This window comes from Phyllobacterium lublinensis, assembly GCF_020164435.1.
Classification (GTDB): Bacteria; Pseudomonadota; Alphaproteobacteria; order Rhizobiales; family Rhizobiaceae; genus Phyllobacterium; species Phyllobacterium lublinensis.
Genome location: NZ_JAIUDQ010000004.1, coordinates 1 through 226415 on the forward strand (window position 1 = coordinate 1; position 226415 = coordinate 226415).

General features: G+C 57.6%; 224 protein-coding genes, 1 tRNA gene, 1 pseudogene and 1 riboswitch (1 of these 227 running past the window's edge). Of the genes and pseudogenes, 125 read left to right on the top strand and 101 right to left on the bottom strand.

Annotated elements, in window-relative coordinates; translation table 11 throughout:
• Positions 1 to 817, bottom strand: an 817-nt coding sequence (htpX, locus tag K9U38_RS06405) for a zinc metalloprotease HtpX (protein ID WP_224493519.1), incomplete at its 3' end; no start/stop codon positions are given.
• A gap of 116 nt (positions 818 to 933) precedes the next feature.
• Here htpX and K9U38_RS06410 point away from each other — a divergent pair.
• Positions 934 to 1167, top strand: a complete 234-nt coding sequence (locus K9U38_RS06410) for a DUF1674 domain-containing protein (protein ID WP_224493520.1) — start codon at positions 934 to 936, stop codon at positions 1165 to 1167.
• Between the two features lie 17 nt (positions 1168 to 1184).
• On the opposite strand, the gene K9U38_RS06415 is transcribed toward K9U38_RS06410, so the two are convergent.
• The gene (locus tag K9U38_RS06415; RefSeq protein WP_224493521.1) at positions 1185 to 2582 is read right to left on the bottom strand and encodes an MATE family efflux transporter; all 1398 of its coding nucleotides are present in this window, start codon (positions 2580 to 2582) and stop codon (positions 1185 to 1187) included.
• A gap of 81 nt (positions 2583 to 2663) precedes the next feature.
• On the opposite strand from K9U38_RS06415, the gene K9U38_RS06420 reads away from it, so the two are divergent.
• The 3 genes from K9U38_RS06420 to K9U38_RS06430 all read left to right on the top strand — a co-directional run bounded on the left by K9U38_RS06420 (position 2664) and on the right by K9U38_RS06430 (position 4974).
• Positions 2664 to 3071 carry a type II toxin-antitoxin system RelE/ParE family toxin gene (locus K9U38_RS06420; RefSeq protein WP_370631845.1) on the top strand — a complete coding sequence of 136 codons (408 nt, stop codon included), beginning with the start codon at positions 2664 to 2666 and terminating at the stop codon, positions 3069 to 3071.
• The gene (locus K9U38_RS06425; protein ID WP_224493522.1) at positions 3068 to 3355 is read left to right on the top strand and encodes an addiction module antidote protein; all 288 of its coding nucleotides are present in this window, start codon (positions 3068 to 3070) and stop codon (positions 3353 to 3355) included. Before K9U38_RS06420 ends, K9U38_RS06425 begins: the two co-directional genes overlap by 4 nt.
• A gap of 353 nt (positions 3356 to 3708) precedes the next feature.
• Positions 3709 to 4974, top strand: coding sequence for an SAM-dependent methyltransferase (locus K9U38_RS06430; protein WP_224493523.1), 1266 nt, complete (start codon positions 3709 to 3711; stop codon positions 4972 to 4974).
• A 144-nt stretch (positions 4975 to 5118) separates the two neighbouring features.
• On the opposite strand, the gene acs is transcribed toward K9U38_RS06430, so the two are convergent.
• Positions 5119 to 7071 carry an acetate--CoA ligase gene (acs, locus tag K9U38_RS06435; RefSeq protein WP_224493524.1) on the bottom strand — a complete coding sequence of 651 codons (1953 nt, stop codon included), beginning with the start codon at positions 7069 to 7071 and terminating at the stop codon, positions 5119 to 5121.
• A 295-nt stretch (positions 7072 to 7366) separates the two neighbouring features.
• Here acs and K9U38_RS06440 point away from each other — a divergent pair, with 295 nt between their 5' ends.
• On the top strand, positions 7367 to 7903 hold the full coding sequence (locus tag K9U38_RS06440) for a YcbK family protein (RefSeq protein WP_224493525.1): 537 nt from the start codon (positions 7367 to 7369) through the stop codon (positions 7901 to 7903).
• A gap of 8 nt (positions 7904 to 7911) precedes the next feature.
• Here the strand turns inward: K9U38_RS06440 and K9U38_RS06445 are convergent, their stop codons facing one another.
• A complete protein-coding gene (locus tag K9U38_RS06445; protein ID WP_224493526.1) occupies positions 7912 to 8574 on the bottom strand; it encodes a YggS family pyridoxal phosphate-dependent enzyme in 663 nt (220 codons plus the stop codon).
• Between the two features lie 129 nt (positions 8575 to 8703).
• On the opposite strand from K9U38_RS06445, the gene leuS reads away from it, so the two are divergent.
• The 7 genes from leuS (at position 8704) to K9U38_RS06480 (ending at position 17142) form a co-directional block, all read left to right on the top strand.
• On the top strand, positions 8704 to 11322 hold the full coding sequence (leuS, locus tag K9U38_RS06450) for a leucine--tRNA ligase (protein WP_224493527.1): 2619 nt from the start codon (positions 8704 to 8706) through the stop codon (positions 11320 to 11322).
• A complete protein-coding gene (locus K9U38_RS06455; RefSeq protein ID WP_224493528.1) occupies positions 11309 to 11884 on the top strand; it encodes a hypothetical protein in 576 nt (191 codons plus the stop codon). The genes leuS and K9U38_RS06455 overlap by 14 nt, the downstream gene beginning before the upstream one ends.
• Before the next feature lie 15 nt (positions 11885 to 11899).
• Positions 11900 to 13054, top strand: coding sequence for an AAA family ATPase (locus K9U38_RS06460; RefSeq protein ID WP_224493529.1), 1155 nt, complete (start codon positions 11900 to 11902; stop codon positions 13052 to 13054).
• A gap of 219 nt (positions 13055 to 13273) precedes the next feature.
• Positions 13274 to 14230 carry an aliphatic sulfonate ABC transporter substrate-binding protein gene (locus K9U38_RS06465; protein ID WP_224493530.1) on the top strand — a complete coding sequence of 319 codons (957 nt, stop codon included), beginning with the start codon at positions 13274 to 13276 and terminating at the stop codon, positions 14228 to 14230.
• Positions 14231 to 14401: 171 nt separating this feature from the next.
• The gene (gene ssuD / locus K9U38_RS06470) at positions 14402 to 15559 is read left to right on the top strand and encodes an FMNH2-dependent alkanesulfonate monooxygenase (RefSeq protein ID WP_224493531.1); all 1158 of its coding nucleotides are present in this window, start codon (positions 14402 to 14404) and stop codon (positions 15557 to 15559) included.
• Positions 15556 to 16335: an ABC transporter permease subunit gene (locus K9U38_RS06475; protein WP_224493532.1), complete on the top strand. Its 780-nt coding sequence runs from the start codon at positions 15556 to 15558 to the stop codon at positions 16333 to 16335. Before ssuD ends, K9U38_RS06475 begins: the two co-directional genes overlap by 4 nt.
• A gap of 9 nt (positions 16336 to 16344) precedes the next feature.
• Complete coding sequence (locus K9U38_RS06480) at positions 16345 to 17142, top strand: ATP-binding cassette domain-containing protein (protein ID WP_224493533.1); 798 nt, start codon at positions 16345 to 16347, stop codon at positions 17140 to 17142.
• A gap of 98 nt (positions 17143 to 17240) precedes the next feature.
• Here the strand turns inward: K9U38_RS06480 and fsa are convergent, their stop codons facing one another.
• Entirely contained in the window at positions 17241 to 17894 is a 654-nt protein-coding gene (gene fsa / locus K9U38_RS06485) for a fructose-6-phosphate aldolase (RefSeq protein ID WP_224493534.1), read from the bottom strand.
• 121 nt (positions 17895 to 18015) lie between these two features.
• Between fsa and K9U38_RS06490 the strand changes: the two genes are divergently transcribed.
• From K9U38_RS06490 to K9U38_RS06520, 7 genes are all read left to right on the top strand, one after another.
• Positions 18016 to 20199, top strand: coding sequence for a primosomal protein N' (locus tag K9U38_RS06490; RefSeq protein WP_224493535.1), 2184 nt, complete (start codon positions 18016 to 18018; stop codon positions 20197 to 20199).
• A 143-nt stretch (positions 20200 to 20342) separates the two neighbouring features.
• The gene (locus tag K9U38_RS06495; protein ID WP_224493536.1) at positions 20343 to 20732 is read left to right on the top strand and encodes an AGROH133_08824 family phage infection protein; all 390 of its coding nucleotides are present in this window, start codon (positions 20343 to 20345) and stop codon (positions 20730 to 20732) included.
• A 245-nt stretch (positions 20733 to 20977) separates the two neighbouring features.
• The gene (locus K9U38_RS06500) at positions 20978 to 21538 is read left to right on the top strand and encodes a F0F1 ATP synthase subunit delta (RefSeq protein ID WP_224493537.1); all 561 of its coding nucleotides are present in this window, start codon (positions 20978 to 20980) and stop codon (positions 21536 to 21538) included.
• Positions 21538 to 23067 carry a F0F1 ATP synthase subunit alpha gene (gene atpA, locus K9U38_RS06505; RefSeq protein ID WP_224493538.1) on the top strand — a complete coding sequence of 510 codons (1530 nt, stop codon included), beginning with the start codon at positions 21538 to 21540 and terminating at the stop codon, positions 23065 to 23067. The genes K9U38_RS06500 and atpA overlap by 1 nt, the downstream gene beginning before the upstream one ends.
• Before the next feature lie 22 nt (positions 23068 to 23089).
• The gene (locus K9U38_RS06510) at positions 23090 to 23968 is read left to right on the top strand and encodes a F0F1 ATP synthase subunit gamma (protein WP_224493539.1); all 879 of its coding nucleotides are present in this window, start codon (positions 23090 to 23092) and stop codon (positions 23966 to 23968) included.
• Between the two features lie 18 nt (positions 23969 to 23986).
• A complete protein-coding gene (gene atpD, locus K9U38_RS06515) occupies positions 23987 to 25597 on the top strand; it encodes a F0F1 ATP synthase subunit beta (RefSeq protein WP_224493540.1) in 1611 nt (536 codons plus the stop codon).
• 134 nt (positions 25598 to 25731) lie between these two features.
• Entirely contained in the window at positions 25732 to 26139 is a 408-nt protein-coding gene (locus K9U38_RS06520) for a F0F1 ATP synthase subunit epsilon (RefSeq protein WP_224493541.1), read from the top strand.
• A gap of 134 nt (positions 26140 to 26273) precedes the next feature.
• Here the strand turns inward: K9U38_RS06520 and K9U38_RS06525 are convergent, their stop codons facing one another.
• The 4 genes from K9U38_RS06525 to K9U38_RS06540 form a co-directional block, all read right to left on the bottom strand.
• Positions 26274 to 26789: an RNA pyrophosphohydrolase gene (locus K9U38_RS06525; protein ID WP_224493542.1), complete on the bottom strand. Its 516-nt coding sequence runs from the start codon at positions 26787 to 26789 to the stop codon at positions 26274 to 26276.
• A gap of 28 nt (positions 26790 to 26817) precedes the next feature.
• The gene (locus K9U38_RS06530) at positions 26818 to 27954 is read right to left on the bottom strand and encodes a divergent polysaccharide deacetylase family protein (protein ID WP_224493543.1); all 1137 of its coding nucleotides are present in this window, start codon (positions 27952 to 27954) and stop codon (positions 26818 to 26820) included.
• A gap of 102 nt (positions 27955 to 28056) precedes the next feature.
• Positions 28057 to 29382 (bottom strand): S41 family peptidase, encoded by a 1326-nt coding sequence (locus K9U38_RS06535; protein ID WP_224493544.1) that lies wholly within the window; start codon positions 29380 to 29382, stop codon positions 28057 to 28059.
• Positions 29372 to 30745 (bottom strand): murein hydrolase activator EnvC family protein, encoded by a 1374-nt coding sequence (locus tag K9U38_RS06540; protein WP_224493545.1) that lies wholly within the window; start codon positions 30743 to 30745, stop codon positions 29372 to 29374. Before K9U38_RS06540 ends, K9U38_RS06535 begins: the two co-directional genes overlap by 11 nt.
• A 248-nt stretch (positions 30746 to 30993) precedes the next feature.
• On the opposite strand from K9U38_RS06540, the gene K9U38_RS06545 reads away from it, so the two are divergent.
• Complete coding sequence (locus tag K9U38_RS06545; protein ID WP_224493546.1) at positions 30994 to 31713, top strand: glycosyltransferase family 2 protein; 720 nt, start codon at positions 30994 to 30996, stop codon at positions 31711 to 31713.
• Here the strand turns inward: K9U38_RS06545 and K9U38_RS06550 are convergent.
• The 3 genes from K9U38_RS06550 to K9U38_RS06560 form a co-directional block, all read right to left on the bottom strand.
• The gene (locus K9U38_RS06550) at positions 31655 to 33142 is read right to left on the bottom strand and encodes an ArnT family glycosyltransferase (RefSeq protein WP_224493547.1); all 1488 of its coding nucleotides are present in this window, start codon (positions 33140 to 33142) and stop codon (positions 31655 to 31657) included. The genes K9U38_RS06545 and K9U38_RS06550 overlap by 59 nt on opposite strands.
• Before the next feature lie 131 nt (positions 33143 to 33273).
• Complete coding sequence (locus K9U38_RS06555; RefSeq protein WP_027231091.1) at positions 33274 to 33438, bottom strand: DUF1328 domain-containing protein; 165 nt, start codon at positions 33436 to 33438, stop codon at positions 33274 to 33276.
• Between the two features lie 79 nt (positions 33439 to 33517).
• Positions 33518 to 34312 (bottom strand): response regulator, encoded by a 795-nt coding sequence (locus tag K9U38_RS06560; RefSeq protein ID WP_224493548.1) that lies wholly within the window; start codon positions 34310 to 34312, stop codon positions 33518 to 33520.
• Between the two features lie 184 nt (positions 34313 to 34496).
• On the opposite strand from K9U38_RS06560, the gene K9U38_RS06565 reads away from it, so the two are divergent.
• Both K9U38_RS06565 and K9U38_RS06570 read left to right on the top strand, forming a co-directional pair.
• On the top strand, positions 34497 to 34697 hold the full coding sequence (locus K9U38_RS06565) for a NepR family anti-sigma factor (RefSeq protein ID WP_224493549.1): 201 nt from the start codon (positions 34497 to 34499) through the stop codon (positions 34695 to 34697).
• A 12-nt stretch (positions 34698 to 34709) separates the two neighbouring features.
• Positions 34710 to 35261, top strand: a complete 552-nt coding sequence (locus K9U38_RS06570; RefSeq protein ID WP_224493550.1) for an RNA polymerase sigma factor — start codon at positions 34710 to 34712, stop codon at positions 35259 to 35261.
• Here the strand turns inward: K9U38_RS06570 and K9U38_RS06575 are convergent.
• Complete coding sequence (locus K9U38_RS06575) at positions 35244 to 35642, bottom strand: response regulator (RefSeq protein ID WP_224493551.1); 399 nt, start codon at positions 35640 to 35642, stop codon at positions 35244 to 35246. The genes K9U38_RS06570 and K9U38_RS06575 overlap by 18 nt on opposite strands.
• Positions 35643 to 35802: 160 nt before the next feature.
• Here K9U38_RS06575 and K9U38_RS06580 point away from each other — a divergent pair, with 160 nt between their 5' ends.
• Positions 35803 to 36558 (top strand): Crp/Fnr family transcriptional regulator, encoded by a 756-nt coding sequence (locus tag K9U38_RS06580; RefSeq protein WP_224493552.1) that lies wholly within the window; start codon positions 35803 to 35805, stop codon positions 36556 to 36558.
• A 106-nt stretch (positions 36559 to 36664) separates the two neighbouring features.
• On the top strand, positions 36665 to 38071 hold the full coding sequence (locus tag K9U38_RS06585) for a sensor histidine kinase (RefSeq protein ID WP_224493553.1): 1407 nt from the start codon (positions 36665 to 36667) through the stop codon (positions 38069 to 38071).
• A 12-nt stretch (positions 38072 to 38083) separates the two neighbouring features.
• Here K9U38_RS06585 and K9U38_RS06590 read toward each other — a convergent pair whose 3' ends face one another.
• On the bottom strand, positions 38084 to 38305 hold the full coding sequence (locus tag K9U38_RS06590; protein ID WP_224493554.1) for a hypothetical protein: 222 nt from the start codon (positions 38303 to 38305) through the stop codon (positions 38084 to 38086).
• 176 nt (positions 38306 to 38481) lie between these two features.
• On the opposite strand from K9U38_RS06590, the gene K9U38_RS06595 reads away from it, so the two are divergent.
• Entirely contained in the window at positions 38482 to 39948 is a 1467-nt protein-coding gene (locus tag K9U38_RS06595) for an HWE histidine kinase domain-containing protein (protein ID WP_224493555.1), read from the top strand.
• A gap of 4 nt (positions 39949 to 39952) precedes the next feature.
• On the opposite strand, the gene K9U38_RS06600 is transcribed toward K9U38_RS06595, so the two are convergent.
• The 3 genes from K9U38_RS06600 to K9U38_RS06610 all read right to left on the bottom strand — a co-directional run bounded on the left by K9U38_RS06600 (position 39953) and on the right by K9U38_RS06610 (position 41175).
• Positions 39953 to 40429: a hypothetical protein gene (locus tag K9U38_RS06600; RefSeq protein WP_224493556.1), complete on the bottom strand. Its 477-nt coding sequence runs from the start codon at positions 40427 to 40429 to the stop codon at positions 39953 to 39955.
• Between the two features lies 1 nt (position 40430).
• A complete protein-coding gene (locus K9U38_RS06605; RefSeq protein WP_224493557.1) occupies positions 40431 to 40769 on the bottom strand; it encodes an ElaB/YgaM/YqjD family protein in 339 nt (112 codons plus the stop codon).
• 247 nt (positions 40770 to 41016) lie between these two features.
• Positions 41017 to 41175 (bottom strand): DUF3309 family protein, encoded by a 159-nt coding sequence (locus K9U38_RS06610; RefSeq protein WP_224493558.1) that lies wholly within the window; start codon positions 41173 to 41175, stop codon positions 41017 to 41019.
• Positions 41176 to 41351: 176 nt separating this feature from the next.
• Here K9U38_RS06610 and K9U38_RS06615 point away from each other — a divergent pair, with 176 nt between their 5' ends.
• From K9U38_RS06615 to K9U38_RS06625, 3 genes are all read left to right on the top strand, one after another.
• Positions 41352 to 43331, top strand: a complete 1980-nt coding sequence (locus K9U38_RS06615) for an AI-2E family transporter (protein ID WP_224493559.1) — start codon at positions 41352 to 41354, stop codon at positions 43329 to 43331.
• A 260-nt stretch (positions 43332 to 43591) separates the two neighbouring features.
• Positions 43592 to 43783 (top strand): CsbD family protein, encoded by a 192-nt coding sequence (locus tag K9U38_RS06620; RefSeq protein ID WP_224493560.1) that lies wholly within the window; start codon positions 43592 to 43594, stop codon positions 43781 to 43783.
• A 181-nt stretch (positions 43784 to 43964) separates the two neighbouring features.
• Positions 43965 to 44207 (top strand): DUF768 domain-containing protein, encoded by a 243-nt coding sequence (locus K9U38_RS06625; RefSeq protein ID WP_224493561.1) that lies wholly within the window; start codon positions 43965 to 43967, stop codon positions 44205 to 44207.
• Positions 44208 to 44212: 5 nt separating this feature from the next.
• Here K9U38_RS06625 and K9U38_RS06630 read toward each other — a convergent pair whose 3' ends face one another.
• From K9U38_RS06630 to K9U38_RS06645, 4 genes are all read right to left on the bottom strand, one after another.
• Entirely contained in the window at positions 44213 to 47464 is a 3252-nt protein-coding gene (locus K9U38_RS06630; RefSeq protein WP_224493562.1) for an error-prone DNA polymerase, read from the bottom strand.
• Complete coding sequence (locus K9U38_RS06635) at positions 47461 to 49017, bottom strand: Y-family DNA polymerase (RefSeq protein ID WP_224493563.1); 1557 nt, start codon at positions 49015 to 49017, stop codon at positions 47461 to 47463. Before K9U38_RS06635 ends, K9U38_RS06630 begins: the two co-directional genes overlap by 4 nt.
• Positions 48920 to 49705 carry an ImuA family protein gene (locus K9U38_RS06640; RefSeq protein ID WP_224493564.1) on the bottom strand — a complete coding sequence of 262 codons (786 nt, stop codon included), beginning with the start codon at positions 49703 to 49705 and terminating at the stop codon, positions 48920 to 48922. Before K9U38_RS06640 ends, K9U38_RS06635 begins: the two co-directional genes overlap by 98 nt.
• 81 nt (positions 49706 to 49786) lie before the next feature.
• Complete coding sequence (locus tag K9U38_RS06645) at positions 49787 to 50215, bottom strand: Lrp/AsnC family transcriptional regulator (protein WP_224493565.1); 429 nt, start codon at positions 50213 to 50215, stop codon at positions 49787 to 49789.
• Between the two features lie 120 nt (positions 50216 to 50335).
• Here K9U38_RS06645 and K9U38_RS06650 point away from each other — a divergent pair, with 120 nt between their 5' ends.
• A complete protein-coding gene (locus tag K9U38_RS06650) occupies positions 50336 to 51439 on the top strand; it encodes a saccharopine dehydrogenase family protein (RefSeq protein WP_224493566.1) in 1104 nt (367 codons plus the stop codon).
• Positions 51440 to 51499: 60 nt separating this feature from the next.
• Here K9U38_RS06650 and K9U38_RS06655 read toward each other — a convergent pair whose 3' ends face one another.
• From K9U38_RS06655 to K9U38_RS06665, 3 genes are all read right to left on the bottom strand, one after another.
• Positions 51500 to 52750 carry an aminopeptidase gene (locus K9U38_RS06655; protein ID WP_224493814.1) on the bottom strand — a complete coding sequence of 417 codons (1251 nt, stop codon included), beginning with the start codon at positions 52748 to 52750 and terminating at the stop codon, positions 51500 to 51502.
• 167 nt (positions 52751 to 52917) lie between these two features.
• Positions 52918 to 53763: an SDR family NAD(P)-dependent oxidoreductase gene (locus K9U38_RS06660; RefSeq protein WP_224493567.1), complete on the bottom strand. Its 846-nt coding sequence runs from the start codon at positions 53761 to 53763 to the stop codon at positions 52918 to 52920.
• An 86-nt stretch (positions 53764 to 53849) separates the two neighbouring features.
• Positions 53850 to 54281 (bottom strand): hypothetical protein, encoded by a 432-nt coding sequence (locus K9U38_RS06665; protein WP_224493568.1) that lies wholly within the window; start codon positions 54279 to 54281, stop codon positions 53850 to 53852.
• A gap of 257 nt (positions 54282 to 54538) precedes the next feature.
• Between K9U38_RS06665 and K9U38_RS06670 the strand changes: the two genes are divergently transcribed.
• On the top strand, positions 54539 to 54829 hold the full coding sequence (locus tag K9U38_RS06670; protein ID WP_224493569.1) for a DUF6074 family protein: 291 nt from the start codon (positions 54539 to 54541) through the stop codon (positions 54827 to 54829).
• Between the two features lie 62 nt (positions 54830 to 54891).
• Here the strand turns inward: K9U38_RS06670 and K9U38_RS06675 are convergent, their stop codons facing one another.
• The gene (locus K9U38_RS06675; protein WP_224493570.1) at positions 54892 to 57204 is read right to left on the bottom strand and encodes a rhodanese-like domain-containing protein; all 2313 of its coding nucleotides are present in this window, start codon (positions 57202 to 57204) and stop codon (positions 54892 to 54894) included.
• Between the two features lie 128 nt (positions 57205 to 57332).
• Positions 57333 to 57995 (bottom strand): VOC family protein, encoded by a 663-nt coding sequence (locus K9U38_RS06680; RefSeq protein ID WP_224493571.1) that lies wholly within the window; start codon positions 57993 to 57995, stop codon positions 57333 to 57335.
• 302 nt (positions 57996 to 58297) lie between these two features.
• On the opposite strand from K9U38_RS06680, the gene K9U38_RS06685 reads away from it, so the two are divergent.
• A complete protein-coding gene (locus K9U38_RS06685; protein ID WP_224493572.1) occupies positions 58298 to 59095 on the top strand; it encodes a transporter in 798 nt (265 codons plus the stop codon).
• A 25-nt stretch (positions 59096 to 59120) separates the two neighbouring features.
• On the opposite strand, the gene K9U38_RS06690 is transcribed toward K9U38_RS06685, so the two are convergent.
• From K9U38_RS06690 to K9U38_RS06700, 3 genes are read right to left on the bottom strand one after another with little or no spacing between them, the layout of a single operon-like run.
• Positions 59121 to 60356 (bottom strand): TonB family protein, encoded by a 1236-nt coding sequence (locus K9U38_RS06690; RefSeq protein WP_224493573.1) that lies wholly within the window; start codon positions 60354 to 60356, stop codon positions 59121 to 59123.
• 2 nt (positions 60357 to 60358) lie between these two features.
• A complete protein-coding gene (locus tag K9U38_RS06695) occupies positions 60359 to 60778 on the bottom strand; it encodes a hypothetical protein (protein WP_224493815.1) in 420 nt (139 codons plus the stop codon).
• Positions 60779 to 60816: 38 nt separating this feature from the next.
• Positions 60817 to 62901, bottom strand: coding sequence for a TonB-dependent hemoglobin/transferrin/lactoferrin family receptor (locus K9U38_RS06700; RefSeq protein ID WP_224493574.1), 2085 nt, complete (start codon positions 62899 to 62901; stop codon positions 60817 to 60819).
• A 333-nt stretch (positions 62902 to 63234) separates the two neighbouring features.
• On the opposite strand from K9U38_RS06700, the gene hemP reads away from it, so the two are divergent.
• From hemP to K9U38_RS06725, 5 genes are read left to right on the top strand one after another with little or no spacing between them, the layout of a single operon-like run.
• Positions 63235 to 63390 carry a hemin uptake protein HemP gene (gene hemP / locus K9U38_RS06705; RefSeq protein WP_224493816.1) on the top strand — a complete coding sequence of 52 codons (156 nt, stop codon included), beginning with the start codon at positions 63235 to 63237 and terminating at the stop codon, positions 63388 to 63390.
• 20 nt (positions 63391 to 63410) lie between these two features.
• Positions 63411 to 64469: a hemin-degrading factor gene (locus K9U38_RS06710; protein WP_224493575.1), complete on the top strand. Its 1059-nt coding sequence runs from the start codon at positions 63411 to 63413 to the stop codon at positions 64467 to 64469.
• An 11-nt stretch (positions 64470 to 64480) separates the two neighbouring features.
• On the top strand, positions 64481 to 65362 hold the full coding sequence (locus K9U38_RS06715; RefSeq protein ID WP_224493576.1) for a heme/hemin ABC transporter substrate-binding protein: 882 nt from the start codon (positions 64481 to 64483) through the stop codon (positions 65360 to 65362).
• A gap of 14 nt (positions 65363 to 65376) precedes the next feature.
• Positions 65377 to 66480, top strand: a complete 1104-nt coding sequence (locus K9U38_RS06720) for a FecCD family ABC transporter permease (RefSeq protein WP_224493817.1) — start codon at positions 65377 to 65379, stop codon at positions 66478 to 66480.
• A 2-nt stretch (positions 66481 to 66482) separates the two neighbouring features.
• Complete coding sequence (locus tag K9U38_RS06725) at positions 66483 to 67274, top strand: heme ABC transporter ATP-binding protein (protein ID WP_224493577.1); 792 nt, start codon at positions 66483 to 66485, stop codon at positions 67272 to 67274.
• Positions 67275 to 67360: 86 nt separating this feature from the next.
• On the opposite strand, the gene K9U38_RS06730 is transcribed toward K9U38_RS06725, so the two are convergent.
• Both K9U38_RS06730 and K9U38_RS06735 read right to left on the bottom strand, forming a co-directional pair.
• Positions 67361 to 68284 (bottom strand): NmrA family NAD(P)-binding protein, encoded by a 924-nt coding sequence (locus K9U38_RS06730; protein WP_224493578.1) that lies wholly within the window; start codon positions 68282 to 68284, stop codon positions 67361 to 67363.
• Positions 68285 to 68388: 104 nt separating this feature from the next.
• Positions 68389 to 68850, bottom strand: a complete 462-nt coding sequence (locus K9U38_RS06735) for a MarR family winged helix-turn-helix transcriptional regulator (protein ID WP_224493579.1) — start codon at positions 68848 to 68850, stop codon at positions 68389 to 68391.
• A gap of 251 nt (positions 68851 to 69101) precedes the next feature.
• Here K9U38_RS06735 and K9U38_RS06740 point away from each other — a divergent pair, with 251 nt between their 5' ends.
• Positions 69102 to 69818 carry a hypothetical protein gene (locus K9U38_RS06740; RefSeq protein WP_224493580.1) on the top strand — a complete coding sequence of 239 codons (717 nt, stop codon included), beginning with the start codon at positions 69102 to 69104 and terminating at the stop codon, positions 69816 to 69818.
• A gap of 71 nt (positions 69819 to 69889) precedes the next feature.
• Here the strand turns inward: K9U38_RS06740 and K9U38_RS06745 are convergent, their stop codons facing one another.
• Both K9U38_RS06745 and K9U38_RS06750 read right to left on the bottom strand, forming a co-directional pair.
• A complete protein-coding gene (locus K9U38_RS06745) occupies positions 69890 to 70048 on the bottom strand; it encodes a DUF1127 domain-containing protein (RefSeq protein ID WP_224493581.1) in 159 nt (52 codons plus the stop codon).
• A gap of 92 nt (positions 70049 to 70140) precedes the next feature.
• Complete coding sequence (locus K9U38_RS06750; protein ID WP_224493582.1) at positions 70141 to 70671, bottom strand: YkgB family protein; 531 nt, start codon at positions 70669 to 70671, stop codon at positions 70141 to 70143.
• Between the two features lie 459 nt (positions 70672 to 71130).
• Here K9U38_RS06750 and K9U38_RS06755 point away from each other — a divergent pair, with 459 nt between their 5' ends.
• Positions 71131 to 71766 carry a TetR/AcrR family transcriptional regulator gene (locus K9U38_RS06755; protein ID WP_224493583.1) on the top strand — a complete coding sequence of 212 codons (636 nt, stop codon included), beginning with the start codon at positions 71131 to 71133 and terminating at the stop codon, positions 71764 to 71766.
• Here K9U38_RS06755 and pdhA read toward each other — a convergent pair.
• Complete coding sequence (pdhA, locus tag K9U38_RS06760) at positions 71763 to 72758, bottom strand: pyruvate dehydrogenase (acetyl-transferring) E1 component subunit alpha (protein WP_224493584.1); 996 nt, start codon at positions 72756 to 72758, stop codon at positions 71763 to 71765. The two genes, K9U38_RS06755 and pdhA, sit on opposite strands and share 4 nt — an antisense overlap.
• Positions 72759 to 73204: 446 nt before the next feature.
• Between pdhA and K9U38_RS06765 the strand changes: the two genes are divergently transcribed.
• The 3 genes from K9U38_RS06765 to K9U38_RS06775 all read left to right on the top strand — a co-directional run bounded on the left by K9U38_RS06765 (position 73205) and on the right by K9U38_RS06775 (position 75629).
• Positions 73205 to 73606 carry a VOC family protein gene (locus K9U38_RS06765; RefSeq protein ID WP_224493585.1) on the top strand — a complete coding sequence of 134 codons (402 nt, stop codon included), beginning with the start codon at positions 73205 to 73207 and terminating at the stop codon, positions 73604 to 73606.
• 266 nt (positions 73607 to 73872) lie between these two features.
• Entirely contained in the window at positions 73873 to 74274 is a 402-nt protein-coding gene (locus K9U38_RS06770) for a cupin domain-containing protein (RefSeq protein WP_224493586.1), read from the top strand.
• Positions 74275 to 74321: 47 nt separating this feature from the next.
• Complete coding sequence (locus tag K9U38_RS06775; RefSeq protein WP_224493587.1) at positions 74322 to 75629, top strand: epoxide hydrolase family protein; 1308 nt, start codon at positions 74322 to 74324, stop codon at positions 75627 to 75629.
• A gap of 79 nt (positions 75630 to 75708) precedes the next feature.
• On the opposite strand, the gene K9U38_RS06780 is transcribed toward K9U38_RS06775, so the two are convergent.
• From K9U38_RS06780 to K9U38_RS06790, 3 genes are all read right to left on the bottom strand, one after another.
• Entirely contained in the window at positions 75709 to 76671 is a 963-nt protein-coding gene (locus tag K9U38_RS06780; protein WP_224493588.1) for an NADP-dependent oxidoreductase, read from the bottom strand.
• Between the two features lie 356 nt (positions 76672 to 77027).
• Entirely contained in the window at positions 77028 to 77483 is a 456-nt protein-coding gene (locus K9U38_RS06785) for a carboxymuconolactone decarboxylase family protein (protein WP_224493589.1), read from the bottom strand.
• A 3-nt stretch (positions 77484 to 77486) separates the two neighbouring features.
• Entirely contained in the window at positions 77487 to 77912 is a 426-nt protein-coding gene (locus K9U38_RS06790; RefSeq protein ID WP_224493590.1) for a cupin domain-containing protein, read from the bottom strand.
• Between the two features lie 113 nt (positions 77913 to 78025).
• Between K9U38_RS06790 and pdxR the strand changes: the two genes are divergently transcribed.
• Positions 78026 to 79444, top strand: a complete 1419-nt coding sequence (pdxR, locus tag K9U38_RS06795) for a MocR-like pyridoxine biosynthesis transcription factor PdxR (protein ID WP_224493591.1) — start codon at positions 78026 to 78028, stop codon at positions 79442 to 79444.
• Between the two features lie 49 nt (positions 79445 to 79493).
• Here pdxR and K9U38_RS06800 read toward each other — a convergent pair whose 3' ends face one another.
• Positions 79494 to 80720 carry a bifunctional alpha/beta hydrolase/OsmC family protein gene (locus tag K9U38_RS06800; protein ID WP_224493592.1) on the bottom strand — a complete coding sequence of 409 codons (1227 nt, stop codon included), beginning with the start codon at positions 80718 to 80720 and terminating at the stop codon, positions 79494 to 79496.
• Positions 80721 to 81037: 317 nt separating this feature from the next.
• Here K9U38_RS06800 and K9U38_RS06805 point away from each other — a divergent pair, with 317 nt between their 5' ends.
• Both K9U38_RS06805 and K9U38_RS06810 read left to right on the top strand, forming a co-directional pair.
• Positions 81038 to 81994, top strand: coding sequence for a YeeE/YedE thiosulfate transporter family protein (locus K9U38_RS06805; protein WP_224493593.1), 957 nt, complete (start codon positions 81038 to 81040; stop codon positions 81992 to 81994).
• Between the two features lie 143 nt (positions 81995 to 82137).
• Positions 82138 to 82353: a hypothetical protein gene (locus tag K9U38_RS06810; RefSeq protein WP_224493594.1), complete on the top strand. Its 216-nt coding sequence runs from the start codon at positions 82138 to 82140 to the stop codon at positions 82351 to 82353.
• On the opposite strand, the gene K9U38_RS22115 is transcribed toward K9U38_RS06810, so the two are convergent.
• The 4 genes from K9U38_RS22115 to K9U38_RS06830 form a co-directional block, all read right to left on the bottom strand.
• Positions 82350 to 83576: a putative sugar O-methyltransferase gene (locus K9U38_RS22115; RefSeq protein WP_224493595.1), complete on the bottom strand. Its 1227-nt coding sequence runs from the start codon at positions 83574 to 83576 to the stop codon at positions 82350 to 82352. The two genes, K9U38_RS06810 and K9U38_RS22115, sit on opposite strands and share 4 nt — an antisense overlap.
• 32 nt (positions 83577 to 83608) lie before the next feature.
• Entirely contained in the window at positions 83609 to 84766 is a 1158-nt protein-coding gene (locus K9U38_RS06820; RefSeq protein ID WP_224493596.1) for a methyltransferase domain-containing protein, read from the bottom strand.
• A gap of 164 nt (positions 84767 to 84930) precedes the next feature.
• Positions 84931 to 86169, bottom strand: coding sequence for a sulfotransferase family 2 domain-containing protein (locus tag K9U38_RS06825; RefSeq protein ID WP_224493597.1), 1239 nt, complete (start codon positions 86167 to 86169; stop codon positions 84931 to 84933).
• Between the two features lie 353 nt (positions 86170 to 86522).
• A tRNA-Ser gene (locus tag K9U38_RS06830) sits at positions 86523 to 86612 on the bottom strand.
• A gap of 349 nt (positions 86613 to 86961) precedes the next feature.
• Between K9U38_RS06830 and rplU the strand changes: the two genes are divergently transcribed.
• The 11 genes from rplU to K9U38_RS06885 all read left to right on the top strand — a co-directional run bounded on the left by rplU (position 86962) and on the right by K9U38_RS06885 (position 97300).
• Positions 86962 to 87444 carry a 50S ribosomal protein L21 gene (gene rplU, locus K9U38_RS06835; RefSeq protein ID WP_224493598.1) on the top strand — a complete coding sequence of 161 codons (483 nt, stop codon included), beginning with the start codon at positions 86962 to 86964 and terminating at the stop codon, positions 87442 to 87444.
• Between the two features lie 24 nt (positions 87445 to 87468).
• The gene (gene rpmA / locus K9U38_RS06840; protein WP_106713219.1) at positions 87469 to 87741 is read left to right on the top strand and encodes a 50S ribosomal protein L27; all 273 of its coding nucleotides are present in this window, start codon (positions 87469 to 87471) and stop codon (positions 87739 to 87741) included.
• A 115-nt stretch (positions 87742 to 87856) separates the two neighbouring features.
• Positions 87857 to 88477, top strand: a complete 621-nt coding sequence (locus K9U38_RS06845; RefSeq protein ID WP_224493599.1) for a GNAT family N-acetyltransferase — start codon at positions 87857 to 87859, stop codon at positions 88475 to 88477.
• A 95-nt stretch (positions 88478 to 88572) separates the two neighbouring features.
• On the top strand, positions 88573 to 89607 hold the full coding sequence (gene obgE / locus K9U38_RS06850) for a GTPase ObgE (protein ID WP_224493600.1): 1035 nt from the start codon (positions 88573 to 88575) through the stop codon (positions 89605 to 89607).
• An 8-nt stretch (positions 89608 to 89615) separates the two neighbouring features.
• Positions 89616 to 90803 carry a glutamate 5-kinase gene (gene proB, locus K9U38_RS06855; RefSeq protein ID WP_224493601.1) on the top strand — a complete coding sequence of 396 codons (1188 nt, stop codon included), beginning with the start codon at positions 89616 to 89618 and terminating at the stop codon, positions 90801 to 90803.
• Positions 90804 to 90805: 2 nt separating this feature from the next.
• Positions 90806 to 92089 (top strand): glutamate-5-semialdehyde dehydrogenase, encoded by a 1284-nt coding sequence (locus tag K9U38_RS06860; RefSeq protein ID WP_224493602.1) that lies wholly within the window; start codon positions 90806 to 90808, stop codon positions 92087 to 92089.
• Between the two features lie 56 nt (positions 92090 to 92145).
• The gene (locus K9U38_RS06865; protein WP_224493818.1) at positions 92146 to 92733 is read left to right on the top strand and encodes a nicotinate-nucleotide adenylyltransferase; all 588 of its coding nucleotides are present in this window, start codon (positions 92146 to 92148) and stop codon (positions 92731 to 92733) included.
• 179 nt (positions 92734 to 92912) lie between these two features.
• The gene (gene rsfS, locus K9U38_RS06870; protein ID WP_224493819.1) at positions 92913 to 93275 is read left to right on the top strand and encodes a ribosome silencing factor; all 363 of its coding nucleotides are present in this window, start codon (positions 92913 to 92915) and stop codon (positions 93273 to 93275) included.
• 120 nt (positions 93276 to 93395) lie between these two features.
• Positions 93396 to 93878 carry a 23S rRNA (pseudouridine(1915)-N(3))-methyltransferase RlmH gene (rlmH, locus tag K9U38_RS06875; protein ID WP_224493603.1) on the top strand — a complete coding sequence of 161 codons (483 nt, stop codon included), beginning with the start codon at positions 93396 to 93398 and terminating at the stop codon, positions 93876 to 93878.
• A 165-nt stretch (positions 93879 to 94043) separates the two neighbouring features.
• Positions 94044 to 95345, top strand: a complete 1302-nt coding sequence (locus tag K9U38_RS06880; protein ID WP_224493604.1) for an efflux RND transporter periplasmic adaptor subunit — start codon at positions 94044 to 94046, stop codon at positions 95343 to 95345.
• Positions 95346 to 95356: 11 nt separating this feature from the next.
• On the top strand, positions 95357 to 97300 hold the full coding sequence (locus K9U38_RS06885; RefSeq protein ID WP_224493605.1) for a MacB family efflux pump subunit: 1944 nt from the start codon (positions 95357 to 95359) through the stop codon (positions 97298 to 97300).
• Positions 97301 to 97303: 3 nt separating this feature from the next.
• On the opposite strand, the gene K9U38_RS06890 is transcribed toward K9U38_RS06885, so the two are convergent.
• Together K9U38_RS06890 and K9U38_RS06895 are read right to left on the bottom strand one after the other, a co-directional pair.
• On the bottom strand, positions 97304 to 97657 hold the full coding sequence (locus K9U38_RS06890; protein ID WP_224493606.1) for a DUF3011 domain-containing protein: 354 nt from the start codon (positions 97655 to 97657) through the stop codon (positions 97304 to 97306).
• 116 nt (positions 97658 to 97773) lie between these two features.
• The gene (locus K9U38_RS06895) at positions 97774 to 98655 is read right to left on the bottom strand and encodes a LysR family transcriptional regulator (RefSeq protein WP_224493607.1); all 882 of its coding nucleotides are present in this window, start codon (positions 98653 to 98655) and stop codon (positions 97774 to 97776) included.
• Positions 98656 to 98790: 135 nt separating this feature from the next.
• Here K9U38_RS06895 and K9U38_RS06900 point away from each other — a divergent pair, with 135 nt between their 5' ends.
• Entirely contained in the window at positions 98791 to 100287 is a 1497-nt protein-coding gene (locus tag K9U38_RS06900) for a CoA-acylating methylmalonate-semialdehyde dehydrogenase (protein ID WP_224493608.1), read from the top strand.
• A gap of 56 nt (positions 100288 to 100343) precedes the next feature.
• Here K9U38_RS06900 and K9U38_RS06905 read toward each other — a convergent pair whose 3' ends face one another.
• Positions 100344 to 100997 carry a GntR family transcriptional regulator gene (locus K9U38_RS06905; RefSeq protein WP_224493609.1) on the bottom strand — a complete coding sequence of 218 codons (654 nt, stop codon included), beginning with the start codon at positions 100995 to 100997 and terminating at the stop codon, positions 100344 to 100346.
• A gap of 81 nt (positions 100998 to 101078) precedes the next feature.
• Between K9U38_RS06905 and K9U38_RS06910 the strand changes: the two genes are divergently transcribed.
• From K9U38_RS06910 to K9U38_RS06970, 13 genes are all read left to right on the top strand, one after another.
• Positions 101079 to 101972: a dihydrodipicolinate synthase family protein gene (locus K9U38_RS06910; RefSeq protein WP_224493610.1), complete on the top strand. Its 894-nt coding sequence runs from the start codon at positions 101079 to 101081 to the stop codon at positions 101970 to 101972.
• Positions 101973 to 101984: 12 nt separating this feature from the next.
• A complete protein-coding gene (locus K9U38_RS06915; RefSeq protein ID WP_224493611.1) occupies positions 101985 to 103238 on the top strand; it encodes an NAD(P)/FAD-dependent oxidoreductase in 1254 nt (417 codons plus the stop codon).
• A 17-nt stretch (positions 103239 to 103255) separates the two neighbouring features.
• On the top strand, positions 103256 to 104257 hold the full coding sequence (locus K9U38_RS06920) for a 4-hydroxyproline epimerase (RefSeq protein WP_224493612.1): 1002 nt from the start codon (positions 103256 to 103258) through the stop codon (positions 104255 to 104257).
• Positions 104258 to 104525: 268 nt separating this feature from the next.
• Complete coding sequence (locus K9U38_RS06925; protein WP_224493820.1) at positions 104526 to 105434, top strand: branched-chain amino acid ABC transporter permease; 909 nt, start codon at positions 104526 to 104528, stop codon at positions 105432 to 105434.
• Positions 105435 to 105438: 4 nt separating this feature from the next.
• Entirely contained in the window at positions 105439 to 106842 is a 1404-nt protein-coding gene (gene livM, locus K9U38_RS06930) for a high-affinity branched-chain amino acid ABC transporter permease LivM (protein ID WP_224493613.1), read from the top strand.
• A complete protein-coding gene (locus tag K9U38_RS06935) occupies positions 106842 to 108182 on the top strand; it encodes an ATP-binding cassette domain-containing protein (RefSeq protein ID WP_224493614.1) in 1341 nt (446 codons plus the stop codon). The genes livM and K9U38_RS06935 overlap by 1 nt, the downstream gene beginning before the upstream one ends.
• Positions 108182 to 108913: an ABC transporter ATP-binding protein gene (locus K9U38_RS06940; protein WP_224493615.1), complete on the top strand. Its 732-nt coding sequence runs from the start codon at positions 108182 to 108184 to the stop codon at positions 108911 to 108913. The genes K9U38_RS06935 and K9U38_RS06940 overlap by 1 nt, the downstream gene beginning before the upstream one ends.
• 52 nt (positions 108914 to 108965) lie before the next feature.
• Positions 108966 to 109319: a DUF6867 family protein gene (locus K9U38_RS06945; RefSeq protein WP_224493616.1), complete on the top strand. Its 354-nt coding sequence runs from the start codon at positions 108966 to 108968 to the stop codon at positions 109317 to 109319.
• A gap of 127 nt (positions 109320 to 109446) precedes the next feature.
• Positions 109447 to 110562 carry a branched-chain amino acid ABC transporter substrate-binding protein gene (locus K9U38_RS06950; protein WP_224493617.1) on the top strand — a complete coding sequence of 372 codons (1116 nt, stop codon included), beginning with the start codon at positions 109447 to 109449 and terminating at the stop codon, positions 110560 to 110562.
• Between the two features lie 241 nt (positions 110563 to 110803).
• Positions 110804 to 111916 carry a branched-chain amino acid ABC transporter substrate-binding protein gene (locus tag K9U38_RS06955; RefSeq protein ID WP_224493618.1) on the top strand — a complete coding sequence of 371 codons (1113 nt, stop codon included), beginning with the start codon at positions 110804 to 110806 and terminating at the stop codon, positions 111914 to 111916.
• A 167-nt stretch (positions 111917 to 112083) separates the two neighbouring features.
• Complete coding sequence (gene pyc / locus K9U38_RS06960; protein ID WP_224493619.1) at positions 112084 to 115542, top strand: pyruvate carboxylase; 3459 nt, start codon at positions 112084 to 112086, stop codon at positions 115540 to 115542.
• A gap of 146 nt (positions 115543 to 115688) precedes the next feature.
• Positions 115689 to 116462: a DeoR/GlpR family DNA-binding transcription regulator gene (locus K9U38_RS06965; protein ID WP_224493620.1), complete on the top strand. Its 774-nt coding sequence runs from the start codon at positions 115689 to 115691 to the stop codon at positions 116460 to 116462.
• Between the two features lie 57 nt (positions 116463 to 116519).
• On the top strand, positions 116520 to 117686 hold the full coding sequence (locus tag K9U38_RS06970; protein ID WP_224493621.1) for an MFS transporter: 1167 nt from the start codon (positions 116520 to 116522) through the stop codon (positions 117684 to 117686).
• On the opposite strand, the gene K9U38_RS06975 is transcribed toward K9U38_RS06970, so the two are convergent.
• The gene (locus K9U38_RS06975; RefSeq protein WP_224493622.1) at positions 117683 to 118798 is read right to left on the bottom strand and encodes a patatin-like phospholipase family protein; all 1116 of its coding nucleotides are present in this window, start codon (positions 118796 to 118798) and stop codon (positions 117683 to 117685) included. The two genes, K9U38_RS06970 and K9U38_RS06975, sit on opposite strands and share 4 nt — an antisense overlap.
• On the bottom strand, positions 118798 to 119577 hold the full coding sequence (locus K9U38_RS06980; RefSeq protein ID WP_224493623.1) for a 3-hydroxybutyrate dehydrogenase: 780 nt from the start codon (positions 119575 to 119577) through the stop codon (positions 118798 to 118800). The genes K9U38_RS06975 and K9U38_RS06980 overlap by 1 nt, the downstream gene beginning before the upstream one ends.
• A gap of 194 nt (positions 119578 to 119771) precedes the next feature.
• Here K9U38_RS06980 and ispG point away from each other — a divergent pair, with 194 nt between their 5' ends.
• Entirely contained in the window at positions 119772 to 121028 is a 1257-nt protein-coding gene (ispG, locus tag K9U38_RS06985; protein WP_224493624.1) for a flavodoxin-dependent (E)-4-hydroxy-3-methylbut-2-enyl-diphosphate synthase, read from the top strand.
• A gap of 17 nt (positions 121029 to 121045) precedes the next feature.
• On the opposite strand, the gene K9U38_RS06990 is transcribed toward ispG, so the two are convergent.
• On the bottom strand, positions 121046 to 121963 hold the full coding sequence (locus K9U38_RS06990; RefSeq protein WP_224493625.1) for a polyprenyl synthetase family protein: 918 nt from the start codon (positions 121961 to 121963) through the stop codon (positions 121046 to 121048).
• Between the two features lie 250 nt (positions 121964 to 122213).
• On the opposite strand from K9U38_RS06990, the gene mtgA reads away from it, so the two are divergent.
• Positions 122214 to 122873 carry a monofunctional biosynthetic peptidoglycan transglycosylase gene (gene mtgA / locus K9U38_RS06995; RefSeq protein WP_224493821.1) on the top strand — a complete coding sequence of 220 codons (660 nt, stop codon included), beginning with the start codon at positions 122214 to 122216 and terminating at the stop codon, positions 122871 to 122873.
• Between the two features lie 178 nt (positions 122874 to 123051).
• Complete coding sequence (gene rpmF, locus K9U38_RS07000) at positions 123052 to 123234, top strand: 50S ribosomal protein L32 (RefSeq protein ID WP_027231148.1); 183 nt, start codon at positions 123052 to 123054, stop codon at positions 123232 to 123234.
• A 111-nt stretch (positions 123235 to 123345) separates the two neighbouring features.
• Here rpmF and K9U38_RS07005 read toward each other — a convergent pair whose 3' ends face one another.
• Together K9U38_RS07005 and phaR are read right to left on the bottom strand one after the other, a co-directional pair.
• Positions 123346 to 123783, bottom strand: coding sequence for a GlcG/HbpS family heme-binding protein (locus K9U38_RS07005; protein ID WP_224493626.1), 438 nt, complete (start codon positions 123781 to 123783; stop codon positions 123346 to 123348).
• An 87-nt stretch (positions 123784 to 123870) separates the two neighbouring features.
• Entirely contained in the window at positions 123871 to 124482 is a 612-nt protein-coding gene (gene phaR / locus K9U38_RS07010; RefSeq protein WP_224493627.1) for a polyhydroxyalkanoate synthesis repressor PhaR, read from the bottom strand.
• Positions 124483 to 124739: 257 nt separating this feature from the next.
• Here phaR and K9U38_RS07015 point away from each other — a divergent pair, with 257 nt between their 5' ends.
• The 6 genes from K9U38_RS07015 (at position 124740) to K9U38_RS07040 (ending at position 132440) form a co-directional block, all read left to right on the top strand.
• Complete coding sequence (locus K9U38_RS07015; protein ID WP_224493628.1) at positions 124740 to 125924, top strand: acetyl-CoA C-acetyltransferase; 1185 nt, start codon at positions 124740 to 124742, stop codon at positions 125922 to 125924.
• A gap of 115 nt (positions 125925 to 126039) precedes the next feature.
• Positions 126040 to 126765, top strand: coding sequence for a beta-ketoacyl-ACP reductase (locus K9U38_RS07020; RefSeq protein ID WP_224493629.1), 726 nt, complete (start codon positions 126040 to 126042; stop codon positions 126763 to 126765).
• Between the two features lie 619 nt (positions 126766 to 127384).
• Positions 127385 to 130396 carry a helicase-related protein gene (locus tag K9U38_RS07025; protein ID WP_224493630.1) on the top strand — a complete coding sequence of 1004 codons (3012 nt, stop codon included), beginning with the start codon at positions 127385 to 127387 and terminating at the stop codon, positions 130394 to 130396.
• Between the two features lie 18 nt (positions 130397 to 130414).
• Entirely contained in the window at positions 130415 to 130816 is a 402-nt protein-coding gene (locus tag K9U38_RS07030) for an RNA-binding S4 domain-containing protein (RefSeq protein WP_224493631.1), read from the top strand.
• A gap of 325 nt (positions 130817 to 131141) precedes the next feature.
• Complete coding sequence (gene fdxA / locus K9U38_RS07035) at positions 131142 to 131480, top strand: ferredoxin FdxA (protein WP_224493632.1); 339 nt, start codon at positions 131142 to 131144, stop codon at positions 131478 to 131480.
• A 357-nt stretch (positions 131481 to 131837) separates the two neighbouring features.
• Positions 131838 to 132440 (top strand): CarD family transcriptional regulator, encoded by a 603-nt coding sequence (locus K9U38_RS07040; RefSeq protein ID WP_224493633.1) that lies wholly within the window; start codon positions 131838 to 131840, stop codon positions 132438 to 132440.
• 48 nt (positions 132441 to 132488) lie between these two features.
• On the opposite strand, the gene K9U38_RS07045 is transcribed toward K9U38_RS07040, so the two are convergent.
• The 4 genes from K9U38_RS07045 to thiB all read right to left on the bottom strand — a co-directional run bounded on the left by K9U38_RS07045 (position 132489) and on the right by thiB (position 137484).
• Positions 132489 to 133916: a M48 family metalloprotease gene (locus K9U38_RS07045; protein ID WP_224493634.1), complete on the bottom strand. Its 1428-nt coding sequence runs from the start codon at positions 133914 to 133916 to the stop codon at positions 132489 to 132491.
• A 202-nt stretch (positions 133917 to 134118) separates the two neighbouring features.
• Positions 134119 to 134847, bottom strand: coding sequence for a thiamine ABC transporter ATP-binding protein (locus K9U38_RS07050; protein ID WP_224493822.1), 729 nt, complete (start codon positions 134845 to 134847; stop codon positions 134119 to 134121).
• Positions 134848 to 134864: 17 nt separating this feature from the next.
• Positions 134865 to 136430, bottom strand: coding sequence for a thiamine/thiamine pyrophosphate ABC transporter permease (thiP, locus tag K9U38_RS07055; RefSeq protein ID WP_255607046.1), 1566 nt, complete (start codon positions 136428 to 136430; stop codon positions 134865 to 134867).
• A 58-nt stretch (positions 136431 to 136488) separates the two neighbouring features.
• Positions 136489 to 137484 carry a thiamine ABC transporter substrate binding subunit gene (gene thiB, locus K9U38_RS07060; RefSeq protein WP_370631859.1) on the bottom strand — a complete coding sequence of 332 codons (996 nt, stop codon included), beginning with the start codon at positions 137482 to 137484 and terminating at the stop codon, positions 136489 to 136491.
• 67 nt (positions 137485 to 137551) lie between these two features.
• Positions 137552 to 137668: riboswitch (TPP riboswitch) on the bottom strand.
• 1094 nt (positions 137669 to 138762) lie between these two features.
• Here thiB and K9U38_RS07065 point away from each other — a divergent pair.
• The 4 genes from K9U38_RS07065 to K9U38_RS07080 all read left to right on the top strand — a co-directional run bounded on the left by K9U38_RS07065 (position 138763) and on the right by K9U38_RS07080 (position 142237).
• Positions 138763 to 139398: a thiamine diphosphokinase gene (locus K9U38_RS07065; protein WP_224493637.1), complete on the top strand. Its 636-nt coding sequence runs from the start codon at positions 138763 to 138765 to the stop codon at positions 139396 to 139398.
• A 93-nt stretch (positions 139399 to 139491) separates the two neighbouring features.
• Entirely contained in the window at positions 139492 to 139776 is a 285-nt protein-coding gene (locus K9U38_RS07070) for a YMGG-like glycine zipper-containing protein (RefSeq protein ID WP_224493638.1), read from the top strand.
• 145 nt (positions 139777 to 139921) lie between these two features.
• Positions 139922 to 140272: a YMGG-like glycine zipper-containing protein gene (locus K9U38_RS07075; protein WP_224493639.1), complete on the top strand. Its 351-nt coding sequence runs from the start codon at positions 139922 to 139924 to the stop codon at positions 140270 to 140272.
• A gap of 147 nt (positions 140273 to 140419) precedes the next feature.
• Positions 140420 to 142237: an ABC-F family ATP-binding cassette domain-containing protein gene (locus K9U38_RS07080; RefSeq protein ID WP_224493640.1), complete on the top strand. Its 1818-nt coding sequence runs from the start codon at positions 140420 to 140422 to the stop codon at positions 142235 to 142237.
• An 18-nt stretch (positions 142238 to 142255) separates the two neighbouring features.
• Here K9U38_RS07080 and K9U38_RS07085 read toward each other — a convergent pair whose 3' ends face one another.
• Positions 142256 to 142621 (bottom strand): cell division protein ZapA, encoded by a 366-nt coding sequence (locus tag K9U38_RS07085; protein WP_224493641.1) that lies wholly within the window; start codon positions 142619 to 142621, stop codon positions 142256 to 142258.
• A 20-nt stretch (positions 142622 to 142641) separates the two neighbouring features.
• The gene (locus tag K9U38_RS07090) at positions 142642 to 142914 is read right to left on the bottom strand and encodes a DUF4164 domain-containing protein (RefSeq protein WP_106710817.1); all 273 of its coding nucleotides are present in this window, start codon (positions 142912 to 142914) and stop codon (positions 142642 to 142644) included.
• Between the two features lie 340 nt (positions 142915 to 143254).
• On the opposite strand from K9U38_RS07090, the gene tkt reads away from it, so the two are divergent.
• The 5 genes from tkt (at position 143255) to K9U38_RS07115 (ending at position 149782) form a co-directional block, all read left to right on the top strand.
• Complete coding sequence (gene tkt / locus K9U38_RS07095) at positions 143255 to 145240, top strand: transketolase (RefSeq protein ID WP_224493642.1); 1986 nt, start codon at positions 143255 to 143257, stop codon at positions 145238 to 145240.
• A gap of 60 nt (positions 145241 to 145300) precedes the next feature.
• Positions 145301 to 146308, top strand: coding sequence for a type I glyceraldehyde-3-phosphate dehydrogenase (gene gap, locus K9U38_RS07100; RefSeq protein WP_224493643.1), 1008 nt, complete (start codon positions 145301 to 145303; stop codon positions 146306 to 146308).
• Between the two features lie 126 nt (positions 146309 to 146434).
• On the top strand, positions 146435 to 147628 hold the full coding sequence (locus K9U38_RS07105) for a phosphoglycerate kinase (protein ID WP_224493644.1): 1194 nt from the start codon (positions 146435 to 146437) through the stop codon (positions 147626 to 147628).
• 304 nt (positions 147629 to 147932) lie between these two features.
• On the top strand, positions 147933 to 148958 hold the full coding sequence (locus K9U38_RS07110) for a class I fructose-bisphosphate aldolase (protein WP_224493645.1): 1026 nt from the start codon (positions 147933 to 147935) through the stop codon (positions 148956 to 148958).
• A gap of 80 nt (positions 148959 to 149038) precedes the next feature.
• Positions 149039 to 149782 (top strand): SGNH/GDSL hydrolase family protein, encoded by a 744-nt coding sequence (locus K9U38_RS07115; protein ID WP_224493646.1) that lies wholly within the window; start codon positions 149039 to 149041, stop codon positions 149780 to 149782.
• Between the two features lie 26 nt (positions 149783 to 149808).
• On the opposite strand, the gene K9U38_RS07120 is transcribed toward K9U38_RS07115, so the two are convergent.
• Complete coding sequence (locus tag K9U38_RS07120; RefSeq protein ID WP_224493647.1) at positions 149809 to 149970, bottom strand: hypothetical protein; 162 nt, start codon at positions 149968 to 149970, stop codon at positions 149809 to 149811.
• A gap of 122 nt (positions 149971 to 150092) precedes the next feature.
• Here K9U38_RS07120 and K9U38_RS07125 point away from each other — a divergent pair, with 122 nt between their 5' ends.
• The 5 genes from K9U38_RS07125 (at position 150093) to K9U38_RS07145 (ending at position 154169) form a co-directional block, all read left to right on the top strand.
• Positions 150093 to 152003 carry a propionyl-CoA synthetase gene (locus tag K9U38_RS07125; RefSeq protein ID WP_224493648.1) on the top strand — a complete coding sequence of 637 codons (1911 nt, stop codon included), beginning with the start codon at positions 150093 to 150095 and terminating at the stop codon, positions 152001 to 152003.
• A 101-nt stretch (positions 152004 to 152104) separates the two neighbouring features.
• Positions 152105 to 152404, top strand: a complete 300-nt coding sequence (locus tag K9U38_RS07130; RefSeq protein ID WP_224493831.1) for a DUF1127 domain-containing protein — start codon at positions 152105 to 152107, stop codon at positions 152402 to 152404.
• A 27-nt stretch (positions 152405 to 152431) separates the two neighbouring features.
• Positions 152432 to 153019, top strand: a complete 588-nt coding sequence (locus tag K9U38_RS07135) for a DJ-1/PfpI family protein (protein ID WP_224493649.1) — start codon at positions 152432 to 152434, stop codon at positions 153017 to 153019.
• Between the two features lie 22 nt (positions 153020 to 153041).
• The gene (locus K9U38_RS07140) at positions 153042 to 153449 is read left to right on the top strand and encodes a hypothetical protein (RefSeq protein ID WP_224493650.1); all 408 of its coding nucleotides are present in this window, start codon (positions 153042 to 153044) and stop codon (positions 153447 to 153449) included.
• A gap of 6 nt (positions 153450 to 153455) precedes the next feature.
• On the top strand, positions 153456 to 154169 hold the full coding sequence (locus tag K9U38_RS07145; RefSeq protein ID WP_224493651.1) for a helix-turn-helix transcriptional regulator: 714 nt from the start codon (positions 153456 to 153458) through the stop codon (positions 154167 to 154169).
• A 49-nt stretch (positions 154170 to 154218) separates the two neighbouring features.
• Here K9U38_RS07145 and K9U38_RS07150 read toward each other — a convergent pair whose 3' ends face one another.
• A complete protein-coding gene (locus K9U38_RS07150) occupies positions 154219 to 154908 on the bottom strand; it encodes a DUF1013 domain-containing protein (RefSeq protein ID WP_224493652.1) in 690 nt (229 codons plus the stop codon).
• 228 nt (positions 154909 to 155136) lie between these two features.
• Here K9U38_RS07150 and K9U38_RS07155 point away from each other — a divergent pair, with 228 nt between their 5' ends.
• Positions 155137 to 157335 (top strand): esterase-like activity of phytase family protein, encoded by a 2199-nt coding sequence (locus tag K9U38_RS07155; protein ID WP_224493653.1) that lies wholly within the window; start codon positions 155137 to 155139, stop codon positions 157333 to 157335.
• Between the two features lie 42 nt (positions 157336 to 157377).
• Here the strand turns inward: K9U38_RS07155 and K9U38_RS07160 are convergent, their stop codons facing one another.
• Positions 157378 to 158382 carry an NAD(P)H-quinone oxidoreductase gene (locus K9U38_RS07160; RefSeq protein WP_224493654.1) on the bottom strand — a complete coding sequence of 335 codons (1005 nt, stop codon included), beginning with the start codon at positions 158380 to 158382 and terminating at the stop codon, positions 157378 to 157380.
• A gap of 94 nt (positions 158383 to 158476) precedes the next feature.
• Between K9U38_RS07160 and K9U38_RS07165 the strand changes: the two genes are divergently transcribed.
• The 3 genes from K9U38_RS07165 (at position 158477) to K9U38_RS07175 (ending at position 160602) form a co-directional block, all read left to right on the top strand.
• Entirely contained in the window at positions 158477 to 158662 is a 186-nt protein-coding gene (locus K9U38_RS07165; protein ID WP_224493655.1) for a DUF1192 domain-containing protein, read from the top strand.
• Between the two features lie 369 nt (positions 158663 to 159031).
• Positions 159032 to 160273: an MFS transporter gene (locus K9U38_RS07170; protein ID WP_224493656.1), complete on the top strand. Its 1242-nt coding sequence runs from the start codon at positions 159032 to 159034 to the stop codon at positions 160271 to 160273.
• A gap of 65 nt (positions 160274 to 160338) precedes the next feature.
• Positions 160339 to 160602, top strand: a complete 264-nt coding sequence (locus K9U38_RS07175) for an ArsR/SmtB family transcription factor (RefSeq protein WP_224493657.1) — start codon at positions 160339 to 160341, stop codon at positions 160600 to 160602.
• A 151-nt stretch (positions 160603 to 160753) separates the two neighbouring features.
• Here the strand turns inward: K9U38_RS07175 and K9U38_RS07180 are convergent, their stop codons facing one another.
• Positions 160754 to 160933: a YdcH family protein gene (locus tag K9U38_RS07180; protein ID WP_224493658.1), complete on the bottom strand. Its 180-nt coding sequence runs from the start codon at positions 160931 to 160933 to the stop codon at positions 160754 to 160756.
• Between the two features lie 225 nt (positions 160934 to 161158).
• Here K9U38_RS07180 and K9U38_RS07185 point away from each other — a divergent pair, with 225 nt between their 5' ends.
• The 5 genes from K9U38_RS07185 (at position 161159) to K9U38_RS07205 (ending at position 164097) form a co-directional block, all read left to right on the top strand.
• Positions 161159 to 161362, top strand: a complete 204-nt coding sequence (locus K9U38_RS07185) for a YdcH family protein (RefSeq protein ID WP_224493659.1) — start codon at positions 161159 to 161161, stop codon at positions 161360 to 161362.
• A gap of 189 nt (positions 161363 to 161551) precedes the next feature.
• Positions 161552 to 162049 carry a 5-(carboxyamino)imidazole ribonucleotide mutase gene (gene purE / locus K9U38_RS07190; protein ID WP_224493660.1) on the top strand — a complete coding sequence of 166 codons (498 nt, stop codon included), beginning with the start codon at positions 161552 to 161554 and terminating at the stop codon, positions 162047 to 162049.
• Between the two features lie 2 nt (positions 162050 to 162051).
• Complete coding sequence (locus K9U38_RS07195; protein WP_224493661.1) at positions 162052 to 163125, top strand: 5-(carboxyamino)imidazole ribonucleotide synthase; 1074 nt, start codon at positions 162052 to 162054, stop codon at positions 163123 to 163125.
• Positions 163126 to 163301: 176 nt separating this feature from the next.
• Positions 163302 to 163427 (top strand): type B 50S ribosomal protein L36, encoded by a 126-nt coding sequence (ykgO, locus tag K9U38_RS07200; RefSeq protein WP_100000962.1) that lies wholly within the window; start codon positions 163302 to 163304, stop codon positions 163425 to 163427.
• A gap of 61 nt (positions 163428 to 163488) precedes the next feature.
• A complete protein-coding gene (locus K9U38_RS07205; RefSeq protein ID WP_224493662.1) occupies positions 163489 to 164097 on the top strand; it encodes a tetratricopeptide repeat protein in 609 nt (202 codons plus the stop codon).
• Positions 164098 to 164185: 88 nt separating this feature from the next.
• Here the strand turns inward: K9U38_RS07205 and pyk are convergent, their stop codons facing one another.
• Positions 164186 to 165622: a pyruvate kinase gene (gene pyk / locus K9U38_RS07210; protein ID WP_224493663.1), complete on the bottom strand. Its 1437-nt coding sequence runs from the start codon at positions 165620 to 165622 to the stop codon at positions 164186 to 164188.
• Positions 165619 to 166131, bottom strand: a complete 513-nt coding sequence (locus K9U38_RS07215) for a DUF1036 domain-containing protein (protein WP_224493823.1) — start codon at positions 166129 to 166131, stop codon at positions 165619 to 165621. The genes pyk and K9U38_RS07215 overlap by 4 nt, the downstream gene beginning before the upstream one ends.
• 282 nt (positions 166132 to 166413) lie before the next feature.
• Between K9U38_RS07215 and K9U38_RS07220 the strand changes: the two are divergent.
• The 3 genes and pseudogenes from K9U38_RS07220 (at position 166414) to K9U38_RS07230 (ending at position 168006) form a co-directional block, all read left to right on the top strand.
• Positions 166414 to 167282: pseudogene (locus K9U38_RS07220) on the top strand (N-formylglutamate amidohydrolase).
• Positions 167282 to 167587: a DUF1244 domain-containing protein gene (locus tag K9U38_RS07225; protein ID WP_224493664.1), complete on the top strand. Its 306-nt coding sequence runs from the start codon at positions 167282 to 167284 to the stop codon at positions 167585 to 167587. Before K9U38_RS07220 ends, K9U38_RS07225 begins: the two are co-directional and overlap by 1 nt.
• 155 nt (positions 167588 to 167742) lie before the next feature.
• The gene (locus K9U38_RS07230) at positions 167743 to 168006 is read left to right on the top strand and encodes a DUF2312 domain-containing protein (protein ID WP_106710839.1); all 264 of its coding nucleotides are present in this window, start codon (positions 167743 to 167745) and stop codon (positions 168004 to 168006) included.
• A gap of 124 nt (positions 168007 to 168130) precedes the next feature.
• Here K9U38_RS07230 and K9U38_RS07235 read toward each other — a convergent pair whose 3' ends face one another.
• On the bottom strand, positions 168131 to 168421 hold the full coding sequence (locus K9U38_RS07235) for a hypothetical protein (RefSeq protein WP_224493665.1): 291 nt from the start codon (positions 168419 to 168421) through the stop codon (positions 168131 to 168133).
• A gap of 233 nt (positions 168422 to 168654) precedes the next feature.
• Between K9U38_RS07235 and K9U38_RS07240 the strand changes: the two genes are divergently transcribed.
• Positions 168655 to 170022, top strand: coding sequence for an alpha/beta hydrolase (locus K9U38_RS07240; protein WP_370631850.1), 1368 nt, complete (start codon positions 168655 to 168657; stop codon positions 170020 to 170022).
• Positions 170023 to 170368: 346 nt separating this feature from the next.
• Here K9U38_RS07240 and K9U38_RS07245 read toward each other — a convergent pair whose 3' ends face one another.
• The 5 genes from K9U38_RS07245 to K9U38_RS07265 form a co-directional block, all read right to left on the bottom strand.
• Positions 170369 to 170743, bottom strand: coding sequence for a VOC family protein (locus K9U38_RS07245; RefSeq protein ID WP_224493667.1), 375 nt, complete (start codon positions 170741 to 170743; stop codon positions 170369 to 170371).
• Between the two features lie 157 nt (positions 170744 to 170900).
• A complete protein-coding gene (locus tag K9U38_RS07250) occupies positions 170901 to 171566 on the bottom strand; it encodes a DUF6064 family protein (RefSeq protein WP_224493668.1) in 666 nt (221 codons plus the stop codon).
• A complete protein-coding gene (locus K9U38_RS07255) occupies positions 171566 to 172480 on the bottom strand; it encodes an aldo/keto reductase (RefSeq protein ID WP_224493669.1) in 915 nt (304 codons plus the stop codon). Before K9U38_RS07255 ends, K9U38_RS07250 begins: the two co-directional genes overlap by 1 nt.
• 68 nt (positions 172481 to 172548) lie before the next feature.
• Positions 172549 to 172734: a DUF3606 domain-containing protein gene (locus K9U38_RS07260; protein ID WP_224493670.1), complete on the bottom strand. Its 186-nt coding sequence runs from the start codon at positions 172732 to 172734 to the stop codon at positions 172549 to 172551.
• A 98-nt stretch (positions 172735 to 172832) separates the two neighbouring features.
• Entirely contained in the window at positions 172833 to 173063 is a 231-nt protein-coding gene (locus tag K9U38_RS07265) for a hypothetical protein (protein ID WP_224493671.1), read from the bottom strand.
• Between the two features lie 187 nt (positions 173064 to 173250).
• Here K9U38_RS07265 and K9U38_RS07270 point away from each other — a divergent pair, with 187 nt between their 5' ends.
• Positions 173251 to 173763, top strand: a complete 513-nt coding sequence (locus K9U38_RS07270; protein WP_224493672.1) for a GNAT family acetyltransferase — start codon at positions 173251 to 173253, stop codon at positions 173761 to 173763.
• 34 nt (positions 173764 to 173797) lie between these two features.
• On the opposite strand, the gene K9U38_RS07275 is transcribed toward K9U38_RS07270, so the two are convergent.
• Positions 173798 to 174640, bottom strand: a complete 843-nt coding sequence (locus K9U38_RS07275; protein ID WP_224493673.1) for an oxidoreductase — start codon at positions 174638 to 174640, stop codon at positions 173798 to 173800.
• 120 nt (positions 174641 to 174760) lie between these two features.
• On the opposite strand from K9U38_RS07275, the gene K9U38_RS07280 reads away from it, so the two are divergent.
• Positions 174761 to 175660, top strand: a complete 900-nt coding sequence (locus K9U38_RS07280; protein ID WP_224493674.1) for a LysR family transcriptional regulator — start codon at positions 174761 to 174763, stop codon at positions 175658 to 175660.
• A 105-nt stretch (positions 175661 to 175765) separates the two neighbouring features.
• Positions 175766 to 177517 (top strand): adenylate/guanylate cyclase domain-containing protein, encoded by a 1752-nt coding sequence (locus K9U38_RS07285; RefSeq protein WP_224493675.1) that lies wholly within the window; start codon positions 175766 to 175768, stop codon positions 177515 to 177517.
• A gap of 1 nt (position 177518) precedes the next feature.
• Here K9U38_RS07285 and K9U38_RS07290 read toward each other — a convergent pair whose 3' ends face one another.
• A complete protein-coding gene (locus K9U38_RS07290; RefSeq protein ID WP_224493676.1) occupies positions 177519 to 177824 on the bottom strand; it encodes a hypothetical protein in 306 nt (101 codons plus the stop codon).
• A 103-nt stretch (positions 177825 to 177927) separates the two neighbouring features.
• Here K9U38_RS07290 and K9U38_RS07295 point away from each other — a divergent pair, with 103 nt between their 5' ends.
• A complete protein-coding gene (locus K9U38_RS07295; protein WP_224493677.1) occupies positions 177928 to 178701 on the top strand; it encodes a TIGR01458 family HAD-type hydrolase in 774 nt (257 codons plus the stop codon).
• Here K9U38_RS07295 and K9U38_RS07300 read toward each other — a convergent pair.
• Genes K9U38_RS07300 through K9U38_RS07330 form a run of 7 tightly spaced genes read right to left on the bottom strand, consistent with a single transcriptional unit; the run spans position 178698 to position 185562 of the window.
• A complete protein-coding gene (locus K9U38_RS07300; RefSeq protein ID WP_224493678.1) occupies positions 178698 to 179612 on the bottom strand; it encodes an ABC transporter ATP-binding protein in 915 nt (304 codons plus the stop codon). The two genes, K9U38_RS07295 and K9U38_RS07300, sit on opposite strands and share 4 nt — an antisense overlap.
• Entirely contained in the window at positions 179609 to 180424 is an 816-nt protein-coding gene (locus K9U38_RS07305; RefSeq protein WP_224493679.1) for an ABC transporter ATP-binding protein, read from the bottom strand. Before K9U38_RS07305 ends, K9U38_RS07300 begins: the two co-directional genes overlap by 4 nt.
• Positions 180421 to 181311, bottom strand: a complete 891-nt coding sequence (locus K9U38_RS07310) for an ABC transporter permease (RefSeq protein WP_224493680.1) — start codon at positions 181309 to 181311, stop codon at positions 180421 to 180423. Before K9U38_RS07310 ends, K9U38_RS07305 begins: the two co-directional genes overlap by 4 nt.
• A gap of 2 nt (positions 181312 to 181313) precedes the next feature.
• On the bottom strand, positions 181314 to 182291 hold the full coding sequence (locus K9U38_RS07315; RefSeq protein ID WP_224493681.1) for an ABC transporter permease: 978 nt from the start codon (positions 182289 to 182291) through the stop codon (positions 181314 to 181316).
• Positions 182292 to 182345: 54 nt separating this feature from the next.
• Positions 182346 to 183998 (bottom strand): ABC transporter substrate-binding protein, encoded by a 1653-nt coding sequence (locus K9U38_RS07320; RefSeq protein WP_224493682.1) that lies wholly within the window; start codon positions 183996 to 183998, stop codon positions 182346 to 182348.
• Between the two features lie 21 nt (positions 183999 to 184019).
• Positions 184020 to 185045 (bottom strand): glycoside hydrolase family 3 N-terminal domain-containing protein, encoded by a 1026-nt coding sequence (locus K9U38_RS07325; RefSeq protein ID WP_224493683.1) that lies wholly within the window; start codon positions 185043 to 185045, stop codon positions 184020 to 184022.
• Positions 185046 to 185082: 37 nt separating this feature from the next.
• Positions 185083 to 185562, bottom strand: a complete 480-nt coding sequence (locus tag K9U38_RS07330) for a GNAT family N-acetyltransferase (protein ID WP_224493824.1) — start codon at positions 185560 to 185562, stop codon at positions 185083 to 185085.
• Between the two features lie 312 nt (positions 185563 to 185874).
• On the opposite strand from K9U38_RS07330, the gene K9U38_RS07335 reads away from it, so the two are divergent.
• The gene (locus K9U38_RS07335) at positions 185875 to 187587 is read left to right on the top strand and encodes a cache domain-containing sensor histidine kinase (protein WP_224493684.1); all 1713 of its coding nucleotides are present in this window, start codon (positions 185875 to 185877) and stop codon (positions 187585 to 187587) included.
• A gap of 5 nt (positions 187588 to 187592) precedes the next feature.
• On the opposite strand, the gene K9U38_RS07340 is transcribed toward K9U38_RS07335, so the two are convergent.
• Entirely contained in the window at positions 187593 to 188609 is a 1017-nt protein-coding gene (locus K9U38_RS07340; RefSeq protein WP_224493685.1) for a formylglycine-generating enzyme family protein, read from the bottom strand.
• 272 nt (positions 188610 to 188881) lie between these two features.
• Between K9U38_RS07340 and K9U38_RS07345 the strand changes: the two genes are divergently transcribed.
• From K9U38_RS07345 to K9U38_RS07360, 4 genes are all read left to right on the top strand, one after another.
• Complete coding sequence (locus K9U38_RS07345; RefSeq protein WP_224493686.1) at positions 188882 to 189535, top strand: hypothetical protein; 654 nt, start codon at positions 188882 to 188884, stop codon at positions 189533 to 189535.
• Positions 189536 to 189866: 331 nt separating this feature from the next.
• On the top strand, positions 189867 to 190094 hold the full coding sequence (locus tag K9U38_RS07350) for a hypothetical protein (RefSeq protein WP_224493825.1): 228 nt from the start codon (positions 189867 to 189869) through the stop codon (positions 190092 to 190094).
• A 154-nt stretch (positions 190095 to 190248) separates the two neighbouring features.
• Entirely contained in the window at positions 190249 to 192015 is a 1767-nt protein-coding gene (locus K9U38_RS07355; RefSeq protein WP_224493687.1) for a tetratricopeptide repeat protein, read from the top strand.
• A gap of 434 nt (positions 192016 to 192449) precedes the next feature.
• A complete protein-coding gene (locus K9U38_RS07360) occupies positions 192450 to 193898 on the top strand; it encodes an MltF family protein (RefSeq protein ID WP_224493688.1) in 1449 nt (482 codons plus the stop codon).
• Positions 193899 to 193907: 9 nt separating this feature from the next.
• Here K9U38_RS07360 and K9U38_RS07365 read toward each other — a convergent pair whose 3' ends face one another.
• From K9U38_RS07365 to K9U38_RS07375, 3 genes are all read right to left on the bottom strand, one after another.
• Positions 193908 to 195086: a hypothetical protein gene (locus tag K9U38_RS07365; protein WP_224493689.1), complete on the bottom strand. Its 1179-nt coding sequence runs from the start codon at positions 195084 to 195086 to the stop codon at positions 193908 to 193910.
• Positions 195087 to 195093: 7 nt separating this feature from the next.
• Positions 195094 to 196353, bottom strand: coding sequence for an alpha/beta hydrolase (locus tag K9U38_RS07370; RefSeq protein ID WP_224493690.1), 1260 nt, complete (start codon positions 196351 to 196353; stop codon positions 195094 to 195096).
• A gap of 139 nt (positions 196354 to 196492) precedes the next feature.
• Positions 196493 to 197125 carry a response regulator gene (locus K9U38_RS07375; protein ID WP_224493691.1) on the bottom strand — a complete coding sequence of 211 codons (633 nt, stop codon included), beginning with the start codon at positions 197123 to 197125 and terminating at the stop codon, positions 196493 to 196495.
• A gap of 257 nt (positions 197126 to 197382) precedes the next feature.
• Here K9U38_RS07375 and K9U38_RS07380 point away from each other — a divergent pair, with 257 nt between their 5' ends.
• The 6 genes from K9U38_RS07380 to K9U38_RS07405 all read left to right on the top strand — a co-directional run bounded on the left by K9U38_RS07380 (position 197383) and on the right by K9U38_RS07405 (position 202766).
• On the top strand, positions 197383 to 198345 hold the full coding sequence (locus K9U38_RS07380) for an ABC transporter substrate-binding protein (protein ID WP_370631860.1): 963 nt from the start codon (positions 197383 to 197385) through the stop codon (positions 198343 to 198345).
• Complete coding sequence (locus tag K9U38_RS07385; protein WP_224493693.1) at positions 198342 to 199034, top strand: L,D-transpeptidase; 693 nt, start codon at positions 198342 to 198344, stop codon at positions 199032 to 199034. The genes K9U38_RS07380 and K9U38_RS07385 overlap by 4 nt, the downstream gene beginning before the upstream one ends.
• A gap of 50 nt (positions 199035 to 199084) precedes the next feature.
• Positions 199085 to 199390, top strand: coding sequence for a hypothetical protein (locus tag K9U38_RS07390; protein ID WP_224493694.1), 306 nt, complete (start codon positions 199085 to 199087; stop codon positions 199388 to 199390).
• Between the two features lie 73 nt (positions 199391 to 199463).
• Entirely contained in the window at positions 199464 to 200978 is a 1515-nt protein-coding gene (locus K9U38_RS07395) for a DUF3300 domain-containing protein (protein ID WP_224493695.1), read from the top strand.
• A gap of 42 nt (positions 200979 to 201020) precedes the next feature.
• The gene (locus K9U38_RS07400; protein ID WP_224493696.1) at positions 201021 to 201950 is read left to right on the top strand and encodes a DUF2950 family protein; all 930 of its coding nucleotides are present in this window, start codon (positions 201021 to 201023) and stop codon (positions 201948 to 201950) included.
• A 27-nt stretch (positions 201951 to 201977) separates the two neighbouring features.
• Positions 201978 to 202766, top strand: coding sequence for a DUF481 domain-containing protein (locus K9U38_RS07405; RefSeq protein ID WP_224493697.1), 789 nt, complete (start codon positions 201978 to 201980; stop codon positions 202764 to 202766).
• A gap of 55 nt (positions 202767 to 202821) precedes the next feature.
• Here the strand turns inward: K9U38_RS07405 and K9U38_RS07410 are convergent, their stop codons facing one another.
• Positions 202822 to 203238, bottom strand: coding sequence for a hypothetical protein (locus K9U38_RS07410; RefSeq protein ID WP_224493698.1), 417 nt, complete (start codon positions 203236 to 203238; stop codon positions 202822 to 202824).
• Positions 203239 to 203500: 262 nt separating this feature from the next.
• Between K9U38_RS07410 and K9U38_RS07415 the strand changes: the two genes are divergently transcribed.
• A complete protein-coding gene (locus K9U38_RS07415; protein ID WP_224493826.1) occupies positions 203501 to 204421 on the top strand; it encodes a GGDEF domain-containing protein in 921 nt (306 codons plus the stop codon).
• A 7-nt stretch (positions 204422 to 204428) separates the two neighbouring features.
• Here the strand turns inward: K9U38_RS07415 and K9U38_RS07420 are convergent, their stop codons facing one another.
• Positions 204429 to 204995 (bottom strand): MarR family winged helix-turn-helix transcriptional regulator, encoded by a 567-nt coding sequence (locus K9U38_RS07420; RefSeq protein WP_224493699.1) that lies wholly within the window; start codon positions 204993 to 204995, stop codon positions 204429 to 204431.
• Between the two features lie 181 nt (positions 204996 to 205176).
• On the opposite strand from K9U38_RS07420, the gene K9U38_RS07425 reads away from it, so the two are divergent.
• Together K9U38_RS07425 and K9U38_RS07430 are read left to right on the top strand one after the other, a co-directional pair.
• A complete protein-coding gene (locus K9U38_RS07425) occupies positions 205177 to 205464 on the top strand; it encodes a hypothetical protein (protein ID WP_224493700.1) in 288 nt (95 codons plus the stop codon).
• Between the two features lie 120 nt (positions 205465 to 205584).
• A complete protein-coding gene (locus tag K9U38_RS07430; RefSeq protein WP_224493701.1) occupies positions 205585 to 206433 on the top strand; it encodes an aldo/keto reductase in 849 nt (282 codons plus the stop codon).
• Positions 206434 to 206498: 65 nt separating this feature from the next.
• On the opposite strand, the gene K9U38_RS07435 is transcribed toward K9U38_RS07430, so the two are convergent.
• Positions 206499 to 207299 carry an SDR family NAD(P)-dependent oxidoreductase gene (locus tag K9U38_RS07435; RefSeq protein ID WP_224493702.1) on the bottom strand — a complete coding sequence of 267 codons (801 nt, stop codon included), beginning with the start codon at positions 207297 to 207299 and terminating at the stop codon, positions 206499 to 206501.
• Positions 207300 to 207401: 102 nt separating this feature from the next.
• On the opposite strand from K9U38_RS07435, the gene K9U38_RS07440 reads away from it, so the two are divergent.
• Positions 207402 to 208346, top strand: coding sequence for a GlxA family transcriptional regulator (locus K9U38_RS07440; RefSeq protein WP_224493703.1), 945 nt, complete (start codon positions 207402 to 207404; stop codon positions 208344 to 208346).
• A 7-nt stretch (positions 208347 to 208353) separates the two neighbouring features.
• Here the strand turns inward: K9U38_RS07440 and K9U38_RS07445 are convergent, their stop codons facing one another.
• The 8 genes from K9U38_RS07445 to K9U38_RS07480 form a co-directional block, all read right to left on the bottom strand.
• On the bottom strand, positions 208354 to 209601 hold the full coding sequence (locus tag K9U38_RS07445) for a Zn-dependent hydrolase (RefSeq protein ID WP_224493704.1): 1248 nt from the start codon (positions 209599 to 209601) through the stop codon (positions 208354 to 208356).
• Positions 209602 to 209612: 11 nt separating this feature from the next.
• Positions 209613 to 210383: a glutamine amidotransferase gene (locus tag K9U38_RS07450; RefSeq protein WP_224493705.1), complete on the bottom strand. Its 771-nt coding sequence runs from the start codon at positions 210381 to 210383 to the stop codon at positions 209613 to 209615.
• A gap of 28 nt (positions 210384 to 210411) precedes the next feature.
• A complete protein-coding gene (locus tag K9U38_RS07455; protein ID WP_224493706.1) occupies positions 210412 to 211500 on the bottom strand; it encodes a phosphotriesterase family protein in 1089 nt (362 codons plus the stop codon).
• Between the two features lie 2 nt (positions 211501 to 211502).
• Positions 211503 to 212534 carry an ABC transporter permease gene (locus K9U38_RS07460; protein WP_370631853.1) on the bottom strand — a complete coding sequence of 344 codons (1032 nt, stop codon included), beginning with the start codon at positions 212532 to 212534 and terminating at the stop codon, positions 211503 to 211505.
• Positions 212531 to 213334, bottom strand: a complete 804-nt coding sequence (locus K9U38_RS07465) for an ATP-binding cassette domain-containing protein (protein ID WP_224493707.1) — start codon at positions 213332 to 213334, stop codon at positions 212531 to 212533. Before K9U38_RS07465 ends, K9U38_RS07460 begins: the two co-directional genes overlap by 4 nt.
• A 72-nt stretch (positions 213335 to 213406) precedes the next feature.
• Positions 213407 to 214345, bottom strand: a complete 939-nt coding sequence (locus K9U38_RS07470; RefSeq protein ID WP_224493708.1) for an ABC transporter substrate-binding protein — start codon at positions 214343 to 214345, stop codon at positions 213407 to 213409.
• Positions 214346 to 214493: 148 nt separating this feature from the next.
• Positions 214494 to 215114 (bottom strand): cupin domain-containing protein, encoded by a 621-nt coding sequence (locus K9U38_RS07475; protein ID WP_224493828.1) that lies wholly within the window; start codon positions 215112 to 215114, stop codon positions 214494 to 214496.
• Positions 215115 to 215218: 104 nt separating this feature from the next.
• Positions 215219 to 216115, bottom strand: a complete 897-nt coding sequence (locus tag K9U38_RS07480; protein WP_224493709.1) for a DMT family transporter — start codon at positions 216113 to 216115, stop codon at positions 215219 to 215221.
• 219 nt (positions 216116 to 216334) lie between these two features.
• Here K9U38_RS07480 and K9U38_RS07485 point away from each other — a divergent pair, with 219 nt between their 5' ends.
• The gene (locus tag K9U38_RS07485) at positions 216335 to 217489 is read left to right on the top strand and encodes a fumarylacetoacetate hydrolase family protein (RefSeq protein ID WP_224493710.1); all 1155 of its coding nucleotides are present in this window, start codon (positions 216335 to 216337) and stop codon (positions 217487 to 217489) included.
• A gap of 6 nt (positions 217490 to 217495) precedes the next feature.
• Here the strand turns inward: K9U38_RS07485 and K9U38_RS07490 are convergent, their stop codons facing one another.
• From K9U38_RS07490 to K9U38_RS07530, 9 genes are all read right to left on the bottom strand, one after another.
• Entirely contained in the window at positions 217496 to 218434 is a 939-nt protein-coding gene (locus tag K9U38_RS07490; RefSeq protein WP_224493711.1) for a phosphatidate cytidylyltransferase, read from the bottom strand.
• Positions 218427 to 219083: a lysophospholipid acyltransferase family protein gene (locus K9U38_RS07495; protein ID WP_224493712.1), complete on the bottom strand. Its 657-nt coding sequence runs from the start codon at positions 219081 to 219083 to the stop codon at positions 218427 to 218429. The genes K9U38_RS07490 and K9U38_RS07495 overlap by 8 nt, the downstream gene beginning before the upstream one ends.
• Positions 219084 to 219119: 36 nt before the next feature.
• On the bottom strand, positions 219120 to 219542 hold the full coding sequence (locus K9U38_RS07500; RefSeq protein WP_224493713.1) for a hypothetical protein: 423 nt from the start codon (positions 219540 to 219542) through the stop codon (positions 219120 to 219122).
• Positions 219542 to 220882 (bottom strand): phosphatase PAP2/dual specificity phosphatase family protein, encoded by a 1341-nt coding sequence (locus K9U38_RS07505; RefSeq protein ID WP_224493714.1) that lies wholly within the window; start codon positions 220880 to 220882, stop codon positions 219542 to 219544. Before K9U38_RS07505 ends, K9U38_RS07500 begins: the two co-directional genes overlap by 1 nt.
• A complete protein-coding gene (locus tag K9U38_RS07510) occupies positions 220879 to 222657 on the bottom strand; it encodes a bifunctional alpha/beta hydrolase/class I SAM-dependent methyltransferase (protein ID WP_224493715.1) in 1779 nt (592 codons plus the stop codon). The genes K9U38_RS07505 and K9U38_RS07510 overlap by 4 nt, the downstream gene beginning before the upstream one ends.
• Positions 222658 to 222682: 25 nt before the next feature.
• Complete coding sequence (locus tag K9U38_RS07515) at positions 222683 to 223300, bottom strand: CDP-alcohol phosphatidyltransferase family protein (protein ID WP_224493716.1); 618 nt, start codon at positions 223298 to 223300, stop codon at positions 222683 to 222685.
• A 73-nt stretch (positions 223301 to 223373) separates the two neighbouring features.
• Entirely contained in the window at positions 223374 to 224738 is a 1365-nt protein-coding gene (locus K9U38_RS07520; RefSeq protein WP_224493717.1) for a GGDEF domain-containing protein, read from the bottom strand.
• A gap of 14 nt (positions 224739 to 224752) precedes the next feature.
• Positions 224753 to 225514 carry a transporter substrate-binding domain-containing protein gene (locus K9U38_RS07525; protein WP_224493718.1) on the bottom strand — a complete coding sequence of 254 codons (762 nt, stop codon included), beginning with the start codon at positions 225512 to 225514 and terminating at the stop codon, positions 224753 to 224755.
• A gap of 120 nt (positions 225515 to 225634) precedes the next feature.
• On the bottom strand, positions 225635 to 226415 hold the final stretch of the coding sequence (locus K9U38_RS07530; protein WP_224493719.1) for an EAL domain-containing protein. It continues 812 nt past the right edge of the window; 781 of the gene's 1593 nt are visible here — the last part of the coding sequence; its start codon lies off the right edge, out of view; it ends in the stop codon at positions 225635 to 225637.

Below are 226415 nucleotides of genomic sequence, written 5' to 3' on the forward strand. Positions count from 1 at the left end.
CTGCAATGCGGTTGTCGGTGCTCGGATGGGTCGAGAACAGATTGTCGGCGCCTCGGCCGCTGAGCGGATTGATGATGAACAATGGCGCAGAAGCTGGATTTCGCTCGGCATCCTCGTTGACGATCTGCTGTGCGCCGCGCGCAATCTTGTTCAAGGCAGAAGCCAGCCAGAGCGGGTTGCCGCAAATCTGCGCGCCACGGCGATCGGCGGCGTATTCGCGGGTACGGCTGATGGCCATCTGCACGATCATCGCCGCAAAGGGCGCAACGATCATGGCGACGAGGACACCGATGAAGCCGAGCGGGTTGTTGTTTTCGCGATTGCCGCCAAAGAACATGGCGAAATTGCCGAGCATTGATATGGCACCGGCGAGGGTCGCCGTGATGGTCATCGTAAGTGTATCGCGGTTCTCGACGTGAGCGAGCTCATGCGCCATCACAGCGGCTACTTCCTGCGGCGACAGACGTTGCAGGAGACCGGTACTGGCTGCAACGGCGGCGTTCTGGGGATTGCGTCCGGTGGCGAATGCGTTGGGCTGGTCGTTCTGGATCAGATAGACCTTGGGCATGGGCAGGCCCGCCCTGGCGGCTAGATCCCTGACGATCCCGTAATACTCGGGCGCATTATTCTCATCCACCTCAACTGCATGGTGCATGTTGAGGACCATCTTGTCCGAATTCCAGTAGCTGAAGAGGTTCATGCCGGCCGCTATCACGAGGGCGATCATCATGCCGCCAGTGCCGCCGATGAGAAAGCCGACGCCCATGAACAGGGCGGTCATGAAGGCCAGCAGCATTGCAGTGCGCATTACATTCATGACATCGTCCCTCCTGCAGTGAATTGTTGTCGCAACGACATTGTTCCCTATATTGAACACCATCCGCTATATGATGGTGTTTTATACAGCAAGCTTCAATGATGGTGTAATCGACTATGAATGACGACCAGACTTCAGGGACGCCACATGCGGACAATGACGACACGCCGCCGCGTCCTGCGTTCGACCAATTGCCCCCTGCCGCGCAGCGGGCCTTGAAGGAGGCCGAAGAACGTCGGAAGGCAGAGAAGGAACAGGCCGACCGGCCGCGTGAGATCGGCGGTCGAGGCGGCAAGGATCCGGCGCGTTTCGGCGATTGGGAAATCAAGGGCCGAACGATCGATTTCTAGCGGAAGCCAAATCTTGCCTAGCGGATAAGTTCGATCCCCAGCTTTTCGCGACGCAGCCAGCGGCTGATCAGGAGGACAGCAGCGGCGGCAAGGCCGCACAGGAGCCCGAGCCAGATGCCCGCGCCATGCAAGTCCAGCCAGAAACCGAAGGCGACCGAGAGAGGCAGGCCGATGCCCCAATAGGCAATCGCGGCATAGATCATCGGAATGGTGGTGTCGTGAAGGCCGCGCAGCATGCCGCTTGCCACCGCCTGGCCGCCATCGAAGATCTGGAACAGCGCCGCAAAGGCAAGGAACGTGACTGCGAGCGAAACCACGCTCGCATTGGCAGGATCGTTAATGTCGATGAACGCGCGGATCAGCGCGTGTGGCGCGAGCAGCATCAGCAATGCCGTGAGCACCATGAAGCCGGTGCCAGACGCAAAAGCGACCCAGCCTGCGCGCTTGATGCCTTCGCGATCCTGCGCGCCATAGGCACGGCCGATCCGCACCGTTGCCGCCTGGCCGAAGCCCATCGGCACCATGAAGGCAATCGATGCGATCTGGATGGCGATGGCATGAGCCGCGAGAGAATCGGCGCCAATCAATCCCATCAGAAATGCGGCTGCATTGAAGATCGTTACTTCGAAACTCAGGATTGCCGCGATCGGCACGCCCAGGCGCAATAATTCCGCAAAACGTGGCCAGTCGGTCCGCCAGAAGCGGCCGAACAGGCGGTAGCGCCGGAACTGCTTGTCCATGGAAATGACGACAACCAGCCCGGCAAACATCATGATCGAAGACAGGGTGGTCGCAATTCCTGAACCAACGATGCCAAGCTTCGGAAACCCGAAATGCCCGAAAATAAGGGCCCAATTGGCGAGGGCATTAAAGGCTACGGAAAGAATGGCGATGACCAGCGCCCAGCCCGGGCGTTCAAGGGCAGCGATGAAGGAACGCAGGACGATATAACAATAAAAGGGCAGTACGGCCCACTGCAGGGCGCGCATGTAATGCCCTGCCTCCGCTGCGAGGACCGGATCCTGACGCATCGCCAAAAGGATGGCTTCGGTGTTCCAGAGGGCGAGCCAGATCGGGATGGAGACCGCAACAGCGATCCACAGGCCCTGGCGCACCGTGCGACGGATTTCCCGAACTGCAAATTTGTTGCGGCCAAGCTCGCGCGCCATCATTGGCGAGGTCGCGAGCATCAGGCCGAGGCCGAAGATCATGAACAGATAGTAGAAGTTGGTTCCAAGCGCACCGGCGGCAAGCGTGCTTGCGCCGACCCAGCCCAGCATCATCACGTCGGTCGCTGTCATCGCGGTCTGCGCAAGATTGGTGAGGATCATCGGCCAGCTCAGGGAGAGCATCGCAACGATTTCATCACGCCATGCACGCTTGGACTCAGCGTTTTGGGCTACGGCAACCGACATTTGTTCGATCTTTCAGAGGGGTTTGCCTTCAATTAAGGCAGATTGCACCGTTTTCAGGCAAAATCTTGGTAGCACCAATTTGTGCAAGAGCAAACCCCAGCAGCGTTGCAATCTGGCGTTGGTGTCAGCGACGGTGGTTGGGAGGCACAGTCTGATTGTTTGACATTTTGTGATTTAAAAAATACATCTATGATTCGTTTGAAGCAAACAGAAATATACTGCCAGTGGGAACGCGATCTCTCAGACAAGAAAGCGAGAGCGACCGTTGCCTCCCGCCTGTTTCCCTTGGCGAACGGACTGGTCGGTGATGTCTCGCCTATAGGTGAAGGTATCAGTGAACTTCGTATTCACTATGGAGCGGGTTACCGTGTCTACTTTCAACAACGTGGCCTCGATATCGTCCTGCTGCTATGTGCCGGCAACAAGAGCACGCAGGTACGGGATATCAAACGTGCAAATCGTTTTGGCACAAGAATGGGTGATAGATGAAGATCGAGATATATGACTACGACCCCGCCGAGGCGCTCAAATCCGACGAAGCGATAGAAGTCTTTCTGTCGGATGCCTTCGAAACCGGAGATGCGCGGTATATCGCGCGTGCGTTGGGCGTTGTGGCGCGCGCCAAGGGCATGACCAAGATAGCGCGGGAGACCGGACTGGCGCGTGAACAGCTCTATCGCTCCTTGAGTGAGAACGGCAACCCCACGCTGGAGACGACAATTGCCGTATTGAAAGCGATCGGATTTCAAATCAGCGGCAAGCGCGCCGCATGAACGGAAAGGGCCACCCCGAAGGGTGGCCCCGCAATTCCGTCTGGCACAAAGCTGTCGCTTGGCCTTCTTCCCCGGCTCTCGCCAGGGTGCTTATTCAACGGAGAGACGATCCCCGATGGAAAGCATCAGACGCCTTGTGGCAGTTTGCGAAATCACGAGACATCGGATCACCTCCTTTTCGTTCGTTGAACATAAGAGGAGAATGGGGTCTGTTGCCTCGCGTTTCAAGAGAAAAATTTGACTCGACTTTCTGATGGCTTGCAAATGCCGGATTGGGGTCATAAGCCAAGCAGATGTTTTTTCGAAAGGCATCCCGTACCCGGCGATCGGGGCGAGGTGTTCGGGGGCAAGCAATGGCAGCTGAAGACAAAGCGGCGCGGATCATCCGCACGGTGATCGATGTACTCGAGCCCCAGTTTGCCGTGGAATTGTGGGATGGAACCAGGATAGGCGATCGCGATGGTCCTGTGCTCGCCATCAACGATCCCATGGCGGTGCGCCAGATTGCACTGAAGCCGAATATCGGCTCCATCGTCGAATTGTGGGTTTCCGGACAGATCGACGTGAAGAACGGAACGCTGTTCGATCTGGTCGAGAGAGGCCCCAAGGGCAAGTTCAAGCAGAAGCTTAAGACATTGCCGAAGTGGCAATTGCTCAAGGACGTGCCTTCGCTGCTGATTGGCCGGGGCAAGTCCAGCGACTCCGGACTGGGCGGCAAGGACCCCTATGTCAGCGGCTCCAACAAGGAAGCCATTACCCATCATTACGATGTGTCGAACGCGTTCTATCAGCTCTTTCTAGACGAACGCATGGTCTATACCTGCGCCTATTTCACCGATTGGGCCAACACGATCGACCAGGCGCAGGCCGACAAGCTGGAACTGATTTGCCGAAAGCTTAGGTTGCAGCCGGGGGACCGGTTGCTGGATATCGGTTGCGGCTGGGGCGCCATGTTGATTTATGCGGCGAAGCATTACGGGGTGACCGGGACGGGCGTTTCACTATCCGAAGCGCAGACCGCACTGGCGCGGGAGCGGATCAAGGCCGAAGGTCTCGAGGACAAGATCACCATCCACGTCAAATCCTACGAGCATCTCGAAGGACAGTTCGACAAGATCTCATCGATCGGCATGTTCGAGGCGGTGGGCATTGCGCATTACGACACCTATTACTCAAGCGTGCACAGGCTGCTGAAGCCCGGTGGGCTTTACCTGCATCACGCCATCACCCGGCGCATGAAGCGCAACAAGAAGACGTTCGGGCGCAAGAGCGCCGAGCACCTGGCGCTGGTGAAGTACATATTCCCCGGCGGCGAGCTGGATCATCTGGGCATGACGGTCGAAAACCTCGAAGGTCATGGCTTCGAAGTGCACGACGTCGAAAACCTGCGCGAACATTATGGCCGCACCTGCCGCATCTGGGCGGATCGGTTACATGCCCGATTTGACGAGGCCATTGCCGAAGTCGGCGCGCCCAAGGCGCGGCTCTGGCTGCTATATCTGACCGGCTGCGCCCTCGCCTTCGAGCGCGGCACCGTTCAGATCAACCAGACGCTGGCATCAAGGCGCAAGCGTGGCCTTTCGGCCGTGCCACAGACCCGAGCTGATCTGTATAGATAAGCATTGCTGGATGCATCGGCTCGGTGCGTGGTTCGACAGGCTCACCATGAGGGAGGTTGTGAATTGCAGGGAGCCAATACCTGCAACGGCGATGACTTTCCCTGCGATTAACCCAGCTTCCTCCGCACCAGCTCAGTTCTGACCTTACCCGCGCTTGTTTTGTCTGTTGGCGATGAGGTCATCGACAACTGCCGGATCTGCGAGTGTCGATGTATCGCCGAGTGCGCCGAAATCGTCCTCGGCGATCTTGCGCAGGATGCGGCGCATGATCTTGCCCGAGCGGGTCTTGGGCAGGCCCGGAGCAAACTGGATCTTGTCCGGCGAGGCAATCGGGCCGATCTCCTTGCGGACATGGGTAACGAGTTCCTTGCGCAACTCGTCATCGCCCTCGAGGCCTGCCATCAGCGTTACATAACAATAGATGCCCTGGCCCTTGAGATCATGGGGATAACCGACCACGGCGGCTTCCGACACGGTGTCATGCGAAACCAGCGCCGATTCCACTTCTGCCGTCCCCATGCGGTGCCCGGAGACATTGAGCACATCGTCGACGCGCCCGGTGATCCAGTAATACCCGTCCTTGTCGCGGCGGCAGCCGTCTCCGGTGAAGTACTTGCCCTTGTAGGTGGAGAAATAGGTCTCGATGAAGCGCTTGTGGTCGCCGTAGACCGTGCGCATCTGGCCGGGCCATGAATCGATGATGCACAGATTGCCGTCGGCCGCGCCTTCCAGCACATCGCCTTCATTGTCGACGAGCTGGGGCTGGACACCGAAGAAGGGCCGTGTGGCGGAACCGGGCTTCAATGGGGTCGCGCCCGGCAATGGCGTGATTAGGATCCCGCCGGTCTCGGTCTGCCACCATGTATCGACGACCGGGCAGCGCTTGTCGCCCACGACCTGATAATACCATTCCCACGCTTCGGGATTGATGGGCTCGCCCACCGAGCCAAGGATGCGCAGGGATTTGCGCGATGTTTGCTTGACCGGATCAGCACCGGCGCTCATGAGGGCGCGGATGGCGGTCGGAGCGGTGTAGAAAATGTTGACCTTGTGCTTGTCGATTACTTCCCAGAACCGCGATACGGACGGGTAGTTCGGAACGCCTTCGAACATCAGCGTAGTCGCGCCATTGGCCAGCGGACCGTAGACGATATAGGAATGCCCGGTAACCCAGCCGACATCCGCCGTGCACCAGTAGATGTCGCCGTCATGGTAGTCGAAGACATATTGGTGGGTCATGGAGGCGTAGACCAGATAGCCACCGGTTGTGTGGAGAACACCCTTCGGCTTGCCGGTGGAACCGGACGTGTAAAGGATGAACAGTGGATCTTCCGCCTTCATCTTCTCCGGCTTGCAATCCGGCTTAACACTGGCGATTTCCTCGTGGTACCAGAGGTCTCGACCCGGCGCCCAGCCGGTCTTGCCGCCGGTGCGGCGCACCACAAGCACGTTCGTGACCATCACATGGTGTCTGGCAGCGATGTCGATCGCCTTGTCGGTATTATCCTTGAGCGGAATGGACTTGCCGCCACGCATGCCCTCGTCGGAAGTAATGACAAAAGTGGACTCGCAGTCGACGATGCGCCCTGCAAGTGCGTCGGGAGAAAAGCCGCCGAAAACGACCGAATGGATCGCGCCGATGCGGGTGCAGGCGAGCATCGCGTAGGAGGCTTCGGGTATCATCGGCATGTAGATGGTGACGCGGTCACCCTTCTTGACCCCGTGCTTCTTCAGCACGTTGGCCAGCCGACAGACCTGCTCATAGAGTTCATTATAGGTGATCTTCTTGTCGAGATAGGGATTGTCGCCTTCCCAGATGATGGCGACCTGATTGCCGCGCTTCTTCAGATGGCGGTCGATGCAATTGTAGGAAACATTGGTAACCCCGTCCTCGAACCATTTGATGGCCACCTTGCCCTCGAACGAGGTGTTCTTGACCTTCGAATAGGGCTTGAACCAGTCGATGCGCTTACCGTGCTTTGCCCAGAACTTTTCGGGGTCCTTGATGCTCTGCTTGTACCAGTTGAGATAGGTCTCATTGTCGATGAGCGCGTCTTTCTTCGCGCTTGCCAGCACGGGATAAACCTTCTCGGACATCAAATTCCTCCAAACTCTGAGATGTCGGGTCCTCTACCCGAAGTCTCCCGAACGGGAGACGAACAGCTTTCATTATCACCAAGCAAATCAACGCGTAAATATGACAAATGAGCAGATTGAGAGGTTGCGCAGTCGGTCAGTGCAGCCACCGGTTGTAATATACCGTTACATTTTGTCATGGAACCCGGTCCATTTTGAACACATTTAGGCATGAACGGTCGCCGCCTTGACTTGGGAGGACACATAAGGCGCGCCGCACAATCATAAAAACCTGCGCCATACCAAGGATAGAAGAATGAAAATTCAACCCTTGCGCAGCGTTGCGTTCCGCGCGAAATTTTTGCCGCTTGCCCTGACCGTTGTTGCCCTGGCCCTTCCAGCGGATGCCGGGACATTGCCTGAGCCCTCAAATCCACAGGAGCGGGTCGGAGCTCATTTGTTCGACGAAGAGCACGCACATCTCCTGAACGATTCCGTTTTTGACAAGATCAGCCCTCTCGTGCTTGCAGCAATGCCCCGAGGGAAGGCCTATATCGACTACAAGGCTCCGTCCAAGTGCGTTCCGGAACAGTTGAAGAATGTGCTCAATCGCGTTTCGGCCAAGTACGGCCCACTGACCGTCAATTCGACCGTCCGGTCACGGTCACGCAACCGCAGTGTCGGCGGCCGGGACAAGTCCTATCATCTCAACTGCCAGGCCGTTGATTTCCGCGTACATGGCAATGCGTCGGGTCTGATGCAGCATCTGTCGGGCATCAAGGAGGTCGGTGGCCTGAAGCGCTATCCGGCGGGATACTATCACATCGATACGGGACCGCGCCGCAGCTGGTAATCTCGGACCTAGCGGCTGCCGAATATGGCAGAGCCTACCCGTACTGATGTCGCGCCAAATCCAATGGCTATCTCATAGTCTCCCGACATGCCCATCGAAAGCTTCTCGATCTGGGCTTCGCGGGCTATCTTTTCCAGCAACGCGAAATGTGGACCCGGGTTTTCATCGGCAGGGGGGATGCACATGAGCCCTTCGATCATGAGGCCGTGCACATCCCGGCAGCGCGTGACGAAGGCCACTGCATCTTTCGGCTCGATGCCGGCCTTTTGTGGCTCCGACCCCGTATTGACCTGGACGTAAAGCCGCGGGAAACGGTTCTGTTTCTTCATTTCGAGGCTTACTGCGGCGGCAATCTTCTCGCGGTCGATGCTCTCGATAACATCGAAAAGTGCGACGGCTTCCTGTGTCTTGTTGGACTGCAGCGGCCCGATCAGGTGCAGTTCAATATCCGGAAAATCAGAGCGCAGGTAGGTCCACTTCAATTGTGCCTCCTGCACACGGTTTTCGCCGAAGACGCGCTGGCCCGCCTCGATGACGGGCCGAATGTCATCGGCTTCAAACGTCTTGGAGACGGCAACCAATGACACCGAACCGTCCGGTCGCTTCGCCTCGGATTCCGCCTTGCGAATTGCGCTCTGAACGGCAAAAAGTCGGTCGACGGCATTGGGCATGGTGTTCTTATGTCCTATTTATGATACACGAGCCATTTTCAAGGCTTCATTCATCCTCAAATGGTTGACGGTCTTACCAATCCATGGTGAAGGTCCGGCATCACTATCCTTTGCAAGAGAATTCCGTTCATGGCAACCGAACGATACAATCCACGCGTAGCCGAAAAGCATTGGCAGAAAGTTTGGGACGATGCCAAACTTTTCGAGACGCCCAACGACGATCTGCGCGATCCGTATTACGTGCTTGAGATGTTCCCCTATCCATCGGGGCGCATCCATATGGGGCATGTGCGCAACTATGCCATGGGCGATGTCGTTGCCCGCTACAAGCGCGCCAAGGGATTCAATGTCCTGCATCCGATGGGTTGGGATGCGTTCGGAATGCCGGCGGAAAACGCGGCAATGCAGAACAAGGTCCATCCCAAGGCATGGACCTACCAGAACATCGAGACGATGCGCGGCCAGCTGAAATCCATGGGGCTGTCGCTGGACTGGTCACGTGAATTCGCCACCTGCGATGTCGAATATTATCACCGCCAGCAGATGCTTTTCCTCGACTTCGTCGAAAAGGGTCTGGTGACGCGCAAATCCTCCAAGGTCAATTGGGATCCGGAGGATATGACTGTGCTTGCGAACGAACAGGTGATCGACGGCCGTGGCTGGCGCTCCGGAGCGCTGGTCGAACAGCGCGAGTTGACGCAATGGTTCTTCAAGATCACCGATTTCAATGATGAATTGCTGAGTGCGCTCGACGGGCTCGACCAGTGGCCGGAAAAAGTGCGCCTTATGCAGCGCAACTGGATCGGGAAATCCGAGGGAATGCTGATCCGCTGGGCGCTGGATGAAAAGTCGCATGCCGGAGGCGAGAGCGAGATCGAAGTCTATACAACCCGCCCGGATACGCTCTTCGGCGCATCGTTCATCGCGATTGCAGCGGATCATCCGCTGGCCAGGAAAGCTGCGGAAACCAATGCGGAGCTGGCCAAATTCAACGAGGAATGCCGTCACGCCGGTACGTCCGTGGTTGCGCTGGAGACGGCCGAGAAGAAGGGCTTCGATACAGGGCTGCGGGTAGAGCACCCGTTCGACCCGTCCTGGAAACTGCCCGTTTACGTCGCAAACTTCGTCCTGATGGACTACGGCACAGGTGCAATCTTCGGTTGCCCGTCCGGAGATCAGCGCGATCTGGACTTCGCCAATAAGTACGGCCTGCCGGTCGTGCCTGTCGTCATGCCCAAGGATGCGGATGCTGCGACGTTCCAGATTACCGAAACGGCCTATGTCGATGATGGCGTGATGATCAATTCGCGTTTCCTCGACGGCATGTCGCCGGCCGAAGCGTTTGAGGCCGTGGCCAACCGGCTGGAAAAGCAGACGATCGGCAACCGGTCGCAAGGCGAGCGCAAGGTTAATTTCCGCCTGCGTGACTGGGGTATTTCGCGTCAGCGCTACTGGGGCTGCCCGATTCCCATGATCCATTGCGATGATTGTGGTGTGGTTCCGGTTCCGAAAGCCGATCTGCCGGTCCGGTTGCCGGACGATGTCGAGTTTGACCGCCCGGGCAATCCGCTCGACCGCCATCCGACCTGGCGGCACGTCAATTGTCCGCAATGTGGCAAGGCGGCGCGCCGTGAAACCGACACGATGGACACATTCGTTGATTCATCCTGGTATTTCGCCCGCTTTACCGCGCCCTGGGCCGATACGCCGACAGACCCGAAAGCGGCCAATCACTGGCTGCCAGTGGATCAGTATATCGGCGGTATCGAACATGCGATCCTGCACCTGCTCTATTCACGCTTCTTCACCCGCGCGATGAAGATGGCGGGACATCTCGATATCAGTGAACCGTTCAAGGGCATGTTCACGCAGGGCATGGTCGTGCACGAGACCTACAAGGGCAAGGATGGCTGGGTTACGCCGGCCGAGGTCCGGCTCGAGGAAGTCGACGGGCAACGCCGTGCGGTGAGGATAGACAACGGCGAGGAAATCGAGATCGGCTCGATCGAAAAGATGTCCAAATCGAAAAAGAACGTTGTCGATCCTGACGATATCATCGCCTCCTATGGCGCGGATACGGCACGCTGGTTCATGCTGTCCGATTCGCCGCCGGAACGGGATGTGATCTGGACAGAGGCCGGGGTAGAGGGCGCGCACCGGTTTGTTCAGCGTGTCTGGCGTCTGGTTTCCGAAGCCGGTGACGTGCTCCAGACTGCCGGGCCGTCCACCGGCACGGAAGGTGAAGCGCTGCAGGTTTCCAAGGCGGCACACAGGACGGTGAAGGCCGTCGGCGAGGACATCGAGAAGCTGGCGTTCAACAAGGCCGTTGCCCGCCTCTATGAACTGGTGAACGTCTTGTCGGGTCCATTGCAGAAGGTTGCTGCCGGCGAGGCCGACAAGGCTTTGATTGCCGCGTGCCGCGAGGCAATCAACATGCTGCTTTCCATGATCGCGCCGATGATGCCGCATCTGGCCGAAGAGTGCTGGAAATCACTGGGTGGCAGCGGTCTTGTCGCGCATCAGGCCTGGCCGGCCTATGACGAGGCGTTGATCATCGAAAACGACATAACCATACCCGTCCAGATCAACGGCAAGAAGCGTGGTGATTTGACAATTGCCCGCGACGCAGATCAATTGGCGGTCGAAGAAGCCGCGCTGGCGCTTGATTTCGTCAAGGCGGCGTTGAACGGCAATTCGCCCAAGAAAGTCATCGTCGTACCGCAGAGGATCATCAATGTCGTTGCCTGATCATTTTCAGCCGGTCCTGAAGCGTCTCTTGTGCGCCTGCGTTCTTGGCATGGCGTTGATCGCCGGAGGATGCCAGGTGCGGCCGCTGTATTCGGCGACCAGCCCGGTGGCAAGCACGGGTGCAGGTGTAACTGGCAGCGTACGTTCGCGAATGGCTACAATAGCCATCAATGAACCCCCCAATCGTGAAACACAGGAGGTGCGCAACCACCTGATATTCCTGTTTGCGGGCGGGGCGGGCGAGCCGGCTAGCCCAGCCTATTCGATGCAGCTCAGCGTGGTTCCCCAGTATCTGTCTTTGATGCTGGTGCAGAATGCCACCAACGACAAATCGGGTCAGCCGACGGCCGGTCTGGTGCGCATGACAGGCAGCTACGTCGTCACCCGCATCTCCGATGGACAGGTTGTCGGAAGGGGAAGCCGGATCGTCACTGCCAATTATGACGCGCCAAGACAGCGTTATGCGGTGACGAGGGCAGTGAGGGATGCGGCCAATCGTGCCGGGCGAGAGCTCGCGGAAGCATTGAACCTCAGCGTGGCGCAGGATCTTTCCAAGTTCTGACCATCCGGTGCACGCATGCGCCTGACGTCGCTTTCCGCCACCGGGTACAGGTCGCTGCGCTCCATCCGCCTCGACATCGGCAGGCTCACCCTGTTCGTGGGTGAGAATGGCGTCGGAAAATCGAACCTCTATCGTGCCATGCAGTTGGTCAAAGCTTCGGCGGCGGGAACGCTGTCCTATGAAATAGCGCGTGAGGGCGGCATGCAGTCTGCCCTGTGGACCGGCAAACGCCGATCAGGGCCTGTCCGCATGGTCTTCAACGCGCAGTTTGACGACGATGAGACTGCAGCCCGGGCCGGCTATTGCGTGGAAACCGGCCTGGCGCCAAGCTACAAGGTGGAAATCGGGCTCAGGCCGCCGGCAGCGGCCGGTTTTGCATTCGAGCCGCAGATCAAGGAAGAAACGCTCAGCATCGACAGTGGCCGCAGACCTGTCGAAATGATGGGCCGCAAGGGAGCCGCCGTGTTCGCACGCGACGATGCGGGACGGCGAATCGAACACCCGGTTCCTCTGCTCGACTCCGAGACCGCGCTGGCCGTCCTTGGCAGTTCCGGACGCTATCCGGAAATTGGCGATCTGCGCGCAACGGTCCTCGGCTGGCGTTTCTATCATGGATTCCGGACCGATCGGGATTCACCGGCACGACAGCCGTCATTGGCGATCGCGGCCCCGCTGCTCGATGAGGATGGTGGCAATCTTGCAGCTGTCTTCGCAACCCTTGTGCATATCCGGGAGGATACAGCCGATCTTGACCGCTGCATTGCCGATGCACTGGGCGGGGCAAGGCTCGATGTTCCGGTCCCCGGCGAAACGGCGACATTCGGGCTGCGCTTTACGGAGTTTCCGCAACGAATTTTCAGACCGGAAGAACTTTCCGATGGCCAGATACGGTTTCTGGCGCTGGCAGGCGCGTTGCTATCCTACCGCCTGCCTCGGCTGATTGCCTTGAACGAACCGGAAGCCAGCCTCCATCCATCGATGCTTCCGGCGCTCGCCGACATGATTGCCCAGGCTGCAGAACGGACCCAATTGTGGATTGTCACGCATTCGCACACGCTCGCCGACGAGATCACCGCGCGGACCGGGGTGCGGGCGCTGACGGTCGTCCGCAAGGACGGTGCCACCTCGATCGAAGGAATGAAGCTGAGCGGCAGCTTCGAGGACGAGTAAGACCCCCGGGTTAGACCTGCAGCGGCCGCGGCAAGGGCCTGTCGATACCCCTGAAGCGGCACATTGCGCCGCCCAGCAGCGTCCTGAGAAAACTAATCCCATATGCCGGGTTTCTAAGAAAAATCGTTTCTCTACCATATTGGTCGAGTTAAATAGCATTGGTCCATCCTTACCGGGCAGGAACACGAGATCAACAGGCCCGCACCATCGAGAGGGACCATGTCCAGATTGACACGCAGAACATTCGGTGCGGCCTTGTTCGCGGCCGCGTTCCTTGCTTCGGCCGTCGCCCATGCAGCCGAGCCGCTCGCAGAATTGAAGATCGGTTACCAGAAGACCGGATTACCGGTTATTGCCCGCCAGCAGGGGGTTATTGAGAAAGCACTGGAATCCCAGAAAATCGCGGTCAAGTGGGTCGAGTTCACTGCGGGCCCACCGCTCGTCGAAGCGCTGAATGTCGGTAGTATCGATGTTGGCTGGGTGGGTGATGCGCCGCCAATCTTCGGCCAGTCTGCGGGTTCGGCAATCGTCTATGCCGCGTCGCTCGCACCAAATGGCAAGGGCGAGGCGATCTTCGTCAAGCCCGGCTCATCCATCCAGAGTCTTGCTGACCTCAAGGGCAAGAAAGTCGGCATTGGCAAAGGGACGAGCGCCCACAATCTCGTGATAGCGGCGCTGGAGAAAGCCGGCATCGGATTCGACGAGATTACCCCGGTCTATCTCAGCCCTGCCGATGCGGCCGCCGCATTTGCCAGCGACAAGATTGACGCCTGGGCCGTATGGGACCCTTTCTTCGCCATCGCCGAGACACGCTACCAGCCGCGCGTCCTGGTGCGCAGCAGCGATGTTCTCAACGTCAGGACCTACTTCATCGCCAATCGCGACTTTGCGGCCAAGCACCCCGAAGTCGTCACGGCCACGATCGGTGCCCTCAAGGAGGCGGCGACCTGGGCAAACGCCAACAAGGATAAGGTTGCGCAAGCCTTGCATGAGGTAACGGGTGTTCCCCTGGATGCGCAGACGCTTGCGGCCGATCGTTCCGAGTTCAGTGTCGGACCGGTCACTCCCGACATTGTCGCGCACCAGCAGGAGACGGCCGATCGCTTCCTGCGGCTGAAACTGATCCCCAACGCCATCAAGATAGCCGATGCAGTGTGGACGGCACCGACCAACTAGAGGCTGTCGATATTCACGCCGTGCTGGCCAGCAAATGGCGTTTTCCTGCGATCCGGTGCTCGCGTACCAAAAACGTACGCTGCGCTCCGGTTCTCGAGAACCACCATTTTCGGCCCAGCATGACCCGAATCTCGACCATCCCCAACCCACAAAACAGGATTGGATACTCTTATGACGCAGCCATCAGGTCCGCTTGATTTCTTCTGGTTCATCCCAACCCACGGCGATGGCTCCTATCTTGGTTCCGAGCGTCAGCAACGCCCGCAGGAATTCGCCTATTTCCGCGAAATTGCGCAGGCGGTCGACCGTCTTGGCTTCCCCGGGGTGCTGCTGCCCACCGGCCAATCCTGCGAGGATTCCTGGATTACCGCGGCTGGTCTTGCCGCGCACACGGAGCGGCTGAAATTTCTCGTTGCCTTGCGCCCCGGCGTAACGTCACCGGTCTTTGCTGCACGGCAGACGGCTGCGCTTGACCGGCTGAGCGATGGGCGTCTCCTGCTCAATGTCGTGGTTGGGGGCAATCCGGTCGAACTGGCGGGCGATGGCGTCTTCCTGCCGCATGACGAGCGCTATGAGCAGGCGGCAGAATTCCTGAAGATCTGGCGCGCGCTGGTATCCGGCGAAACCGTGAACTTCACGGGAAAGCATTATCGTGTCGAGGGCGGGCGGCTTGATCTGCTGCCGGCCCAGGAAAAGCCGCCGCTCTATTTCGGCGGGTCATCGGATGCAGGGCAGGATCTGGCTGCCGAGCAGGTGGAGCTCTATCTCACCTGGGGGGAGCCCGTTGCGCAGGTCGCAGAGAAAATCGAGCGGGCGCGCAAGAAGGCAGCGTCCCGGGGGCGCACATTGCGGTTCGGCATTCGCCTGCATTTCATCGTGCGCGAAACGGAGGACGAGGCCTGGGACGCCGCGGACCGGCTGATCAGCAAGGTTACCGATGAGCAGATCGATATTGCGCAGTCGCGTTTCCTGAAGGAAATGGACTCGGTCGGTCAGCGGCGCATGGCCGAACTGCATGGCGGGCGCAGAGACCGGCTTGTAGTTGCCCCCAACCTTTGGGCAGGTGTCGGCCTGGTGCGCGGCGGGGCGGGAACCGCACTCGTAGGTTCGCCGGAGAGTGTCGCCGCACGCATTCGCGAATATCAGGCCATCGGTATCGATACCATCATCGGTTCGGGCTACCCGCATCTTGAAGAAGCCTATCGCGTCGCCGAGTTGCTGTTCCCGGTGCTTGGACTGGACGGCAAACGCCGCACGCCGCGCCGCTCCATCGAAAATGAATTCGGTGTCGGTTTCTACGGCAACAAACGTTTGCAGGCGGCATCATGACAGGCACGCTTTCCAATCTTGGCCGCAGTGCGCTTGGCTGGTTGCTTCCCGCCGCTCTTCTCGCCGGGTGGGAAGTCGCATCCCGGGCCGGACTTATTCCGGGGAATGTCTTGCCGGCACCCTCGGCGGTTGGCGAAGCCTTCTGGAAACTGCTCTGGTCGGGCGAACTTGTGGAGAATATCCGCATCTCGACGTTGCGAGCCCTCAGCGGTTTTGTCATTGGCGGGGCGATCGGCTTCTCTCTCGGCCTTGCCAACGGCCTTTCAGCGCTCAGCCGCGAGCTGACCGACACGACACTGCAAATGATCCGCAACATTCCGCATCTCGCGCTCATACCGCTGGTGATCCTGTGGTTCGGCATCGACGAACAGGCGAAGCTGTTTCTCGTCGCGCTAGGCGTGTTTTTCCCGATCTACGTCAACACATTGCTTGGCATCCAGGGTGTCGATCCGCAGCTGGTCGAGATGGGCCGCATCTACGGCATGTCGCGCACGGAGCTGTTCCTGCGCGTGATCCTTCCTGGAGCACTCCCTTCGATCTTCGTCGGCTTGCGCTATGCGCTTGGCATCATGTGGCTGACGCTGATCGTTGCTGAAACCATCTCCGCATCGTCGGGCCTGGGCTACATGGCCATGCAGGCACGCGAATTCCTGCTTATAGACGTCGTTGTCCTGTCGATTTTAATCTACGCACTGCTCGGAAAGCTGGCCGATTCACTGGCGCGGTTTCTCGAGCGGATTTCCCTGCAATGGCACCCGGCCTACCAGACCGTTTGAGGAATCAAGATGACCGCAGCGACCATCACAGCCCGTCAGTCCTTTGCCGCTCCGTCTGCGCGTGCCTATGCGACCCGTCCCGCAGGCACGCTTGCTTTTTCCTTTCGCAACGTTGCGAAGCAGTTTGGCGGAAAGGCCGTTCTGCAGGGCATCAATCTCGATGTTCACGAGGGGCAGTTCATCGCTGTGATCGGCAAGAGCGGCTGCGGCAAGAGCACGCTCTTGCGCCTGCTGGCAGGGCTCGACAAACCCACTTCCGGCGAACTCGTGCACGGATCGGGTTCGCATGATGACAAACGGACACGCATCATGTTTCAGGAGCCGCGGCTTCTGCCATGGGCGCGTGTTTCAAGAAATGTCGAAATTGGCCTTACCGGGATCGAGAAAGGCGAGGCTGCAAGAAAGAAGGGGCTCGATATCCTGGCGGAAGTCGGCCTCGCCGATCGTGGCGGCGAATGGCCATCCGTGCTTTCGGGAGGCCAGCGGCAGCGGGTGGCGCTGGCGCGCGCCCTCATCGGCCATCCCTCGATTCTGGCGCTGGACGAGCCCTTAGGTGCGCTCGATGCGCTGACGCGGATCGAAATGCAACAGCTTCTGGAGCGGATCTGGATTGCGAAGAAATTCACTGCGGTGCTGGTTACGCATGACGTCGCCGAGGCAGTGGCACTTGCCGACCGCGTTGTCGTCATCGATGGCGGCAGGATCGCGCTTGATCTCGAGATTCCGGTGGAGCGTCCACGTCGCCATGCGTCGCCGGAGCTCGCTTTCTTTGAGCGCCAGATATTGGATAAACTATACAATCGGTGAATTGCTTCAACGCTGCTTTTCGTTACGCGCTTCGCTCTCCATCATCCTCGAGCTTGACCCGAGGATGACGAAGAGGTAGGTGGCTTTAAGCCAAAAAATCAGGCGATCGACTGGCCGGTCTTCGCCCAGTCGGCGAGGAATGTTTCAAGGCCCTTGTCGGTCAGCGGGTGCTTGACAAGCGCCTTCAAAGTCGCCGGCGGCACCGTTACGACGTCTGCGCCGATCAATGCGGCCTGCTTGACATGGTTGACCGTACGAATCGAGGCGGCAAGGATCTCCGTCTGGTAATCGTAATTGTCATAGATGGTACGGATTTCCGAGATCAGTTCCATGCCATCGATGCCGATATCGTCGATACGGCCAACAAATGGCGAGATGAATGTTGCGCCGGCCTTGGCAGCAAGAAGTGCCTGATTGGCGGAGAAGCAAAGCGTGACGTTCACAAGGTGACCATCGGAGCGCAGCGCCTTGCAGGCCTTGAGGCCATCGAACGTCAACGGCACCTTGATGCAGATATTGTCGGCGATTTTGGCAAGAACCGCGGCTTCCTTCATCATGGCTTCATATTCGGTCGCCGTGACTTCGGCGGAAACAGGTCCCTTGACGACCGAGCAGATTTCCTTGGTGACTTCGATGATGCTGCCGCCCGACTTCAGGATCAGTGACGGATTGGTGGTTACGCCATCGAGCAATCCGAGATCGTTGAGCTCACGGATTTCCTTTACGTCGGCAGTATCGACAAAGAATTTCATCGGTGCAGTCCTTCCTGACATGACAGATGGCCCGGTGTAATCCAAGGCCCGGTAGCGGAGATGGGATTTCTCCGGAAAGTGGCTTTTCTTTATCCCAAAGCCACGGCAAGGTCACGCCTATATGAGCCAGGATTCGTTCATCCCGCAAAAAATAGTTCCCGTGCTTGTGCCGATGCCGGCCGAGCGGCCGTATAGCTATGCCGTGCCCGAAGGAATGGCGGTGCAGGCCGGCTCGATCGTGCGGGTGCCCTTGGGTCCCAGAGAGGTGGCGGGGATCGTCACGGACGGTTCGACCGACTCGGTGGATTCGAAAAAGTTGCGGCCGATTTCGGAACTCTTCGATTGCCCTCCAGTCGATGGCGACATGATGCGCTTCATGCGCTGGGCCGCCGAATATACGATCTCGCCACCGGGGATGGTGGCGCGCATGGTCTTGCGCGTTCCGGCGGCGTTCGATCCGGAGCCGCCAGTGCCCGGTCTGAGGTTTGCCGGACATGAGCCTGACCGGATGACGGGCGCACGCGCCCGTGTGTTGGAATTGGCGCAGGACGGCATGGCCTGGACCCGGACAGGGCTTGCCCACGCAGCGGGCGTTTCGGCGACGGTGGTCGACGGGCTCGTATCACAGGGCGTTTTGGAACAGGTGATGATCCCGCCGCGCCCCGTCGTGGCAGCGCCGGACGTAAACTATGCCAAGGCTGCCCTTTCCGATGAGCAGGGGGAAGCGGCGGCCCGTCTTGTGGATGCGGTTTCTGTCGACGCGTTCTCGGTTTCGCTCCTTGACGGAGTCACCGGCTCCGGCAAGACGGAAGTCTACTTCGAGGCAGTAGCCCGAGCGATCGAGCGGGGCAAGCAGGTCCTCATCCTGTTGCCTGAGATCGCGTTGACGCAGCAATTCCTCGATCGCTTCCACGACCGGTTCGGTTCGAAGCCTGGTGAGTGGCACTCCGATATGGCACCACGCATGCGCGAAAGAGTATGGCGGCAGGTCATGGAAGGTCAGATCAGGGTTGTCGCGGGAGCACGATCGGCATTGTTCCTGCCATTTCAGAACCTTGGCCTGATCGTTGTCGATGAGGAACATGATCCGGCCTACAAACAGGAGGACCGGGTCTACTACAATGCACGGGACATGGCCGTGGTCCGCGGGCACATCGGCAATTTTCCGGTGGTACTCGCCTCGGCCACGCCATCGATAGAAAGCCAGGTCAATGCTCAGCAGGGTCGCTACAATCGTATCAGGCTGAGCGGCCGCTATGCCGACGCGGCAATGCCCGATCTCAAAACCATCGACATGCGCCGGTCGCCACCTCGCCCGGGCGGTTTTCTGTCGCCGGCGCTGGTGGAGGCTGTCAACCAAGCGTTGAATCGACAAGAGCAGGCGCTGTTGTTTCTCAACCGTCGTGGCTATGCGCCATTGACACTATGCCGGGTATGCGGCCACCGGTTCCAATGTCCGGACTGTTCGAGCTGGCTCGTCGAGCACCGGTTTCGCGGCCAGCTGGTCTGCCACCAATGTGGCCACCACGAAGCGCGGCCGGAGGCGTGCCCGTCATGCGGTACGCTGGACCATCTCGTCGCCTGCGGACCAGGCGTGGAGCGAATTGCAGAAGAGGCCGAGAAGACATTTCCCGATGCGCGCATCATCGTGCTGTCTTCCGACCTGATGGGTGTCAAGCGCCTGCGGCTCGAACTGGATGCGATTGCACGGGGCGAAGCCGATATCGTCATCGGCACGCAGCTGGTCGCCAAGGGACACAACTTCCCCAATATGACGCTTGTTGGCGTCGTCGATGCGGATCTTGGACTCGCCAATGGCGATCCGCGCGCGGCCGAGCGAACATTCCAGTTGCTGAGCCAGGTCACGGGGCGTGCGGGGCGCACCGGCAAGAAGAGTCTCGGCCTCCTTCAAACTTACCAGCCGGACCATCCGGTGATGCGGGCGATCATTTCGGGCGATGCGCAGGCCTTCTACGAGCGAGAGATCGAGGAACGCGAGCGCTCCGGCCTGCCCCCGTTCGGCAGGCTCGGCTCGCTGATCATTTCGGCCGCGACTCGGATTGAGGCGGAGAACCATGCGCGGGCATTGCGTCGTGCGGCCCCAACCTCGCCGCAGATCAGCGTGCTGGGGCCAGCAGAGGCACCTCTGGCGCTCGTCCGGGGACGACACCGCTTCCGGCTTCTGGTCCACGGCACACGCAAGGCCGATATACAGGGTTTCATCTGCGCCATGCTGGCCGCCGGACCAAAAGAAAGGGGATCAGTTCGTGTACAGGTTGATATCGATCCGCAAAGCTTTCTATAAAAACAACAAAATTCGCCATGGCGGGCTGCAAATGGCGTTTTCCGGTGCTCCGGTGCTCGAAAGCCACCATTCCCGCCACACCATGACGACTATTGGGCCGGCGTTACGCAAGCACGATTAGGTATTCTCAGGGAGATACGGAAATGGAACTTTACTGGCCGGCAAGCACAGGCGAGTGGATGGCGTGGCTCTCGGCAGCAGTCACAGTCCTCTTTGGACTGGTGCTGTTCTTTGCGCCGCGTGTCGCCCTGAGGATCCTCCGGCTTCAGACCAAGCCGGAGAGGCCAGAGGCCCTATCCGAAATCCGCGGCACATTTGCCGGTTTCTATCTGGGGCTCGGCCTCAGCGCATTGATTTTCGCGCAGCCGTTCCTGTGGATCGCGCTCGGCGTGTCCTGGGGCTTCACCGTCTTCGGACGGCTTATCTCCATGATGTCCGACCGCGGCAACACACTTTACAACTGGGTCTCCGTAATCATCGAAGTTGCGCTGGCCGCGGGTCCATTGTTGTTTGCATTCGGCTTTGTTGCCTAGGTAATCCGCGATTACTGGAATCCGTCAGTCATAATTATCCGGAGCTGCGGCGATTGTGCCGCCTGTTTTCGCGGATTCGCGTGTTGCGAGTCCTGTCTTCCTATGCTAGACGGCAATCAAATCTCGTCGGAGGCGGCTTCAGGGTTGTGTCCAGACGGTTAAAAAAATCAATAATGCCAAAGATTTGACCGAAAATTCCTTCCGGTTTCCTGATTTTTGGCTCCAACGCAGAGAGCTTGTCGTTCGTGGCAGAAACTTCGTCGCTCATATCCGGTGTTGCCCAGCGTTATGCGGGTTCGTTGTTCGACCTCGCATTGGAGGCGAAATCGCTCGCTGAGGTTGAAAAGAATCTCGGCGCGTTCGAGGCTCTCGTCAATGGCAGTGCCGATCTGAAGCGGCTGATCGGTAGCCCGGTCTTCTCGTCGGACGATCAGGTCAAGGCGATATCCGCCATCCTCAAGAAGGCCAAGATCGGCGGCCTCGTCGGCAATTTCCTGCGCGTCGTCGCGCAGAACCGTCGCCTGTTTTCCGTACCGGCCATGATCCAGTCATTCCGCCAGATCGCCGCGAACCATCGCGGTGAGGTTACTGCAGACGTTACTTCCGCGCATGGCCTCACGGCCGCGCAGGAAACAGAATTGAAGGCCACGCTGAAAAGTGTTGCCGGCAAGGACGTGACAATCAATGTCACCGTTGATCCGTCGATCCTTGGAGGTCTCATCGTCAAGTTGGGGTCCCGCCAGATCGACACTTCACTTCGCACAAAACTTTCTTCGCTTAAGCTTGTACTGAAAGAGGTCGGCTGATGGACATCCGCGCCGCGGAAATTTCCGCAATCCTGAAAGAGCAAATCAAGAATTTCGGCCAGGAGGCAGAAGTCTCCGAAGTCGGCCAGGTTCTGTCCGTCGGTGACGGTATCGCTCGCGTATATGGTCTGGACAATGTTCAGGCCGGTGAAATGGTCGAATTCCCGGGTGGTACCCGTGGCATGGCCCTGAACCTTGAAAGCGACAACGTCGGCGTTGTTATTTTCGGTTCGGACCGTGACATCAAGGAAGGTGATACGGTCAAGCGCACTGGCGCGATCGTGGACGTCCCGGTCGGCAAGGAATTGCTCGGCCGCGTCGTCGACGCGCTCGGCAACCCGATCGATGGCAAGGGTCCGATCAAGGCAACGCAGCGCTCGCGCGTTGACGTCAAGGCGCCTGGCATCATCCCGCGCAAGTCGGTCCACGAGCCGATGTCGACCGGCCTCAAGGCGATCGATGCGCTGATCCCGGTTGGCCGCGGCCAGCGCGAGCTGGTCATCGGCGACCGCCAGACCGGCAAGACCGCGATTATTCTCGATACGTTCCTCAATCAGAAGCCGGCTCACGATGCTGGAAACGAAGGCGACAAGCTGTATTGCGTGTATGTCGCCATCGGCCAGAAGCGCTCGACGGTTGCCCAGTTCGTCAAGATCCTTGAAGAGCGCGGCGCCCTCGAATATTCGATCGTCATCGCCGCTACGGCTTCCGACCCGGCGCCGATGCAGTATATTGCTCCGTTCTCTGCTTGCGCGATGGGCGAGTACTTCCGTGACAACGGCATGCACGCCCTGATCGGTTACGACGATTTGTCCAAGCAGGCTGTAGCCTACCGCCAGATGTCGCTGCTGCTGCGACGCCCGCCAGGCCGCGAAGCTTATCCAGGCGACGTTTTCTACCTGCATTCACGCCTTCTCGAGCGCTCTGCAAAGCTCAACGACGACAATGGCGCCGGTTCGCTGACGGCACTGCCGGTCATCGAAACGCAGGCAAACGACGTTTCGGCCTATATTCCGACCAACGTGATCTCGATCACCGACGGACAGATCTTCCTCGAAACCAACCTGTTCTACCAGGGTATCCGTCCGGCAGTGAACGTCGGTCTGTCAGTTTCCCGCGTTGGATCTGCTGCTCAGATCAAGGCCATGAAGCAGGTTGCAGGCTCGATCAAGGGTGAACTGGCGCAGTACCGCGAAATGGCGGCCTTCGCTCAGTTCGGTTCCGATCTCGATGCCTCGACGCAGCGTCTGCTCAATCGTGGCGCGCGCCTGACGGAGCTCTTGAAGCAGCCGCAGTTCTCGCCGCTCAAGACGGAAGAGCAGGTTGCGGTGATCTTCGCCGGCGTCAACGGCTATCTCGACAAGCTGGCAGTCAATCAGGTCAGCAAGTTCGAGCATGGTCTGCTCACGTGGCTGCGCACCGAGAACAAGGACGTTCTCGACGCGATCGCCAAGGAAAAGCAGCTCAGCGACGACATCAAGGGCAAGCTCAAGGCTGCAGTCGACGCCTTTGCCAAGTCTTTCGCTTGAAACTCACTGACGGGATGAACGGATGCCTTCGTTAAAGGATCTGAGAAACCGGATCGCCTCGGTCAAGGCGACGCAGAAAATCACGAAGGCGATGCAGATGGTCGCCGCGGCGAAGCTGCGTCGTGCGCAGGAAGCCGCGGAAGCCGCGCGCCCCTATTCGCAGCGCATGGCGGCCGTGCTGGCCAACATCGCTTCCAATGTGGATGGTGATGATGCGCCCGTGCTGATGAGCGGAACCGGCAAGGACGACGTGCATCTGCTCGTGGTCTGCACGTCCGAGCGCGGCCTTTGCGGTGGATTCAACGCGCAGATCGCACGTCTGGCCCGGGAACATGCCCGCCGGCTGCTCGCAGACGGCAAGACCGTGAAGATCATCACCGTCGGCAAGAAGGGTGCGGACATTCTGCGCCGTGACCTCGGCAGGCACATTATCGACCATGTCGATCTGCGTGACGTCAAGCAGCTTGGTTTCGTGAATGCCGACCAGATCGGCCACAAGATCATTGCACTCTTCAATGAAGGCGCGTTTGACGTTGCAACGCTGTTCTATTCGGAATTCAAGTCCGTGATTGCGCAGATACCGACTGCACAGCAGCTGATCCCGGCCAATTCCATCGGCGACGCCGAACCGGAAAGCGCAGGCGATGCTGTTTACGAATATGAGCCGGATCCGGCATCCATCCTGGGTGATCTGATCCCGCGCAATATTTCCGTCCAGGTTTTCCGCGCTCTCCTTGAAAATGCGGCATCGGAACAAGGTGCGCGAATGTCCGCTATGGACAACGCCACCCGCAACGCCGGTGACATGATCAACAAGCTGACAATGTCGTACAACCGCCAGCGTCAGGCCCAGATCACAAAAGAACTGATCGAAATCATTTCGGGCGCGGAAGCGCTCTAATCGCGAAGGTAAGGATCGATGGCAAAAGCAGCGACCCCGAAAACACCCGCAGCCGCGAAAGCAGCTGCACCCAAGGCAGCGGCCGCCAAGACGGCAGCCGTCAAGGCGGAAGCCGCTGCCAAGCCCGCAGCAAAAGCTGCAGCTCCAAAGGCAACCGCCAAGGCTCCGGCAGCGAAGGCTGCAGCACCGAAGGCAGCGCTCAAGGCGACCGGAGTCGCTGGTCGCGTCAGCCAGGTCATCGGCGCCGTTGTCGACGTTGCCTTCGATGGTGGAGTACTACCGCAGATTCTGAACGCGCTGGAAACCGACAATCTCGGCAACCGTCTTGTTCTTGAAGTTGCACAGCATCTCGGTGAAAACACCGTCCGCACGATCGCCATGGACTCGACTGAAGGTCTCGTGCGCGGTCAGGCCGTCTACGATACAGGGTCGCCCATCCTGGTCCCGGTTGGCGAGGAAACACTCGGCCGCATCATGAACGTTATCGGTGAGCCGGTTGACGAAGCAGGTCCGATCAAGACCAAGCTGACCCGCGCCATCCACCAGCCCGCCCCGGAATATGTCGAGCAGTCGACGGAAGCCCAGATCCTTGTTACCGGCATCAAGGTCGTCGACCTTCTCGCGCCTTATGCACGTGGCGGTAAGATCGGCCTGTTCGGCGGTGCCGGCGTCGGCAAGACAGTTCTGATCATGGAACTGATCAACAACGTCGCAAAGGCGCATGGTGGTTATTCGGTATTTGCCGGCGTGGGTGAGCGTACCCGTGAAGGCAACGACCTTTATCACGAAATGATCGAATCCGGCGTGAACAAGGCAGGCGGCGGCGAAGGGTCGAAAGCTGCTCTCGTTTACGGTCAGATGAACGAGCCGCCAGGCGCCCGCGCGCGTGTTGCCCTGTCCGGTCTTACGGTAGCCGAGCACTTCCGCGACCAGGGTCAGGACGTTCTGTTCTTCGTGGACAATATCTTCCGCTTTACGCAGGCAGGTTCCGAAGTGTCGGCTCTGCTCGGCCGTATTCCATCCGCTGTGGGTTATCAGCCGACGCTGGCGACCGACATGGGTGCGATGCAGGAACGCATCACCACGACGCACAAGGGTTCCATCACGTCCGTGCAGGCCATCTATGTTCCCGCCGACGACTTGACCGACCCTGCGCCCGCGACATCCTTCGCGCACCTTGACGCGACGACGGTTCTTAACCGCGCCATCTCCGAGAAGGGTATTTATCCGGCTGTGGATCCGCTCGACTCGACATCGCGCATGCTTGATCCGCTGATCGTCGGTGACGAACACTACCAGACCGCGCGTCAGGTCCAGTCGATCCTGCAGCGCTACAAGTCGCTTCAGGACATTATTGCCATCCTCGGCATGGACGAGCTTTCGGAAGAAGACAAGATTGCGGTCGCTCGCGCCCGCAAGATCGAACGCTTCCTGTCGCAGCCGTTCTTCGTTGCTGAAATCTTCACCGGTTCGCCGGGCAAGCTGGTTGATCTGGCCGACACCATTAAGGGCTTCAAGGGCCTTTGCAATGGTGACTACGATCACCTGCCGGAAGCGGCATTCTACATGGTCGGCTCGATTGACGAAGCGATCGAAAAGGCCCAGCGTCTGGCAGCCGAGGCGGCCTGATAGCAAGGTAGACGATGGCGGGCTTCGACGGCCCGCCTTGTCAACTTAGGTTTATGCAACCCCGACGGAAAACCGTTTTGCAATTTTCCTGGGGTTGCCTTTAGGTTCATAACCTTCAGGATTGAGTGAATATCATGGCAGAAGCCTTCCAGTTCGAACTCGTGTCGCCAGAGCGCCTGCTCCTATCGGAACAGGTCATTGAAGTCGTGGTTCCGGGCACGGAAGGCTACATGACGGTCATGGCGCACCATGCGCCGCTTATGGCTACGGTCAAGCCGGGCGTTGTTACGGTCAAACTGGCCGATGGCAAGCCTGACAGCTATGTCGTATTTGGCGGCTTTGTCGACATCACACCGGATGGCTGCACGCTCCTGGCAGAATCGGCGGTCCACGTCACGGATATAAAGGCTGATGAGCTGCAACGCCGTATTCAAGACGCCAAGGAAGATTTCGAAGATGCGACGACGCGCGAAGATCGGGCCAAGGCCGAGGATCTTCTCGGTCAGCTGACCACGCTTGAAGAAGCCATCAAGGCGGCGTAGTTCGAGATCACGTCCATTTGTTGAAAGCGGGCCTGCGGGCCCGTTTTTTTATGAAGGCTGTGTCAACCGGTCAGGCATTAGCCGCCCCGTTGCTGCCGCGCATCAACACTCCCGGCAACGCAGCAACGACTGAGTTAGTCGGCTAAGTTTTTGAAAGTGGCGACCACCTCTTCGTACACCGTGCGCTTGAATGGCACGATCAGGTCCGGCAACTGGGCCATCGGTTTCCATTCCCACCGGTCGAACTCCGGCGTGTGGCCACCGGGCGGCGGGTTGATCGCGATCTCACTTTCGTCACCCTCGAAGCGATAGGCGAACCATTTCTGGGTCTGACCGCGATATTTGCCCTTGAGTGCAATGCCAACCAGATGAGAGGGGAGGTCGTAGTTGATCCAGTTCGGCGCCTCAGCCAGCAGCGTGACGCTTTTCATGCCGGTTTCTTCATAGAGTTCGCGCAAGCTTGCGGGTTCAGGATCTTCGCCCTTGTCAATTCCGCCCTGTGGCATCTGCCAGAGTTGAGTCTGACCATCCATTTCGTCATTCGCTATGACGATCCGGTGGCCGGCCCAGACCAGACCTTGCCTGTTGAGGACCATGATGCCGACGCAAGGGCGATAGGGCAGGGATAGCGGATCAACGGGTTTTTTCATGTATCTCTTGTTCCAGCGCGCTTGCGTGCTAGCGCCTTTCCGGATCTCGCACAAGCGCTGAGATGGGAACGATTTCGATGCCTCGCGTCTTGGCCTCGTTGGCCCATGACGTGACGGCTTCAACCGTGACCTCGAATGCCGATCCGGTCGCGACGGCCGTGCCCTTTGCGCGGGCAATCCGTTCGACCTCGTCAAGCTTCTTCAAGATGCTGCCACGCTCCTGAGAAGCATCGATAAGCACATCAGCCGCGGCGAAGGGGGCTCCTTGCTCGGCGGCAACGGCATCGGCCTGACTGCGCGCGGATGTGCCGTCATCAAGATATAGCAGGCCCCGTTGGGCAATATCCTTCATGACGGGAGTCATTGCTGCAGGTTCCGCTGTAAAGCGCGCGCCCATGTAGTTCATCACGCCCGTGTAGTTGGTGATGCGACCCATGGTCTTGTGAAGGTTTTCAACAATGGCCTGTGGCGATGTATCGACGGTAAGCGTGTTGCGGCCAGGATTGACACGCGGATAGTCGAACGGCTCCAAAGGGATCTGCATCAGGATCTCGTGCCCATCCTGTCGGGCTGCCTGCATCCAGCGGCCGAGACTGTTACCTTCAGGTGAGAACGCCAGCGTGATTTCCCCAGGGAGTACCCGAATGGCCTGTTGCGTACCGGTCTGGGACAGCCCGAGCCCGCCAATCACGATGGCGATGCGGGCACCCCGCGCTCCGGACCACGGCCTGGCATAGACATCGAGAGGCCGACGGCCATCCGGGGTGATGATGGGAAGCTGCCCTTGGGGCGTATCTTCGAGCATGTCCCGCTCGGGAATATGCGCGGTCCGGGGATCCTGCATGCGCTTTGTGGGATCGCCGACGACGATGACCTTGGCTCCGCCCGCAGGGCTGATGACCTTGCCCGCGCCGCTTCCGCTATCGGCTTGTGCGGTCGCCGGCTTGGCCGGTTTGGATGGCGCAGCGGCCTCCGCTATCTGTGGTTTCGGCGGCTCAGGCGCCGGGCGGCGAAACCCCTGATGGCTCGTGAAGGTGATCAGCGATGCAAGCCCGACAATGCCAACAACGGCAGCCGAAGGCAGCAGCCACCGGATGGTTTTCCTGTCAGATTTTCCTGGCCGTTTGCTGTTTTGTCCCAGCGGCCGGTTGAGATCGACGTTCACGCGTTTTGGCCGGAGAGAGAAGAGAGGAAGGCGGCACAGTGGCCGATGGATCGGAAAAAAGGGATCAGACCTGGTTCAAGAAGTCCGATCCCATTTGGCATGTCAGTTAGGCACACCCTTTTTCGGGTCTGGCGGGAAAGCCGCGTTGGCCTGCTCGCCGCGCAGAAGCTTCAGAGCCTGTATGAGCTGCAGGTCATCCTTCGGATCCGGTGGGACATAGGCGATTGAACCCGAACCTTCCGCATCCTCCTGAGCGCCCTTGATATGGCCCTTCAGGTCGGATTCACCGCGAGTGACGTCCTGACCCTTCAGTTCATCGGGCAGCGGTTGCTCGACGGCGATGTCGGGTACGATGCCCTTGCCCTGGATGGACTTGCCAGCTGGGGTGTAATAGAGCGCCGTTGTCAGGCGCAGAGCACCGTTTTCGCCGAGCGGGATGATCGTCTGTACGGAGCCCTTGCCGAAGGAACGAGTGCCCAGCACCGTTGCACGGCGATGATCCTGAAGCGCACCGGCAACAATTTCGGAAGCGCTGGCCGAGCCGCCATTGATCATGACGATGAGCGGCTTGCCGTTGGTCAGGTCACCGGCGCGTGCATCAAAACGCGTGATGTCCTGCGGGTCACGTCCGCGTGTCGACACGACCTCGCCCTTGTCGAGGAAGGCATCGGAAACCGCGACGGCCTGGTCAAGCAATCCGCCTGGATTGAGACGCAGATCGAGGACAAAGCCTTTCAGCTTGTCGTTGGGAACCTTGCTTTCAATATCCTTGATAGCCTTCTGCAGGTCATCGAATGTCTGTTCGGTAAACGAGATCACGCGGACATAGCCGACATCGTTCTCGACGCGGTACTTCACTGCCTTGACCTTGACGACATCACGCACGATCGTCAGCTTGATCGGCTTGTCGGCACCCTGACGAATGAGGGTGAGCTCGATGGGCGTATTAACCTCGCCGCGCATCTTGTCGACGGCATCGGTCAGGGTCATCCCGCGAACCTCTGTACCATCGATCTGCGAAATATAATCGCCAGCGAGCACGCCCGCCTTGGACGCCGGGGTGTCTTCAATCGGAGCGATGACCTTGACCAGCTCGTTTTCCATGGTCACTTCGATGCCAAGGCCGCCAAACTCGCCCTTGGTCTGGACCCGCATGTCCTGCGCCTGTTCCGCATTCATGTAGGATGAGTGCGGGTCAAGCGAGGTCAGCATGCCGTTGATGGCGCTTTCGACAAGCTTCTTGTCATCCGGAGGCGTGACATACTGGCCGCGGACCCGTTCGAAAATATCACCAAAAATTGATAGCTGTTTATAGGTGTCAGTTCCCGCCGCTTCGGCAGCGGTTGTGGGCAGAGCCCCCTGAACAACGACCATTGCCGTCGCACCCATCAGCGCTCCAGCCATGAGAAGCGTTAGCCTACGTATCATTTGCGGTCCTTCCAGCAAGCCGATCCGCCCACCAAGGAGCGGGATTAATAGGTTTTGTATCCTTTCGGAACTCAATGTAAAGCACTGGAGCTCCATTTCCCATCGGAACGGGTGCGGTACTGGCAATAAGTTGCTCGTTCATCACACCGACCGGCTCTCCCGCCAAGACAAACTGATGCTGGGAGACGTTGATTTTTTTCATTCCCGCCAGAACGACATGATATCCGTTCCCGGCATCCAGGATCAAGAGCTGTCCATAGGACCGGAATGCGCCAGCATAAAGGACAACAGCGTCTACTGGCGAAGTAATTGTCGCACCTGCGGGCGTTTCGAGCGTATCGCCCTGAACGGCGCCGCCCAGGCCATCCTCGTCGCCGAAGTGCTTGACGAGTTTGCCCGCCGCCGGCATCGAGAGATGGCCTCGCAGCGAGGCAAAATTGACCTGCGCAGACAGCCGGTTCTGGTTGGCGGCAAAATCCTCGGCGCGCTGCTGGCTTGCGGCCAGCTTCTGCTGCTCCTGGGCGCTTGCTGCTTCGGCTGCCCGCTGGACTTCCTGCATGTCCTTTTCCATGGCGGCTATCAGGTCTCGCAGGGAAGTGGCCCTTCTTGCGAGGTCCTCGGCACGCTGTTGTTCGGCCTGCCTTGTCGCCTCTGAGGTCGTTTGAAGCTTCTGCTTCTCGGTCAAAAGAAGATCGAGGCGCTTCTTTTCCTCTGCCTGGCTGGAAAGCGTCGCGGTCAGGCGGCTCTGTTCCTCAGAGATCGACGTTCTCACGCGGCTCAGCTCCTCCAGATCCGCAATCAGCACTTCCGTTTGCTGACGCATCTCGGGGACGACAGCACCGAGCAAAACTGCGCTTCGCACAGAAGCAAGAGCGTCATCCGGACGGACCAGGAGTGCCGGCGGCGGGTTCAAGCCCATACGCTGGAGCGCAGCGAGGACTTCGGCGAGGGCGCCGCGCCGCTCTTTCAAGGAATTCTTGATCCCGTCTTCCTGCTCACGCAGGCCGGTCAGCCGTTCGCTGAAGCCCGCTATGTCTTCGCTAAGCTTCTTTTCGGTCTTGGCGGACTGGATAAGAGCGGCCGTAATTGTCGTCTGGTCCTTCTTTAGCGCTGCGATGTCGCCGTCGAGCTTGGCTACCCGTTCCGATGACAGGGATATCTGGCCAGTCAGTTGTTCAAGTTCCTGGAGCGTCCGGGCACGCCTGGCATCGAGGGATTCCGGTCCCGGTTGGGCGGCGGCGGGCACGGATGTATCCTGCGCAAGGACAGGAACATTCGAGACGGACATCAGCGCGAGCGCAAGGGCACATGCAACTGCGCGCTTCACGGTATGCTGGGATGCCTTGGTTGCCTCAAATTTCATTGCCCGTCCGGAACGTCATCATGGTCTTATCCCGACTTTAGGAAGACTTCGATTGATGAAGTATTAACCATAAACCGGTCCCGTCGAAAGCCATGGCATTTTTGTATTGATCGGCGTGGCGGAATTGCGGCGCGCCCCGAACCTTGCTTAAATTTAATGTCCACCTATGTTCTGGACCTATATGTCAATACAGTCGGCCCAAGGCACGAATTCGCGTGCGATTGTCCGGCCCACAATGGTTTCAATATATGACTGATCTGACCATCGTAATTCCTGTCCACAATGAATCCGGCAATATCGGAGCCCTGGTCAGGGAGATCAATTCAGTCCTTAACGATGGGCCGGTCTATGAAATTCTTATCGTTGACGACGGGTCTGCGGATAACTCGGCCAGCGAGGCGATGGATGCCGGGAATAATGTGCGCGTCCTGCGCCATAAACAGCGAACAGGCAAATCGAGAGCACTCGTCAGCGGTTTTCAGGCGGCGAACGGGAAATGGATCGCAACGCTGGACGGTGACGGTCAGAACGATCCAGCGGACATTCTCCGGCTGTGGCCACGCATTCAAAGCTCGGCGCCGGCGCTTTTTGCCGGGATCCGAAAACGGCGCAATGACGGTGTCGTCAAACTCGCCACGTCGAAGCTGGCGAACTTCGTTCGCAGGCGGCTGCTCAAGGATGACTGCAGGGATGCTGCCTGCGGTTTCAAAATCCTGCCCGCCGCTTTCGCCCGAACGCTTCCCTACTTTGACAATATGCACCGGTTTCTTCCCGCCTTGTCGCGGCGCGCCGGCTTGACTGTTATCGAGGTGGAAGTGGAAGACCGCCCGCGAGGCGCTGGGGTCTCGAAATACGGCTTCTTCGATCGCGCCGCGGTGGCGTTCCTGGACACTATCGGTGTCTTCTGGCTCATCCGCCGCTATTCGGATCCGGTAGCGGTAACCGAGATGAATAACGCTGAAAGCTGAAGGTCTGTAGTTCGCCGCTTACGTTTCTGGTTGGTGCTGAAACGCGTGTCTGCGGTCCAACAGGCATCGCATCCACGGGAAGACGTGCCAGCGCGCTGTCGCTCGGAGCCTCCTTGCCGTGCCAGACCAGGACGATATCGTCGGCGGTACCCTGTTCCGGGGGCCAGTGGAGAATCACGGCGACATTCGCGGCATCATCCTGGCGGTTGGAAACAATTCTCGCTGGCGCGGGATTCTGGGCGCGAATGGCGGCGCCAACGGCATCGAAGGGAAGTGTGAAGCGTTCCGAACCGAAAAGCGCAAGCGATGCCATCGCAATTGGTGCAAGCACATAGAGCGTTGCCGAGAACGCCAACACATTGCGTGCGCCAAGCACCTGGGGCAGATAAAGCGCAACCAGAATCGCGGTGGGGGCTAGAACCGGTGCCATGTAGCGCTCGGCAACTGAGTGGAAGTCGGCTGCAAACACCAGTGCGGCGAACGCTCCGAGGCCAATGAACACCGTGCGCAGCAGCAACTTCCGGACATCGGGGTCGCCGTCGGGAAGCGGACGTGGATGGTCGCGCAGCCGTCCGATCAGAAAGACAATGACAGCCGGACCTGACCAGAGGAATGTCGAGATCAGCAGGCTGAACAGCCCGTCCACGCCAATATGGGGCAGATCGATCGCTTCCAGATAACCAATGGCGTTGCTGAGCTTCACCATTCGGCCGGTGGTGGCTGCCAGCGGGGCATTCAGGGAAGCAATCGCGACGGGCGTCAGCGCAGCAACCAGGATTGCGACAGAGAGCCAGAGCGACCGGCGAAACAATTGTTGACGTATGGGCGGGATGGTCCATGCCGCAATCATGAAACTGACCTGAAAAATGAAGAAATTATACTTGGCCAAGGCCCCTACCGCAGCCCAGAAGCCAAACCATGCATAGGCTCTAATGCCCGTACCGCCGCGCATAAGGGCGAAGGCATGCACAAGACCAACGGATGCAACAATGACCAGAATGGTGTGAGCGGTCGTCTGGATGGTCATCCAGACGATTTGCGGCAGCAGCGCGGAGGCCGTCAAGGCCAGAATGCTGGCGCGATCACCGCCAAGCCGGCGTGCCGCGTCGAAACACAGCCAATGATACAGGCCGAGCAGTGATAGCCGTATCAGGGCCACAGCGGGTACCCAATGCCACGCTGTCGCCTCCAGCGCCAGGCGCACCAGCCAGTTGTATAGCGGGGGATGCGAATTGCCGTAGTTCCAGGCAAACCCTACTTCACCGACAAATTGTGCCTCGTCGATCTCCAGGAAAGGCGAGAGGCCAAGACGCAGGGCAAAAAGAACGGAGATATAAACGAAGATCGCCAGAGGCGCTCGCCTTGCGAAGTAGGACCAATTGATTGCTGGGCCGTCAAGTGCGGCAAAGTTCAAGTTTCGCCAAAGCACTTTGGGCCTCGCCGTTTCTGTGCCCGGTGACTACTACGGAAATGCGGAATGGCGCAATCCTGCGTTCGTCTGGCATATGAACAAATGAAACCGCCGGCAATGGGCCGGCGGTTTCAAGTTAGCGTCGTTGGTCACGCGCGCCGGATTATGCTGGCGATAAGTGAAATCAGCAGTAGCGCGAGGAATACATAGAATATGATCTGAGCAATGCCCGCTGACGCTCCAGCGATACCACCAAATCCCAAGGCGCCCGCCACCAGTGCAATGATCAGAAAAATCACAGCGTAATAAAGCATTTATCATCTCCCTGTTTGGTCCCATTCGTAACGGATGGAACGCAGTTTTGTTCCAACACCAACGGGAAGACGCCGGCTGTTACGCCTTGGCCTTGCTGCTTTCCTTGAAGAAAAGTGCCTGTGTGATGAGAGCCTTGACCATGTCCGGGTTGAAGGGTTTTGTGACGAGGAACGTCGGCTCAGGCCGCTCGCCCGTCAGCAGACGCTCGGGGAATGCAGTGATGAAGATGACGGGTACCGCATCCTGACTGAGAATATTGTTGACCGCATCTATGCCTGAACTGCCATCTGCCAACTGGATATCTGCAAGGATCATGCTCGGCCGGGTGGCGGAATAGAGCTTCAGCGCTTCGTTGCGGGTACGGGCAATGCCGACAACCCGATGTCCCAGACTTTCAACCATGTGCTCGATATCCATGGCAATCAGCGGCTCGTCCTCGATGATCAGGATATCGGTGGCTATCTGTCGGGAAATGCCGACGGATGCTTCATCAAGAAGCTCGAAGAGTTCTTTTTCCGAAACGTCGAGAATTTCCATCGTCTCGGCCTGGCTGAACCCTTCAAGACTGATAAGCAAGAAGGCCTGACGAGCCTTGGGAGCGATGGCCGTCAAATTAGCGGCGGCATGCTTTTCCCAGCCAAACTCCGATTTTAGCTCCAGCGGACGGACGTTGACCGAGTTGAAGTGCTGAATCAACAACTTGTAAATGCTCACCCGGTCCGAACCACCTTCCGGGAAAAGAGAGACATCCGTTATCAGGATTTCCAGCGTCGCCGCCACATAGGCGTCGCCTGAGGACTGAGAGCCGGTGATGGCGCGGGCAAAGCGACGAAGATAGGGCAAGTGTGGAGCTATCCGGGTGGATAATGACATTATGGCAAGTTCCCTGTTTCGGGTGGGTAAGAGACAACGCGAGCGTTCCATCCAGAAACACATTCGCAAAAAAAAAGTTCCGCGTAACGGAACTTTTCCTTCTGTGAGGTATTTTCTTGATTAATGTGCGCAAAAAATTGATTTCAGTTCCAAACGCAGCGGCCAAACCAGCAAAGACTAGATGATGAATACAAAAAAAAGTTCCATTGCCGCCCTTGAGAAAGGGCGGGTCCGTCGCCGCGATATTAAAAACGCGGAGACAGAAATTGGTTTGAAGCTGCGCGCACTTTATGCATCCGTACAGGAGGAGGAAATCCCGGCTCGTTTTCTGGATCTATTAGAGAAGCTCGATGAAGCTGAACGCAATGCACAGCCATCCAATTAAACAGGCCGCTGAATGGTACATGAATCTAGTGATTTCAAGAAAAGCCTGATTGCGTCCCTGCCCAAGCTGAGGGCATTCGCTGTTTCACTGGTTGGCAATCCTGATCGTGCGGACGACCTTGTCCAGGATACGATCATGAAAGCCTGGGCCAAACAAGATTCGTTTGAGCCTGGCACCAATATCAAGGCTTGGCTGTTTACGATTCTGCGCAACGAGTTTTACAGCCAGATGCGCAAGCGCGGACGCGAAGTCCAGGATTCGGACGGCGTGTTTACGGAGCAGCTGTCGGTCCATCCATCCCAATATGGTGCGCTTGATCTCCAGGATTTCCGAAAGGCGCTCGACAAACTCCCCGACGACCAGCGTGAAGCCATCATTCTGGTTGGAGCATCCGGGTTCTCCTACGAAGAGGCGGCCGAAATTTGCGGATGTGCTGTAGGAACAATCAAGAGCAGGGTCAGTCGTGCCAGAACGCGGCTGCAAGAACTGCTGAATGTCCAGGGCGAGGTCGACTACGGCCCGGATTCGATTGCAACGCAGGTAACATCAAACAAGTTTGCATAAGGGCGCGCCGCCCTGACCCGCATCAAGAACAGACTCCACTGCCTTGACAATCTGGCTCTTTCCATAGGGCTTCAACACGACAGGCGTATCCGGAAATCCTTCAATGCCGTTTCGCTGCTGGTCATAGGCCGTGGAAAATATGACAGGGACGCCACGCTGCAACAAAAGTGAAGCCACCGAAAGCGACGATTTGCCATGCGCCTCCACTTCAAGAATCGCAATGTCGAGTTCTGTCTCGCCAGTGGCCAGGGCCGTCAACTCGTCTATCGTCGTCACAAGATGAACGGATTTCGACCCGCACTCCATGGCGATCCGTTCCAGTTCCAGTCCAATCAGATACTCATCCTCAAGGACCACTAACCGCAAGCCGGTCATATCCATGGTTCATTGCTCCAGGGGTCGTACTGTCACGACCCGAGACGCAGATATGCACATAAGTCACCGGCTGCGCATTTAACTATGACATACCAAAGTCGAAGAAATCTGGAGTAAATCTCAAGCGACATGCTAGCGTGCTGCCATGATTAACCGAGCAGCCAAGATGAAACCAAAAACGGCTTCGGCAGCACGACAGTATCCGTGTGAGAAATGTCCTTTGCAGCGATTTCCGCACTTTCAGGTGCACGACAAGGAAGAGATCAGTTTCCTATCCGAATTCAAGACAGGAGAACTTGTCGCCGATGCCGGCACGACCGTGCTGGTGGAGGGTGCCAACAGCGCCCACCTGTTCACGGTACTCTCTGGTTGGGGTTTTCGTTACAAGACCCTGGATGATGGCCGGCGGCAGATCCTCAACTATGTTTTGCCCGGCGACCTCATCGGTTTGCAGGGATCGGTAATGAAGGAGATGCAGCATTCGATTGAAGCATTGTCGCCGATGATCCTTTGTGTTTTCCAGCGTGACAAACTGCCGAATCTGTTCCGGAGTTTTCCAAATCTCGCCTATGACATCACCTGGCTTGCCTCCCGTGAGGAGCAGATGCTGGACGAAATCCTCTTGAGCATAGGGCGGCGTACCGCGCTGGAGCGGGCGGCCTATCTTTTCGCTTTCATTTTTCAGCGCGCCAAATCGGTGGACATGGTGAAGAACGGCAAACTGACCGTGCCCGTTACGCAGCAACACGTGGCAGACACGCTTGGCCTGTCCGTCGTTCACACCAACAAGACATTGCGGAAACTTGCCAGCCGTGGAGCGCTTCGCTGGCTGGACCGCGGCTGCGACGTGCTTGATGAACAGATGCTGATGGAAATATCCGGATGGCAGGGCTTAAGTACTGCACCACGACCCTATATCTAGCCGCACGTGAGTCGTTGCAAATAGTGTTGCGGCAAAATAATTCTTGCTGTCGATGCGCGCAAATTTCTGGGCACGACCACTAATCAACGATTGGGAGGAAGACTTTTTGCATTGGTGGCGCAAATTTGTTGGCGACGTTTCCCAACGGCCGCTCCGGGGCTTGGCGATTATCCTGTCGCTTGGTCTCATTATTGGTTCGGCGGCATCCACCATCATTCTTGCGCGCAGTTTCAACAAGCAGATCGACGATATCATCGCGACCTACAAGGTGCGCGAGCAGGTTTACAACACATTGACGCTCGTGAACGGAGCTCACAGCACGCAGCGCGGATACATCCTCACACAGCATACGGATTTTCTTGACCTTTACCGGAATGCCGCTGCTCGCCTTGATGAACATCTCAACACGCTTGCGGAAATGACGAGAGACAATGCCCGTCAGCAGGCGATGATCGCCCAAATCCGGAATCTGGTCAAAGATAAGCAGGCTAAGGTCGAGACAGCGATTTCATATGAGCTCACCGGCAAGCACGCTGAAGCGCTCGCTTCTCTTGGACCAAATTTCGGTATCGGGCAACTCGCCGAAATCACCAAGACCGTCAATGATTTTCTCGCCGAAGAAGATCGCAGACTGATCGGGCGAAACATCGCAATGAACAGCATGCGAAGCTGGCTCACGATTGCTTCATTGTCGTCGCTGGGCGGAGCGCTTATTCTGGCTTCGGTCCTTGTCAGCCGCACCAGGCGCTATGTTCGTGAGCTGGCGGAGGGGCGGTCGGCGCTGCTCTCCGAAAAATCAGTGCTGGAGGAAATGGTCCAGAGCCGGACGGCGGATCTGGAGCAGGCAATGCTCGTCGCCAAGCGCGAGCGGGCGCGTGTCGAAGCATTGCTGCAGGATTCGGATCACCGCATCGGCAACTCGCTTGCGACCGTTTCCTCACTGCTTGGCATCCAGATGCGCGATGTTTCCTCGGAGGAGATACGTGCGGCACTCGGCGCTGCACGGGACCGCATCCAGACGATCTCTTCCGCCCATCGGCGCTTGCGGCTAGGAGCGGATCACGAAACGATACGCGCCGATGAATACTTGCCGGATGTGATAGCGGATATCAAGGAAGCCAATGTCCATGATCGCGAGATCAGCATTCGTGCTGATCTTGCCCCGATCAATCTGAGCTCTCGAGACGCGACGACACTCGGCATCATTATCGGTGAACTTACCATGAATGCGATCAAGCATGCTTTTCCCGTGAAGAAGGCCGGCGAAATCAGTATTGCGCTCACGCGCGGAACTGACGGCGTCATTCAGCTGGAGATTGCGGACACCGGGGTAGGGCTGCAGAAAAAACGTCCCGGACACGCGTCAGGCCTCGGATCACTCATTGTGGATCAGCTTTGCCGGCAGTATGGCGGCTCAGCGCGCTATTCCGCAAATCCCGGCGGTGGAACGGTCGTAACCCTGGATTTCCCGTCACTGGCCGAGGTAGAGGCGCAGGACGGTGTGGAGGAATGAGCATGACAGATCTCAAAGGGTCGCCGCGCCGCTTTCGGGGCTGTTGGCGTTCAGCGTCTCAAGCGCAAGTTCAATATCGCGGAGCGTCCTCGTAACGCCATCTTCCGGGTCCATGCCGCCTTCCGTTGCCGCGCGTTGCAAACCTCGCGCCTCACTCAAGAGGTCATTGAGTTTGGAAATTTTCTCGTTCCTGCTCAAACTTTCGTTGGAAAGGATGTCTTGAGCATCTTGCATGGCGGCCTCCTCAGCTTGTTAAAATAGAAACGACGCCGCCGTTTAAATGTTCCCGGCAAGGAACAAAGCGGAAATGATGACGTTCATGGGTTAGGATGGTTTCGGTGTAATGGGTAAGACAGCTCGGTGAGAGATGTCGCGTCGGTATGAAAACAAGACATGTTTCGGAAAATACGGTGGAATATTTGTCAGGGGGGGCTCGTATCGATGTTCTTTCAGGGCTGAAGCAGCTCGAATTTCAGCAAGATGAAGGTTTGAACAATGTCGTCGAACTCGCCCTCTCCATGTCCGAGGCAGATGGCGCGCAGATATCCCTTGTCCATGAGGATCAAAGTCAGGTCCTGACACGTGCAGGATCCCTCGGCAACGCAAATATCTGGGTCATCGAAGCGTGCGCGCTTGTTGGTCCTGAGCGAAATTGCCTGATTGTACTCAATGCTGCCGAAGATGTCCGCTTTGCCACGATCGAAGCGGTGACCCATGCGCCAAACCTGCGGTTCGCAGCCTTGGCACCCATATGTGTTTCAGGGGAATGCGTTGGCGTTTTGAGTGTGATGTCGAACGCGCCGAGAGCTGATTTCGGGCAGGTGCAGCAGACCCAGTTGATGCAGCTGGCAAGGCTTGCTGGGTCATTACTGGAATTCAGGCGGGAATTGCGCACCGATGCCGATGTGATTTCGACATTCCACCGGGACGAGGATCAGAGCGCGATGGCGCTTGAAGTTGGCAATGTCGGCAGCTGGGTCTGGGATTTGCGCACGGGCAAGTTCTCCGGGAACCGCATGGCGTTTACCATGCTTGGACTGAGCCCAGATCAACAAATCAGCGGCGAAGACGTGTTTCGTGCGATGCATGCCGACGATTTTCCGGCAATGAGATCTGCTTTCGCCCGCGCGATTGCACACAACCAGGACTACGTGGGCGAATTTCGCGCTGCTTCCTCCGGCCAATGGCTTTTGGGCCGCGGTCGTATCTTCGAGCGGGACGCAAAGGGAAAGCCGGCGGTGGCCGTTGGTGTCAACATAGATATCACGGAAACAAAGAAGGCGGCTGAAAAGACAAGGCTCCTGTTGCGAGAGTTGAATCACCGGGTAAAAAACACCTTGGCGATGCTGCAATCGCTGGCACGGCAGACGCTCAATCGCACGTCAGATCCGGCAGAATTCATGGAGGCATTTTCCGGTCGCTTGCGGGCCATATCTGAAGCGCACACCTTGTTGTCCGACCGGGAGTGGAGCGGCATAGGCCTGATCGATCTGATTACAAAGCAGGTCGAACCCTACGCCGTGTTTGATCCCCGACAGGTTGAGCTTGCGGGTGAGGATATGGTTCTACCTCCGGATCACGCCCTGGGACTGGGTATTGCCCTGCATGAGCTTGCAACCAATGCAGCCAAACATGGCGCATTGTCCGTGGCGAGCGGGCATGTGCGGGTTTCCTGGCAGCTTGAACAGGGACTGGATGAATCGCGCGTGGTCATACACTGGATCGAGACTGGAGGGCCACGCGTCTCGCCGCCAGAGGTGCGGGGGCTGGGCGAAAGGTTGATCGAGCGAAGCCTGGACAAGGTTCTGTCGAGCAGTGTCAGGCTAAGCTATCCCAGAACAGGCGTCGAAGCCCTGATTTCAATGCCATTAAGCTGAGTGCTCAAATCCCGTCACCCGCTGATGGAGGTGAGGCCGTTCCACCAGATCGCCGCGTTCGCTTCTTTGTCAAAAGCGATAGGCCGCCAAATGCTACCACCGGTATGGCAAGCATGAGCAGAGCTCTCGAACGTAGCACCGCTGGCGCCGCCGCAAGTGCTGCTATGGTCAGGAGTGTGGATGTCTCAACCTTGGCGCGATCGCGCTGACGATTGCGCGCAACGGCTTCTGAGATCTTCATGATGACATAGGCAAGGATCGCCAAGCCAAAACCGCAGCCGGCAAGGGTCAATGAAGCGCGCATCTCGCCATATCGTTCGGCGAGCACGATATAAGCGGCTACCAGCAGGAAAAAGCAACCGATCGCCGCAAAGATGGCGATGATGGCCATGAACATTGCGCTGCGCTTGGCCCTCGCTATCGCTAGCCCGACCTCTCCGGCCGCCAGGCTGGTCAAAAACGGCGTCAATAATTTCAACATGTCAGCGACGGGCAATCAGTGCCAGAAGGAAGCCTACACCCGCGGCGACAGCAATGGTCGTCAACGGGTTCTCGCGAACGGATTGAGCGAGCTGGTCTTCGAGCTCACGGGCATGCAACCGAATGTCGTCCAGTGTCTCCTCGCCACGAACTTTTGCGGTTTCATAGGAACTGGCCGCACTCCGGGTTGCATCCCGCGCCGTATTTTTTCCGATCTTGGCAAGTGTTGCTGCGATGTTGGCAATGTCTTCCTTCAATGCCGCAACTTGAGCCTGCAAATCGGGATCGGTTTCGGATGCGTCGTCGACGATCTTGCGCACTTTTGAAGAAGCGGTGGCCATGGAGAACTCCTTGAGAAAAAAGGAATATATGTTGCCCGGTGACGGCACCGGTAATGATTTGTTCCACGTTGCAAAAGCATCTGCAAGTTGAACTTATAACTCTCGTCCACAAATTCTAGGACAGATATCCCAAGAGCCAGAGGATAAGGATTATCGGGAGAGGCAATCCGATGAGCCAAAGCAAAGCACCACGCATCATTTCTGAAAACTCCTTTTCAATTCACCCGGCTTGGGTGGCAGACAAACACTAAATACGTCCCATCAAGAGCAGGATCAGCAGCACGACAAGGACGATACCGAGCAGACCAGACGGACCGTAGCCCCAATTTCTCGCATGTGGCCAAGTCGGAAAGACGCCGATCAATGCCAGAATCAAGATTATGATCAGAATTGTCGTAAGGGGCATTTTTCTCTCCCATCAGGACCCAGTAGAGGCCAAACACGCAAACTGGTGATTTGGTTCCAATGACTTGAAGTGCGCGGGGAAGATTTGCAGAGTAGATGCAACCAAACGGAGCGGACTTCGTTCCTGTCCGGCTTCGATGGAGAAGGTATTCATGCATTCATTACCGGGGGACGTTCATGCCTTCTGAAAATACTGGAGGGAAGTCAACCCGCGCCGTTGAACGGGTCACCCAACGATCGATATATTCGCCGGCTTCTGTGGACGCGGACAGCGCCAATCAGTTCCCACCCGTGGTGGTTGCCATCGCCGTCGTGGCGGCACTCTATTTCGCGCGCGAGATATTTGTTCCCTTGGCGCTCGCCCTGCTGCTGACCTTTGCGTTGTCGCCATTGGTAACATCCCTGTACCGGTCCGGCGTTCCCAAAGTCGTCGCGGTGATCAGTGTGGTCGTGACCGCATTCCTGGTGATTTTCGTCTTCGTGAGCATTGTTGTGAGCCAGCTTACGGTGCTCGCCCAGAATCTGCCGAGCTATCAATACAATCTCGAAACCAAGATACACACGGTCAAGGAGGCGCAGTCGGGCAATAGCATCTTCGATCGTGCCGCGCGGATGTTCAAGCGGCTCAACGATGAAATTGGCCGCTCGGATGAAGTTGAGCGGTTTGCAACAGATGGCGATGCAGCGCAGAGCGCCGATCCGCAACGGCAACCACCGCAGAACATTGAAGCCCAGCGCGAACCCGCACCACCCTTGCGTGGGCAAGACCCGAACAAACCTGTCCCAGTGGAAATACGCTACCCACCCCCTGATCCTTTGAGTCTGCTGCAGACGTTCGCCGGACCGTTGATCCAGCCAATGGCGACAATCGGCATCGTCATCGTCGTGGTTATCTTCATGCTGATGCGGCGGGAAGATTTGCGTGATCGCTTCATCAGGCTGGTTGGCGCCAGTGATATCCACCGCACCACAACAGCATTGCACGATGCGGGCAAACGTGTCGGACAGTATCTCCTGATGCAACTTATCATCAACGTCAGTTTTGGCGTACCGATCGGTATAGGGCTCTGGTTCATCGGAATCCCCAACCCCATGCTGTGGGGGCTTCTGGCGATTGTGCTCCGGTTCGTACCCTATATTGGCCCGATCATTGCTGCCGCCTTTCCGCTTATCCTGTCGCTTGCGGTCGATCCGGGATGGATGCTGCTGGTCTGGACCGCGACGCTTTTCATCGTGCTCGAGCTGATAAGCAGTAACATCATGGAGCCGTTGCTTTACGGTTCGAAAACCGGTCTTTCACCCGTAGCGATCCTGATGGCGGCAATTGTCTGGACGTGGATCTGGGGACCGATCGGACTGATCCTGTCGACACCACTTACAGTGTGCCTTGTCGTCCTGGGTCGCCATGTGCCGAAGTTCGAGTTTCTTGATGTGCTCCTTGGAAACGAACCTGTGTTGCTGCCACCGCAACAGCTCTATCAAAGGCTCCTGTCAGGTGATCCCGATGAAGCGACGGAGAAGGCCGAGGAGTATCTGCAGTCCGCGACGATCATGGATTACTATTCTTCGGTTGCCATGCCAGCGCTCCTACTGGCTGAACATGACAGAAGCCGTGGCATTCTCGACGCAACGCGGCGAAACCGTGTTGCTCAGAGCATGATGTTGCTGGTGGAGAACCTGTCCGATCATCATGACGAGGTTGACGACGCTGAAGAGGATGAAACGGAGCCGGACAACAGCGACAACGCCAAGACCCCGGGTAAAAAGACAAAGACCGCAGGCCCGCAGAAGATTATCTCAGCTGGCGGGCGCGGCGATCTCGACGATGCGGCGGCCGTAATCGTGGGAGACTTGCTTGAGCGCCAGGATTTCGAGGTTGATGACATAACGCATGATGAACTCGAAGCGGCCAATATCAACAAGGTCGATTTCGCCGGCGTCAGCGCGATCTATGTAAGCTATCTCAACGCCTCGTCGATGGCGCATGCACGCTATCTCGTGCGCCGGATCAGGCGGCGCAATGGCCGGGTCAAGATCGTCGTTGGCTACTGGGCCGAGGATTCAGACAGGGTCGATGGCGATAAGATCGTAGGATCTACGCGCAACTGTCATTTTTCCACATCCATCGAGGCGGCAATCGAGCATGTTGGCGGGTGAAATGGACAAGGTCTGTATTTTGCAGAACGCAAGCTCGCTACTCGGAACCAAGACGAGTCTGTGACGTTTTCTTGTAGCTGATCGAAGCGTTGATCGGCAGCATAAGGCCCGGTGCCTGTTCCCCCGTGGGCACCGGGCTATTTGCGTACGGATCAATCAATTAGTTAATATTTTTCAACGAGTTAATCCAATCATGCGCGGAACAAAAATCCAAAGCTCATCGTTTATCCCGGGTAAGTGAATGTTCAGGGAGTCTATCGATGGGTAGCACAAGTGACAAAGTTTCCGGGATGGCAAACAAGGCAGCGGGCAATGTAAAGCAGGCAGCCGGCAAGGCGACTGGCTCGAAAAGGCTGGAAGCCGAAGGCAAGGTTCAGGAAATGAAGGGCGAGGCCCAACAGGCCAAAGGTAAGGCCAAGGATGCGGTGAAAAAGATCGTTGATAGGGCCTGAGACGCTAGTATTGGTGAAAAGCAGCCGGCGCTTCCATGGTCGGCTGCTATTTTTGTGACGTGCCATACCACTGGATATATGTCGGATATCGGCATATTCTTTGTTCCAGTAGGGCGATTTTCGCAACCTTCTCCCTTTCCGAAAGTTTTGTTCGGGAATTGGCAATGCCAAGGAGGAAAGCATGAGCCAAAGAGCGATCGACTTCGTGAATAATTGGATATCGGCAAATGTTGATGCCAGCCGCCCTGCGGATATGGCGCATCATGACCGCCGGCCGAAGCAATTGGCAGCCAAGTGCGCAGCGGATGCAGAAGCTGCAGGTATCTCGGTATCCGAGATCAAGGATGGACTAGGCGATCTGGAAATATGCATGATTACGGCTATCGACAGGGCCGCAATGGCCAAGGAGAGCAGGCGGGCCTGAGCCGTTCAGTGAAAATCCCTCGATTTAGGCAAAATACGAACCTTGCGCGGATGAGTGCCTCTTTGCTCGTCAGAAACAGGGTGGCGCACTTCATCACTGCGTGACACGGGCATTTCGGGACGCTGCTCGGAAAGACTGTAGAGATCTTCTGTGCGGTCGATAAGTTTCCCAGCCACGATGTGAACGACATTGTCGGCGCTTTGAACTGTCCCTTCTATCAAGATCAGGCGTGCCCCCATGACCTCCTTGCGATAGGCCTTCATCAGCTTCGGCCAGATAACGATATTGGCGATTCCGGTCTCATCTTCAATTGTCATGAAGACCACGCCACTTGCGCTGCCAGGTCTCTGGCGGACGGTGATGACTCCCGCAAGCTTTACCCGCGTATTGTTGGCCAAGCCATTGGCCTGCCTGCAGGTTACAACATTCTCTACGCTGAGCATGTTGCGCAGGAATTGCATCGGGTGGCCTTTCAGGGAGAAACGCGTGGATTCGTAGTCGGCAATCACATGTTCCGACAGTTTCATTCCAGGCAATCTGGTTTCTGCTTCGCGTGCAAGCTCATTGGCATCAGCGGCCTGGAAGAGAGGCAAAGTTTCGTTGTCAGGAAAACGGCGAACTGCCCAAAGCGCTTCGCGCCGATCGATGGCGAGCGAACGAAATGCATCGGCATCGGCAAGCAGGACAAAAGCACGTCTTCCGAGCCGAGTGAGACGGCGCAGCTCCTCAATGCCTGCATAACGATCCCCACGCCTTGTTCTGATTTCATCGGCCCAGGCCTTTGAAAAACCCTCTACTTGCCGAAATCCCAGCCTCAAAGCGAGCCGAGTTGCATCCACACGTTCAAGCGTATTGTCCCATTCACTGAAATTGACGTCGACGGGCCGCACTTTAACGCCATGATCCCGCGCATCACGGATGATCTGCGCCGGCGCATAGAAGCCCATCGGCTGGGAATTCAACAATGCCGCCGCAAAAGCTGCCGGGTGATAGCATTTGATCCAGGATGAAATGTAGACAAGAATGGCGAAACTGGCCGCGTGGCTTTCAGGAAAGCCATATTCACCAAACCCCTTTATCTGATTGAAACAATTTTCGGCAAACTTGCGCTCGTAACCACGGCGCACCATGCCTTCCACCATTTGCTCCTGCATGGTGTGGATCGTCCCGACATTACGAAAAGTCGCCATGGCCCGGCGAAGTTTATTGGCTTCATCAGGGGTAAATTTGGCCGCTTCAATGGCGATGCGCATTGCCTGTTCCTGAAACAGGGGGACGCCAAGGGTTTTTTCCAGGACATTACGCAATTCGTCCCTGTGACCCTTTTCGGGAGAAGGCGATGGATAATAGACCTTTTCAATCCCGTTGCGACGCCGCAGGTAGGGATGGACCATGTCTCCCTGAATGGGGCCCGGGCGGACAATGGCGACCTCAATCACCAGATCGTAAAAGCTCCTGGGCCGGAGCCGCGGCAGCATGTTCATCTGTGCGCGGCTTTCCACTTGGAAAACGCCGAGAGAGTCGGCCTTGCAGAGCATGTCATAGACTTGTTTGTCCTCCGCAGGGACAGTTGCCAATTCATACCGCTTGCCACCATGCAAATGGATCAGGTCGAAAGCCTTGCGAATGCAGGTCAACATGCCCAGCGACAGAACATCGACTTTCATGATGTTGAGTGCATCGATGTCGTCCTTGTTCCATTCGATGAAGGAGCGATCCGCCATTGCAGCGGGACCAATCGGTACCGTTTCATCAAGCCGCAATTTGGTCAGGACAAAACCACCGACATGCTGGGACAGGTGGCGCGGAAAGCCAATCAGTTCTGTCGCCAGTTTGACCGCACGGCGGATCATGACATTGTCCGGATCAAGCCCCGCCTGCCGAACCTCCTGTTTCTCAACCGCTGACCCCCAACTGCCCCAGACCGTATTGGCAAGTGCAGCAGTAATGTCTTCGGCCAGGCCCAAGGCCTTGCCTACATCACGAATAGCACTACGGGGACGATAACTGATGACAGTGGCAACGATGGCGGCCCGTTCCCGTGTGTAACGCCCATAGACATACTGCATCACCTCTTCTCGCCGCTCATGCTCGAAATCGACGTCGATATCCGGGGGTTCCTTGCGTTCGACCGAGAGAAAACGTTCGAACAGGAGATTGATCCTGACCGGGTCGACAGCTGTGATGCCTAGGCAGTAACAGACGGCAGAGTTCGCCGAAGAACCGCGCCCCTGGCACAGAATATCCTTCGAGCGGGCATAGGTGACAATGTCGTAGACTGTCAGGAAATAAGCCGCATACCGGAGCTGCCCAATCAAAGTAAGCTCTTTTTCCAGAAGCTTGCGCACCTCGTCCGGAATGCCCGCAGGATAACGCCTTGCAGCGCCTTTCCACGTCTCATCGATCAGGTGCTGTTGCGGTGACTTGCCTGGAGGGACAGGCTCGTCGGGATAATCATATTTCAGTTGATCGAGGGAAAAGCATATAGGCTCGACAAAGCGACGGGTTTCAAGAAGAGCTGCGGGAAAATTGCGGAACAGGCGCTCCATTTCATCGGGTGTTTTCAGATGCCGTTCCGCATTTTTTTCCAGCCTGCGTCCGGCGATATCGATGATGGTATGTTCACGGATGCAGGTGAGGACATCCTGCAGGGGGCGCCGGGAAGGGCTGTGATAGAGCACATCATTGAGCGCCAGCAGGGGAACGCCAGTTTCAGAAGCAATACGGGCAAGCCTTTCACCACGCCTCTGGTCTGCACCAATATGCGTCATGGCCATACCAAGCCAGACTGAGCCTGGTGCTGCCATGTTGAGTTTTTTGAGACATGAGACCAGCCTTTCATTCGGTTTGACAGGAGGCATGACGGCGATCTGAAAATCCTTGGCGCGGAAGAAGAAATCCTCAAACACCAGATGACATTCCCCCTTGATACCCGAACGTGTCTTGCCTTCGCTCAAGAGGCGGCAAAGCTGACCATAGGAGGCACGATCGCGCGGATAGACCAGAAGTTCTGGTGTGCCGTCGATGAAAGCCAGCCGGCAGCCTATGAAAAGCTTCAGCCCAAGCTCCAATTTTTCTGTTATTTCCTTATGCGCAGAATAGGCTCGCACCACGCCGGCAAGAGTGTTGCGGTCGGCTATGCCAAGGCCGGCAAGTCCGAGTATAGCGGCAGTCTTTACCAGCTCTTCCGGATGAGATGCGCCCTCCAGAAAGGAAAAATTACTGGTGACAGCAAGCTCGGTGTAATCCGGTTTCATGCAAAGAGACCATGCAGATACCAGCGGGGGTTAGGATTGCCGCGCTCATGCAATCCTTCCCGGAAAACCCAGAAGCGCTTTCCCGCAGAATCCTCAAGCCGGTAATAATCCCGGGTCAATGCGCCAGCATGTTCGCGCCACCATTCAGGGGCAATACGCTCCGGACCCTCGGCCATGACGATGGTGTGACGGACCTTTCGCCAGACAAACTGTGCAGGTGCGGCATCAGGTATTTCAAAAGTTGCATCGATACGTTCGGGAGGCTCAAACAACCGGATGGGGCGCTCCGGCGGGTTTTCACGAGCCTGCGCAGAATTCCATTCAACAGTATCAGCATGCCTTGCATGAGCGGCAGGTTCGAGCGAAACGGCGCGTTCGGGAATGTGTGTGTCAACCGGAACTGGCCGCAGGACGCGAGCATTACCGAGCCTTATAGAAAGCCGGTCGACAAGGGTATTGATTTCACCTGTTTCCTGCGCCCTGTTGTCGAGGCTTTCCTGTGTTGCCTGGGTCCTTTCGACACGTATAGCAGCCAGTCTGATAAGGTCGAAACCATAGCCCGCATCAAGGGGATCATTGAGGGTGGAGAGCCGCTCTTTCAGCAATCGCAAGAGCGTCTTCGTTTCTGTGACCGGCCGTCCAGTCTGAATGCTGATACGCCGCACATTTCCGTCTGCCCGAAAGAAACTGGCTTCGACTTCCCGTGCCCCTTCTACCTTTTGCTGCAAGCGCAGGAAAAGGTCCCTGGCCAGGGATTGCAGCACAAGCTCGACGGACTCCATGGCGATGAGTGGTTCGGCCATGCGGCGCTCAGCCATGCAGACCGGAATGATGCGGCGTGGCGAAATCGGCTCGTTTTGCCTGCCGAACATTGCATCGAGATTGTTGACGAGCCGGTTTCCAAAGCGGGCCGTGAGCGCTGCCCTGGGCAAAACATCCACATCACCAATACTGCGCAATCCGGCGCGCTTCAGGCCGGCAAGGTGGTTCTCTTCAATGGCAAGGCTGACGAGCGGGAGGGCATAAAGCCTGCGCTGCTGTTCCTGCCGGTTCACCACCCCGCCCTGCGAATGCCGGGCCAAGGCCCTGGCAGCTGCGGCATTCGATGCAAGAGCGCTTCTGACGATCATGCCATGCTGGTGCAGCCGTTTATGTATGTCTTTAACGAGAGAGGGTTCATCTCCAAAAAGATGGATGCACCCGGTCATATCGAGAATGAGGCCATGCGGCTCATCGAAGGCGACAAGCGGAGTGTAGCGGTCACACCAGTCGGCCAATCTTTCAAGCAGGGCTTTGTCTTTGCGTGGAGAAGCGAAAGCGATATCCAGATGGTCGAATTGGGCTCTCGCATCGGTCAGTGCAAGGCCCATGTGCAGACCTGCCTTTGCAGCCCTTTCATCGACGGCCGTCAATCGAAGGGCATTTGCAATCTTGTCCACGACAATCAGGTGCTGGTCAGTATGGCCGCGCTCGGGATTTTCGCGTTTGAGGCGATCGGTGGGCAGGTGTGGAAACCACAGCGCCAGAAACAGGGTGGAGCTGTCTGAAAACATGATGATCACTTTCCCATTGCAGGGTCCAATGCCCCGTCATGCCTTGCCTGTTGCGTATGAGGTTGGTGTCAAACACGGGATAGCCGGGTGCATTGGCACCGCTCGATTGCGATGGAGCAGAACGGATAAGCCAGCGTGTGACAGCAGCGTTTTCACCAGGGATGGCACCCAGCCGGAGAAGAAAGGCGGGTACATCTGTTTGTTGTGCCGTCAGCAGCAATTTGCGCGAAGCTGTCAGGTCAAGGCACTTCGGATTGCTCCAGGGTGCAATGATAACCGCGCCTGTGCCACGAATGCCGAGACAGTCGGATGCTGCCTTCAAGACATCCTGTGATGAGGCACAGCGTATTATAACCAGCCTTTGCGGATCGAAACCTATACTCTGCAGGCCGGGCGCATAGGGAAAACCGTGCTCCAGCGCGGTAAAATCCTCTTCCAGCCAAAGAATCGGGCTATGATCAGCCGATGCTCTAAGCGCCAGGGCAATGACGAATCCTGTTGCCGCTCCTGCATCTCCAGCTTCGTCGGCGAAGATTTCATGCACTGCTCCACGCTGCATACCTTCGCGAAAAACACGATCAACAGCTTCGTCGCCGAAGTCAAAGGCAGATCGCTGCGACGCTTGCGCATTCTTCTCACTGATTGACGCGATATCGCGCCGCAACGCCGCAAGATCGACGATTGTCACTACGGTAGCCCTTCAATGTTCATGATATGTTCTATTATGGAATCCATTCAGAGGAAGAGTCAAGCAGACTGTTCAAGGTGTCTAACGGTCGATACGTGTGGAAAGGATGATTGACGACATGGTGCGCTCGACACCCTCCAGTGCCCCGATCTCATCCAGCAATTTGTCCAGTTCCTGGATGGATGGTGCCTCGACGATGACGATCATGTCGAACTGGCCGCTGACCGAATGCAAGGTTCTGACCCAAGCGATTTTTCGCAAGGTCGTTTCGACCTTCGTCGCCAGCTTCGGCAAGGCGGTCACAAGCACATGCGCCCGGACGAGATTCTTCTCATATTCGGGTGACAGCTGGACGCTGTATCCTCGGATCACGCCGCGTTTTTCCAGCCGCTCGATGCGGCTTTGCACTGTCGTGCGGGAGAGGCCGAGCTTGCGGGCAAGGTCAGCCGTCGAGGCTCTGGCGTCCTCGCGAAGCAGCGACAACAGGGAGTGATCAGCGTCGGTCAGCATAATGACAAATCCATTCGGCGTATTGTCTAATATAGCGCGTAATATCGTCAGATTACACACTTCATTTTGCCGAGCAATCTGCGAAATTCTTATAAGTTTTTTATATCCATGGGGATTCATATGAAAGAGATAGTTGTTGTTGGCGCGGGCAAAATAGGTGGGACCATCGCCAACCTCCTCGCCGGAACCGGAGATTATCGCGTAACCGTCGTTGACCGGTCGCAGCCTCAGCTCGATGCGCTGGATGTTTCGCCACTCGTTGGAACAATGCAGATCGAAATTGCCGAAGCTGGCGCACTTGAGCGTGTCCTAGACGGAAAGTTTGCCGTCCTCAGTGCAGCGCCATTCCATCTGACCACGCGTATTGCCGAGGCTGCCGCCAAATCCAGCGTGCACTATCTCGACCTGACCGAAGACGTCGCAAGCACGCGCGTCGTCAAGCAGCTTTCGGCAAATGCGACAACCACCTTCATTCCCCAGTGCGGCCTTGCGCCAGGGTTCATCTCCATCGTTGCCAATGATCTCGCCAAACGTTTCGATTCGCTTGAAAGCGTTCGCATGCGGGTCGGCGCACTGCCCCAGTACCCGTCTAACGCGCTCAACTACAATCTGACGTGGAGCACGGACGGCGTCATCAACGAGTATTGCGAGCCCTGTGAAGCCATTGTCGACGGCGAATTGACCGAAGTGCCGCCATTGGAGGAACGCGAGGAGTTTTCCCTCGACGGCGTCACCTACGAAGCCTTCAATACATCCGGCGGTCTCGGCACATTGTGTGAGACATTGCTTGGCAAGGTACGCACGCTCAATTACCGCACCATCCGCTATCCAGGCCATGCCGCCATCATGAAGGCACTGCTCAATGATCTTGGCCTGCGCGACCGCCGCGATGTGTTCAAGGACATTCTTGAGAACGCGTTGCCGTCCACACTCCAGGACGTCGTCGTCATTTTCGTTACTGTCAGTGGTCGCAAGAAGGGCCGTCTGCTGCAGGAAACCTATGCCAACAAGGTCTATAGCGGCCACATCGGTTCTCAGCTCTACAGCGGCATCCAGATCACCACGGCATCTGCCATATGTGCTGTGCTTGACATGCTGGCCAAGGGCGACCTGCCGCAGCAGGGCTTCATCAAGCAGGAAGACATCGCGCTCGATGCGTTCCTCGCCAACCGCTTCGGCAAGGCCTATGCCCAGGCAGAATCAGCCGGGCGCCTCGTCGCCTGATCACTGCTACAACAAAAATCGCCACTGTTCGCAGTGGCGATTTTTTATGCCGTTTTGCGCCTAGACCCATTCTCCCTTGCGCAGCACAGGGACGACCGAGCCATCCTTGTCTATGCCGTCGACGTCGATCTCGCCTGAACCGATCATCCAGTCGATATGAATGAGGCTCTTGTTGCCGCCGCGCGCCGTGATTTCATCGGGCGAAAGCTCGCCTCCATTGATGAAGCATTGCGAATAGCACTGGCCGAGCGCGATATGGCTGGCGGCGTTTTCATCAAAGAGCGTATTGAAGAACAAGAGACCCGAGGCTGATATGGGCGACGAATGCGGGACAAGCGCAACTTCGCCAAGCCGCCGCGCACCCTCGTCCGTACCAAGAATCTTGTTGAAAACTTCCTCGCCACGCGTCGCCTTGGCTTCGACGATCCTGCCGCGTTCGAAACGCACGCGGATGTTTTCGATGAGCGTACCCTGATGCGAGAGCGGTTTGGTGCTTGATACATGGCCATCGACGCGCAGGGCATGCGGTGTGGTGAATACCTCTTCGGTCGGGATATTCGGGTTGCAGGTGATGCCATTCTTGGCAACTGAAGCACCGCCATGCCATTCATGCTCATCGGCAAGGCCGACCGTGAGATCCGTACCCGGTCCCTTGAAATGCAACGCGGAGAATGTCCGGGCATTAAGCCATCCCGTGCGCTTGCGCAGTGCAGCATTGTGATCGCGCCAGGCGGCGACGGGATCGTCAACGTCCACACGCGAAGCTGCAAAGATCGCGTCGGCAAGCATGGTAATCGCCACATCCGGATCCTGATCGGGAAACACCTGCTTTGCCCATGAGGGATTGGGATAGGAAATGATATTCCAGTTGATATCGAAACCCGCTATCTTTGCCAGCGCGGGTTGATAGGCGCGCGATTGCGCCTTGTTGGCACGTGCGACCTTTTCAGGGTCCTCCGAAGAAAGCAGCATCGGGTTGTCACCGGCGACGGCGAGTCGTGCAGTGTTATCGGAGAAAGCCTTCGCCATGCCCTCATAGAGCCAGCCGGCAGAACGGTCGAAGCTATCGTCCGGCGCATTGCGATAGCGCATGAGCGTCGCTTCCTCGTCGTTGTAGAGCGACGTCACCAATCCCGCGCCGGCCTTGTAGGCATGTTCCGTTATGCGGCGCACCAGGGGCAATGCTGCAATTGGGGCTGTGATCAGGAGATCCTGCCCGGGCTGAAGCTGCAGGCCGATCTTGATCGCAACTTCCGCGAGACGGTCGAGCTTGACGGGATCAACGGAGGGAATCTTGGGTGATGAGGTCATTGCAAATCCATGCTGCTCGATGAAGGTCATGGCAACATAAAGCCGGACCATCCGCGATATCAAGCCGACTTGGGGAATTGCTCGATCAATCCCTGTGCCGGCACCAGGAATGTATGCGGCGGTGGCTGGCGCGTCAGGTGGAACCCGCCGACCTGCGACATCGACCATCAATCACTACGCTTGAGAAACTCCGCGAACTCGCCTTGATAGTCCGGATGCCAGCGGGACAAAGCGGGTCGGTTCTTGATGATGTCATTGACAGCCCAGAGTATCCGCCGTTCATCGATGGAGCGGGAAACATCATTATCGGGGCAGAGGATATAAAAATCGCCGGCTGACACTCGCTCAAGCATGAAATCGACTGTTTCTTCCGGCGTCCATGCGCCTGCCGGCTTCTCGACCCGGTTGCCGGCCACAAGAGGCGTGTATACGAAGCCGGGAATGAAAAGGTGGGCCGTTACGTGACAGTTGCTCGTGTTACGTAACTCGTGCTGAAGCGCTTCGGTAAAGGTCTTCATGCCGGACTTCGAGACATTATATGCCGGATCGCCCGGCGGCGTCGTAATGCCCTGTTTTGAACCGGTGTTGATGATGAGCCCGGGCCGCTGCCTTTCTATCATACTTGGCCCGAATACCTGGCAGCCGCGTATCACGCCAAACAGATTGACGGCAATGATCTGATCCCATCGGCTGGTATCGAATATGCTGCTGCCGGGCTGAATGCCGGCATTGTTCATGAGGATGTCTATGCCGCCAAATTTCTGCTCCACTGTCGCCTGCAGTCGCTGCAAATCATCGAATTTTGTGACGTCCGTCTCAACTGCGATGACGTTCTCTCCATCGGACTGTTGCGCCACGAGAGCATGTGCCGCATGAAGTTTGTCTTTGCCGAGATCAGCAATGGCAACCTTCAAACCCATCGAGGCAAAACGGGTGGCCGCGGCCAGGCCGATGCCCGATGCACCTCCCGTGACAACAGCTACATTGGATGCCGAGAAAGCCGGATGCGCCATGGTGAATGTCCTCGTGCTTGTTGGACTGTTCGATAGGGCTGTACCGTCAGCCTAGCAGAAGTTGGAAACAGAAGTAAAACGCGGAGCTAGCCGAAGTTCGGGACGCGTATGTAGTGGGCCAGTGGAACCAGCTGCTCCCTGACCTCGCGGTTTTCCGGTTTCTTCGCTGCTGCCAAAGCTTCCTTTTGCAGGCGCGCTTCGAGGATTTCGTTCTCCGAACTTTCCCCCATGCAAAGAGCCTGCAAAAGGATCATGCGCGCAGCATCAGCAACGCCGGAGCGATTTTCATTAAGGGCAATGTCGAGGATGACCCGGCGAAAATCCGTCAATTCTATCGGCTTGGCTGTTACGTGACGCTCCCTGCGGGCATTTTCCGCGTCCACAAGAGCATAGAGCTTCTCACGGAGGTCCGCGCCCACGTTTTCGTATTGCGTGCCCAGATCCGGCGCAACTGCGGCAAGCTTCAGCTTCTGCCGTTCGCGGTGCCGCCGCTGCCTCTCTGCATTGCTGAGTGCCATATCTCTTGTCTGCGCCGTAACGAATGCGAATCACTTTACCCTACTGTGATAGGCATGCGTGCCGTAACCGGCAACATTATGGTGCCGTTACGCACAATCTGTTTGCGCTCTCTTGTTGCAGCGGGAACGTTACGTAACCGGCTGGCCGTGGTGTCGCGGCTTCCCAAAGACGTGTCGAAACAAATTGTTAGGACAATTCCCGCTATCGTCAGGCGAATCAATTACACGCAAGTCCTGCCGGACTGGGAAAAACGAGCATGTTCGAATCCACAACCCTGACACCATGCCATGTCATTCCATTCCCTCTCACGCGACGGGTGGCAAAGGTCCGCGACGTAGCGGCCCGGATCATGGAAAAGGCCACCGACCGGCAAGCGGGCGCCTATCGCAATCAGGTCGCAGAAACATTGTTCAGATACTTGGACAAGATTGGTGTTCCTGAGGATGAGCAGGATGAGCAAGTCGGCGCCTTCTTCACGGCGGTCGAACTGGAACTGTCGCGTCTCTATGACCAGCAGGATGTCAGCGGCGAAACATCATCCTATTGATTTGCATCCGGTCTGTGGCGCAGGTGACACGGGCGTGGGCGAGTTTCATCTTCATTCTGGTCTCATTTCGAGGAACGCGACTCCATTGGATACTTTGCGTCCACCCACGCGGAGACGCCGTCGGCGAAATATGAGACATTGGAATAGCCCCATGCCGAGGCTTTGGCCGAAGCGAATGCAGCATCCGCACAATATTTCCCCTGACAAACGATGACGATGTTGTCGTCTTTCCGAGCCGCAACGGACAGTGTCTCGCTCGAAAGGACATTCCCCGCCGGCAGACTGATGGCTCCTTGAATGTGCGAGCGATTGAACATGACCGTGCTGCGGACATCAATGAACCTTGCACCTTCGCCGTGCAGCCGCTTGGCGACGGCCACAGATATTTTTGGCACGTCCTTGACGGTGAATTCGCCGTTCGCCCTGCTGACTGCGCGCGCATAGGTTTCGTAAGGAATATCGGTTCCGGCACCCTCCGGCACTCCTGCTTTTCGTAGGCCATCGAGCAGCCTGTCGCGGCTGGCCGGATTGTAATCGTACATGTTGTCATACCATCGCCACGCGATTGCCTGGACAGTCAGCGGACCGCGACCGGCCGGCAGGGCGATGCCGTTGAATTTGGCGACGTTGAGAGGGACGCCGTCCGAGCGATTCAGATGACCCAGCCCGGATGTCAGTGTCGCGTAGTCATCGGCGACATTCCATTGCAAGGTGGTCAGAAATTTCAAAGTATCGACGGCATCTTGATACCGCTCCTGATGGAAGAGCGAGATTGCAAGGGCCCGAAGGTATTCCGGCGGATATTTGGGATCGAGCCGCATCGCCAGACGCACTTCCTGTTCCGCCTCTTGGGCGCGACCCGTCGCGTTAAGATAGCGTGCTTTGCGGATGTGATTCTCGGGGTCGTTCGGATCAAGCGCGAGCGCGCGGTTGATCGCAATAAGCGCCTGATCATAGCCGCCATGCGCGGCCAGAAGTTCCGACGATATCGCGTAAGCAAGTGGATACTGGTACAGCATCGCCATGGGTAAACTCTGATCGACGCGAAGCATGGCCTTCCGGAAGGCCAGATTCTCTGAGTCCCAGCAACTCAATGCCATTCGCCAATTGGCCGCGGCCAACACTGCGTGAGCACGACTGTAATAGGGATCCAGGCCAACAGATTTCTCGAAAAGGGCAATGGCTTTCAGGGTCTCGGCATCCGTATTGACGCGATAGTGGCCTAGACCCTGCAACAGGACTTCATAGGCTTCCGGGGTGGTCTCGATCAATTCTGGTTCAGCTGGCGGTGTCAGGTCCACTCGCAAGGTCGAGGCGATTTCTCCGACGATCTTGGCCTGAAGCGCAAAACATTGATCCAGCCTGCCATCGTAATGCCGGTTCCACACCGTTTGGTTCCTGACTGCATCGCTGAGCTGCACCTCGATGCGTACAAGTTCGCCCTCGTGCCGGAAGGTACCTTCCAGGACATAACGCACCCCCATGCCTTCGGCGACCTCCTGCACCTTTGCAGGTCTCCCCTTGTACGTGAATGCCGAATGCCGGGCGACCACGAAAAGCCCGGGCAGCTTCGAAAGATCTGTAATGAGATCTTCGGTGAAGCCGTCGGCGAGATAGGACTCCCCCGAGCCCGGGCCAATGTCGTGGAAGGGAATCACTGCGATCGAGGGCTGTTTGGGAAGTGGGAACTTCATGCGTGCAATGATCGCTGTCTCGGCGCTCGTTTCGCGCGGCCAAAACCAGATCGCCGAACCAGCCGATGCTACAGCGAACAGGATCACCGCCGCGATCACACCCCACATGCGCCATCGCCGTGCGAATCTTTTACGCCCTCCCGCCCGCTCGCCATCAAATCTGACGCGATAGGTGCGCACCGGTCTTTCGATGTTTTTGACATGGCGCTCGCCAACGAATTCCAGAGGGAGTTCGAATCGTCCCGGCAGCTGGTCATATGCGGTACCGGACACAAAAAGCCCTCCGGGTGCGCAAAGTTGCTCCAGCCGGGCAGCTACATTCACACCATCGCCGAGAATATCGTCGCCTTCAACAACGACATCTCCGAGGTTAACGCCCATACGAAACACGATCCGCTTGTCGGGGTCCGTCGACGCCTGGTGGGCCATCACACCCCTTTGCAGAGCGACCGCACAGGTGACGGCGTCCACGACGGAGCCGAACGCAATGATGGCTCCATCGCCCATCAGCTTGACGATTCGTCCGTGGTACTCGGCCAGCAATGGATCTGTAACGTTGGATCGTAGTGATCGTATCGCTGCGAGCGTTCCGGCTTCGTCAGCCTCAATAAGTCTCGAATAGCCTACGATGTCGGCGGCGAGAATCGCAACCAGACGACGTTCGGCATGATCCGCTCCCATTGCACCCTCTCCAACGAGATCAAAACCTCGCTACTGGGCCCTTCGGTCGAGGGAACTACCCGCCTCTTATCTTCGCAAGTCTACTCTCCTTTCCGTCCGTTCGCGAGTGGGAGCGACTACTCCGCGGCCTATTTCGGCAGTTCCTGTCCTGCCTGTTCCTTGACGATGTATTCGGCATACCAATCAGGCCAGCCTTCGTCGTGCTGCCCCGTGAGTTTCTCATGTTCGCCATGCGCAGCGGCGGCCCGGCGGAGCGCTGCGGCCAGATCAGCCGATGAGCCGAATGTGGTATCGCCCTCGACGCGTCCGGGCAGGCGCGTGGTGATTTCCTGGAAGAGCCAGCCATTGCCATCCGGGTCGGTGAATGAGGCGAACGAGCGGTAGCTGGCGCGCTCGCGGTCTGGACCAGCAACGCGGACCTGCCCAAACAGATAGGGCTCGTCGGGGCCCTTATAAGAATCGCCTTCAGGATGAAAGATATCGCTGACCTTGACGCCGCGTGCGCGCAACGCTGCGCAGGCCGCCTCGATATCCGATACGATCAGGTACAGTCCTTGTGCAGAGCCAGGAGACGCAGCGGTGACGTGCGTACCGAAGATGACCGAGCAACCGGAGCCTGGCGGTGTGAACTGGATGACGCGGTAACCGTCATTGCCAGCGAAATCGGCGTCGAGGCGCCATCCGAGGCTGGCATAGAAGGCCTTAGCGCGATCGGGATCAGCGACAGGAATAACCACGATCTCAAACTTCATGTCACCGGTACGCGTTCCAGGTTTCTCTTCCGTCATCATGATGTCTCCTCCTTGGTTTGGTTGTGGGCGGGATGGCGCTACAGCGCCTTGCATGTATCTGCTCGACCTTGATGACACAGCGGATTGAGTACCACTGAGTTGCAGGGAATGGCTCCGGCCGTGTTCGGTCGAAGTGCCTGCAAAATCGAGTATATCAGATCGCTCAGTGCTTGCCCTGCACAACGGCACAACCAAGGACTTATTACTCGGCTCGAGGCCTTACAGGTTTCCGTCCGCGCTTTCATGGTGCGGCCTGGCAAATAATGTTACGATAATCCGGGGAATCAGAGAGGGATATGGTCATGAATTGGCATTCGATCCCGGTCGCTGCAGCCACACTGCTGCTGTTGAATTGTGGCGCTTCGGCACAGGAATCGCCTGAGGAACTTGCCAAGAAGCTCTCAAATCCAATCGCCTCATTGATCAGCGTGCCGTTCCAGGGGAACTACGACAATGGATATGGCCCCGACGACGGCGATAAATATTATGTCAATGTCCAACCCGTCATTCCATTTACGCTGAACGAGAACTGGAACGTCATTTCACGAACAATCCTGCCGATCGCCTGGCAGAATGATATTGCGGGGCCATCCGGCGATCAGTTTGGTCTGGGCGACACCACGCAGAGCTTCTTCTTCTCTCCGAAGCAGCCGGCAGGTGGTATCATCTGGGGTGCCGGTCCGGTGTTCCTGTTGCCCACCGCGACTGACGATCTGCTGGGCGGCGACAAGTGGGGAGCGGGGCCGACGGCAGTCGTTCTCAAGCAGGATGGACCCTGGACCGTGGGCGCGCTGACGAACCATGTCTGGTCATTCGCTGGTGAGGGTGATCGCAACGACATCAGTTCGACGTTCCTGCAACCCTTCGTTTCTTACACGACCAAGAATGCGTGGACATTCACGCTCAACACCGAGTCGACCTACGATTGGGAGGGTGAGGCATGGTCCGTGCCCATCAATTTCACGGTGGCAAAACTCGTGAAGATCGACAAGCAGCCAATCAGCCTCACCGCCGGAGTTCGTTACTGGGCAGAGAGCCCTGACAACGGGCCTGATGGCTTCGGTGCGCGGCTGGCCATTACGTTCCTGTTTCCGAAGTAATCCGTTTGTGCCTTTGGCGCCGCGGTTAACCGCCAAATGCCAGCGGTACGTTGAATGCCCAGTTGGACCGGCCGGCATCAGCGGGTATCGGCGGGAAAGGTGCTGCCCTGCGGACTGTGTCCATGCCTGCCTTGTCTACCGCGGCATTTCCGGAGCTGCGACCAATGTCGACACCGGTCACGCTGCCGTTGCTGGCCACGACAAACTGCACATGAACCTCCCCGCGCAAACGCCCCTGCCGCCGCAACGCACGGCGCAGCTTTGACGTTACCGTGCCCGGGTAGTTAGACACTGCGGCGTTGCCTTCTGCGGATGCATTGCCGCGTGCATTGCCATCGGCATGCTTCAGCCCATCATTCTTGCCATCGGCAACACCCGATCTTGCTGTCCGCTCATTGACGCCGTTACGCCCCGACGCGGTTTTGGGTGTTGGTGTTTTTGCGACCTTGGCCGGCGATGGTACGGTCTTGGCCGGCTGTTGCTTTGGCTTTTCCATGACGGGCTTTTCTTGGGCCGGCATCTTGACGACAGGCCTGTGTACCGCTGGCGTTTCGACGTCTGGTTCTGGCGCCACAAGCTTCTCAACCGGCTTTGCAACAACAGGTTCCACATCCTCCACCGGTTGAAGGATGGCCTCCGATGGCGGCTGGACCACGTTTTGGTCCAGGGTCGGCTGGAGCGGGGTGACCCTGAGAATTTCCGGCGCTTCGCTGGGCACAACTTCCGCCACTTCAGTGACCGGGACAGGGGCAGGTTCAGCCGGGGCAACCGTTTCAACCGGTTCTTTGATCACAACCGGCGCTACCTGTTCGACTTCCATTGCCGGAACCGGCTTGGGCAGGACCATTGTCACAAGCGAAACGTTTGTTGCGTCCATGCTTACCGGATCGGAAGCACCAGATGCATTCATGTCCAAGGATCCGTCCCCGAGCAGGGCGGTCATCGTATCCTGGCTGCCGGCAATCAGAATTTCATCGGTGACAAAGCCGACGAGCAGTATGGCCAGAGCAGCGTGGAAACCGCAGGAAAGCACAAGCTTCCGGTACCACGTCGTGGTCGGCATTTGCCGCGTTGCTGCCATGCTGCCGTGCCTGGCGGCATCTGGTGATAGCTCTGCCCCGGCCGTGCCTGGAAATTCCAGCGAATCCGGTTCGTGTTCTTGCCCGTAATGAGGGCTTGTCTCGATGACAAAAAGCGCTGGCGGATCCTTCCGTTTGACGACGGCGGATATCTCGGTTTGGAATGCAAGCGCGTAAGCCATCATTAACTTCCGAATTGAACGCCGGATTTCGTCATAGGATTGAGCTGGCGAATGCAGGCCTTCGGGTCGACGCCCGTGCCGGAACACTCCGTCGCGTCGTTCACCAGCACCCGGGCAATCTTGCTGCAATCGGTATCGCCGAGATCGAAACGGCGGACCTTGGTCTTGCCCTGCGGCAGATCCTTGAAGTCCAGCACGGTGATGCGGTCCACCACTTGCGCCTCATTGAACAGCGCGATCTCGAAAGCCGCCTTGTCGAGCGGAGCCTTGAGATTGTTGGTGACGACAAAGGTCAGTCTGCAGCCTTTCTCGGAGGGCTGCAGCGCATTGAGTTCAAGTGTCAGGGTTGGCGCCGGGGAGGACTCTTGCCCCGACGCCGCCCCTGTTGCAGCAAGAAGGAATATGGCTGTAACAGCGGTCATGCTATGGCCAAGACTTGCTGCAAATTCAAATTTCATAGTTACCATCCGAACTGTTTGGCGAGCGTGATCTTGAAGGTGCGGCCCTTGCCGTCTGTACCCGCCAGGTTGTTGCGATAGAATTTGTCGAAGAGGTTTTCGACGGCGAAGCGTGCTTCGAAACCGGCATATTTTTCGTCGGTCGGCTTCCATGATGCGAAGATGTCATGCACGCCATAGCCGGCTGTCGGCTGACCTGTGAATCCGGTGTCGGCATGGGCCGCAAATGTGCTGCGCCAGCCATATTCAACGCCGTAGTCGATCATGCGACCGCCAATCGTCGTCGTCAGGGTCTGTGCCGGAATGGTGGTCAAGGGATCGCCCGTTTCCTCGTCCTCGCCCCTGATGTTGCTGTATGCAAGGCGCGTAAAGAACACTTCGGCGTCGTAGGAGCCCTCGACTTCAACACCATAGATCTTCGCTTCATTAATGTTGACGTAATAGGGCACCGGCAGCCGGCTGCGATTGTTTGGGTTGGTACTGATCAGGTTGCGGATCTGGTTGTAGAAACCGGTCGTCTTCAATTGCAACGTATCGCCTGCCCGCAGGAGATCGTAACCCGAGATGGCAAAGCCCGCCTCATAGTTGTTGGATGTTTCCTTCTCGAGGTCCAGACTCGCGGTCCTCCCGCCAGGATAGGTGCGCCCCGGGCCAGACGATGAGTAAAGCTCGTCGATGGTCGGGAATCGCTCGGTGTGCGCCACGGAGCCGAACAGAGAGAAGTTGTCATTGAGCTTGTAGAGGGCAGCGAGCTTCGGTGAGAAAGCATCGTCTGAGGAGTCTTCGGCGCCAGTGATGCTGTCCGCCGGCGACGTGTCGCGGTAGTCGTAACGGACCCCGGGGATCAAGGTCAGTTTCTCACGCCAGACGAATTCGTTCTGGGCGTAGAAGCCATACTTATTCTCAGTTCCTTCCGGGTGGAACAGGATGGCGCCCGGCTGGATCCCTGAAATCGACTCGGCTTCGCGGTCCTGGTGGCTGATCTGGGTGCCGATGGTCAGATAATTTTCGAAACTGTCGGTCTTGTACTCAAAGGTATTCTCGAGACGCGCCTGCAACGTCTTGTAGGAATAATCCGAGTCGTCGAACAACTGGTTGGGCATTCCTATGCCCGAGGCGTTCGACTGTTCGTTCGACGTGTCGGAATAGGAGAGCTGGAATTTCAGGTCAAGCCAAGGATTGTCGCTCGCCGGATTCTCATAGGCAAACACCGCGGTCTGATCGGTGACCTTGCGATCGACCGTCCCGAAATCATTATCGTCGGTTTGCGCATAGGCCTGATCGTCGCCGTCACCCTGCCAGCGCTGGTAAGACAGCCGGATCGTCTGCTCGTTGCCGTCACCGAAGCGGTACGTGCCTTTTGCAAGTCCCGACCAGGAATCGAATGACGACCCGGGGATTTCGTCGCCGTTGCCGTCCTCGTAGTCATCGGACTGGCGATAATTGCCCATGCCGAGGAACTCGAAATTGTCGTTGAGTTTCGTTGCATAGATGGTCGAGCCAAGGAGGCCGGTGCCATTGGAGTCATAGGCGCTCTTGATGCGGACGGCGTTGCTCTGGCCGGGAGCCAGGAAATCGGCCGCATCCTTCGTCGTCAGATTGATGACGCCGCCAAGCGCGCCAGAACCATAAAGCGTCGACGATGCCGGACCGCGCAGCACCTCCACCTGCTTGTAGAGTTCCGGATCGCTGAAGAAGGATCCCATCCGGTACTGTTCGTAAAACTTTGGCGTACCGTCCACGTTGATGATGATCTTGGACTCGTCCGCAGCGGCAGCTCCGCCGATACCGCGAATATTGAAGGCTTCGCCAAAGACGCGGTCGCTGCCGATCGCCGTCACACCGGGAACGTCGCGCAGCGTGTCGCCAATGGTCTGTGGTTGATTCTGATCGATCTGCTCCTGATCGATGATTGTGACAGCTTGCGGCGTATCGATAGCAATCTTGTCGACGCCTGCACCCACTACAAGCCGCTGCAACAGGGTCACGCGTCCCTTCTTCGCAGCCGCCTGAGCCTGCTCACCTGTTTGAGTTTTCTGTTCCGCCTGCTGCGCCCCTGCAACATGCGCTCCGACCATGATCGTCATTGCCGCTCCGCCAAGCAAAACAGTGATATTCCGTGCCACCAGCCCCATAATCTCATTCTCTCCAGGAGTTCAGTTTGTCGCTGGCTGGCCGGGAGAGCTTCGTGCCGATGCTCCGATGCTTGCTTGCAGTTTTTTGTTTAATTAGAAGATGATGATAAACTTGACTCATTGACTCTTCTTTAGCTTGCGTAATAAATATGAATAAGAGAGTCAAGTTTAATTGAACGGAATAATGCGGCGGCATTGTTCCGCACAAAGAGCAGAAAAAAGGCCAGCTCCATGTCGCGACGTCAAATCATCGATCTGCAGGTTCGTCTGCCGAATGTTTCGCCGATGCGATCCGATTTCAGCAAACCGGTGAAACAGGATATCCGCGTTTTCGGCAGCGACATTTTATTCGACGGCTCCAACGAAGTTGGCATCGAACACGCCGGATCGCTTTATCGGCTGAAGATAACCCGCCAGGGCAAGCTGATATTGAACAAATAAAGCAAACAATGAGTGCGAATATGACCCAGACATTGAAACCGTCACCCGAAGCGATCCGGCAGGCGAGAGCGGATAATCCGAAAATGCGTGAGCGTGACCTTGCGCAGCAATTGCATATATCCGAGGCTGATCTGATCGCCGCCTGGTGTGGGATCAACGTCGTTCGCATCAGTCCGCGCATTGAGTCATTCCTCACGGAGATCCAATCGCTCGGTGAAGTCATGGCGCTTACCCGCAATGAAAGCGCCGTGCACGAAAAGATCGGCGTCTATGACAAGCCGATAGTCGGCAAGCATGCTTCGTTGCTGCTCGGCGAGCAGATTGACATGCGGTTGTTCCCGAATGCCTGGGCCCACGGCTTTGCTGTCGAAAAGCAGGATGGCGATACGGTGCGCCGCAGCTTGCAGTTCTTCGATGCCGCCGGAGAGGCAATCCACAAGATACATTTGCGGCCGGCGTCCAATCTCGATGCCTATGAGGTGCTTGTTGCCAAGTTACGGCTGGATGATCAATCCCAGACCATCGCACTGACATCGCTGCCGAAGCCGGAAGAGAAGACGCTTGAGATCGAAGAACTCGATGCTGCAGGCCTGCGCGACCGCTGGAGCCAGATGCGCGATGTGCATGAGTTTTTTGGTATTCTGCGGTCACTCAAGATGACCCGCCACCAGGCGGTTCAGGTGATTGGGCATGACTACGCCTGGAAGCTCAATGGCAGTGCATTTACCGCAATGCTGCATCATTCGGCACAGGAGCAGATTCCAATCATGTGTTTCGTCGGCAATCGCGGCTGCATCCAGATTCATTCAGGTGCTGTCCAGAACATCACGCCGATGGGTCCATGGATCAACATCCTCGACGAGACGTTCCATATGCACCTTCGTACCGATCACATCTCCGAGATCTGGGCGGTTCGCAAGCCAACGAAGGACGGCCATGTCACCTCGCTCGAGGCCTACGGCCCGGAAGGCGAGATGATCATCCAGTTTTTCGGCAAGCGGCATGAGGACTCCGGTGAACGCGATGATTGGCGTCAGCTGATCGAGGGCCGGCCCCGCTTGATGTTCGCGGCGGCTTGAGGAATGTCCGAATGACAATCAGATTATCAGCAATCGCCGGCACCATAGGTATGTTGGCCATACCGCATGCCGGATTTGCAGAAGGGATAACCGGACGTGTGCCCGATGCCAGCCGCGTGGTTTCGATCGGCGATTCCATCACCGAGATCGTCTATGCCCTTGGTGAGGAGGGGCGGCTTGTTGGTCGCGACTCCACCAGCACCTATCCCGAATCCGCGAACAAATTGCCCGATGTCGGCTATATGCGTGCGCTTTCACCCGAAGGTGTATTGTCCATCAATCCGACGGCTATCATCGCCGTGGAGGGCAGCGGGCCGAAGGAAACAATCGAAGTACTGAAGAAGGCAAGCGTACCCTTTGTCTTCGTGCCGGAAAATTACACCGCTGCCAGCGTTGCCGAAAAAATCCGTATTGTCGGCAGGGCGCTCGGAGCAGACAGGAAGGCGGAAACACTTGCAAAGAAGGTCGAGTCGGATCTCGCCGCCGCGCAAAATGAAACAAGCAACATCAAGGCGCGCAAGCGGGTTCTTTTCATCCTCAGTGCCCAGGGCGGCAAGATAATGGCGTCCGGAACCAGGACGGCTGCGAACGGCATCATCGAACTCGCTGGTGCTGAAAATGCCATCACCGAGTTTCGGGGCTACAAGCCGCTAACGGACGAGTCGATCATCACGGCAAAGCCGGATGTCATTCTCGTCATGGATCGTGGCGGTGATCATTCAGCTGCCAATACCGAACTCCTTGCCAACAAGGCAATTGCAGCGACGCCGGCCGGGCAAGCCAAGAATATTGTACGCATGGGCGGACAATATCTGCTTGGCTTCGGTCCGCGCACTGCTCAGGCGGCGCATGATCTGGCCAAAGCCTTCTATGGCAATGAAGTGAGCCAATGAGCGAAGCCGTTGTCATGAAACCCGCCGCCGTATCCCCCAGCAACGGCGGCGGCAAAACGCGTGCAGATGGTGATCGCTCATCTCTGGCCAAGGCTGCAATAGCCGCTTTGAGCATTGTGCTACTGGCAACGATGCTGTTCAGCCTAGCCGCAGGTGCGTCCGATGCATCCATCATGTCCGTCATCGGTGGCTTGTTTTCTACCCCGGACGGCAGCAGCGACGCCTTGCCCATGCGCGACCGCATCATCATCTACGATATCCGGCTGCCACGTGTCATTCTGGGCGCGTTGATCGGCGCATCGCTTGCAGTCTCCGGAGCGGTCATGCAGGGCCTGTTCCGTAACCCTCTTGCCGATCCTGGCATTGTCGGCGTCTCCGCCGGTGCGGGCCTCGGTGCGGTCAGCATGATCGTCCTCGGCGGTACGTTCCTCGCACCACTTATCACCCTGTTCGGCTACTACGCATTGCCGCTCGCGGCCTTCTTTGGTGCGCTCGCCTTTACGCTTATCCTTTACCGTGTCGCAACCCGGCGCGGACAGACCTCGATTGCCACAATGTTGCTTGCCGGTATCGCGCTCGGCGCCATGGCGGGGGCCTATATGGGTGTGCTTGTCTATGTTGCGGATGACAGGCAATTGCGCGACCTCACCTTTTGGGGACTGGGCTCCCTTGCCGGCGCGAACTGGGTGAAGGTTGCTGCTGCCGGTCCATTCATCATTCTGGCGCTGCTGGTCTCGCCCTTTCTCGCGCGCGGCCTCAATGGTCTTGCGCTTGGGGAAGCAGCGGCGAGCCATCTCGGCATTCCAGTGCAGCGCTTCAAGCGCATCGCCATCGTTGTGGTTGCGGCCGCAACCGGTGCTTCGGTTGCCGTGAGTGGTGGTATCGGCTTTGTCGGCGTGGTCGTTCCGCATCTCTTGCGCCTCGTGATCGGTCCAGATCACCGATATATGCTTCCTGCGGCTGCTCTGCTCGGAGCGAGCCTGTTGTTGTTGGCCGATGCGGTCAGCCGTACCATCGTAGCACCGTCGGAACTGCCGATCGGCATCGTAACTGCTGCAGTCGGCGCACCATTCTTCCTTTGGATATTATTGCGGCGCCGTGGAATTCTGGATCTATGACAATGATCGAAGTCACTGATGTTTGCGTCCACCTTGGCAAGAGGACGATTATTGATCGTGCGAGCTTCATCGCCGAAGCGGGGCAGTTCACGATCATTGTTGGCCCGAATGGTTCCGGCAAGACGACGCTGATGCGTGCCCTTTCTGGCGATCTGCCGTTCACCGGGCACATTTCGATCAACGGCCGGGAATTGACCAGGTTGAAGCTGTGGGAAATGGCAGCGATGCGCGCAATCCTCCCGCAAACGACCTCGCTTTCATTTCCATTCACGGTTCGCGAAATCGTCAAGCTCGGGCTGACCAGCGGTCGATCCGGGGCGGCGCGGCGCGGGATGGACAGCCTGCCGGATGAAGCACTGCAAATGGTGGACCTTGCGGGGTTTGGCGGGCGCTTCTACCAGGAACTGTCCGGGGGCGAACAACAGCGGGTGCAGCTTGCCCGCGTGCTGTGCCAGGTGTGGCAACCTGTGCTCGATGGGCAGCCACGCTTTCTCTTCCTCGATGAGCCGGTTTCCAGTCTCGACATCAAGCATCAGCTGATCATCATGGAGATCGCTCGCAGTTTTGCGGAGCGGGGAGGCGGCGTCATTGCCATCCTCCACGACCTCAATCTGACATCGATGTATGCCGACCGTGTCGTCGTCATGCATGGAGGCCACGCCGACTGTGTCGGGACACCAAATGAGGTCCTGACTGATGAGCGCATACTGCGCGTTTATGAATGCGCGCTGAAAGTAGGAGCGCTGCCTGCCAGCCATATTCCCTTTGTCCTTCCACAGTCGGTCGCGGTCTGATCCGGTTCTTTGAGTCGGGAGACGCCAATCCGAACGGGACGAGGCCCGCGTGTTCGGGCCTTGCCAGTCTTGCTTGAACCTGGAATTCAGTCTGGAGAGAAGGTGTTCGCGTTTCGCTTCACGAAGTCGACCATCGAAGTCGGCTTGACGCCCGTAATCTCGAATACCTCGTCGGTCATCCTGTCATACCGACCTTGCTTGTGCAGATCCGCCATGATCGCCAGGTGACTGACGAGGTGCTGGGGAACTCCAAGCTGCTTCAACTTGTCGATCCACGGCAACATGGGCACGTCGACATAGGTGATTGTCCGTCGCAGGGCATCGGAGAAATAGGAAGCATATGTTTCCATATCGGTCGATTCCGGCCCCGTGAGATTGTAGATATTGCCAATGTGCGGGGCCGGGTCATCCAGGACAACCGAGACCACGCGGGCGACATCGAGCGCGGAAATCGGAGAGGTCCGGCTTTGTCCAAGCGGCAGGATGAGCTGGTTCTTGTCTTTCACGCCAGCGGCGGCCAAGCGCAGGAAAAATCCTTCCAGGAACACGGTCGGACGTATAGTGACGACAGGCAGGCCCGACCACCCCAACGCCTGTTCCGAAAGCCAGTGCATCTTGTGTTGCGGGCTGTCCGTCGTCTCGGTCACGCTCATCTGCGTTACCGTCATCTGAGACATATTGACGAAGGCCTTGACGCCGTGATGCCGCGCAACAGCCGCTGTGTTGACGGTGGCCTCCAGATAGTTTGGTGTGATCGACATTCCGAAATAGACGCGTTCTACGCCCTCCATTGCGCGATGCATGGAGGTCAGATCCGTCAGATCGCCCAGAACGACCTCGGCGCCGAGGCTGCGCAGGGCTTCGGCCCGGTCATCTTCCCGGCGTACCAGAGCACGGACATTGTTTCCGCGTTCGATCAGCATCGCGGTAACGTTTCGTCCTATTGCACCGAGATCACCCGCCGCCCCGGTGACGAGGATCGGCTTCTCGGATTTCGCGGTGGTATTCATTCTCCGGTTCCTTTCGTTGTTTGCGATTTCAGATCGGTCGGTGTTCAACGCGGTTATTGATGTATATACAACATCATATGAAAAGGTTATGGCAAGCCGTCACGTCAAGCGCTGCTTTCGGTCTGAGCCAGATTGTTCTCCATTCTCAGGAGAGTGCCAATGCTCTCTTGGCCAAGCAGTTGCCTGGCCTTCTCCTGGGCCGTGCGCCAGGATGGTACGGCCTGTTCAAGCAATGCCTTGCCTGTTTCCGAGATGATGATTGGTCGACTGCGTCCGCCTGCGGAAACAACCTCTTCTACCCAACCTTGCTCCAGCAAGAGGGCGAGGTTGCGCGTGAGGGTCGAACGCTCCTGTCTGTTGGCCCTGCCGATCTCGGCCCTGCTTGCGCTGCCCATCTTCGCCACCATCACCAGAAGTGAGAATTGCGGGGCATTGATTCCATGCGGGCGCAGGTAACTGTCGTATAGATTGGTAATGACGCGGGCGATACGCCTGGTTCGTGTCATCACACATTCGCGTGTAACTTCGCCCACGATCTCGCTTATCGGATAGCCAATATTCGTCATGGTGTTAGTGTAGTGTATATACAACATACATGTCAACATTTTTATGATGGAGATGCTCTTAGCCCGGAAGGGTGTTACAGAGATGAAACCGCCGACTAGGGTGTCGGGCGTGCTCGTAGGACACGTCAGCGGTACCAGCAGATATCATACTGGGTGAGCTGAAGCATGAGTTGTTCTGGCTCGGATCGAGCCCTGGGGCCAGATCTCGCTACGATAGGTTCTCATACTCCAACGCCTTTGAAGGAACGAGAATGGACCTTTTGAACGAAGTTCTTGCCGCACATGGTGGCCTTGATCATTGGAATTCTTTTGAGGAAGCGAGCGTCACGATCATCTCGGGCGGCGAATTGTGGGGGATGAAGGGCATCGATGCCGATGCTACGCCTCGCCGTGTAACGGCGGCGATTCATCGCGAGTGGGCGCATATCAAGCCCTACGGCAATCCAGACTGGGGAATGACGTTTGAACCGGAACGAGTCGAGATCGAGGCGGTCGACAAGACCCTTGTCGCCGAGAGGGATCAACCGCGGGCGGCCTTCGCCGGCCATGCCCTGAATAGCCCATGGGATCCGCTCCATCGCGCCTATTTCAACGGCTATGCCATGTGGACCTATCTGAATACGCCCTTTCTGATGGCACTACCCGGTTTCAGAACCGATGAAATTGCGCCCTGGGATGAACACGGGGAGACATGGCGCGTATTGCGGACAACGTTTCCCAGGCAGATCGAAAGCCATTGTCCGGTTCAAGATTTCTACTTCGGTCCGGATTTTCTGCTCCGCCGCCATGACTACCAGGTTGATATCTCCGGAAGTTTTCTAGCCGCCCAATATGTTTATGACGTCGTAGAGGCTAATGGGATCAGGTTTCCGACGAAGCGGCGAGCCCATCCGCGCGACCCCAATGGCCGTCCCGATCGCGACCGGACCTATGTCTGGATTGACCTCGCGGACTATCGGATGGACTGAAGCACAATTGCACTCGATCCCACCGTTCCAGATTTTACGCTTCATCGAAGGCGATATGTTGGAAAGCGGGTTCACTGGCCCGCTTTCCCGTGCGATGCGATTGTATCTATCTCGTGACGCGATATGCCGACATCGTCCAGCTCGCGATCGGTAAGGCGCATGAGTTCGCGGATGTTTTGACGGTGCCGCACGTGGCTGCGTAGAGTGGACAGAATAAAGGCTACAAACATGGTCGTTCCTTAAGATTGGACCGTGTGACACGGCCGGTTTGGGGCAAGTGAGTTAGGCCGAGGGCGCCGCTTCGCGCCGCCCTCGGCCTCGATCAGGCTCGGGTCGAGCGGAGCGCGGCGAACGAGTCGACGGCGATCCAGACTGAGAGAGCGAACAGGCCGATGTCCTTGAGCAGGAACTGCCCGGGAGCAACCGAGATTGCCGGGAAGCCGAGATCCGGCAGGAAAACGCCTGGTGTCGTCGCCATGAAGCTGAGCGTTGTCACGAACAGCCCTGCCGAAAGGGCGCCGCCGACTATCGAGTATACCGGACTGACCAGCCGTGCCGCGATGAGGGCGCCGATGCTGAGCTCAAGGACACCAAGAAGGCCAGAGAATGCTCGCACGCTGAAAAGGGAATAGACCCAGCTCAACAGCGGACTGTTGCCAACCAGGCCAGTCAGACCTTCCGCCTCGTAGGCGGTGAATTTCATGCCACCAAACCAGACATAGATCAAAGCGAGCGAGGCATACATGCCCGCTGTAGCAATGGTCCGGCCGTGGCGGTCGGCCATATCAAAGATAGTGGCGCCACCCTGGGTAATTGGGTGAGCCGCGGCCGTACGGGTAGAAACATGAGGCATTTGTCTTCTCCTGAGTTGTCCGCGGCGGGCGAACTGCCCGGGACGACGCGGTGCATTCGATACAGATCGGTATCGATTGGCGTTTGTATACCGAGCTGTATCGTTTGGCAAGGCCATCAGAAATTTTTATTCAAGATTCAACATCGCCCATTCGGACGGTTGTGCAGTGTCACTCAGGACGAGGTCGAGTTTGGACGCGCTGTGAATCCGTCAAATCGATACAGAAGAGTTTGGCGGATGTCAGGAAGGTGAAGGCGCAGCACAAGGGCAGAATGGTCGAAAATAGGACGGTATAACGATGAAAAGCCTCGCCTAAAAAACAGATATGTATCGGTAATTGAGAACCATATTGACTCCAGGTGTCGCGAGGTCGTGATAGGTCTATGCCGATCTACCTTGTATTACTCAGAGGCAGTCGTATATAAAGATACAGATCTGAACCTTTTATCCGGGATTGTAATGCGCCGTTCTGAAATACGGGACCACCTGCTTGACACTGCCCTGCAGCTTTTCAACGAACGCGGCTATCACGCGACGGGTATCGATCTGATCATTGCTGAAAGTGGAGTGGCGAAGACGACTCTGTACCGGCACTTCGAAACGAAGGAGGACCTGATCCTCGCGGCCCTCGCGCGACGCGATGAGGAAGATCGGGTTGAGATGCGCTCGTTTGTCGATCAGCGCACTAGCGACTCATTCGAACGCCTTCTTGCAACATTTGATTTCCTTGAAGAGTCATTGAAGGACAAGAAGTTTCGCGGCTGCATTTTTGTCAGCGCCGCTGGCGAACACAAGGACCCCGCCAACCCAGTGTTCCGTGCTGCCGAAATGCATAAACGGCTTACGGTAGCCTATTTTGAGGAACTTGCTCACGCGGCGCGCTTTGCCGATCCGAAGCGGATTGCGGAGGAGATCAATCTCCTGCACGAGGGCGCCATGGCGGTTGCACAGATATCACGTAGCTATGAGCCTGCCCGCCAGGCCAAGCATTTGGCTGGTCAGTTGCTGGCGGTGGCCAAGCGTATGGAACCAGTCGCCTCAAGAGGGGATCCGGCTCAGACGGCTGGGATGCCGGTTACTCCCTTCGGCGCCTAGGAATTGGATAGCAGTATGTCCGTGTAGAGTTCCGACGGATCCGGTTCCGGATCGTGGGTGGCAAACTCTGCCGCCTCGTTCACGATTTGCCGCACTGCGGTGTCAATGGCCTTCAGCTCGTCCTCCGGCATGTTCAAGTTCTTGAGCAGACGGTTGCGCGCCTGATCGATAGGATCGTGCGCCTCGCGCATGAGGGTCACTTCCTCCTTCGTGCGATACTTTGCCGGATCGGACATGGAGTGTCCGCGGTAGCGATAGGTGTGCATTTCCAGGATGTATGGGCCCTTGCCAGTCCGGGCATGCTCGATGGCGCGCAGCCCAGCTGCGTGAACCGCACCGACGTCCATGCCGTCCACCTGCTCCCCGGGAATGTTGAAGGATACACCGCGCTGCGTAAAATCCGTCTGGGCCGAGGCGCGGCTGACCTCAGTACCCATAGCGTAACGGTTGTTCTCGATAACGTAGACCACCGGCAACTTCCACAGAGCCGCCATGTTGAAGCTCTCGGAAACCTGACCCTGGTTGGCGGCGCCTTCGCCGAAATAGGTCAAGCAGACATTGGGGCGTTCACGATAGCGGTTTGCAAAGGCAATGCCAGTGCCGAGCGACACCTGCGCGCCGACAATTCCATGACCGCCGTAGAAGTACTTCTCCTTTGAAAACATATGCATGGAGCCACCCTTACCTGCGGAGAGGCCGCCGCGGCGACCTGTCAGCTCGGCCATGACACCCTTTGGGTCCATGCCACAGGCCAGCATGTGGCCATGATCCCGATATCCGGTTATCACCTGGTCGCCTTCTTTCGTCGCCATCTGCATGCCGACGACAATGGCTTCCTGGCCGATATAGAGGTGGCAGAAGCCGCGGATGAGGCCCATGCCATAGAGCTGACCGGCCTTTTCCTCGAAACGGCGGATCAACAGCATTTCCCGATAGGCATGTAGTTCGTCAGTCTTGCCAAGCTTCGATGGCGCGATTTTCCTCGGTGCCATGGTTCCCCCGAACATCTGCTTTTGAAGTTGGTGTATTCTCCTCGATCCGGTTCGTGTTACCCGTTGGAAGGGCGAACGGAACCGTTGTTGTCGGCAAAAATCCGGTACGAAGCCGCTATCGCATACTAATCGAAGACCCCAAACTTGGCGAGTTGGGCGGCAAAGCGGTAACGCCATCGTGTATTGGCGGCGGGTTCCCGACAAGACTTCTGTCCGCGCAAATTCGCAGGCCTCATGCTGGCTTCCGCGATTGACCGGGGGCGGATTACCGCAACTTGTTCGGCATTCATATCGTATCAGATTGTATCGTAACCGATGTAATTGGTCACTTCTCTACAAATTGGCTGGCTACCTGAAACAATCCATATACGAAGAACGAGCTTTGTCCTGCGTGAGCCGAAGGGCGACGAGCCACGGCAAATTGAAACAATCATGAAGGACAAGATATGACTGCCGCTAAAGCCACACATCAATTGATGGGTCACGCCGTCGTCGGAACCAACGACCTGGATACCGCCGCAAAATTTTACGACCAGTTGTTCACCCTGTTTGACGTGGGCCGCATTCTTGAGCAGCCGGGCCGGGCAATCTATTTCGGGAAGACGATGCTCGAGTTCGGCGTCACAAATCCCTACAATGGCGACCGAGCCCGCGTAGGTAACGGCAACATGGTTGCGCTGAACGCGCATTCCCGGGCCCATGTCGACGAAGTCCATGCACGCGCGATACAGCTCGGCGGCACCGACGAGGGAAAGCCGGGACCGCGGGGACCAAACGAGGATGGTCCGTATTGCGCTTACTTCCGAGATCTGGACGGCAACAAGCTTCTGGTCTTTCACGCTGGTTAAGACTTGCGCCCAAGCGTAGAATGGTGACCGCTCGACCGAGTTCGAGCAGGTGATATCTAGCTCCCGGCCCGCAGGGACCGGGAGCCATATTTTTAGACAATTACATTGCGTTACAAAAAGCCAGAACGCCAGACACATTCCCAATACAGCACATTGGTCAAATATGCCGGTCCCGATAGCAGAGGCCATTTTGGACAGGCACCTGCTGGTAGAGCCCTGGGGCCTCGGTCCAGATTTTTTGTCGAATGAAGAAAAAGGATAAATCCATGAAACTTACCTCCGTAATGTTTGCTGCGATTTTGGTCGTAGGCACGGGCCTCTCGATGCATGGCGCGATGGCACAGCAGAATGGCATCTCGCGTACCGATCTTTTGCAGGAAGCCATCAGCGTTCCCGGTCGAGAGGCTGTCCAGGTTCGTGTCGACTTCGAGCCAGGCTCGGTCTCGATCAATCATTCACATCCCGGCGAAGAGATCGCATATGTCCTCGAAGGTACACTTGAGTATACGCTCGAAGGCCAAAAGCCGGTCACCCTCAAGGCAGGCCAAGCATTGTTCATTCCTTCCGGGGTAGCTCATCTGGCCAAGAATGTCGGCAGCGACAAAGCTTCGGAGCTTGCGACCTACATCGTCGAATCCGGAAAGACGCTTGTCGAACCGGTCAAGTAACCGGACGTTGACACTGGGCAGTTCAAACAACATTTGGGGGTTTAGAGATGATCGATCAGCAAGCGAGAAGACCAACCGCTTTGACCCGCCGCGCGTTGCTTGTAGGAGGTGGAGCCGTAACCCTTGCGGCTTCCATCTCTCCGTATGCGGCTATCGAGGCGGGTGCCCAAGCTCTGGCTCCAAACGATATCCGGCCATTTCGGGTCAACGTATCCGGCGAGTCACTGGCCGACCTCAATCGGCGCCTCGGTGCGACGCGGTGGCCCGCAGCGGAAACCGTAGATGATCGATCTCAGGGTGTCCAACTATCCAAACTCCAGGACCTCCTGCACTATTGGCAAACCGACTATGACTGGCGCAGGGCGGAGGAGAAGCTCAATTCACTGCCCCAGTTCCTGACCGAGATAGACGGTGTGGACATTCATTTCATACATGTTCAATCGCCTCACGCGGATGCGATGCCGCTGATCATGACCCATGGATGGCCCGGATCGATATTCGAGCTGTTGAAAGTCATAGGGCCGCTCACAGATCCCACTGCCTATGGTGGCAACGCGCAGGATGCCTTCCATCTGGTTCTTCCATCCATTCCAGGCTTCGGATTTTCAGAGACGCCCAAGGATACCGGCTGGAACCCCGCCCGTATTGCGCGCGCGTGGGACACTCTGATGAAGCGCATTGGATACAGGACCTACGTTTCCCAAGGCGGGGATTGGGGAGCAATCATCTCCGACAGCATGGGGCGACAGGCCCCGGAAGGACTCCTCGGCATCCATGTCAACCGGATCGAGCGTTCAACGACGATCCCGCCCGAAGTCGGAAAGGCCCTGATGAACGGAGATCCAGCTCCCGAAAGCCTCAACGCAGAGGAAAAGGCGATTTTCAATGAGGCAAGGGAGTTCCTGAACAAGGGCTTCGGCTATGCCGCCCTGATGGGGACGCGCCCGCAGACGATCGGATATAGCCTTGCCGACTCGCCAGTCGGGCTGGCCGCCTGGTTTTATGACAAGCTCGCTGACTGGGTATTTACCCGCGGGGAGCCGGAGCGTTCCTTCACTCGCGACGAAATCCTCGACAACATCACGTTCTACTGGCTGACAAACACGGGTCCATCGAGCTCGCGTATCTATTGGGAGAATGCCGCAAACGCCGAAAAGCCCGGGATCATCGCTGTCCCGGTCGCGGTGTCCATTTTTCCTGGCGAAGTCTACCGGCCACCCAGACATTGGGCTGAACGCGCCTATCCAAAACTGATCTACTACAACAAGGTCGACAAGGGCGGGCATTTCGCAGCCTGGGAGGAGCCAGAACTGTTCAGCGCCGAGGTGCGCGCTGCCTTCAGGTCGCTTCGCTGAAAGGTGCCATTTCATGGACGGCTCAATGTGATCGAGCCGTCCATGATCGTTCTTCGTTCGTCCACCCTCTGGAAGCCGCCTAGCGATCGGGCATTACAAGCACAATTTTTCCTTTTGGGCGCGGCAGCTGACCTTCTAGCATCAGGTGTGCGTCTCGAGCTTGATCAAATGGCAATGTTGCACCGATATTCAGTTCGAGTGAACTCCGAGCGACCAGCGATGAAATACGCGAAAGGCTCTCTGTGGACACGTCAACGAGAAAAAATTTGGCCGAAACCTTGTGCTTGGCCGCAAGATCCTGATCCGGAACTGAAACCGCTGAAATCAGTTTCCCGCCCATTTTCAGAACCTCGAACGACCGGGTTTGCGTTTCTCCGCCCACCAGATCTATGACCGCATCTACACCGTGAAGTTCATCCTCAAATCGAGTCTTCGTAAAATCGATAACCCTGTCGGCACCGAGCGCGAAAACTCTTTCAACGTCGGCTGAAGAGGCGGTGCAAAAGGTCTGGATGCCAGCTTCCCGAGCGAACTGTACGGCGTAGGCGCCCACATTCCCCGCCGCGCCGTGAATGAGCACTGTCTGACCTCTTTCCAGTTTGGCCTGATCGAAGAGCGCCTGCCATGCCGTAACCGCTATTACGGGGAGTGAGGCCGCAGCTATGTCGTCTATTGTGTCTGGTTTGTGGTCGAGCATCGAAGCATTGGCGAGTGCGTATTGTGCATACCCGCCACAAAAGCGCTTGTTCGTCACGCCGTAAACCTGATCTCCGGCCCTGAACCGCGTCACGGCCGCGCCAACGGCTACGACTTCGCCCGATATGTCTGAGCCGAGTATAAGCGGCAGTGGCTGGGGCAGTGCACTGTTCCCCGACCGGATCCATCCATCCCAGGGGCCAACACCTGCGGCATGGACCTTGACGATAACCTCGCTTGCACCTGGATCGGGTGTGTTCAGAAACTCCAGTTGCATTACATCGGGCGGTCCAAACTCATGGACGCGCCACACTTTGCCCGAGAAGTCTGATGAATTTCCAGACATTTAGGTTTCTCCTTCCAACACTATAGTGGATGTTTGCTGCAGTGGAACCGCGCTTGCGGCCCTATTAAGGAGCGGTGGTTGCCCGATGTAGCCAGGACCACCTCGGATATCCGCTCAAGTCGGGGATTGCCGGTTAAGGAGCGGCCGCCCTCACAAATCCCAACAAATCCGGAAGGCGAGACGCGCCAGTGGAACACAGTGCTCCTTTTCCGCATCGCCCAGACACAGCCCACTGTCAAAGTGGCGTCCGTAGCACCGCACCTGAGCTAGGGACGCACCTTTTGATCGAGACGACATGTCGGCTTTGTGCTTCAAAACCGACATGTTCGCAGAGGCGTCACGCGGGTACTTGAACGTCAGCCTTCGATCGCCGCGTGGGGTGTGTTCCGGAAGCTGATCGCCATTCGGTTGTAGCTGTTCATAAGGCTGATGGCGATTGTCAGGTCGACGAGTTCTTTTTCGTCAAACACTGCACGCGCCGCTTCATAGGCATCGTTCGGCACACCTGTCTCTGCAACGCGGGTCACCGATTCAGCCCAGGCGAGGGCGGCCCGCTCACGTTCGTCGAAGAGGTTGCCCGCTTCTGCCCAGGCCTGGAGCAAAGCGATTTTCTCAATTTTCTGACCCTTTTTCAGAAGATCGCGGGTGTGCATGTCAAGGCAGTAGGCACAATTGTTGATCTGCGAAATTCGCAGATAGACCAGCTCCAGCAAGACGGAAGGAAGCCCGCTTTGCATGACGTAACCATAGACGCCGCCCAGCGCTTTCGCGCCAGCAGGAGCGATCTGATTGTAATCCAGACGGCTGGTCATCTTTCACTCCTTGCTGCCCTGGTAGGTCGTCAATTCCTTGTCATTGGTGTCGACGATAAACACTGCAAGCAGTTTGGCAGGCTTGGTCTTGCTGGCGTTGCGGCTTACGAGGTGTCTGGAACCGGGCGTTTCATAGAAGTTTTCGCCGGCCTGATAGACCTTGGTCGGCTCGTCATTCACCTTTGACTCGATTTCTCCCTCAAGGACGTAGGCGTAGATAAAGGCCGACTCCGCGTGGATGTGTGGTAGCGAACCGCCGTCTGGCGGATAATCAACGACAACAGCCTTAACCGACTTGCCTGGAATATTGGGGATGGCCTGCTCGAAATTTGGTGTAACGGTTTCGTCGATTTTGTGGGCTGCGGCAGGGACCGCAGTAGCGACAGCGATCGCAGCGGTCGTGGAAAGAATGAAAGATCGTATATTCATAGTGGCATTTCTCCATTGGGTTTGAAGAGGTTTTCCTCTGCCGCTATAAGTACTCCTCGACTGGTTCTACAAAAAGCACCAAGAATGCTCAAAAATCGTGTACCACGGACGATATGACCAAGCCGCTTGAGCTGCAACTCGACCGAACCAAGAAGACCCCGCTGGCCGACCAGATCTGCATGGGTATAACGGCGGCGATCGAGAGCGGTGTCTTGACCTCAGGTGCGCGTCTTCCCTCCTGGGTGGATTTGGCAGTCCAGCTTGGTGTCGCACGGGGCACCGTGCGCGCCGCCTACGACAAGCTTTCGGCAGCACAACTGATTGTTGCTTCGCGTGCGACCGGGACCCGTGTCACTGAAAGGCCGAGATTGTCTTCGCGCCGGGATCCTGCGCCGGAAGCCGGCTCCTTCATGGAGATGTATCAGGAGATGACGACGGGTCCGGCTATCTTCCAGATGGGCGTGCCGGCGAAGGAGACCTTTCCGGCCAAACTTCTGGCGAGGATTCGGGCTCATGCCATTCGGGTCGAGGCCAGCGCGCCGGCTTTGTATCCGGATCCACGGGGAGAACTCGAGTTGCGTCGGGAAATAGCTGCCTACCTCGCCATCGCCCGCGGAATTGAATGCTCACCCTCCCAGGTCCTGGTCACGGGCGGGTTTGGCGGTGGTCTCGGGTTGGTGCTTCGCGTACTTGGACTCGAGGGACGCAAGGCGTGGTTTGAAGAGCCGGGCTTCCCGTTCACGCGACGCGGGCTGGAACTCGCACAATTATCTCCTGTTCCTGTTCCCGTCGACTCGGAAGGCATCGATGTCGACTACGGCCTGAGAAACGCCCCGGATGCGGGACTCGCAGTTGTGACACCGGGACAGCAGGCACCATTGGGGACTACGCTGTCGCTATCGCGGCGATTGCGTCTCCTGGAGTGGGCGTCACTGGAAGAGGCCTGGGTGATAGAGGATGACTATCTCAGCGAATTGCAATTGACCGGGCGTGCCGCACCAGCACTCGCCTCGGTTGATCGCGCCGGAAGAGTCATCCATATCGGATCGTTCAGCAAGACCATAAGCCCAACTCTGCGCCTTGGTTTTGTGCTTGTGCCACAGGCTCTGGTGTCGCGCTTCGCGGAAGTAGCGGCTTGTCTGGCACCTCCGCCCGGGCCGGCTGTACAACTGGCCACTGCGGAATTCATCGCCGAAGGACACTATTTGCGGCATTTGAGGCGCACCAAGCGTGCCTATGCGGCGCAACGGGACGCGTTGCTGCAGCAGCTTGAAAAGAGCGCAAACGGGATTGAGGTAAGTACGGCCGGGTTGGCCATCCTGCATCGGTTCACCGATGGTATTTCGGACATATCGGTCGTCCGCGAAACTTTGCCGTTCGGCTTGGCTCCGGCGCCATTATCGGTCTGGTATTCGTCACCGGGCTCTGCGCAACAGGGGCTTCTGTTGGGAATTGCAACCTGTCCGCAACAGCACGTCGCGAGATCGTGCGACCGGCTCCTTGAAATCATTTACCGCGTCCGCTCCCGTTGAGCGAGAGGTTTTTCAAAACTGCTGCCGCGGCGCGGCCGTCATTCCGGATCTACTTTACGATGGTCGCCACTTTTGCCACGGCTTCGAGAGTGCGATGAACCGGACATTTGCCAGCGATCTCCGCAATCTTGCCGCGAAGCTCATCGGAGACTTCGCCGTCGATCGAAATCACTCTCTCGAAGCGGTCGATCTTAGCGCCGCCGTCTCGTTCGGACTCGCTGCATTCTAAGCAATCCTTGGCGTGGATTCTCGCATGTGAAACGTCAACGCTGACACGCCCGAGGGAAAGGTTCTTGAAGTCGGAATACTGGCGCAACGTCATCGAGGTACAGGCACCAAGCGCCATTGAAAGGAAGTCGTAGGGAGAAGGACCTGTATCCAGTCCGCCTGCGCTTTCCGGTTCATCCGCAAAAAGCCGGTGGTGGCCCGCCTGAACCAGGTTCTGGAACTTGCCGTCGCCTGTTTCCATAACGCGAACATGTTCGACCGGTTCGGCACCTTGCGGGGCGTCGGCGGCAGGATAGCGCGTCAGCCACCCTGAAATCATGCGTCCCGCAAAGGCCGCGTCATCAGGGTCGTTAAGCAAATGATCGGCCTTGTCCAGCGAGACAAAGCTCTTGGGATGCTTGGCTGCCGAGAAGATTTGTGTGGCGTTCTCGATCCCGACCGTCTGGTCCAGCGGCGAATGAAGGATGAGGAGCGGCTTCTTCATGGATGCAACGGCATCAAGGATACGCTGAGCGTGCGCGTCCTCGACAAATTGTTTGCGGACGAGGAACGTACGCCCGGCCAGATTGACTTCGGCTGCACCGTGCGTCTCGATCTCTTCCAGGCTCGATCCAAAATTCTTCAACACATGGCCGACATCGGCCGGCGCACCGATTGTGGCGACAGCGCGCACTTCAGGTATGTCCCTCGCTACGGCCAGGACCGCTGCACCACCAAGCGAATGGCCGATCAGCAATGACGGTGCCTGGTAGTTCCGCCGCAAGTAGTCTGCAGCCGAAAGCAGGTCGGCAACATTCGATGAGAAGTTTGTCGAAGCAAACTCACCTTCGCTCGACCCCAGACCGGTAAAATCGAAGCGCAGCACGGCGATACCTTCGCGTGCGAGCTCCGCAGCAATACGACGCACAGCGGCCAAGTCCTTGGAACAGGTGAAGCAATGGGCAAACAGGGCGTAGGCGCGTAGATGCCCGTTCGGGAGATCAAGACGGGCGGCCAGAGTCGCACCGGAATGACCGGCAAATTGAAGCCGTTGCGTATTGAAAGGCATGCTTGCGCTCCTCCGCTGTCACGAGGCGGCGATCATACATCAGCCATGATCATTTTACCCGCCGGATATTGCTCATGGAAATGCCCAGCAGGACGACTTCGTCGAATCCCGTCGATCATTGTTACGAGCGCCCACGCGGCGATGCGGCGCAAACAAGCGAAGCTGGTCTAGAGTCAGGAATTGACCTATGATCCTGATGCGGCTTTACCGCACTGCCCCCGACGCTCGCGGACCATTCTTCCCGATGGCGCCGGGACTTCCAGTGACTGTGATCAAACATGAACTTCTGAACTTTGCTGAAGCTGGAGCGGGGCGCCGTGGGCGAATTTCTCGTTGACATAACAGGGTTCGGCCATGCGGCTGCGGGCTTGTGGGTCGGCCTTGCATTGCTTGGTGTTCTTGGATTTGTTCTCGGATTTGCCCTCAATTACGGGTCGATATGCACAGTCATCGCTACAAGAGAGCTTGTTGCCGAGAAAAGACCGGCGCGTTTTATTGCGATCATCGAGTGTGCCGTCTGGGCGACCCTCGCCTATGCAATCCTTGAAACGTCACCCATGATTCAACGGGGGTGGTCCCCGCCGGGCTATGTGATTCCTGCCGCCATTCTGTTCGGGGTAGGCCTTTATGTGAACGGTGCTTGTGTGTTCGGATCCCTGGGGCATTTCGGAAACGGTGATGCCGAGTTCGCTTTCACGTTTTTCGGTATCTTTGCCGTGTTGTACATTGAATCTCTTTTCGGTCTGCTTCCACATCAACCACCTCCGGTAAGCGCTTCCTTACCGTTTGAGCCTATCGTTCTCATCATCGCATTATTGGCAATACTCGCGCTGAGGCTCGGTGTTTCATTCAAATCCGAGTCCAACTTCCCGCGGCTGACACTTGCAATGGCGGCGATCGGTCTGGCCTTTACGGTCCTGACAGTGCTAGCGCCCGGCTTCTCCATCACGGCGTCAATCGGCTCGATCGTTTCTATACCTGTCGTCGGACCTGTGATTGTAGGCTGCATGTTTGGCGGAAGCCTTGTCTCGGCAAGACTGAGGAACCGTCAATTCGTGCTGAAATGGCCGGCATTGGGCACCATCGTCTGGAAAACATTCGGTGGCGTGCTCATGGGGATGGGTGCACTGCTCATCCCCGGGGGAAATGATACACTGCTTTTGGTTGGATTCCCTATGGGAGCGTGGCAGGCAGCGCTTGCCTATATCCTGTTCGTCCTGACGCTCGCGGCCCTGATCGCCAAATTTGGTTCGATGGCGAAATCCTGGTCATGAATTTCTCTTCAAGAGGCTGATGGCGAATTTCCGGAAATTGCGCTTCCAAACATATGGCTGCGCCAAGACTTGGCCCGCTTTCCGCATTGTTATGTGGTATTCTGCCCTGGATTATTGGCGCCATGGGGTGAAAGGCGTTGATCATGGAACGCAAGTTGGCAGCAACGACAATTGCTGCCTTAGACGATATGCTGGAAGATCAAGAAGTAATTATCCAGATCAATGATGTTAAGACAGCGTGGACCCACGGAGCGGCCCTCCAGTTGAAGGGCAGCGCGAACATCGCTCTTGGCACGTTTGGTTGGATTACTTTTATCAAGAGCGGTGGCGTTGTTTGGGAGACAGGCCGGAGCTTCTAGCGAAACAATGACGCCAGCTTTCGCAATGGGCTGGTTATACGCCAAGAGGTGCTTCGATAAACAGCCACAAGCGCCTGTTGGTTTTCCTTGCTGAAAGAAAAAACCTCTTCCACATATCCGGGCCTTAGCCAGTATGGACTGCGTGAACGAATGCTCGCAGGGCACAGCGCTTGGCAAACGTTTTTTACAGTAAAAAGATTGGCTTCATGATTGATTGACAGGAACGCGGCTGCGTTTTCGCTGATCCACCGAATATATTCAGTCGCTGTTTTTTCGCCCATTTCCGTCAGGGAATCGACATTGATCACTACATCCACGGGTCCGATGGTGTTGAGTTCGGACGGCGGCAGCAAGGCAATGCGATGGCCACGCGGCTCACTGTCACCGACCATCCAGATAGCATCCTCACCAAGCGAGCCCGCAAGGAACAACGCCTGCCCAACGATTGTCATGGGCAGATCGATGATTGTGTATTCTAGCCCCATACAGTAGCCGTAATAGGCCGTGCGGCCTGTGCCACCTCCGATTTCAATACAACTGGAAGACGCATATCTGCGGGCAAGACATGCCTGATAAATTGCCTGGATTGCGCGTTCTGACGCAGTGCCACGCGAAGTTTGCAAGCCGAGTTCACCCTCAAAAGGGTTGGGGAATTTCAGTTCTACGCCCATCTGCTGTTCAACGGCGCGCAGATATTTGTCCAGGGCTTCAGGAGCGGGCCCGGTTTTGTCGGGATATCGCGCGCCGCCTTCCGGATTGAATACCGCCCGACCACCAAGCGAGACCAGCAGATCCTCGATCTTGGAAAGATATGCCTTGCCAGCGCCCTTCCACGTGTCGCTGGGGTCCATGGCAATCACGTCTTTGGCGAGGTTATCAACGCCATAATAGAGATTGGTATGACGGGGGGCAGACAAGAGTGACCGAAGCGCATCGAGGTCTTCTGACATCAGAGCGTTATGAATGTCCGCCTGCTTGGCACCGATCATTGACCAAAGGGCAGAGTCTTCCGGATTGGGGGCTCTTCGCAGTGCAAGGCGATACGAGGTCCGGATTCGATTGATCAAGGATCGACTTGGTTCAACACCGTTTGGCACCTGCGCCATGTCGGCTTGCTCAGTGTTGTCCATGGAAATCCACCCCTCCAGTTTGTGAACCCATAACACCATGTCGCGACTCGCGGCAACCATCCGCAAAAAGAAGGCTTGGGTGGCATAAATCACTGCTCCAACCGCGGGCCATTGGTCGAGGCCTTCTAATCTCCCAATGGCATCAGGAAGCTCCTGCGCTTTTCTGCTGGCGTAACAGCTTCGGATACTCGTTCAAGGATCAGCGTAAAGCTGGAGCTTCCCCGGTCATAGGATTTCGGATTGGTCGGATAGAATTGATGAAGGCGATAGGGCAGGAAATTATCTTCTGCCAGTTGCGCCATGATCAACAAAAATGACGGTGGGGTGAATACCCAGCAGTGTGCATCAAGGTATGTTCCTTCCAGTGCAATACGGGTCACCTTCAGATGGTCCTCTGCGACCTTCGCGGGTGAGACGGCGCCACGGCCCGCAACAATGTCATCCGGATTGATGGAGTGAGAAAACCGCCACGGCATGCTCACCGCCGTGGCTAGTGACTGGTTATCATAGACCGACAAGACGTTCGGGATTGTCTCGTCCTTCAGATATGCGGAGACGATTTCGGCGGGCTTGGTTTCCTCACGGAAGAAATCGAAGGTCAGGCGACGGTCGGGAAGGGACAGCGACACCAACCCGCCAACATCCATACACGCAGCAATCTCATTGAGCCACCTGATGGGATTCGGAACGTGTTCCATGACCTGGGAGCCGACGAGATAATCAATCGGCGCTATGGGCTTTAAGGTTGTTTTCAGGTTGTCATCGACCATGGGAAGGTCAACCGGGACAATGTCAGTCAACTCCTTGTATTTGGTCTGCAAGCCTGCGGTGTCGAGGTGATCAACGAAATAGACGTTGCATTCCTCCTTGGAGAGAAGCGGGAAGTTCAGGGGCCCGATCTCGACACCCTTGCCGGTAAGCTTCAAGTGCTTGGTCAGTTTGTCTTTGTAGGATAGGCCGGGTGTGTCTGGCTCGGGCCAAGCATGAGTTGTCGGCAGTGCTAATCCTGGCGCGACCTTGCCATGAACTTCGAAGTGGGCGCGGCGGTACTGTAGTACAGCGGCGTTGGTGTCTATGAACGCGGACGCCTCTAGCGAGACGACTTCTACAACTTCGACAATAGGCTCTGGTTGGGCAAACTCTATTTGAGGTTGCCGTAGCGTCTCGCCCCTCAGGAACGCGACAGCTTTGCGCAATGGCGCGGTAATCTTCCAAGAGGTGCTGTTCAGTACAGCTTTTAGCTCGTCTTCTGCAGTTCTAAGGTTTGTACCCGGCACATCCATTTTCAATCTCCCCCCTGGGACCTCACAGCAATCGTTGCTGGTCGTTAATTGCTTGTCTCGCTTTCTTCCCACGAAGTCGTAAGGATCGAAAATCAAGAGCACGAGCTTCGGCTACACGCGGACGGCCTGAAATCGCCACCGCAATCATCAAACATTAGAGGTAATCACGTTCCTACGACTGACGAACGGCTGTACTTTATGCGCAAGCCTAATCGGCGGTTGTCCTTGAGAACTCCATTAACGGCTACCGGTGTGCCCGGTTGACCTCCGTTCTCGAACAGTGCCAGGCCTACCGGGTTCACGACATCCGCCGCCGGATCGACGGAAAAGGACAGCTCGATTTCTAAGCCTCCTTTAGGACTCTGCAAAAGAAACTCCAGGGTTTGCCAATCTGATAGGCCAGCAGCGGATACCGACCCCCGTCCCAACGAATCGCCACCTTCCCCGGCGGCTTGCCAATGAATGCGATATGGACTTGGTTGTTTGTTGAACGCGACGACCTCTGTGTTGATGGATGAAAGGGTAGGATAATGTAATTGAAAGCGTTGAGAGACCTTCACACCGGGAGTGAGAGCGACTGTCTCGACGAACATGCCCCCGAAAATCGGAATTGTTACGTCGAGTGCCGGCTCGTAGAACTCACGTTCTGCCGACGCGTTAAGCTCTCGGGCTATCGCGTAGAGCCGAAGGTCCTGTTCGACCCAAGGCGTCAACGCATCACGTATGGCGCGATCTGTGTGATCGATAACTCGCCCTTTTTCTCCGTAGATACCGATGGCTGTATTGGAAACAGGGAGATTGGTCGGTGGAGAATGCCCGAGCAAGCGAACAATCGAGGCAATCCCGTCGCTCAAACGCTCGGTCAAGAAGACAACGTCCATTTGGCGCAGTCGGCTCGTAGCAATCTCAAGTGCGTTGGCCGGAAGTGCCGCACTTTGTTCTGTTTCGTTACATGCAAGAAATCTGACCTGAACGTTATCGAAGGCGTAAGCGGAAGTGCGGGTGACGTCCTTAACGAATGCACTGATGTCACTGACATTTGAGAAATTAACGTGCCCTAACTTATCAGCCAATTCTTGCATATCTGAATGATGTGTCGCTCGCTCGCTGGCATTTCCTGGTTTGTTGATGCGGTCCAGCATGCGTATTGCGGAGGCGAGCCGTGCGTATGGCTCTCTCAGGGCAACGGCTATCTTGTAGTCGGCGGCGAATGGCAGCGATTTCCACTGGGAAAGGAGCAGGTGGCCAGATAGAAATTTTTTGTTTGTCAGCTTCGCGCGTTCGGTTTCAGACAATGCCTCGATGTGACGAGCCATCGCGTTTGCACCCACCAACGGTGATATCGCATCTTCAATGCTTGTTCCGCCGGTCTTAGGGATGTGTAGGAGGAATATACGAGCCATCTGTCATACACCGTGTTCAGCCGTGCCCATGCAGAATGTTCTAAAGGCCTGATCGAAGGATCGAAAAGAAAACCACGGAAAAGACCAGCAGATCGAACATGCGATCCACTAACAGTATATTCTCTTTCGGCTTTCGGCCAGCGGCGCGGTCCAGACGCTGATGATGGCTATGGACAGCATCCAATAGCTCTACATCTGCCAACCTGTGGCGACCGCTTCAAGTGCCTTGCCTGTGTTTTTGGGTGTTCTCTTGTTACAAAAGTTGCAGGCCAGCTTTGCTAGGATCAATGCTAGGATCACTCCACATGCGTAATAACAAAGAAATACAATATCAATCAGTTATAAGAATTGACTGGCGGAGAGGGAGGGATTTGAACCCCCGATGGAGTTGCCCCCATGCCGCATTTCGAGTGCGGTGCTTTCAACCACTCAGCCACCTCTCCGCGCAAGGGATCGTCGTCAAGATCGATCCCTGATATATCGGTGGGGCAAGACCCAGCCGGTGCCGCGATGCCCCAAAGGACTTGGCTTGTGTGTGCGAGGCGCTAGATAGCGGGCAAAGCGATTGGAGACAAGAGCAATTTTGCGTTAAATTTCTTGACTCGGTGATAAAGCTGATCTTATAAGCCCCCATCAAGTGGCGTGGGGATTCTCCGCGCCGTTTATTTTTGAATTCGGGCGCCTTCATCCTGTGGGTCAAGGCGCCTTTCGATCAATCTGTCACGACTGACAAAAAGACGGTTATTGCCGATCCGTTGGCACGAAACCGAACCGAACGCCGAAAGGGAAAAAATGTTCGCAGTCATCAAGACCGGTGGTAAGCAGTATCGCGTTGCCGCCAATGACCTGCTGAAGGTCGAGAAAGTTGCCGGCAATGCCGGTGACATCGTTGAATTTGCCGAAGTTCTGATGGTTGGCGTCGGAGCCGACGCTACGATCGGCGCGCCTGTCGTCAATGGTGCGCTGGTAACAGCCGAAGTCGTAGAGCAGGGCCGTGCACGCAAGGTCATCGCCTTCAAGAAGCGTCGCCGCCAGAATTCCAAGCGTACGCGTGGTCATCGTCAGGAATTGACGACGATCCGTATCTCGGAAATCCTGACCGATGGCGCCAAGCCTTCCAAGAAGGCCGCTGAAAAGCCGGCCAAGAAGGAAGCTGCACCGAAGGCAGAAGCCGCTGCCGCCGCTGAGGCGACCGAGACGAAAGCCGCACCGAAGGCCAAAGCTGCGCCGAAGAAGGCTGCCGCCAAGGCTGAGAAGCCCGCTAAGGGCGAATAAGAACAGGTTTAGAGGAGCAATCCGATGGCACATAAAAAAGCTGGTGGTTCGTCACGTAACGGTCGTGATTCAGAATCGAAGCGCCTTGGCGTGAAGAAGTTTGGTGGCGAGAAGGTTCTCGCTGGCAATATCCTCGTGCGTCAACGCGGCACCAAATGGCATCCCGGCGTCAACGTTGGCCTGGGCAAGGACCATACCCTGTTTGCTCTTGAAGCAGGCGTTGTTTCCTTCCGTACCAAAGCCAACGGCCGTAGCTACGTGTCGATCGTCAACCCGATCGCCGAAGCAGCAGAATAGCCGGTCCTGCTTGAAGCACCGGCGTCCCATCGGACCCGGTGAATGGCAACCGCCAAAAGATCAAAGGGAGATGGGATTACCACCCATCTCCCTTTTCGTGTCTGGAGGAACGACAATGGTTGCTGAAATACTGGAAGACGATGAAGAACGGCTGGATCTGATAGACTGTCCGGTACTCGTTACGGAACGCCTTGTTTTGCGAGCGCCACGTAACGAGGATGTGGATGCAATTGCCCGTCTCGCCGATAACCTTCACGTGGCCGAAATGCTCTCCCGCATGCCGCACCCCTATACGAAGGAACATGCGGTGGATTTCGTGCGCCGCGCCAATGCGGGCGAGATCGGCAAGTGCGTCTATGCCATTACGCTGGCGCAATCGGGAACCTTCATTGGCTGTTGCGGTATCAACTACCGACGCAACAAGGACGAGCATGCACACGGCCGCAGGGATGAACTGGAAATCGGTTACTGGCTCGGTGAACCACACTGGGGCAAGGGCTATGCGACCGAGGCTGCGCATGCACTGGTGGATCTGGTGTTCCGGGCAACGCAGGTCGAGAAGCTCCATGCTTCCTGCCGCGTCTCGAACATTGCGTCGCGCCGGGTCATCTACAAGAGCGGCTTCCAGTATGCCAACACCGGCATGATGGATTCTCTTGCCGCGGGCAATGTACCGGTCGAGCGCTACATGCTCGATCGGCGCACGTGGATTGGCCTTCGCAGCTGGACGTCATAGAAAATGGACTGGCCGCTTCAAGTAATTGGGCGGCCAGTTTTCTTCTTGGGCATTTTCCTGTAATGCCTCGAAACATCAATAAGGACTGAACTTCAATGAAATTTCTCGATCAGGCGAAAGTCTATATCCGCTCCGGTGACGGTGGTGCCGGCTCGGTATCATTCCGCCGGGAAAAATTTCTGGAGTTTGGCGGGCCCGATGGCGGAGACGGCGGACGTGGCGGCGACGTATGGGCTGAAGCCGTCGATGGTCTCAACACGCTGATCGACTATCGCTACCAGCAGCATTTCCGCGCCAAGACCGGCATGCATGGCATGGGCCGCAACATGACGGGCGGCAAAGGCGCCGACGTCATTCTCAAGGTGCCGGTAGGGACACAGGTTTTTGAGGAAGACAATGAAACGCTGATCTGTGACTTCACGGTAGTCGGCCAGCGATACCGTCTTGCCAAGGGCGGCAATGGCGGTTTCGGCAATCTGCACTTCAAGACCTCGACAAACCAGGCGCCACGGCGCGCCAACCCGGGTCTTGAAGGCGAGGAGCGCAATCTGTGGCTCCGACTGAAGCTCATCGCCGATGCGGGGCTGCTTGGCAAGCCAAACGCTGGAAAATCCACCTTCCTTGCGAGCGTAACCGCAGCCAAGCCAAAAATTGCCGACTACCCCTTTACAACCCTGCATCCCAATCTTGGTGTCGCCCGTGTTGATGCGCGTGAGTTCGTCATTGCCGATATTCCCGGCCTGATTGAAGGCGCACATGAGGGGGTAGGCATCGGTGACCGCTTTCTTGGCCATGTCGAGCGGACGCGCGTCCTCCTGCATCTGGTCTCCGCACAGGAAGAGAATGTGGCGGAAGCATACAGGACAGTAAGGACCGAGCTCGAAGCCTATGGCCATGGGCTCGCAGACAAGCTGGAAATTGTTGCCCTCAGCCAGATAGATACGCTGGATCCAGCATCGCGCAAGAAGAAGGCTGCCGCACTCAAGAAGGCTGCCGGCCGCGAACCCATGCTTCTGTCCGCCGTAAGCCGGGAGGGCGTTGAGCAGGTGTTGCGGGCTCTTTCGGCTATCATACTGGAATCCCGTGGGTCCGAAGCGCCTGTAGAGGTAGATACACGCTTCAAGTATTGAGTGATGTCATGTCAGTGAAATCCGTCCAGCTCCATCAGAATGACGAGGCCGTAGCCAAGCGTCCAAAGGTATTTGGCTATCGGCGTATTGTCGTGAAGATCGGCTCGGCACTGCTGGTTGATAGAACGAGTGGCCTGAAGCGGGACTGGTTGGAAAGCCTCGGCAACGACATCGCAGCTCTGTGTGCAAATGGGGTCGAAGTGATGATCGTGTCGTCGGGAGCAATTGCACTCGGCCGCACTGTTCTCGGTTTGCCCAAGGGTCCGTTGCGGCTTGAGGAGAGCCAGGCTGCGGCGGCGGCGGGCCAGATCGAACTCGCCAAGGCCTATGCAGAAGTCCTGAGCCACCACAAATTGCGCGCCGGCCAGATCCTGCTTACGCTTTCGGACACGGAGGAGCGACGGCGTTATCTCAATGCTCGCGCTACGATCGGTACATTATTGCGCCTCAAGGCGGTTCCGGTCATCAATGAAAATGACACTGTAGCCACCACCGAAATCCGCTACGGCGACAATGACCGCCTCGCGGCACGAGTTGCCACCATGATGAGTGCCGATCTGCTGATCCTGTTGTCCGATATTGATGGTCTCTATACGGCTCCTCCGCACCAGAATCCGGATGCGCAGTTTCTGTCCGCCGTCGAGGCCATAACGCCTGACATTGAGGCGATGGCGGGCGCCGCAGCGTCGGAATATTCACGCGGAGGCATGAAGACCAAGCTCGATGCGGGCAAGATCGCCAATGCAGCGGGGACAGCCATGATCATAGCGTCGGGGACGCGCCTTCATCCGCTGGCAGCGATTGATAAAGGTGAGCGGTCGACGCTGTTCAAGGCAAGCTCGTCTCCTGTCAATGCCTGGAAAACATGGATCTCCGGAAATCTGGAACCATCCGGCCGACTCGTAATCGACGAGGGTGCGCTGGTCGCGCTGAAATCCGGTAAATCCTTGCTTGCCGCTGGTGTTCGCGAAGTAACGGGGCAATTCATGCGCGGCGATACTGTCGCAGTCTTCGGTCCCGACAAACGCGAAGCAGCGCGCGGCCTCATTGCCTACGATGCCGCTGATGCCGTAAAGATTGCCGGCCGTAAGACCAATGAGATTGCGGAAATTCTCGGTTATGATGCCCGTTCCGCGATGATCCATCGGGATGATCTGGTGGTGCGTGCAAGGCGCGATACTACTGCTAAGGAGTGAGCATGTTGGGACGAGTTGATGCAGGACAATCCATTGCGGATCTCATGGCAGATATTGGCCGCAAGGCACGTGCCGCCGCACAGCCATTGTCCATCGCCACTCCGAACCAGAAGGCGGCCGCGCTGCTTGCGATGGCCGATGCGATCGACAGGCGGAAGGTCGAAATCCTGCATGCCAATGCGCAGGATATGACCAATGGGGAGAAGGCCGGTATTGCAAATTCCCTGCTTGATCGCTTGAAGCTGGACGACAAGCGTATAGCCGGCATTTCGGAAAGCATTCGAATGATCGCCGGGCTCAACGACCCTGTCGGTGAGATCATTGCCGAATGGGATCGTCCAAACGGTCTGCATATCGAGCGGGTACGCACACCGTTAGGTGTGATCGGTGTCGTTTATGAGAGCCGTCCAAACGTAACCGCCGATGCCGCTGCGCTCTGCCTCAAGTCCGGGAATGCGGTGATCCTGAGAGGCGGTTCCGATTCCGCTTATTCCTCGAACGCCATTTATCAGGCTTTGTTGGAAGGGCTTGAAGCGGCTGACCTGCCAAAAGATTCGATCCAGCTGGTTCCGACCACTGATCGAATGGCAGTTGGCGAAATGCTCAAAGGCCTTGACGGGAACCTCGATGTCATCATTCCGCGCGGCGGCAAAAGCCTGGTGGCGCGGGTCCAGGTGGATGCTCGCGTACCGGTCTTTTCGCATCTTGAAGGACTTTGCCACGTCTACATCGATGCTTCAGCCGACCTGGCCATGGCGCGAAAGATTGTGGTAAACGCAAAGATGCGCCGTACAGGTGTGTGCGGATCTGCCGAAACGCTGCTGGTGGATCGATTGATAGCTCCTTCGCACCTTGGCCCCCTCCTCGAGGACCTGCGCGCTGCTGGCTGTGAAATTCGCGGCGACGAAGGTGTCGTGGAAATCTTTGCGAATACCAAGCCTGCCACAGACGAAGATTGGTCTACCGAATATCTCGATGCGATTATTTCGGTGAAACTGGTCAACGGTGTTGATGGAGCGATCCAGCACATCAATCAATACTCCTCCCACCACACGGAGGCGGTCATTGCAGAGGACAGTCACGTGGTCGAGCGATTCTTCAACGAGATCGACTCGGCAATCCTCCTGCACAATGCCTCGACACAATTCGCTGATGGAGGTGAGTTCGGCATGGGTGCGGAAATCGGCATCGCTACCGGAAAAATGCATGCACGGGGGCCCGTTGGCGTGGAACAGCTGACCTCGTTCAAGTACCGGGTTCGTGGCAACGGCCAGACTCGCCCGTGATATTGACGCCAGCTGTGCAGACAAGATTTCCGGGTCTCAGCGCAGCGCATCTGCGTATGCCCTTTGCTTTGAAAGGCATGACGGTCGGCCTGTTTGGGGGTTCGTTCAATCCACCGCACGCCGGTCATGCACTCGTTGCTGAGATCGCGCTGCGGCGACTGAAGCTCGACCAGCTCTGGTGGATCGTCACCCCTGGGAACCCGCTGAAGGATGTCACTCAGTTGGCACCTTTGGCTGAACGGCTAAGTATGTGTGAGGCGCTGGTCCATGACCCGCGGATAAAGGTCACCGCATTCGAAGCTGCATATGCGATAAGCTATACTGCAGATACGTTGGCGATGATCAAAGCCCGTAATCCCGGCGTTCACTTTGTCTGGATTATGGGGGCAGACAATCTGGCCGATTTCCATCGTTGGCAGCGCTGGCAAACGATTGCACTGACATTTCCAATAGCCGTTATTGACCGGCCCGGTTCCACCCTGGCGTTCCTGTCGTCGCGCATGGCCAAAACATTCGACCATGCCCGAATCGACGAAACCGATGCTCCGAAGCTAGCCCGTACCAAGGCGCCGGCGTGGACGTTCATACACGGTCCGAGGTCATTGCTGTCATCGACCGCTATCCGCAACGGAACGGCAAAGTGAAAAAGAACAAAGTGGGATCAATGGGTTCGCTGCGACGTCTTGAAAGTGTCACGCGACTCTGCCTATCTTAGTCGTGTGCAGTGCAATCATCAGCTGCGTTGCGTTGTTCTTAAGGGAAAGGAAATACACTGAGAACAGCATTTCAGAAGAAGGATGCCTTGGCACCTTCAACGGCGGAGATGAACGGAATCAATTCCGTATCTCTTGCCCTCCAGTCAGTCCTTGCCAGTCTCGAAGACTCCAAGGCTGAAAACATTGTCCCCATCGATCTTCGAGGCAAGTCCGTCATCGGTGACCACATGGTCATCGCATCCGGTCGTTCGCATCGTCATGTGACGGCGGTTGCGGATCAGCTTTTGCGTGCTCTGAAAGAGAGCGGGCAGGGCAATGGCGCGAAGGTCGAAGGTCTTGCCAGCGGTGATTGGGTGCTGATCGACACGGGCGATATCATCATCCATATTTTCCGCCCTGAAGTGCGCGAGTTCTACAACATCGAGAAGATGTGGCAGGCTCCTGAACTTGACGGAGAGACCGTACACTAATCGACGGATTGAGGTGTCTGGGCCTCAGCCCAGATGACACCTTGGACGGCTGACATGTATGGGCCGGTTTCTGGCTGAAGCCTTGCTTTGAGCCAGAGTATCTGAAGACTGGAGCGTGCCATGCGTATTACCGTTTTCGCCGTGGGCCGGATGAAGTCTGGCCCCGAACGGGAATTGGCAGACCGCTACTTCGACCGATTGAAAAAGATGGGCGGCCCTCTGGGGCTGGAGTTCGGCTCGCTGATTGAAATCACTGAAAGCCGTGGCCAACAGTCTGACCTGCGCAAACAGGAGGAATCGTCAAAGGTCCTCGAGGCGCTGGAACCGGGCGGGATTCTGATCTTGCTGGACGAGCGGGGCAAGACAATGGCGTCGGAAGCGTTCGCCGGTGCGATTGCGCGCTTTCGCGACGATGGCAAACGCCAGTTGCTTTTTGCCATTGGCGGACCCGACGGCCATCACGCATCGTTGCGTGACCGCGCCGACCTTGTGCTGGCACTCGGTGCCATGACGTGGCCGCACCAGATTGTCCGCATCCTTGTTGCCGAACAGCTTTACCGCGCCACGACAATTCTTGCGGGGCATCCCTACCACCGGGTTTGAAGGCCATTCAGCCACCGTTCATCGCTCGCAGTCATAATTCCAGCATGATCATTACAAAAATATAATGATCTCAATGCTTTTCGGACGGACCGCTCATCTCCATTTCTTGATAGGATGCATCAAGATGAGAGCTCATCGTCTGCATACGGATGGAGCGGGTACCACATGACCGAGACAGTCAGAACGGCCAAACAGGACAAGGCGTCACTCGCTGCGTCCAATGTCACATTCATTCCGGGAGCAGTTCCGCCGAAAAGGAAGAAGTCACGTTCTCGTCTCTGGATATGGCTGCCTGTGGTTTTGGCGGTTGCGGGCACCGGATACTATGCCTGGAACCAATACAAGACGTCAGCCTCGACTGCGTCAGTGGTCACGCAGGCGGTGGTCCGCGGAGACATTGAAAACGCGGTCACAGCCGTTGGCACGCTTGACTCAATCAAGTCGGTCGACGCAGGAGCGCAAGTTTCGGGTCAGCTCAAACTGCTGCATGTGGCAATAGGCGACAATGTCACACAAAACCAGTTGATCGGTGAGATTGACCCCGCCACCATCCAGAATCGCATCGAGATCGACCAGGCGGAACTTGCCAACCTGAAGGCGCAGCTTGTTTCCAAGAACGCGCAGCTTGTGCTCAAACAGGCCAATATTGAACGTCAGCGCAATCTTGTGGCGACCCGCAGTGTTTCTCAATCCACGCTTGATCAAGCTATCGCCGATCTGGCCGCGGCAGAAGCCGATGTAAACGCACTCGAGGCGCAGATTCGCAAGCAGCAGGCAACCCTCGCGGGTGACGAGGTGGATCTCGGCTATACCAAGATTTACGCCCCCATGGCGGGAACGATTGCGGCCGTTCCGGTCAAGGAAGGCCAGACGCTGAACGCCAGCCAAACCGCGCCAACTATTGCCACGATTGCTGACCTGTCGACCATGACGGTAAAAGCGCAGGTATCGGAAGCGGATGTCAGCAAGCTGACAATCGGCATGGACGCCTATTTCACGCTGCTGGGTCAACCAGGCAAACGCTACGTTGGCAAGCTGCGGCAGATCCAGCCGACGCCGGATATCGAAAACAACGTCGTACTCTACTACGCGCTGTTTGACGTCCCCAACCCTGAGGGTGAGTTGATGATCTCGATGAGTGCGCAGGTCTTCTTCGTGCAATCGGCGGCCAAGGACGTGCTCGTCGTGCCGAGTTCTGCGCTCAGCCAGACGGACGGCTCCCACCGCGATGGCGCAAACGGTGCGCCAGGAAAGGCAGAGTTGACGCTGATTACGCCGGCTGGAACGACCGAAACGCGCGAAGTGGAGGTTGGCATCCGCAACCGGGTCAATGCTGAGATCAAGAGCGGAGTCAAAGAGGGAGAACTCGTGGTGGTCGGATCGGACAGCGGCACCGGAGGGGCAGTGTCGAACCGCGGCTCCGGCAATCGCTCGCAACGCGGCATGCGCATGCCGCCAATGTTCTAGAGATATTCGCAATGCCGGCCATCATCTCGCTTAAAGATATCAGCAAGACCTACTACAATGGCGACCTCGCCGTTGAGGTGCTGCACGGTATTTCGCTCGACATTGAGGCCGGCGAGTTTGTCGCGATCATCGGTCAGTCCGGCTCAGGCAAGTCGACACTGATGAACATTCTCGGGTGCCTCGACAAGCCAACAAGCGGCGATTACCTTCTCGATGGCGAGCACGTGGCAAATTTCGACGCCGACGAGCTTGCAGCGTTGCGCCGCCGCACGTTCGGTTTCGTCTTCCAGAGCTACAATCTGATACCGACGGCCAGCGCGCAAGAAAACGTCGAAGTTCCTGCAGTCTATGCCGGAGCATCCGCTCGCGACAGGCACGAACGGGCCGAAGCGCTCCTTACTTCGTTGAAGCTTGGCGACAGGCTCGATCATCGTCCCAATCAGCTTTCCGGTGGTCAGCAGCAGCGTGTCTCCATTGCCCGGGCGCTGATGAATGGCGGCCGGGTCATTCTCGCTGACGAGCCTACAGGCGCTTTGGACAGTCAAAGTGGCGACGAAGTGATGGCGCTCCTGCGCAGCATGAACGATGATGGCCACACGATCATTGTCATTACCCATTCGCGTGAAGTTGCCGAACAGGCAGACCGGCTGATTGAACTGCGCGACGGACGGATAATCGCTGACCGCACCAAGAAGCGTCGCAGCAATCCTGACGCAGCATCGGGCCTGAAACAGAAGGCGATTGAAGGTGTTGCTGCGATCGCCGATGTCACGGAAGCGATCAAGATGGCGGTCCGGGCACTTCGCGCCAATTTGTTCCGTACGATATTGACGCTGCTCGGCATCGTGATCGGTGTCGGATCTGTTGTGGCGATGCTGGCCATTGGTACCGGCGCGCAGAATTCGGTCCTTGATCGAATTTCATCGATGGGCTCGGATCTTTTGGTGGTCCGGCCTAACATGGCCAATTTTCGTGGAGGAACCGGCGGCAGCGTCGTCACGCTGATACCTGCTGACGCCGATGCCATTCTTGAACAACCCAATGTCGCCTTTGCTGTACCGGAAATGACCAGCACAATGACCGTCCGGTACGGCAATATCGACTACCAGACCTCAGCAAACGGTACGGTGCCGCAGTTTCCGGTCGCCGAATCCTGGAAGGTGAGCAAGGGCGAGTTCATCAACCAAAATGATATGGACAGCTATGCGCCGGTTGCGGTGCTTGGAAAGACTGTTGAGAAGACACTGTTTCCCGATGGTGAAAATCCGCTTGGCAAATACGTTCTGGTGAACAAGATTCCATTCCAGATCATCGGTGTCATGAGCGAAATGGGAGCAGGGCCGGGCGGCAACGATCAGGATGACACGATTCTGGTTCCATTGACGACCGGAAGCATGAGGCTTTTCGGTCAGCGCAACGTACGGTCCATAACGGTTCAAGTGAAGGATGGCGCCGCAATCGATGCGACGCAGCAGACAATCCAGGAGTTGCTCGACCGTCGCCACAAGAGGCAGGACACCCAAATCACCAACATGGCGTCCATACGCGAGGCGGTCACCGAGACGTCGAACACACTGAAGCTTTTTCTTGGGGCGGTCGCCGCGATTTCACTTCTGGTCGGCGGGATCGGCGTGATGAACATCATGCTGGTAAGTGTCAGCGAGCGGACGCGTGAAATCGGCGTTCGCATGGCAACGGGCGCCCGTCAGCGCGACATCCTGCTGCAGTTCATCATCGAGGCACTGGTGGTGTCAGCTATTGGCGGCGCGATTGGCGTCGTCGCCGGTCTCGGGACAGGCGTTCTGGCCAAGGTGCTGGGTGCTCCGATCAGTTTCACGGTCGGCCCCGTAGCGCTCGCTTTCGCATGCTCATTCCTGACGGGGCTGGTCTTCGGCTATCTGCCGGCTCGAAACGCGTCAAGGCTCCAGCCGGCAGTTGCATTAAGCTCCGAATAGAGCTCAGAAGTCGAGCTCGAGCTCGACTCCGTCCCTTGGGCGGTAATAATCACCCCTGCGTGGAGGATAGCGGTCGTCATCCCAATCTCTGCGCGGGCGGCGGCCGGAATCGGCGAACACTGCCGCGCAACCCTTGTCGACCCAGATCGTGCCCCGATTATATCCCCACGTATCGCCAGCAATACATGGCGAGCGCGATATCTGGCGGGCGATGCGTGGACGGCGCATGTCTACATCGCATTCCGTGTAGCGGAACTTGCGAGACTCACATCTTACGGTGTTCTGGGCCTCAGCAGGTTCCGGTAAGAACTGGGAGCCGCCGAGTACTAAGACAAATGCGAGAATATACCGGTACATGTTCCCTCCGACATGATTCGAGTCGAATGTAATCGTGCAGCATCTGAAGCCCTAAAGGTCAACATTGTTCCGGATCGGTCAATCACATTTCTTCTTCGATTTGACACAAGCGGTGTTCAGGAAAAACGGCCTGTTTCGCTGTTTACCAGATCGGAAATGAAACTCGACACGGCCGTGATGCGCCGAAGTGTACGGACTGATTCATGATAGGCCAGCCAATATGATCGGCGGATCGTTCGTTCCGGCAATAGCGGCACGAGATCATCATGCTCCCGGGCAATGAACATGTGCAGTATGCCAATCCCGGCGCCGGCCCGGACCGCCTCGACTTGTCCAAGGGCGCTTGAAATCTCGAAAGCAGGACGCCAATCCCGGGTAATCTCCGGCGCGTAGTTCAATGACGGGCTCATCACGAGGTCGTCGACATAACCGACCAACCGGTGTTGGGCGAGCTCATCGATGGATTTCGGAGCGGGGTGTGCCTCCAGATACGAACGGCTGGCATAGAGACACAGGCTGTAGTCGACCAGCTTGCGCGCCACGAGCCGTCCTTGATCGGGGCGGTCGACCGTGATTGCGATATCGGCTTCGCGGCGGGAAAGCGAGAAAGAGCGTGGAACCGGAACAAGTTGTATTTTCAGATCGGGATAGCGGCCGGTAAGCGATGCCAGCCGCGGCGCCAGAAATGTCACGCCAAAGCCATCCGGTGCCCCGATCCGGACAGAGCCCGATATGGAAATGTCGGCGTCCCCAAGCGACGAGCGGACGGACAGCATTTCGGCTTCCATCCGCTCGGCCGACAGCAGGAATTCCTCCCCTGCATGGGTGAGTTCGCATCCATTGGTACGCCGGGTCAGGAGCTTTGTATTGAGGTCGGACTCCAATGCAGTGAGCCGTCGCGCGACTGTCGCGTGATTGACACCGAGTCGTTTCGCTGCACCGAGAATTTGCCCGGAGCGCGCGACGCCGAGGAAAATACGCACATCATCCCAATTCATGAACTGATCTCCGATCCCCTTTCGTACTTGAATTTCTGCACAACGGATACGCTTTTGCTTGGCTTGCAATAAATATTTTGAAGCGCGAAGATAGAACACAGAAATCCAGGGAAAATTGCAGGGAGGTTGCTCGCAATGCGTGAAGTTGGACATTTTATCGGTGGCAAGCACGTCGCCGGAACGAGCGGTCGCACGACCGAGATTTTTCAGCCCATGGACGGAACCGTCCAGGGTACGGTCGCCCTGGCGACACCGGCCGAGGTCCGGGCAGCAGTCGAGAACGCAAAGGCGGCTCAGCCGGCATGGGCGGCAACCAATCCGCAGCGGCGCGTCCGCGTTATGCGCAAGTTTCTTGAACTGGTCGAAGCCGAATATGACTCCCTGGCTGAGCTTCTAGCCCGGGAGCATGGCAAGACGATCCCCGACGCCAAGGGCGACATCCAGCGCGGCCTGGAAGTCGTGGAGGTTTGCCTGGGTGCAGCGCATATGCTCAAGGGTGAATTCTCCGACAGCGCCGGTACTGGCATCGACGTCTATTCAATGCGCCAGCCGCTTGGTGTAGTAGCCGGTATAACGCCGTTCAATTTCCCTGCAATGATCCCGCTGTGGAAGGCAGGCCCCGCTATCGTTTCCGGCAATGCCTTCATTCTGAAGCCTTCGGAGCGCGATCCAGGAGTTCCGATGCGCCTTGCTGAGCTTTTCATCGAGGCTGGCCTACCCGCGGGTATCTTCAACGTCGTCAATGGCGACAAGAGCGCAGTCGATGCGATCCTTGACGATCCGGATATCAAGGCCGTTGGCTTTGTCGGTTCTACGCCTATCGCCCAGTACATCTACAGTCGTGCGACAGCGAACGGCAAGCGCGCGCAGTGTTTCGGCGGTGCCAAGAACCACATGATCATCATGCCTGACGCTGATATGGATCAGACGGTCGATGCCTTGATTGGTGCAGGTTATGGTTCGGCCGGTGAACGCTGCATGGCGATTTCCGTCGCTGTACCTGTCGGCAAGGACACGGCCGACCGCTTGGTCGAGCGCCTTATTCCCCGTGTCGAGAGCCTGAAGGTTGGTCCATCCACCGATATGTCAGCCGATTATGGGCCCGTCGTTACCAAGCAGGCACTGGAGCGGATCCAGGGCTATGTCGATCTTGGCGTGCAGGAAGGTGCGAAGCTTGTCGTTGACGGTCGTGGCTTCAAGATGCAGGGCTACGAGAACGGCTACTACATGGGCGGCTGCCTTTTCGACCATGTGACTCCGGAGATGCGCATCTACAAGGAAGAGATCTTTGGGCCCGTCCTTGGTATCGTCCGCGCCGAGACCTATGAAGATGCAATCCGCCTGCCGAATGAACATGAATATGGCAATGGCGTGGCCATCTTCACCCGTGACGGTGACGCCGCACGTGACTTTGCCTCCCGTGTACAGGTCGGCATGGTTGGCGTGAACGTACCTATCCCTGTGCCAATTGCCTACTACACTTTCGGCGGATGGAAAGGTTCTGGCTTCGGCGATCTGAACCAGCACGGTCCCGATGCGTTCCGGTTCTACACCAAGACAAAGACCGTCACGTCGCGCTGGCCGTCAGGTGTCAAGGATGGAGCGGAATTCGTCATTCCGACAATGAAGTAGCACTGACGCAAAGTCCGAATGAGGGGGCTGCCGCATTGCGGCGGCCCTTTCCTTTTTCAGGGCGCTAGTGTGCGCAGATAACTGATCAATTGCGAGGCTTGATTAGCGGCGCTTTCGGGCTCCCGCGCAATGATGGCGTCGATCAAGGCCCGGTGAGCCCCGGCCGACTGCTGCAGGCTTCCGGGTCGCTGCAGCCGGAACCAGAATCGCCGGCTATGGGTTTGGAGCGGCGAAGCGAGACGGGCCGCGAAGGGATTTTCCGCGGCATGACCAAGCACAATATCGAAAATCTTGTCGGCGATCAGGAAGCCGCCAACATCGTCGGCGGACACTGCTGCACCCATTGCGTCGGCCGCTTCCTTGAGCCGCTTGTGGTGCAAGGTGGCGCCATAATGGGCGGCATCGCGGGCAAGCACCCGTTCCACGCCTTCGCGCACATCGAGCACCCTGCTGAAGTCCTGCGGATTAAGCGCCGCAATAGCGATACCGGAACGAGGGCGGATCTCCATCAACCCTTCCCAAGCCAGTTTTTGCACCGCTTCGCGCACCGGTGTACGCCCCATGCCGGTAATGTCGGTCAATGCGCGTTCGTTTACGATTGCGCCGGGCTCAAGCTTAAGCGTTACAATCAATTCTTCTATTTGTCTGTACGCTAAGTCCGCAAGGCTCTCGCCTGTTTGAGCAATGGGGTGAACGGCCGTTTGATGCATAGGTCGATCTTTCATTCTAAAGCGATTGACAGCAATAAGTGGTACAGATATATTAGTGATATATCAAGAAGGAGCAGAGACATGTGGTCAGGTGTTTTCCCAGCAGTAACGAGCAAGTTCACACAGGATGATAGTCTCGATCACGGAGAAATGGAACGTTGCTTCTCGCTCCTGATGGACGCCGGCTGTGACGGCCTGATCGTTGCCGGTTCCCTCGGGGAAGGCCCGATGTTGAGCCACGATGAAAAACTCGACGTATTGAAAACTGCGCAGAGTGTCGCCCGGGGCAAGCCTGTGCTGCTGACAATCAACGAGGCGGCAACGCGTGATGGTGCAGCCCTCGCCAAACGTGCAGCCAAGGCCGGCGCTGACGGTCTGATGCTTGTTCCGAGCCCGATCTATCATACCGATCCGGAAGAGACGGTGACAACGCTCAAGGCTGTCGCTGCCGCCGGAGATTTGCCCGTGATGATTTATTCGAACCGGATCGCCTATCGCGTGGATGTGACCAACGAGATACTGGCCGAATTGGCATCGGACAAGCATTTCGTCGCCATCAAGGAGTCTTCCGACGACATCCGTCGCACGACTGATATCATCAACACGTTTGGCACCCATTTCGATCTTTTCACCGGAGTCGACAACCTTGCATTTGAAGCCTTGACGGCGGGTGCGATCGGTTGGGTGGCCGGTCTTGTGACTGCATTCCCCAAGGAGACAGTTGCGATCTACAAGCTGGTGCTGGCTGGCCGTTATTCGGAAGCGCTTGCAATTTATCGCTGGTTCCGCCCGCTGCTCGACCTCGACGTGTCGACATATCTTGTTCAGAACATAAAGCTTGCTGAAGTGCATGAGATCGGCACGAACGATCGCGTCCGCCTGCCGCGCCAGCCGCTGCGCGGAGAGCGCAGGGCGACTGTCGAGAAGATCGTCAAGGATGCCATCGCGTCGCGTCCGAAGTTGCCACGCCTCTAGGCCCGTTGTTCGATGCGCCCACAGGCGGATCCACATGATATAGTCGTCATCGGTGCCGGAATTGTCGGCATCGCCATTGCTGCTTGCCTCTCTGAGGCCGGCCGCAATGTTCTCGTCATCGACCGGCAAGGGATTTGCGAAGGGACGAGTGCGGGTAATGCCGGGGCTCTGGCCTTTTCCGATATCCTTCCCATGGCGTCCAAGGGAATCTTGGCAAAGGTTCCCGGCTGGCTGATGGATCCGTTGGGTCCCTTCACCATCCGGCCGTCCTATTTGCCGAAGCTCGCGCCATGGCTTTACAGGTTTTGGCGGGCCAGTCGTGCAGATATGCTGGAGCGGACCATTGAGGCCCAAGGCGCTATGATGGGGCTGGCCGAGCCGGAAATGCTCGGGTTGATGGCACGGGCCGGACTGCGTGACATGATCCGAGAAGATGGTTCTCTTGAGCTTTATGAAAGTGAAGAGGAACTGAACACCGCCCTTCCCGGATGGATGGCGCGGAAGAGGGCAGGAATAGCCTTTGAGCACTTGCGAGGCGAGCAGCTCGCGGCCTGTCAACCCGGATTAGCCTCCCGGTTTGTCGTGGGCACGTTCGTGCCCGGCTGGAAGACCGTGAGCGATCCCCAGCATGTCGGCAAGGGGCTGTGGGATTACGTGCAGCGATTGGGTGCCGGGTTTGTAAAGGCGAAGGTAGACTCTGTGTCGGCGCAGAAAAACCATGCGACTGCCCATTTGAGCGATGGCAGCACGGTCAGTGCGTCAAAGCTGATCATCGCGGCCGGTGCCTGGTCGCATCGGCTGGCGAAGGAAATGGGAGATGTCATTCCCCTGGAAACCGAGCGCGGCTATAATACAACCTTGCCTGTTGGAGCGTTCGATCTGAAACGCCAGTTGATATTTTCCGGTCACGGCTTTGTCGTCACGCCGCTTGAAACAGGGGTTCGCATTGGCGGAGCCGTTGAACTCGGCGGCCTCGATCTTCCGCCAAATTACAGGCGGTCCGAGGCCATGCTGATGAAGGCGCAAAAATTCATGCCCGGGCTCGAAACCGGAGGTGGGCGGCAGTGGATGGGATATCGCCCGTCATTACCAGACTCCTTACCGGCGATCGGGTATTCCGGCACCAGCAAGAATGTTCTTTATGCTTTCGGTCATGGCCATCTCGGTCTGACCCAGTCTGCAGCGACCGGGCGTTTGGTGACGGACCTTGTCGGTGGTAAAGAACCATCAATTTCGATCGAACCTTTCTATCCGCAACGATTCTAGGTCTCCAAGGGGGCAGCATGGCGCGACATTCCTTTTTCTGTATCGACGGTCATACCTGCGGCAATCCGGTTCGCTTGGTCGCCGGTGGCGGGCCGAACCTTCATGGCGCGAACATGATGGAAAAGCGCGCGCACTTTTTGCGTGAGTTCGACTGGATCCGGACCGGATTGATGTTCGAACCACGCGGACACGACATGATGTCCGGGTCGATTCTTTATCCGCCGACGCGTGACGACTGTGACGTGGCGGTGCTGTTCATCGAAACATCCGGCTGCCTCCCCATGTGCGGGCACGGGACGATCGGCACTGTGACCATGGCCATCGAACACGGGCTGATTACACCGAAGACTCCAGGCATTCTCAGGCTCGACACGCCTGCCGGGCTTGTCGTGGCCGAATATGCTCAGGAAGGACAGTACGTTTCGAGCGTTCGCATAACCAACGTTCCCTCATTTCTCTTTGCCCAGGGACTTGAGGTTGAGTGCCCTGATCTCGGGACGCTGTTAGTCGATGTCGCCTATGGAGGAAATTTCTATGCCATCGTCGATCCACAGGAGAATTTCTCCGACCTGGCGAATTATCGCGCGCTTGACCTTGTCGGCTGGAGTCCGGTTGTGCGCCAGCGCCTTAACGAGCGCTATGCATTCCAGCATCCGGAAAAGCCGGACATCAATATCCTCAGCCATATCCTCTGGACAGGTGCGCCGACTCAAGCGGGCGCCCATGCACGCAATGCCGTATTCTATGGTGACAAGGCGATCGACCGTTCGCCCTGTGGCACGGGAACTTCCGCGCGCATGGCACAGCTGGCTGCCAAGGGTAAGCTGAACCCCGGCGACGAATTCGTGCACGAATCCATTATCGGGTCATTGTTCCACGGCAGAGTCGAGAAAGCGGTGGAAGTGGCCGGAAAGGCTGGGATCATTCCGTCCATATCCGGCTGGGCACGCATGACCGGATATAATACGATTTTTATCGATGACCGTGATCCCTTCGCACACGGATTTGTGGTCAAGTGACCTTTTCGAACGGGCGTCGGGAATAAGGCAAGCCTAGACAATTCGTCTAAGAAGACGGAATGCGCCGTAAATTTCGTTGCATAAGCTGCAAATTTTGGTGAAACTTTCCATTAAATGTGTGCGAGCAAATGTAACGTTGTCGTGTGTGCCAAAAAAGCAGTTGCTTTCTTTAGCGCAAACGCTAGGTGTAGGATATTGGGGCAAACGGGAACCGGATAAAAAAACCGGATAAAAAACTTCCCAATGAAAAATGAGGGGTATCGTTGCGATGGAGTATTTCATCCAGCAATCGATCAATGGGCTGACGCTTGGTTCAATCTACGGCCTGATCGCAATCGGTTACACGATGGTCTACGGGATCATCGGCATGATCAACTTCGCGCACGGCGACGTGTTCATGCTTGGCGCCTTCATGGCGATGATTATTTTCCTTGCTTTGACGACATTCATTGGCGGCGTGCCGGTTGTTCTGGCGCTGCTTTTGATGATGGTCGTCGCCATGTTGCTGACAGGATTGTGGAGCTGGACGATCGAGCGCCTTGCCTATCGTCCGCTGCGGGGCTCATTTCGCCTCGCGCCATTGATCACTGCAATCGGCATGTCCATTGCGCTGTCGAACTTCGTGCAGGTCACGCAGGGCCCGCGCAACAAGCCGATCCCACCGCTGGTCAATGGCGGAATCACCGTTTACGGCACGAATATCACGATCGCCTACAAGCAGATGGTTATCATCATCGTCACCGCAGTCCTGCTTGCAGCGTTCTGGTATCTCGTCAATAAGACGTCTCTCGGCAGAGCCCAGCGCTCTTGCGAGCAAGACCGCAAGATGGCGGCGTTGCTCGGGATTGACGTCGACCGCACGATTTCCATGACCTTCGTCATGGGTGCCATGCTCGCAGCTGTAGCGGGTACGCTCTACCTCATGTTCTATGGCGTTATCTCCTTCACGGATGGTTTCGTACCGGGCGTCAAGGCCTTCACGGCTGCTGTCCTCGGGGGTATCGGATCATTGCCCGGTGCGGTGGTGGGTGGCTTGCTGATCGGCCTCATCGAGGCACTTTGGTCAGCCTATTTTTCCATCGACTACAAGGATGTGGCGGCATTTTCGATCCTGGCTATCGTGCTGATCTTCCTGCCGTCCGGTATTCTGGGCCGGCCTGAAGTCGAAAAGGTTTAAGCACATGAAACCTATAGTCGATATTGAGCCAAAAGAATCGGATTCCGTTTTCGCAAAAGCCTTGAAGGAAGGGCTTGTTGCAGGCGCTCTCGCTCTCGGCCTGTTTTGTTTGATCGTCGGTTTCCGTACCGAACAGAACATCCGGAACGAGCTTATTCTGACACAGCGCTGGGGCCTGCTGGCAATTTTCGTTGCCGTGGCTGCCGTTGCCCGTTTCCTCATCACTTATACAGCGCCCTGGCGGGAAGAGCGGAAGAAGACCCGGCGTGTGGTGGAAGCCAAGGAGCCATCGGCCTTCCGCAAGAGTTTCCCGAAGATCGGTCTCGGACTGTTGTTCATTTACCCGTTCCTCGTGATTCTCATTCTTGCAGCCTATAACGGTTCGATGATGGGTGGCCTGCAGGGTTCACTCAAATATGTCGACAACTTCGGCATCCAGATCCTGATCTACGTCATGTTGGCATGGGGATTGAACATCGTTGTCGGTCTCGCCGGATTGCTCGATCTCGGATATGTCGCCTTCTATGCTGTTGGCGCCTATTCATACGCTCTTCTATCAGCCCATTTCGGTTTTTCGTTCTGGCTGCTGTTGCCCATGGCGGGCATTTTCGCAGCAACCTGGGGCGTAATTCTGGGATTCCCGGTGCTGCGATTGCGCGGAGACTATCTCGCCATTGTCACACTGGCATTCGGTGAAATCATTCGCCTCATTCTTATCAACTGGACTGTGGTGACCAAGGGGACTTTCGGCATATCCGGGATCGCCAAGGCAACTCTGTTCGGTATCCCCTTCGTGCCGGGCCCAAACGGGTTTGCGGCGCTCCTCGGCTTGCCGAACTCCGGCGTCTACTACAAGATATTCCTCTATTATCTCATTCTGCTTCTGGCGTTGCTTACCGCATGGGTCACCATTCGGCTTCGTCGCATGCCGATCGGCCGTGCCTGGGAAGCCTTGCGCGAGGATGAGATCGCGTGCCGCTCGCTTGGCATCAATACAACGACGACGAAGCTCACGGCTTTCGCAACGGGCGCAATGTTCGGTGGGTTTGCCGGATCGTTCTTCGCTGCGCGCCAAGGCTTTGTCAGTCCCGAATCCTTCGTCTTCCTTGAATCGGCAATCATTCTTGCGATGGTCGTTCTTGGCGGCATGGGATCGCTTGTGGGTATCGCTATCGCCGCTGCGGTCATGATCGGCGGAACGGAATTGCTGCGCGAGCTCGAATTCCTCAAGCTTGTTTTTGGTAATGATTTTACACCCGAACTCTATCGCATGCTGCTGTTCGGCCTTGCCATGATCGTGGTCATGGTGTGGAAGCCGCGCGGCTTTGCCGGCAGCCGGGAGCCAAGTGCCTTCCTGCACAAACGCAAGATGGTATCGGGTGAATTTACGAAAGAAGGGCACGGCTGATGATTTCGGAAGTGCAGAACAATCCAAGCGCAATCCTGCGCGTTGAACGTCTCTCCATGAAATTCGGTGGCCTTATCGCCATCAACGACCTGAACTTCGAGGCTAAGCGAGGGGCGATTACCGCTCTCATCGGGCCCAATGGTGCCGGCAAGACAACGGTGTTCAATTGTATCACCGGGTTCTACAAGCCGACTGAGGGAATGCTCACGCTGACCCGCCAGAACGGCGAAGAATATCTGCTGGAACGGATGGCGGATTTTGTCATCACCAAGAAAGCAAAGGTTGCCCGAACGTTCCAGAACATCCGTCTGTTCTCGGGCCTTACGGTTCTTGAGAACTTGCTGGTAGCCCAGCATAATCCGCTGATGCTGTCGTCAGGTTTCACCGTGCTGGGCCTGCTCGGGTTTCCGACCTACAAGAAGGCTGCAGGCGACGCGATTGAAAAGGCCCGGTTCTGGCTGGAGAAGATCAATCTGGTCGATCGCGCCGATGATCCTGCAGGCGATCTGCCTTACGGTGCCCAGCGCCGTCTGGAGATTGCCCGCGCCATGTGCACGGAACCCGAGCTGCTTTGCCTGGACGAGCCGGCTGCTGGCTTGAACGCGCGTGAATCAGCGGAGCTGAACAAGCTCCTGCTCGATATTCGTGCTGAGACCGGTACGTCAATTCTGCTTATCGAACATGATATGTCGGTGGTGATGGAAATCTCCGACCACGTGGTCGTGCTCGAATATGGCACCAAGATTTCCGATGGCACGCCCGATACGGTCAAGAACGACCCGAAGGTTATTGCGGCCTATCTCGGTGTTGAGGATGAGGAAGTCGTCGAACTGATCGAACAGGCGGAAGCTGCGGGTGTCGACGACATCACGGCTGCGGTCGACCTGTTGTCGACCGAGGCACTTCACGAGATTGAAGAGGCACATCCGGATGCGGCGCCGGTTGAGCTGATACCGGCGGCAGCTATTGCGGACGGTGCGTCCTCAAAGGTGAAATCCGCTCGCAAGCCTGCCGCCAAGAAGACACAGGCAGCGCCTGCGACCAGCAAAATCAAAGCCGGATCGACGTCGAATGCACTCGAGGCGCCACGTGCTGGCAAGGCGGACAAGCTGATCCTGATCAAGGGCATCGGTCCGGTCAACGAGCGTAAACTTAACGAGCATGGCATTTTCCATTTCGACCAGATTGCCGCGTGGAAAAAGGCAGATATCGTAGCCGCCGAAGCCTACCTTGCTTTTGACGGGCGCATCGCTCGCGAGGACTGGATCGGTCAGGCAAAGAAACTGGCAAAGGAAGGCCAGGCGAAACCGGCGCAGAAGAAGACCGGAGGGGCTAAATAATGACGCAACCACAAGCCCTTCTCAGCATCGAGAATGTCGAGACCTATTACGGTAACATTCGTGCGCTGAGCGGCGTTACCGTACACGCAAATCCAGGCGAGATCGTCACATTGATCGGTGCCAATGGCGCCGGCAAATCAACGCTGATGATGACGATCTTCGGCATGCCACGTGCGCGGACCGGACGGATCATTTTCGACGGCAAAGACATCACCAAAATGCCGACGCATGAAATCGCGCGTTTGCGCATCGCCCAGTCGCCCGAAGGCCGCAGGATTTTCCCGCGCATGACCGTGCAGGAAAACCTGCAGATGGGTGCGAGCCTCGATAATCTTCAGTTCTTTGACGAAGATGCGCGTATGGTGTTTGACCTGTTTCCTCGATTGAAGGAACGCATCAATCAGCGTGGCGGCACGCTGTCCGGTGGCGAACAGCAGATGCTGGCAATCGGTCGCGCACTTATGGCGCGTCCGCGCCTGTTGCTGCTCGACGAACCATCGCTCGGCCTTGCCCCCCTGATCATCAAGCACATCTTCGAGGCGATCAGGGAACTGAACAAGAATACCGGATTGACGGTATTTCTGGTCGAGCAGAACGCTTTCGGAGCGCTCAAGCTTGCTGACCGCGGCTATGTGATGGTGAATGGAATCGTGAAAATGAGCGGTTCGAGCGCGGATCTTCTTGCCAACCCCGAAGTGCGGGCCGCCTATCTTGAAGGTGGACGTCACTAATCAGGCAAGGTGCCTTCCAAAGGTCCGGTAAAGCCTCAAGGAGAATATTGCCATGCAAGGCATACTATACGAAGAACCCTCGGTCTGGCTGTTCCTGCTGGTGACCTGCATCATGGGTGGATGGGCCGCCTGGATGACCGGTCGCGCATGCGCGAAGACCTGGCGGCCAATCCCGATCCTGGTGTTCTACATGCTGCTGCTCGGCGTTGCCGTCCGTTTCATCCACTTCGCGCTTTTTCAGGGCACGATGCTGACGCTCCACTACTACATCGTGGATACAATCGTGCTCGTCATTATCGGTACTCTGGGGTACCGCTACACCCGAACCAACCAGATGGTGCGGCAATATCATTGGCTTTATGAAAAAGTTTCCCCTTTCTCCTGGAAGGAAAGAACGAGAGCCTAATCAATCTCGCTGGTGCGAAATGAATCAGCGTGACAACCGCCGGGAAATCGGCAAATGTGCACTTCAAGCGATGAAAAGGGTCATCGCGAGGGGTTTGGTAAGTACCTAAGAAAATGGGAGTTTTCAAATGAAGAAGTCACTGTTTTCGGGCGTTGCATTTGCTGCAATGCTCGCTTTGAGCGGTCATGCCTATGCTGATCTTCTGATCGGCGTTGGTGGTCCGTTGACTGGCCCGAATGCCGCTTTCGGTGCACAGCTGCAGAAGGGCGCAGAAGCCGCGATTGCAGAGATCAATGCTGCGGGTGGCATCAATGGCGAGCAGGTCAAGCTTTCGCTCGGCGATGACGTTTCCGATCCAAAGCAGGGTATTTCCGTTGCCAACAAGTTCGTTGCTGACGGCGTGAAATTCGTAATCGGTCACTTCAACTCCGGCGTTTCTATTCCGGCGTCGGAAGTCTATGCCGAAAACGGCATCCTTGAGATTACTCCTGCGGCAACGAATCCGGTCTTCACCGAGCGTGGCCTTTGGAACACATTCCGCACGTGCGGTCGTGACGACCAGCAGGGTGTGGTAGCCGGCACTTACATTGCCGACAAGTTCAAGGACGCCAAGATTGCCGTCGTGCATGACAAGACGCCTTACGGCCAGGGTCTGGCTGACGAAACCAAGAAGACCTTGAATGCCAAGGGCGTCAAGGAAGCCATGTACGAAGGCGTGAACGTCGGCGACAAGGACTTCTCCGCCCTGATCGCCAAGGCTAAGGAAGCCGGCGTTACGGTTCTCTATTGGGGTGGTCTGCACACTGAAGCCGGTCTGATCATTCGTCAGCTCGCTGACCAGGGTCTGAAAGTCACGTTCATCTCCGGCGACGGTATCGTTTCAAACGAACTTGCTTCGATTGCCGGCGATGCTGTAGCAGGCACGCTCAACACCTTCGGTCCGGATCCCAGCAAGAACCCAGCCAACAAGGAACTCGTTGAAAAGTTCCGTGCGCAGGGCTTCGAGCCGGAAGCCTATACGCTTTACGCCTATGCTGCAGCTCAGGTCATTGCAGACGCAGCCAAGGCTGCTGGATCGAACGATCCCGAGACGGTTGCCAAGACGCTGAAGGAAAAGGGTCCGTTCAAGACCGTGCTTGGCGATATCGCCTATGACGAGAAGGGCGACCCGAAGCTTCCAGGCTACGTCATGTATGAGTGGAAGAAGGGCGAAGACGGCAAGTACAGCTACTTCCAGCAGTAAGCTTTCTGTCTAATGAATGAGTGGATGCCCGGCCCAGTGCTGGGCATCCACGCAATTAACTACTCCACCAATATTCCGGTAGGGTCTGGCATTGATATACAGCCAGAACAACCAGCATTTATACTGAAAACCATTTCGCCTAGGCCACTACTTTCGGCCGTAAGTTGTTCCTTTGGGATCTTCTGATACTGCCCGGCATAGGGGTCTGATTTTTTCTGATTTTTTGAAAACGGAGTTTTTAATGACGACGCCACGTTTTTTCGGCATGTTTACAGCAATTTTACTACTTGGCGGCCCAGCTTGTGCTGATGTGCTGGTCGGCGTTGGTGCTCCTTTGACTGGCCCGAATGCCGCAATGGGTGCTCAGATCAAACGCGGAGCAGAGGCGGCAGCAAATGCTGTCAATGCCGAAGGCGGTATCAATGGCGAGAAGATCGAACTCGTCTTCGGCGACGATGTTTCCGATCCCAAGCAGGGCATCTCAGTTGCGAACAAGTTCGTCGCAGACGGAGTGAAGATCGTTGTCGGTCACTACAATTCCGGCGTGTCGATACCGGCATCGGAAGTGTATGCGGAGAACGGTGTTCTGCAGGTAACCCCAGCCTCGACAAATCCGAAATACACCGAGCGCGGACTTTGGAACACCTTTCGAACCTGTGGCCGCGACGACCAGCAGGGCAAGGTTGCGGGGGCGTATATCGCCGAGCATTTCAAAGACGCAAGGATCGCCATCGTCAATGACAAGACACCGTATGGCCAGGGACTCGCCGACGAAACCAAGAAGGCACTCAACGCAAGGGGCATCACCGTGGTGCTCAACGAAGGCGTCCACACCGGCGACAAGGACTTCTCTGCGCTGATCAGCAAGGTGAAGGAGGCGGGTATCACCGTGTTCTATTGGGGCGGCGTGCACACGGAAGCCGGCCTGATCATGCGCCAGTTGGCAGACCAGGGGCTCAAGGTACAATTTATTTCAGGCGCGGCGATCGTTTCGAATGAGTTGGCCTCGATCGCGGGCGATGCAGTTGTCGGAACACTGAACACGTTTGGCCCAGACCCGCGCAACAACCCGCAAAACAAGCAACTGATCGAGAAATTCAGGGCTGATGGTTTTGAGCCGGAAGCATTCACGCTGTATGCCTATGGTGCGCTGCAGGCTATTGCAGCGGCCGCGAATGCGGTAAAGACCAACGATCCGGAGCTGATTGGCAAATCGTTGAAGGAATCGGGACCTTTCGAGACGGTGCTGGGTGATCTGGCATTTGATGAAAAGGGTGATCCCAAGTTCCCGGGCTATGTGATGTATGAGTGGAAAAAGGACGCCGACGGCAAGATCGGTTATTTCCAGCAGTAAGTTCTTTGCCTGAGCCACACTGCAAAAAGCCTGGTGTCATACTGGGCATTTTGCAGTTGGACATTTCTCTCTCTTGTGCTCAATATGCATTGTTTGCACTGCAGCAATCTGTAGCCAGATAATTGCAGGGCGCATTTTTTGATGCTTTTTTGCCCGGAGTTTTTGCCTTGCCTATCAAGAAAATCCTCGTCGCCAACCGATCGGAAATCGCCATCCGTGTGTTTCGGGCCGCCAATGAGCTCGGCATGAAAACAGTGGCGATATGGGCGGAAGAGGATAAACTTGCGTTGCACCGGTTCAAGGCGGACGAATCCTACCAGGTGGGACGAGGCCCGCATCTCGCCAAGGATATGGGGCCGATCGAAAGCTACCTTTCGATAGAGGAAATCATTCGCGTCGCCAAACTGTCAGGCGCAGATGCCATCCACCCTGGATACGGCCTACTATCAGAAAGCCCGGAATTTGCCGAGGCTTGCGGTGAAGTCGGGATAATCTTCATTGGTCCCAAGCCCGAAACGATGCGCCGCCTTGGCAACAAGGTGGCGGCGCGCAATCTTGCCATCGAGATTGGCGTGCCAGTCGTTCCGGCGACGGACCCGCTTCCCGATGACTTGGAAGAGGTCAAGCGCCTTGCCGAAGGGATCGGCTATCCGGTGATGCTGAAAGCCTCCTGGGGCGGCGGCGGACGCGGCATGCGCGCCATCTTCAAGCCGGAGGATATTGCCCGCGAGGTGACCGAGGGGAAACGTGAGGCCAAGGCCGCCTTCGGCAAGGATGAGGTGTATCTGGAAAAGCTGGTCCAACGTGCGCGCCACGTGGAAGTACAGATTCTTGGTGATACGCACGGCAATGCGGTGCATTTGTTCGAGCGCGATTGTTCGATCCAGCGACGCAACCAGAAAGTGGTGGAACGCGCTCCAGCTCCGTATCTCAATGAGGCACAACGCAAGGAGATCGCGGATTATGGTCTGAAGATCGCCAAGGCAACCGACTATATCGGGGCTGGCACGATCGAGTTCCTGATGGATGCAGATTCCGGCGAATTCTATTTCATTGAGGTCAATCCGCGTATCCAGGTTGAGCACACGGTCACGGAAGAAGTCACGGGAATTGACATCGTCAAGGCACAGATACGCATCCTTGAAGGCGCAGCGATCGGGACGCCAGCGTCGGGTGTCCCTGCACAGAACGATATCAAGCTGAACGGCCACGCGTTGCAATGCCGTATTACCACCGAAGACCCGGAACAGAATTTCATCCCGGATTACGGTCGCATCACCGCCTATCGCGGGGCAACCGGTTTCGGCATAAGGCTTGATGGCGGAACGGCCTATTCGGGGGCCGTGATTACGCGTTTTTATGATCCTCTGCTGGAAAAGATAACGGCTTGGTCGCCAACGGCTGAAGAGACCATCCACCGGATGCACCGGGCGTTGCGCGAGTTCCGTATTCGTGGTGTGGCCACGAACCTCACATTCCTGGAAGCAATCATCACGCATCCAAAGTTCACGGATAATTCCTATACGACCAAGTTCATCGACACGACGCCGGAACTGTTTGAACAGGTCAAGCGCCAGGATCGTGCTACCAAACTTCTCACCTATCTGGCCGACGTGACTGTCAACGGCCACCCGGAAACCAAGGGCCGTGCTTCGCCGCCCAAGGAAGCAGCTCTGCCGCGTGTACCTTTTATTGAATCTCCGATTCCAGATGGAACCAAGCAGCTTCTGGATCAACTCGGTCCGGCGAAGTTTGCGGCTTGGATGCGCAACGAGAAACGCGTCCTGTTCACCGATACTACGATGCGCGATGGTCATCAGTCGCTACTGGCGACCCGCATGCGCACATACGATATTGCAAGGGTAGCCGGTACGTATGCCCGCGCCCTGCCGCAGCTCTTTTCGCTGGAATGCTGGGGCGGCGCGACTTTCGATGTGGCCATGCGCTTCCTGACAGAAGATCCTTGGGAGCGTCTTGCAGAAGTCCGTGAACAAGCCCCGAACATATTGCTGCAGATGCTGCTTCGCGGCGCCAACGGTGTGGGCTACAAGAGTTATCCCGACAATGTCGTGAAATATTTCGTCAGCCAGGCAGCGCGTGGCGGCATCGATGTTTTTCGTGTGTTCGACAGTCTCAACTGGGTCGAGAACATGCGCGTCACGATGGATGCAGTTGTCGAGGAGAACAAGCTTTGCGAAGCTGCAATCTGCTACACCGGCGACATATTGAACTCGGCCCGGCCGAAATATGACCTGAAATACTACGTTGATCTTGCCCAGCAGGTGGAGAAGGCCGGCGCCCACATTATCGCGGTCAAGGATATGGCAGGTCTGTTGAAGCCGGGTGCGGCCAAGGTCCTGTTCAAGGCGCTGCGCGAAGCGACCGACTTGCCGTTGCATTTCCATACGCATGATACCTCAGGCATTGCCGCAGCGACTGTGCTTACTGCCGTGGAAGCGGGTGTCGACGTTGTCGACGCGGCGATGGACGCTCTGTCTGGAAATACATCCCAGCCGTGTCTCGGATCGATTGTCGAAGCACTGAAGGGTACGGACCGTGATCCAGGACTCGATCCGGAATGGATCCGCCGCATCTCCTTCTATTGGGAAGCGGTTCGCACACAATATGCCGCCTTTGAAAGCGATCTGAAGGGGCCGGCATCCGAGGTCTATCTGCACGAGATGCCCGGTGGGCAGTTTACCAATCTGAAGGAGCAGGCGCGCTCCCTTGGCCTTGAAACGCGCTGGCATGAAGTCGCGCAGGCCTATGCGGATGTCAATCAGATGTTTGGTGATATCGTCAAGGTGACGCCATCTTCCAAGGTTGTGGGTGATATGGCTCTGATGATGGTGAGCCAGGACCTTTCGGTTGCGGATGTGAAAAACCCGGGCAAAGACATCGCGTTCCCGGACTCTGTCGTTTCAATGATGCGGGGGGATCTCGGACAGCCGCCGAAAGGCTGGCCAAAAGATATCCAGAAAAAGGTTTTGAAGGACGAGAAGCCCTTCACCGAACGCCCCGGTGCCTTGCTGCCGCCGGCGGATCTCAACGCCGAACGCAAGGAGGCGGAGAGCAAGCTGGAGCGCAAGATCAACGACCAGGAGTTTGCCTCCTACCTCATGTACCCCAAGGTCTTTACCGATTTCGCCGTCACACATAATACCTATGGTCCGACCAGTGTGCTGCCGACGCATGTTTATTTTTATGGACTCGAGCAGGAAGAGGAAGTTTTCCTCGACATTGAGCGCGGTAAAACTCTCGTTGTGCGTAACCAAGCCGTGGGTGAGGCCGACGAGAAGGGCATGCGGACAGTGTTCTTCGAGATGAATGGTCAGCCTCGGCGTGTGAAAGTTCCCGACCGGTTGCGTGCGGGCAGTGGATCGGGCATCCGCCGCAAGGCGGAACTCGGCAATGACAAGCATGTTGGCGCCCCCATGCCGGGCATTGTTTCTACCGTTGGTATTTCGGTTGGACAGAAACTGAATGCAGGCGATGTGCTGTTATCCATAGAAGCAATGAAAATGGAGACAGCGCTGCGCGCAGAACGGGACGGGACAATTGCCGAAGTGCTCGTCCGCGCCGGCGACCAGATCGACGCCAAGGATCTGCTGATCGTTTACGAATAATCCAAACGCGTCCAGTCGTTCCGCGAAGCCCCCATTGGGGGCTTCTTGCATTTCTGATGGTAATGCCGATTCATGCACTAGTGCGCATTTGATATTGCCGATATCGGCAATTCGGATTATATTGGTCGAATGGAGGATTATTCGCAGTGCTAAAGGACCTGTCGCCAGATGAGCGTAAAGGCTTGCTTCTGAAGCGGATCAATGAAGCAGGCCGTGTTCTGGCAAATGTGGTTGCGTCCGAGTTCGGCGTGTCGGAGGATTCGATTCGCCGGGATCTGAGGGAACTGGCCGAGCAGGGTCTTGTCCAGCGGTTCCATGGCGGCGCAGCGAGAAGCCGATCGGGTCCACGGAGTTTCCAGCAGCGCGCGCGCGATGATACTGCTGGAAAGAGGGCCATTGCTAGTGCAGCTGCTGCTCGTATCCCTGCCAATGCAACGATGCTGCTGGATTCAAGCACGACAGTTCTGGAATTTGTCCGCGCGCTGCCTGCAGGTCTTCAGACCTGCATCATAACCGGTTCTCCCGACATCGCCACTGCGGCGCTCGACCATCCGTATTGTGAGGTCATCCTCCTCGGGGGAAGCCTCAACCGGATGACGCGTAGCACTATCGGGCAGTCCACGCTGGCCGAAGTGCAATCAATGCGGATCGACTATTGTGTACTTGGTGCCTGTGCCGTCGACGAGACTTTGATGCTGCGTGCGGAAAACTACGACGATGCACGCATGAAGCTCGCATTTATCCAGGCCTCAAACCAGGTCATGCTTCTGGCAACCAGCGACAAACTGGTTAAACAAGGCCCCTTTGCAATCGCTCCAATATCTATCATAGCCACCCTTGTCACAAACAGGATTGCCAACCAGGCAATTCTCGAGCGGATAAGTGAAGTCGGTGTCGAGGTGATCGTCGCGGACGATTAGAAGTCTTTATTCTCCGGCTAATCTTTGATTATCCGGCTATACCTGAATGGTGATCACATGGATGCTTCTGTCTACGTCAGAAAAGCTGTTTACGGTCGATGGGCTGTTGCCTGCGCGTTCTTCTTCAACGGCTTCCTCGTTGGAAGCTGGGCACCCCAGATTCCTGTGTTCATGACCCGGCTTGGTATCTCCGAATTCACGCTTGGCCTGATGATCCTCGTCTTTGGTGTGGGCGCGCTGGCGTCCATGCCATGGTGCGGCTATCTCATTGGGCGGTTTGGATCGCGCGCAGTGGTAAACAGCTTTGCCGTATTCTGCTCGTTCTCACTGTTGCTGGTTGCGCTTGCACCCAATGTAATGACGGCCGCGCCAGCCTTGTTCCTCTTCGGCGCCGTCATTGGCGGTATGGATGTGGCGATGAACGCCAATGCCGTCGAGGTCGAGAAGAAATTGTCCCGCGCGGTCATGTCGTCATCGCACGGCTTCTGGAGTCTTGGTGGTTTCGCCGGAGGCGGCTTGGGGGGCATTCTCATTGAAGCCCATGGTCACCTCGTCCATGCCATCGTCGTTACGCTCATTGCGATCGCACTTGGTCTCGTCGCATTTCGCTTCCTGATAACGGAAGAAACACCCATTTTGCACGAGAAGCAGAAATTGGTGTTCCCCACCAATCCGCTGATCTATCTCATCGGATTGATGGCCCTTTTTTCAATGGTCCCGGAAGGGTCCGTGCTCGATTGGGCCGCACTTTATCTACGGCAGGAACGCGGTGCGGACATCGCGACCGCTGGTTTCGCCTTTGCAGCGTTCTCCGGCACCATGGCCGTCATGCGCTTTCTTGGGGACAGCGTGCGTGATCGCTTCGGAGCAGTTAACACTTTGCGCGTTTCGGCGCTGATTGGGGCAGCTGGCATGCTGGTCGCAAGTCTCGCACCAACGTCCTTTATTGCGATCCTTGCCTTTGCATTTTCCGGCCTTGGCATTGCCAATATGGTCCCCATTGCCTTTTCGGCAGCGGGCAATCAGGAAGGGACATCCTCAGGCGTCGCACTGAGCATGGTGACTTTGATGGGTTACTCAGGAATACTGGTGGCACCATCGGCGATCGGGTTCGTTGGCGGCAAGACAGGATTTGGCCCGGTCTACATGGTTCTTGCCGCACTGCTCGTCATCGTCTTCCTGATGGCCAACCTGGCATCCAGTGCCGACAGGAAGCAACCCTAGGCACGCTGCGTTATGATGGCCGGTTTCTTGCGCTGCATCAGGAAGTCCGTCACCCTTTTGCCCGGCTTCCTCGATCTGAGACCGACGTTCATTTCGGGAGCAAGTTCGCCTGACACGTCAAGGGTCGCCTTTTCACCAACCGCGTCGAAATGTTCGTCAAGCCAGTCTTCGGCAGAGGCGCGGCCGAGATCCCGCAGATATTCGAGGAACGCCCACTCAGCATTGATTTTTGATGCGGCCGAGAGCCCGGCCAGCGCTTCATCCGCATCAATTCGATGCATGCGGATGTTGCGGTATTCACCATGCTGCAATCGTCCCGCTTCAATGAGCGAATTGACGAACGCGATGGAACGCAGTTCGCGCAAGAGGGCAGCGTTAAAAGTGATCTCATCGATGCGGTTGCTGATTTCGCGTGCGGTCTTGGGCGTGCCGCGCCTTTCGATCGGATTGATCTGTATCAGCAGGACATCTTCGCTTTCGCTGGAATAGAAGAATGGAAACAGGGCCGGATTGCCGCCATAGCCTCCATCCCAATAGGGTTCGCCATCGATCTCCACTGCCTGAAAGATATAGGGCAGGCAGGCAGATGCCATGACGACATCCGCATTGAGTTCCGATTGGGAGAAAACGCGCAGACGGCCGGTCTCGACATTGGTTGCGGAAATGAAGAGCTTGAGCTTTGAGCAAGCCTTCACCCGTTCGAAGTCGATCTCCTTCTCAACGACGTCGCGCAAAGGATTAAGATTGAAGGGATTGAATTCATAGGGCGAAAACACGCGTGAAATCTGTTCGAACAGGTTGAAACCGAAACCATTCTCGACAGACCAGTTACCGAAGAATCTGTCCCACGGCGAACGCTGAACCGGGCTGAACTGGCCTGTTCGCCCGACGGCACGCCAGAAATCGTGCAGTTTGGCACGCGCACCTTCCGCTCCGTTGTGAGACCAACCGTCAGCAAGAGCCACCGCATTCATTGCGCCGGCACTCGTACCCGAGACGCCCTCGATAGTGAGGCGACCATCTTCCAGGATGCGGTCGAGGACGCCCCACGTGAAGGCGCCATGCGAACCACCGCCCTGTAGGGCGATATTGATGGTCTTGGTCTTACTCATTATGCCGCGGTCCAGCCACCGTCGACCGAGATTGACGTGCCGGTGATCTGCGCGGCGGCGTCGCTGGCGAGAAATACCACTGTCGCGCCGATCTGCTCGACAGTAGCGAATTCCTTGGTGGCCTGCTTTTCGAGCATCACTTCCCGAACCACCGTATCGCGATCCATATTGTGCGCCTTCATCTGGTCGGGGATCTGAGCTTCGACCAATGGCGTCAATACATAGCCGGGGCAGATCGCATTGCAGGTGATATGCTGTTCTGCAACCTCCAGTGCCACGGTCTTGGTGAAGCCAAGTATACCGTGTTTGGCGGAGACGTAGGCCGACTTGAATGGTGAGGCACGCAGACCGTGAGCCGAGGCAATATTGATGATGCGCCCCCATCCGGATTTCTTCATGTGCGGCAAAGCGGCAGCGGTCGTGTGAAATGCCGACGTCAGATTGATTGCAATGATAGCGTCCCATTTTTCCGTAGGGAACTCGTCAACCGGAGCAACAAACTGGATTCCCGCATTGTTCACCAGTACGTCGATACTGCCAAAGTCTTCCGCAGCCTTTTCGATCAAGGCTCGGCACTCGGTTCCCTTCGACATGTCGGCCTTGATATAGGCGACCTTTACGCCGTATTTCTCGGCGATATCCTTTGCAAGGGCATGATCGTCACGCCGATCCGTGAATGAGTTGATCACGACATTATATCCTGCCGCAGCCAGCGCATGCGCGGAACCGAGCCCGATGCCGGAATTGGAGCCTGTAATGACGGCTGTCTTCTTCGCCATGAAATAGTTCCCTTGGTTTGATCGACGTAATCCGAAAAAGTGAACGGAATATATTGCATCGCAGCAAAATTGCTAGGTCGGGAGCACGAACAGTTTGTCAGGTGAGGGTTGCGGGAATAGCATGCTGCGCTGCTGGGCGGAGTTGACAAACGGCGATAGCTGCGCCACCTGAGCAGCATATCTGGAGCTTTGTGATGTCCGAATACTATTCGCAGCCTTTTGCCCGGCGGACCTCGGTTGGTGTCGATGTGGGTGGCATCATGGTGGGTGGCGGCGCGCCGGTCGTTGTTCAATCGATGACCAATACGGATACTGCCGATGTGGACGGGACCGTCGCGCAAGTGGCGGCCCTGTCGCGTGCGGGCTCACAGATCGTGCGTATCACTGTTGATCGGGACGAATCTGCTGCAGCCGTCCCAAAAATCCGTGAACGGCTTGACCGCCTTGGCCTCTCGGTTCCGCTTGTTGGCGATTTCCATTATATCGGTCACAAGCTTCTTGCGGATCACCCTGCATGCGCCGAGGCATTGGCCAAGTACCGGATCAATCCTGGCAATGTCGGGTTCAAGGACAAGAAAGACGCGCAATTCGGTGCAATCATCGAAATGGCGATACGTTATGACAAGCCTGTGCGCATCGGCGTCAATTGGGGTTCGCTCGACCAGGAACTGCTGACGACGCTCATGGATCAAAACCATGCTCGGGGTGCACCATTGACCGCCGAACAGGTGACCCGTGAAGCCATCGTCCAGTCGGCGTTGATTTCATCCCAGTTGGCCGAAGAGATCGGATTGGCGCGTTCGAAGATAATCCTGTCGGCAAAGGTCAGCCAGGTACAGGACCTGATTGCCGTCTATGCGGAACTCGCGCGACGCTGCGACCACGCCTTGCATCTCGGCTTGACCGAAGCGGGCATGGGCTCCAAGGGCATTGTAGCGTCGTCTGCTGCGCTTGGTATCCTGTTGCAGCAGGGTATCGGGGACACCATCCGCATCTCGCTGACGCCGGAACCCGGGGGAGATCGAACACGGGAAGTACAGGTTGCGCAGGAACTGCTGCAGACCATGGGTTTCCGTCAGTTCATCCCGATCGTCGCAGCATGCCCGGGATGCGGGCGAACGACATCGACGGTTTTCCAGGAGCTGGCGCAGTCGATACAGAATGACATCCGCAGCAACATGCCGATATGGCGCGAAAAATATCCGGGCGTCGAAACGCTGAACGTCGCCGTCATGGGGTGCATCGTCAATGGACCCGGTGAGTCCAAGATGGCAGACATAGGAATTTCATTGCCGGGAACCGGCGAGACGCCGTCGGCGCCAGTCTTCATCGACGGCAAGAAGGTTGCGACGTTGCGCGGTGCCGGAATCGCCCAGGAGTTTCAAAAGATGGTGTCTGATTATATCGAGAACCGTTTCGGCCAGCATGCCGGCTCGCACGCCGCCGAATAAGCTTTCCAGATGTTTGGCTAACTCTGCCTCTCGGCAATAAAGCGCGCCGCATCCTTCAAGAGCACTGCTTTCTGGCCAAAAGGCTCCAGGAGATCTTCCGCCTGGGCAACCAATCCTGACAGCTGACGCCTGGTCCATTCGATGCCATGCATCGACACAAGTGTGGCTTTGCCTGCGGCAGCATCCTTGCCCGTCGCCTTGCCAATATCTCTGGCGTCTGCGGTGACATCGAGCAGATCGTCGGCGAGCTGGAAAGCGAGCCCAACGGCAGATCCATATTCCGCCAACCGTTGGCGGTCCTTGCTGTCGGCATTGCCGATGATCGCGCCTGCCTCGCAGGCAAAGCGGATCAGTGCACCCGTCTTCATCGCCTGCAGGCGAATGACGCCTGCTTCGTCGGGTTGGTTCTTCTCTGCTTCAAGGTCAAGGGCTTGACCTCCAGTCATGCCGCCCACGCCAGCGGCGCGGGCAAGGGCCGTAACAAGCGTGACCCGGGCAAGCGCATCCAGTTCGGTTTCCTCACTCGCGATCAGCTCAAAAGCATACGTCAACAAGCTGTCGCCCGCGAGAATGGCGGCTGCCTCATCGAACTTCCGGTGCACGGTAGGCTGGCCGCGCCGGATATCGTCATTGTCCATTGCGGGCAGATCATCATGTACGAGCGAATAGCTGTGGATGCATTCGAGCGCGGCCGCGACGCGCAGGGCGGCCGGGCCATCCGCACCGAACAGAGCGGCACTTTCCATCACCAGAAATGGACGCAGTCGCTTTCCACCATTCAGGACACCATGCCGTATCGCCGCCATCAATCGGGAAGGGCGGCTGATCTCGCCCGTTCGGGGCCGATCCGAAAGGAGCTCTGACAACAGGTCCTCCACTGCCGCCGCTCGTTGCTGCAGCGTGATCTGGAACAATGAAAAACCCGGTTCTGTCATCATATTCTGGCAATGAGCGGAAAATGGCTGTCCGGTCAATGGTCGTGTTGCGTCGCTATTGTCATTTTTCTATCGTGCCTGTGCGTGACGAGCAGAAAATGACAGAAAGAATTCCCTTCTGTCGCTCTTTGCTCTATGTCCAACGGGAGTTTTTTTAGCGCGGACGGAATGTGTGACGAGGGTTCTGGTCAGAAACAAGAGGGGCAGAGGTTATCTGGTTGATCCCGGCCATTCACCCCTTGGCCGGATCATGCGCTACGTGATACTGGCCGGAATCGTCCTGGTGATGTTGCCGATCATTTTGCTGAGCCTGTACAGACTGCCGTTTGTTCACCCCGTTTCTACACTTATGGTGAAAGACCTTGTGACATTCTCCGGATATGATCGTCGATGGGTGTCGATAGATCAAATCTCCCCCTCGCTCATCAATTCGGTCATGATGTCGGAGGATGCAAAGTTTTGCTTTCATTCCGGGGTGGACTGGGAAGCCCTCAATTCGGTTGTATCGGACGCAATCGATGGTGAACAGACACGCGGCGCTTCGACAATCACGATGCAGACAGCCAAGAATTTGTTCCTGTGGACGAGCCGATCGTTTATCCGCAAGGGTCTCGAAGTGCCGCTGGCCGTCATTACAGACCTGATCCTGCCCAAGAAGCGGCTGATGGAGATCTACCTCAACATAGCCGAATGGGGGCCCGGAATCTATGGCATCGAGGCGGCCGCGCAGCACCATTTCAATGTCAGCGCTGCCAAATTGTCACCGCGTCAGGCCGCCTATCTTGCCGTAACACTGCCCAATCCGATCGTGCGCAATCCCGCAAAGCCGGGGCGCGGCATGCAAACGCTCGCCAGGGTAAACGAACGCCGTGCACGTGGTGCTGGCGCCTACATTGCATGCGTCAAGTAGTTTCAAACCGGCTCGGCTCGCCTGTTCGAAGCTTTTGTGACAAAAAATGTGCGACTACTGCTGGTCAAAAGCTCTCAAGCCGTGTATAGCCCCAGCCGAACTTTCCGGAATTTTGTCCATTGTGACAGGCTCAAATCGGGCCAGTGCCGGATTTTGACTGATTACTGGAGCTGGAACAATGGCTGTACCTAAACGAAAAACTTCCCCGTCGAAGCGCGGCATGCGCCGCTCCGCCGACGCACTGACGGCACCGACATACGTTGAAGACAAGAATTCAGGCGAACTGCGTCGTCCGCATCACGTCGATCTGAAGACTGGCATGTATCGCGGCCGTCAGGTTCTGACACCGAAAGAAGGCTGATTGCTTCTTTCGAGCGTATAAAAAAGACCGGCCCTTGCGCCGGTCTTTTTTTTTCATTTGATTGCCGGGGAGATTACCCTCTGGCTATTCGTGGACATTAACGTCGACGGCTCAGCCTTGGCCACCGTCTCCGACAAGCCCGGCTGCCTCGATGCCGGCGATCGCGGCAGCCTCGTCATTGTCGGATGTATCGCCGGTAATACCGACAGCACCCAGAATGTCCCCCTTGGCGTTTTTGACGAGAACACCGCCGGCAACCGGAATGACGTGCCCACCGGAAGCGGCAACCAAACCTTCCACGAAATGCGGCCGCTCCTTGGCAAATTTTTCGACCGAGCGTGAGCCCGCGCCGACGGCCAGTGCACCAAAGGCCTTGCCGAAGGCAATCTCGAACCGCAGCATCGATGCTCCGTCCTGCTTCTGGAAGGCCTTCAGATGACCACCTGCATCAAGCACGGCGATCGACAGTGGTTTCAATCCAAGCTCTGCGCCCTTTGCAAGGGCCGCCTTGATGATGGTGTTGGCTTTGGAAAGGGTGATCTGTGCCATGGTGCTGTCGTCCGTGCTAGCTGTTGAATTTGACACGCAGGCCCTCAAGGCAACGCCTGACGGCATGTCTTTGCGTGACGTGAATTGTTATTTGTCGAGAGAGTCGAGTTTGCGCTGCATGGCAGCGATCTGTTCCTTGAGCTCATCGAGGCCAGTATCTCTGTTTGGCTTTTCGGTGGTCGGAGAGTCTTCTGATTCCGCCGCGCCCCCCGCCTTGCCTATCGGGAAAGGCGTAAACATCCGCATGGCGTTCTGCAGCATTTCCGTGTTGCGACGAACCTGTTCCTCGACCAGCTTGAGCGGGGCACTGACATTGATCATGTCGATTGGCGTTTTACCAAAGGCCGCCGTCAGCTGTTCACGCATCCGTTCCTGTTCTTTCGCAAATGCTGACATGGATTGTTCGAGAAAGGCCGGAAGCACAACCTGCATCTGGTCGCCATAATAGGCGATCAACTGGCGCAGAAACGGGATGGGGAGCATGTTCTGGCCATCCTTGTTCTCCAGTTCAAAAATGATCTGTGTCAGAACGGAATGGGTGATATCCTCGCCGGTCTTTGCGTCCTGTACCGTAAAATCCTCATTCCGCTTCACCATGTCGGCTAAATCTTCAAGCGTGACGTAGGTGCTGGTCCCAGTGTTGTAGAGACGTCGATTGGCATACTTCTTGATGACGATGTCGCCAGTTTTACTTGCCATTGCTCACTCCCAACTCGTACCCATTATCGAATTTGCGTGCCGGCTTACGGATAGAGATCGGAGGATAGGGGCAAAGCGGCGCAATTCAAAGCGAATTGTGCAGCGCATCCAATGCAGTGCGTGCATCATAATGCTGCGGCGCGAAACTGGATAATTTTGCCTTAGACCTAAATGGGCCTTGTCAAACTGTTTCGGGAAGGGAATTCTGTCCGGGAATGTGCTGCATGAATTCAGCATGGAAAAATGAGGAGACGTTTATGACCCGATCAATCGTCATCGCTAGTGCGGCTCGCACTCCTGTTGGATCGTTCAACGGTGCGTTTGCCAACGTCCCGGCGCATGAACTGGGCGCAGCCGTCATCAAGGAAGTGCTGGAGCGGGCGGGCGTGGACCCTGCCGACGTCGACGAGGTAATCCTCGGCCAGGTTCTTGGCGCCGGAGAGGGGCAGAACCCGGCGCGTCAGGCCGCCATGGCGGCCGGCATTCCCCAGGAAGCCACAGCATGGGGCCTCAATCAGGTCTGCGGTTCCGGCCTGCGTGCCGTGGCGCTTGGCATGCAACAGATCGCAACGGGCGATGCGAACATCATCGTTGCCGGCGGCCAGGAATCGATGTCACTGGCACCACACTGCGGGCATCTGCGCAGCGGCGTTAAGATGGGCGATTTCAAACTGATCGATACGATGATCAAGGACGGCCTGACGGATGCATTTCATGGATACCACATGGGCATCACAGCCGAGAATATTGCGCGCAAATGGCAGTTGACCCGCGAGGAGCAGGACAATTTCGCTCTCGCCTCGCAGAACAAGGCCGAGGCAGCGCAAAAGGCTGGCAAGTTCAAGGATGAAATCGTTCCTTTCACAGTCAAGACCCGAAAAGGCGACATCGTTGTCTCGGATGATGAATATATCCGTCATGGAGCGACACTGGATGCTTTGACGAAACTCAAGCCCGCCTTCGACAAGGACGGGACGGTTACGGCAGGAAATGCCTCCGGGCTGAACGACGGTGCAGCGGCTGTGGTGCTGATGACCGAAGAAGAAGCCAATCGGCGCGGGATCAAACCTTTGGCCCGCATCGCATCCTGGGCAACGGCGGGTGTCGACCCATCGATCATGGGGACGGGCCCGATCCCTGCATCGCGCAAGGCCCTTGAAAAGGCTGGCTGGAAGGCCGAAGACCTCGATCTGGTTGAGGCGAACGAAGCCTTTGCGGCGCAGGCATGCGCGGTCAACAAGGACCTCGGCTTCAATCCGGATATTGTGAACGTCAATGGCGGTGCAATTGCCATCGGTCACCCCATTGGAGCTTCCGGTGCCCGTGTCCTCAACACACTTCTGTTCGAATTGAAGCGCCGAAACGGAACCAAGGGCCTCGCAACGCTTTGCATTGGCGGTGGCATGGGCGTTGCGCTTTGTGTTGAGCGCACCAAGGATTGATAATTGCTGGCCGGTGCAGTTTGGCTGTACCGGCCTTCGAATAATCTGCAATCGCACTGTTTGTTTCTTTTATCACCATGCTTCGTTTGAGAAATCCGTTTAAGGGAGGGCAACAATGACAAAAACGGCAATCGTAACAGGAGGAACACGCGGGATTGGCGCCGCGATCAGCGTGGCTCTGAAAGCGGCTGGTTACAGTGTTGCGGCGAATTATGCCGGCAATGATGAAGCAGCGAGAAAATTCAGCGAGGAAACGGGCATTGCAGCCTATAAATGGGATGTATCGAATTACGAGGAATGCGCTGCGGGTATCGCCAAGGTCGAGGCCGATCTTGGACCTGTGGCGGTGCTGGTCAACAATGCCGGCATTACGCGTGACGCGATGTTCCACAAGATGACCCCTGGTCAATGGGGTGAGGTGATCAACACCAATCTCACCGGCCTTTTCAACATGACACATCCCGTATGGGGTGGGATGCGCGACCGCAAATTTGGTCGCGTGATCAACATTTCGTCGATCAACGGCCAGAAGGGACAGGCAGGACAGGCCAATTATTCCGCAGCGAAGGCAGGTGATATTGGTTTCACCAAGGCCCTCGCACAGGAAGGCGCGCGCGCCGGTATCACTGTCAACGCAATCTGCCCCGGCTACATCGGAACCGAAATGGTTCGGGCAATTGACGAGAAAGTGCTCAATGAGCGGATCATTCCGCAGATACCGGTCGGACGGCTCGGCGAGCCGGAAGAAGTTGCGCGTTGCGTAGTATTTTTGGCCTCCGATGATGCGGGATTCATCACCGGCTCGACGTTGTCCGCAAATGGCGGACAGTACTTCAGCTGATTGAGTCAGATCTGCACCAACCATAACACGCCGCGCGTCGAACGATGCGCGGCGTTTTGTCAGTGAAGTTCTGAAAACCATTTTCCGGCAAGCCTGGAACGCCTGCATTAGGGATCGCTTGGCTGCTTGCCATGAACAAAACATGAAAACTCGTGAACGCTGGTATTTACCTCGTTGTTGCACCAGAATTATCAAAATTGTCGAATAACCTGCGGCCAAGAAGTCCTCGGGAGCCACTAACTATAAGAAATCATTCTGCTTTGGCCTTTCAGGTAGTGAGTTGCAGATCCTGGATCAAACCATCAGAGCATGGAAATTTCGGGAATCGGCTGGTTGAAACGCGTCTGATAGCGATTCAGCATGTAGTGCGAGTAAAGTAGGTAAAAACTATATGTGGCAGTGAACAAATCAGGAATCTCATCCTAGAGCTGATTCGTAGCCGGTTCGTTCTTCTCGCGTTCTATTTCGTGGTGGAACACTCCGTGAATCGGTAAATGATTGTTAATCTGAATAGCCCCGCATACTTTCTGTCGGACGCTGAAAATGCTACGCGGAATGTATGCCCGGCTCGTCTGATAAATTCGTTCACGTTGTCGCGCCGGTATTGGAATGTAATTTTATGAACCTTATGCCCACCCCCGAACTGCCTCTCGTCCTAACGGGTCGCGATGTAACAGCCGTCTTGGGACCGACCAATACGGGGAAAACGCATCTCGCCATCGAGCGGATGCTGGCCCACAACACTGGCATGATCGGCTTGCCGCTTCGTCTTCTTGCCCGCGAGGTCTATAACCGCGTTGCGGAGCGGGTGGGGACGTCGAATGTCGCGCTGATCACAGGTGAGGAAAAGATCAATCCTCCAGGTGCGCGGTATGCTGTCTGTACGGTGGAGGCCATGCCTCGCCAGACCGATATGGATTTTGTTGCCATTGACGAAGTTCAGCTTGCCAATGATCTTGAGCGCGGCCACATCTTCACGGACCGAATACTGCATCTGCGCGGGCGCCAGGAGACATTGTTGCTCGGCGCCGCAACGATACGGGGAATTCTGGAAAAGCTGTTGCGCGGAATTTCTGTCGTCACGCGTCCCCGCCTGTCCAACCTCACCTATGCCGGATCGAAGAAAATCACCCGGCTGCCGCCGCGCACCGCGATCGTCGCCTTTGCCGCCGAAGAGGTCTACGCAATCGCCGAGCTAATCCGGCGGCAGAATGGGGGAGCAGCCGTGGTCATGGGCGCGCTGAGCCCGCGAACACGCAACGCACAAGTCGATCTCTATCAGTCGGGCGACGTGGATTATCTTGTCGCGACGGACGCCATCGGCATGGGTCTCAACCTCGACGTTGACCATGTCGCCTTTGCGCAGGATCGGAAGTTTGACGGTTATCAGTTCCGCGATCTGTCGCCAGCGGAGATCGGCCAGATCGCCGGTCGGGCCGGCAGACATTTGCGCGATGGCACGTTCGGCGTGACGGGGCAGGTAGCGGGGTTCTCCGATGAGCTGATAAGCAGGGTCGAGTCTCATGCCTTCGATTCAGTCAAGATATTGCAATGGCGGACTGCGCGGTTCGACTATTCGAGCATCGACGCTCTGAAGCGCTCAATCGATACGCCTGCTCCGGTCGAGGGATTGACCAGGGCATTGCCCGCGGTCGATCAGCAGGCCCTGGAGTTTCTCTCCCGTGATCCTGATGTGGCGCCACTTGCCAATACCCCGGAGCGTGTGGCTTTGCTGTGGGATACCTGCGCGTTGCCCGATTACCGCAAGATTGCGCCGGCACAGCATGCGGATATCATCGCTTCGATCTATACAGATCTTGCTGAATCGGGACATGTGAACGAAAACTACATGGCTGAAGAGGTGCGCCGGGCCGATTCCACCGATGGTGATATTGATGCGCTGTCGCGGCGCATTGCCCAGATCAGAACATGGACTTTTGTGTCTCATCGGCCCGGTTGGCTGGCAGATCAGGCACATTGGCAAGAAAAGACGCGTGAAATAGAGGACAGATTATCAGATGCACTGCATGAACGGTTGACGAAACGCTTCGTAGACCGCAGGACAAGCGTGCTTATGAGGCGCCTGAGAGAGAATACAATGCTAGAAGCCGAAATTAGCCCTGCCGGGGACGTTGTTGTCGAAGGGCATCATGTTGGACGTTTGGATGGATTCCGTTTCACAACGGATGCCCAAGTTGATGGGACGGATGCGAAAGCGATCAGAGCTGCCGCACAAAAAGCCCTTGGCGTGGAATTTGAAAGCCGGGCGACGCGCTTTGACGCGTCGGCAAATGGCGATTTCGCCCTGGGCTCCGATGGGACCTTGCGCTGGATTGGCGCTCCGGTGGCCACGGTGGTGTCTGGCGAGCAGGCGCTCAAGCCGCGCGCAGTGCTACTCGCCGATGAGCAGCTGACAGGACCCGCCCGCGACAAAGTCGCCGCTCGAGTTGATCGGTTCCTGGCCCATCACATCGAAACGGTTCTGAAGCCGCTTGTCGACCTTGCCAATGCCGATGCGCTTGTTGGTATTACCAAGGGCCTGGCTTTTCAGCTTGTCGAAAATTTTGGCGTCCTGCAGAGACGTGACGTTGCGGAAGATGTCCGCGGCCTCGATCAGGACTCCCGCGCTGCCCTGCGCCGCCTTGGCGTTCGGTTCGGAGCCTATCATGTGTTCCTGCCCGCATTGCTGAAACCGGCTCCGGCCGGGCTTCTGACACTGTTGTGGGCTCTCAGGGAAGATGCGAAGGATCGGCCTGGGTACGGGGATGTGGTGCAGGTTCTGTCCGCTGGTCGTACTTCGGTCGTAACCGATCCAAGCTTTGATCCTGCCTTCTACCGACTGGCGGGCTATCGTCTGCTCGGACGTCGCGCAGTCCGTATTGATATTCTCGAACGTCTCGCCGATCTCATCCGGCCTGCGCTGGGTTGGAAGCCGGGCACGGGCACCCGCCCGGATGGAGCCTATGACGGTACGCGCTTCGTTGTTACGCCGTCGATGATGTCAATTCTCGGCGCAACCGCTGATGACATGGAAGAGATACTAAAGAGCCTTGGCTATCGTCCCGAAGCGGTCGATGCCGCGATCGTCGCTGCAAAAACAGTCGAGCTCGATGCCGCCTCGGCACCGACTGTTCAGACGGATAGTGGCGAGGCTGTCGCTGTGGAGGGTGAAACGCCAGCTCCAGCAGTCACCACAGAGACCAATGTTGAAGCCCAATCCGAGCTTGATGCTTCGGCCGAGGAACCAGCTATCGTTGCCCCCGTCGTCATTGAGGACGCGCCAAAGCCGATTCTCCTTTGGCGGCAAGCTCGTTTCGAAGGCCGGAACAATCGTGGCAGTCAGGAAAAACGCGATCATCAAAGGAGCGGCCAGCGCAACAGCCAAGCCGTTGGCGAGCAGCGTTCCGAGCGAAACAGCGAACAGCAGAACGAACGTGGTGAACGCAAGCAGCACTTCCGGTCCAAAGGCAAACCGGGTGGAAACGAACGGCCCAAGCAGGAGGGTGGAAAGCCGGCAGGCAAACCGCAGAATCATGCGAAGCGTCCGGAGCGGGAAGAACGACCGGTCAAGATCGACATGGACTCGCCCTTCGCCAAGCTGTTGGCTCTCAAAGAGCAGATGAAGAAATAGGGACACGGAATCGTCTGGATGACCGCAGAAGGCAAGCAGCGCATCGACAAATGGCTGTTCTTCGCGCGCGTGGTCAAATCCCGTTCCCTGGCCGCCAAGCTCGTTTCAGGCGGAAGCGTTCGAGTTAACAAGGACAAGATCGACCAGCCGTCACATGGGGTAAGGGCAGGTGATGTGCTGACGATTACGCTCGACCGGCGCATCCTGGTTTACAAGATTCTCTCCGGCGGCACTCGCCGGGGCCCGGCCGACGAAGCAAGAACGCTCTACGAGGATTTGTCTCCGCCCTTGCCGGCGAAAGATGGAATGAGTCGTTTGGACGGATTGCCCATGCGTGATGCCGGGAGCGGCCGCCCAACCAAACGCGACCGGCGTCAGGTCGACAGGCTGATGCTGGGAAATGACGAGGACCCCGAATAATTTTCGAACTTTGCTTCTTCCTCTATCTGCTTGCTTTCGCCGAAATAATCTCCAGGATTCAATCAGAAGGATAGAATAATATTCTACTAGATACGCTGTCTGTGGATGCCCGTTGCTTGTTGCTTGAGCATCGCAGTGCGATGAATGGCGCCGTGAGTACTTGGGTAATGGCCGGAAACCGGGTGAAGAGGCAAATTTTGCCGTCCGGACAGTTGGTGGGCCGCGTTCTGGTGCCGCAGCTTTATTCTTCCCTCTTGTCAGCCCGGCGTCAAATCGTTACCTGATCCGCTGAGACGCTGATTATGGGGTCTTCAGGAGCCAGCAAATGACCTATGTTGTGACCGACAATTGCATCCGCTGCAAATATATGGATTGCGTTGAGGTCTGTCCCGTCGACTGTTTTTACGAAGGTGAAAACATGCTCGTCATCCACCCGGATGAATGCATCGACTGTGGTGTTTGTGAACCTGAGTGCCCGGCTGAAGCCATCAAGCCGGATACCGAGCCGGGTCTGGATAGCTGGCTGCAGATCAACGCGGAATATGCCGATAAGTGGCCCAACATATCCGCGAAGCGGGATGCGCCTGCCGACGCCAAGGAGATGGACGGTGTCGAAGGAAAGTTTGAGAAGTTCTTTTCACCGGAGCCCGGCGAGGGCGACTGAATTGTTCTTGGGATTCAACATTGCGAGGACTGATTTGCCGTAATATGCAAGTCTTGTAATTCGACTATTTTTGAGCAAGTGCAGCAAAAAGTTGATTCTAATCACTTTTCGTGGTAGGCTCCGCCCATATGTTGATCATTGGACGTCAATTTCGTGGCGCTAAAGCATAAATCACCAATCGGCTAGATTTGTTCCGGACCTTTCAGTTCAGGGTATGGTTGTTTGTTTTTCCAGCCCACTGCGTCGTCCGGATTGCTTTTGCGTGAAAATATTGGCGGCCGACAAACCGGGACCCGGTTTCCAGTGATTGGTTTAGCCGGTGCGTTTTGCCGGGCGCAGCAAGGAGTAATTAAGCGCATGACAGTAGTTCAGCAGAAAAAAACCGCCCAGCGTATTGGTTTCAAGACGGGTGAGTTTATCGTATATCCGGCACATGGCGTAGGCCAAATCGTCAATATTGAAGAACAGGAAGTTGCAGGTCACAAGCTGGAGCTGTTCGTTATTGATTTTCAGAAGGACAAGATGCGCTTGAAGGTCCCAGTAGCAAAGGCAACTGCTATTGGAATGCGTAAACTCTCCGAGACAGATTACGTTGATCGTGCATTGAAGGTGGTTCAGGGCCGCGCCCGAATCAAGCGCACCATGTGGTCGCGCCGTGCCCAGGAGTATGATGCAAAGATCAACTCAGGCGATCTTATCTCGATATCAGAAGTAGTTCGCGACCTTTTCCGTGCTGATAACCAGCCGGAACAGTCCTATTCGGAACGTCAGTTGTACGAAGCAGCACTCGATCGCATGGCGCGCGAGATTTCTGCCGTCAACAAGATGTCTGAAACCGAAGCCGTGCGTCTGATTGAAGTCAACCTCGCGAAAGGGCCCAAGCGTGGTGCCAAGGCTGATGCCGACGCTGATGCCGATGCCGATGTAATCATTGAAGACGAGCGCGAAGAAGCCGCATAAGAACTGGCTCACCTGTAAAAAAAAAGCCCGGCATTTTGCCGGGCTTTTTTATTCGCTGATCACTTTCACCTTGTCGCCGACCGAAACAGTACCGCCAGGTGGCAGGGCGTTGATCAGGCGGAAGAGGTCCAGTTTCCGTTCCGTTCCCATGATCTGGTTAGACAGGCTGGTCAGCGTGTCGCCAGGCTTGACGGTCACGACGCGTATGCGCAGCGGCTTGATACTGGCCTTCTCTTGTGCGGTCAGCAGCCGAAAGCTCTGGATCGCCATTTGCGAGGCCGGCGTCAGGGCGGTGCTGCCCGTTGGGGCAGCTGTGAGGAAACGGTAAATCCTGCTTCCGGCGTTGACCACAAAGATATCGAATTCCCAGCGGTCTGCTCTGGCCTTTGCGGTTGCAGCCGGCATGCCGTTGAAGGTCGTAGCCGTCACGCTCGCATTGTCGAGACCCGTCACCCAGCCGCTGCGCATGTAATCGGTCATGGACGGGTTTCCGGAAACCTGCGTCCCGTCAAAGCGGATCGCGACTTCGCCGGGACCAGTGGCCATTACCGCGTCGGCACTGTTGTCGATGACAAAACCGTCGGGAACGGTGAAGCTCACGCCTAGCAGCGGGTGAACAAAGGTTCGGCCACGTACATAGCCTTCCTCGGGGGTATCGCCGTACAATATTCCGTCGATACCCTGCAGGAAGGAATCGCGGTCGGTCGTGCCTACGCCTGGCGCTCCAACACGGCGGGCATGCCCGCGCGCAAGTTCGATACGTTGCGGCGCCGAAGGGTGACTTGCGAGGAAGTCGAGGCTCGCATCGGTTGCCCCTGAAACGCTGCGGAAATCGGCGTAGGATGCCATCGATTGCAGAAAACGCGCAGCAGCGAAGGGGTCATAGCCCGCTTCGCCTATCATCTTGATGCCGATCGCATCAGCCTGCAGTTCCTGGTTGCGTGAGAATTGCGCCATGCGCAGCTTGCCGCGGATCAGTGCCTCACGGCCCGCGCTATCATCCTGCAGGACTTCGGAGACGACGCGTCCCGCAATCTGGGCTTCCTGTTCCCGCTGCTGGCGCTCGATACCGTGGTTGGCGATGACGTGACCCATTTCGTGAGCGATGACCGCTGCAAGTTCGGCACTGTCATTGGCAAGGGCAAGCAGGCCGCGCGTCACATAGAGATATCCGCCTGGCAGCGCAAAGGCATTGATATTGGGCGAGTTGAGAATGGTGATGCGGTAGGTATGCGTTGGATTGTCGGAGACAGTGGTGAGGTTGCCTACGACCTTCGCGACCATGCGCTCAAGCTTTGCATCCTTGTATTCTCCGCCGTAGGTAGCGAGAATGCGCGGGTGCTGTTCGGCACTCAGTTTCGCCAGCCGGTCATTCTTGCTGACATTATCGACAGTCACCGGGTTTGACGAAGGCCCCAGAGCGTCTTCCTTGCTGACGTTGAGCACCTGGCAACCGGACAAAAACGCGAGCAGCATTGTCGCCGACGCAAGATTCCTCGCGCGAGCGGCTGGATGAAACCATCCGTTGCTTGTGGGGGAATTTTGCGAAGCCAGAATCATGTCCTCGTTGTTGCCGCGTGCCAGCAGAGTCGTATGACTCTGTTCTTGCTAGCCCGGCAAACAGCCTTGAGCAAGAAATTCATTGTTTTCTTGAATGTGGCAAGTCGTCGAAAATATGTCAAAACGCAGAGTCTTTTGCACCGAGGTATTTCCGCAACAGCACAGGTCCACTGTCAGACAGCAATTCCTCCGCGGGTCCCGACGCTGTTATTCGTCCGTTTTCGAGAAAGAAAAGCAGTGAAGGAAGGCGCAGGGCATCGTCCGGGTGATGCGTCACCATAACCACGGTCATGCTGGTATCCCGCTGCAAATCACCGACCAGGTCGAGCATCTCATGCCGTAAAGCCGGACCGAGCGAAGCAAAAGCCTCATCAAGCAGCAGCACTGGCCGGTTGCGCACCAGGGCCCTGGCGATTGCCACGCGCTGGCGTTCGCCCCCGGACAATGCGTCCGGCTTCCGTTTCTCCTTGCCGGCAAGACCAACCTTTCGGATGGCTTCGCCAATCGCGGTCCGGTCCGCCGTGGTCAATTTGAGATTGGGGCTGCGGCCAAGCCCGATATTGGAAGCAACATCGAGATGGGCGAAGAGATTATTGTCCTGAAAGACCATGGAGACTGGCCGCAGCGCTGGCGGCATTGTGGTGACGTCGACACCGTCGATCAGGATTCTGCCAGCCTTTGCCGTTTCAAAACCTGCAATGAGATTAAGCAGTGTTGATTTACCCGAGCCGCTCGGGCCAATGATGGTGGCGGTCGTCGAAGCCTCGATCGAGAGATCGAAATGCATCGCCATGTCGTCAAAGTCGAAATCCACCGCATCCATCCGGATCGAGGCGCCTTGCCGCAAATCAGTGGAAGGCGCGATCATCGCCCATTCTCCAATCTGCTCGCACCTCTGTCGGCCACCATCATCAGCGCGAGGCAAAGCAAGCCGAGGACCAGGGCCAGGCCTGCAGCATCGTCCGTCCGATAGCTCCCCATGCGTTGCAGCAGCAGGTATGGCAGGGTCTGGATCGTATTGTTCCCGAAAAGGGCGATGGTTCCCAGATCTCCCAAGGACAGGGCCATGGCAAAGGCAAAGGCAACCCCAAGCGGCCGCTTGAGCACGGGCCAGTCAATGAGCCGAAGCCGGCTCCACCCGGCAACACCGAGTTGCGCACAAAGCCGATTGTGCCGGCTTGCCGCCGTATCCCAGGACGGGCGCAGGATCCTGAAGGCAAAAGGCACGGCCATTGCCGCATTGACACTGATAACCATGATGGGCGCAAGGCTGAATGGGTCGACATAGTGACGTGAAAGAATGAACCAGCCGGCACCAATCACGATAGGGGGGACGACCATGATGAGGCTCGCGCCGAGATCGAGCAAACGCTCGAAGATTCCCGGCGGAGCATGACGGCGTTTTGTGGCCAAATATTCCCTTGCCGTCACCAATGCGAGAGAAATGCCCAATGAGAGTGCAGCCGCACCCGCACCAAGGATCATGCTGGTCAAGATGGCCTTCCAGACAATGCGCTCACCGAGCAGGCGAGAGAGGTCGGCCGCAAGGCCTGACATCACGGTCCCGGCCATTGGCAATATGACAAACAATAGGCCGGCTATTATCACCATGGCATGGAAGAACTTTTCACGGCGGGAAGGGTGGTCAAAACGCCGCCTTGCCGTGTGAAGGCTGAAGGCCTCTTCAGAAGGGCGTCCCGCCCGGCTGAGAAAAAGCAGTACGGCGATGGTCAGGCCCAGTTGCAGCAGGGTCAGTGCAACGGCCCGCGCAATATCGAAGTCAAAATGCAGCGACTGATAGATGGCAACTTCGAGCGTCGTGGCTCGTGGCCCGCCGCCGAGCGTCAGGACAATTGTAAAGGATGTTATGCACAACATGAAGATCAGGCTGGCGATACCCGCAAGGTTGCGCCGGATCACCGGCCATTCCAGGAGCCGGAACCGTGACCAACCGCCCATGCCTAATTGCGACGACAGCTTCCAATAGTCTTCCGGAATGGAATCGAGACCCGAGAGGATAAGCCGCGTGGCCAAAGGAAGGTTGAAAAAGACATGGGCGAGCAGGATGCCGGTCAGGCCGTAGATGTTGGGAATGACATCAAGGCCAGCACCCCTGAAAATGGCGGCGAGCAAGCCGTTTCGACCATAGATGCTGGTAATGCCGAGGACGGCAACCAGAGCCGGCAGAGCAAGCGGCAAGGCAAAGAAGCGAAGGATCATTGCACGCCCGGCGAAGACCGGATGCGCATGCAGCGCATGGGCAAGCGGGATGGCCAGGGCTACGGATAGCAACATGGACAGAAGCGCCTGCAAGAGCGTGAAACGTGCGACACGCCACAGATAGCTATCGAAGGCACCCAGTCCATCCATGCTCCCGTGCAAGGCCTCCACGGCAAGGCTGAGCAATGCGCCGCCAGCGATCACGGCCATCAAGGCGAGGGCAATTCCCCCCGCCAAAGGTTTGAGTGAACGGACGGCTGCCACGGGGTTACAGGCTCATTGCCGACAGCCACTCGTCGATCCATGCCTTGCGGTTCTTCGCCACTTCCTCAGGGGCGAAGATGAGAGTTTTCGCGGGCTTGACCAACGTGTCGAAAGCCGGATCAAGCGCTGCACTCGTCTTGGCGGCCGGGAACATCCAGTTGCTTTCCGGGATTGTGTCCTGAAAGGCCGGTTTGGTCATGAAGCTCAGAAACTGCGCGGAAAGCGGGTTCGTGGCGCCATTCGTCGTTTGCGCCGCGACCTCGACCTGCAAGTAATGACCCTCTGCAAAGGCGGCTGCCTTGTAGCGCTCCGTCTTTTCAGCGACGAGATGATAGGCAGGCGACGTCGTATAGGACAGAACCATCGGTGCCTCACCCTTGGTGAACAGGCCATAGGCCTCGGACCAGCCGGGCGTCACGGTCAGGACGCGGTCCTTCAGCTTGCCCCATGCCTCACCGGCCTTGTCGCCGTAGACTGATTTCACCCACAGCAACAGGCCGAGACCGGGCGTCGAGGTGCGCGGATCCTCAATGACGATCTTCTGCTTGGGATCTGCTTCCACAAGGTCCTTCAGGCTTGCTGGCGGATTCTTCACCGTTTCGGAATCGTAGATCACGGCGAAATAGCCGTAATCATAGGGGACGAAAGTATTGTCCGAGTAGCCGCCGGGAATGGTGATGCCGCTGGTATCGATGCCATGAGGTGCAAAGAGGCCAGTCTCGCTCGCTTCGTGGGTCAGGTTCGTATCAAGTCCCAAGACAACATCCGCCTTGGTGGATGCTCCCTCGAGCTTGAGGCGGTTGAGCAGCGCAACACCGTCGGCAACGGCGACAAATTCGACGGTGCAATTGCATTGCGATTCAAATGCCTGCTTTACCTTCGGCCCAGGGCCCCATTCGGCCGTGAAACTCTCATAGGTATAGATCGTGAGCTTTCCGTCGGCCTTTGCCGGGGCAGCTGAAACGAGTGCAAGAGCACTCATCAGGATTGCAGAATTCATAAAAGTCTTGAGCAGCCGCATCGGCGCCTCCTATCGTTGAAAACTCAAAAGGATTTGATGCGCCGGATATCCTGCCGCGTCTAATCCCTCCGCCGGTACAAACCGGATCAGGTTCCGCGGGTTGGCAGGATTTCTCCCAATGCCTCTCAGCTCGTTCTCGCGAACAGCACCCCGTTAGAGCATTGCAAACATTTAGAGGCAAAGCCCTGGCTGCACAAGCATTTCCCTCGATATACAGCTTTCTCTTCGCCACGCCCGCTTTTGCGTCTGGCCATTGAATGGTTGGGAAGACGGGCGGTCGTCGAAGCGCGTCTTTGGGGTAGTGATGGTGCGATCCGAAGACCGCCCGTCCGGCGACTTTTGATCGTGCCCGTTCCGCTTGGGGGGCTTCGGCGGATGCGGTTATCCCGTGCGGATAACCATCACTGCCAACGCCCCTTAAAGTGCTCGTCCAGCACGCGCCGGTCGTAGTACCGGCAGGGGAACCCTTGGACGCAACTTCCCCGGACAGCAGGTGCGTCACCCGCCATCGGAGGCGCCGGTCCTTCTCCCACTTCGAACGGCTCCGGAAGCAGTTCCCACGGGAAGGACGGCAATGAGCATAAGCGAGGTTCGGAGGGCGTGGATAAGTTTCAGGAGATTTTTTTGCAAAGGCGCCGTGCGGGATGACCAGCCGTTATCCTGACACCGGTGGAGGATTCCGGGGAGCCAGCAACCCCCCCCACATCCCTCATGGCGAGCTTCCTGAGCCCGTCGAAGGGCGAACCACGCACAGCGCCAAGGCCAGCTCAAGTGGCTCTTCATCTTGCAGATCATAATCAGCGCAACAACCGCATCAATATGAACGAGCAGGATATGAATAAGTGCTGTGGATATGTCCGATTTGGATAATGATCCGACGAATAAATATTATAATATTCTTATGCCTTGGCGTCATCTGCCAACTCGAACACTGATTTCAATCTCGCTACTGCTGACGACCGCAACCATTCAGTCGTAACCTGGGTTTATGCGAAAGGATCAACAATGTTTCGTGGTCGGAATTTTCAGTATTCCACGGTCAGGCTGCAAACAAACGCTTCTCTGAAAACACCCGAGCAGGGTCCCCTTCTGCTGCGCAGCAAGCAACAGAGGCTGTTTGCGGCAACATATCCAAGTCTTGTTCTTGCCATCGGCGTCGCGGCCGCCGCCATTGCCGTGATGATTCTTGGAATGCTGGGATAACGCAATCTGGCGTCACCGCTTTGCGGCTGAGCACACCCATGCTATGGCCGCGTCATGAGCAAATTCGTTATTCTTCTAGGTGGAACTGTTCACGTCACGGATCGCCTCCGGCAACAAGTCGCCGGGGCGCGGGTTCTTGCGGCCGATGGCGGAATAGCCCATGCGGACGCACTGGGCCTCAAACCCGAGCTTTGGCTCGGTGATTTCGACTCGACCTCGCGTGAACTGGACGAGAAGTACGCGGACGTGCCGCGCTCGGTTTTTCCTGCCGCCAAGGACATGACCGATGGAGAGCTTGCGCTAAGCGAAGCCTATGAGCGCGGAGCGACCGAGGTTGTTTTGTGCGGAGCGTTCGGTGGCGACCGCACCGACCACACGCTGCTGCACCTGACAATGGCGACGGCCAATGCCGCAAAAGGGCGAAAGCTGATATTGTCCAGTGGCACCGAAGAGGCCCACCCCCTGGTTGCCGGCAGTTACAGCTTCGATTTTGCCGACGGGACCCTTTTCAGCATCGTTGCATTTTCGCAATTGTCGGGTCTTTTTATTGAAGGTGCGCGCTGGCCGTTGAAAAATATGGAACTTTCTTTCGGTTCATCGCTTACTGTATCGAATGCCGTGTGTGGAAATCTCCACGTATCGCTCCATTCGGGTGAAGCAATCCTCATTGCCGCACCGCAAGTTGCGTGACGCTTGTAAAACGAAGCGGATGATGTAATTCTCGCGGTACAGCATTGGGGACGCAAGCTGGTGAGTTTTGTTCTGAAACGGGAGAGGTCTTCCATGTTGAAAAGTCTATCTACAATAGCAGTCGCGGGGCTTTTGGCTTTATCGGTGGCCGGTTGTACAACGAATGATCAGCGCGTTGCTGGTTATGGCGTCGGCGGTGCTGCCTTGGGTGCATTGGCCGGTGGTGCTATTGACGGAGGCAGAGGTGCTCTGGCGGGTGCTGCGATCGGTGGTGCCGGTGGTGCCCTCGTTGGCGCCGCAACCAATCCTCCTCGCTCCAGCGGCTACTGCACCTACCAAAATCGCTATGGCGAGCGTTACAGGGCTCCTTGCCGGTAACCAGTCCAATTGCAAATTTATTGCAGAACAGGCCGGACATTCCGGCCTGTTCTTTTTGTGTGATCAGGCAAACGGAAGCAATCTTTCTTCTGCCGCATTAGGAAAGCAGGATCGCGCCGCACTACTATGATTGAGAGGATTCAATATGAGATTTCGTCTTGCCGCCGTAGCGGTTTCAGCGCTTCTGGCAGTATCTGTCGCCGGTTGCGCCACAAGTGAGCAGAATCAACGTGCCGGGACGGGCGCTTTGATTGGCGGCGGCGTCGGTGCGCTTGCCGGGCAGGCGCTGGGTCGCGATACGAAGAGCACGATTGTCGGTGCTGCCGGCGGCGCGTTGCTTGGCGCTGCAGTGGGCACCGCGACGACACCGCGTGGACAGACCGAGAATCTTTGCCGTTACCAGCGTCGTGATGGCTCGATCTATACCGCGCCTTGCGAAGGCAATGGCGGCGGTGCTTATGGGCCTGGCTATAGCGGCGGCGGTGGCGGCTACTAACAACGGCTTTCAGCAGGTGAAATGAAACAGGCCGGAATTTCCGGCCTGTTTCATTTGACAGCGGCGATATTCTCGCCGACAAGGCCACGTCCGGTGGCGTAACCGGGCGCAGATTATTACTCTTCGTTTCCGGAACTCTATATTTCCATGGCTCCACCCCTTCTTCGCCTTGACCAGATTGCCCTGACATTTGGCGGTACGCCGCTCTTGAGCGATGCAGCCATTTCCGTCAGCGAGGGCGACCGCATTGCGCTCGTCGGTCGTAACGGATCGGGAAAATCCACGCTTTTGAAAATTGCAGCCGGATTCGTGACGCCAACTGACGGGGAAGTGTTCAAGCACCCCGGCGTAACAGTACGCTACCTGGCGCAAGCACCCGACATGGATGGTTTCCGCAATGTGCGCGAGTACGTCGAGGCGGGGCTCGGGCCGGCGGACGATCGCTACCGGGTCAGCTATCTGCTCGAGCATCTCGGCCTGACCGGCGAAGAAGAACCCGACACTCTTTCCGGCGGTGAGACGCGCCGGGCGGCGCTGGCCAAGGTTCTCGCACCTCAACCCGACATCCTGCTGCTTGACGAGCCGACGAACCACCTCGATCTGACGACAATCGAGTGGCTGGAAGGTGAACTGCGCCAGATCCGCTCCGCCATCGTGGTGATCTCGCATGACCGGCGGTTTCTCGAGAATGTCAGCCGTTCGACGATATGGCTCGACCGCGGAGTCACCAAGCGCCTGGATCAGGGGTTTGGCGCCTTCGAGGAGTGGCGCGACAAGGTTCTTGAAGAAGAAGAGCGCGACCTTCACAAGCTCGGACGCCAGATCGTGCGCGAGGAACATTGGCTGCGCTATGGTGTAACGGCGCGGCGCAAGCGCAATATGCGCCGGCTGGGCGAGTTGCAGTCAATGCGCAGCGAATTCCGCAACCATCGCGGCGCTCAGGGCAAGGCGGTGCTGAAGGCCAGCGATGCAAGGGAATCCGGCAAGCTGGTGATCGAAGCCGAACACCTCGTCAAGGCCTATGACGGCCGGGTGCTCGTTGACGATTTCTCCACACGGATCCAACGTGGAAACTGCGTCGGTTTCGTCGGTCCGAACGGTGCGGGAAAAACGACGCTCTTGTCGATGCTGACCGGGCTGCTCGCACCGGACAGCGGTCTTGTCAAGCTTGGCACAAACCTCGAGATCGCCATCCTTGACCAAAGGCGCGATAGCCTCAACCCCGAGCAGACGCTGTCGGATTACCTGACGGACGGGCGCGGCGAGAACGTCATCGTCAACGGGGAGCAGCGTCATGTCGCTTCCTATATGAAGGATTTCCTCTTCCAGCCCGAACAATTACGAACGCCGATCCGCGAACTCTCCGGTGGTGAAAGGGCGCGCTTGATGCTGGCCCGGGTTCTGGCTCGGCCCGCCAATCTTCTTGTCCTCGACGAGCCGACCAATGACCTTGATATGGAAACGCTCGATCTCCTGCAGGAACTGGTGGCGGGCTTTGCTGGTACAGTGTTGCTGGTCAGCCATGATCGCGATTTCCTTGACCGGACAGTGACATCGGTCATCGCGCCGGAAGGCAATGGACGCTGGCTCGAATATGCCGGCGGCTATACGGACATGCTGGCGCAGCGCAAGGAAGCACTGGCGACGCGCAAGGATTTGAAGTCAGGCAAGACACAGGCGGCGGCCGGCACCGTGACCGGGAAAACGAGCGTACAGCGCGAGGAGAAACGCAAGCTTTCCTACAAGCAGAAATTCGCGCTTGAAACCCTTCCGGCCAAAATCGAACAATTGCACACCGAGATCGCAGCGCTCGAGGCAAAGCTTGCAGATCCGGAGCTGTTTACGAAGAATGCCGCGCTGTTCAACAAGACGGTCGCGGATATTGGCAAGAAGCGACACAGTCTCGAGACTTTCGAGCACGAATGGCTTGAGCTGGAAATGCTGCGCGAGGAAATCGAGGGCTAACACCACCCCCAAATGGTGCTAGTTCGTCTTTGGCGCGAGCTTGGTCGCAAGCGACTCAATGCGGGTTGTCACCTCCGAAAGGACGCCGGTTATCGCGGCGTCGTTCTTGTCTGCCTTCGCCAAGGCTTCGTCACGGCTCTTGCGCAACGCATCTGCTTCGTTTTCCAGGCCCTTGAGCCGCATCTGCAGTTCGTTGAGTTCATCCATGACCATGATACCGGCCATGACCGTCAGGCGCAGGTCGCCAATCTCGCCGAAAGACGACTTGAGATGGGTAACGTAGCGGTCGAAGCGCTCGGCGAGACCGGTCAGATGCTGTTCCTGGCCTTCGTCGCAGGCCATTCTGTAGGCTTTGCCATCAATGGTAACGGTTACAGTGGCCATGTCTTGTCTCTTTCCAGCTTCTATCGATCAAGCACGGTGCGGATGGATTCCATCGCGGCGACGAGACGGCGCGATACCTCCTTGTTCGCCGCTTCCAGACGTTCGGCCCGTCCTTCCGACGCATCGAGCTCCTGGGCCAGCTTGCGCCGGTCCATATTCATGCGCTGGACCTCTTCCTCGGCTTCGGCAAAATCGCCCTCATGTTCCAGGCGCATTTCAACCGCATCCTCAAGGAGGGCCAGTGCTTTTCCCAATCTTTCCAGAACCTGTTTGAGGGTGGCTTCCGATGCCATTTTCAACGTTTCCCCTGTGTGTCACTCTTTTAAGCGAATCGCAAAAAGAAGAACAGCTTATGGCCGGAAGTCTAGAGGTTGCATCAACGTTGCGTCAATCAATCCGCATCGCCGTCATCGAGTCATGCACCGATAATAATTCGTGTCAGACCAAAGAAGGGGTTTTCTCACGGGTTCAATCCGGCCTAGGTTCAGTGGCTTTAATCGATCTTAACAATGGGTCTGACCCCCAGGTTTATTGACTCCGTGATGACACCTGCTATGTGTCGCGTGCCTTTTGGATTTTGTCTGACCGGCTTCCAGAAACGGCATTTCCTTTCCTCCACGAAAGACCGTAAACATGACCAATTCTGAAAAATCCAACCAAATGGCCAATGCGATCCGCTTCCTGTCGGCGGATGCAGTGGAGAAAGCCAATTCTGGCCATCCGGGTCTTCCCATGGGCGCAGCCGACATTGCGACCGTGCTCTTTACCCGCTTCCTCAAATTCGATCCCAAGGCGCCGCAATGGCCGGATCGCGATCGCTTTGTGCTCTCGGCCGGTCATGGCTCGATGCTTCTCTATTCGCTGCTGTATCTTACCGGCTACGAAGACATGACCATCGAAGAAATCAAGAACTTCCGCCAGCTGGGCTCGCGTACAGCCGGTCACCCGGAATATGGCCATGCCTCCGGAATCGAAACGACAACGGGTCCTCTCGGGCAGGGCCTCGGCAACTCCGTGGGCATGGCACTGTCAGAACGCATCATGAATGCGCATTTCGGCGATGACCTGGTCAATCATTACACCTATGTCATTGCGGGCGACGGCTGCCTGATGGAGGGCATCAGCCAAGAGGCGATCGCACTTGCGGGTCACCTGAAGCTGAACAAGCTCATCGTGTTCTGGGACCACAACAACATTTCCATCGACGGTCCGGTTTCGCTTTCCGACAGTACCGATCAGCGCGCCCGCTTCGAGGCGTCCGGCTGGCATACGCTGGAAATCGACGGCCACGATCAGGATGCCATTGCCGCGGCAATCGAGGACGCGCACAAATCCGACAAGCCGACCATGATCGCCTGCAAGACGACGATCGGATTTGGCGCGCCTACCAAGGCCGGCACCAACAAGGTCCATGGGTCACCGCTTGGGGCAGAGGAACTTGCCGGGGCTCGCAAGGCACTCGGCTGGACATCGGAGCCCTTCGTCGTTCCGTCGGATATTCTTGATACCTGGCGCAGTGCGGGGCTGCGTTCCGTCAATGACCGTACTGCTTGGCAGCAGCGTCTGGAAGCCAAGGATTCCAACACCCGTTCGGAGTTCGAGCGCCGTATTCGCGGTGATCTGCCCGGCAATTTCGAAGCGGCAATCGTTGCCTACAAGAAAAAGCTTTCCGAGGAGAAGCCGAAAGTTGCCACGCGCAAGGCCTCCGAGATGGCACTGGAGGTCATCAACGGCGTTCTTGCCGAAACGATCGGCGGTTCCGCCGACCTGACCGGTTCCAACAATACCAAGACCAGCCAGACCCAGAACATCACGCCTGAGGATTATGGTCAGCGCTATGTCCATTATGGCATTCGCGAGCATGGCATGGCGGCGGCGATGAACGGGATTGCGCTTCACGGCGGTCTGATCCCCTATTCTGGCACATTCCTGACCTTCTCCGATTATGCGCGCGGTGCAATGCGCCTTTCGAGCCTGATGGGCATCCGCGTTGTCTACGTCATGACGCATGACTCCATCGGTCTCGGTGAGGACGGCCCGACGCATCAACCGGTCGAGCATCTCGCGGCCCTGCGGGCGATTCCGAACAATTACGTGTTCCGTCCCGCAGATGTTGTTGAGACAGCCGAGTGCTGGGAACTGGCACTGAAGTCGCGCAAGACACCGTCGACGATCGCGCTCACTCGACAGAATCTGCCGACCGTGCGTACCGAGCATGTGGATGAGAACAAATGCGCCTACGGTGCCTATGAGCTCGCAGCGGCGAATGGCAAGGCGCAAGTCACGATCTTTGCGACCGGCTCGGAAGTCGAGATCGCGCTTAATGCGCGGGCACAGCTTGAGGCCAACGGCCATCCGGCACGCGTTGTTTCGGTCCCCTGCTTCGAATTGTTCGAACAGCAGAGTGAAGAATACAAGCGTGCACTGATCGGCGATGCGCCAGTCAAGGTTGCAGTTGAAGCCGCGATCAGGCTCGGCTGGGACCGGTTTATCGGTCTGGACGGCATCTTTATCGGCATGACCGGTTTTGGCGCCAGCGGCCCGATCGAGGCGCTATACAAGCATTTCGGCATCACGGCGGAAGCAATTGTCGCAGCGGCAGAAGGCAAGTTGAAATAATCTTCAAAGTTCCAGCATAATCCAACCAAGGGCTCCAAGATCCCCAAGGGAGAGACAGAAATGACAGTTCGCGTTGCAATCAACGGATTTGGCCGTATCGGCCGCAATGTTCTTCGCGCCATCGTGGAATCCGGCCGCACCGACATTGAGGTGGTCGCAATCAACGACCTCGGTCCGGTCGAGACCAATGCGCACCTGATGCGGTATGACAGTGTTCACGGCCGCTTCCCGGGAACAGTAACTGTTTCCGGCGACACGATCGATGTTGGCCGTGGCCCGATCAAGGTCACCGCTGTACGCAATCCGGTCGAATTGCCGTGGAAAGAACTGAACATCGATATCGCGCTCGAGTGCACCGGTATATTCACGGCCCGCGACAAGGCGGCGGCTCACCTTGAGGCAGGCGCGAAGCGCGTCATCGTCTCGGCGCCTTCCGAAGGCGCTGATCTGACTGTCGTCTTTGGCGTCAACGATCACAAGCTGACCAAGGAGCATATGGTTATTTCCAATGCTTCCTGCACCACGAACTGCCTTGCGCCGGTTGCCTATGTCTTGAACGAGGCGGTCGGTATCGACCATGGTTTCATGACCACCATCCACAGCTATACCGGCGATCAGCCGACGCTCGACACGATGCACAAGGATCTTTACCGGGGACGCGCCGCGGCGCTGTCCATGATCCCGACCTCTACGGGCGCCGCCAAGGCCGTCGGCCTTGTTCTGCCGGAACTGAATGGCAAGCTGGACGGAACTTCAATTCGCGTTCCAACCCCCAATGTCTCGGTTGTGGATTTCAAGTTTGTTGCCAAGAAGTCGACCACTCCTGCCGAAATCAATGACGCCATCAAATCAGCGGCGAACGGCAAGCTGAAAGGCATTCTCGGCTATACGGATGAGCCCAATGTATCGATCGACTTCAACCACGATCCGCATTCGTCTGTGTTCCACATCAGCCAGACGAAGGTCCTGGAAGGTACATTCGTGCGCGTTCTGTCCTGGTACGACAATGAATGGGGCTTCTCGAACCGCATGGGTGACACCGCTGTCGCTTTCGGCAAGGTAATCTGAGTGGCGCCTGCCTGAACCAGTTCGAAATGGCGGGTCGATACACCCGCCATTTTTGTTTGTGATAGAATTGTCCGGTCCATCAGGCATGCTTGCCGATGTGTACCATTTCAAATGAGGGTGATGACGATGCCAGCTTTCAAGACGCTTGATGATGTCGATGTTGCGGGAAAACGTGTTCTGGTGCGCGTGGACCTGAATGTCCCCGTTGCCGATGGCGCCGTTACCGACGCAACCCGCATCGAACGCGTTGCACCCACCATCCTCGAACTTTCCAACAAGGGTGCAAAGGTTATCCTCCTGGCGCATTTCGGCCGTCCCAAAGATGGACCCGCGCCCGAATTTTCCCTGAAGCCGATCGCCCATGCCGTTGCAAAGGTAATCGATCGGAACGTGCATTTTGCCGAAGACAGCATTGGTGACAAAGCTGCCGAAGCCGTTGCGAAACTGAACAATGGCGAGATCCTCCTTCTGGAAAACACCCGGTTTTACAAAGGCGAGGAAAAGAACGATCCGACCTATGTTGCGGCCTTGGCGGCCAATGGCGACCTTTACGTCAATGACGCGTTCTCCGCGGCCCATCGCGCCCACGCCTCTACCGAAGGACTTGCGCGCGTGCTGCCGGCCCATGCCGGGCGGACCATGCAGGCGGAACTCGACGCTCTCGAAAAGGGTCTCGGCAACCCCGAGCGTCCCGTCGTTGCCATTGTTGGCGGTGCCAAAGTATCTTCGAAGCTCGACCTGCTCGGCAACCTCGTCCAGAAAGTCGATGCGCTGGTGATCGGTGGCGGCATGGCCAACACGTTCCTGGCCGCCCAAGGCGTCAAGGTGGGCAAGTCACTCTGCGAGCATGATCTGGCTGCGACGGCGCGTGAAATCATGGCGAAGGCAAATGCGGCCAACTGCACGATCATCCTGCCCGTCGACGCCATCGTCGCCTGGCATTTCGAGGCCAATGCGCCACACCGCGCCTATGGTCTCGACGCAATCCCCGACGATGGCATGATCCTTGATGTCGGTCCGCAGTCGATAGAACGCATCAAGGCGGCGATCGACGATGCTAGGACACTGGTGTGGAACGGACCGCTGGGCGCATTCGAACTGCCGCCCTTCGATCAGGCGACGGTTGCGGCCGCCCGCCACGTGGCTGCGCGTTCGAAGGCTGGCCGCCTGGTCTCGGTTGCCGGAGGTGGCGATACGGTAGCAGCTCTCAATCATGCGGGCGTTGCTGACGATTTCAGCTACGTGTCGACAGCGGGCGGTGCATTCCTAGAATGGATGGAAGGCAAGCCGCTCCCCGGTGTGGATATACTCAAAAGGTGAGCTCGTTTAATTTATCCTGACAGGCGTCTGATGCAGGTTTCTGCACTTCCGGTGCTCATGGACGAATAAGTCCATGTGCTCCGGTTTTCGAAACCCCGCACCATTGCCATGTCAAGCTATAAACGGGCTCTCCGAAGGAGCCCTCGCAGCGATTATCAGGCGGCGCGATTAACGAAGAACAGAAAATGTTATCCTGTTAAATCGGTTGAAAAAATTTCAATCGTTTCAATGTCTTGGTTCGCCATTCCGTTTGGCATAGGCTTCTGATATTGCCCGGAGCATGCTAAACGGAGTGAAATAATCTATGAGCGAACGCCTGGAAGACATCGCGATTGCAATGGTTGCCAACGGTAAGGGCCTCCTTGCTGCCGATGAGAGCACTGCAACGATCAAGAAGCGTTTCGATACGATTGGACTGGAATCGACGGCCGACAGCCGGCGCGACTATCGCGAAATGCTGTTCCGCTCCGACGAGGCGATGAAGAACAACATTTCCGGCGTCATTCTTTACGACGAAACGATTCGTCAAAGCGCCAAGGACGGAACGCCCTTTGTCGACATCATGAAGGCTGCCGGCTGCATCCCGGGCATCAAGGTGGATGCGGGAGCAAAGCCGCTTGCCGGCTATCCGGGTGAGACCATCACCGAGGGCCTGGACGGCCTGCGTGAACGACTGCAGGAATATTACGAGCTTGGTGCCCGCTTTGCCAAATGGCGCGGTGTGATCGGTATTGCCGACGGCATTCCCACATGGGGCGCGGTAAAGCAGAATGCCCAGGCGCTGGCCCGCTACGCGGCCCTGTGCCAGGAAGCCGGGATCGTGCCGATCGTCGAGCCGGAAGTGCTCATGGATGGCAAGCCTGCAACCCACTCGATCGAGCGTTGCTACGACGTTACGCAATGGGTGTTGAAGACGGTCTTCGATGAACTCTATGACGCCCGGGTCGTGCTTGAAGGCATGATCCTGAAGCCGAACATGGTCATCGACGGCAAGAATGCGCGCAAGGCTTCCGTCGAGCAGGTGGCGGAACAGACTGTACGTGTATTGAAAGCCACGGTACCGGTAGCGGTTCCTGGTATTGCCTTCCTTTCGGGCGGCCAGTCGGACGAGGAAGCAACGGCGCATCTCTCCGCGATGAACGCCAACTTCACAACGCCCTGGAAGCTGACTTTCTCCTATGGCCGTGCGCTGCAGGCGGCTGCCATCAGCGCCTGGAACGGCAAGTCCGAAAACGTCGCTGCGGGCCAGCGCGCCTTCACGCACCGCGCGAAGATGAACGGTCTTGCTGCAACTGGCGGTTGGAAAAAAGACCTGGAAAAAGCGGCTTAAGCGTTTCTTATCCAAAAACGTATCTCATGGAACCCGGGCTGGAATCAGTCCGGGTTTTTTGTGGGAGCGTTTTCGGGTCAATGAAGCCTTCGCCGTTTCATCCGCTGGTCAGCTGGCTATTCTATCCGGTCTATGCCTGGCAGGGGATAGGCGTACGCCTGAGGACTGAGCGCATGTTGCCGCCGGCAGGTCTTCCCGTTGGTGAAATCGCCGGCAAGGACCCGGCAATCAGGCTCCTTGTCCTTGGCGATTCCTCGTCAGCGGGTGTCGGTGTGTCGGATGCCTGGCAGGGTCTGTGCGTACGGCTGGCGGTACACCTGCAAGGGCGCACGGGCCGCAAGGTCATCTGGCGTGCGGCAGGATTCAATTCCGCGACATCGGGCCAGCTTCGCGACCATGTCGTGCCCAATCTCGAGCGCGGTTTGTGGACCCATATCGTGTTGACGACCGGCACCAACGATACCAAGAATTTTCACTCGACCAGTCGCTTCAAGAAGGAATTCGGCGGCCTGCTCTATGCCCTGAAAGCCCGGTGGCCGGAGGCGCACATCGTTTGGTCGCAGGTCATCGATTTTCGTGACGTACCGGCAATGCCAAAGCTTCTCGGCCGCATTCTGGAAGGGCGTGCAATCGCAATCAACAAGCTGGGCGAAAGGCTTTGCCGTGAGCGCATGGCAGTGCCGGCAATGCGGCTGCCGGTTGAAGGTCCGGAAGGCTTTTCAGGTGATGGCTTCCATGCCTCGGCGTTGGGCTATGATGCCTGGGCCAAGCATCTCGTACCCTATGTCCTCAACCTTCCAGAGGCGGAGAACGGGCACAGCTAGGAGCCTTCAACCAAGCCTGAAAGGCTCTAGCCGGCGTGGCCGATCAATACCACGATGAACATCGCAAGGATGGCGCCTGCGGCAATTTTCCAGAAATCTCCGCGTTTCTTCAATCCCGGCCAGCCAAGAGGCTTGATGACGTGCAGTATCATCATCACGATCAGTGCAAATGGCAAAATCTTGGTCATAGGTAGGGGTGCCTGCACTGGATGATCCGAGAAGCGACAGTTGTTCTTTCTGGGAAGTATTGTCAATTCCGGCTTTGACTCCGAGTGCGGTATTGGGGATGTTCTAACCCGGGAGGACGTTCATGACATCAAGATATACAGAGGTCTATGAGGAATGGCAGGATGACCCGGAAGCATTCTGGGCACATGCCGCCATCGCCATCGACTGGGTCAAGCCGTGGGACAAGGTTTTCGATCCGAACGATGGACCCTACGGGCGATGGTATGCCGGGGCCGAATGCAACACCTGCTACAATGCCGTCGACCGTCATGTGGAGCATGGCAGGGCAGACCAGCTTGCACTCATTTACGACAGTGCTGTCACCGGCACGCAGCGCAAGATCACATATAAGCAGCTTCTCGACGACATCAACGCGCTGGCGGCAGTGCTGGTCGACAAGGGCGTGCGGAAGGGCGATCGCGTCATCATCTATATGGCAATGGTGCCGGAGGCAGTTGTTGCCATGCTGGCCTGCGCACGAATTGGCGCGGTCCATTCGGTCGTCTTTGGCGGCTTCGCAGCGCACGAGCTAGCAACGCGCATCGATGACGCAAAGCCGGTGATGATCATAGCCACGTCCTGCGGTCTGGAGCCGGGGCGTGTGGTTGCCTATAAACCCATGCTCGACCAGGCGATCGAACAGGCCAAGCACAAGGTCGAGACTTGCCTGATTCTTGTGCGCCCGCAACAACCGCACGTGCTCGTTGAGGGTCGGGATATTGACTATGCCGGGGCAGTTGCTGCAACTGCCGGCCGAAAGGTCGCTTGCGCCACGGTCAAGGCAACCGATCCGCTTTACATCCTCTACACTTCGGGCACGACCGGCCAGCCAAAGGGTGTGGTGCGCGACAATGGCGGGCATCTGGTGGCGCTCGCCTGGTCAATGGGTGCGATCTATGACACTCGCCCCGGCGACGTATTCTGGGCGGCATCCGATATCGGTTGGGCAGTGGGGCATTCATACATCGCTTATGGCCCCCTGTTCATCGGCGCGACCAGCATTCTCTACGAGGGGAAGCCGGTCGGGACACCGGATGCAGGTACGTTCTGGCGGGTCATTTCCGAACACGGGGTCAAGGTGCTCTTCACGGCACCGACGGCATTTCGGGCGATCAAGAAGGAGGATCCGAAAGGCGAGTTCATCGGCAAGTACGATCTCGCATCGCTGAAATACCTTTTCCTGGCCGGAGAACGTGCTGACACAGACACCATAAAATGGGCTGAAGAGAAGCTTGGCGTTCCGGTCATCGATCACTGGTGGCAGACCGAGAGCGGCTGGCCCATGGCTGCCAATCCGGCCGGATTGGGCATGCTGCCGGTCAAATATGGTTCGCCGGCGGTGCCGATGCCAGGTTACGACGTCCAGGTTCTCGACGACGCCGGTCACCCCGTCAAGCGGGGTGAACTCGGCAATATCGTTGTCAGGCTGCCCTTGCCGCCTTCCTGCCTGCCGACGCTCTGGAACGCCGATCAGCGCTTCCGCGACGCCTACACCACCGAGTTTCCGGGATATTACAAGACCGCTGATGCAGGCATCATCGACGAGGACGGCTATGTCTACATCATGAGCCGGACCGATGACATCATCAACGTCGCCGGACACAGGCTGTCGACCGGGTCGATGGAAGAGGTACTGGCGAGCCACCCTGACGTCGCGGAGTGCGCCGTTATCGGTATTGCCGACCATCTGAAAGGCCAGGTGCCTTGCGGATTCATCGTGCTCAAGTCCGGGGTGACGCGGGCCGAGGCCGATATCGAGCAGGATTGCATAGCTCTCATACGTGAGAGGATCGGTCCCGTGGCGGCGTTCAAACTGGCTCTAACGGCAAAGCGCCTGCCAAAGACCCGCTCTGGCAAGATCCTGCGCGGGACAATGCAGAAGATTGCCGACAGGGAGCCCTGGAAAATGCCAGCCACGATCGATGATCCTGCAATTCTCGATGAAATCAAGGTGGTGCTGAACGCGCGCGGAATTGGCGTTGGCAGCGATTGATCCAGACCGAAGAATAAAGCGGACTTCTTGACATCCTCCTGACAGAAGGTTGTCAGGAGGGGTGTGCGATAGTGTCTCCGTAGTCACAAGGAGACAGGGTTATGACTTACGTTGATTTTGGCATTGTTCATACGGTAAGGCGCCTGCTCACGGACTTCGCAGCGTATCGCGAAGAACTGCGTACGGAGCGGCACCTCAACTCACTGCCCGAGCATGTGTTGAAGGACATTGGCTGGCCGGATGCCTATGCAGAACGGCTGGCGCGCCGGGGTGCGTTGAAAGGAACGGAGGCTGGCGCGGCAAGTGCCAGCGCCGATCCGGCTCCTCGCAGGATCGACTGGCCGAAGCCGCGCCAGGCGAAAAAGGCAGGAATTACAGGTGGTTTCAGGGTACAATACTAAGCTATCGAGCGAATGGGAGCGACGCGCATGGAGCAGAAGAAGACGATAGGATTCGTATTCATCGACAAGTTCGCCGATTGGGAGTTCGGGCTGCTCTCGGGCGCTGCCACCGACTGGTTTGCTGCACGTGCGGTTGCATTGTCGCCTTTGGCTGGCCCGATACGCTCGATCGGCGGCCTGAAACTGGTTCCGGATCGGGGTGTGAGTGCCGAGGAGAACAGCGATCTCGACGCGGTCGCTGTTATCGGCGCGGAAACATGGCCGCGTGACGATGCTCCTGACATTGCACCGCTCCTGAATGCCACACTGCAACGTGGCGGCATTGTTGGCGGCATCTGCGGCGGCACGCTCGCTTTGGCGCGCGCGGGCCTGTTTGAAGGACGCAAGCACACGAGTAATGGAGCAGGCTGGCTCCAGTCGCATATCGGTGATTATCCCGGCTCGTCGCTCTATCAGGATGTACCCTATGCGGTGCGCGATGCCCATATAGTCAGCGCCGCAGGGTCGGCGCCCGGTACGTTCACAACAAATTTCCTCGAGGCGCTGTTCCCCGAAAAGGCGGGACAGGTTGCCGAGATGCGGGAATTCATCGGGCGGGAATATCTGGCTGCCTGATCGGCAAGATGAGGATCTGACCATGAAGAGCTGGACGGAGAAACTGAATTCCGGCGGACCGCACGAAGTAAAGGCGGCGCCGATCAGCATCGCCGGCATGAAGGCGGGCGAAATCATGCTGGTTCCGACAGCCCGTCAAGTCGACGATTTCATCCGGACCCTGCCCGAGGGCAAGCACATGGATGTGAAGACGTTGCGCAAATCAATGGCCGTGCAGCACGGTGCTCAGGTGACGTGTCCGATTACGACCGGCTTCCACTTACGAACCGTCGCCGAAGCTGCCTATGAGGCCTATCGGCAAACCGGGAATGTGAATGCAATAACGCCTTTCTGGCGCGTGCTGGACGCAAGGACGCCGACGCTATCGAAACTGTCTTTCGGTACGGCCTTTGTCGTGGAGCAGCGCGCGCGTGAAGGCTTGAAGGAGTAAAGCCTTATGCGCAGAGCTGATCGCCTATTCCAGATCGTGCAGAAGTTACGGGGCGGGCGCCTCGTCACAGCGCGACAGCTGGCCGACAAGCTCGAGGTTTCCGAGCGCACGATCTATCGGGACATTGCCGACCTGCAATCAACCGGGGTGCCAATCGATGGCGAGGCTGGTGTCGGCTACATCCTGCGCGAAGGCTTTGACCTGCCGCCCCTGATGTTCACGCGCGATGAGGTTGTGGCACTGGTGGCTGGCGCCCGGCTGATTACGGCGTGGGGCGGCGCTTCCATGGCCCGCGCAGCCGAAGAAGCGATCATCAAGATCGGTGCCGTGCTGCCGAAGGAGGACAGGCCGCGCATCACGAATACGCATATCCATTCAACCAGTTACAATATCAGCGACAATGACCGGTCATTGATCGACCTGGCGGAGAGCGCGGCCGAACAGTGCAGGGTCTTGTCGATCGCCTATACGGATCTTGATGGCAATGAGAGTGTCCGCGATATTCGTCCGCTCGGTCTCTGGTTCTGGGGCAAGGTATGGACGCTGATCAGCTGGTGTGAATTGCGCAACGATTTCCGCACCTTCCGCATCGATCGCATTGCAAGGGTCGAGAAAGCGGACCGGATTTTCCGCCAGGAACGCGGCAAGACCCTGGCCGATTTCTACCGCCGGGTGGAACTCAGCGAGACGCCCGACAACAAGGCCGCAAGGGCGTCATGAAAAAAGCCCGGCAGTGCCGGGCTTTCCATTGATCATTGTGTTGAGACGACTATTCTTCGTCTTCGTCCTGGTGGCGGCCCTTGAGGGACGAGAGCTTGGCAAAGACCTTGTCAGCATCCAGCTCTTCATCCTCTTCGCGTGCGGGCGGCTGGATGTCCAGGTTTTCCGTTGCGGATGCGGGGAGCAGTGTATCGCCACTCTCCTGATGGACAGGCCGGCCGCGAGAAGAACGTTCAACCTCGATATCCAGATCGATCTGCGAGCACAGGCCGAGCGTTACCGGATCCATCGGCTGGAGGTTGTTCGAGTTCCAATGGGTGCGATTGCGAATTTGCTCGATGGTCGATTTCGTCGTGCCGATCAGGCGGGAAATCTGTGCATCCTTCAGTTCCGGATGGTTGCGTACCAGCCAGAGGATGGCATTCGGACGGTCCTGGCGCTTCGACAACGGGGTGTAACGCGGGCCCTTGCGCTTGGTTTCCGGTACGCGAACCTTGGGGTCGGAGATTTTCAACTTGTGATTGATATCAGCTTCGCCTCTGGCGATTTCCTCACGCGACAGCTGGCCTGTGATCAGCGGATCAAGACCCTTTATGCCCTGGGCAGATTCGCCGTCGGCGATCGCCTTCACTTCGAGCGGATGCAGCTTGCAGAATGCAGCGATCTGATCGAATGACAGGGCCGTGTTGTCGACAAGCCAGACGGCCGTTGCCTTTGGCATAAGAAGCTGGGTGGCCATAGATATAGTCCTCTCGTTCGTCCGCTCCGGGGGCGCGGGACGTGGGTTCAACCACAATTTCCGGGAATTCGAGGCGTTATATAGCGTCATTTTAATGGATGAGCAAGAATCGGTTTTCGAGAGCCCGATTCGAGGCAAGCGGCTGTTTCATCGAACTGTCATGAAAGTGTCATTGCACTGCAATGCGCGTGCGCGAACGATCTGCGGATAACAATCGGAGGTTATATAATGTCGCGCAAATCCATCAGGCTCGGTCTCTGGACCGTGTTGGCCGCATCTGTTGCATTCCCTGCCGCTGCCGAGCCGATCTTCAACCGGATCGCAAGCTTTCCCGTTGCCAGCAATCTCCCGAAGGACGCGGACCAGTCGAAGCCGACGTCATCGGAAATCATCACAGCTTCAGAAGACGGCAAGACGCTGATCTACTCCGATAGTCCCTATGGTGCGATCGGCTTCATTGATATCAGCGATGCGGCCAAGCCACAGCCGGATGGTCTGGTCAAGGTCGACGGCGAACCGACATCGGTCGCTGTGGCTGCCGGCAAGGTTCTCGCCGCTGTCAATACTTCCAAGGACAAGATCAATCCGTCGGGACGGCTCGACGTCATCGATCTGGCAACGCGCAAGCTCAGTGCGACGTGCGACCTCGGTGGGCAGCCGGATTCAGTTGCCATCTCGCCGGACAAGACCTTTGCCGCGATTGCGATCGAGAATGAACGCGATGAGGAAGTCAATGAGGGTGCAATACCGCAGTTGCCTTCGGGCAATCTCAAGATCCTCGTCCTGAAGGATGGTGTGCCGGACTGCGCCAGCATGAAGACCGTCGAGCTGACGGGCCTTTCGGAAATTGCGCCGGAAGATGCCGAGCCGGAATTCGTGTCGATCAACGCTAACAACCAGATTGCAGTTACCCTGCAGGAAAACAACCACATCGCGATTATCGATGCGGCAAGCGGCAAGATCGTATCGCACTTTTCCGCAGGCACAGTCGATCTGGACAAGATCGACGTCAAGAACGATGGCGCACTGAAATTCGACGGCAGCATGAAGGGCGTGCTGCGTGAACCGGACACCATCAAATGGCTGGACAATGATCGCTTCGTCGTCGCCAATGAAGGTGATTACAAGGGCGGATCGCGCAGTTTCAGCATCTTTTCGAAGGATGGAAAGGTGCTTTACGAATCCGGTTCGTCACTCGAACTCAGGATGGCTGAAGCCGGGCATTATCCGGACAAGCGCAACAAGAAGGGCGTTGAGCTGGAGGGTGCGGAAGTCGCCAAGTTCGGCGACACGAACTATCTCTTTGTGGCAAGCGAGCGCGCTTCGCTCGTCGGGGTCTACAAGGATACGGGCGCGGAACCGGAATTCGTCCAGCTTCTGCCCTCCGGTATTGCGCCGGAAGGGGTGTTGGCGATCCCTTCACGCAATCTGCTGGTGACCGCCAACGAAGTCGATCTTGTCAAGGATGGCGGTGTCAGGTCCCATGTCATGATCTATGAACTGAAGGATCAGAAAGCGAACTATCCGCAGGTCGTTTCGGCTACGAAAGACGACGGCACGCCGATTGGCTGGGGTGCCCTTTCCGGACTGGTCGGTGATCCGAAGCAAGCCGGCAAGGTCTATGCCGTATCGGACTCGATCTACTATTCCGCGCCAACCATTTTCACGATCGATGCCAAGCAGACGCCGGCAAAAATCACGGACGCACTGGTGGTCAAGCGCAGCGGCCAGCCAGCCCAGAAGCTCGACCTGGAAGGCATCACGACAGATGGTGACGGCGGCTTCTGGCTTGCCAATGAAGGCGATCAGGCGAAGCTTGTTCCGCACGCAATCTTCAACGTCAATGACAAGGGCGAAATCAAGAAGGAAATCGCGCTTCCCGACGATCTGTTGCCAAACCAGATCCGTTATGGGCTTGAGGGCATCACCCGCGTCGGAGAGGGTGATGACGCAACGTTGTGGATGGTCATGCAGCGCGAATGGAAGGACGACGAGAAAGGCTTTGTCAAACTCCTGAGCTACAACATCAAGGACAAGTCCTGGAGCGCCGTTTCCTATCCGCTGGACAAGACCGAGAATGGCTGGGTTGGCCTGTCGGAAATCACCGCCCATGACGGTCAGCTCTATATTATCGAGCGCGACAACCAGATCGCGGAGAATGCCGTCAACAAGCGGCTTTACCGCGTGTCGCTCGATGGATTGAAGCCCGCCAAGATCGGCGAAAAGCTTCCGGTGGTGGAGAAGACGCTCGCCCATGATTTCATTGGCGATCTGAAATCAGCCAATGGCTATGTTCCCGAAAAGCTTGAAGGCTTTACCGTCGATGCAGACGGAACCGGCTATGCTGTGACGGACAATGATGGTGTCGACGATTCTTCGGGCGAAACCCTGTTCGTCAATATCGGCAAGGTCCAGCCAACGAACTGATACTTTCACGGGCAATAACAGGGCCGCGCCACTTGCGCGGCTCTAGCTCACGTCAAGCACGATCTTGCCGATGTTCTGGCCGTCTTCCATGCGTTCGTGAGCCCGCCAGGCCTCATGCATGGGATAGACCATGTCAATGACGGGGGCTACGCGGCGCTCGACAAGAAGTGGCCAGACCTTGAGCTCGAGTTCACGGGCAATCCCAGCCTTGAATTCAATCGGTCTGGCGCGCAACGTCGAACCGGTGTGTGTGAGGCGCTTGACCATCAGTTTCGACATATCGGCGTTTGCCCTCGCGCCGTTCAGGAAGGCAATCTGGACGATACGACCGTCGATTGCGGCCGCCTCATAGTTGCGCTCGACATAGTCTCCACCGACCATGTCAAGGATCAGGTTCACGCCCTTGTTGCTGGTTGCGTCCTTTACGGCTTCGACGAAATCTTCGTTGCGGTAGTTGACGGCGCGGCCAGCGCCAAGCTTGAGGCAGGCTTCGCATTTTTCTTCCGAACCCGCCGTTGCGATGACATGAGCTCCAAACGCGTTTGCAAGCTGGATTGCCGTTGTACCAATGCCGGAGGAGCCGCCATGGACGAGGAATGTCTCGCCCTTCTGCAAGGCGCCGCGCTCGAACACATTGTGCCAGACGGTGAAGAAGGTCTCCGGTATCGCGGCAGCTTCAATATAGCCATAACCCGCGGGGATTGGCAGGGCATTGCTTTCGTGCACCGTGCAATACTGGGCATAGCCGCCGCCTGGGACCAACGCGGTCACACGTTCACCGGTGCGGAACCGGCTCACGCCTGCGCCCACGGCTATGACATCGCCAGCGATCTCAAGCCCGGGAATATCGGAAGCACCCGCCGGCGGCGGGTAGTGCCCCTGGCGCTGCAACACATCCGGTCGATTGACGCCCGCAGCCTTGACTTGAACCAAAAGCTCGCCCGGGTTTGGTTCGGGGACACCGCGCTCACCCGGCTTGAGCACCAGCGGGCCGCCCGGCTGGGTGATCTCGATCGCCGTCATTATTGTCGGAATTTTTTCGGCCATGGGATCTTCCTCAACATTGATTCGCCGGAATGATTTGCAATTCCAAGCAGTTGGACTGTATCCTTGCACACTAGAGCGACAAGTGGAGGAAATGATGTCACTTTTCGATGAAGAGCCAAGGCGCAAGATCATTCATGATATTGGGCAGGACCTGTCGCTATTGTCGGTCGCGGAGCTTGATGAGCGCATTACGCTTCTGCGGACTGAAATCACCCGGCTTGAAGAGGAACGGTCCCGCAAAGGGGACAGCAAGGTTGCCGCTGAAGCGCTATTCCGTTGACCTGATGCGGATGTCATTAGGTCGTGTGGACAAGTATGGATTGGAGCGTGGTATGAGGGAAAATCGTTCAGGTTTAGAAGCAAAACCGAAGGTGGAGTTATCCTCCATCGAGGGTTTGCGCCGACAAACTGGGCGATTTTCACCATATCCCTTTGGGACGCGGCAGATTTTGCCCCTGAATGCGTCGGAAAGCCCTCGTGGAGGATCAACTCCACCACGGCCTTTCCTCCTGTTCAGGAACAAAATTCGCTCGCGCCACGCCCAATCCATAAATGTCCACGCGACCTAAGTTTCCGCATTGCTGCATGACACGATCTCCTCCGGCGCGATCCGTGCTGGTCCACTTCCGATTCGCTTGAAGGGTTTGCCGTGTTCCGTTCGTTCATTCAGGTCTTCGCGCTTCTCTGCGGCACGTCCTTCCTCGTCATGGCGTCAGGTTTGCATGGACTGCTATTGCCGTTGCGCGGTGGCGCGGAAGGATTCTCGACGACATCACTCGGTCTTCTTGGAACGGCCTGGGCGGGCGGTTTCATCACCTCCTGCCTGCTTGCACCGCGACTTGTGCGGCGCGTTGGCCATGTGCGCGCCTTCAGCGCATTTGCCTCGATAGCGGCAATCGTTGCGCTGATGACCGGGATTCTCGTGGAATCGACTGCCTGGATCGTGCTGCGTGCCCTGACCGGCTTTGCCATGGCCGGTTCCTACATGGTGATCGAGAGCTGGCTCAATGAACGGGCGACCAATGCCAATCGCGGGCAGATATTCGGTCTCTACATGGTGGTGAATTTCGGGTCCATCACTGTCGGGCAAATGATGATCGGCTTTGGCGATGTGCGTACTGGAACGTTTTTCATGTTGTCGGGCATCCTGTTCTGCCTTGCCCTTATACCCACGGCCATCTCGACGGCCAGCAGCCCGAAGCCGCTGACGGAAGTTCAGCTGGATCTCAAGGCGCTATATCGCAATTCACCAGTGGCCTTCCTCGGCTGCATACTGATCGGCGTTGCCAATGGTGCATTCGGCACGCTGGGCGCCGTTTATGGTGCGGCAACCGGCATTTCCACCACGGAGATCGCGCTGATGATGAGCGCCTCGGTGATGGGCGGCGCCTTGATGCAGATACCGGTCGGGCGCATGTCCGACCGTACAGACCGGCGCTACGTTCTCGCGATTGTTGGCGGAGCAGCGGCCGTGATAGGCCTGTCGATCTTTCTGGTCGCGCCGCGCCATGCCTATGCAATTCTCGCAATGACGGCGATCTATGGCGGCCTGGCCTATACGCTCTATCCGGTGGCGGTTGCCCATGCCAATGATTTCTCGGACCAGCAGAGCTTCGTCAAGGTAACAAGCGGACTGTTGCTCCTGTACGGCTTCGGCACGATGATCGGGCCGGTCCTTGGCGCCCTGGCGATGGAGCGCATTACGCCGGAGGGTCTGTTCGCGGTTACGGCACTGGCCCACGCATCGATCATGACCCATGCCATCATCCGCTCGCGGATGCGACCGCCGGTGCCAATCGAACTCAGGGACAACTTTCAGACCGTTGGCGCGGAGCGCGTGACGCCCGAGGGTGTCAGACTGGATCCGCGTGCGGAAAATATGCGGGAGTGATGGTTCGATTCGGCTGCGATACGAAATCCGTTGACATTTCCGCCGGTTTAAAACGACTATCCGGTATGGTCGAGACGGATGCATTCGCAGCAATTTCTGATCCAAACCGCCGCTATCTCCTTGAGGAGCTCCGGCGCGGACCGAAAACCGTGAACGAACTGGCGGTCGGGTTGCCGATTTCTCGACCTGCGGTTTCCCAGCACCTCAAGGCACTCCTCGATGCGCGCCTGGTAAAGGTCAAGGCCGAGGGCACCCGCCGCATCTATACTGTCGATGACAGTGGCTTCTTTCGACTGAATTTATGGCTGGACCAGTTCTGGAGCCAGTAGTCTCGATGGCTCGTAAGGGCACATCCAACAGACACTGGCGTGCAAACAAAAACCCGACCTCTTTCGAAGAGGCCGGGCTTTTTGTAACTGCCAGCACGATGTCATTTCAGACTATCGAGTGGAATTTCGCGGTATTGTCCTTATAGCCGGTTCAATGATGGGTGACGGCTGACCTCAGCCTTTCGATCTGCTCTTTGAGCATGAGCTTGCGTCGTTTCATGTCGCTGATTTTCAGGTCGTCGGAGGCGGGACTTAACAGCGCTTCGGAAATTTCCTTTTCCAGCGCTCCATGCTTACGTTCAAGCGTTTCAAGATGAGACTCAATGGCCATCCGGCTTCTCCCTTGGTTAGTGCCTTGCTCGTACATGCTCTGCGCGCCTTGCGGCGAGTTTGTGACAGAGCCGTGACACTCTGCCACCACTTTAAGCAATTGTCGAATTTGTTTCGTAGGATTTTCTTGTTTCTTGAAATATGATATGGCGACGTATCGGCAGGGTGTTGTATTGCTCCATGCCAACTACGGGATTCTTCTACAGCAAATACTGGGAATCACTGCATGTCCGACCAGGATCAGGCTGACATTCGATTGGCAGTCGCAAGATTGAAACAAGAGCATCTGGATTTTGATGCCGCCATACAAGCAATGATCCAGGTGGGCTGTGACCAGCTTCGCATCCAGCGAATGAAGAAGAAGAAGCTGATCATCAAGGACAAGCTCATCGAGCTCGAAGACAGGATCACGCCCGACATCATAGCCTGACATCGCAGCGCCACCGGGGTTCCGCAAGCCAGCTTGCGGCGCAGGCGCTTTTCCTTTAGGCCGTAATCTCATGCACAGGATCAACAATGGTGCCTGAAAGGGCAAGACGATACGAGGAGAGCTGCGAAAGGCGGGATCTTCCACCCGGCCGGGTAGCGCGACACTGCTCGACAGACCACAGGACACTCAATGGCTGACAAACGCGCTGACGTCGCAATCATCATGGGGAGCCAGTCCGATTGGGCGACGATGCGCCACGCCGCCGAGACACTGGACAGTCTTGGCATTTCCCACGACGACCGCATCGTTTCAGCACACAGAACTCCCGACAGACTGGTCGAATTTGCCAAGGGCGCGCGCAATGCGGGCTTCAAGGTGATCATCGCAGGTGCTGGCGGTGCTGCACACCTGCCCGGCATGGCTGCTTCGATGACGCCTCTGCCGGTTTTTGGCGTGCCGGTGGAATCCAAGGCTCTCTCCGGACAGGATTCCCTTCTCTCCATCGTCCAGATGCCCGCGGGCATCCCCGTCGGTACCCTGGCTATCGGCCGTCCGGGCGCGGTCAATGCAGCCTTGCTGGCCGCGGCCGTTCTCGCCCTCAACGATGATGGCGTGGCGACGCGGCTTGACGAATTCCGGCAGGCACAAAGCGACAAGGTCGCGACGAGACCTTTTGACGAGGCGTAATTATGATTTCTGCAGGATCGACGATCGGTATTATCGGCGGTGGCCAGCTCGGGCGAATGCTGGCCATGGCAGCGGCGCGTCTCGGCTATAGAACCGTCATTTTGGAACCGCAGGCGGATTGTCCCGCCGCCCAGGTCGCCAATGAGCACATTGTGGCGTCCTATGATGATCCCAATGCACTCGAGCAACTGGCCGAGCTCAGCGATGTCATCACCTACGAATTTGAGAATGTCCCGGTGGATTCAGCAGAGCTTCTCAATGAAAGCAAGACGGTCTTTCCCCCGCCAGAAGCCTTGAAGGTCTCCCAGGATCGCGTCGCCGAGAAGCGTTTTCTCAACAAGGCGGGCATCCAGACCGCACAATGGCGCATCGTGGAAAATGAAGGGGATCTTGAGGCCGCATTGCTGGCCTTCGAGGGCAAGGGTATCCTGAAGACGCGCCGCTTCGGCTATGATGGCAAGGGGCAGATCAAGTTCACCGGTGCAAAGGGTGAAAACGCCAAATCCGGCTTTGCCGCTATCGGTAGCGTGCCTTCTATCCTCGAGTCGCTTGTTGATTTCACACGCGAGATTTCGGTGATTGCAGCCCGCGACGCAGCGGGAGACATCAGGGTCTATGATATTGCCGAGAATGTGCACAAGGACGGTATTCTGGCGACCTCGACCGTTCCTGTCTCGGTTTCCTCGACGATTGCCGGGCTCGCCGCCGATTCTGCGCGCAAGCTGCTCGAGGGGCTGGCCTATGTCGGCGTCGTTGGCATGGAATTCTTCGTGCTCGCCAATGGCACCTTGCTCGCCAATGAATTTGCGCCGCGCGTCCATAATTCAGGTCACTGGACGGAGGCAGCCTGTGCCGTGTCGCAGTTCGAACAGCACATCAGGGCAATTGCCGGCTTGCCGCTGGGCGACACGAGGCGCCATTCCGATTGTGTCATGGAGAACCTGATCGGCGATGATGTCGACAGGGTGCCGGAATTGCTGCAGGAAAGTGGTGCGGTCGTACACCTCTATGGCAAGGCTGAAGCCCGCCCGGGTCGGAAGATGGGACACGTAACCCGGATAACCAAACGCCGCTGACCGGATGGCATCGACAATAAATGCGGGGTTTGATCCAGAATCACCACATGAATCGTAAGCCGGGTGTTGACATTGGAGGCAATCCTTGGCTATTTCCCCGCAACGTGTTTCCGGCGCGCTCCAAGGCGCGCTTTTTATTGGTGCCCGGTTTCGGGCGTAAAGATACCGGTGCTGAAATGAAGATCAAGAATTCCCTCAAGGCTCTCAAGGGCCGCCATCGTGACAATCAGCTGGTCCGTCGCAAGGGCCGGATGTACATCATCAACAAGACTGCTCCGCGCTTCAAAGCACGCCAGGGCTGATCTTACCGTCTCACGGTTATTTGCATTTGACGTTTCGCTGATACGGACTACCATCCGTATCATGCGGAGCGTTTTTGTATTTGCGGTTGGGGGAGTGCTGGCGATAACGCCGGCGCTTGCCGTTGCGCAAGAGCAGGGGCCTGTCCAGCAGCAGGCTGCGCTACCGAACCAGACATTGGCGCAGAAGCGAGCCGCGCGGCTCGATGAACTGTTTGCTTCGCTCAAACGCGAAAGCAACGAAGTCAAGGCAGCGCGAATTGCCTCGCTCATCCAGAACCAATGGCAGAACTCCGGAAGCGCTACCGTCGATCTGATGATGGCCTGGTCAGCCAAGGCCATGGAAGACAAGAAGTATTCCATGGCGCTGGATTTTCTCGACCAGGTGGTCGTAATGAAGCCGGACTATGCCGAAGGCTGGAACCGGCGGGCAACCCTGCATTTCATGATGAACGATTATGGGCGATCCATGGCTGATATCCAGCGGACGCTGTCGCTCGAGCCGCGCCACTTCGGGGCACTTTCGGGGATGGCTGCGATCCTGAAGGATACCGGGCGCAAGGAAGCAGCGCTTGAGGCTTTCGAACGGGTTCTGACTGTCTATCCGATGCTGCGCGCGGCGCAGGCCCAGGCAGGCGAGCTCGCCGATGAACTCACCGGCCAGCGCACCTGACACACGCGCCTACGCATCTTTTTCACGCAAGAGTAGAGATTTTGGGACAAGAATCGCACATTCTTGTCCCGAATCGAGGGTTTCCCGACTAAATTCCCGTCAGGCCATCCGAGCCGATATAGGCGATGCGCAGCATGTTGGTCGAACCGGGCGTACGCAACGGTACGCCTGCCGAAATGATGATGCGGTCGCCGGGATTGCCGAACTCTTCCTGATAGGCGATGTGGCAGGCGCGATCGACCATGTCATCGAGGTCGCTCGCATCTTCCGTTACAACGCAGTGCAATCCCCAGACGAGCGAAAGCTTGCGCGCCGTCTCGACCACCGGCGACAGGGCAATGATCGGCAGGAGCGGGCGTTCACGCGCTGCGCGCAGGCCCGTTGTGCCCGAGGCGGTGTAGGTGACGATGGCCGAGAGGTTGAGCGTTTCAGCGATCTGGCGGGCGGCAAGCGAAATGGCATCGGCACCGGTGGCGTTTGGCTCCGGTCGCTGGGCATGGATGATGCCCGGATAGTTCGGATCGCGCTCGACCTCTTCGGCCACGCGGGCCATCGTCGAGACGGCCTCGACCGGGTATTCGCCGGCTGCGGATTCGGCTGAGAGCATGACGGCGTCGGCACCTTCAAACACCGCCGTTGCGACGTCGGAGACTTCGGCGCGGGTGGGAACGGGGGCGGTGATCATCGATTCGAGCATCTGCGTTGCAACGACCACCGGCTTGCCGGCCCGCCGGCACGCACGGATGATCTGCTTCTGGATGCCTGGCACCGATTCCAGCGGCATCTCGACGCCGAGATCGCCGCGCGCCACCATGAGCGCGTCGGAAAGCTCGATGATTTCATCGAGACGCGCAACAGCCTGGGGCTTTTCAATCTTGGAAAGCAGGGCAACGCGGCCGCGCGAAATCTTGCGGACTTCCGCAAGATCCTCCGGCCGCTGGATGAAGGACAGGGCCACCCAGTCAATTTCTTCCTGCAGGACGGCATCGAGGTCGCGCCGGTCTTTTTCGGTCAGGGCGCCGACGCCGAGCGTCGTGTCGGGCAGGCTGACGCCCTTCTTGTCCGAGATCCTGGTGCCGGAGACGACGCGGCAGCGGATCGACTTGCCGTCAGAGGCTTCGGCGACAAGGGCAAGCTTGCCATCATCGATCAGCAGGCGATGACCGGGCTCCACCGCCTCGAGGATTTCCGGATGCGGCAGGAACACGCGGTTATTGTCGCCAAGCTCATCAAGGTTGTCGAGCGTGAAGGTCTGGCCCGGCACGAGGTCGACCTTGCTATCCTTGAACTTGCCGACGCGCAGCTTCGGCCCCTGGAGGTCAGCGAGAATACCGATCGGACGGCCGAGGCTCTTTTCCACGGTGCGAATGCGGCGGACAAGTTCGCGCATGAGGTCATGGCTGGCATGGCTCATGTTGATGCGGAACACATCGGCGCCGGCTTCGAACAACTTGCGGATCATCACCTCGTCGGAGGAAGCAGGACCCAGGGTGGCTAGAATTTTGACCTTACGGCGGCGTCTCATTGAGGAGGGGTATCCGTTACAATTGGAGATGAGGGAGGATTTTCTTCCGTAAGCTGGACCATCCAGCTTGTCTGCTCGCCGGTATCATACTCCTGAAAGCCGGAGCGCTGAAATCCGCGCGCGAAGCAGTCGTTGATGCCGGTAATCTTGAACTGGTTTTCGGCCACGCACATGTTGACCTTGCCATCCCAGCGGCCGCCGCTTTGCGCATCCTCCGCATAGAGATAGTAGTAGCGCGAGGTCAGCGGCCCGACGACCAGCGTCGTGCAGGATGAGGCATTGACATGCCACCAGCCTTCGGTGATCCAGCCCGTCTTTGCCCGGTAACCGAGGGCGACGCCGACAAGGTTCTGCGTGGTGTTGCACACGCGGAAATCGGCGTGGGCCTTATCGGGGGCCAAAAAACTGCCCGCTGCAAATATCAATAAAAAAGCCACCAGAACGCTGAACCACCTGGCTCTGGCAGGTGGCGAGGAATGGGTTGTACCCCACTCAGAGCTGCCTCCCATCTCCCCCATATGGGAGACCGAATTTGCATCGATCGTTCCGCTCATTTTTCACCGTAGGAAATTGGCCGATACACTATTGCAGGCTTGTCTCCCCCCGTGCGGGGAAGATGCCCGGCAGGGCAGAGGGGGGTGCAGTGAAGCGGGCTTACCAATATTGCCTCCGTCCGTCTTTGCATTCCTTTTCGGGAGTTTCACATGCATTGTCAACGCGCTAATCGTTTGAATGCGAAGGTTCGTGCACGAGTGCGACAAAAGAATGATGGTTGCGTTGAAGGCAAAGGCATGGAAGACAAAAAACAAGCCCGATTCATATTGAAAGAGCTTCGTTCAATGCCGTTCTCACCTTTTCATCGCGTCGATGGCGATCACAAGCGCGGTCTTGTGCTGCTGGCCGACCACGCACGCCGCGATCTGCCGGAAGAATATGGATCGCTTGGCCTGCCCCCTTCCGAATTTGAGCGGCATATTGCCTATGATATCGGCGTCGAGAAATTGACGCGCCAGCTGGCGGCAATGCTTGGCGTTCCTGCAGTGCTTGGCGGGTTCTCGCGGCTGCTGATCGATCCAAACCGCGGCGAGGACGATCCGACCCTGATCATGCGGCTTTCCGACGGGGCGATCATTCCTGGCAATAATCCTATGCCGGCCGAGGAACGCGAAAAGCGCCTCAACGACTTCTACCGCCCCTATCATGACGCAGTGGACCGCACGATTGCGGCGGTGGGCGCGGCGAGCGGCAAGGCACCGCTGGTCATCTCCATTCATTCCTTCACCGCTTTCTGGAAGACCACGCCGCGTCCCTGGCATGCGGGCATCCTGTGGGACAGGGATCCGCGCGCTGTCCTGCCGCTGCTTGAGGGGTTGCGGGCTGATCCGAAACTGGTGGTGGGTGACAATGAGCCCTATGACGGCGCCCTGCGCAACGACACCATGTTCCGGCACTGTATCGTTCCGGGTTCGCCCACGCCCTGATCGAAGTCAGGCAAGACCTGATTGCCGAAGAAAAGGGGATCGACGATTGGGCGAAACGCCTTGCGCCCATCCTTGAAGCCATCAATATCGATCCCGATATCCATGTTGCAAGACAATACGGCTCACGCACGGGGCCGATTGACCAACCTTTTGCTCCGTCAATGCAGGAGACCATGTGATGACCGATCTTACCGACGAACAGCGAACCGCGCTGGAGGCTGCCGCCTTCCGCAGGCTGGTCGATCACCTGCGCGAGCGCAGCGATGTGCAGAACATCGACCTGATGAACCTTGCAGGCTTTTGCCGCAACTGCCTGTCGAACTGGTACCGCGAGGCCGCCGAGGTTTCGGGGATTGCGCTGTCCAAGGAGGAGTCCCGGGAAATCGTCTATGGCGAGCCCTATGCAGACTGGCAGGCGAAGCATCAGCGTGAAGCCAACGAGGCGCAGAAAGCCGCCTTCGAGGCGAGCAAGCCCTCCCATTGAGCCCTTTGCGGCCATCAGGTGAGTTCATCCCATCACGATTGTTGTTACACAGCGTGTAGTTCTTGACTCCTGATGCACTGGTCGGGCATCGAAGCCGTTCGCGTGACTACCCCGAGTCGCACAACGGATTTTGACAAGAGAGCGGAGTTAAGAGCATGGATGATTTGGCGGCGCAGGGCGGTGTCGAGGGTGTTGCAGCTGCGGAATTGAGGCAGTTCATCGAACGCATAGAACGCCTTGAAGAAGAGAAGACGACTCTCCAGGACGACATCAAGGAAGTGATGGCCGAGGCCAAGGGCCGTGGCTATGACACCAAGATCATTCGCACGATCGTCCGCTTGCGCAAGAAGGACGCCAATGAGCGCAAGGAAGAAGAAGCGATCCTTGAGCTTTACATGAATGCGCTCGGAATGGTCTGATCAACCGCTCAAACAGGATGGTTGAGTCCTGAATGGTCAGGACCAACCATCGCAGCGATTCATTTCAATTGTTCAAATTAACCGGGCGGGATGGGTTCGAGGAGAACGGCGGCTGGCTTCGCGTTCAGGCGGCTTTGGCCGCCTTCTCCATCAGATAGACCAGGCCCGGTTCAACGATCCATTCCCCGGAGCGAAGGGATTCGACGTTGAAACGTCCGTCGCTGTAGCGCGGTGCGATACCGGCAAAGTGATAACGCGATCCGTTTCCGTCCACCACTGTCTCCGCAATTGGCGTTCCATCGATGTGGCCGATGATCCCGCCTTCCGACGTGACACGGGTGAGTAGGAAGTACTCCATCGGAAGATTTCGGCTAACTTTTGGGTTAAGTGCAAGGCCGGTCTTAGTTTTACGCATTTCATCACCAATTGAATGCATCCTGGCGGCTGTAAAGGTAGGTGCTCGCCGCAGAACAAGCGCCTGAGATATGCATGGCGGCATAGGAAATCGATACGAAATCGATCAAACTGCATAAATTTTCCATGTGGCATCATCGGGCAGCGACGTATGGGGATGTCGCAATAGATGAGCGCTGGAGCGGATTTACGCACGCTGCCGAACACGGTAAAACAACCGGGGGAGGATACCATGTGGCAGACAGCTGTTGTGTTGCTGAACGTGCTCTTGGTAACAAATTCACGAGCCACATGGGACAGGACGGATCAATAAAATTTTGGCGGGCGATGGCGGGGCTTGTCCTGCTCGTTTCCCTTGCTGGCTGCGTGGCGCAGCGTGAGACGCAGCCCGGTCCGGCGTCGCCAGCAATGCAAAGTACCCAGGCCGTCGAGTTACGCCAGAGTTCTGAGGCCTTCGACCTCCTCTACGTTACCGACCGGGCGCCGGTAACTGCTTCGGGCGGCAAATTGTCCTACGGTGCCGAAAGATCAATATTCCTGAGTTTCGGATCGGTGTCGGTCACCCCGACACACAATTCGCCCGCTGGTGAAACTGGATTGCGTGTAGGCACGGTTTCCGAGAGCGGACGGTTTCCGGCAACACCTTACGGTGTCGTGGCAACTGCGAACGGGCTGCGGCGCACGCCGGCGGCGGTCGCCGCCCATGAGCAGGCGGCCGCAGCGCTGCAGGCTGAAGTCACTCGTCGTCTCGCGACAGCCAAACGCAAGGAAGTCGTGGTCTTCATTCACGGATATGGCAATAGCTTCGAAGGCGCCACACGCTCCACAGGCGAGATTTGCAGGTCGCTGCAGAACCAGTTCGTCTGCATCGTCCTGACATGGCCTGCCGGGGGCACCCGCGGCTTTTTCTTTGGCTACAACGTCGACCGCGAGTCGAGCGAGTTTGCAGTCGCGGACTTCAAGAAAGCCATTCGCATCATCGCCGGAGCCAAGGGTGTCGAGCGGCTTCACCTCCTGGCGCACAGCCGCGGAACCGATGTGCTCGCGAATGTGGCTCAACAACTCGCCATCGAAGCCTATGTGAGCCGATCCTCGCTTTGGCAGCGCTACAAGATCGCGAACTCGGTGTTTTTCGCCCCCGATATCGATCTCGATGTAGCTTCTTCCAAATTGTTCGCGTGGATATCGGACCCCGATCTTGCCTTCGGCAGCAAATCCAATCCAGGCACGTTTCCGTCTCAGGGCGCGATGCATCTTACGGTTTATTCGTCTCCCAGGGACAAGGCGCTGGGCGCGTCAACGCTGCTCTTCGGCAGCGCCCTGCGGCTGGGACAGCTTGCTGCCGGCAGGATTCCCAAGGAAAGGAGCGAGGCGGCGGCGCAATGGGAAGGGGCCCATATGGGAGAACTGGTCGATTTCATAGAATATTCAGGCGGCCGCGGCTTTATCGGTCATAGCTATTTCCTGTCCGATCCGGCTGTCAAGGCGGACTTGGTCGCGCTTATCCGCGACAGACTGAAGGCCGGCGATCCCCGTCGCCCGCTCGTCGAGATCAAACGCCCGTTCTGGCGAATATCGGATGTCCAGCAAGCCTCGCAATAATGTGACCGATCGCATGCGGACCAAACCTGCCGCGCGACAATCGGTGGCGGCTCGATCATTGACATTCCATTATTAACGGAACAAAATATGACAGTAGCCGTAGACTTTTTGGTGCAATCGGCCCGGACACCTCGGGTAGTGCACCTCACTGCCGATGTGGAACATCTCGTTTCCTTCCAACAGTGACCATAAGTTTGGAATTTTCGATGACGAATGGTGACAAGACATTCCTGGACACGAGGACCGTTGCTGTCATGATGGTCGCTATGGTCGCGCTTTGGAGCGCCTGTTGGTGCGTCGTGACAGATGGCATGTGGCCCTTTCCTTAGCCCGCGACGATAAGCGGTCAGACCCCAGGTTCGTGGCAAACCGCTTCTATGTTGTGCCCGTCCGGGCCAATGACGAAAGCCGCAAAGTAGTTCGCGTGGTAGTGCGGGCGCAGGCCAGGCGCGCCATTGTCTTTGCCGCCCGCTTCCAGGGCGGCGTGATAGAAGGCTTCAACTTGCTGGCGATTTTCAGCCGTGAACGCCAAGTGAAGATGCGCAGGCTTCTCATCGGTTTGGTAGAGGCACAATGAAGCCTTACCCTTTGGGCTCATCTCAATGCCATATGTCGGCGACCCCTCCGATACCACGGCTACGCCGAGCGGTTCGAGTGCGTTGAGGAAGAACGCCTTGCTTGCAGCATAGTCGCTCACTCCGAATTTGACGTGATCAAACATGAGCTCTCCTGAAATGTATGGTCTGCCAGACGGAAGGCAATCATGGCCCGCCTCTACTACGCCCTAATGTGGGTTTCGTCGGCTGGTCTTGCGTTTCGGACTCTATTGGCATGTCTCGGTTGTTGATGGCAAGGAACAGTCCGGAAAGGTTGTGGACTCAGGATTTTCGCCCCGTCGGCAGCATGTACGTTGCAAGCGTGACGATCACTGCCGCAATCGGTAGCCATGCTGTCGGCTCCTCCATGGTCCACAGGGTCAGACCCGATACGAGACACCACAGCGCCGGGATCGGCAAAAGAACCAAGCGAAACGCGCCCCTCGTCATCAGCAGCAATCCCAGAGTGCCGATGGCCGTGGGGTCGGGTGCGATGCCAAAGACCTCTGCCTGTCGCCAGTTGAAGGCCAGGGCCAGCAGCGGATAAAGGAAAAGCGCCGTTATTGCCATCGCCAATCCGTTCCAGCCTGCAACACCATGACGGCGGTCGAAGACAAGCGCATGCGGGAGAATGCCGGCGATCACAAGCAGCCCCGCTTGCAGCAGGAAAAGGGGGGCGAGGTAGTCAATGGCCCAATTGATGGTCGAGTACCGGAGCCAGAGAAAAGACCACCCGACGAAAACCCACAGGATGGCCAGAATGAATGCGACCCAGCGTGCCGTGCCATGGGCGCGGCCGAGAGCGAGAAGAACTGCACCAAGTCCGGCGGTGACCGTAAGCAGATGCAAGGGCCAAACCGCGGCGTTGTGCAGTTCGAACATCCGCCAATAGACGCGTGGAGAAAACAGCAGCATGTCTTCCGGGCGATAGGACCACCATTCCGCCATTAAAGGTCCTGAACGTAGGAGGCCATGCGCGCTCGCATGCCTGCATCCATCTGGACTCCACGCCCCGCGTCCAGATTTTCACGCACGTGGTCGACGCTGGTCGTTGCCGGGATGGCAACGGTGACGGCGGGGTGCGAGATTATGTGCTTTAGAATGAACTGTGCCCATGTGGAAACGCCGATCTCGGCCGCCCAGGACGGAAGGCTCTCGTTGCGGAGACGGCGGGTCAGAGCCCCTTGTTGGAAGGGGCGGTTCACGATCACCGCAATGCCGCGATCGCCAGCAAGAGGCAACAGCCGCTGTTCAGGCTCACGATCGACGACATTATAGGTGAGCTGGACAAAATCGATCGGCTGGGTGCGCATGATCTCCTCGAGCAGGTCATGTCGGCGTTCCTCTGACGTCGTAATTCCCACGTAGCGCAGCGTGCCGGCGGATTTCATGTCCATCAACGTTTTGAGGTTTTCCTGCCAGTCGATGAGGTTGTGGACCTGCACAAGGTCAAACCGCGGCACGCCCCAGAACTGGCGCGACCGCTCGATCTGCCCGGGACCGTCCGGCCCGGACGTCCACACCTTCTCCGCGGAAAAGAGCGGCTTGGGCATGCCAAGCTTTGCGAGGCCGTAACCGATCGCGGTTTGAGACGATCCATACATTGGCGAACAGTCGATCAATCGCCCGCCCGCGGTGAAGAAGGCCGCCATGACGCTCGCACACTCATCCATCAATACCGGATCATTCCCGACATTGAAGGTGATCCAGCTGCCGAGACCGATCACCGGGATCACTTCTCCCGAAGCCGGGATGGGCCGCGTCAGAATCGTGGCCTCCTGCGCGCGGCCGGGCAGTGGCACGAACGACGAAGCCGCCGCTGCCAGCATGCCTTCGAGTACGCTCCGCCGTGCTATCGGCATAGTTCCCCTCGCGGCGCCTGCTTCCTGTTGCAATCGCAGTTCAGGCCAGCAGCCTCCGCTGGCCCGATTCAGATGTCAACGGCTGACAACTCGCGTTCGATTTTCTTGCGGTTGCCGTCGTGTTTGGCGATCAGATCAAGTGCCTGATTCCTGCTCAGGTCATACTTGGTCATGAGGTAGTTGACCTCATAATCCTCACTTGCGGAGACTTTCGCGCGATCGCGATTGTCCTGCTTGGACTTGTCGTCAGTCATGGCAACACTCCCTGTTCTCCCGGCTTTTGCAGCAAAACTGCGTTCGATCAAATTCGTTCCATGCGGGGCGGGATAGTCATTTATTCGTGAAATGGGCTTTACCCGGCATAAAGGAGGAGAGCCGCGCCTGCCGCTATGGCGACCAGTGCCGGCAGGTTTCTTGACAGTCCAAGGAATCCAAGGCCCTGCCTGCGCGGTTCCAATGATGCGGTGTTTTCATTGTCGGCGGTCTGGTGGGGCGGCCGGCTCAGGCTGCGGTGACGGAGCGCCACCCAAGTGGAATAAAGCACGCCTGCTATGATGAGAATCGCACCAATCAGCTTTAACATCGGCCACCGTCCTTATTCCTCTACAAAAACATTGCTGGGGCATTTTCGTTCCATGCCGAGTGCCGGGTCATGGCCGGCATTTTCGCCATGCACGGCTTGAAGATTTGGACTTAACGATGTGCTGACTATTCCATGCCTAGTCTGTCGGGTCGAAACCGCACGATGAACGACGAAGGGAAACTGGCCGGTGATCTACGATCGCGTTACACGCGCTGCATTTGCCGTTGCAAGCGGCTTCCTCATGTTGCTGGCTTTCGGGCTGATCGCATATGCGGCCTATGAAGTTGTACGGTCGCTGCTTTTGGACAGCACGAACATTGCAACGACATTGCTTGAGGCAGTTGGATATACCGTCATTGCCATCGCTGTGTTCGATGTCGGGAAGTATCTGCTGGAGGAGGAGGCCATCCGGGCACGGGAGATGCGCCAGGCCGCGGAAGCGCGCCGCAGCCTGACCAAGTTCATCTCAACCATCGCCATTGCGGTTTTCCTGGAGGGATTGGTTGCTGTATTTGAAGCGGGCAAGGACCAGTTGCATCTGATGATCTACCCGACCTTTCTCCTGCTGACGGGTGTCGCACTGGTGATCGGGCTGGGCATCTATCAGCGACTGAGCGCGATGGTTGAGAATGAAACCACCGATCCCGTCAAACCGACGGCGTCGGCGCGCAGACGCACGCGGGAACCGAAGTCTGCGTAACATGCCCACCCGCCGGGGCGGATGGGCATGTTTGCTACTTCTGCTCGGCCTGTTCGAAGTCGGTTGAAACAGACACGGTGCGCCATTGGGCGAGCAGTTCCGCATCCGAAATGTGCTTGGCTTGGATGGCGGCAACGGTGTCGCTGCCAAGCGGAAGCCGGACGGGGGGATTTTCAACGTCGGCGAACGAGATCACGACGTCCGCGAGCCTGTCGGGATTGCCCGGTTGGTTGTGGCTTATTTCCCTGGCCTTGTGACGGACAGCGCCAGCCGTTTCGGCATAGTCGTCGATCTCGATCGGGCTGACGCTGAGCGAAGTCGAATCCAGGAAATCAGTGCGAAAGTAGCCCGGCTCGATCGCGGTGGCATGGATGCCTAGCGGCTTCAGTTCCGCGTCAAGCGCTTCGGTCAAGCCTTCCACGGCGAACTTCGTCGAGCAATACACGCCGAAACCAGGGCCGCTTTGATAGCCGCCGATCGACGAGAAGTTCATGATACGGCCCGATCTCTGGCGACGCATGTGCGGCAGAACAGCCCGGGTCACCGACAGGAGGCCGAAGACGTTGGTGCGATAGAGGGCCTCGATCTCGGCACCACTTGCCTCTTCGACCGCTCCCAGCAGGCCATAGCCCGCATTGTTGACGAGAATGTCGATCCGCCCGAACCGGGCGATTGCCTCCCTGGCCGCTTGGTGCGCCTGTGTTTCGTCGGTGACATCGAGGGCAACGGCAAGAAGGTTGGGCTGCTCGCCGAAGCGCTCGGTAATTGCCTTGGGATTGCGCGCCGTAGCCACGACCTGGTCGCCCTTGGCAAGCGCCTTCTCGACAATGAGAGCACCGAAACCACGCGATGCTCCGGTAACGAACCATGTATGCATGTCAATCTCCTGTTTTGCTTTCGCCGCGTGCTTGTCGGCGGCTATGGGAAATTTGTAACGCAGAGCTGTTGTTGAGATAATCCACTGGATTCTCCTTGAGTTGATGAATAGAATTCACCAATGCAGATGGTTTCACCCTCGGATCTCTCTCCATTTCTCGCGCTTGCGCGGCACCGGAGCTTTCGCCGCGCTGCCGACGAGATCGGCTGCACCCCATCGGCATTGAGCCACGCCCTGAAAGCGCTTGAGGCGAGGCTGGATCTGCGGCTTTTCAATCGCACCACACGCAGCGTCGCCCTGACGGAGGCTGGCGAACGACTGCTTGCGCGAGTGGCACCCGCCTTTCGCGACATTGAGGATGCGCTTGATGATCTCAACGAATTGCGCGGCGCGCCCGTAGGGCGGCTTCGGATCAACACGGCCCGCGCTTCGGCAAAGATGGTTCTTCTGCCGCTCGTGGCCCGCTTCCTGGCAGCACATCCCAGGATCAGTATCGAGATCGTGGTCGCCAACGACCTCGTCGACATGGTGTCCAAAGGCTTTGATGCCGGGATTCGCTTCGGCGAAGTCATTGCCCAGGACATGATTGCGGTACCGATCGGGCCGCGGCAGCGCACCGCTATTGTAGCGTCACCATCCATTTTCGAACGCTATCCCAGGCCGACGGCGCCCGATCACCTGCGGGAGCTTCCCTGTATCGGACTGCGCTTCGGCAGCGGGCGGCTCTACGCATGGGAGTTCGAACGCGGCGGTGTCGAGCTGAGCGTTGAAGTCGACGGCGCCCTTGTGGTCGACGACCAGGATGTCATGGTCGAGGCAGCGCTATTGGGAGCGGGGGTCGCCTATGCCTTCGAGGATCAGGTCATCGCGCACATCGAACAGCATCGTCTTGTTCGCGTGCTCGAGGACTGGTGCCCCTATTACACCGGCTTCTATCTTTACTATCCGAGCCGCCGCCAGATGCCTGCCACGCTTCGGGCCTTCGTCGATTTCCTCAAGGCATCCGGCACCGGAACTTAGACGTGTTCCAGGTAGTCACCCTTGCGGGCTGGAGGCAGCAGGGCGGGGTGGCCGTAGCGTCTAGGGTTTCGTCGTGCTAGCATTCGGGCGAGAAGGAAACCCCGCATGGAACGACGTCTCGTTACCATTATGGCCGCCGATGTGGTCGGTTATTCTGCCCGGATGGAGCTGTCAGAGAGTGAGACGATCCGGCAGCTGTCAGCGCTCACGCAATTGATTGGCGAACAGGTCGGCCGGCATAATGGCCGGGTGTTTTCAAGAGCAGGAGACGGGTTCCTTTCGGAGTTTCCAAGCCCGGTCATGGCGGTCCAGTCAGGCTTTGAAATCCAGCGAACTCTCCTTGCCTCGGACCAGACGAGCGGCAATCCGTTGCAACTGCGCATCGGCATCCATCTGGCGGATGCTGTCGTCGATGGCCAGGACCTGCTTGGCGAGGGGGTCAACATCGCCGCGAGAGTGGAAAGTCTCGGCGAGCCGGGTTCCGTCCTCATAACCCAGAACGTGTTCGATCAGGTCAAGCGCGCCGCCAAGCTTCGGTTCGAGGATTTGGGTGAACGATCGCTCAAGAACATTTCCGAGCCGATCCGGCTTTTCCGCGTTGTTGGCGACCTGGAAAATCATAGCTACGTCACCGGCAATCCGGTGCAATTGCCGGCTGACGGCGGCGAGGAGATCAAGCGCATAAACCCGCATTCGCTGGCGGTTGTGCCTTTCGCCAATCTCGGCGGGGATCCCGAGCAGGAGTATTTCTCCGATGGATTCTCTGAGGATCTGATCACAGAACTTGCCCGCTTCCACCAGATCTTTCTCATTTCCAGGAATGCCAGCTTTGCGCTCAAGGGACGCAATCTCGGCTGGCAGCAAATCGGCAGGCAGCTCGGCGTTGCCTATTGCCTGGAGGGCAGTGTGCGAAAACTTGGATCGCGGATCCGCATCACATGCCAGCTCACCGATACCCAAACCGGAGAACATGTCTGGGCCGAGAAATATGATTGCAAGCTCGAAGAGCTCTACGATGTTCAGGATGATCTTGCGTCGGCGATCGTCGCCATGGTTGCCGGCAGGATCGAACAGCAGGGGCGTGTGGCGGCGCAGCGCAAGAAGCCAGCCGACATGCACGCCAATGACTGCCTGTTGCGGGGGCTGGGGCACCATCGTCTCGGCGGCGTCACCCGAGAGACAGCGGAGGAAGCCCTTCACTGGTTCAACCTTGCCATCGACAAGGATCCTTTTTTCGCTCGCGCCTATGCATGGCGTGCCTGCGCGCTTGCAACGCTTGCCGACTGGACCGGAGATGATGTCTGGGACGACGTGCTGGCAAGTGCGCGCCGCGGCCTCGAGCTTGACGACAGCGATGCCGAGTGTCACCGGATTGCGGGCGCCATTGCTCTCCAGACCAGGAATTACGGCCAGGCGGAATATCATTACCGTCGCGCGCTCGACCTCAACCCGAATTATGCCTATGTGGTCGGACGAATGGGCGAGCTCTACAATTTTCTCGGCGATGGCGAGACGGCATTGAAGTACCAGTTGCGGGCAAGACAGCTGGACCCGTTCCTTCCAGCCTACTGCCGTGAACTGGAGGTCGTCGCATATTACCTTCTCGGACAATACGCCGACACCGTCTCTGTCGTCTCGCAATTGTCGCGCGTGACCCGCATAGCGGCCGTGTACCGGGTGGCAGCTCTTTCCCACCTCGATGATCCGGCGGGACTTGAGAGCGCGAAGTGCGCCCTTCGGATCATCGATCCCGACTTTGCAGTCGAGCGGTTTGTTGCGACGGAGTTCTACAAGGATCCGCGCATCGTCGAGCAGCTCCGCGACGACCTCCTCAGGGCGGGTCTGAAAGCCTGTTGACCTAGAGCTGATCGTTATAGGGTCGCTTGGTTTCGCCGACCAGTTTTGCAAGGTGGGAGAACGACCATGGCGTGTCGGCTCCTGAACTGTTTGCAATCTGCAGCAGGCGGATCGGGAAGCAGACGGCATCCCGATTGGCGGGCGAAAGCTGTTCGACAGCGCGGTCATCGCCGACCGCCACGGCTTCGGCCTTGCGCAGTGCCGTGTCGATCTCCCTATCGGTCAGCAATCCTTTCGCGACGAGTGAACGATTGATGGCGGCTATGGCGAGGCAAAGGCCCTCTAGCTGAAGATTGGCGGTGTTCATGATTGTTCCCCGTAAATAGCGTGTCTGACTCACTATCAACGCGGATCGGCTGCAAACGATCCAAAGGAATTGACGCAAAGCAGTTCCGTGTCATGCTCGTTCCATGATTAGCGGTGTGCTGCTCGACCTTGCCGGCGTCCTCTATGATGGTGAAACGCCCATACCGGGTGGATCGGAGGCGATCGCCCGCTTGCGGCAGACTGGCCTTCCCCTGCGGTTCGTGAGCAATACGACGCGTAACAGGAAACAAAATATCCTCGGACAGCTCGCCAGACTCGGTCTTCCTGTGCGAGGTGATGAGCTGTTCACGCCGGCCCAGGCGGCGCGCAATTGGCTTGGCAAGAACCATCGGTCAGCGCATCTGCTGGTCCACCCGGATCTGGCTGCAGATTTTCTCGCTGCGGACGAGAACGCCGCCGGTAAAGTGGTCATCGTCGGGGATGCGGGCGAAGCTTTCACCTATTTTGCCCTGAACGAAGCCTTTCGCCTGCTGGTGGAGGGCGCCGATCTCCTGGCACTGGCGCCGAACCGGACGTTCAGGGACGCCGACGGAAAGCTCAGTCTTGATGCCGGAGCATTCGTCACCGCGCTCGAATTCGCCAGTCAGAAACAGGCCGTCGTTCTCGGCAAGCCATCCCCCGCATTCTTCCAGTTGGCACTCGACAGCATGAACTGCGCGGCGGCGGAAGCCGTGATGGTTGGTGACGATGCCGAAACCGACGTGGCCGGAGCCTTGCAGGCCGGATGCGCCCATGCCCTGCTGGTTCGTACCGGCAAGTACCGTCCAGGTGACGAAGGCCGGTATAGTCCGGCGCCGACCGCCACGGTCGATGATATCGCCGCTGCTGTCGACTGGATCATCGCCGCTCGAAGCTAGGCCGCTATCTGGCGCACGAAATGATCGGGCTCGATCGCTACGACGCGGTCCTGCGGGATGGCGGAGAGCCGGCGAACCTCCTCGACATCGGCAGCCTTCAGGTGCGCGCGCGGATCATCGAAGCGAACCTCCGGGTCCGGAACGGCTGACAGAAGCAGACGCGTATAGGGATGCTGCGGGTTGTCGATGACCTTGTTGACATTGCCCCATTCGACGATCTGTCCGGCATACATGACGATGATGTTTTCTGCGACATAGCGGGCCGTTGCAATGTCGTGGGTAATATAGAGGAGCGCGAGTTTCATATCGCGTTTCATCTCGTTGAGAAGATTGAGTATGCCAAGCCGTACCGACACATCCAGCATCGATGTCGGCTCATCCGCTACGATGATCTCGGCCCCGACCGCAAGGGTTCGCGCGATGTTGACGCGCTGGCGCTGGCCGCCGGACAGTTCGTGCGGATGCCTCGATGCCACAATCTCCGGATCGAGCCGGACCCGCCTCAAGAGCTCATCGACGGCCTCGTCGATCTGGCGCCCCTTCAGCTCGCGCCGGTGAAGCTGCAGCGGGCGGCGCAGGTGATAGGCGATCGTGTGCGCAGGGTTGAGCGATGCGAACGGGTCCTGGAAGATCATCTGGACGGAGCGCCGGTATGCGGCAAGAGCCTTGGCGTCGTCGGGCCCGACAGGCTTGCCCTTGAACAGGAGCTGGCCCTCACTCGGCGTGTATTCCTGCATGACAAGGCGGGCGCAGGTGGTCTTGCCGCTACCGGATTCGCCGACCAGTGCCAGTGTTTGGCCAGCGTGAAGCTCGAATGAGACGGATTGCGCCGCCTTCACCAAGAAGGGTGGACGGCCAAAGGTCTTCGTTACGCGATCAAGCGCCAATATGGCTTTGTGCGAACGGGTCATGATGCTGCAACCTTCATCAAATCTGCACTGTGCAGCGACGGGAACGAAGCCCACAGCTTTCTGGTGTAGTCATGCTGCGGTTGGGCGTAGATGTTCCCGGCGCTGTTTTGCTCGACGAGCTTTCCCGCAAGCATGATGCCAATGCGGTCGCAGAACTGAACCATGAGCCCGAGATCGTGGGTAATGAACAGCACCGAGAAACCGAAGGTCCTGCGCAGTTCATTGATGCGCTGAAGAATTTCCCGCTGGACCACGACATCGAGCGCGGTCGTGGGCTCATCCATGACGACGATTTTCGGGTTGAGCGCGAGGCAGATGGCAATGACGATGCGTTGGCGCATGCCACCCGAGAACTGGTGCGGATAGTCCCTCATGCGATCGGGCGGAATGTCGACGAGGCGAAGCATCTCGGCTGTCCGCTCCCGCGCCTGGGTGCGGGTGAGACCCAGATGGGTGCGAAGCACGTCATGGAACTGAGCCTCGACGCGCAGCACGGGATTGAGCGAATTCATGGCGCTCTGAAATACCATGGCGACCTCGCGCCAGCGAAAGCTGCGTAATGCCGCCTGGTCGAGGTCGAGTACGTCGCGACCCTCCAGGAGGATGCGGCCGCTGCGGATCAGTGCCGGCGGCTTGTGCAGGCGGCTTATTGCAAAGGCGATCGTGCTTTTGCCACAGCCGGACTCGCCCGCGAGGCCGAAGATCTCGCCCTGGGCAACATCGAAACTCACATCGTCGACCGCACGAAAGTCGGCTGTTTCTCCGACATAATCGATCGTGAGGTTCTGGATCGAAAGCAAGGGGTTGGTCACAGGCGGCCCTCTCCAGTACGGATCAATGTCGTCCAGCGGCTGAGGCGATTGCCGGTACGCAGGCGCGGATTGGCGATTTCATCGACAGCAAAATTCAACAGGGAGAGGCCGATGCCGAGAAGGGCGAGGGCAAAGCAGGGCGTGAGGATATCCCACCATGCGCCGACGGACAGGGCAGATGCCTTCTGCGCGTTGTAGAGCATCATGCCCCAGGACACGGTCTTTGGATCCCCGAGTCCGAGAAATTCAAGGGTGGCTTCGGTAATGATGGCAAAGATCACGCTGCCGATGAAGTTGATGCCAACGATGGAAATGAGATTGGGGAAGATCTCGAATGTCATGATCCGCCAGCGCGGCTCGCCCATCATCTCGGCGGATTTTATGAAATCCTTGTGCTTGACCGAAAGCGTCTCGGCGCGAGTAACGCGCGCACCCCAGGCCCACGAGGTGAAGCCGAGGATGACGGCGATGACCAGCGGACTGGCCTGCCCGATAAAGGCGGCAAGGACCAGAAGGAGCGGCAGGTTCGGAACGACCAGCACCATGTTGGTGAAAAAGCTGATTACTTCGTCGGTCTTGCCGCCGCGGTAACCGGCGATGATCCCAAGCGCGGTTCCAAGCGCCGTAATCAGAAGCCCGGCGCCGAAGCCGACCGCGAGCGATGTGCGTGCGCCGTGGATGAGGCGTGAGAAAACATCCTGGCCGATGCGGGTGGTGCCAAGCCAGTGTTCGGCCGATGGCGGCTGGTGCGGACGGCCAACGCGGGCGGCCGGATTGTATTCGGTCAGGAGCGGCGCTGCCACCGCGATAAGGACAATGACCGAGATGATGATCATTCCGACAAGGGCCTTGCGGTTGCGAATGAGGCTGCGGACAAGGGTGCCCATGGTCATGCTCCTCGCAGGCGTGGATCGAGCAATACATAGCTCACATCCACGATGAAGTTGGCCACCAGCATCGCAATGGTCATGATGAGCAACTGGCCCTGGATCACCGGGTAGTCGCGCGCAAGGATGGCCTGGTAGAGGATATTGCCGAGGCCAGGGTAGTTGTACACGACTTCAGTCACGAGCGAGCCACCGAGGATTGTGCCGATGGCGATTGCAAGGCTGCTCACGGTCGGCAACAGGGCATTGCGCGCCGCATACCAGAGCATGACGCGACTGTCGGACAGTCCCTTGGCGCGGGCCATGACGATGTAGTCTTCGCCGAGAAGGTTGATCATGTTGTTGCGCATGGTGACGGCGAAACCGCCCGTCAGCACAGTGCAGAGCGTCACCATCGGCAGGACGCCGTGGTACAGCAGACTGCCGATATAGGTCAACGTGAATGCGGGATCGAGTGCCGGATCGGCGGCGTAGCCGGTCGGGAACCAGCCGAGGGTAAAGCCGAAGAAAAACAGCACGATAAGGGAGGTGACGACCGCCGGCACGGATGTGGCGAAGATCGCGCCGACGGAAACGACGATATCGAAAACGCTGCCGCGTCGCCAGGCGGCGAGAATGCCGAGGAATGTGCCGAGCGTGAAGCTTATGATCGTTGCGGTTCCCATCAGGCCGATCGTCCAGACCAGGGCGTGGCCGAGGACCGACGTGACGGGCAGCGGGAAGTATTTGATCGAGCGGCCAAGATCACCCGTGAAGATGCTCTGGAGATAAGTCAGATATTGTTGCCAGAGCGGTCCATCAACGAAGCCGAAGGTCAGCTTAAGCGCCGCCAGATTCTCCATCGACAGCTCGGCGCCGGCGCTGGAGAACATGATTTCGATCGGATCGCCCGGCATAAGCCGCGGCAGGAAGAAATTGATCGTGGCAGCCGCGATAAAGGCTGCCAGATAGAATCCGAGGCGGCGTAGCAAGAAAACCATTGGCGTCTCCCATCATGGCGCAAGTGCAGGAATGACCGCTCTTGCGCCTGTCGGTCAGTTAACCGGCTTCAACGCCAGGAGGTGCAGCAGGCGCGCCGGATTGGTGCGCGAGATCGAAGGATTGACAAAGGGATTGTCGGGCGTCGACCAGCCGGTGAAGCGCTTGGTATTGTACTGATACCAATTGGCGTTGTTATAGACAGGCATCAGCGGGAGGTTTTCGGCAACGATGCGCTGGGCCTTGTTCATAACGTCCTTGCGGGCGGCAGGATCCGCAGTCCGGGTAAAATCGACGAGCAATTTCGCAAGATCGGCATTGAACCAGCGCTGCGCGGTGAAGCGGGTCTTGCCCTTGTCGGTCTCATTGAAGGCCCGCTGATAGGGATAATAGGGTGATGCGGCGGCGGGCAGGCTGTTGATCGCCATGTCGAACGTGCCGTTGATCAGGTTGCCCGTCCAGACCGCCTCCTCGGGCGTCGCTATCTTGGCGTCGAGGCCGGCCGCCTGCATGCCCTCGATGGCGATCTGCACGGTGTCGATCCAGTCGGTCCAGGCATTGGGGACGATAACCGAGAACGATATCTTGCTGCCATCGGGGTTATCGCGGAAGCCATCACCATCCTTGTCGACATAGCCGGCCTCGTCCAGCAATTCCTGGGCTGCCTCGGCATCGTGCTTGCCGAACTTGCCAAAGGCCTCGATTACCGACGGGTCGGACCAGGACTTGTAGAGTTCGCCCATGCCGGACGGATCTTCGTTCAAGGTTGGATAACCGTAACCGGCGACGTCGACCATGGCCTTGCGATCGAGCGACATGCTCACGGCCTGACGGAACCTGATGTCGTTGAATGCCTTGCGGTTGGCCTCATTGGCTGTTTCCAGGTTGAACAGGAATGCCACCATGCTGCTTGGCGTGTACCAATAGTGGTAGTGCTCCTTGTCCTTGGCGACATAGGTATTTTCAACGTCGGGAATAAAGGAGACACCCCAATCCAGCGTGCCGCCGGCGGTCGCGGTCAGGAGCTGGTTGTTGTCGGCCAGCTGGGGGAAGCGCAGGCAATCGACCTTGAGCTCGGCGGCGTCCCAGTAGTTGGGATTGCGGCACTGGTCGTAGGTCTGGCCGGTAAAGCGCGGGATTTCGGTGAGCGGGCCGCTACCGACCGGGGTCTCGTTGGCAAAGGTGACGGGGTCGGCCACGTCTTTCCAGACATGTTCCGGGACAATCGGCACCTGGACCAGCTGGTCTGCGGCAAGCGAGCTCGGATTGACCAGGGTAAAGCGTACGGTCTGGGCATCGACGGCCTCGACGCCATCGATGAACTTCCAGATACTTACGAAATCCAAAGCCGGGAACTTCTTGAGGTATTCATAGGTGAACTTGACGTCCGCCGACGTCAGCGGCTTGCCATCGGACCATTTGAGGTCCGGCCGCAGCCTGAATTCAATGCTCTTCAGATCATCAGCCAGCTTGAAGCTCTCTGCCAGCCGGAAATTGGGCTTGTTGTTGTCGAAGCGGTTGAAGATGACAAACGGCTCATAAATGAAATCGAGCGTGCTCTGGCGCGCAGATGTCTGATTGAACGGATTGAAGTTCCTTACCCAGGTCGTCGCTGGCTCGATATTGGCGGTAAGGACGGACTGCGCCAAGGCCGGACTTGAAAGCAGCACGAATGCGGAAGCGGCAGCAAGCAGATGTTTTCCGAGCATATCTATTCCCCTGTCTTTGACTTAGCTTACGAGTGCACTGGCAAACATGTTTTCGACTTCGGCATGGGCCTCGACCACGTCGACGCTTTGCGATCCGAGACGTGCCTTTGCCGCATCGATCCGCCGGATCGCTTGATCACTCAACGGACGCGCTGCCTTGGCCGCGGCTTCGCTCTCGGTGAGATCGCCATGGCTATGAAGGGCGATGTCGTAGCCGGCATCGAGTACCTGCATGACACGTTCGGGCAACGTGCCTTGAAGCGCGTTCATGAAGATGCAGTCGGAAACCAGGACGCCCTCATAGCCAATATCATTGCGGATCACGTCATGTATGACGGGCGAGACGGAGGCTGGGTTTTCCTTGTCGCAAGCCGAATAGACCACGTGAGCGACCATCGCCCATGGCGTATCCTTCAGGTCGATGAAGGGTTTGAAGTCGGTGGCGAGCAGGGTTTCCCTGCTTGCATCGACAAATGGGCGCTCCTTGTGGGAATCGAGTGTCGCCCTGCCGTGACCCGGGATGTGCTTCATGACCGGCATGTTGCCGGTCTCGAGCAGACCGCCAACAACCTCGCGTCCAAGGATTGCGATGAGTTCCGGATCGTGACCAAACGATCGCGCGCCAATGACAGCACTTGTGGTGGGGAAAACCAGATCCAGAACCGGCGAGCAGCCGCTGGTGAGGCCAAGCTTGCTCATCATAGTGCCCATGGCGCGCGACGAGAGACGCAGCGCCTTTTTTGCGAGGTCGAGGTCATGGCGGGCCAGTTCGGCAAACTGGCCAAAACTGCGGAACGAGGGCCATGGTCCTGCATCGAGATGCTGGACGCGACCGCCTTCCTGGTCGGTGAAGACCGGCGCATCATCGCGTCCGACAGCCTCGCGAAAACTTGTGATCAATGCTTTTGCCTGGTCCGGCGTGCGCAGATTGCGCCGCCCGACGAAAAGGCCAAAGGGGTTGGTTTCGCGAAACAGGGCGATCTCGTCCGGTGACAGTGACGGATTCGGAATGCCGACAAAAAGGGCGAGCGGTGGCTGACTTGGCACGATTTCACTCCATAAGGATTGTGTGTGGGGGCAGGGCTCAGGTTCTCTTGGCGCGAAGCATTCCTTCGTAGATTCCCTTGTCATCGGCAGGAATCACCATGGCACCGACGGCGTTGACGTAGAAATCGACAGGGCCAGCATCGCCGATGATCGCGTAAGCATGGCCCAGCGATTTCAGCGCTTGCATTGAAGCGGAAAGCAGCGCGACGCCCACGCCCTTGCCGCGGCTATCCGGATGAACACCTGTGGGCCCGAAAAAGCCGCGAGCGGTCGTATCGAAACAGGCGAAACCGACAAGATTTCCGCTATCGATCGCGATCAGACATGCGGACGGCTGCCTTGCGACAGCCACAGAAACTTCACTTGCCCAGTTGGCGCTGAAATTATCACGAACCCAGTCCACGACGAGATACATTTCCGGTGGAAGGACCGGCCGAATGAGCACATCAATGCGGTGTGCTTGTGCTTCCAGTTCGGACAGCCTGGCGGAATACAGGCTTACAAGCAAATCAGACAAGCGACTCTCCTCAAGTCGAATTCCAATATTATGGAATATATCCCCTTTTAATGTAATAGATTTGGTTTTTTGCTTCGGCTTGTCAATCGTTTTTATTAGATCGTTGTATCTAGCTGGCGTGCTGCAGGCAGGGCCGCACAGTTCGCTGCCGAAAAGGTAACCAAGGATTGTAGAGCCTTTCTCTAACAATCTGATATGTTGATGCCGTGTCATTAAGGGGGACATGCCGCACCTATTCCTGGGCCGATCGGGAACATGTGATCCACGGATAGTTTTGCGAAAAGCAAACATGGGCGGCACGGGGAGCGTTCATTGAAAATATTGCGCAGATACAATGACTTCTGGAACGTAACAGCGGTCCCGGCGCTTTCGCGGCGCATCGGCATGTTGTTGCCGGGCGGCAAGGCCGTGCGCGCAGACATGCGATCGAATGGCAGCACATGGACCTCGCTGTTATACGGGTTTTTCCTGGCCCTCAGCCTTGCCGCCATCGTAACTGTGTTCATCGTGGGCGTGCTTGAAAGCCGGGATCGCATGGTTGCGCAATCCAAGATCCAGCTCCGCCAGAAAACGGCTCTCCTCGAAGCCTATGTCAGCAAGATCCTCGAGGCGAACGACATGGTGATCAAGGACATCGCTTCCGAGATCGAACCGATGACCTGGCCGGAGATCATTGCCTCGGAAGGCGTGTGGAAACTATTGGCTACCGAGAAGCAGTTCCTGAAGCATTCGGGCGTGATTGCCCTTGTCAGCCCGGAAGGCTCGCTGGTTTCCTACAGCGAAGGGTTTCCGGCCAATCCCTTCAGTGTGACCGATCGCGATTACTTTCGCTTCCATCGGGATCACCCTTCGGATGCGACATTTATCGGCGAACCGATCGTCGGTCGCGTCTACGGCAAACCGTCGCTGACGATGAGCAAGGCCCTGCGCCGGCAGGATGGGGGCTTTGACGGATTGATCCTCATCACCATGCCGATCGATTATTTTCTCGAGCTGTTCAACGGTGCAGCCTCGCCAACCGATGTGGCGCAGTTCCTGCGCGAGGATGGGAAGGTGGTCGTGAACGTGCCGTACCGGGAGGGTAGTGCGGTCATGCCCGAGTGGTTTGCCAAGGCGGTTGAGGAAAATGCGAAAGCGGGCGTCGTAAGCTACCGGTCCATGCCGGAAGGCGTCGACCGGCTGATTGCTTACCGGAAGGTCGGAGAGTTCCCGTTCTACGTGACCTATGGAGTGGACGAGCGGATATTGCTGACGGGCTGGCGGCAATCGGTTCGCGTTTACGGCGGCGTGCTTGCCATCGCACTTGCGGCCTGCACCGCAGCTGCATTTCTGGCGCGACGCCGTTCCATTGCGCTGACCCATTCGAACGAATCCCTGCGGGAAGTGAGCGAGCGGCTGCTTCTTTCGCAGGACGAACAGCGGCGCTCGATTGCGCGTGATCTACATGACTCGACCGGACAGCATCTCGTCGGCGCGGCCATGGAACTGGAAAACGTGAAGTCGCGCATGCCCGATCTCGACGCCGAAACCTCACTGTCGCTGAAGCGTACAGCGGACCTGATTTCAAGGAGCAACGAGGAACTGCGGACGCTCTCCTATCTGCTTCATCCGCCGATGCTGGACGAATCCGGGCTCCCGAACGCGCTGGAGCTGCTTGTGGTTGGTTTCGAGGAACGGAGTGGTTTCGAAATCGAGCTGCGGGTGGACCCGGATCTGGGTACGAAGAGGCCGCGCGCCGACGTGGAACTCGCCATATTCCGCATTGTCCAGGAAGCACTGACCAACATTTACCGCCATTCACGCGCCCGCAAGGCAATGATCAGGCTGGTGCGCCAAGGGCACGAACCCCATTCGACGCTGGCGCTGACGGTACGAGACGATGGTGTCGGAATTGAACGGCGCCGACGGCGGAGCGTTGGTGTCGGCCTCTCCGGCATGGAAGCACGCCTGCGCCCGCTCGATGGCACGCTCGATATTTCCACCGGCAAGACCGGCACAACAATATCGGTGAAGGTTCGCGGTTAACGGGCCTAAGGTGTGCCGGTGCCCCCTGCGCCGGACGCGGGGTCGACTTGCCGGTCAGGGCGTTTGACGCAACGGAACCCGACATGGCTTGTCGACGTATCTTCCGGCTCGGCATGGCGGGCCGCGGGACGGTAGCGGCGACAATAGTTGGGCGCACAAAGGTGCGATCCGCCCTTGAGCACGCGCCGCGGAATGCGGATGGCCGGCTGGGCCGGATCGTAGCTGGCGTCAATTGGACCACCCCGCGGATTAACCGGGATACAGCAGTTTTTGGCTGCGGGTTCCGGGTGTCGGGTTGACCAGAAATCGTCCGTCCACTCCCACACATTTCCGATCATGTCATAAACGCCATAGCCGTTTGGCGGGAAGCTGCGGACGGCCGAGGTCCTGTCATCGCCCTTGGAGCGAAGGTTATGGTGGGGAAAAATGCCCTGCCATGTATTGGCCATCTGCCTGCCACCCGGGGTGAGTTCGTCACCCCATGCAAATTCCGCCTCGTCCAGTCCGCCGCGCGCGGCCAGTTCCCACTCGGCCTCTGTCGGCAAATCCTTGCCCGCCCACGTGGCATAGGCCCTGGCATCACACAAGGCGACATGGACGACCGGGTGGTCGAGCTTGCCTCTCAGGTCGCTTCTGCGGCCATAGGGATGTTGCCAGTCCGCGCCGAACTTGAATGTCCACCACTGCGTAATGTCCGGGCCGGTGACAGGGCGAGCTGGCGGATCGAACATCAATGACCCTGCCTTCAGCATGTGGGGAAGCGCACCGGGGTAATCCTTCGCGTCGGGCGCTTTTTCGGCGAAAGTCACGTAGCCGGTCGCCTTGACGAACTCAGCGAACTGGCGATTGGTCACGGGCGTTTCGTCGATCCAGAAACCGTCGACCTTGACCGGGTGAGCGGGGGCTTCCTCGGGATAGTGCCGGTCAGAACCCATGATGAAGGTCTTGCCCGGAATCCATGCCAGGCCGCCTTCTGAACTGGATCGCCCCTTCAGGTTGTCCTGCTGGATTGCTACTGACATCCGGTTCGCCTCCTGATCTCCTGGGACCAACATCGGGAAGAAAATCATCGTACTGAAGTACGTTACGGTTACAAGCCGAATTCCGGGTACATGCGGAGCGAGGAGGGAAAATCGAGCAGCCCACAGCCCTCACGGCTTCGCCACGTCGAACGCCGTTACGAGTGGTCGAATGTCACCCACGACAAGCGGCTTTTGTAACCGTTAAGTACTTTGTGGACGCGCCGATTAAGCTAAGATGCCTGCATTCAACATGCCGACCACAGGAGACTGGAATGGGGATCTCGCCGGTGCGCATCATGGCCGCTCTCGCCTTTGCGGCAAGTTCGCTATTACCGCTGCAGGCAGCCTATAGCGACGATGTGAAGCTCTCGGGCTTTCCATCGCTCATTCTTTCGGGCGGCACGGCCAAGTCGACATCCTTCACCATTCCGAAACCGTTCAAGAATCTCATGAAAGCCGATACGCTCGACATCGTTCTCGGCCAGACCACGCTCGACGACATACAGAAGCAGTTCGGCGGGGAAATTCGCAAGCGGGGCGCTGGAACGGATGCTGCGAGCTGGCTGTGTTACCAAGTTGCACTCGACGGCCATGCCTCCAACCTCTGGTTCATAGCGAACGGGCAATCCAGTGGCTCGAAACGTATGCTGAACATGATATCCGCTGAAGAAAGTGATTCGGCACGATCCGGTTGTTCACAGGGTCCGGAGACGCTGACGGAATGGGTTCTACCGGTTCCCGGGCTGAAGGACGACGAAAGTGCGCTGCAGAAGGCCTTCGGATCAGCGGTACACAACGGGATCGTTCGCTATTCGAACCGGATGGCCCCTGACAGCAATGGTCTCGTGACGTTGCAGGCCCTGGTCTACCAATTGGACGATGGCCAGATAGACGGCGTATCCTTCAGCCAGATCACGACGAAATAAGCCATATTCCTTACAAGAGGCACGCACGTCAAGGCGGCTTCGTAACCGTAACAGAACGCGGCCGGAGCTTACGTCGCCGCCCTGGACTTACCCCGTTGCCCGCGGGCGTATTCACCCCCGATCGGGGTGCAACCGGCGAAAACAAATCATCATGAATTTTACCGTTACGTACTCCCGCAGGTGCCCGCCCATACAATAGTATTCAGCCGTATCGGAGATCGACGGTTCGCCGACCATCTGACCATGCCCAATTTGCGACGTAACAGGGTAGGTAGCGGGTTCAGCTAAAGCAATGTCAACGGTGTCAACTCAGAGGGGACTGTGGAAATTGATGCTCAAGCTGCCGGCGATGCGCGGGCAGCTGCAAATGCTCAGCGCCCGGAACACGACGCTGTTGAGTTTGTGCGATGCTTTTGACGAAGCCAGCTCCACTCTCGACCGGTTGCGGCGAAACGGATCCAGCGATCTCAAGCTCATTGCGGAGTACGAGACGCTGTGCTCGGATATCGAAGGAGAAGTCATCGATATTTGCATCTCGGCGCGCGGCAAAATACCTTGAGATGCGGCTTATATAACACATTGATTTTGATTAATTTTCTTGATAAGAAGGTTCCATATCAGGACAATTCCGCCACAACCTAGGGTATTCACCCTATGGCGTCCCGGCCCGTTACGTTCAATGGTAGCCGGGGTTGGAAACCGGGGGTTCTGCCATGGAAGTTGACGTGAATGTCGACGTACCGGAAACGGAGAGCGTTACCGAGCAAGAAGCGCGGACGGAGTTGGATAGACTCCTTTCTGATCCGCAATTCCATTCGACGGAACGGAACAGAAATTTCCTGAGATTCGTCGCAAGGGAAATGTTCGAGGGCCGCGCTGCCGCGGTAAAGGCCTACACAATTGCCGTTGATGTTTTCGGCCGTCCCTGCAGTTTCGATCCCACGACCGATCCGATTGTCCGTATAGAGGCGACGCGGCTGCGTGCATCGCTGGCCCAGTATTACGAGGCTCGCGCCGAAGAGGGCAGTGTTCGCATCGAGCTGCCGCGCGGAAGATATATACCGGTCTTCACGAAAGCGCCGCCCCTCGGTGACGGTGTCGAGGACGCCGAAGCGTCTGACCAACCCGACGCCAGCGAACACATCGCGCGCGGCCAGAGCGGCACCTACAGGCGCTGGGTCGTCCTTGCTGCCGTTGTTCTGGCAGCTACCCTGTCCGGTTTTGTCTGGCTCATCACTGATCAAGCGCCCGTTTTTTCTGAAAAGCCGAGTGTCGCCGTTCAAATGAAAATGGCGGGTGATGCGACCGACACCGAGGCCGGCCTCATTCGCGACTACCTGATGATTGCACTGTCGCAATTCCAGACGCTCAAGCTTGCGGCGGGGGAACAATCAGAGGTTGCCGCGACGGCCGCGGTCACCCGGTCGGTGGCCGGGCTGTCAATGTTCATGCCGGCCAGCAAGGTCGCGCGTTCATACCAAGTGGTATTGAAATATCATCCAACACCGACCGACCGTTCGGTATGGTGGCAGATTGTCGATCCTGCCACAGGCGAAGCGCTGTTCTCTGGCGTGGAACGGGTCTTCATCGACAAGGCATCGGAACTCGACGTTCGCCGTGAACTGATCACGCGTCTTGCGTCCCGTTTTGCCGGCGTGCGGGGGGTGATCACCGGCATGGAACTCGCGCATGAGCTTGCCGCGCCGACCTTTGGCAATGGCTGTATCCTCCGTTCCGCCATTGTCGCCGAGCGGGTTGATGCGGAAGGGTTGTGGGAGGCCAGAACCTGTCTTGGTGCAACGCTGCTGGCAATGCCCAATGACCCGGACATCAATGCCGAGCTTGCCATCGTCCAGCTGGAACTGGATCCTCAGGATGCACCAACGGAATTGACGTCCAATGCGCTGGCGCTCGCGAGCAAGGCCGTGGCGCTCGCTCCGACATCTGATCGTGCCGGTTATGCTCAAATGCTGGCCCAATTCCGCAGCGGACAAAGCGAGGCGGCGTTCGTTACTGGCTACCATGCGATGCTGCTCAATCCGAATAACAGCCTGATTCCGGCCCGGCTAGGGGCGATGCTTTTCGCCAAAGGCCGCTGGGCCGAGGGAGTGGGTCTGGCGGTCAAGGCGGGCATGATCGACAACACGCCTCACAGCGACGCCGGCCTTACCCTGGCGCTCGACGCTTACCGGCGCGGGGAATTCGCGGAAGCGCTGCTCCGCGTGCAGCAAATGGGCCGTCCCGACAATTACGTTGCCAATATCCTGGAGCTGGCGGCGTCGGGCCAGACCGGAAATGCGGCCAGCATAGCGGGCGCGATGAAACGCCTCCATGCCCGTGACGAGCATTTCGCGGGTTCCTTCCGTACAGGCATGGAAGCGCGCCAGTATTCGCCCTCCCTGGTGGATCAACTCAGCGACGGGCTCGTGAAGGCGGGTCTTACATTTCCTGAACCTGTGGCCGCAGCGGCAGCCAATTGATCGCCGGCGCATCGAGAAGAGCGACATCTCTCCGGTGTTTTCTCCCATACATTCCACAAGCAGGCATTGTCTGATTTTCGGGGTCTTCGCGTGCCCAAACCCTGTACTTCGACAGGTCCAGAAAGCTTCCCGGTAACGAAGCGGTGAGGCGACCGCGCCAAGGCAATAATCCGCGGGAATTGTTACAGTAACATCTTTGACGCGGTGACTGTTTTGTATCAGCGTTATGACGGGTAATCGGGAGTGTCCTCCCCTCGATTGCCCGTCCGGGCGGGACCTGAAACGGACGGATTCGCTTCCCTTGCACCCACCGCGAAGTCGGATGATTCCGGTCTCGCCCGGGCCCGGCGCCCGCCATGGTTGCGTTGGGCTATGCCGATCCTTCCGTGCGAGAGGACAGCTTGAAATTGAGCGTCAGACAAAGGGGCGGCATCATGTCGTGCAAGACGGTTTTTCGCGCATTTATTATGGGCTTGACCCTGGTCATGTGTCTGCCAGCCGGAATCGGATTTGCACAGCAGAAGCAATTTGCCTCACCGCATATTTTTGACCTCGATGACATGAAGCAAAGGCGGCTTATCCGGGTGCTCGTTCCCTACAGCAAGACGATCTACTTCGTCGACAAGGGCAGGGAATATGGTACGGCGGTGGAATTTGGAACCGCGCTTGAGACAGCCCTGAATACCGGCAAGAAGAAGGAGATCGAGCGGGTTCGCATCATCTACTTTCCGACCGCCCGCGATCGGCTGCTTCCCGCGTTGAACGAAGGTCTTGGCGACATTGTCATGGCAAATCTGACTGTGACGCCGCAACGCCTCGAACAGGTCGATTTCACCACCCCCATCTATGACAAGGCAAGCGAAGTTCTCGTCACAGGCCCCTCCTCAGAAGAGGTGCTGCACCTCGATAACCTGTCCGGCAAGGTAATCGCTGTCCGAGAAACCAGCAGCTACTACGAGCATCTGGTCGCGCTGAATTCGGACTTCAGGAATCGCGGGAAGGAAGAGATCAAACTTCGCATCATGGACGAGAACCTGGAGGATGAGGATCTGCTGGAAATGGTCAATGCAGATCTGTTGCCCTATACCATCGTCGACAAATACAAGGCGACGATCTGGTCCACCATATTTACCGACATCAAGGTCCATGACGAAATCGCCATCGCCACAGATGGCCAGATCGCTTGGGCGATCCGCAAGAACAGCCCGCTTCTGATGAAGGAGCTCAATACGTTTGTTGCGGCCCATCGCGTCGGAACCGCGTTCGGCAATATCCTGCGCAATAAATACTTCAAGAGCGACAAGATATTGCAGCGGGCCTATTCGGGCGAGGATGTCGAGAAGTTCAAGCACCTCGTGGAAATCTTCCGCAAGCACGGGAAGACCTATTCCTTCGACTATCTCATGCTGATGGCGCAGGGATACCAGGAATCCAAACTCGACCAGAAGATGCGCAGTCCGCGCGGGGCCGTGGGCGTCATGCAGCTGCTGCCGGCAACGGCCAAGGACAAGGCAGTCAACATCAACGGCATCGACAAGGACGAGGATCGCAACGTCGAGGCGGGATCCAAATATTTGCGCCATCTCATGGATACTTACATCGAAGAGCCGGATTTGAACGAGCGCGACAGACAGTTGCTGGCATTTGCGGCCTACAATGCCGGCCCGGGCAATCTCAACAAGTTTCGCCAGAAGGCCAAGGAAATGGGCCTCAACCCAAATGTATGGTTCGGCAATGTGGAGAACGCGGCAGCGTCGATCGTTGGCCGCGAAACGGTGCAATATGTCAGCAATATATACAAATACTACATTGCCTATTCGATGCTGGTCGAAAGGCTCGGTGAACATGCTGATGCGGTCAACACCGGAGCGAAGGGCGGATAGGCCCTGACCCTAGAGCATCAGTAGATGCTTCACGATCGGCGTCAGCTCCTTGAGTGGAAGCTGCGTCAATCCGACGGCCACGAAGGGCAAGAGCGCTGCCGCAGAAACGGGGACGAGCGTGGCGCGCGTCACCAGCATCGGCGACAGTTTCTTTGCTGCATCATAGAACTTGGCGGGGTCCGGGATATCGGTGTCCGGAGCCGTATCGTCATTGGCAAATACGTTCTCACCCAGGGTCCTTCGCTCCGTCTGTCTCTGAAATTCGGTCCCGCGCGCAGCGGCGGCGTGCAATGTCTGCCTTTTCAAAACCGTGAGCAGTCGCATGAAGCCCGTCAGCGGAATGCCGAAATAGGCGAATATCAAGACAAGCCAAAATCCCATGACTGTCCCGATTGCAGATGCGGTGAACGTTCCATGCAGGACCTGGTGCGTGGCTGCGGCCGAGATGACACAGCTCATCGCAACGGTAAACAGGACATAGGCATTCGGATATTTGCCAACAAAGCCGAGACCAGCATGACCGTCCGGATGGGTGGCGACCAGCCGCGTTTGAAGCCTGGACAGGTCTTGCAGCAAGAGCGACCAGATGATGTGCCGCCATAGGGCCCGCCCAACCAGGAACCAGAAGAGCGTATTGCTGGCGATCACCGTCCACCAGCCGGCGACTGTCGGCGACCGCCCGGAATCGGTGATCGCCACGGCCCATGAGGGTGGTGCATCGCTGGCGATGTTCGTGACAAGGAACCAGGACGCCAAAACCGCCAGCAGGAAGCAGACCAGTTCGGCAAGGGAGGAATTCCGCCGCTTGAGCGCCTTTGCAACCGCTGACTTGGCTGCCGTCCACGCGCCGGCCGCAAGAAGCTGGCCGTCGAAAAGCTGCCGCACGACCTCGCGCAGATGGTTTTCGATCTGTGTTTCAGCCAGGACGAGCAGCCCGATTGCCAGAAAGAACCGTGCGAACGCGCCCGGGTCGAGGAGGAAGGGACGTGCCTGCAATGGCCCGAGTGCGGTGCCTGTGGCAATGGTCAGGATGAGCGGAACTCCCCAGGCGACCGCGACGAAGATGACCGCACGGACGATGGGGTTGAGTCCCGTGGCATCAACCAGTCTCGCCTTGCGCTGGAGATGATAAAAGGGACCTCCGCGCGCAATCAGAAAGGGCTGGTGGTCGCTGGAACCCTTTGCCATGGGCAGCTCAGTAGCTCAACTCGCCCGACGTGTTCTTGCTTCCCAACGTCCTGTCCAGCTTGTTGGTTTTTCTCGGTGCCCGATCCGATTGCTCCAGAACGGTCAACGGAGCAGCAACGGTCGTCGCCGCAACCTTGCCGACAGTCCCCACAGTTCCGGCGACGACGGCGGTGATGCCTTGTCCGAGCGATACATTGGAGTCGGTAAGCGTCTGGCCTGTGACCAGTCGCTGGCCGATGAGCTGTACGACTTCCGGGCTTTCAGCGAACTTGCCATGGTTGAGCCGGTCGCCGCTCTTGACCTTTGTCAGGTCGATCACGGTGATGCCGGCCCTTTCGAGCTGGCTGCGATAGGGCTCCTCGGCCGGGTTGATGGCGCCAAGCCGCTGCACATCGCCCGAAATGAAGCGAGAGGCGGCGAGCGCCTTGTCATCCTGGGAGACGAAGATCGTGAATTGCGGGCGCTTGTCCCCCAGTTCGGTAAACTGGCGTGCGAACACATCGACATCGATGTCCGGTGACGCAAGGATCACATTGTCGATCTTGGAGGCGACTTTGCCGTCCCGGATCGCCATTTGCCGTAGCGATTCCATTGCGAGCCATGTTCCCATGGAATGCGCCATCACCGTGATGTCCTTGACGTCCGGGTCCTTGGAGAGCGTTCGCAGGGTCTGTTCGAAAGCAACACGTGAGTAGTTGGTGCTTTCCTTGTCATAATTATAATCGAAAACGCTCGCCCGGGAGGGCCAGGTAAAGAGGATCGGTGCAACCTTCGCCCCGGAATCATGGACAATCTGAGCGAAGCGGAAGACCGAGTCCTCGTAGCGATTGTTGAATCCGTGGACAAAGACGAGGGCGTGACCGCCCTGTGCGTGTTGCCGGAACCAGGAGCGGCCCTCTGCGACGGAGTTCAGCTGCTTCACGCCGGTGACGGCAAACTCCTTCTGCGGATCGGGGGGCAATCTTTTCGGCCATTGGACGCTGCCCGGCTTGCGCTTGCTGTCCGGCGGGATCGACACGGTGATGTCGGTCAAGAAGGGGCGCGGGCTGCGTTCACCGGTAAACAGGGTAGCCGGGTCGTCGGACGGTACCCGGCTTGTCACGACGAGCATGTCGACTTTCGAGCCGCCGGTCGCATCGGTGAGCATGACGGGCGCCATCACTCCCCTGGCATGTCCGGCGCAGCCAGCCAGCGCCAATGCAAGCACCACGAGTGCCGTGTGAAGGCGACAATGCCTTGGTGAAACGATGACTGCGTGACGCTTCATGTTAAAGCTTCCAACTCAAGAAAAGAGAACGCAATTGGCACAATGGCACTCCCGTGCCACGAGTATGGTACGAAAACGCATGGTTTGGCACGGGCTTTTTTTTCAGGCAGGTTTGAAGTGACAAGGTACCGGGCCTCTGTCACGCTTCAATGAGCCGGTTGCGGATTGCGTAGCGGACCAGCGCTGCGGTCGACTTTGCGTCGAGTTTTCGCATGGCAGCCGACCGGTGGCTCTCCACGGTTTTCTCACTCAGACCAAGGATTGCGGCCGACTCCTTGTTGCTGTGACCCTCGGCGATAAGCTTGACGACGGCGGTTTCCCTTGCCGTGAGCACGCTGGGTGCGCCGCCCGCCTTGGCGAGATAGGAGGACACGAGTATGTCCGACACGGTTTTGGTGAAGAACGGTTGGTGATATTCCAACGCCTCAACGGCCTGGACGAGGTATTGCGTGGCGTCTGACTTCAGCAGATATCCTTGGACGCCTGCCTCCAGAATATTGCGCAGCAGGGCTTCGTTGTCGTGTTGCGTGAAGATCAGCACTTCCGTTCTGGGGCTGTTGAGCCGGATCTGTCGCGCTGCCTCGACGCCGTTGATGAAGGGCAGGGCATAATCGAGGATTGCGATTTCCGGTTGCGTGAGCCGCGCCTGTTCGACGGCGTCGCGTCCGTCGGCGGCTTCACCGACGATTTCCCAGCGCTCCCGCTTCGAGAGGATCGCCTTGACGCCTTGGCGGACTATCTCGTGGTCATCCGCAATCAGAATTCGTGTCATCGTCACCCCAGCCAGCTGTCCGGCGGCGAAGATCCATTGCATGGAGCATGTCGGAAGCCGGGCAGTTCATTCGTACACTGGAACGCTGCTTCCGGCAAAAATTAACAGTTACGTACTTCCGGTATCCCTTGCGATGATTGCTAATGCCCCCAGTGAATCAACGGGGAGGGCGGCTGATGGCCCAACGATCGTTCAGGAACCGGCACGTGCAGACCGAACATGACCCGACCACTTCGATCAGACGTCACTGGACGCGGATGTTCGGTGGCATCGCTGCCCTGGTGGTACTGGCGTCTCTTGGGCAAGCGGGGCCAACCCTTGCCGCTGATCTCGTCGTCGCGATGCCGAACTGGCCATCGGGTCAGGTGACGGCAAACATCATCAAGGCAGCTTTGCAGAAGGATCTCAGCCTCGACGTCGAGGTGCGTGAGATGGGCACGATGAATGCCTTTGCGGGATTGGCCTCCGGCGAGGTCGACGTGCATCCGGAGGTCTGGCTGCCCAACCTCAATTCACTGGTCGAAAAATACGCCGGCAAGGATGGTCCGGTCCAGCTCGCCGATACGGGCGTGTCTGCCTGGCAGGGCATTTGCGCCACGCAGCAGACCGTCGACAAGACCGGCATACGCGCGGTCGGAGATCTCCTCGATCCGAAAAAAACCGCGGCCTTCGACACGGATGGCGATGGGCAGGGCGAGATGTGGATCGGCGCGGAAACCTGGTCATCGACCGCCATCGAGCGTATCCGCGCAAACAGCTATGGCTATGCCAAGACAATGCGCCTGCTCGAGATGCCCGAGGAAATGGGCATGGCTGCCGTCGATGCCGCCGAAGCGACCGACAGGCCGATCATATTTGCCTGTTACAGCCCGCATGTCGTCTTCAAGCTGCATAACATCGTCAAGCTCGACGAGCCTGCCTATGACCCGAACAAATGGCATGTCGTGCTTCCAGCCGACGATCCGATGTGGCTGAGCAAATCCAGTGCGCCGGTCGCCTGGGACCGGGCGCATTTCCACATCGCCTATGCAAAGGCATTGGCCAATCGCAAGCCCGAAGTCACCAAGTTCCTTGAGAGCATCGATTTCACTCCCGATGAGATTACCGAGATGAGCTACGCTGTCGAAGTGGAACGCAGGTCGCCAGCTGACTATGCAGCATCCTGGGTGGAGAAGAACAGCGATCGGGTGGGCAAGTGGTTGAAGGGGAGAGGTCAATGAAACCGGAACCAAAATTCCCTTGCAGCAGAAAGCTGACGGCCGGGCTGATCTTGACCGGATTTCTGGCTGCATCCGTTGCCGGCATCGGTTGGGCCCAGGTACCCAAGACGCAAATCTATGACACGAAGACGAAGTCTTGGGTCGCCTATGACAGCAAGAAGGCGCGCAGGTATTATGCCGCCAACGGGCAGGTACCGGAGGCATTCCGCCGGCAGGTTGTGCCGTTTCGCACGGCCGAAAAGCCCGGCACCATCATCATCGATGGCAACCAGCATTTCCTCTATCTTGTCAAAGGTGGAGGACAGGCCGTGCGTTACGGTATCGGGGTCGGCCGCGATGGATTCGGCTGGGCGGGCATAGTGCGTGTGGGTCGTGTCGCCGAATGGCCGACCTGGACACCGCCGGCCGAAATGGTGGCCCGTGATCCCAATGCCATGAAATTTGCCGGTGGCATGCCGGGTGGTCCCGACAATCCGCTCGGTGCGCGCGCGCTTTATCTTTACGAGGGCGACCAGGATACGATTTACCGCATTCACGGGACGCCCGAACCCTGGTCGATCGGCTTGAATGTCTCGTCCGGCTGCATTCGGATGAACAATGACGACATTGTCGATCTCGCATCTCAGATCCAAGTCGGAGCGAAGGTGATCGTGCTCATGCAGGGTGCATCACTCTACAAAGGTGTTTGAGCCGCAAAGTCAGGGGGAACATGATGCTTTGCAAATCAGGTCGAGGACATTTGAGAAATATCAACGTCGTTGTGGTTGCGGGGAGTATACTGGTGCTGGCGGGGTGTGTGTCCAACAACAGCCCCACACCTGAAAACATGGCTCGTAACACGGCGCAGACGGCGCCTGCCGACCTCCAGCTTGCATGTTCAAGCGCTGCAGCGACCAAGTTCGGTGCAGACCACGCTTCGGCGCTGCCGGTGAGCTCGAGCGCCGTCGATGGTGGCAAGTACCAGATCATGCTTGAGGCTAAGGGCCAGCGTTCAAGCTGCCTGATTGATCAGGCGGGAACGGTGCTGTCGCTGGAAAAGGTTTGAAGCCTGGAGCAAACCGCCGGCAGGAAGGTCCGATAACCGCACGTCGGGAACGTGAAATTTGAGGAGAGCTGCTATGTCATTGCATCAAAAAACAATTGCCCTCGTGGCTTCGGCAGCGCTGTTGATGTGCGGGCCGGGCATGCAGGCATGGCCGCAAACGCAGACAGCGCCAGCTGCAACGGCGCCGGCTGCACCGGCTGCGCCCGCGCCAGCTGCGCCCGCGCCGACACTGCTGACGGAGGCCGAGCTTGAAACGCTCACCGCGCGAATCGCTCTCTACCCGGACGATCTCGTGGCGCTTGTGCTGTCCGCCGCATTGAATCCTCTGCAGATCGTCCAGGCGGCGCGATTCCTGGATCAGGCAAAAGCCAAGCCCGATGCCAAACCCGATCCCTCATGGGACGGAAGCGTCATATCGCTTCTCAACTATCCAACCGTTCTGACGATGATGAACGACGATCTCGATTGGACAGAACAGCTGGGCGTAGCGGTCGTCAATCAGCAGAAGGACGTGCTTGTCGCGATACAGGAGCTTCGCGACAAGGCTGTGAAGAATGATGTCATCAAGTCCGACGACAAGGTTGTTGTAGAGACCGTGGACAACAACGTCATCATTCGTCCCACGAAGAAGGAAGTGACGTACGTACCTACCTATGATCCCGTCATCCTGACCAACCCGACCTACGTTGCCGGAGCGCCCATCGTTTATGGCGATCCCTATCCGTCCTATTACTATCCCTATGCGCCGTATTGGACCGGATTCGTTACGGGCGCAGTTTTTGGAGCCGCCGTCGACTGGGACAACTGGCACACATGGGGAGGCAATGACGTCGACATCGACATTGGTGAAATCAATCGCAACGATTTCCATTTCGACAAGAACAATCTCAACAACGTTAATTTTGATGGCAGCAAATTCAACTTCGACCGCGATTCAATCACCAACAATCTTCGCGAGAACAGGGGAAACCGGCTCGATGTGAAGGGCGACGGCCAGCTCGGAAGCGGGCTTGGTGGCCTTGGCGGGCTCGCAGGCGCAGGTCTCGCGGGTGCCGCGGGCGGCGCTATCGGATCTAGGATCCAGAGCAGTGATGTACGCCGTGATGTGCAGAACCAGTTGAGGCAAAGGGACGGCGGCAATTTTGCCGGCAATCGTCCCGGCCAAGGCAATCGCGCCGGAAATCTCGGGGGGCAGGCCGGTAATCGCAACATTGGACAGAATGCCGGGGCCAACCGTCCAAACCCGAACAGGGCCAATGTCAACCGGCCCAACAGCCCTCGTCAAAAACCGGCCGGGCGGATCGATAATCGTTCGAGGCAGCCAGGCGCATTGGGTAATTATGGCTCGGGCCGGGATGCCCGCTTCTCGTCACAGCGTGGAAATGCCAGCCTCGGGGCCGGGGGTGGACGCACACGGGTTCAAGGCGGTGGTGGCGGCAGAATCCAGGGTGGTGGCGGCGGTGGCAGAATCCAGGGAGGTGGCGGGCGTGCCAGAGCAGGTGGTGGTGGCGGTGGTCCGAGGTTCCAGGGCGGCGGCGGCAGAGGCGGCGGCGGTGGGAGAGGCGGCGGCAGAGGTGGCCGTCGCTGACCAATCGAAGCAAACATCTTTCCTTGTGAAGGGATTACGAAAATGCATCGCTCAACTCTGAAAATACTTCTCGCCTCCGCATTTCTTTCAATCGCGGCATCGTCTCCACTATTTGCGGCCGAGCCTTCGCTTCAGCGTTTCGTTGGCGCAAAGTCCGAGACCTTCAAGGAGCCGGGTGAGGCTCTGGAGGCGCTCAAGAAGGACCTTGGCGCAAAAGATGTCGACGGTCTGGCCAAGGTGCTGGGCCTCAACGCCGAAGCTGCGAAGGCGTCAGACGACTTCGATGATCGGTTGACCGACCTGCAGAAGGCGTCCGGCGAGCGCGCCGAACTGAAAGACAGGGAGGACGGCAGCAAGGAAGTCATACTTGGCGATCTGGCCTGGCCATTTCCATTCCCCCTGGTGAAGCAAGACGCCGGCTGGCAGTTCGACACGCAAAAGGGGCTAGAGGAAATTCTGGCGCGGCGGATCGGCGAGAACGAGAACGAGGCAATACGGACATTGCGCAATTACATCCTGGCACAGACTGCCTATGCACAGGCCGACCATGATGGTGACGGTGTCCTCGAATTTGCCCAAAAGACCGTCAGTGCAGAAGGAAAGCAGGACGGGCTCTACTGGAAGTCGACCGACGGCGAGGAAAGCCCTGCGGGAAGCTTCGGGGACGACGCCAAGATCGAAGCAGCCGCGACATCAGACCGGGGCTATTTCGGTTATCGTTACCGGATACTTCGAGCACAGGGCAGCAACATTGCCGGCGGCAAGTATGGGTTTGTCATCAATGGCAACATGATTGCCGGACATGCATTGATTGCCTGGCCCGCAATCTATGGCGAGACCGGGATCAAGACATTCGTCGTGAGCCATCATGGGACAATCTACGAAAAGGACCTCGGACCGGCTACCGATAAGGTTGTGAAAGAGATAAGGTCGTTCAATCCGGATCAGACATGGGATTCGGTCGACGACTGATCGCGACGTTCAAAAGGGGGAACAGCGATGAAATCTTTTATCACTTTGGCATCGGCGCTGACGGCTGGTCTTCTGTTGGCGGGGCCCGTCGCGGCGGCTGACATAACGTCGCCGATGGCGCCCGAACTCCAGCAAGTCGAGAAGGACGGATGGACCTTTGCTGTCAGTCCGTATTTCTGGGCGGCGGGGATGTCTGGCGATACGGGCCTGTTCGGCTTGCCGACCGTGCATACCGACATGGATTTCGGCGAACTTTTGAACGAGCTCGATTTCGCCGCGATGGCGATTGGCGAGGCACGCTACGACCGCTACAGCATATTTTCCGACATCATGTATTCCAAGATATCCAGCGGTTCCGGTACGCCAAGGGGCATCATCGCTGACCATGTCGGTGTTACTTCAGAAACATTTACGGGTCTCATTGGCGCGGGGTATTCGGTACTTAAGAATGACCGGGGCAATCTCGATGTGGTGGCCGGCGCCAGGCTCTGGTATGCCAGCACGGAAATTTCATTCAGCGGCGGCATACTCGACGGTGTCGACCGGACGGACAGCGCGACTTGGGTCGACGGCCTGGCTGGCGTCCGCGCCAAATATTCGATCACGGATAAAGTGTACTTCACCGGCTGGGGGCTGGTCGGCGCCGGCGGGGCCGATCTAGACTGGGACCTTGCGGGCGGTATCGGCTATAATTTCAACGACAAGATCTCCGCCGTGGCCGGCTACAGGGCGCTTGGTGTCGACTACAGCAATGATGGCTTCGTTCTCGACATCGTCCAACAGGGCCCGATTTTCGGCGTGGTCATGCATTTCTGACACACCGATTCGATTGTCGACTGGATAGGTGCAGGCGTTGCCAGGCAGCTACGCCTCACATGTCGCACTTATGGTAGGTGACGAACATGTTGTCGCCGAACGGATCGAACCGTTGGAACGTATTGGCGTCAACGATCTTGAAGGTCACCGTCTGATCATATTCTATCATCGAATCCACGCATGTGAGATTCGCTGAAAGTCGACCCTTCTGTTTCTTGAACTTACCGGTCGTACACGTGGCGTTGGCTGACGTTATCTTGCTTCCAGTGATTAGCAATCCTGTCGATGTCGATGCCGTCCGGTCCTTGAAGTCAACCTTCTGACCCGTCTTTTTGAACGTATCCGAGCATTCAGTCCCTTCCATGGTCCATGCGCCTTGCAGTTCCTTGATGGATGCGGCGCTGGCGCCGGTGGTTGCGCAATAGCAGAGCGCCGCGCCTGCTACGAAGATCCTAACGAGTTTGCTGTACATTGCCTGGCTCCGGAGATGGTTCTACGGTTGCGAGGATAGGCAATCGCTCCCGTTCCGGAAATGGGATGGGTGCAAATATACGGCTACGATACGGTAAATGCACTTCGGGGTTGTCGGTGTGGCTTTAGGGGAGGGCGACTGGCAGGCTGCTCATCAAACCGCAGATTGCCCCAATGCATTGTTGTAAAAACGTTTTGCGTGTATCCGATTTGGATGTGCAATATAGTCCCCGTGCGAGAGCGCCGATTACCATACGGTGAGTATGAAAGCTGCCAAGAGCCCGAATGAAATCCTACAAAATCTCCTGTCGTTGCAGGCCGACAGTCTCGTCCTGTTCGCGGCGTATGACGAGCAGGATGTTTTGCGCTATGCGAACAAGAGTTTTCGGTCTGCGTACCATCTGGAGCCCGGTGAGCAGTTGAGCTGGGGCGCCATCATGCGCCGGAACTACAATGCGGGCCTCGGGACGGTTCTGAAAACTGATAATTTCGATGAATGGCTGATTTCGACGCAATCGCGTCGCGGCAAGATGCCGTTCCGCGCTTTCGAGACCGACCTTGTGGATGGCCGCTGGCTTTGGATGACGGAAACAGTGCAGCCCAACGGATGGATGCTGTGCATAGCCAGCGACATCACGCAATTACGGCCAGACGACCGACGGCTTCGGCAAGACCGGGATCTGGCTTTGCGGGCATCGCAGACGGATGAACTTACTGGTGTTGCCAATCGCCGCTTCATCATGGCGCGACTGGAGGCGCTGGTTAACCGGCATTTGATAGGCGACACCTCCCATGGCTGTATCGCCGTTCTGGATATCGATCATTTCAAGGCGATCAACGACCGCTACGGGCACCAGTCCGGTGATGAAGTGCTGCTTGATTTTGCCCGGCACGCCCATTCGTTCGTGCGCCGCCTCGATTGCTTCGGGCGAATCGGCGGCGAGGAGTTCATGTTCATTCTACCGGATACCGCGCTCGGCCATGGCATCCAGTTCCTCGAGCGTGTGCTCGACAGGATACGCGCCGCCCGGCCCTTGAAAACGTTTCCGGATTTTTCCTATACCTGCTCGGCCGGCATTACCGCCCTGCTGCCGGGCGATACGCCGCACGAAGTTTTCGCCCGCGCGGATAGAGGGTTGTATCAAGCCAAACTTGAAGGGCGAAACCGCATCAATGTGATCTAGCGAGCGCCTACTCGCCGGGCGCTCCGAAGATGGCGGCTGACGCCCATGCTCGCTCGAGCCGGTCGAGGGTTTCGAACGCCACCTCCAGGTTGCGGATGTGCTCCGGGTCGCTGGCGACAAGCCGATGGTACTTTGCCGCTACCTCCGTCAGGTCGTCGCAAAGCTGGCGGGCCTTTTCCGAAAGACGGATGCGCGCAGTCCTGCGGTCACGCGCAAGTGGAATGCGTTCAATATATCCGTATTCTCCAAGCTGCTTGAGGTAATAGGAAAGATTGGTGCCGGCGTAGGGGCCGCGATCCATCAGTTGGCCCACCGAGAGTTCGTCATCCCCGATGGTAAGCAGCAGCATTGCGTGAGCAGGGCCGATCTCCTGAACGCCGTGCCGGGTCATTTCCGCCTGCAGAAATGAAGCAAAGCGCCTATTGGCACGCTCCAGTGTCCTGGCGAGCTCGAAATGAGTGATGACCGTCGTTTGCGTGGCCGGGCCCGGCTTGGCCTTCACGGGATTTGCGTTGCCGGACGGCAGTGTCGCGGTGTCGCCCTCGAGAACCTGCTGCAGCAATTTCGATATCATCATGGCTCCTGGAATAAGGGCTGTACACCCCTCCGCAACTCAAATCGCACCGGCGAAGGGAGATCATGCACTGCACAATACGCTATTTATATTATAAGTTGAAGGCCCTATTTAAGCAGAAAGGATTAGTTGAAGTCTGTCCGTTCCTCTGCAAGGCTTGATCAAGGGAGGAGAGAAACCCGTGGCGAGCTGGCTGGAGGTTCTGCGCGAGAAGAACGAACTGGCTGTAATGTTGGGAAAAAAAATTCCCCATATGCTTACCTGTGAGACGCTGACGCTCGGCGAGGTGACAGAGTTGTACAAACTCCTTGAGGGACATGCCCGGGGCATGGAAGAAATCGTCGAGAAGATGGAACAGGACGATTTGCCGGAGTCCTACTACCAGGTTGCCGAGGACCTGGACAACATATTCACCAATCTGGCCGCCGCCGCTGCCGAAAAGCTCAGCAAGATCCGCGACAACGCCTGAGGGGGGGGTATTCGCGGGCGCCGGCTTCCCCGACCTTGCACGAAACAGTGTTCGATGGTGGACTGCGGCCAGCGGCCCCGCTGTGGCGGCCGTGGATTTCTGCTCGGAGTGGTTGTTGCCATGAAACATGCGGGTATGCGGTCGACCGCGCTTCCTTCAGGTGAGATTGTTCCCGCGCTTGGCCAGGGAACCTGGTACATGGGCGAGGACCGCAGGCTGTTGCAGCAGGAGGCGGACGCCTTGCGGCTCGGTGTCGATCTCGGCATGACCCTGATCGATACCGCGGAGATGTATGCCAATGGGCACGCTGAGGAAGTAGTCGCTGAAGCGATGAGCGGACGCCGCGACGAAGTGTTCCTGGTGAGCAAGGTCCTGCCGTCAAATGCATCGCACCAGGGCACGATTGCCGCCTGCGAGCGCAGCCTGAAGCGACTGAAGTGCGAGTCGATCGACCTGTACCTGTTGCATTGGCGCGGCGGATATCCCCTCGCCGAAACTATTGCCGGCTTCCAGGATCTCATCCGGGCCGGGAAAATCCGGCATTGGGGCGTCAGTAATTTCGATACTGACGACCTGAAGGAGCTCTACGCGCTGGACGGTGGCAAGGAGGTTGCGACGAATCAGGTGCTCTACAATCTCGCCCGGCGCGGCGTGGAGTACGACCTCCTGCCTTGGTGCCGGTCGCGCCGCATGCCGGTGATGGCCTATTCACCGATCGAACAGGGGCGGGTGCTGGGCCATCCGGCGCTTGCCAGGGTTGCCGAGGAAACCGGGGCGTCACCCGCCGCTGTGGCCCTCGCATTCGTGCTGCAACATGACGGCGTCATCGCAATTCCAAAGGCGAGCACGCCCGCGCATGTCTGGGATAATCGTACTGCGCCTGATCTGGAGCTGACGGCTGGCCAACTGGCAGTTCTCGATGCCGCCTTTCCCGCTCCTCGCCAGAAGCGTCCGCTTGAGATGTTGTGATTGGCAGGTGGAGCGGCGGCCCGGTTAAGAGCCGCCGCTGCGCATGTCAAGCCGGAGACGAGTGGTTAACTCGCCAGCAGGCGCTGTGCAGGTTTGCGGTGTGAGAGGTTGGGACCGAGAGCCTGACGTGCTCCCTCGAAGGCATTCCAGTCGGAAACGTCCGGCAGGGCGGGGATTGTTACCAATTCACCCTGATCAAGACCTGCCAGGGCTGCGTCGACCATGTCCGCAGCCGACATTACCATGGCCTCGGGAAGGTTGCTGACCGGAAGCCCGGCAATATCCCAGAATTCGGTGCTGGTGGCGCCGGGTAGAACGACCTGGACGCGGACGCCTTTATCAGCCATTTCGTGGTGCAACGATTGGCTAAAGGCGAGAACGAAGGCCTTTGTGCCACCGTAGACGCCGTTGAGCAATTCGGGCGCAATGGCAACGATCGACGCGATGTTGATGATCGTTCCTGCACCACGCTCGACGAATTTGGGCGCTGCTGCTCCTGCAAGACGCGTAAGGGCCACAATGTTCAGTGTAATCATCGCATCCATCTTGTCGGGATCGGACTGAAGCAGCGGTGCTGTCGCGCCAACGCCTGCATTGTTTACGAGCATGGTAATGCTTGCATCGCTGCGCAGGATTTCCACAACGCGCGCGATACCGTCATCTGCGCCGAGATCCGCCTGAACGGCCTCCACGGACCGCCCGGTTTCGCTGGTCAAGCGCGTCGCGAGGCTATTGAGCCGATCGCGATTGCGGGCGACGAGGATGAGATCATAGCCGCGACGTGCAAGCCGGTCAGCATAGATTGCACCGATGCCGGATGACGCACCGGTGATGAGGGCCGTGCCCCTGGATGAAGTATTGGTCATGCCCTGCTCCTGAGGTTTGATATTGACTGCGACCTATGTACAGGCATATGGTCGTGTCATAAATGTCATATTTGCCACTCTTTAGGACAGATAGGTGTAGCAATGCAGCGCATCGGAATGATCGTTTTTCCCGGCTTTCAAATGCTCGACCTCGCCGCTTCTACCGTATTTGAATTCGCCAATCTGACCGTCGGCGATCCGGTCTATGAGATCAGTCTGTTGTCGGAAGAAGGAGGTCCAGTCGCCTCTTCGATGGGGTTTCCCGTCGGAACAGTTCCTTTCGGCGATGCACCCTTCGACACGGTACTGGTCGTAGGCAACAATAATGCGGCCCCGGTCTCTCCCGGTCTGATTGCCTTCCTGCGCGAGGTGGCGCCGCGCTCGCGTCGTATAGGGTCCATCTGCACGGGCGCCTTCATCCTGGCCGAGGCGGGATTACTGGATGGGCGGCGTGCTACCACGCATTGGTACCATGCCCGCGATTTCCAGCGGGCTTATCCTGCTGTGAAGATGGAGGAAGACCGGATCTTCATCATCGACGGGCCGGTATGGACCTCTGCGGGCATGACATCCTGCATCGACATGGCTCTGGCGCTGGTCGAGAAGGATCTGGGAGCCGAGGTGGCGAAATCGATTGCCAAGAAGCTTGTCGTCTATCACCGTCGCTCGGGTGGACAATCTCAATATTCGGCATTGCTGGAGCTCAATCCGAAGTCGGATCGCATCCAGACCACGCTTGCTTACGCGAAGGAGAACCTGAACAAGGAACTGTCGGTGGAGCAACTGGCGGAGGTCGCGCATCTCAGCCCGCGGCAATTCAGCCGCGCATTTCATGCGGAGACCGGACAGTCACCTGCCAAGGCTGTCGAGAACCTGCGGGTCGAAGCGGCACGGCTGATGATTGAATCTGGCCGGATACCGATCGATTCAATCGCACGGGATGTCGGCTTCGGCGATCGCGAGCGAATGCGCCGTGCCTTCCTGCGGGCGTTCGGTCAGCCGCCACGCTTCATGCAAAGGCTCGCACAGGCAGAAGCTGTCTCCTAGAGCGCCTTCAGCGGAGACCAAGTGCGCCGAGCGTTGATTCCAGCAAAACCTGCGCGCCCAGAACAGAGTGGTCCGGTTCAACAAATTCGGCCTCATTGTGGCTGAGTCCATCGCGGCACGGCACAAAAATCATTGCAGCATCCGTAACGCGCGCGAGAAAGAGGGCGTCGTGGAATGCACCGGACAGCATTGGCTTGCTAGGGATTCCTAGCCGCGTCACCGCTTGCTCCACCGCCGTCAACAAGCGCGGCGCGAACTGTGCCGGAGGCATGTCGAAAGTCCTGCGGACGCTGGCCTTGCAGCCCAGTGCCGCAGCTTTCTCCTCGCAGATCGACCGCACATGGGCTTCAAGCCTGTCGAGTTCCAGCACGTTCGGGTGGCGCAGATCGACACTGAATGCAACTTTGCCAGGAATGGCGTTGATCGACGCGGGCTCGACCGAGATGCGGCCGACTGTCAGGCGAGCCTGTTCGTCATTGGGCATGACCGAGGCATAGAGGGCCTGTAGCGATTCCGTTGCCGCGACCAGCGGATCGCGCCGGAATGCCAGCTGGGTGGTGCCGGCGTGGGCTGTTTGCCCTGTAACGACCACTTCCAGCCAGCGTGTTCCCTGGATGCCATGGACAATGCCGATCGGTATATGCTCCCGCTCGAGCGCCGGACCCTGTTCGATGTGCAATTCGAGATATCCCGATACTGGCGAACCGAGTGGCCGCCGGCTTGCCTGGGGCAGTGCGGCCAAGGTAGCGGCAAGCTCGTCCTTCAGCATCGCGCCATCGGCTGAGAACGTTCCCGGCCACTCCGTTGGAATGGCGCCAGATGCGAAGGCCATTGACCCCATCACACCGGGGGCAAAACGGCTGCCTTCCTCATTGGTCCATGCAACGGTCTCCACCGCAATCGGCGTGTGAATTCCGGCATCCTCGAAGGTTTCCAGAACCTCGAAGGCAGCAAGAGTGCCGAGTGCACCATCGTAGCGCCCGCCCATGGGCTGGCTGTCGAGATGGCTCCCAAGGAGAAACGGAGACTCGGTGGCCGACGACCCCTCCCTGCGAATGAACAGATTGGCCATCGGGTCCTGGAATACGGCAAAGCCGCGGTCAGCGGCCAATCGGGCCAGTTCGGCCCGTGCAATCCTGTCTTCAACCGAAAGGGCCTGGCGGTTGACACCGCCGGCTGCTGTGCCGCCGATTGCAGCAAACTGCTGCAATCTGCCCAAGAGACGTTCGCCATTGATCCTGATGCCCGCGTTCATGGAGTTACCAGTCAAGCCTTGGCGACCGCCCAAGCCAGCATCTGTTCGAACAGTGTCTTGTAGCCCTTCCAAGCAATGAAGTCCGATGGCAGCCAATGCGGCCCGACATCCGAGGTCCAGGCGAGCGTACGGCCCTTGCCGTAGGTGCCGGTGACCAGCAGCGGCTGGGATCCGTAATCGGTGGAGACCGTCGCAAGAACCTCGGCGCCGTCCTTGACGGTGACTTCGTTGTATCCGAGCAGCACCGGCCAGTCCTTGCCGAGTCCTTGCAGGATCGGATGCCCGGTGTTGCCAGTCACCACGGGGGCAAAGCCTTCCGGAACCTCGATGCGATCATCGACGGACAGACAGGTGACCGGCAATACGTCCTCGACCGGCGTCTTGTGATAACGCGCACCGCCATTAATGCCCTGGAAGCTGTAATAGCCTCCAAACATCAGCAGAGCCCCGCCATTGCGGACATAGTCACGCAGCAATCGCAGGCGGTTGGGCGTCGTCTTCGAATGGATCCAGGTGTCCGGGTGAAGCAACAGCGTATTGGCGCCGATGTCGGAGAGAATGATTGCCTGATACTCCGCCAGCGCCTCCATCGTCTGCGGAAAGTCACGTTGTGCCTCGTGTGCAGGCATGAACTTCACGTCGAAGTCGCTGTCTTTCAACGCCTTGAGCAGTTCGTCGGCTCCGGTGTGATAGGTGACGGTGGGAAATTGGTCGAAGCCTTTGATATGGGTGGCAGTGGACACCCAAGACTCGCCAGCGAGCAGAACCTTGTGTTTGGACATGAAAACTCCTTGCGCAGAATGGGGGCGGTCAAGCCGCCGCAGAGAATACAGATTTCGGATTGTCGGTAAGCATGCGGTCGATGGTCTCCGCATCGACGCCGTGCCGTTTCAGGCGTGGCACGAAGTGCCTGAGTATGTAGCCATAGCCGAAGCCGCCAAATCGGGTCAGCATCATCTTCAGGAACACGTCCTGCGACAACAGCACCCGGTTACCAAGGCCCATGTCGACCAGGGAGCGGATTGCCCGGGCGTTCTGCTCGTCTGACGGCGACTGGGCATCCTGATCGGCATAATAATAATCCATGCCGATCATGTCGTATTCGAGAAACGCACCGCGGCGAGCGAGGCCTGCCTGATAGTCAAGATCCTCGTGGCTCGGATTCATGTGGCAAAGGACGGTGTGTTTCAGGTCGGCACCTTCCTCCTCGACAATGTCCAGCACGTCATTGGCCAGCCGTTCCCAGCCCGGAAGGTGGATCGACAAGGGGACGCCGGTCATGCGGGAAGCACGCGCCGAGGCGCGCAGGGATTTGCGCTCCTCCGAGGTAAAATCCTTGCTGACACCGACTTCACCGATTATGCCGGCCATGATCTCGGGTTGCTTGTCGCCGCCGCCGACATCATTGACGAGAAATTCGGTGACGTCATCGACATCCATTTCCTTCAGCCAATCCGGATGGGTGTGCTGCAGGTAGAAGCCGGAACCCATAATGATCTTGAGGTTGGCCATACGCGATATGCGCCGCAGTTTCACTGGATCGCGACCAATGCCGAAATTGGTGGGATCGACGACGGTATGGCCGCCGAGAACCTGGAAGCGCTTGAGCTCGCTGAGCGCAAGATCGGTGTCGGTGAGCGAGACATTGTCCCTGTTGACATAGGGATTCATGCGCAGGTCGCCGATGATCTCGATCGAGACCGGTTGCTCGGCGATGGCCAGTTCATCCGGGTGGCAGGGGCATTTCCAGGTGCTCGCGCCGTCGAGCAGGATATGCTCGTGCATCAGGGTGACGCCCATCTCGTTAACGGGCAGCGCTCCCTGGACGGTCATGACCGTGCCGGATCTGACGCCAATCGGCACCCGGCCACCTGGACTTGCTTCGAATTGGAGGTCCATGATCACCTGCCCCTGATCGCACCGCGGAACAGGCGGAAATTGAGCCAGATGGCGATGAGGATGATCGTGCCAGTGACAATCGGCGTGAGGAATGGCGACATATGAGCAAGAATGAGGCCGTTGGCAATCACCGCTACCGTCATGGCGCCGAGGATTGTGCCAATGAGGGTGCCGCGGCCACCAAACAGGCTGGTGCCGCCGAGGACGACAGCCGCGATGACCTCGAGCTCGAAGCCTTGTCCGGCATTGGATGAGCCGGAGCCGAGGCGGGCAGCAAGAATAATGCCTGCCGCTGCGGCAGCCGTGCTCGAGAGAACATATACCATCAATGTCGTCAGCCGCGTGTCGACACCGGCGCGACGCACTGCTTCGGCATTGGCCCCGATGCCGGTGACATAACGCCCGAAGCGCGTCTCGTTGAAGGCAAGGTAGGCGATGATGAGTACGAAGAGTGCGATCAACGCCGGAACCGGCACGCCGAGAAACCAGGCGCGGCCGATGACCGTAAACGGGCTCGTTGCCTCGACCGGGATCGAATAGCCGCCAGTAATCAGCAGTGCGATGCCGCGGATGACCGAGAGACCGGCCAGCGTCACGATAAAGGCCGGAATGCGCTCATAGGCAATGAAGAAGCCTTGGATTGCGCCAACGGCAGCGCCGAGCAGTAGCATGGCGATGATCACCAAAGGCCAGGGGAGGCCAGCCTGCAATGTGGCTGCGGACAGCGTGGCGACCAGCGCCAGCACCGAGCCGACCGAAAGGTCGATGCCGCCCGTGGTAATAACGAAGGTCATGGCGGCGGCAACGATCAGCAAGGGGGCCGATTGACGGACGATGTTGAGGAGATTTGGCGCTGTCAGGAACGCATCGGTCACTACCGAGAAAAGCAGGCAAACCACCAGGAAGAAAATTGCGATGGAAACGACGCTGCCATTGGCCATGAAGCGGTCGCGCAGCGTGCTTTCGCGCACGCGGGATTGAGTGGCCACGGGGTGAAGCGCAGCGTTGTCGCCGGAGGGCGATGAGTTGCTCATGGCCGGGCTCCATTGTCTTCGCTGCGGCGTGCCGAACGCGCCTGGAATTTTCGCCCCACAATGAGATTGACGACATCTTCGATGCTCGTGTCCTCGATGCGGCGTTCGGCAACGTTGCGGCCCTCATACATGACCTGGATGCGGTCGCAGACGAGGAACAGGTCCTGCAGGCGGTGGGTGATGAGAATGACGCTGACCCCGCGCGCGCTGACCGCACGGATGAGATCGAGTACAGCCTCGACCTCAGCGACGGCAAGAGCGGCCGTTGGCTCGTCCATGATGAGGACCGATGGTTCGAACGACGCAGCCCTGCCGATGGCAATGGACTGACGCTGGCCGCCGGACAGGTTCTCGACCTTCAAACGTGTATCGGCGATCACGATGCCGAGACGTTCGAGCATGATGCGGGCTTCATCATGCATGCGTTTCTTGTCAAGGAACGGCACGCCCAGCAAGCGGCGGCGCGGCTCGCGCCCGAGGAAAATATTGCCTGCCACGTCGACGGTGTCACAGAGCGAAAGGTCCTGATAGACCATCTCCACATGTTCGGACCGGGCATCGGCGGGAGAGGAAAAGGAAACGACCTTGCCGTCGATCTCGATCGTGCCCGAATCCGGGATGACCGCACCGGAGAGCACCTTACTCAGGGTCGACTTGCCAGCGCCATTGTCACCGACAAGGCCGAGCACTTCACCAGGTTTCAGGTTGAGGGAGACGTTATCGAGCGTCTGGATCGTGTTGTACCGCTTGGATATGCCGGTCATGCGGACCCGGTATGTCTCGCTGTCAATATTGTTCATCGCAATACCGTTGGGTTCAAATAGCTGAGTATGGGCGCGGCATGTGCGGCCGCGCCCGTCGCGGACTTTGCTCTATTTGAACATTCCGCGGAACTGATCGACATTATCCTTGGTAACGATCGTGACCGGTACGTTGATGATCGGCTCGATCTTTTCGCCCTTCTTCAGCTTGGTGAGCGCTTCCACGGCAGCCTTTCCTTCGCCAGCCGGATCCTGCTGCACGACTGCCGCGACCCAACCCGCATCGATGCCTTCAACGGCCTGCTTGGTCAAATCCCAGCCGAACACCTTGACGTCGCCGGTGCGGCCCTGGCTTGTGACCGCCGAGACGGCACCGATCAATGCAGGTTCACCAGTTGCGTAGAGCGTGGTCATGTCCGGATTGGCGGTCATCAGGTTTTCAGCGGCGGTGAGTGCCACGTCCTGAACGTTCTGGCCATCGACCGTATCAAGGAAGGTGATTTTCTGGCCGCTGTCTGCGACGGCTTTCTTGAAGCCGTCGAGGCGCTGGTTCTGGATGAAGGAGTTGAGCGCGCCGATCACGCCAATCTTTGCGGTGCCGTCCATGTTGGCCTTGACGTACTCGGCGTAAGCCTTGCCGATGTCTTCGCCGGCCTTGGTATTGTCGACGCCGACGAAGGCGACATTATCGCCATCGGGGATTTGCGCGTCGATGGCAATGACGGGTATGCCGGCGGCTTTCGCTGCGGTAATGGCCGGCTTGACGCCGTTGACATCGATGGCGACGAGGATGATGCCGTCGACCTTTTGTGTGATGTAGTTTTCCATCGCGTCGTTCTGGGCGCTCGGAACATTGTTGGCGTTGAAGATGACGAGCTTCGCGCCAGCGGCATCAGCCGCCTTCTGGGCGCCTTCATTGATCTGGTTGAAGAACAACGCCTGCTGATTGATGGTGACAAGCGCGAATGTATCGGCAAGGGCGGACGAGCCGACTGCCAGTGTAACAGCGATGGCTGCGGCACAGCCTGAAAGTAGCTTTGTAAGACGCATTCCGATTCCCCTTTTTCTGATTAAATCGGCCCTTATGCGGGCGTACGCAACTGAACGCAAAATCATAATTCAAGAGACTTGAATGTATGTCAAGTGCTTTGAAATGCTGAAATGAGTTAATGGGCAATTCGAGTAAAATCGGCCGTGTCTAGAACGTTGGTGGTGTATTCACCCAGAAAATGCTTGCCCGCTCACTGCCAATGTTGCGGTAATGGTGGGGAAGATCCGAGTTGAAAACGAATGCATCACCGGCTGCCAGCTGAAACTGCCGCTCACCGACGATCAGCTCGACTTTGCCGGCCAGGACGTAGCCCACCTCTTCGCCAGCATGCTGGATCGGGCCGGCACTCGCCCCATCCTTTTCGATGTGGTGGATGTTGCACTGGAGCAGATGTCCCTGCGAATAGGGGATTATGCGTTCGAGCGAAATGCCTTCGCCGCGCCGCAGCGGATCGAGTGCGATCAGCGGCCGGGTCCCCGCGCGAAAGACGATGCCTTCCTCGCCATCGGATTCTTCGAACATCCAGCCAATATTGGTTTCAAGTACCTGAACGAGGCGGTGGAGCATCGGCAGGGAGGGAGAGGCCTTGCCATTCTCGATTTTGGAAAGCAGGCTTTCCGAACAATTGGCAGCCTCGGCAAGCGCCTTCAACGTCAAGCCACGGGTCTGGCGCGCCAGTTTCAGCCTGGTACCAAGCCTTGCAGGATTGGTTTCGGCAATCTCCCGCGAATTTTCGCGGGCCTGTTTGTCCAGTTCGATCTTGTTCATCTGTCGTGCCGTGACCTGCAGTTTCAACCGGTCGTCGGCATACATTCGCGCTCAAGCAATGACAATGCAAGTTCTTCCGCGATGAGGTCCTTGGAGGAGTGCGGTCAGGAAAGGCCCTTTTCCTGCAGCAGGCGTTGTTCCCTGGCCTTTTTCTGTGTGCCCATGACGACGTGGACAATGACGGCGGCAAATACGATCGAACCGCCGACGAGCGTGCTCCATCCCGGCACCTCACCGAATGCGAGCCATATCCACAAGGGTGCCAATGGCGCATCCATCGAGCCGATGAGCGCCGTTTCAATAGGCGGAAGGTATTTGGCGCCAATGGTGAACAGGGCGAGGCCGACCGCCGAAACCATGATGCCAAAGAGCGCGATGAGGAAAAGTTCGTGGGCGGTGACCGCAAGAGGATTGCCGAGCGGCCAGCAGATCAGGGAACTAACAAGGGCTGACAGACAGGCGGCGGGCAAGACCGAAATCTCCGGCGACCGCCGGACGATGACCATCAGCACCGCCATGCACAGGGTCATGCCAAATGCGAGGAGGTCGCCGAAGAATGTGCCTTCAGCGCCTATACCGACCATGATGACGACGCCGACCAACGCGGCGACGCTGGCAAGGATCGCGCTCATGGTGGATCGTTCGCGCAACACCAGCCAGCCGAGAACGGCGGCGACAAACGGAATGGTGGCGTAAATGACCGCCACATGCGCGACTGTCGTCTCCTTGAGCGAATTGATCAGGAACACCATGCCAAGTGCGGATACCGCAACGAAAAGCCAGCCAGGGCCACCAATGTCGCGGAAGCTTTTCCAGATCGGGCCCTTCTCCGTGGCGGCGATCACAGCGGCAATTCCGAGTGAACCGAAGATGCCGCGCCAGGCGAGGATGGTCCAGCTGTCCAGTGGAATAATCTGCGTGAAAAGCCCGGCCAAGCTCCAGGCCACGGTCGAAGCGGTCACCAGGATCAATCCAAGTCGATATCCTGCCGCCGGATTCATGGGCCGTCCTGTGACTTGTGTTGCTGCACTGATCTAGCGCCATGTTCGACCATGCTGGCAAGCCATCGATGCGGGAAATCCAATCTTTCCTGACAATGTCATGTCAGGGGAAAACTGCGAGAGATTGTGTGGTGTACGGGCTTGATTGAGCAGGTGCCGTGCCGCATAAATGCGGCCCTCGAAAGCGTCGCCTCCATCCCCACGTCAGGAACCCGCACCATGTCTCATGCCATCGTCCCCAGCTCAGGTGTTCTCGTCGGAAGGGCACGGGTCCCGGGTGTGGACCATCCAAGGATCGTTACGGTCCGGGACGGCCGGATATTCGATATTACGAGCCAGTCGGCACCGACGGTGCGGGATATCGCCGAGCTCGATGATCCGGCTGCCTATGTGGCCGGAGCGGCGGGCGAACCCCTTGGCGATGTCGATGCCATCGTCGAAAACAGCTGGGCCGGAAAATCCGATCCTGGCGTGGCGATATTGCTTTCGCCGATCGACCTGCAGGCCGTAAAAGCATCAGGTGTGACCTTCGTCGCATCGCTGCTGGAACGCGTCATCGAGGAACAGGCAAAGGGAGACAAGGCCAAGGCCGATTCGTTGCGGGAGGACGTTCTCAAACTCATCGGTGCCGACCTCTCCCGGATCGTGCCGGGTTCGCCCGCGGCCATGCAGGTCAAGGAGGCATTGATGGCGCGCGGTGTCTGGAGCCAGTATCTGGAGGTCGGCATCGGACCTGACGCCGAAATCTTCACCAAGGGACAGCCGATGTCCACGGTGGGGTTTGGAGCAGATGTCGGGTTGCATCCGATTTCGAGCTGGAACAATCCGGAGCCTGAAATCGTACTGGTCGTATCAAGCGCCGGGCGCATTATTGGTGCGACGCTTGGCAATGACGTCAATCTGCGCGACGTGGAAGGGCGTTCGGCACTGCTGCTGGGCAAGGCGAAGGACAATAACGCCTCCGGATCAGTCGGCCCGTTTGTCCGCCTTTTCGATGGAGAATTCACCATCGAAACGATCAAGGCCGCGGAACTGAGCATGCGTGTCGAGGGCGAGGATGGCTTCGTGCTGGACGGGCACTCCAACATGGCGAAGATCTCGCGGACGCCGGAATCTCTGGTTGAGGCAACCATCGGGCGGCACCATCAGTATCCGGACGGGCTTGTCCTCTTTCTTGGGACGATGTTCGCGCCGGTAAAGGACCGCGACGGACCGGGCAAGGGCTTCACCCATAAAATCGGAGATGTCGTTTCGATCTCGACACCCGCATTGGGAACGCTGTCAAACCGCGTCCGGCTATCGACGGAATGCGACCCGTGGACCTACGGTGCCAGTCATCTGATGCGCGATCTCGGCAGGGCCAAACTGTTGTAAGAGGCTCTAAGCCCAGAAATAGCGCACGATGTGAAAGAAGACCGGGGCGGCGAAGACGAGGCTGTCCGCCCGGTCCAGCATGCCCCCGTGGCCTTCGATCATGTGTCCCCAATCCTTGACCCCGCGATCGCGCTTGATGGCGGAAGCGACCAGTCCCCCAAAGAAGCCCATGATGCAGGACAACGCCGCCATGAGTCCGGCCTGCAGCGGCGTGAAGGGACTGAGCCAGAAAAGCGCGGCGCCAAGGAGTGAGGCGCTGATAATGCCGCCGACCAGGCCCTCCCAGGTCTTGGAAGGTGATATCTTCGGTGCCACCTTGCGCTTTCCGAACAGCTTTCCGAAGACATATTGCAGCACGTCGCTGCCCTGGACCGTGGCAATGAGGAAGGCAATAAGCAACAGGCCCTTGCCCTCGAAGCCCGGGATAGCCAGCGTCAGCAATGCCGGCACATGGCTGATGCAATAGACGGACAACATTATGCCCCATTGCTGCTCGCTGACGCGTTCGAGGAAGCGGGCCGTATCGCCGGAAATTGCTGTCAGTGCAGGCATGGCAAGGAAGCAGTAGACCGGTACGAAGATCGCAAACAGTCCGTACCAGTCGATCCACAGCAGGTAATATTGAACCGGAATGATCACCAGGAACATGCCGAGCAGGATCCAATGATCGCCTCGCCTGGTATGGGTTAGCGTCACATATTCGCGCAGTGCCGCAAATGACACGAACGCAAACAGCAGGATGACACCGCCCTTGCCGAAAAGGAAGGCAATAGAAATGGCGGCAATCATGATCCACCACGCCTTGATGCGCGCATTCAGATTGACCAGCGTCGATGGGAGGGCGTCGCCCTTGCGCGTGCTTTTCCAGCCAAGAACGGTCGCAATGGCGCTTGCGACCGTCAGAACGGCGAGGAGCCCCAGGAACAGCCATATTGTTTCAGCCACGTTCGAGCGCCCTTTGGTGTTCGGGGTTGAGTTCAAGCAGTGCCTGCCGCGATCGGTCGAGGAAAGCGTGACGATCTTCGCCGGCCCCAAGCATGACGGGTTCGCCAAAGACGACGCGGCAAAGCAGTGGAACGGGGAGGAACGCGCCTTTCGGCAGAACGCGTGACATGTTCTCGATCCAGCACGGAATGAGTTCGACATCCGGACGGGCGAGTGCGAGGTTGTAAATGCCGGAGCGAAACCGCAGCAGCGACTCGTCCGTCATGTTGCGCGTGCCTTCGGGAAAGATGATCAAGGAATGGCCATCCTTCAGGACATCCAGCATGATGGTCATTGGATCGTCCTTCCGTTCAACCCAGTTGCGGTCCACGAGGACTGTATTGAGGATATCGCGCGCAAGGACATGCCGGATCCGATTCTTGCGCCAATAGTCGGCCCCCGCGACCGCTCGCGTCCGTTCCCGCTCTTGTGGCGGAAGGCATGCGGAAAGCAGGATGAAATCGCCGTGGCTGGCGTGGTTGGCAAAGTAGATGCGCTGACGGTCAGATGGCGCGCAACCTTGCCAGATCGGCCTCACACCTGTGACTGCCCGCGCCAACCCGGCCAGCGCCACGGCGGCCGTGCGACGCAACAATGGTTTTGCGCTCATTCAGTCCCCCCGGAATTTGGATTGTGAGCCCGCAACCTAAACAATCCACAAGCCATAGGCCGTCAAAGCCGCGAAAAGAGCAAGAGAAGCTGCAAATGCAAGATGGAGTTTCATCAGCAGATTGTTCGTCGCGGCAATCCGCACACGAAGGGGCCGCGTTACTTTCGGGCATTTGCGCAGGTGCATGCGCTCTAGGAGATCATCTGCTGCCCGGCAGCCATCGGTCTCATCTTCATGCGAGGCGATGTAATTGAAAAGCGCTGCGTCGAATCGAAGATAGACAGCAAGGAAAAGTGTAATCAGTCCGCCGACGATCATGAGCGGCCAAAGCCAGCTGAACAATGGCCCTCCGGCATCGCCGACAATGGACGAGGCAACGAGTAGGAGGCATGTCAGGAACCCGTAGGCATGAGCCCGATGCTTCAGGTGAGCAGCGAATTTTGCAGCGTCATCGTCCATCATGCGTTCCCTTCCTCCCGAAAGGTGATCATCTCTTGCGTCAGATGGATCCGTCGACCTTTGGCTTCAATCAGTCGAATTGCTTCGGCAGCACTGTTTGCGCGGCCACTGCGTACAAGCCAGCAGGCAATGACTGCGGCGCTGCGCTGGAAGCCCAGTGCGCAGCAGACCAGGACGGGTCCCTCATGGCGGGTATTTTCGAGCGCTTCGGCTGCTTTTTCAAGGTCGATGCGTGGTACGGGAAGAAGATCGAGAGCTGGAAATGACTGCCAGGCGGTGCCAGTTCTGGCTGACCCTGCAAGTTCGCTTGTCAGGTCGATCACCGTAGCAAAGGATGATTGCTCCAAACGTCTCGGCAGTCGACCGAGATAGACGCCAGGGCAAACAAGCACTGAGGGTGCCAGCCTTCTTGTCCACACGATGCTGTTGATCACTGCGCCAAGCCTGTAGGGCGCAAGGAGCCACCGGCTCGCGAATGAAACAGTACCATCGTGCGCCTTCTGGAACACCTTGACGCCAGCGCCGAAATAGCCCGCGGCAACGATGGCGAGAGCCAGCGATGGCCAAAGGAAAAAGAGAAATGCGGCGGAAAATCTTGTTCCGACAGCGGCAATCAGCAGAAAAGTCAGGCTGCCAGCCGCGTAGCAATAGCCAATGGCTCGTGATTTGCCGTCATTGGTTAGCCGAAATCCGGCGAGCGGCGAAGGTGCGCCTGCAGGAAACAGCCACAAGGCAAAGAGACCAAGCAGAGCCCCTGTTGGTATGTCGATGACGTGATGCTGGTAGGTGGTGAGCACGGACAGGCCGATCAACACGCACCATAGGTGCCAGACCCACAGGATTGGCCCGGACAGGCGACTGCGCCAATGCACCCAGATGATCACCAGCAGGGCGATGTGGAGCGAGGGTGCCTGGTTGAAAGGTCGGTCGAAACCGCCAAGCACGTCGAACAGGAAGCCGGGTGCCCCGCTGGTCTGTGGCTTCTCGAAGATGAAGCGCAGCGGGAGCAGGATGAATACGCCAACCGCGATTGCCTGAGCCGCCAGATAGCGCTTCGCCAGCCGATCAACTTCGACGGTCGTCTCATTGAAAAACAGTGACAGACCGTAGAACAGATTGATCGACCAATAGGGAAAGATCGTCCAAGCGATGAACGGGATGGCATGTTCCCAGCCAAAAGTAATGTTCGGAACGTTCATCCGCTGCAAGGCCAGCCAGTTGGCCGTACCGTAGGAAATATAGAACAGTGGTGCAAGGACGAGCAACCAAAGGATCGCACGTTTCGCCACAGCCCTATCGAACCGCCATTTCCCAGCGCGTGCGACTTCGCTGGCCGTCATAGGCGCACCGCTAGCGATACCGTGAAGATGCCCCATTGATCGATACGCTGTTCGATTTTCTTGAAGCCGGCCGCTGCGACCAGCTGATCCATCTCCGCCTGGGTCCGGCGGCGCATGACCCAAGCCTCGCCGCCACGGTGCGAGGTAAGCGCCCGCGCGATCATTTCCAGCTGGGGATGCCATGGCTGATTGGTATAGAGGAGGAGGCTCCCCGGTTTCATCGCCCTTGCCAGGCCGTCAAGCGAGCGCTCGATCAACCGGTTATCTGCGAACAGCTCATAGAGTCCGGAGACGATCGCAAGGTCGGGGTGGGGCACAGTAGACGCGAGCCTGTCGCCGTCGAAGGCATCGGCTTGACGGAAGGCAGCTGTTTCGCCCAATCCCCTTTCCGCGATCAGCTTTTTTCCTGCATCCACATTGATCGGTGAATAATCCTGCAGAACAACGCTGTCCGGTTTTACCTCTGATTTGGCGATGGCATCGAGTATATAGCGGCCATGCCCGGCGGCGATGTCGAGCATGTGCGTGGTGTGGCCCGTCTCGCGCAAGCGTGACAATGCAAGTCCGATGAACTCTTCCAGATGAAGCTTGCGCTGGCGAATGCCACGCCAGCCTATGGCATCGAGGAATTGCCGGTCGACAAGCTTGCCAACCGGGCCAAATCCACGCGGTTGGTTCTCGTAAACATAGTCGAGTGTCGAACCGGAATCGAAGCCAGTCTTGACGCCGGTTTTCAGGCCTCGGGAAAACACGGCGCCGAGACGGATAGAGGCCCGGTAGAGAGCCCAGTACAGGCCCTTCGCGGATAGCGGGTCATGCGGTGATGATAGCCTGTCGGCTTCATCGCGGGTGTGCCCGGACTGATCGGCACTCGTTACATCGAGCGGTGCAGGTTTGGTGGAAAAGCGACTTTCAAGGAAGACACGAACATGGGCGATAGCCGTGGCCCGGTCTCTCTCACCAAGCGTGTCATGGAAGAAACCTGCCAGGATGTGGCGTTCTTTCAAGGGATGGGCCAGATTTTCATAGAAGCGGTGCTGCGGTGCATGGCGCACCACCCAGTCATTGCCGGAGATCAACAGTTGAGTCGGCACGATGACGGCGCGTCCGTCGTCTACGATGCGCTCGCCAGCATCGTAGAGGTCAAGCAAGACATTCGATGCGATCGGACGGGTGATCAGGGGATCGTTTTCGAAGGAAGCAATCCGGTCCGGATCGTGGGTGAGGAACCTGGCCTTCACATAGGAATTGACGAAGAACTGCCCTTTGAGTTTCTGCCAAAGCCGGATGCCTTCGCGGGCGAAGGGTACATAGAGCTTCACGCTGAAGGCCGGTGAAGCCAGCACCAGCGCGCGTATCGGCGGCGCATAATCGTGCACCCAGGTTGCAGCCAGCACCGCGCCGACGGATTGGGCAATGATTGCCATATCGTCGACGGCCAAGCCGTCGACCGCACCGATATGCCGGACGAAGCTGTCGAGGTCGCGCACGGATGCTGCGAATGAAGGTGAGAAGCCCCGCACGCCCGGCGAACGTCCGTGCCCCCGCGCATCCCATGCATAGAAAGCAAAGTCATCCAGCCCGAGTTCTTCGACCAGATGGGCGACACGGCCGCCATGTTCGTGGCCGCGATGCAGGAGCACGATGGCGCCTCTCGCCTTGCCGGATCGAGCGGGCCACACGCGATAGAACAGTTCAGTTCCATCATGGGTTGTGAAGGTTTTTTCGTGCGCCGTTACAGGCGTTGCAGGACTGAACGAAGGGTCAGCGCTCATGGTCTGCTCCAGATGGGAAATCATGTCAGGAAGGGGACGCATGCGACCGCCGGAGACCGGCGCGGATTCGATTGACCATGGTGCAGACCGATAGCAATGCCATCAACGGAAAGGCCCAGCCAAGCCAGCTTGGCAGCACGAACCCGCTGCCTATCAGCGCGCCGATGATGCCAAGCGCAAGCGCCCGGTCGCTCTTGCCAAAGGGGCCGTCATAACCACGACCGCCGCCGGTCATGACACCGAGCACGCCGGCATATTCCGCAAGCATCGCCGTAACAGCAAAGGCCACAACGCCCGCTGCAGAAAATGGCGCGACAAGAAGAAACGGCAAGATCAGCGCCACATCCGAGATCACGTCGCCGACCTCATTGAGATAGGCCCCGAGTTTCGATGCCTGGCCAAATTCCCGCGCCATCATTCCGTCAATCGCATTGAGCGCCATGCGCACGAACAGCACGACGGGCAATATCCAGAACAGCCAAGTGACCGTTGGAAACAGTGCGATCAGCGCGCCAGTAAGAACAGAAATTACCGTTGCTGCAATGGTCACCTGATTGGCTGTTGCCCCCCAAGCCACCAAGCGACCGACAAGCGGTCGCAGGAAGTTCTGGAATGCGGGCTTTATTGTGTAGAGCGTTGGCATGAATCCCCCCGGTGTGCCCGCTTGCCTCTATTTCAACTTAGGGTGAGGAAAGGACGGCCGCAATGGCCTCGTTTCAGGCCGGTACGGATTTCAAATCCGTGCGGCCGGACAGGGGGAGGGCCTTGACGATATTCCGTCCGGAGTGCTTAGCGAGATAAAGCGCCCGGTCGGCATTTTCCAGCAGTTCGGCCGAACCCTGAAACGCCGCGCTCCGGACCGAAGCGACGCCGACACTGGCGGTGATGCGAATGACTTCATCATGGGTTGTCTTGATGATCAGACTGCTGATGGACAGCCGGATCTTTTCTGCTTCTGCGAACGCATCCTGCAGATTGCATCCGGGGAACACGACGGAGAACTCCTCCCCTCCGTAACGGGCCGCGTGGCATTCACGCTCTGTGCCGACACTGCGGAGCACGTTTGCCGTCATTTTCAGGCAAGTATCGCCCATTTGATGGCCGTACTGATCATTGATGGATTTGAAGTGGTCGAGGTCCACCATAAGGATGGCGAGATCGGAGTCTCCTGCCATGGCCTTGGCGAATTCTTCCTCAAGACGTTTTTCAAAACTTCGCCGGTTGGCGAGCGTTGTCAAACCATCTTCTTCCGACAGCGCCTGCAGAATGGAATTGGTTCGCAAGAGATCATGGGACACGCGGCCATAGGCGTCGATGGCTTCGTAGATGGTGGACAATTCGCGGAACAGGGGCCGTTCAAGCTTGAAGCCACTTGTTTCATACCGGTCGATTGAACGCAGACCCTCGATGGCAGAGTTGATGGGGCTGACGATGTGCTTTGCAACAACGTAAATGGCGCCGACGGCGGTCATGACCGGCAGGATCAGGATGATGATCCACGCAATCTGGATGACACGGGCAGTACGCTGGATATCGCCGGACATGCCATAGGCCAGCACGGCGGCATCGTTGATGATGGATTGGCTCAACTTGTCCGTCACCTGCATGGCGTTCTGGTACGTTTCGAGGGCCTGCTTTTCAAGGTCCGCCCGCATCCCCGCATCCATGGTCGCACTGGTGCCCGAATCCATCCGCCGGATCTGTTCCCGTATGGCGACGATCCGCTTGACGGAAGCACCAACGTCCATGACGCCTTTAGCGAGTTCGTTATTCTCGTCGAGCGTAAAGCTCTGGGCGAGGACATGGGTCTGCAGCTGTAATTGTCGCTCCAGCTCCCGATCCTTGGCGAGATAGATCGACCGGGCAAGCGAAGCCAATCGTTCGACCTTGATGGCGTTGCGGTTCTGGTTCATGACCAGCGGCAATTGCTGTTCCTGGGTATACCGCGCATCGTTCTCGATCTTACGCAGGAATACGATGGAGAAACCCGCAGCGATGATGGCGTAAAAAAGTACAAACGCGATGAGCAGCTTGCCAGCGGTGCCCATCGATATTTGAAAGCCTTTTGTCTTCGCTGTCATGCTCGGGTTGTTACCTAGTAGATGCTGAACGGGAAATACGTATTGTTGATGCGATCATACGTACCGTTGAGCCGGATCTGGCCGATTGCTTTATTGACCTTGGCAATCAGCGCCTTGTTGCCCTTTTGCGCCGTGATATGCGCGGAACTTTTCAGGAAGTCGTTGGTGACCGGATCGCCCACATAATCGAACTTCGAACTTTCCGGCGCCTGCAGGAACGTCAGCAAATCGATGGAGTCGGCCAGGATCAGATCCACCTTACCAGCCTGCAACAATTTCTGCGCCTCGGGCTGATCCTTGGTCAAGACGATCGTGCTTTCGGTGTAGGCTTTTTGCAGGTATTCCGACTGGATTGTCTGACTGCCGGCAGCAATGCGCAAGCCCTTCAGTGCAGCAGGCGATATGTCCTTGAATCTGTTCGGATCGCCGGCGAATGCCGAATGCGAACGGTAGTAATAGTCCGAAAATTCCATACGTTTGGCACGGGCATCGGTGTATGACATGCTGGCAACGACGAGGTCGTACTCATTCTTTTCAAGCCGCCCGATAATATCGTCCCAGGGCACGGCAACGAATGAACAGGTTGCCTTCATTTCGTGACAAACAGCCTTGGCTATGTCGACATCGAATCCGACCAGATTTCCTGAAGCATCGATGGAATTGAAGGGCGGATAGGCGCCTTCTGTTGCTACCTTGAGCTTCAGTTCATCTGCAGTTGCCACACATGCAAAAGTAAGGAACGCGATCGTTACCGCAGCAAAAGTTGTCGTTTTCATACGGCTGTTCTCCGGATTTCACGATGGCAGAATGTGACAGCCGCGATGAATAAACTGTAAGTTGTGCTGGATAAGTGTGAACATACTTGATGTATCATGAATGTGTTTCGTCGAATTATATTATTGGGCAACACTGGCTGGGATGGGAAGGACGCTGAAGCCGGGTGAGATTTCCGTCAGGGCCTCCCTTATCGCGAATGCACCCGAAGGTCGGCCAAAGAGCCATCCCTGACCCTCGACCCGGGGCTTGAGTGCTGCAAAATAATCGCGCTGGGCTGGCGTTTCTATTCCTTCAACGACAATCTCAAGCCCATGGACACGAGCCATGTCGATGATCTGGGGAACGATCGAAACCGAGACTGAACCTGTTCCGATTGTTTGGGTAAACGATTTGTCGATCTTGATACCGTCAACGTTCAGTTCGCCAAGGTAAGCCAAGCTCGAGTAGCCGGTACCAAAATCATCGATATAGATCTTGTGTCCGCGCGAACGCAGACGCTGGATGGCCTCCTTGGCGTCAGATGCATTTGCCGTGGTGCGTTCGGTGATCTCCAGCGCTATCTGGTTGCTGGCAACGCTTGCCCTGCGCAGTCGCATGGCAAGCAATGCACCGAAATGCCGATCTGACAGATCCGCTGCGGAAATATTAATGCTGATATGAAAGCCGGGATTGGCGTGGAGCGCCGCGGACATATCCGACAGAACCTGGTCTATGACGCACATCGTCAGGCGGTTGATGAAGCCGGCCTTTTCCGCGACGGGTATAAAGACATCCGGAGGAATGGTCTCGCCGTTCTCTCGCCAGCGCACCAGAGCTTCCGCCGCCACTGTCCGGCCTGAAGCCACGTCCACGATCGGCTGGTATTCAACCGTCAGGCGGTTCTGGCTCACGGCGTGCTGC

Bases quoted from the DNA above. Each gene is read 5' to 3' on its own strand.
- K9U38_RS06410 (WP_224493520.1), top strand. From the start codon at position 934: ATGAATGACGACCAGACTTCAGGGACGCCACATGCGGACAATGACGAC.
- K9U38_RS06415 (WP_224493521.1), bottom strand. From the start codon at position 2,582: ATGTCGGTTGCCGTAGCCCAAAACGCTGAGTCCAAGCGTGCATGGCGT.
- K9U38_RS06425 (WP_224493522.1), top strand. From the start codon at position 3,068: ATGAAGATCGAGATATATGACTACGACCCCGCCGAGGCGCTCAAATCC.
- K9U38_RS06430 (WP_224493523.1), top strand. From the start codon at position 3,709: ATGGCAGCTGAAGACAAAGCGGCGCGGATCATCCGCACGGTGATCGAT.
- acs (WP_224493524.1), bottom strand. From the start codon at position 7,071: ATGTCCGAGAAGGTTTATCCCGTGCTGGCAAGCGCGAAGAAAGACGCG.
- K9U38_RS06440 (WP_224493525.1), top strand. From the start codon at position 7,367: ATGAAAATTCAACCCTTGCGCAGCGTTGCGTTCCGCGCGAAATTTTTG.
- K9U38_RS06445 (WP_224493526.1), bottom strand. From the start codon at position 8,574: ATGCCCAATGCCGTCGACCGACTTTTTGCCGTTCAGAGCGCAATTCGC.
- leuS (WP_224493527.1), top strand. From the start codon at position 8,704: ATGGCAACCGAACGATACAATCCACGCGTAGCCGAAAAGCATTGGCAG.
- K9U38_RS06455 (WP_224493528.1), top strand. From the start codon at position 11,309: ATGTCGTTGCCTGATCATTTTCAGCCGGTCCTGAAGCGTCTCTTGTGC.
- K9U38_RS06460 (WP_224493529.1), top strand. From the start codon at position 11,900: ATGCGCCTGACGTCGCTTTCCGCCACCGGGTACAGGTCGCTGCGCTCC.
- K9U38_RS06465 (WP_224493530.1), top strand. From the start codon at position 13,274: ATGTCCAGATTGACACGCAGAACATTCGGTGCGGCCTTGTTCGCGGCC.
- ssuD (WP_224493531.1), top strand. From the start codon at position 14,402: ATGACGCAGCCATCAGGTCCGCTTGATTTCTTCTGGTTCATCCCAACC.
- K9U38_RS06475 (WP_224493532.1), top strand. From the start codon at position 15,556: ATGACAGGCACGCTTTCCAATCTTGGCCGCAGTGCGCTTGGCTGGTTG.
- K9U38_RS06480 (WP_224493533.1), top strand. From the start codon at position 16,345: ATGACCGCAGCGACCATCACAGCCCGTCAGTCCTTTGCCGCTCCGTCT.
- fsa (WP_224493534.1), bottom strand. From the start codon at position 17,894: ATGAAATTCTTTGTCGATACTGCCGACGTAAAGGAAATCCGTGAGCTC.
- K9U38_RS06490 (WP_224493535.1), top strand. From the start codon at position 18,016: ATGAGCCAGGATTCGTTCATCCCGCAAAAAATAGTTCCCGTGCTTGTG.
- K9U38_RS06495 (WP_224493536.1), top strand. From the start codon at position 20,343: ATGGAACTTTACTGGCCGGCAAGCACAGGCGAGTGGATGGCGTGGCTC.
- atpA (WP_224493538.1), top strand. From the start codon at position 21,538: ATGGACATCCGCGCCGCGGAAATTTCCGCAATCCTGAAAGAGCAAATC.
- K9U38_RS06510 (WP_224493539.1), top strand. From the start codon at position 23,090: ATGCCTTCGTTAAAGGATCTGAGAAACCGGATCGCCTCGGTCAAGGCG.
- atpD (WP_224493540.1), top strand. From the start codon at position 23,987: ATGGCAAAAGCAGCGACCCCGAAAACACCCGCAGCCGCGAAAGCAGCT.
- K9U38_RS06520 (WP_224493541.1), top strand. From the start codon at position 25,732: ATGGCAGAAGCCTTCCAGTTCGAACTCGTGTCGCCAGAGCGCCTGCTC.
- K9U38_RS06525 (WP_224493542.1), bottom strand. From the start codon at position 26,789: ATGAAAAAACCCGTTGATCCGCTATCCCTGCCCTATCGCCCTTGCGTC.
- K9U38_RS06535 (WP_224493544.1), bottom strand. From the start codon at position 29,382: ATGATACGTAGGCTAACGCTTCTCATGGCTGGAGCGCTGATGGGTGCG.
- K9U38_RS06540 (WP_224493545.1), bottom strand. From the start codon at position 30,745: ATGAAATTTGAGGCAACCAAGGCATCCCAGCATACCGTGAAGCGCGCA.
- K9U38_RS06545 (WP_224493546.1), top strand. From the start codon at position 30,994: ATGACTGATCTGACCATCGTAATTCCTGTCCACAATGAATCCGGCAAT.
- K9U38_RS06555 (WP_027231091.1), bottom strand. From the start codon at position 33,438: ATGCTTTATTACGCTGTGATTTTTCTGATCATTGCACTGGTGGCGGGC.
- K9U38_RS06560 (WP_224493548.1), bottom strand. From the start codon at position 34,312: ATGTCATTATCCACCCGGATAGCTCCACACTTGCCCTATCTTCGTCGC.
- K9U38_RS06565 (WP_224493549.1), top strand. From the start codon at position 34,497: ATGAATACAAAAAAAAGTTCCATTGCCGCCCTTGAGAAAGGGCGGGTC.
- K9U38_RS06570 (WP_224493550.1), top strand. From the start codon at position 34,710: ATGGTACATGAATCTAGTGATTTCAAGAAAAGCCTGATTGCGTCCCTG.
- K9U38_RS06575 (WP_224493551.1), bottom strand. From the start codon at position 35,642: ATGGATATGACCGGCTTGCGGTTAGTGGTCCTTGAGGATGAGTATCTG.
- K9U38_RS06580 (WP_224493552.1), top strand. From the start codon at position 35,803: ATGAAACCAAAAACGGCTTCGGCAGCACGACAGTATCCGTGTGAGAAA.
- K9U38_RS06590 (WP_224493554.1), bottom strand. From the start codon at position 38,305: ATGCAAGATGCTCAAGACATCCTTTCCAACGAAAGTTTGAGCAGGAAC.
- K9U38_RS06600 (WP_224493556.1), bottom strand. From the start codon at position 40,429: ATGTTGAAATTATTGACGCCGTTTTTGACCAGCCTGGCGGCCGGAGAG.
- K9U38_RS06605 (WP_224493557.1), bottom strand. From the start codon at position 40,769: ATGGCCACCGCTTCTTCAAAAGTGCGCAAGATCGTCGACGACGCATCC.
- K9U38_RS06610 (WP_224493558.1), bottom strand. From the start codon at position 41,175: ATGCCCCTTACGACAATTCTGATCATAATCTTGATTCTGGCATTGATC.
- K9U38_RS06615 (WP_224493559.1), top strand. From the start codon at position 41,352: ATGCCTTCTGAAAATACTGGAGGGAAGTCAACCCGCGCCGTTGAACGG.
- K9U38_RS06620 (WP_224493560.1), top strand. From the start codon at position 43,592: ATGGGTAGCACAAGTGACAAAGTTTCCGGGATGGCAAACAAGGCAGCG.
- K9U38_RS06625 (WP_224493561.1), top strand. From the start codon at position 43,965: ATGAGCCAAAGAGCGATCGACTTCGTGAATAATTGGATATCGGCAAAT.
- K9U38_RS06630 (WP_224493562.1), bottom strand. From the start codon at position 47,464: ATGAAACCGGATTACACCGAGCTTGCTGTCACCAGTAATTTTTCCTTT.
- K9U38_RS06635 (WP_224493563.1), bottom strand. From the start codon at position 49,017: ATGTTTTCAGACAGCTCCACCCTGTTTCTGGCGCTGTGGTTTCCACAC.
- K9U38_RS06645 (WP_224493565.1), bottom strand. From the start codon at position 50,215: ATGCTGACCGACGCTGATCACTCCCTGTTGTCGCTGCTTCGCGAGGAC.
- K9U38_RS06650 (WP_224493566.1), top strand. From the start codon at position 50,336: ATGAAAGAGATAGTTGTTGTTGGCGCGGGCAAAATAGGTGGGACCATC.
- K9U38_RS06655 (WP_224493814.1), bottom strand. From the start codon at position 52,750: ATGACCTCATCACCCAAGATTCCCTCCGTTGATCCCGTCAAGCTCGAC.
- K9U38_RS06660 (WP_224493567.1), bottom strand. From the start codon at position 53,763: ATGGCGCATCCGGCTTTCTCGGCATCCAATGTAGCTGTTGTCACGGGA.
- K9U38_RS06665 (WP_224493568.1), bottom strand. From the start codon at position 54,281: ATGGCACTCAGCAATGCAGAGAGGCAGCGGCGGCACCGCGAACGGCAG.
- K9U38_RS06670 (WP_224493569.1), top strand. From the start codon at position 54,539: ATGTTCGAATCCACAACCCTGACACCATGCCATGTCATTCCATTCCCT.
- K9U38_RS06675 (WP_224493570.1), bottom strand. From the start codon at position 57,204: ATGGGAGCGGATCATGCCGAACGTCGTCTGGTTGCGATTCTCGCCGCC.
- K9U38_RS06680 (WP_224493571.1), bottom strand. From the start codon at position 57,995: ATGATGACGGAAGAGAAACCTGGAACGCGTACCGGTGACATGAAGTTT.
- K9U38_RS06685 (WP_224493572.1), top strand. From the start codon at position 58,298: ATGAATTGGCATTCGATCCCGGTCGCTGCAGCCACACTGCTGCTGTTG.
- K9U38_RS06690 (WP_224493573.1), bottom strand. From the start codon at position 60,356: ATGGCTTACGCGCTTGCATTCCAAACCGAGATATCCGCCGTCGTCAAA.
- K9U38_RS06695 (WP_224493815.1), bottom strand. From the start codon at position 60,778: ATGACCGCTGTTACAGCCATATTCCTTCTTGCTGCAACAGGGGCGGCG.
- K9U38_RS06700 (WP_224493574.1), bottom strand. From the start codon at position 62,901: ATGACGATCATGGTCGGAGCGCATGTTGCAGGGGCGCAGCAGGCGGAA.
- hemP (WP_224493816.1), top strand. From the start codon at position 63,235: ATGCGATCCGATTTCAGCAAACCGGTGAAACAGGATATCCGCGTTTTC.
- K9U38_RS06710 (WP_224493575.1), top strand. From the start codon at position 63,411: ATGACCCAGACATTGAAACCGTCACCCGAAGCGATCCGGCAGGCGAGA.
- K9U38_RS06715 (WP_224493576.1), top strand. From the start codon at position 64,481: ATGACAATCAGATTATCAGCAATCGCCGGCACCATAGGTATGTTGGCC.
- K9U38_RS06720 (WP_224493817.1), top strand. From the start codon at position 65,377: ATGAAACCCGCCGCCGTATCCCCCAGCAACGGCGGCGGCAAAACGCGT.
- K9U38_RS06725 (WP_224493577.1), top strand. From the start codon at position 66,483: ATGATCGAAGTCACTGATGTTTGCGTCCACCTTGGCAAGAGGACGATT.
- K9U38_RS06730 (WP_224493578.1), bottom strand. From the start codon at position 68,284: ATGAATACCACCGCGAAATCCGAGAAGCCGATCCTCGTCACCGGGGCG.
- K9U38_RS06735 (WP_224493579.1), bottom strand. From the start codon at position 68,850: ATGACGAATATTGGCTATCCGATAAGCGAGATCGTGGGCGAAGTTACA.
- K9U38_RS06740 (WP_224493580.1), top strand. From the start codon at position 69,102: ATGGACCTTTTGAACGAAGTTCTTGCCGCACATGGTGGCCTTGATCAT.
- K9U38_RS06745 (WP_224493581.1), bottom strand. From the start codon at position 70,048: ATGTTTGTAGCCTTTATTCTGTCCACTCTACGCAGCCACGTGCGGCAC.
- K9U38_RS06750 (WP_224493582.1), bottom strand. From the start codon at position 70,671: ATGCCTCATGTTTCTACCCGTACGGCCGCGGCTCACCCAATTACCCAG.
- K9U38_RS06755 (WP_224493583.1), top strand. From the start codon at position 71,131: ATGCGCCGTTCTGAAATACGGGACCACCTGCTTGACACTGCCCTGCAG.
- pdhA (WP_224493584.1), bottom strand. From the start codon at position 72,758: ATGGCACCGAGGAAAATCGCGCCATCGAAGCTTGGCAAGACTGACGAA.
- K9U38_RS06765 (WP_224493585.1), top strand. From the start codon at position 73,205: ATGACTGCCGCTAAAGCCACACATCAATTGATGGGTCACGCCGTCGTC.
- K9U38_RS06770 (WP_224493586.1), top strand. From the start codon at position 73,873: ATGAAACTTACCTCCGTAATGTTTGCTGCGATTTTGGTCGTAGGCACG.
- K9U38_RS06775 (WP_224493587.1), top strand. From the start codon at position 74,322: ATGATCGATCAGCAAGCGAGAAGACCAACCGCTTTGACCCGCCGCGCG.
- K9U38_RS06780 (WP_224493588.1), bottom strand. From the start codon at position 76,671: ATGTCTGGAAATTCATCAGACTTCTCGGGCAAAGTGTGGCGCGTCCAT.
- K9U38_RS06785 (WP_224493589.1), bottom strand. From the start codon at position 77,483: ATGACCAGCCGTCTGGATTACAATCAGATCGCTCCTGCTGGCGCGAAA.
- K9U38_RS06790 (WP_224493590.1), bottom strand. From the start codon at position 77,912: ATGAATATACGATCTTTCATTCTTTCCACGACCGCTGCGATCGCTGTC.
- pdxR (WP_224493591.1), top strand. From the start codon at position 78,026: ATGACCAAGCCGCTTGAGCTGCAACTCGACCGAACCAAGAAGACCCCG.
- K9U38_RS06800 (WP_224493592.1), bottom strand. From the start codon at position 80,720: ATGCCTTTCAATACGCAACGGCTTCAATTTGCCGGTCATTCCGGTGCG.
- K9U38_RS06810 (WP_224493594.1), top strand. From the start codon at position 82,138: ATGGAACGCAAGTTGGCAGCAACGACAATTGCTGCCTTAGACGATATG.
- K9U38_RS06820 (WP_224493596.1), bottom strand. From the start codon at position 84,766: ATGGATGTGCCGGGTACAAACCTTAGAACTGCAGAAGACGAGCTAAAA.
- K9U38_RS06825 (WP_224493597.1), bottom strand. From the start codon at position 86,169: ATGGCTCGTATATTCCTCCTACACATCCCTAAGACCGGCGGAACAAGC.
- rplU (WP_224493598.1), top strand. From the start codon at position 86,962: ATGTTCGCAGTCATCAAGACCGGTGGTAAGCAGTATCGCGTTGCCGCC.
- rpmA (WP_106713219.1), top strand. From the start codon at position 87,469: ATGGCACATAAAAAAGCTGGTGGTTCGTCACGTAACGGTCGTGATTCA.
- K9U38_RS06845 (WP_224493599.1), top strand. From the start codon at position 87,857: ATGGTTGCTGAAATACTGGAAGACGATGAAGAACGGCTGGATCTGATA.
- obgE (WP_224493600.1), top strand. From the start codon at position 88,573: ATGAAATTTCTCGATCAGGCGAAAGTCTATATCCGCTCCGGTGACGGT.
- proB (WP_224493601.1), top strand. From the start codon at position 89,616: ATGTCAGTGAAATCCGTCCAGCTCCATCAGAATGACGAGGCCGTAGCC.
- K9U38_RS06860 (WP_224493602.1), top strand. From the start codon at position 90,806: ATGTTGGGACGAGTTGATGCAGGACAATCCATTGCGGATCTCATGGCA.
- K9U38_RS06865 (WP_224493818.1), top strand. From the start codon at position 92,146: ATGCCCTTTGCTTTGAAAGGCATGACGGTCGGCCTGTTTGGGGGTTCG.
- rsfS (WP_224493819.1), top strand. From the start codon at position 92,913: ATGAACGGAATCAATTCCGTATCTCTTGCCCTCCAGTCAGTCCTTGCC.
- rlmH (WP_224493603.1), top strand. From the start codon at position 93,396: ATGCGTATTACCGTTTTCGCCGTGGGCCGGATGAAGTCTGGCCCCGAA.
- K9U38_RS06880 (WP_224493604.1), top strand. From the start codon at position 94,044: ATGACCGAGACAGTCAGAACGGCCAAACAGGACAAGGCGTCACTCGCT.
- K9U38_RS06885 (WP_224493605.1), top strand. From the start codon at position 95,357: ATGCCGGCCATCATCTCGCTTAAAGATATCAGCAAGACCTACTACAAT.
- K9U38_RS06890 (WP_224493606.1), bottom strand. From the start codon at position 97,657: ATGTACCGGTATATTCTCGCATTTGTCTTAGTACTCGGCGGCTCCCAG.
- K9U38_RS06895 (WP_224493607.1), bottom strand. From the start codon at position 98,655: ATGAATTGGGATGATGTGCGTATTTTCCTCGGCGTCGCGCGCTCCGGG.
- K9U38_RS06900 (WP_224493608.1), top strand. From the start codon at position 98,791: ATGCGTGAAGTTGGACATTTTATCGGTGGCAAGCACGTCGCCGGAACG.
- K9U38_RS06905 (WP_224493609.1), bottom strand. From the start codon at position 100,997: ATGCATCAAACGGCCGTTCACCCCATTGCTCAAACAGGCGAGAGCCTT.
- K9U38_RS06910 (WP_224493610.1), top strand. From the start codon at position 101,079: ATGTGGTCAGGTGTTTTCCCAGCAGTAACGAGCAAGTTCACACAGGAT.
- K9U38_RS06915 (WP_224493611.1), top strand. From the start codon at position 101,985: ATGCGCCCACAGGCGGATCCACATGATATAGTCGTCATCGGTGCCGGA.
- K9U38_RS06920 (WP_224493612.1), top strand. From the start codon at position 103,256: ATGGCGCGACATTCCTTTTTCTGTATCGACGGTCATACCTGCGGCAAT.
- K9U38_RS06925 (WP_224493820.1), top strand. From the start codon at position 104,526: ATGGAGTATTTCATCCAGCAATCGATCAATGGGCTGACGCTTGGTTCA.
- livM (WP_224493613.1), top strand. From the start codon at position 105,439: ATGAAACCTATAGTCGATATTGAGCCAAAAGAATCGGATTCCGTTTTC.
- K9U38_RS06935 (WP_224493614.1), top strand. From the start codon at position 106,842: ATGATTTCGGAAGTGCAGAACAATCCAAGCGCAATCCTGCGCGTTGAA.
- K9U38_RS06940 (WP_224493615.1), top strand. From the start codon at position 108,182: ATGACGCAACCACAAGCCCTTCTCAGCATCGAGAATGTCGAGACCTAT.
- K9U38_RS06945 (WP_224493616.1), top strand. From the start codon at position 108,966: ATGCAAGGCATACTATACGAAGAACCCTCGGTCTGGCTGTTCCTGCTG.
- K9U38_RS06950 (WP_224493617.1), top strand. From the start codon at position 109,447: ATGAAGAAGTCACTGTTTTCGGGCGTTGCATTTGCTGCAATGCTCGCT.
- K9U38_RS06955 (WP_224493618.1), top strand. From the start codon at position 110,804: ATGACGACGCCACGTTTTTTCGGCATGTTTACAGCAATTTTACTACTT.
- K9U38_RS06970 (WP_224493621.1), top strand. From the start codon at position 116,520: ATGGATGCTTCTGTCTACGTCAGAAAAGCTGTTTACGGTCGATGGGCT.
- K9U38_RS06975 (WP_224493622.1), bottom strand. From the start codon at position 118,798: ATGAGTAAGACCAAGACCATCAATATCGCCCTACAGGGCGGTGGTTCG.
- K9U38_RS06980 (WP_224493623.1), bottom strand. From the start codon at position 119,577: ATGGCGAAGAAGACAGCCGTCATTACAGGCTCCAATTCCGGCATCGGG.
- ispG (WP_224493624.1), top strand. From the start codon at position 119,772: ATGTCCGAATACTATTCGCAGCCTTTTGCCCGGCGGACCTCGGTTGGT.
- K9U38_RS06990 (WP_224493625.1), bottom strand. From the start codon at position 121,963: ATGACAGAACCGGGTTTTTCATTGTTCCAGATCACGCTGCAGCAACGA.
- mtgA (WP_224493821.1), top strand. From the start codon at position 122,214: ATGCGCTACGTGATACTGGCCGGAATCGTCCTGGTGATGTTGCCGATC.
- rpmF (WP_027231148.1), top strand. From the start codon at position 123,052: ATGGCTGTACCTAAACGAAAAACTTCCCCGTCGAAGCGCGGCATGCGC.
- K9U38_RS07005 (WP_224493626.1), bottom strand. From the start codon at position 123,783: ATGGCACAGATCACCCTTTCCAAAGCCAACACCATCATCAAGGCGGCC.
- phaR (WP_224493627.1), bottom strand. From the start codon at position 124,482: ATGGCAAGTAAAACTGGCGACATCGTCATCAAGAAGTATGCCAATCGA.
- K9U38_RS07015 (WP_224493628.1), top strand. From the start codon at position 124,740: ATGACCCGATCAATCGTCATCGCTAGTGCGGCTCGCACTCCTGTTGGA.
- K9U38_RS07020 (WP_224493629.1), top strand. From the start codon at position 126,040: ATGACAAAAACGGCAATCGTAACAGGAGGAACACGCGGGATTGGCGCC.
- K9U38_RS07025 (WP_224493630.1), top strand. From the start codon at position 127,385: ATGAACCTTATGCCCACCCCCGAACTGCCTCTCGTCCTAACGGGTCGC.
- K9U38_RS07030 (WP_224493631.1), top strand. From the start codon at position 130,415: ATGACCGCAGAAGGCAAGCAGCGCATCGACAAATGGCTGTTCTTCGCG.
- fdxA (WP_224493632.1), top strand. From the start codon at position 131,142: ATGACCTATGTTGTGACCGACAATTGCATCCGCTGCAAATATATGGAT.
- K9U38_RS07040 (WP_224493633.1), top strand. From the start codon at position 131,838: ATGACAGTAGTTCAGCAGAAAAAAACCGCCCAGCGTATTGGTTTCAAG.
- K9U38_RS07045 (WP_224493634.1), bottom strand. From the start codon at position 133,916: ATGCTGCTCGCGTTTTTGTCCGGTTGCCAGGTGCTCAACGTCAGCAAG.
- thiP (WP_255607046.1), bottom strand. From the start codon at position 136,430: ATGGCCGTGATCGCTGGCGGCGCATTGCTCAGCCTTGCCGTGGAGGCC.
- thiB (WP_370631859.1), bottom strand. From the start codon at position 137,484: ATGAATTCTGCAATCCTGATGAGTGCTCTTGCACTCGTTTCAGCTGCC.
- K9U38_RS07065 (WP_224493637.1), top strand. From the start codon at position 138,763: ATGAGCAAATTCGTTATTCTTCTAGGTGGAACTGTTCACGTCACGGAT.
- K9U38_RS07070 (WP_224493638.1), top strand. From the start codon at position 139,492: ATGTTGAAAAGTCTATCTACAATAGCAGTCGCGGGGCTTTTGGCTTTA.
- K9U38_RS07075 (WP_224493639.1), top strand. From the start codon at position 139,922: ATGAGATTTCGTCTTGCCGCCGTAGCGGTTTCAGCGCTTCTGGCAGTA.
- K9U38_RS07080 (WP_224493640.1), top strand. From the start codon at position 140,420: ATGGCTCCACCCCTTCTTCGCCTTGACCAGATTGCCCTGACATTTGGC.
- K9U38_RS07085 (WP_224493641.1), bottom strand. From the start codon at position 142,621: ATGGCCACTGTAACCGTTACCATTGATGGCAAAGCCTACAGAATGGCC.
- K9U38_RS07090 (WP_106710817.1), bottom strand. From the start codon at position 142,914: ATGGCATCGGAAGCCACCCTCAAACAGGTTCTGGAAAGATTGGGAAAA.
- tkt (WP_224493642.1), top strand. From the start codon at position 143,255: ATGACCAATTCTGAAAAATCCAACCAAATGGCCAATGCGATCCGCTTC.
- gap (WP_224493643.1), top strand. From the start codon at position 145,301: ATGACAGTTCGCGTTGCAATCAACGGATTTGGCCGTATCGGCCGCAAT.
- K9U38_RS07105 (WP_224493644.1), top strand. From the start codon at position 146,435: ATGCCAGCTTTCAAGACGCTTGATGATGTCGATGTTGCGGGAAAACGT.
- K9U38_RS07110 (WP_224493645.1), top strand. From the start codon at position 147,933: ATGAGCGAACGCCTGGAAGACATCGCGATTGCAATGGTTGCCAACGGT.
- K9U38_RS07115 (WP_224493646.1), top strand. From the start codon at position 149,039: ATGAAGCCTTCGCCGTTTCATCCGCTGGTCAGCTGGCTATTCTATCCG.
- K9U38_RS07120 (WP_224493647.1), bottom strand. From the start codon at position 149,970: ATGACCAAGATTTTGCCATTTGCACTGATCGTGATGATGATACTGCAC.
- K9U38_RS07125 (WP_224493648.1), top strand. From the start codon at position 150,093: ATGACATCAAGATATACAGAGGTCTATGAGGAATGGCAGGATGACCCG.
- K9U38_RS07130 (WP_224493831.1), top strand. From the start codon at position 152,105: ATGACTTACGTTGATTTTGGCATTGTTCATACGGTAAGGCGCCTGCTC.
- K9U38_RS07135 (WP_224493649.1), top strand. From the start codon at position 152,432: ATGGAGCAGAAGAAGACGATAGGATTCGTATTCATCGACAAGTTCGCC.
- K9U38_RS07140 (WP_224493650.1), top strand. From the start codon at position 153,042: ATGAAGAGCTGGACGGAGAAACTGAATTCCGGCGGACCGCACGAAGTA.
- K9U38_RS07145 (WP_224493651.1), top strand. From the start codon at position 153,456: ATGCGCAGAGCTGATCGCCTATTCCAGATCGTGCAGAAGTTACGGGGC.
- K9U38_RS07150 (WP_224493652.1), bottom strand. From the start codon at position 154,908: ATGGCCACCCAGCTTCTTATGCCAAAGGCAACGGCCGTCTGGCTTGTC.
- K9U38_RS07155 (WP_224493653.1), top strand. From the start codon at position 155,137: ATGTCGCGCAAATCCATCAGGCTCGGTCTCTGGACCGTGTTGGCCGCA.
- K9U38_RS07160 (WP_224493654.1), bottom strand. From the start codon at position 158,382: ATGGCCGAAAAAATTCCGACAATAATGACGGCGATCGAGATCACCCAG.
- K9U38_RS07165 (WP_224493655.1), top strand. From the start codon at position 158,477: ATGTCACTTTTCGATGAAGAGCCAAGGCGCAAGATCATTCATGATATT.
- K9U38_RS07175 (WP_224493657.1), top strand. From the start codon at position 160,339: ATGGTCGAGACGGATGCATTCGCAGCAATTTCTGATCCAAACCGCCGC.
- K9U38_RS07180 (WP_224493658.1), bottom strand. From the start codon at position 160,933: ATGGCCATTGAGTCTCATCTTGAAACGCTTGAACGTAAGCATGGAGCG.
- K9U38_RS07185 (WP_224493659.1), top strand. From the start codon at position 161,159: ATGTCCGACCAGGATCAGGCTGACATTCGATTGGCAGTCGCAAGATTG.
- purE (WP_224493660.1), top strand. From the start codon at position 161,552: ATGGCTGACAAACGCGCTGACGTCGCAATCATCATGGGGAGCCAGTCC.
- K9U38_RS07195 (WP_224493661.1), top strand. From the start codon at position 162,052: ATGATTTCTGCAGGATCGACGATCGGTATTATCGGCGGTGGCCAGCTC.
- ykgO (WP_100000962.1), top strand. From the start codon at position 163,302: ATGAAGATCAAGAATTCCCTCAAGGCTCTCAAGGGCCGCCATCGTGAC.
- K9U38_RS07205 (WP_224493662.1), top strand. From the start codon at position 163,489: ATGCGGAGCGTTTTTGTATTTGCGGTTGGGGGAGTGCTGGCGATAACG.
- pyk (WP_224493663.1), bottom strand. From the start codon at position 165,622: ATGAGACGCCGCCGTAAGGTCAAAATTCTAGCCACCCTGGGTCCTGCT.
- K9U38_RS07215 (WP_224493823.1), bottom strand. From the start codon at position 166,131: ATGGGAGGCAGCTCTGAGTGGGGTACAACCCATTCCTCGCCACCTGCC.
- K9U38_RS07225 (WP_224493664.1), top strand. From the start codon at position 167,282: ATGACCGATCTTACCGACGAACAGCGAACCGCGCTGGAGGCTGCCGCC.
- K9U38_RS07230 (WP_106710839.1), top strand. From the start codon at position 167,743: ATGGATGATTTGGCGGCGCAGGGCGGTGTCGAGGGTGTTGCAGCTGCG.
- K9U38_RS07235 (WP_224493665.1), bottom strand. From the start codon at position 168,421: ATGCGTAAAACTAAGACCGGCCTTGCACTTAACCCAAAAGTTAGCCGA.
- K9U38_RS07245 (WP_224493667.1), bottom strand. From the start codon at position 170,743: ATGTTTGATCACGTCAAATTCGGAGTGAGCGACTATGCTGCAAGCAAG.
- K9U38_RS07250 (WP_224493668.1), bottom strand. From the start codon at position 171,566: ATGGCGGAATGGTGGTCCTATCGCCCGGAAGACATGCTGCTGTTTTCT.
- K9U38_RS07255 (WP_224493669.1), bottom strand. From the start codon at position 172,480: ATGCCGATAGCACGGCGGAGCGTACTCGAAGGCATGCTGGCAGCGGCG.
- K9U38_RS07260 (WP_224493670.1), bottom strand. From the start codon at position 172,734: ATGACTGACGACAAGTCCAAGCAGGACAATCGCGATCGCGCGAAAGTC.
- K9U38_RS07265 (WP_224493671.1), bottom strand. From the start codon at position 173,063: ATGTTAAAGCTGATTGGTGCGATTCTCATCATAGCAGGCGTGCTTTAT.
- K9U38_RS07275 (WP_224493673.1), bottom strand. From the start codon at position 174,640: ATGCATACATGGTTCGTTACCGGAGCATCGCGTGGTTTCGGTGCTCTC.
- K9U38_RS07280 (WP_224493674.1), top strand. From the start codon at position 174,761: ATGCAGATGGTTTCACCCTCGGATCTCTCTCCATTTCTCGCGCTTGCG.
- K9U38_RS07285 (WP_224493675.1), top strand. From the start codon at position 175,766: ATGGAACGACGTCTCGTTACCATTATGGCCGCCGATGTGGTCGGTTAT.
- K9U38_RS07290 (WP_224493676.1), bottom strand. From the start codon at position 177,824: ATGAACACCGCCAATCTTCAGCTAGAGGGCCTTTGCCTCGCCATAGCC.
- K9U38_RS07295 (WP_224493677.1), top strand. From the start codon at position 177,928: ATGATTAGCGGTGTGCTGCTCGACCTTGCCGGCGTCCTCTATGATGGT.
- K9U38_RS07300 (WP_224493678.1), bottom strand. From the start codon at position 179,612: ATGACCCGTTCGCACAAAGCCATATTGGCGCTTGATCGCGTAACGAAG.
- K9U38_RS07310 (WP_224493680.1), bottom strand. From the start codon at position 181,311: ATGGGCACCCTTGTCCGCAGCCTCATTCGCAACCGCAAGGCCCTTGTC.
- K9U38_RS07315 (WP_224493681.1), bottom strand. From the start codon at position 182,291: ATGGTTTTCTTGCTACGCCGCCTCGGATTCTATCTGGCAGCCTTTATC.
- K9U38_RS07320 (WP_224493682.1), bottom strand. From the start codon at position 183,998: ATGCTCGGAAAACATCTGCTTGCTGCCGCTTCCGCATTCGTGCTGCTT.
- K9U38_RS07340 (WP_224493685.1), bottom strand. From the start codon at position 188,609: ATGTCAGTAGCAATCCAGCAGGACAACCTGAAGGGGCGATCCAGTTCA.
- K9U38_RS07345 (WP_224493686.1), top strand. From the start codon at position 188,882: ATGGGGATCTCGCCGGTGCGCATCATGGCCGCTCTCGCCTTTGCGGCA.
- K9U38_RS07350 (WP_224493825.1), top strand. From the start codon at position 189,867: ATGCTCAAGCTGCCGGCGATGCGCGGGCAGCTGCAAATGCTCAGCGCC.
- K9U38_RS07355 (WP_224493687.1), top strand. From the start codon at position 190,249: ATGGAAGTTGACGTGAATGTCGACGTACCGGAAACGGAGAGCGTTACC.
- K9U38_RS07360 (WP_224493688.1), top strand. From the start codon at position 192,450: ATGTCGTGCAAGACGGTTTTTCGCGCATTTATTATGGGCTTGACCCTG.
- K9U38_RS07365 (WP_224493689.1), bottom strand. From the start codon at position 195,086: ATGGCAAAGGGTTCCAGCGACCACCAGCCCTTTCTGATTGCGCGCGGA.
- K9U38_RS07370 (WP_224493690.1), bottom strand. From the start codon at position 196,353: ATGAAGCGTCACGCAGTCATCGTTTCACCAAGGCATTGTCGCCTTCAC.
- K9U38_RS07375 (WP_224493691.1), bottom strand. From the start codon at position 197,125: ATGACACGAATTCTGATTGCGGATGACCACGAGATAGTCCGCCAAGGC.
- K9U38_RS07380 (WP_370631860.1), top strand. From the start codon at position 197,383: ATGTTCGGTGGCATCGCTGCCCTGGTGGTACTGGCGTCTCTTGGGCAA.
- K9U38_RS07385 (WP_224493693.1), top strand. From the start codon at position 198,342: ATGAAACCGGAACCAAAATTCCCTTGCAGCAGAAAGCTGACGGCCGGG.
- K9U38_RS07395 (WP_224493695.1), top strand. From the start codon at position 199,464: ATGTCATTGCATCAAAAAACAATTGCCCTCGTGGCTTCGGCAGCGCTG.
- K9U38_RS07400 (WP_224493696.1), top strand. From the start codon at position 201,021: ATGCATCGCTCAACTCTGAAAATACTTCTCGCCTCCGCATTTCTTTCA.
- K9U38_RS07405 (WP_224493697.1), top strand. From the start codon at position 201,978: ATGAAATCTTTTATCACTTTGGCATCGGCGCTGACGGCTGGTCTTCTG.
- K9U38_RS07410 (WP_224493698.1), bottom strand. From the start codon at position 203,238: ATGTACAGCAAACTCGTTAGGATCTTCGTAGCAGGCGCGGCGCTCTGC.
- K9U38_RS07415 (WP_224493826.1), top strand. From the start codon at position 203,501: ATGAAAGCTGCCAAGAGCCCGAATGAAATCCTACAAAATCTCCTGTCG.
- K9U38_RS07420 (WP_224493699.1), bottom strand. From the start codon at position 204,995: ATGATATCGAAATTGCTGCAGCAGGTTCTCGAGGGCGACACCGCGACA.
- K9U38_RS07430 (WP_224493701.1), top strand. From the start codon at position 205,585: ATGAAACATGCGGGTATGCGGTCGACCGCGCTTCCTTCAGGTGAGATT.
- K9U38_RS07435 (WP_224493702.1), bottom strand. From the start codon at position 207,299: ATGACCAATACTTCATCCAGGGGCACGGCCCTCATCACCGGTGCGTCA.
- K9U38_RS07440 (WP_224493703.1), top strand. From the start codon at position 207,402: ATGCAGCGCATCGGAATGATCGTTTTTCCCGGCTTTCAAATGCTCGAC.
- K9U38_RS07445 (WP_224493704.1), bottom strand. From the start codon at position 209,601: ATGAACGCGGGCATCAGGATCAATGGCGAACGTCTCTTGGGCAGATTG.
- K9U38_RS07450 (WP_224493705.1), bottom strand. From the start codon at position 210,383: ATGTCCAAACACAAGGTTCTGCTCGCTGGCGAGTCTTGGGTGTCCACT.
- K9U38_RS07455 (WP_224493706.1), bottom strand. From the start codon at position 211,500: ATGGACCTCCAATTCGAAGCAAGTCCAGGTGGCCGGGTGCCGATTGGC.
- K9U38_RS07460 (WP_370631853.1), bottom strand. From the start codon at position 212,534: ATGAGCAACTCATCGCCCTCCGGCGACAACGCTGCGCTTCACCCCGTG.
- K9U38_RS07465 (WP_224493707.1), bottom strand. From the start codon at position 213,334: ATGAACAATATTGACAGCGAGACATACCGGGTCCGCATGACCGGCATA.
- K9U38_RS07470 (WP_224493708.1), bottom strand. From the start codon at position 214,345: ATGCGTCTTACAAAGCTACTTTCAGGCTGTGCCGCAGCCATCGCTGTT.
- K9U38_RS07475 (WP_224493828.1), bottom strand. From the start codon at position 215,114: ATGAACAAGATCGAACTGGACAAACAGGCCCGCGAAAATTCGCGGGAG.
- K9U38_RS07480 (WP_224493709.1), bottom strand. From the start codon at position 216,115: ATGAATCCGGCGGCAGGATATCGACTTGGATTGATCCTGGTGACCGCT.
- K9U38_RS07485 (WP_224493710.1), top strand. From the start codon at position 216,335: ATGTCTCATGCCATCGTCCCCAGCTCAGGTGTTCTCGTCGGAAGGGCA.
- K9U38_RS07495 (WP_224493712.1), bottom strand. From the start codon at position 219,083: ATGAGCGCAAAACCATTGTTGCGTCGCACGGCCGCCGTGGCGCTGGCC.
- K9U38_RS07500 (WP_224493713.1), bottom strand. From the start codon at position 219,542: ATGGACGATGACGCTGCAAAATTCGCTGCTCACCTGAAGCATCGGGCT.
- K9U38_RS07505 (WP_224493714.1), bottom strand. From the start codon at position 220,882: ATGACGGCCAGCGAAGTCGCACGCGCTGGGAAATGGCGGTTCGATAGG.
- K9U38_RS07510 (WP_224493715.1), bottom strand. From the start codon at position 222,657: ATGAGCGCTGACCCTTCGTTCAGTCCTGCAACGCCTGTAACGGCGCAC.
- K9U38_RS07515 (WP_224493716.1), bottom strand. From the start codon at position 223,300: ATGCCAACGCTCTACACAATAAAGCCCGCATTCCAGAACTTCCTGCGA.
- K9U38_RS07520 (WP_224493717.1), bottom strand. From the start codon at position 224,738: ATGACAGCGAAGACAAAAGGCTTTCAAATATCGATGGGCACCGCTGGC.
- K9U38_RS07525 (WP_224493718.1), bottom strand. From the start codon at position 225,514: ATGAAAACGACAACTTTTGCTGCGGTAACGATCGCGTTCCTTACTTTT.